Source organism: Mesorhizobium sp. B2-7-3 (assembly GCF_006440715.1).
GTDB classification, from domain to species: Bacteria; Pseudomonadota; Alphaproteobacteria; order Rhizobiales; family Rhizobiaceae; genus Mesorhizobium; species Mesorhizobium australicum.
The window spans coordinates 1-220,365 of the sequence record NZ_VFTY01000001.1 but is presented as its reverse complement, the minus strand read 5'-3'; the positions used below and the strand labels follow the sequence as shown (position 1 = coordinate 220,365).

The window sequence follows — 220,365 nt, the reverse complement described above, 5'->3', positions numbered from 1 at the left end:
GAATCGGAGCCAAGAAATGTCCAATGAATTGACCATGCACGCCACGACCATCGTGACCGTGCGCAAGGGCAACAAGGTGGTGATCGCCGGCGACGGCCAGGTCAGCCTGGGCCAGACCATCATGAAGGGCAATGCCCGCAAAGTGCGCCGCATCGGCAAGGGCGGCAATGTGATTGCCGGTTTCGCGGGCGCTACCGCCGACGCCTTCACTCTGCTGGAACGCCTCGAAGCCAAGCTCGAACAATATCCCGACCAACTGACGCGCGCCTGCGTCGAGCTCGCCAAGGACTGGCGCACCGACCGCTATCTGCGCCGGCTGGAGGCGATGATGCTGGTCGCCGACAAGTCGGTCTCGCTGGCGCTGACCGGCAATGGCGATGTGCTGGAACCCGAACATGGCGTCATGGCCATCGGTTCGGGCGGCAATTATGCGCTGGCCGCGGCGCGCGCGCTGATGGATACCGACAAGGATGCCGAGGAGATCGCCCGCAGGGCGATGCAGATCGCGTCCGATATCTGCGTCTACACCAACAACAATTTCGTCGTCGAAACGCTCGATGCCGCCTGAACCAGACCATGACCCCGCAAGGTGGGAACCGGTTTTCGGAAAAGATCATGGTCAAACGAGAAAGTAGCTACGATTTTCGGCCGGTGACCAAAAAGGACCTGCCGATGATCGCCGGCTGGCTCGCCGAGCCGCATGTTGCGGAGTGGTGGGACGATCCCGAGACGGAAATCGCGGAGATTGCCGATCACCTAGACTCGATTTCCGTCGAGCCGCTGATCGTTGAGCTCGACGGAAAGCCGATCGCCTATCTGCAGAGCTATGACCCGCATATGGAAGACGGCCATCCCTATGCCGATCAGCCGTTCGGCACGCTGGGCATCGATGTCTCGATCGGCCGGCCGGAATTGATCGGCATCGGCCATGGCTCAGCCATCGTGCGTCAATTCGTCGAAGACCTGTTCGAAGAAGGCGTGCCGCGTGTCATCATCGATCCCGACCCCGCCAATCTCAGGGCCATCCGCGCCTATGAAAAGGCGGGATTCCGGGCCATTGATCGCAGGCAGTCGATCCATGGCGACGTCGTGCTGATGGCGATCGATGCCGAAGACGCGCAAGAGGGGTAATCCAGGGCATGGTCATATCCAGCGGGGACAAGGGCCTTTCGGCCTACGAGGACAGCTGGCGGATGGGGCTGCTGATCGTCGCCGGCCTGCTCGCCGCCCAGGCTGTCACGCTCTATCTGATGGGCCATCCGCCGATCTGCACCTGCGGCTATGTCAAGCTGTGGCATGGCGTGGTGAACAGTTCGGAGAACTCCCAGCACATTTCGGACTGGTACACTTTCTCGCACATCATCCACGGCTTCCTGTTCTATGCGCTGGCCCGGTTCCTGTTCCCGCGCTCGCCGATCGGCTTGCGGCTGGCATTCGCCGTCCTCGTCGAGGGCGGCTGGGAAATCCTCGAAAACAGCCCGTTCATCATCGAGCGCTACCGCGCCGGCACCATTTCGCTCGATTATTACGGCGATTCGATCATCAATTCGGTGTCCGACACACTGGCCATGGTGCTGGGATTTGTGATGGCGCGAAGGCTACCTATATGGGTGATCGTCAGCCTCGCCATCCTCTTCGAACTGGGTACCGGCTATCTTATCCGGGACAATCTTACACTCAACGTGATCATGCTGCTGCATCCGTTCGAGGCCATCAAGCAGTGGCAAAGTGGAATTTAGTGATATGAGCACATTTTCTCCCCGCGAAATCGTTTCGGAACTCGACCGCTTCATCATCGGCCAGAAGGACGCCAAGCGCGCCGTGGCCATTGCCTTGCGCAACCGCTGGCGCCGCCAGCAGCTCGAAGGCCAGATGCGCGAAGAGGTGATGCCGAAGAACATCCTGATGATCGGCCCGACCGGCGTCGGCAAGACCGAGATCTCGCGCCGCCTGGCCCGGCTGGCCGGCGCGCCTTTCGTCAAGGTCGAGGCGACCAAGTTCACCGAAGTCGGCTATGTCGGTCGCGACGTCGAGCAGATCATCCGCGATCTGGTCGAAATCGCCATCGGGCTGGTGCGCGAAAAGATGCGCGAGGACGTGAAGGCACGCGCCCACGTCAACGCCGAGGAACGCGTGCTGGAAGCGCTGGTCGGCAAGACGGCGAGCCCGGCGACGCGCGATAGTTTCCGCAAGAAGCTGCGCGACGGCGAACTCGACGACAAGGAAATCGAAATCGAGGTGGCCGACACCGGCAATGGCGGCATGCCCGGCTTCGAAATTCCCGGCATGCCGGGCGCCAATATCGGCGTGCTCAACATCAACGACATGCTGTCGAAGGCAATGGGCGGCAAGAAGACCAAGCTGCGCAAGACGACGGTGAAGGAGTCCTACGACCTGCTGGTCAGCGACGAGTCCGACAAGTTGCTCGACCAGGACGAGGTGGTGCGCCGGGCTCTGGACGCAGCGGAAAATGACGGCATCGTCTTCCTCGACGAGATCGACAAGATTGCCGCCAGGTCGGACATTTCGGGCGGCCCGTCGCGCGAAGGCGTGCAGCGCGACCTGCTGCCGCTGGTCGAGGGCACCACGGTGGCGACCAAATACGGGCCGTTGAAGACGGACCATATCCTGTTCATCGCCTCGGGCGCGTTTCACGTCTCGAAGCCGTCGGACCTGTTGCCGGAATTGCAGGGCCGCCTGCCGATCCGCGTCGAACTGCGTGCACTGGAGAAGGACGATTTCGTCCGCATCCTGACCGAGACGGAGGCCAGCCTGATCAAGCAGTACATCGCGCTGATGAAAACCGAAGGCGTCGAGCTGACCTTCACCGACGACGCCATCGATTCGCTGGCCGGCGTCGCCGTCGACCTCAATGCCAGCATCGAGAATATCGGCGCGCGGCGGCTGCAGACGGTGATGGAGCGGGTGCTGGACGAGATCTCCTACGATGCGCCCGACCGCAACGGCACGGCCGTCACCATCGACGCCGCCTATGTGCAGAAGCATGTCGGAGACCTCTCCAGAAACACCGATCTGTCGCGGTTCATCCTCTGAACGAAGACGCCGGAGCAGTCCGACGCGGCATCGAGTAACAACTCCGGCAGGAGCCATGTGTGGCCAGATGGTACCATCTGGCCACCTTTCGTCTCGCCGGATGAAGAGGCGCTCTCGACTCGACCAGGTGCTTTACCTAGTTTGCGCGGCAATTCTCTAGGCGGCGGCGCATGAAAAAACTCATCCTGGTCATTCTCGGCTTGACGCTGGCGGCGACGCTGTTCGCCGCCGACGCGGCGACATTGGTGCCGCCGGGAAACCGCAATGCCGAGCAGCCTGACATTCCCGGCGCCTCCAGTCGCCGCACCCAGGCGACCAACACCAGCTTCCAGGCGAAGTATCGCAAGGTCTACGCGCTGTTGCAGAACGACCCCGACCTGCGCGGCAAGATCAAGAAGGCGGCAAGCGCCTACGGCATCGACCCGATGCACATCGTCGGCGCCATCGTTGGCGAGCACACCTACAATGTCGACGCCTATGACCGGCTGCAGACCTATTATGTCAAGGCGATCTCCTACCTCTCGAGCAAGCTCTCCTTCGCCTATGATGGCGAGGACATTACCGATTTCGTGCAGCGGCCGGAATTCAGGAAGTGCGCCGCGATTTCGGACAGCTACGATCTGTGGGAATGCCGTGAACAGGTTTGGAACCGCTCGTTTCGCGGCAAGACCGTCGGCGGCGAGGATTTCCCCGACAACCGGTTCGGCGCCACCTTCTTCCAGCCCTATTATGCCGGCCAGACCTTCGGCCTCGGCCAGCTCAACCCGCTGACCGCCCTGCAGATGAGCGATCTCGTGCACAAGGTGTCGGGCTTGCCGAAGCTCGACGTCTCCGATCCCAATTCGGTCTACAAGACCATCATGGATCCGGACCTGACGCTTCCTTACGTCGCCGCGACGATCAGGAAGTCGATCGACGCCTATAAGAGCATCGCCGGCTTCGACATTTCGGGCAATCCGGGCCTGACCGCCACGCTCTACAATGTCGGCAATCCGGAACAGCGCGCTTATGCGCTGAAGGTGGAAAACGAAAAACGCCGCGCCACCGGCGAGCCGGAGAAGCTGCCGGAAGAGAATTATTACGGCTGGCTAGTCAACGACAAATTGCCGGAGCTGAAGGCGCTGTTTTAGCGGCTCAGGTGCGCTTGCATTAACTCGTCGACGCCTGCGTCGCCCCTCATTGTCCTGCCGGACGTTCGTCGTTCGAAAAGCCAAGCAATTGGCTTTTCGTCCGCTGCGCGGACCACTTCTCAACTCCCCGTATAGTGACGGGGAGAAATGTGCTGTTATCAATGATCTCGCCAATCGTGATGAATTGCGGTGAGGTTGCCATAGCCCCTTCTCCCCGTTCTACGGGGAGAAGATGCCGGCAGGCAGATGAGGGGCGGCGCCGACATCCACAAGGTGCACGACCCCTATGCCGCCAGCAACGCCTTCAGCTTGACTTCAGGCGATCCCAGCGCGTCCGCCGACGGTTTTGCCCGCTTCGCGATCAGCATCTCGGCCAGCCTGATGTCGCGCGCCACCGCATTGCCCGGGCCGATGCCGCTGGCCGCCACCAGCCTGCCGTCTTCGGCCAGATGAAAGAGGATGAAGGCGCCGTCACCGAGATCGCGGCGCACGGTGCTACGGCCTTCGTCGGACAATCCCGCGATCTGCAGGGACAGGCCATACTGATCCGACCAGAACCACGGCACAGCGGCATGCGGCTCGCCGGCGCCCAGCATGTTCTTCGCCGCCAGTGCGCCCTGTTCCTGCGCGTTGCGCCAGGCTTCCAGCCGCACGCGGCGGCCGCCATAGATGGCAAGCGGGAACGAGCAGCAGTCGCCGGCGGCGAAGATGTCGGGATCGCTGCCGCGCAGTTCTGCGTCGACCGCGATGCCGTTTTCGATGGCCAGGCCGGCCTCCGCCGCCAGCCCGGTCACCGGCACGGCGCCGATGCCGATCACGGCGAGGTCGGCAATGATCTCGCGCCCGCCGGCAAGCGTCACCCGCACCTCCTTGCCGTCGTCGGCGATGGCGGAGATGCCTTCCCCGCAGATCACGTCGACACCCTCGGCGACATGCGCGTCATGGATGATTTCGGCGATCTCGGCCGGAACGCCGCGCATCAGGATGCGCGACTGCGCCTCGATGACGGTGACATCTGCGCCGAGCTTGCGCGCCGCCGCGGCAAGCTCGAGGCCGATGAAGCCGCCGCCGATGACGGCGATGCGATTGCCGGCGCTGAGATGAGCGCGGATGGCCAGCGCATCGGCGAAGGTCCTGAGATAGACGCAGCGCCCGCCAAGGCCAGGCATCGGCAGCTTGCGTGGGGTCGAGCCAGTGGCCAGCAGCAGCTTGTCGTAGGGCAGCACCGAGCCGTCGGACAGGCGCACCGTGTGCGCCGCGCGATCGATCGCGATCGCCTGAACGGAATGGATATGCCGGATCGCTTTTCCCGCCAGGATTTCGTCGCTGGCGATCGCCTTGATTGCAGGCGCGTCGCTGGCCATCGCCTCCTTGGACAGAGGTGGCCTCTCATAGGGCAGATGCGGCTCGTCGCCGACCAGCGTCACCGGCCCGTCATAGCCGAGATCGCGCAGCGTCAGTGCTGCCCGTCCGCCGCATTCGCCGGCCCCGATGATCACCATTCCCGGCGCCATGCCCTTTACCCGATCTGAACCAGCACTTTGCCGGCGTCGACCTTGACCGGATAGGTCCTGAGGTTGACGCAGACCGGCGCGCCCCTGGCCGCGCCCGTCTTGTAGTTGAAGCGGCCATTGTGCTTGGGGCATTCGATGATGTCGTCCATCACCAGCCCGTCGGCGAGATGCACCTTCTCATGCGTGCAAAGTCCGTCGGTGGCGAAATAGTCGTCGTCCGGGCTGCGATAGATGGCGAAGGTGCGCCCGCCATGATCGAAACGCATCACATCTTCTTCGTCGATGTCACCGGTGGCACAGGCCTCGACCCAATCGCTCATTCAGTCCTCCCCTGGAGTTGTCGGATGTCATTCCGCCGCCGCGGCGACGATGTCGTTGTGGAATTCCTCGCGGTACGGCCTGGCGGTCGGCGGCAGCTCGCGCTTGAGGAAATAATCCTCGTTGCGCAGCTGGCGGCGGAAGGCCGGGATCATCTCGCGGTAACCGGCCAGGATCGAGGGCGTCGGCGCCGGCAAATCGTGCTTGATCAGCGCGTGCAGCCTGGGCAGCGCATGGTAGGGCACCATCGGGAACATGTGATGCTCGACATGGTAATTCATGTTCCAGTAGATGAAGCGGCTGATCGGGTTCATGTAGACGGTACGGCTGTTCAGCCGATGATCGGTGACGTTGTCGGCAAGGCCGCCATGCTGCAGCAGGCCGACCATCACATGATGCCAGGCGCCGTAGAGCCGGGGCAGGCCGACCAGCATCAAAGGCAGGAACGACCCGGTATAGAGTGCCAGCGCGATAGTCGCTGCATAGATCGCCGTCCAGATGCGGGCAATATGGATCGCCTTGGGCTGCTCCTGTTCGGGAATGAAGGTTTTTTCCGCAGCGCTGATGTTGCCTGCGGCGTTGCGCAGCATGTCCGACATCGCGTGCCAGGCGTCGAGCACGCCGACAAAACCGAGGAAGAGGCGCGCCAGGTCCGGCGGCCGCATCACCGAGATCTCGGGATCGCGGCCGACGATGATGGTGTCGGTGTGATGGCGCGTGTGGCTCCAGCGCCAGGTCACCGGGTTGCGCATGATCATGAAGCAGGCGATCTGATAGACCGCGTCATTCATCCACTGCGTGCGAAACGCGGTTCCATGGCCGCATTCGTGCCAGCGTGAATCGGTCGACGAGCCGTAGAGCACGCCATAGACGAAGAAGAACGGCACGCACCACCAGCTGCCCCAGAACCAGGCACCGCCGGCGCCGCTGACGATGAGGGCGGTCAGCCAGATCGCGGTGTCGCGGATCGCCGGGCCATCGGAGCGCTGCATCAGCTCCTTCATCTGCTTGCGGGGAATGTCGGTGTGATACCACTCGGCGGCCGACAGGCCGTTCTCGACGGCAAGCCGGGCGTCGCGGCCGATCAGGCTGTAGTCACGCCGTGACGGCGCTGCGGTCATGATTGCCTCCCAAGGCAACGGGCTCGATACCCAGAATAACGCCGCGCCATGATAGACTCAACATCACAAAGATAGTTTCTATCATTTCCTATCAAAGTAAGGTATCGATATCAGGCAATCGAGCGAGGGCGATCATGGCGAAACGGCCGACCATCACTGATCTGGCGCGCGTCTCCGGCGTCAGTGTCGCCACGGTGGACCGCGTGCTCAACAATCGCTTGCCGGTACGCGAGGAAACGGCGCGCCGCGTCTACGAGACCGCGACCGAGATCGGCTATCATGCCGCCGGCCTGATCAAGCAGAGGATGCGCCACGAGCTGCCGGAATACCGGCTGGGCTTCCTGCTTTTGAGAGGCAACGACGTCTTCTACACGGAGTTCGCGCGGCAGCTCGAACTCGCGCTGTCGCAATCGCAGCGCTTCCGCGGCGTCGCCATCATCGACTTCGCCAGTTCGCTGACGCCGGATGAAATCGTCGAGCGCACGCGCAAGCTGGCGGCTAAATGCAGGGCGGTCGCCCTGGTCGGGCCCGATCACCCGGCGCTGACGGTCACCGTCGAGGAGATGAAGGCCAAGGGATTGCCGGTCTTTTCCCTGCTGTCCGACTTCGCGGCCGGCATTCGCGAGGGCTATGTCGGCCTTGACAACCGCAAGGTCGGCCGCACCGCGGCCTGGATGATCTCCAAGGCGGCGAAGCGGCCGGGCAAGGTCGCGCTCTTCGTCGGCAGCCACCGCTTCCACGGCCATGAACTGCGCGAGATCGGCTTCCGCTCCTTCTTCCGCGAGCAGGCACCGGACTTCACCTTGCTGGAAACGCTGGTCAATCTCGAGGCCAACCAGATCACGCAGGACACGCTGCTCGACCTGCTCGGCCGCCACCCGGACCTCGTCGGCTGCTACGTCGCGGGCGGTGGCATGGAAGGCGCGGTCGCGGCGCTGCGGCAGGCCAGGCCCGCCGAGATGCCGGCGGTCGTCTGCAACGAGATATCGGCGGTCTCGCGGTCCGCCCTGGCGGACGGGGTGCTGACCATGGTGATCTCCACGCCGCTGGCTGCCTTGTGCCGCGAACTGCTCGGCCTCATGGCGCATGCCATCGAGACGGGCGCGGCCAACGCACCCGGCCAGACCTTCCTGCCGTTCGACATCTACCTGCCCGAGAACATCTAGCGAGCTTTGGCCTAAAGCATAGCGCCCGACCTGCATCCAAATTGACGCATTACCGATCGCTAATATATACATACCCAATGGACGGGGATGGGTTTGGGTACATCGCTTTTGGGAGCGACGAGCTCTATGCGCGTGGCGCGCTCTTCAGCGCGCTTCGCTTGCTTCACTATTGCCCGGGTGCCAGGATCACGGTGCTGACCGACCGACCCTCCATTTTCGACGGCTATCCCATCGAAGCGATCGAGCTCACGGCCCAGAGACAGACCGAGATGTCCTTCGGCAATCGATACAGATTTGGCATCAAGGCCGCCGGCATCATCGATCTGCTTCAACGTTGCGAGCGCCTGTTCTTCATGGATGCGGACATGTATCCGACCGGCGACATATCGCGCTGTTTCAACCGAATTTCAGCCTTGTCCTCGATAATGTGGCGGTGCGAAGGGCGCCCAAAGGCTCCCTATCGCTCGCTCGAAGGCGAGGGGCTCTCCATTGGAGGCCGCATCCTGATCGGAGATGAAACGATGTGGGCGAGCGGCGTCCTTGGCGTTCATCATCACAACATTCCGGCGCTGGAGCGAGCATACGCGGCCAGCGAGAAAGTCAGTGAAATCGTGCATTTGCACACCCCGGAACAATTCTGTACCGGCGTCGCGCTATCCCAGGATGGGCGAACGATCAGCCGCCACTGGCTGCCGATCCGCAACTACAGTACCAGGGGAAAGAAGCTCCATGCCCGAAGGCGAATTGGAGCTTTCTTCGATCTCAACGGCAAGCTCAGTGTCGAACGGCAGGTGAAGCAGGCGGCGTCGTGCAGGGTCTGGAGAGCGCCGCTCGACCTCTTGTTGCAGAGAGACATCTGGCATTTCTGAACGCCATGCCATCGCCCGCCGACGGCATCCAAGGAATGGACCCGGCGCGCAGACGCCGTCGGCTCCGCACCGCATTCCCGTGTCCGCCAAAATCGCACATCCGGTTCTGGAATCTCCCTTGACGCCTCCCGAGCAAATGGAATAAATATTTCACCAGTCACGTATTTTGGTTCTTTCGTTCCGGAACATCTGTTTCATCAAGAGGCCTTGGCGTTCCAGCAAACGGCAGGCGCAACCCGGGGAGAGAGACGGTAATCGGGAGAGATTCCCCAGGCAGAACGGGGATTCCGGAGAGATCGGTGCAACCGGACACCAAAAGTGGAGGAGAAATACAATGAAGAAACTGCTTTTGGGCGTCGCCTTCGCGGCGCTGATGAGTTCATCGGCCATGGCCGCCAAGATCGGCGTGTCGATGGCCAAGTTCGACGACAATTTCCTCACCGTGCTGCGCAACGGCATGATCGAGCAGGCCAAGGGCATGAGCGGCGTCGAGTTGCAGGTCGAGGACGCGCAGAACGACGTCGCCAAGCAACTCGACCAGATCAAGAACTTCGCCGCTTCGGGCGTCGACGCCATCATCGTCAACCCGGTCGACACCTCGGCCACGCAGGCGATGTCGGATGCGGCGGCCGCGGCCAAGATCCCGCTGGTCTATGTCAACCGCCAGCCGGTCAATGTCGACACGCTGCCAGACAACCAGGCCTTCGTCGCCTCGAACGAGGCCGATTCCGGCACGCTCGAAACCAAGGAAGTCTGCCGCCTGTTCAAGGAAGCCGGCAAGAAGGAAGCCAATGTCTATGTGATCATGGGCGAGCTTTCCAACCAGGCCGCCGTGCAGCGCACCAAGGACATCGACGATGTCATCGCCACACCGGACTGCAGCTTCATCAAGATCATCGACAAGCAGACCTCGAACTGGGATCGCGACCAGGCGCAGAACCTGATGACCAACTGGCTGTCGACCGGCAAGAAGTTCGACGGCGTCATTGCCAACAATGACGAAAGCGCCATCGGCGCCATCCAAGCGATGAAGGCCGCCAACATCGACATGAAGTCGGTTGTCGTCGGCGGCGTCGACGCCACCCAGGACGCGCTTGCCGCCATGCAGGCGGGCGACCTTGATGCCACCGTCTTCCAGGACGCCGCCGGCCAGGGCGCGGGGGCGCTGGATGCCGCGCTGAAGCTCGCCAAGGGCGAGAAGGTGGAACACAAGGTCTATGTCCCGTTCCAGCTGGTCACGCCGGCCAACATCGACAAGTTCCTGAAGAAGAACTGAGCCGCGGACATACGGAGCGGCGCTCTCGCGCAGCGACAGCGCCGCTCCGCTTCCCTCGGCGCCCGAAGGTGCTCGGGGAACGACCGCGGCTGACGGAGGATAGAAGAATTGGCACAGACATCTCACGGCGTCGGCGGGGTCAGCTATGACGCCAGGAAGCGCACATGGCCGGCCGAGTTCAACGTCTTCCTGGCGCTCGTCATCCTCGTCGTCATCTTCGAACTGATCGGCCGGGTCTTTCTCGGCGACAGCTTCCTGTTCAACACCCGCAGTGACGTCTCCGGCCTCTTCAACGAGGCGCGCCTGCAGATCATCATCCTGCAGGTGTCGATCGTCGGCATCATCGCCATCGGCGTCACGCAGGTGATCATTACGGGTGGCATCGACCTGTCCTCCGGCTCGATCGTCGGCGCGACGGCCATGATCGCCATGAGCTTTGCCCAGGTCGCGACCGTGAACGGCAATCCCAACCCCAAGGCGATGTTCCTGGCCCAGGGCTGGACCGACCTGCCCGTGATCGTCCCGGTGCTGGTGGCGATCGGCTGCGGCCTGCTCGCCGGCCTCGTCAACGGCGCGCTGATCGCCTACACGCGCATCCCGCCCTTCATCGCCACGCTCGGCATGATGGTGACCGCGCGGGGCATCGCCAAATGGTGGTCGAAGGGCCAGCCGATCTCGTTCCCGACGGACAGTTTCGCCGCCATCGGCAAGGGCCTGATGCCCGTCATCATCTTCCTGTCGCTGGCCGTGCTGTTCCAGCTGATCATGACCTACACCAGATATGGCAAGCACTGCTACGCGATCGGCTCCAACGAGGACGCAGCGCGCATGTCTGGCATCAAGATCGCCAACCACAAGATCCTCGTCTATGTCATCGCCGGCATTCTCGCCGCGCTCGCCGCCGTCGTGCTCTCCTCCAAGAATCTCACCGCCCAGGCCGGCATGGGCGTCATGTACGAACTCGATGCCATCGCCATGGCGGTCATCGGCGGCGTCTCGCTGTCGGGCGGCCGCGGCTCCATCATCGGCACGGTGATCGGCGCGCTGATCTTCGGCGTCATCATCTCCGGCTTCACCTTCCTGCGCCTCGACGCCTACTATCAGGAGATGGTCAAGGGCGTGATCATCGTCGGCGCGGTCGTTCTCGACCAGTGGCGCCAACGCATGCGGGCATTGAGGGCTTGACCATGCCAGATATCTCCACGACAGACATCGTCCTGAAGACCGAGAACCTCACCAAGCGCTATGGCGGCGTGCATGCGCTTGAAGGCGCCAATTTCGAGCTGCGCAAGGGCGAGCATGTCGCCATCATGGGTGACAACGGCGCCGGCAAGTCGACCTTCGTGCGCCAGATCACCGCCGTCGAGCAGCGGACCAGCGGCCAAGTCTGGTTCGATGGCAAGGAAGTGAATTTCGCCGGTCCGATCGAGGCCCGCGAGGCAGGCATCGAGACGGTGTTCCAGAACCTGGCGCTGGCCGACGACCTCGACGTGCCGTCGAACCTGTTCCTCGGCCGTGAAAAGGTGCTGTTCAATCTCGGGCCATTTTCGATCCTCGACCGCAAATACATGCGCAAGGCAACCGAGGCGGCGCTGGTCCGCACCGCGGTCAAGATCCCCAACCTCTCCAACACTATCCGCCATATGTCGGGCGGCCAGCGGCAGTGCGTGGCGATCGCCAGGACGGCGACCTTTGCCTCCAAGCTGATCATCATGGACGAGCCGACGGCGGCTCTCGGCGTGCAGGAGACGGCGCAGGTCGAAAACATCATCCGCACGCTGAAGGACAATGGCGAGCCGCTGATCCTGATCAGCCACAACATGCGCCAGGTGTTCGACCTTTGCGACCGCATCGTGGTGTTCCGGCGCGGCCGCATCGTCGCCAATCTGCGCAAGGAAAATACCGACGGGCAGGACATCGTATCCTATATCACCGGCGCCAAGACCGGCGAGGCGGAACTCGCGGCCTAAGGGCCGGGCTCGGAGGCGATGGTCATCGCCTTCCCGTCGATTTGTCTTGACCGTAAAATCATTCAGCGCCCATGACCGGCGCCCCGCTTCGAACCATCCCCAGAGGAAAATATCCATGACTGTTCGCTTCGCCCTCCTTGGTGCCGGCCGCATCGGCAAGGTCCACGCCCGCGCCGTGGGTTCCAACCCCCAGGCAAAACTGGTCGCCGTGGCTGATGCCTTCGAGAAGGCGGCGAGCGAATTGGCTGTTGCCTATGGCGCCGAGGTGCGCAGCATCGACGAAATCGAGAAGTCCAAGGACATCGACGCGGTCGTCATCTGCACGCCGACCGACACCCATGCCGATTTGATCGAGCGCTTCGCCAAAGCCGGCAAGGCGATCTTCTGCGAGAAGCCGATCGACCTCGACGTCAAGCGGGTCGAGCAGTGCCTGGCCGTTGTCGACAAGGCCAATGCGACCCTGATGGTCGGCTTCAACAGGCGTTTCGACCCGCATTTCGCCGCCGTGCGCAAGGCGATCGACGACGGAGCCATCGGCACCGTCGAGATGGTCACCATCACCTCGCGCGATCCCGGCGCGCCACCCATCGACTACATCAAGCGCTCGGGCGGCATTTTCCGCGACATGACCATCCATGATTTCGACATGGCGCGCTTCCTGCTCGGCGAGGAGCCTGTCGCGGTCAGTGCGCACGCCTCGGTGCTGGTCGACAAGAAAATCGGCGAAGCCGGCGATTTCGACTCGGTCAGCGTCATCCTCGAAACGGCTTCGGGCAAGCAGGCAGTCATCTCCAATTCGCGCCGCGCCACCTATGGCTACGACCAGCGCATCGAGGTGCACGGCTCGAAGGGCATGGTGGCGGCCGAGAACCAGCGGCCGGTGTCGATCGAGCTCGCCAACGAGAAGGGCTACACGCGCCCGCCGCTGCACGACTTCTTCATGACCCGCTACCTCGACGCCTATGCCCTCGAGATCGCCGCCTTCATCGCGGCGGCAACATCCGGCAAGAAGGCGGCGCCGAGCGGCGCTGATGGCCTCGTGGCGCTGAAGCTGGCCGATGCGGCGCTGAAGTCGGCGACCACGGGCAAGACCATTCGTCTCGACAAGTAAGAACCGGACCCAACGCACAGGAGCAGAGCGATGAGCGCATCCGCCGATCGCAATTCGAACACACGCGCCATCGTCACCGGCGGTGCGCAAGGCATAGGATTCGCGGTCGCCGAAGCGCTGGCCGACGAAGGCTGCCGGGCGCTGGCGCTCATCGGCCGCTCGCAGGAGAAGGGCGACAAGGCTGTTGCTCATTTCAGGAAATCAGGCGTCGACGCGATCTTCATCAGCGCCGACGTCTCGAAGGTGGCCGACTGCAAGCGCGCGGTCGCCACCGCGCTCTCGCATTTCGATACGATCAACGCGCTGGTCAACGCCGCCGCCACCTCGGCGCGCGGCTCGCTGGTCGAGACCTCAGAAGAGCTGTTCGACCAGATCTTCGACGCCAATGTGCGCGGCCCGTTTTTTCTGATGCAGGGCGTGGTGGCGCATCTCTTGGAGAAAAAGGCGCCCGGATCGATCGTCAACGTGCTGTCGATGTCGGCGCATACCGGGCAGTCCTTCCTGACGCCCTATTCGACCAGCAAGGGCGCGCTGATGACGCTGACCAAGAACGTCGCCAACGCTTATCGCTTCAACCGCATCCGCTGCAACGCCGTGCTGCCCGGCTGGATGGACACCGAGGGCGAGGACATCGTGCAGAAGAAATGGCACGATGCGCCCGACGACTGGCTGGCGAAGGCCGAAGCCGCGCAGCCGATGGGCCAGTTGGTCAAGCCGGACCAGCTCGCACGGCTGATCAGCTACATGGTCAGCCCGCAATCGGGCGTCATGACCGGATCGCTGGTCGACTACGATCAGAGTGTCGCCGGGTCGTCGCCGGAGTAGGTTCATGCGAGCGATCTGCGTGGCGCACCTTGAATCTATCCTATGTCTGTCTTTTTGAAATCCTGACCGGTGTAGAGCAAAGCCAAATTATATGCCTTGCAACAGGCGTAGGAAAAGCAATCGCCCATATTGAGCTGCGCCGGCGAATCGACACCCTTGCCGTAACTGCGTGCGGCTTCGATGGCGAGCCGCCCGACTTCGGCCGAAATGAGGACCTCGCCGATTCCCAAATCCTGCACGAAACGGTCCACGGCCGCATTCGCCTTTGCGACTGCCGCCGGTTGGATGGGTGAAGGCAGGGGGGTCTTTGAACGCGCCAAGGCCATTGCGGTCTCGAAACGAACGATCGCCGAAATGAAGAAAGGCCCGCCATGGGCGTCCATCCGGGCGGCGAGTTCTCCTGCCGTGGGCTCCGGACGCAACAGAGCGACGACCGCCGAAGCGTCAATGAACAAGCTCATAGCCCCTCTGAAAGCTCGTCCGAATAGGCTCTCATATCGAAGTCAGGATTATCCGCTCCGATTTCGCCAGCCATTCTGACTGCCTCCGCCAAGCGTTCCGATACAGTTTGGACACTGCGGGCGCGCTCAATTTCATGCGTCAGGGCCCGGCGAACCGCCTCGGCTTTGCTCGGCGCCTTTGTGAGGCGCTGCACCTCAAGTACCAGCCGGTCGACTTCCCGGTCCTTCACATAAAGCGGCATTGGAGCATATCCTCTTTAGAATATCCAACATATACCTTCTTACATATTCAAACAAGACGCCAATCAGGTGCGTGACATTCAACGCGAGTTCAGCTATAGCCCACGCATGATCAACCTGACCGCCACGTATTGGTACTTTAGGAGCTCGCTGGCGGCGGGAGGATTGCGCTCGATCTGAAGATTGCAGCAACAAGATCCGAACAGCCGCCAGACCTGGCGGCTTTTTTGTTTCAGCCGGCAGGTTCCCAAACAGGAGCAGAAAGCCGTGTTGACCACCACAGACGACCTCCGGGTCAAGGAACTGAGACTGCTGAGCACGCCGGACGAGGTGATGCGCGAGATACCGCGCTCACTCACGGCGACACGCACCGTTGCCGCCTCGCGCAACGCCATTCACTCCATCCTCACCGGGGCCGACGATCGGCTTGTTGTCATCGTGGGCCCTTGTTCCATCCACGATCCGGTCGCGGCCGTTGATTATGCCAGCCGTCTGGCGGCGCTGCGCGAGGCTCTGTCCGACCGGCTCGAGATCGTCATGCGCGTCTATTTCGAGAAGCCGCGCACCACGGTCGGCTGGAAAGGCCTGATCAACGATCCCGACCTCGACGGCAGCTTCAACATCGACAAGGGGTTGCGGATGGCGCGCAACGTGCTGTCCGCCGTCAACAATCTCGGCCTTCCGGCGGCGACCGAATTCCTCGACATGACGACGCCACAATACATCGCCGACCTCGTCGCCTGGGGCGCCATCGGCGCGCGCACGACCGAGAGCCAGATCCATCGCGAGCTGGCCTCGGGTCTCTCCTGCCCGGTCGGCTTCAAGAACGGCACCGACGGCAATCTCAGGATCGCTGGCGAGGCGGTGAAGTCGGCCGCCCAGCCGCATCATTTCATGGCGGTGACCAAGGGCGGACGCAGCGCCATCGCGGCGACCACCGGCAATGAGGATTGCCATGTCATCCTGCGTGGTGGCGTTCAGCCCAACTACGACGCGGCAAGCGTCGAGGCCGCCTCCGTCGAACTCGTCCGCATCAGTATCGCCCCCCGTCTGATGATCGACGTCAGCCATGCCAACTCAGCCAAGAAGCCGGAGAACCAGCCCAAGGTCGCGGCCGATGTCGCGGGCCAAGTGGCGGCTGGCGACGAGCGCATCATCGGCGTCATGATCGAGAGCAATCTCGTCGCCGGCCGGCAGGATGTCGTGCCCGGCAAGCCACTGGTCTACGGCCAGAGCATCACCGATGGCTGCATCGACTGGGCGACCACGGAGACGGTGCTGCACGGCCTTGCCGGCGCCGTGGAATGGCGCCGGTCGGCGCGCCGCAACTTGCTGGACAGCCGGCAAGGCGCCGCCTGATCTGGGGGAGCATAAGGGCGGCGCTTCCAGTTTCAGTCCAGGACCACGCCGCTCCTAGGCCCCGCAGCGCTCACCTCCTTGCATGTCACCGATCCGCGTGTTACATACTGAACCAAATGGTTCAGTATTCTCCTGCCCGCCTGGATGCCTCGTTCGCCGCGCTTTCGGACGCCACCCGACGCGGCGTTCTGGAGCAGCTCGGCCGTGCGGATGCCTCGATCACGGACTTGGCCCAGAAATTCCACATGACCCTCACGGGCATGAAGAAGCATGTCGGCGTTCTGGAGCAGGCAGGCCTCGTCACGACGCGGAAGGTCGGGCGCGTGCGGACCTGCAAGCTCGGCCTGCGCCGCCTGGAGGAGGAGACGGCATGGATCGAGAGATACCGCCAGCTCTGGGCCGCACGCTTCGACGAGCTGGACAAGGTTGTCGAGGAAATGAAACGGAAGGAGGAAGCCGATGGACGAAACAAGAGCGAATGAGCCCACCCCCATGCAGAACCGCACGACGGTGGAACGGAAGTCCGACCGCGAGCTGGTCGTCACGCGAAGCTTCGACGCGCCGGCCCGCATCGTGTTCGAGGCCTGGACAAAGCCCGAGCTGTTCAAGCAGTGGTGGGTGCCGAAGTCGATGGGCATGTTCCTGCGTTCCTGCGAGATGGATGTTCGTGTCGGAGGCGGGTACCGTTTGGTGTTCGGGCATGATGACTCGCACCCTGCCGAGTTCTTCGGCAGGTATCTCGAAGTGACACCGCCCTCGCGCCTCGTCTGGACCAATGACGAAGGTGGTGACGGTGGACCCGTGACCACAGTGACCTTCGAGGAAAAAGGCGGCAAGACGCTGCTGGTCATGCACGAGGTCTATCCCTCGAAGGAGGCCCTCGACGCCGCCGGTACCGGGGCGGCGGATGCGATGGCCGAGACGTTCGGGCAGTTGGACGAGCTTCTCGCCACGCTGCGGCACGGCGCCGCCTGATCCGGCAGGCGCCAGAAGGCGGCGGTTCGGTTCAGCCCGAGACTACGCCGCCCTCAGCCCTTCCCATGCGGTGAACACGGAGACCGCGAAGAGCAGCAGCCCGGCCGCCCGGCCGGCAAGGATGGTCACCCGTGGATTGGCGATCAGAAGCTTGCGGCTGCGGCCGGCCGATATTGCGAGCCCGCCATAGACCGCGGCCTGCGTCAGCACGGTCAGCAGGCCCATGATCGTCGCCTGCATCCAGATCGGGCCGTAGTCCGGTTTCAGGAACTGCGGATAGACGGCGAGTACGAAGAGGTAGGCCTTCGGGTTGATCAGGCAGGTCACCAAGCCCTGGCGAAACGCCTTCCATGCCGAGCGGCTGCCGGCGGGGCCCTCGTTGCCGACGGTGATGGAGCTGCGCATCAGCGTGATGCCGATGAAGGCCATGTAGGCGGCGCCCGCAAGCAGCAGCGGCTTGAACAGGATCGGCAAGAAATGCACCAGCAGGCCGACGCCGATGGCGCCGTTCAGCGTGTGCACCATGCCGCCGACCATGATGCCGCCGGTCGCGGCAAGACCCCTGTCGCGGCCGCCGGTCAACGCATTGGCAAGCACGAACAGCATGTCCATGCCTGGAACGGCGATGATGCCGAACAGGAGGATAAAGAACAGCCAGAGATTTTCAGCATAGCCCATGTCAGTTGCCTGTTGTCCCGCTCGGCCCAGCCTCGGCGGAACCTGTTGATTTTCAAAACGATAGGCAGTCCTATAGGCAGGCCCAACTGACGATGGTGTGTCAGTTGTGATCGGTACCAGGTCAGAAAAATGCGCAAGGCCTCGCGCCTGTTCGAGATCATCCAGATCCTGCGGCTGGCGCGGCAGCCGGTGACGGCGGCAATGATCGCCGGGCAACTGGAAGTGACGATCCGCTCGATCTATCGCGACATCGCGGCGCTGCAGGCGATGCGCGTGCCGATCGAGGGCGGGCGTGGCATCGGCTACATCCTGCGCCCCGGCTTCGACTTGCCGCCGCTGATGTTTTCGATCGAGGAAATGGAGGCGATCGTCCTGTCGCTGGCGCTGCTGGAGCGCACGGGCGACGACGAGCTCAAGCAGGCGGCCAAGCGCGTCGGCGCCAAGATCGCCGGCGCGGTGCCGCCGCCCTTGCGCCAGACGCTCGACGCCAATGCGTTGCACGCCTGGGGCTTCGCGGCGCCCTCCGCAGGTGTGATCGACCTGGCGCTGGTGCGCCGCGCCATACGCGACGAGGAGAAGCTAGAGCTCTCCTATCGCGACGAGCTTGGTCGCGCTTCCGAGCGCCTTATCCGCCCGATCGCTCTGATCTATTACGCCGAAACCGCCAACATCGTCGCCTGGTGCGAGCTGCGCCAGGCGATCCGCAACTTCCGCAGCGACCGCATCGAGGATTGCCAGCCGACCGGGCTAGGCTTCAAGGGCGAAGGCGATCGTTTGCGGCAGGTCTGGGTCGACGGATGGGAAGTCAATGCAGCGGCCGCCGGCTAAAGCGACCAGCGCAGCGAATCCTACCTTACATCCACCCAGCGCTTCTCCTCGAAGGAGCGCGCCATGGCGTGCACGGTGCGCTCGATCTCCAGTCCTTCGGCGAACTCGATGAGCCGGGCCGGCTTGCCGGCAAGCCGTGTCAGCAATTCATGGCATTCTATGATCTTGAGGTCGTTGAAGCCGAGGCTGTGGCCGGGCGCCGGCACGAAGAGCTCATAGGGTCTGTGCTGCGGCGCCACCAGAATGGTGCGGTAGCCCTGTTCGGTGGGTCGGTCGGACGTCAGGTAGAGCTGGAATTCGTTCATCCGCTCCTGGTCGAACAGGATCGATCCCTTGGACCCGAAGATCTGGATGGCGATGCGGCCCTTGCGGCCCCAGGCCGAGCGGTTGACCTGCAGCGTGCCAGCAATGCCGTTCTCCAGATGCATGAGTACGCTGGCGATGTCGTAGGTTTCGACTGCGCGGCGCCCGCCAGCCGCGAGCTTGCGGTCGGCATAGGGCTTGGCCATGTCGCAGATGACGCGGCCGACGCGGCCGAACAGCGCCGAGACCAGCGACAGCGGATGCACGGCGAAATCGTCGAGCGCGCCATAGCCGGAAGTCGCCTCGTGCTTCCAGAAGAACAGCGCCTCGGGATCGGCCATGAAGTCCTCGTCCATCTCGATGCGCAGATGGTTGACCTCGCCGATGATCTTCTCGTCGAGCAGCGCGCCGATGTGACGGATGGCGGGGCTCTGGATGTAGTTGTAGCCAAGCGCGGCGACCTTGCCTGATTTCTCCGCCGCGCCCGCCATCGCCTCGGCTTCGGCAAAGCTCGGCGCCATCGGTTTTTCGCACCACAGATGCTTGCCGGCTTCGAGGACAGCGATGGCCATTTCCGGATGGAACTGGTTCGGCGTTGTCAGCGACACGATATCGACCTCCGGGTCGTTGACGACGGCGCGCCAGTCGCTGGTGGCCTTGGCGAAGCCGAACTCGCCTGCCTTGCGCCTGGCGAGCTCCTCATTGACCTCACCGAGATGGACGAGCCGCGGCTTGGCCGCATCGGGGAAGACGGCCCCGACGGCGCTCCACGCGATGGCGTGGCATTTGCCCATGAAACCCGTGCCGATAAGACCGACGCCAACCATTTTTCGTTCCTCCGCTGCCATAAAAGCTGAGTGGATGAATTAGTCCATTTTTTCCAGGAATGGAATGTCTGCCTCATTTTTTATGGCGTTCTTGCGCAGGCTCGCTATGATGGGGCAGAGAGGGTGTCCAGACAGGCTTGGGCAGAGGGACGATGGACGAACAGGTACCTCGCGACTTCGAGACGCTGCGTGCCACGATTCTGGACCGGCGCGAGAGCCTGCCCAAGCGCATCGCCCAGATCGCCGCCTACGCGCTCGACAATCCCGACGACATCGCCTTTGGTACCGCCGCCAGCATCGCCGCTTCGGCCGGCGTGCAGCCCTCGACCCTGATCCGTTTTGCCCAGCAACTCGGCTTCGACGGTTTTACCAGCCTGCAGCAGGTGTTCCGGGAACGTCTGCGCGAGCGCAACTCTTCCTATGACGAGCGGCTGCAGGCGCTGCGTGCCAAGGCCGAGGGCGGTGCCGGCCACCGGGCGATCTTCGACGGCTTCATCGCCGCCGCCAGCACCTCCCTCAACGACATTTCCCGCACGCTGGACGATGCGCATCTGGAAGACGCGATTTCGCTGCTGGCGAAGGCGCAGACCATCTATGTCTTGGCCAAGCGACGCTCCTATCCAGTGGCTTCCTACATCGCCTATGCGCTCGGCAAGCTGAAGATCCGCAACCAACTGATCGAATCGGCCGCCGGCCTGAATGCCGAGATGGTCGGCTTCGCCACACCGGCGGACGCCGTCATCGCCATCAGCTTCTCGCCCTACGCGCCGGCCACGATCGAGGAGGCGCGCGCCATTTCCGAGCAGGGCGTGCCGATCGTCGCCATCACCGACAGCTCGTTCTCGCCGCTCGCCCAGTTCGCCAGGGTCTGGTTCGAGGTTGCCGAGGCGGATTTCGCCGGCTTCCGTTCGCTGTCGGCGACAATGGCGCTGGCCATGGCGCTGACCGTCGGCGTCGGCGAGAAGCGGCGCGACGCGAGCCGTAAGCGCAAGGCTTGATCAGGCGTCCCATCAAGGCAATTTTAGCCTAGGGAATGCTCATTCCATATTGACTATGGATTGGAATTATTATTTCATATTGCCGGCGCCACGCAGCCGCTCGCGCGTGTTACCCAAAACAATGTTGTCCATGACGACAAGACCGACGGGAGGTTCCAATGAGCGAAGCCGTGGACGCAAGACAGGCGCCGCTCGATGTCATCACCATCGGCCGCGCGTCCGTCGACCTCTATGGCCAGCAGATCGGCTCGCGGCTGGAGGACATCACCTCCTTCGCCAAGTCTGTCGGCGGCTGCCCGGCCAATATTTCGGTCGGTACGGCAAGGCTCGGGCTGCGCTCGGCTCTGCTGACGCGCGTCGGCGACGAGCAGATGGGCCGCTTCATCCGCGAGCAGCTGAAACGCGAAGGCGTCAACACCGACGGTCTGAAGACCGACAAGGAGCGGTTGACCGCTCTGGTTCTGCTTTCGGTCGAGAGCGAAGGCGTTTCGCCGATGATTTTCTACCGTTCCGACTGTGCCGACATGGCGCTGGCCGAAGAGGACATCCATGAGGCGTTTATTGCCTCGGCCCGTTCGATCGTCGTCACCGGCACGCATTTTTCCCGCCCCAATAGCGATGCCGCCCAGCGCAAGGCGATCCGCATCATGAAGGCCAGGGGTGGCAAGGTCGTGTTCGATATCGACTATCGCCCGAATTTGTGGGGCCTTGCCGGCCACGCCGAAGGCTTTGAGCGCTATGTCAAATCCGACCGCGTCTCGGCCCAGTTGAAGACGGTGCTGCCCGATTGCGACCTCATCGTCGGCACCGAGGAAGAGATCATGATCGCGTCCGGCGCTGACGACTGCCTGAGCGCGCTGAAGACGATCCGCTCCCTGTCCTCGGCCACCATCGTCCTGAAGCGCGGCGCCATGGGCTGCATCGTCTATGACGGACCGATCAGCGACGATCTCGAGGACGGCATCGTCGGCAAGGGTTTCCCGATCGAGATCTACAATGTGCTGGGCGCCGGTGACGCCTTCATGTCCGGTCTGCTGCGCGGCTGGCTCGGCGGTGAAAGCCTTGCCACGGCGGCGACCTGGGCCAATGCCTGCGGCGCCTTCGCCGTGTCGCGGCTGCTCTGCGCGCCGGAATATCCGACCTTCGAGGAGCTGCGGTTCTTCCTCGAGAATGGCAGCAAGCATCGCGCGCTGCGCAAGGACGAGGCGATCAACCACATCCATTGGGCAACCACACGCCGGCGCGACATCCCCTCGCTGATGGCGCTCGCCTGCGATCACCGTGTGCAGCTCGAGGATGTGGCGGCCAAGACCGGCGCCGATCCGGCGCGCATCCGTAATTTCAAGGTGCTGGCGGTCAAGGCAGCGGCCAAGGTCGCGGCCGGCCGCGACGGCTATGGCATGCTGATCGACGAGAAACATGGCCGCGAGGCGATGTTCGAATTCGCTCGCCACCCCTTCGCCTGGCTTGGACGCCCGGTGGAACTGCCGGGCTCGCGGCCGCTGCGCTTCGAATTCTCGCAGGACATCGGCTCGCAGCTTACCGAATGGCCCGTCGATCACTGCATCAAGTGCCTGTGCTTTTATCATCCCGACGATCCAGCGGAACTGAAGGAAGAACAGCAGCAGAAGCTGCGCGCGCTGTTCGAGGCCGCGCGCAAAGTTGGCCGCGAACTTCTCATCGAGATCATCGCCGGCAAGCACGGCAAGCTCGACGACACGACGATCCCGCGCGCGCTGGAGGAACTCTATGCGCTCGGCATCAAGCCGGACTGGTGGAAGCTCGAACCGCAGGCGTCGAGCGGTGCCTGGGCCAAGATCGAGGCGGTGATCCTGAAGCACGATCCATGGTGCCGGGGCATCGTGCTGCTTGGCCTGGAGGCGCCGCAGGACGAGTTGGAGGCCGCTTTTGCCGCCACGGCCAACGCGCCCATCGTCAAGGGCTTTGCCGTCGGGCGCACCATCTTCGTCCACGCAGCCGAACAATGGCTGGCCGGCAGGATGTCCGACGACGAGGCTGTCGCCGACATGGCGTCGCGCTTCGAACAGTTGACCGAAGCGTGGCTTGCCGCGCGCGGCCGCAAGGCGGCATAACAAGGCGCAACGGCGTAGGGACTGCGGAGGAAAACACCATGAGCAAGACAATCCGCCTGACGATGGCGCAAGCGCTGACCCGCTTCCTGTCCCGCCAGATGACCGAGATCGACGGGAAAAAAACGCCGATCTTCGGCGGCGTCTGGGCGATCTTCGGCCACGGCAATGTCGCCGGCATCGGCGAGGCGCTCTACCAGGTGCGCGACGAATTGCCGACCTTCCGCGCCCACAATGAGCAGGCGATGGCGCATGCGGCGATCGCCTATGGCAAGGCCAATTTCCGCCGCCGTTTCATGGCCGCGACCTCTTCGATCGGCCCTGGCGCGCTGAACATGGTGACGGCGGCGGCCCTCGCCCACGTAAACAGGTTGCCCGTCCTGTTTTTGCCGGGCGACGTCTTTGCCAACCGCATTCCCGATCCCGTGCTGCAGCAGGCCGAGGATTTTTCCGACGGCACGGCGACGGTCAACGACTGCTTCCGCCCGGTGTCGCGCTATTTCGACCGCATCACCCGGCCGGAGCAGATCATCCCGGCGCTGAGCCGCGCCATGCAGGTGCTGACCGATCCGGCCGAATGCGGCCCGGTGACTTTGTCGCTTTGCCAGGACGTGCAGGCCGAGGCCTATGACTATCCCGAGAGTTTCTTTGCCGAGCGGATCTGGCGCCAGCGCCGGCCGCGTCCGGACCGTGACGAACTGGCGGCGGCCGTGGCGGCGCTCAAGGGAGCCAGGAAGCCGCTGATCATCGCCGGCGGCGGCGTGCTCTACTCCCAGGCTTCCGACGAACTGGCCAAGTTCGCCCAAGCCGCCGGCATTCCGGTCTGCGAAACGCAAGGCGGCAAGTCCTCGCTGCCGGACGATCACCAACTCAACATGGCAGCGGTCGGTGTTACCGGCACTTCGGCCGCCAACCGGCTGGCGGAAGAGGCCGACGTCGTGCTCGCCATCGGCACGCGGCTGCAGGATTTCACCACCGGCTCGTGGGCGCTGTTCAAGAATTCCGGCAAGACCATCATCGGGCTCAACGTGCAGCCCTTCGATGCCGGCAAGCACCGGGCGCTGCCGCTGGTCGCGGATGCCTGGGAAGGGCTGGCCGAGTTGGCAACCGCTCTGCAAGGCTGGAAGGCGCCCGCCGCCTGGACCGACAATGCGGCCGCCGGCAAGAAGGCCTGGCAGGCCGATGCGGCCAAGGTGACGGCCTCGACCAACGCTGCTTTCCCCTCGGATGCGCAGGTGATCGGCGCCGTGCAGCGCGCCATGGGCTCAGGCGTGACGCTGCTGCATGCGGCAGGCGGACTTCCCGGCGAACTGCACAAGCTCTGGCAGGCCGGTGCGCCGGGCTCCTACCACGCCGAATATGGCTTCTCGACCATGGGTTACGAGATCGCCGGCGGGCTCGGCACCAAGATGGCCAAGCCCGACGAGGAGGTCGTCGTCATGATCGGCGACGGCTCCTACTTGATGCTCAACTCCGAGATCGCCACCTCGGTGATGCTCGGCCTGAAGCTGACCGTGGTGCTGCTCGACAATAGGGGTTTTGGCTGCATCAACCGGCTGCAGATGGCGACCGGCGGCGCCAACTTCAACAATCTCTTGCAGGACTCGCGCCACGAAATCCTGCCCGACATCGACTTTGCCGCGCATGCGGCGAGCATGGGCGCGATATCAGAGAAAGTGCCGTCGGTCGCCGAGCTGGAAAACGCGCTGCAAAAAGCCAGGAAGAACGACCGCACCACCGTGCTGGTCATCGACACCGATCCGTTGGTTTCGACCGATGCCGGCGGCCATTGGTGGGACGTGGCGGTGCCCGAGGTCTCGGCGCGGCCTCAAGTGAACGCCGCGCGCAAGGCCTATGACGAGAAGCGGCGGATGCAGAGCGTCGGCGATTGACGCCAGCTCCCTTCTCCCCGTCACGATACGGGGAGAAGGTGCCGGCAGGCGGATGAGGGGCGGCGCTAGCGCCAAAAAAATTGAACTGTCTAATCCGGAGTGACGACTTGAAAGCCAAATTGGGCATGTCCCCCATCGCGTGGTGGAACGACGATCTTGCCGAACTGAGCGATGACGTGTCGCTGGAGGAATGTCTGCGCCAGTCGCGCTCTGCCGGCTTCACCGGCATGGAGATGGGCCGGCGCTTTCCCAACGACCCCGCCATCATGCTGCCGATCCTGAAGGCCGCCGACGTGACGCTGTGCGGCGGCTGGTTCTCGGGCACGCTGGTCGATGAGGAGATGGCTGCCAACAAGGACCGCATCCAGCCGATGATCGACCTGTTCAAGGCAGTCGACGCGCCCTGCGTCGTCTATGGCGAGGTCGGCCGCTCGATCCAGGGCGACCGTTCCAAGCCGCTCGCCACCAAGCCGAAGCTTACTGGCGACGAAATGAAGGCCTACGCGCGGCGCCTGACCGAATTCGGCGAATGGTGCGCCGAGCAAGGCATGCCGCTGTCCTATCACCATCACATGGCGGCTGTGGTCGAGACCGAGCCGGAGCTCGATGCCTTCATGCGCCATTCCGGCGAAGGCATCCCACTGCTGCTCGATGCCGGACACCTCGCCTTTGCCGGCGGCGACGTGCTGCGCGCCATCGACAACCACCACAAGCGCATCAGCCACGTCCATGTGAAGGACGTGCGCATGGGCGTGATCGAGAAGCTCGACCGTACGAAGCAGTCCTTCCTCGACGCCGTGGCGCTCGGCGCCTTCACCGTGCCGGGCGACGGTTCGCTCGATTTCGGCGCCATCGTGCAGCGCTTCGCCGACCACGGCTATGAAGGCTGGTTCGTGGTCGAGGCCGAGCAGGACCCGAAGAAGAACCCGCCGCTGAAGATGGCGCAGGTTGGCCACAAGGAGCTGATGCGGGTGATGACATCAGCCGGCTACACGGTGGAGACGCAAGGGTTTCCGAATGCCTGATCGGGTTCTCGCCAGGCAGGCTTGCTGTAGGCTGGCCAGATGAAAGATTCCGAGCACCCCTTCTTCCGGCCATTGTGGCGGCGTGTCGCCGTCGTCGCGGTCTGCCTCATCTGGTCGGTCATCGAGTTCGCCACCGGCACGCCGTTCTGGGGCGTCATCGCGCTCGGCTTTGCCGGCTACGGCGCCTGGCAATTTTTTTATCTTTATAAGCCGGCCGACGAGACGAAGCCTCTGGCCGATCCGAAGGAATAGGCGGTCCATGGCGCGAGCAGTTTTGTGGATTGGATACTGCGAGCGTAACGGATCGCACACGTCGGCGATTGGCCGAAACGCCCATCGCTTCGTCATCCTAGGGCGGAGCAAGGAGCGTAGCGACGCGGCGCAGACCCTAGGATCCATGCCATGACTTTGAAGCGTTGTGACGGTGCAGGAATTCCGCTCCGCTGCGCCCTTCGACGAAGGTAACGGCATGGATCCTGGGGTCTTCGCGACGGAGCTTCGCTCCTGCTCCGCCCTAGGATGACGAAGTTGGAAGGCTAGGATAGGAGAGACAAAATGTCGAAACTGCTCGTCAAGGCCGACAAGGGCCATGGCCGCGTCGCCCATGTGACGCCGAAAAGCGCCGGCTGGACCTATGTCGGTTTCGACCTGCATCGGCTGAAGCCGGGCGAAAGCGCCTCGGGAAAGACGGACGACCGCGAAGTCTGCCTGGTGTTCGTGACCGGCAAGGGTACCGCGAAAGCCGGCGGCAAGGATCTCGGCCTGCTCGGCGAGCGCATGTCGCCCTTCGATGGCAAGCCGTGGTCGGTCTACGTGCCGCAGGGATCGGACTGGTCGGTAACGGCCGATACCGAGCTGGAACTTGGCGTCTGCTCGGCGCCTGGTCTTGGCGGTGGCCTGCCGGTCCGGGTGATCGGACCGGACGATCTCGGCCAGGAGGTGCGCGGCAAGGGCACCAATACGCGCTACGTCACCAACATCCTGCCGGAAGGCCAGCCGGCCGACTCGTTGCTGGTCGTCGAGGTCATCACGCCCGGCGGTCACACGTCGAGCTACCCGCCGCACAAGCATGACCAGGACAATCTGCCTGCCGAATCCTATCTGGAGGAAACCTACTACCATCGCCTCAACCCGCCGCAGGGCTTTGCCTTCCAGCGCGTCTACACCGATGCCGACAAAAGCGGACATCGTGCGCTGGACGAAGCCATGGCGATCGAGGACGGCGATGTGGTGCTGGTGCCCAAGGGCTATCACCCCTGTGCCGCCTGCCACGGCTATGACCTCTATTATCTCAATGTGATGGCCGGACCGAAGCGGACCTGGAAATTCCACAATGCGCCCGAGCACGAATGGTTGATGAAGGCCTGACCGTCTCGCGTTTCCGGCCGAACTTATTGGTCCAGCTGGGAAAAATCGTCGGCTAAGGACCTTAGGGGTCGATTTGCCTTCTAAAACCCGTCAAAGCTTCGTCAATCCGTCATGGAAATCACCTATGGCAGCAGTTCTGACGAGGACTTCCCATGCGTTATGCCATTTATTTCACCCCCCGGCAGGACGAGCCGCTGGCGCGCATCGCCGCCGACTGGCTGGGCCGCGATCCGTTCGGTGCCGCGACCAGGCCGGTTGAGGCCGTTGCCGATCTGTCGGCGGCGGAAGTGGCCTTCCACACCGCCTCGGCACGCCGCTACGGCTTTCACGCGACGCTGAAGGCGCCCTTCCACCTGGCTGCCACGGAGACCGAGACCTCGCTGCGCGCGGCGCTGGATCATTTTGCCGAGGTTACGCCTGTCGTCACGATCCCGCGCCTGGTCGTCAGCCAGATCGACAGCTTCTTCGCGCTGGTGCCGGAAGGGCCGCTGCCGCCGCTCAACCGCTTCGCCGACAATGTGGTACGCGATTTCGACCGGTTTCGCGCGCCGCTGTCCGAGGCCGAGATCGAGCGGCGCAGCCCGGATTCGCTGAAGCCGGCCGAGTTTCGCAATCTCTGCCAATGGGGCTATCCCTATGTCTTCGAGACCTTCCGCTTCCACATGACCCTGTCCGGCCGGGCCGGCCCACAGGAAAGCCCTCGCCTGCGCGCGGCGATCGACAGCCTGTTCGCCGATGTGTTGCGCCAGCCCGTGCTGGTGGACGCGCTGACATTGTTCGTCGAACCCGAACCCGGCGCGCCATTCATGGTGCTTTCCCAGCACGCGCTCGGACGCCGCCCGGCCCGGAAAACCGCCTGAACGAAACCCGACTGCAAGAACCAAGGACTACCCGCAATGACCGCCGAAACTGTTCTTTCCAACGCCCGCATCGTTCTTGCCGACGAGATCGTCGAAGGGTCACTGGTGCTGCGCGATGGCTTGATCGCCGGCATCGATGGCGATGCTGCCCGGACCGGCGAGGACATGGGCGGCGACTTTATCATTCCAGGGCTGGTCGAACTCCACACCGACCATCTCGAGGGCCATTATGCGCCGCGGCCGAAAGTGCGCTGGAACCCGATCGCCGCGGTGCTCGCCCATGACGCGCAGGTGGCGACCGCCGGCATCACGACCGTGCTCGATGCCTTGCGCGTCGGCATGGACGAGGACGCCGACCTGACATTGGACGACATTCGCAAGCTGGCCGATGCGATCGAGGACAGCGTCGCGCGGGATCGTCTGCGGGCCGATCACTTCCTGCATCTTCGCTGCGAGGTTTCAGCACCGGATTGCCTCGACGCATTCGCCAATTTCGACGGTGACGAACGGGTCAAGCTGGCGTCGCTGATGGACCATGCGCCAGGCCAGCGCCAGTTCGTCAACCTTGAAACCTATGCCTACTACTACCAGCGCAAGCTGAAACTCTCGGATCGCGATTTCCAGAAATTCTGCGAGAAGCGGATGGCCGAATCGGCACGCAACTCTGGGCCGAACCGCGTCTTCATCGCCGCCGCCTGCCAGGAGCGCGGCATCGTGCTCGCCAGCCACGACGATGCGACGTCGGCTCATGTCGACGAGGCCATCGAGCAGGGCGTGCGGGTCGCCGAGTTCCCGACCACCGAGGAAGCGGCGCGGGCCTCTAAGACCGCCGGGCTCGGCGTGCTGATGGGCGCGCCCAATGTCATGCGCGGCGCCTCGCATTCGGGCAATGTCTCGGCTCGCACCTTGGCCAGCGATGGCCTGCTCGACATCCTTTCGTCCGACTACATTCCCTTCAGCCTGATCCAGTCGGCCTTCTTCCTCGGCGACATGGTGGAAGGCATTTCGCTGCCGCAGGCCGTCGCCATGGTTTCGAAGAACCCGGCGCAGGCCGTCGGCCTCGACGACCGCGGCGTCATCGAGCAGGGCCGTCGCGCCGATCTGGTGCGCGTGCGCGTCGACGATCATGTTCCGGTCGTACGCACCGTCTGGCGGCAGGGGCGCCGGGTGGCATGATGGTGTCGGCCTCGATCGAGCGCGAACTGTCCGCCGAAACCTTTCCGATCCGTCACGGCGTCTTTGTCGCTGTCGTGGGCCCCAGCGGTGCCGGCAAGGACACGGTGATCGGCTACGCCAAGGCGCTGTTTGCCGACGAGACGCAGCTGGAGTTCGTGCGCCGTGTCATCACCAGGCCGAGCGATGCGGCGAGCGAGGACCACGATACGCTGGCCGACGCCGCCTTCGCCGAGGCCGATGCCGACGGCGCTTTCGCCGTCTCCTGGGAAGCGCATGGCCTGCGCTATGGCCTGCCTGCCGATGTCGACTGGTCTGTTTCCAATGGACATGTCGCCGTCGCCAACGTGTCGCGCGCGATCATCCCCACCTTGCGCGAGCGCTATGCCAATCTGGCGATCGTCGAGATCACCGCTTCGCCCGAGGTGCTGGCCGAGCGGCTGGCCATGCGCGGCCGCGAGTCGCGCGGCGAGGTGCTGGCGCGGCTGGCGCGCAGCGCCAATATGAGCTTGTCCGGCCCTGGCGTCACGTCGATCGACAACAGCGGTCCGCGCGAAGTGGCCGGCGAGCGTTTCGCCGAAGTGCTGCGCAAGGCCATGGCGTTTTCCGACATGTCGGGCCTGATCTGATCCGGACTTGTTTCACCCGCCTGCTTGCGCTGTCGCTGGAAATGCTCCGGGCTGCTGGCCGCATAGGGTGATTCTGGATTACGCTCCGGGAATTCGCCCCAGGAATCAGGGGCGAGCCAGACAGGAAGCTTCATGCAGACACTGACACCCATTCTCTCGACAGTCACGGCGGCATTTCTCGCCTCCCTGGTCGAGGTCGTCGAAGCTTTCACCATCGTGCTCGCGGTGGGGGTGACACGCAGCTGGCGCCCGGCATTGACCGGCGCCGCGCTGGCGCTGGCGGTGCTGGCGGCTCTGGTGCTGGCCTTCGGCCCGCTGCTGGCGCTGGTCCCGATCACCACCCTGCAGTTCGTCGTCGGGGTGCTGCTCATCCTGTTCGGCATGCGCTGGCTGCGAAAAGCCATCCTGCGCAGCGTCGGCGTCATTGCCCTGCATGACGAGGGAGCGGCCTTCGCCAAGGAAACCGCGGCCCTGCACCGGCAGGCCGCCGACCGGCGCGCCGACTACCTCGCCGGGCTGGCCTCGTTCAAGGCGGTGCTGCTCGAGGGTGTCGAGGTGGTGTTCATCGTCATTGCCGTCGGCGCCGCGCATGGGCAGACATTTTACGCCAGCATGGGTGCGCTGGCGGCTTTCGTCCTGGTGATGCTTGTCGGCCTGGCCGTCCACCGGCCGCTGGCGCGCGTGCCCGAGAATGCGCTCAAATTCGTGGTCGGGCTGATGCTGACCAGCTTTGGTATCTTCTGGACCGGCGAAGGCATCGGCGCCGATTGGCCTGGCGCCGATCTTGCCCTGCTGGCCATCTTCGCGATCGTCGCGCTAGCGTCCTTCGCCATGGTGCGCTGGCTGCGCGGCATCAGTCCAACGGCAGCCGGAGGGCTCGCCCGATGAACGTCCTTCGTCTCGTTGCCAGGGAAGTCTTCGGCATGTTCGTCGATGACGGCAATCTGGCGCTGCTGGCGCTGGTCCTGGTGGCCGCCGTGACCGCGGCGGTGAAGTTGCTCGCGCTGCCGCCGCTGCTTGGCGGCGGGCTGCTGCTGGTCGGCTGCCTTGCCATCCTGTTGCAAAGCGTTCGCCGCGCCGCGCGACAGGTAATTTCAGTCAAGCCGCATGGCGGATAACCAGAGGGTGGCCGCGAAAGGCACGCCACCCCGTCAGCGCCCAGCACCGGTAAGCTATTTCTGCCGGCACTGACCTATTCCGCAGCGGCGCCGACCGCGCCCTTGCGGGCGGCATCGACCATCCGCCGTCGCGCCCGGAACACGCCCCATTGCTGGTCGACCAGCACGCCGATGAGGATGACGCCACCCATCACCGCGAAGTTGAGGGAGGAGGGAATGCCGAGCAGGTTGACGAGGTTCTGCAGTTCCTGCAGCAGCACCGTGCCGAGGATGACGCCGATCAGCGAGCCCTCGCCGCCGCGCAGAGAGAAGCCGCCGAGCACCGCGGCCGCAATGGCGTAGAGCTCGTAGAACTGGCCGTGGCTGGCCGGCGAGATCGAGCGCGTGTACATGGCGAAATAGATCGCCGACAGGGCGGTGAGCACGCCGCAGATGACGTAAGCCGCCATGACGACGCGGCCGGTGCGAATGCCGGAATATTTCGCCGCTTCCTCGTTCTTGCCGATGGCGTAGAGATAGCGCCCGAACACCGAGCGGTGCAGCACCACCCACATGACGATGGCGATGACGATCAGCGCGAAGAAGGAGTTCGGCACGCCCCAGGAGCGGCCGGCGGTCAGGAATTCGAGATCGGGAAAATTCTGCCCGAAGGCGAAACCGGCGGTGCCGTCGGCGGTGTAGAAGCGCGCGACGCCGCGATAGATCAAAAGCCCGCACAAGGTGACGACGAAGGGCTGCAGCTTGAGCCGCGTGATCAGCCAGCCATGCGCCAGGCCGATGATGGCGCCGAGCACCAGGATGAGCACGAAGGCAACAGGCCATCCCATGCCGCGCACGGCGATGAAGTCGATGAACAGCGTGCCCAGCAACGCGACAACGGAGCCGACGGACAGTTCGATGCCGCCGGTGATGATGACGAACGCCTGGCCGATGGAGAGGATGCCGAACAGGCCGATCAGGTTCGAGGTGTTGGCGAGGTTGATCGGCAAGAGGAAGCGCGGATTGATGATGGCGACGATCGCCCCGACCACCAGGATCAGGATCAGCAGGCCGAGATCTTTCTTTGTCATCGTCGTCTCCGCTTACGGCCTGTTCGCCGGTTTGCCCACCGCGAGCAAAAGCACGTTTTCCTGGCTGAACTGATCCTTGTCGAGAATGCCCGAGATCTGGCCCTCATGCATGACGGCGATGCGATCGGAGACGCCGATCACCTCTTCCATGTCGGAAGAGATCATCAGCACGGCGACGCCGGCGTCGGCCAATGCCCGCATCAGCCCGTAGATCTCGGCCTTGGCGCCGATATCGATGCCGCGCGTCGGCTCGTCGAGGATCATCACCTTCGGGTTCATGGCCAGCCATTTGCCGAGCACGACCTTCTGCTGGTTGCCGCCCGACAGCGTGCCGGTGCGCGTCTGCACCGAGGGCGCCTTGATGCCGAGGTTTTTCTTCTGCTTCTCGGCGGTGGCGGTCTCGGCGCTTGCGGAGACCAGCGAGCGCCTGGCATGCGCCGGCAGATTGGGGAGTGAAATATTCTGCGCGATCGACAGGTCGAGCAGGATGCCGGTCAGCTTGCGGTCTTCCGGCACAAGGAAGATGCCTTGCGCGACTGCGTCCGCCGCGCTGGCCAGCGTTAACGGCTTGCCGTTGAGCTCCAGCGTGCCGCCAAGGCTGGCTTCGATGCCGAAGAACACCCGCGCCAGTTCGGTTCGGCCGGAGCCGACAAGGCCGGCAAGGCCGAGGATTTCGCCGCGCCTGACGTCGAGATCGACCGGCCGGCTGGGGTAGGTGGGGGTGCGGACGGCCTTGGCCACAAGCGCCACGGCGCCGGGGGCACGCGCCGCCTCGGAGGCCTTCTCGCGCTCCTTCAGCATGCGGCCGATCATCAGCTTGACCATCTGGTCGTGATTGATGTCGCGCTTGCCGAGCGTCCCGGCCAGCATGCCGTCGCGCAGCACCACGACGCGGTCGGCGACGCGCTCGATCTCATGCAGGCGGTGCGAGATGAAGATGACGCTGATGCCGTCGGCCTTCAGTGCCTTGATGACGTCGAGCAGCTTGTCGGTCTCGGCCAGCGGCAAGCTCGATGTAGGCTCGTCGAGGATCACCAGGCGCGCCTTGATCGACAGCGCCTTGGCGATCTCGACCATCTGCTGCTGCGCCAGCGACAGATCCGCGACCTGCGTGTCGGCGGAGAAGTTGGCGCCGACGCGCTTCAGCAGCGGCGCCACCATGTCGCGCAGTTTCGCGCGGTCGACCAGTCTCAGCGGTCCGGCGCGCAGCGGCTCGCGGCCGAAGAAGATGTTGGCGGCGACGTCGAGGTTTTCGAAGAGGTTGAGTTCCTGGTGGACGAAGGCGATGCCCGAACCCAGGCTCCCCTCCACGCTCAGGCCTTTGTGGGCGGCGCCGTCGACCGTGATGGCACCGCTATCGGGCGTGGTGACGCCGCCGAGGATCTTCATCAGCGTCGATTTGCCGGCGCCATTCTCGCCGACCAGGCCGATGACCTCGCCCGGCCTGACCTCCATGGAAAACCCGTCGAGCGCCACGACGCCCGGATAGGTCTTGCGCACGTTCTCGAGGCTGAGAAACGGGGTGGTCGCCGCGATGGATGTGTCGGAATAATTCATCATGCCTGACAGCAGCCGGTGGGCCGAAATGCCCATTCTGCAGACTGACGACCCCGGCAGGGTTCGTCAATGCGAACAGCCGGCTCAAGCGAAGTTGAGCCGGCTGAACTGCTTCTGGTCTTAGTTTCCAGCCATCGCCTTGAGATTGGCGGCGTAAGCGTCGACGTCATCCTTGCCGATGATCTTGGTCGGGATGATGATCAAATTGCCGGCCGGGATGCCCGACTTGTCACCCTTGAGATAGGCGGCCATCAGCTTCATGCCCTGATAGGCCCATTCGAAGGGCTGCTGCACGACGGTGGCGGCAATGGTGCCTTCCTTGACGCCGCCCAGCGTGATCGGATCGTCGTCGAAGCCGACGACGGTGATCGAGCCAAGCTTGCCGGCATCGCGCAGCGCTTCATAGATGCGTGGCGTGTTGTAGGAGTAGAAGCCGACCATGCAGGTGACGTCGGGGCTGGCGACCAGCGCGTCCTCGACATTCTTCTTGGCACGCGCCTGGTCAATGTCGTCGCCGCGCACGTCGACGAGTTCGATCTTGGTGCCGGCGAGGCCGTCCTTCATGCCCTGGATGCGCTCCTTGGCATTGTCGGCGCCGAGCAGGCCGACGAAGCCCAGGCACTTGCCGCCGTCCGGCATCGCCTTCTTGGCGATTTCGGCCGCCTGCTTGCCGGCGTCGACATTGGACGAGCCGATATAGGCGACACGCTTGGTCTGCGGGGCGTCGCTATCGGTGGTGAACAGCGCCGTTTGCGAAGCGATCTTGTTCAGGCCATCCGTCGAGGTCTTGGGATCGACGGCCGAGACCATGATGCCCTTGACGCCGGCGGTCACCAGATCGTCCATCAGCCGCTGCTGGATGGCGACGGAGGATTGTTCGGGATATTTGAGTTCGAGCGTATAGTCGGGCAGTTCGCCCTGCGCCTTCTTGACGCCGGCTTCGGCCGCTTTCCAGAAGTCGGAAGCGCCGTTGACGACGAAGGCCAGCGTCGGCTTGTCGTCGGCGCGCGCGATTGCCGTCGCCGTCAGGCCGACAGCCAGGGCCGCGGCGGCCACGGATGCATTGCGTATCAAGGATTTCATGTTCAACCTCCCGTTTTGGTCAGTCGTAGGACTGGCCGGACTTGCTCACTGGATTGTCTTGCACACTAAATTTGTCTTGCTCACCTGAATTGCCGTCTGCGGCGTGGACGCCCTCCTCCTCAAGGGGTTCCCGGCAGTGAAAGAATGGCGTCGTTACCAGCCACGGCCACGGACTTTAGAGACTCATTCTTCGTTCGTAAATAGTCCGATTTGTCTGACATATCACATATCTGAGACATGGTTTGCGGAAGTCATATCCGCCCCCCATCAGGCCATTCACAGACACTTCCATCGCAGCCGGACCAATCGGGGCCGGCGGCGATGGATTGACGGTATAGCGCATCCTTGTATTAGTAAACACTATTAGCAAACGACCGGTCCGGTGGCGCTCGGGTGTCATGGCCGAATCGATCTACCGACGCGGCGATGGCTGATCGCACGCCAGGGCCTTTGCGACCTCTGGTTTTTGCGGGGGCTCGAGCCGGTGTGTCGGGGATGGGTCTCAAGGATGGTAATAATTATTAGTGCGGTCGATGCGCATGTGAATCGGAAGCGCCGCCTCATCTTGTTGGACCGGGGGGCTGCGGCTAGACAGGCTGGGGATTTGGGGGCGGCATGAGCGAGACGACGGACCAGGCCATCAGGAAGCGCCGCAAGGCGGCGGCAAAGCCCAAGGGCCGCGTCACCATGACCGACATCGCACGCGCCGCCGGCTGCTCGCAGGCGACGGTTTCCTTCGTGCTCAACAATTCGCCTGGCATTCGCCTGTCGCGGCAGACGCGGGAGCGGGTAATCGAGGCGGCGCGCGCGCTCGGCTACAGCGCCCCCGCCTTCTCCGCGCTGAAGCCCGTTGCGGCTTTCGAGGGGGCTTTTGATGGCCCCGCCTTCGACGGACTCGACGGCGTGATCGGCTTCGCCGTCGACCAGCTCGCCACCAGCCCGGAAGCGGTGGTCGCCATCGAAGGCGCGCGCCAGGCCTCGTGGAATGCCGGCAACGTGCTTCTGGTGGCGCAGACCATGGGCGACGCCGTGATGGAGCCGCGCGCCATCTCGGCGCTGACTAGGCGCGGCATTTCGGCATTGATCTACATGACCATCTTCACCCGCGAAATCACGGCGCCCGATTTCCTCTACGGCCTCGACATCCCGGTCATCCTGCTCAACTGCTACACGGCGGACTATGCCTTCCCCGCCGTGGTGCCCTCCGAAATCGCCGGCGGCCAGAGCTCGACGCGACACCTGATCAGCCACGGCCACCGCCGCATCGCCACCATCACAGGCGAACCCTGGATGCAGGCAGCACAGGACCGGCTGAAAGGCTACCGCCGCGCGCTCGCCACCGCCGACATCCCCTTCGACCCCGAACTGGTGGTCGAGGGCGACTGGTCGGCCAGCGCCGGCTACGCCGCGACAGTGAAGCTCTTGGCCCTGAAGGACCGCCCGACCGCCATCTTCTGCCAGAACGACCGCACCGCGATCGGCTGCTACGAAGCCCTGAAGGAAGCCGGCCTGCACATTCCCGCCGACATCTCGGTCGTTGGCTATGACGACGAGGAAATCGCCCGGCATTTGTTCCCGCCGCTGACGACGTCGATCCTTCCGCACATGGCCATGGGCCAATGGGCGATCGAGCAGCTGGAAGCGCCTGCGATAGTGGGGCGGGGGCGATATCCAATCACCAAGCTGGAATGCCCGCTGGTGGAGCGCGAGAGCGTGGCGGCATTCAAGGGTGTCGCATAAGAGCCGGACTTTTCCTCCCGCACTCGGAGGCAGGCGTCCGCCGTGCGCTCCCCTGCCTTGGCTTCATCCTGATAGAGGTCTAGCCTGCGCCCGCAGCCAAGGGAGGCGCATATGACGTCGAGTTTCACCGTTCATGACGCGTCCGGCTATGAGCAACTGATGGGCCGCTGGAGCCGAAAGCTCGCGCCCAGCTTCATCGGCTTCGCCGGGCTCGCCCCCGGCGAAAAGATCCTCGACGTCGGCTGCGGCACCGGCAGCCTGACGTTCGAACTGGCGAAATCCGCCGAACTCGCGGCGATCGCGGCCATCGACTTTTCGCCTGTCTTCGTCGAGGCGGCAAAGCGGCGCAACACCGATCCGCGCATCGAAATCCAGCAGGCGGACGCTACCGCCTTGCCGTTCGCCGACAATGCGTTCGACCGCGCGCTGGCGCTGCTGGTGCTTCACTTCGTGCCGGAAGCCGGCAAGGCGGTTGCCGAAATGCGCCGGGTGACGCGACCGGGCGGCGTGGTCGCGGCCGTGGTGTGGGACCATCTCGGCGGCATGGCGGGCATGCGCATGATGATCGACACGGTGGCCGCGCTCAGCGAGAGCGGGCGCCAGCTGCGCGGCCGCTATTGCTTCCAGCCGATGATGCAGCCCGGCGAAATGAAGCGGACCTTCATCGAGCAGGGGCTGGCCGACGTGACCGAAACCGAGCTGATGATCCGCATGGATTACCAGGACTTCGCCGACTACTGGACGCCGATTTCTGCCGGCGAGGGCCCGCTCGGCAAATACATGACAACGCTGCAGGCAGCCGAGCGCGAGCGCACCGAGGCTGCCGTCCGCGATGCCTATCAGGCCGGGCGACCGGACGGCCCGAGGTCGTTCGCCAATGTCGCCTGGGCGTGCAGGGGCGTGGCGCCCTGACCGCCCAAGCGCGAAGCGCCTTTGAACCGCGATCAGGCCTGCCGAGCAACCAGATCGGCATAGCGCTGCAGGTAAAGCGGCCAGCCCTGATCGCCGGCGACGCTGTCGCGCACACCTTCCCAGCCCTGGCCATGGCGCTCCAGGTTGCGGTGCTCGATCTCGACGCGGGTACGCCCAGCCGTTTCGGCGGTGAACCGCACTTCCCACTCGCTGGTCTTGGCCGGGTCGGTCTCGATGCGCCATTGCGGGCTGATGTCCCAGCTCAAGAGCACGCGGTTGGGGGGCTCATAGGCCAGCACGCGCGCCCAGCGGCACTCGCTGCCGTCGACGCCGCGGTCATAGACGTGGCCGCCGACGCGAGGCTCGAACACCGTCTCGGCGATCTGGGCTGCAAGCAGGTTATGCTCGGGCGGTTTGAAACTGCCGAAATCCTCGGTGAAGACCTTGAAGGCGCGCTCGATCGGCGCCTCGACGACGACGGATTGTTTCACGGAGGCGATGGGGATCTGGGTGTTCATGGTCACTCCTCTGGTGGGGTCTCGACGGCCAGCTTGTAGGCCGCGAGCGTCTTGCTCCAGAACCGGTCGAGCCAGGCGCGCATCTGGCCAAGCCCGTGCGGATCGATGTGGTAGACGTTGCTGGCGCCCTTCGGCTCCGCGCGCACCAGCCGCGAGTCGCGAAGCACCTTGAGATGCTGCGACACCGCGGACTGCGACACGCTGACCTGCCGCGTGACCTCCGCCACCGAGCGCGGACGCTCCGCGATCAGCTCGAAAATCTGCCTTCGGGTCGGATCGCCCAGGGCGGCAAGCTGTGCGCTATCAACAGTCATGACTTATGATTAGTGCAGGCTGATGGTTGAGTCAAGTGACGGTGCCAGCGGCCAGGTGGCGGCGGGAAATTTCTCACGAGATAGAGGTTACACCTCATTACGGTGGAAGGAGTTGCGCCAAGGTGAAATCCGCCAGGGCATGAGACTGGCCGCGCCGTCTATCCCTTGCGTTCTTCAAGGCTGTTGCCGCCATCGACCACCAGCAAGGCGCCGTTGATATAGCTGGCGCTCTCGGAAGCCAGGAACACGACCGCCGCCGCGAACTCGTCGGGCCGGCCGGCGCGGCCCGGCGGCGCATGCAGGGCCGCCATCCGCTCCGCCTCGCTCGACGCGCCGGTTTCGATCCAGCCGGGCGCCACGGCATTGGCGGTGACCCCGTGGCGCGCCGCTTCCAGCGCCAATGTCCGGGTCAGGCCGACCATGCCGGCCTTCGCCGCGGAATAGGCGGCGGTGCCCTGGTAGGAGACCAGCGGCCCGGTTACCGACGCGACGTTGACGATGCGCCCATACCCCGCTTCGACCATCGCCGGCAGAAACGCCCTGGTGACGAGAAACGCGGTCTTCAGGCTGGTCTCGATGCCCCGGTCCCACTCGGCCTCGCTCATCGCCAGGAACGTCTTGTCCACGGACGGCGACGCCAGCGATCCCATGCCGGCATTGTTGACCAGGATATCGACAGCGCCGACCTCGGCCCGCAGCCGCTCCACCTCCGTCGCGATGGTAAGATCGGCGACTGCAGCCGTGGCATCGACGCCATCGCCGCGAAGCTCGCCAGCGCGCTCCAGCACCCGCGCGCTGGCGCCGGTCAGGAAAACCGCATGCCCGGCCCGGCCAAACTGCCGCGCAATGGCAAAGCCGATGCCGTCGGCAGCGCCGGCGCCGGTGATCAGGACACGCCTGGTGGTGGTTGTGGCCAAGTCTGGCTCCAAAACCCGTTCGGGTCAGAAGTGTTACCCATGTCTCCGGTATAAACCGTAACCTATGTGTCCGGAACGGACCCTTGGAAGCATGGCGCACCCGACAGGATTCGAACCTGTGACCTCTGCCTTCGGAGGGCAGCGCTCTATCCAGCTGAGCTACGGGTGCTTTCAGGGCGAAGAGCCCGGAAAACGAACCAGCCGGCAAACCGGCAAGTCACGGCTTCTTAGCGGAAGCGCGCGCGGGCTTCAACGGGCAATTGGCGGCGTTGCGAACTTGGCTTGATGCGTCTGGGCCTCGCGTACGGCATCCTGCTCTTCGCAGGCTCAGGGCGTTCGAAGCTCGAAAGGCCAAGCAGTTGGCTTTTCGTCCGCTACACGGACCACTCCTCACCCCTTCACTGCTCTACCGGGCTCTTCACCGGCCGCCGCCCGCGCACCGCCCGCTTTGCCTTCTTGGCGCTCGCCAGCTCATGCATGGCATCGAGCTGCATCTGCTGCATCTCGGCCAGCCGCGTCCATTGCCGCGAGATGAGGTAGTCGAGCTTTTCGTGCAGGTGGCGGACTTCCAGTTCGGCCTTGAGGTTGACGCGGTAGTCGTTGAAGGAGCGCAGCCGATCCTTGGCCTCCGTCCGTCTCTGGCTCATCATGATGATCGGCGCCTGGACGGCGGCGATGCAGGAGAGCAGCAGGTTGAGCAGGATGAAGGGGTAGGGGTCGAAGGCGCCCGCCATGCCCGCGATCAGGTTGATGCCGATCCACACCAGGAGCACACTGGCGAACGAGATCAGGAACCACCAGCTGCCGCCGAATGCGGCCATGTTGTCGGAAACGCGGTCGGCGAAGGAGCGGTGCTCCTCGAATTCTTCTTCACTGTTCTCCGAGATCGTGTCCTGCCGGGCGATCGATTCCACCACCTGGCGGTCGAGCTCGGAGAATTCGCCGTGCTCCTGCTGTAAGAGCTCCTCCATGTAGCGCATGCGGTAGCGGCCGAGCTCCTCGCGGCTGATGCGCGCGCCCTTGGGCAGGTCGGGGTGGTCCGAATGAATGCGGTCGGCGAGGCTCGGGCGCAGCGTGTCGATGCGCACAAGGTCGCGCTTGCGGAATTTGCGGCCCGAGATCGCCGATGGCTTTTTCTTCGGCTTCAGCCGTGATGCGCCGGGGCCTGACGGTTCGGAGTCCGGCACTTCGGGCGTGTCGAAATGCTCGTCGGAAACCTCGTGCAAATCCTCTTGCGTGGTCGGCGCCTCGAAATACTCGCCGCCGCTGTCGTTCTCATTGTCGGCCGACTTCTGCTCGGATGCCTTGGGAACGGTGCTCATGATGGGCTCCTGCGCTGTAAGTTAGGATACGCTGAGGCGACGGCGCTTATCCACTGTCGGATTTCGCAGCCTATGCCACGTCTTCCGCACGATTGCGTGACAGTCGCAAGATGGTAGCCGGCTGTGAGGTTTTTACAGTGACCAAGGCACGACTTGGGTCGGCGTCCGCCCAAGGGCGGACCGTGTCTTCACCGTTCATCGTTCAAAAAGCCAGGCAAGTGGCTTTTTGTCCGCTGCGCGGATCACGCCTCACTTCACTGCTGTTCGGCGAACATCAGCCTGGTCTTGGTGTCGGCCATGGTGGGCGACAGGCTGCGCTGGATCAGCGCTTCGACATGGTCGTTGCGCTGGCGGGCACTGTCGGCGCCCATCACCACCACGATCAGCTGGCGGCCGTCGGCATCGTAGGAGGTGACGATGTTGAAGCCGGAAGCCCTGATATAGCCTGTCTTGATGCCGTTCACGCCGCGCACGCGGCCGAGCATGTCATTATGGCCGCGCACCAGCCGGCCGCGAAACATGAAGTCGCTTTCGGAGAAATAATGGAAGTGCTGCGGGAAGCGCCGCTGCAGCGACATGCCGAGCACCGCCATGTCGTGGGCGGTCGTCATCTGGCCGTCGTCGGGCAGGCCCGATGCGTTGCGGAAGGTGGTGCTGCTCATGCCGAGCTGGCGCGCCTTGGATGTCATCATGGCGGCGAACTGGTCTTCAGAGCCGCCGAGATATTCGCCCACCGCCACCGCCACGTCATTGGCCGATTTGACGACGATGGCGCGGATGGCGGAATCGACATCGATCGTCTCCCCGCGCCGGAAACGCATCTTGGTTGGCGGCTGCGAGGCGGCGTGGTCGGAAACCGGGATCTGCGTTTCCTTGGTGACGCGGCCGGTCTCCATCGCCTCGAACAGCAGATAGAGCGTCATCATCTTGGTCAGCGAGGCCGGATAACGCTGCGCCGTCGAATTGACCTCGAACAGCTGCTTGCCGCTCTTTCCGTCGACGACGATGGCCGCGTATTTCTGCGGCGGCGCCGGCACGGCCAGAACGCTGTCGGGCGGGGCCGTGGTCGAGCAGCCGGCCGTCAGGGCCGCCAGGGCCAGGACAGCCAGGATTTTCTGGAAGAGCGGAAAGAGACGCGGCAAGGACAAGGGCTGGACTGTTCTGGCGATGCTGTTGCTGAGATAAGGCGAAGCTAACGTAACGCGGCGGGTGCGTCCATTTGGTTAATGCCGGTTAGCCCCGGGAATGTCGAGTGCCGGCGCGACCTGTTTCCCCACCCGCCAGAGGCCAGGGAGAGGAACCAAGCCTTGCCACCGCCCCGAAATCGCCCGTTTCCTGTCTTTCCTTGCCAAAGCCGCGTTTCCCGTGGGAAGGAGCGTGGCATCTGGCGGCAGGGGGGCTCGCAAAATGGCTGACATTGGGGCTGGCGCCGCGCCGTCATTGATCAGGGCGTCGCTCAGCCGCACCGGCAAATGGGCCGGCAGCATCGCCTTCATCGGCGGCGCCGTTTCCGACATCCTCAACCCGCTGGCGCCGTTCGCCGCCTATATCGCGCTGGCTGCCTCGATCGCGGCCGTCATCATCGCCATTGCCATCGTGCTCAGGCTCGTGCTGGCGGCCAAGGCGCTGCCGGCGCTGGTGTTCGCCACCAGTGCGGCGGCGGTTGCCGGCGGCGTCTACGCCGTGCAGAAGGAGACCAATTCGCAGAACGGCATCATCGCCAGCCTGGTGCCGGCGATCGCCCAACTGCAGCAGTCGATTGGCATCGTCGCCGAAAAGGTGGCCAGGATCGAGCAGACGGTCACGCAAACCCAGAAGACCGTCGAAGAGGTCAAGAAATCGACCGACACGGTTGCCCAGAAAACCGATCAGATCGCCTCCGCCCAGCAGCAGCAAGCGGCCCAAGGCGCCGCGACGCAAAGGACCGTCGAAGCGGTCAAGCAAACCACCGAGACACTCGTGGGCGGCCAGCAGCAGCAAGTGGCCCAGGCCGAAAAGCTTCAGGCGACGACTGAGCAGATCGCCGCCTCGATCGACACGATAGCCAAGGGGTTTGCCACCTTGGCCGCGCAAGGCGGCGCCATCGCCGAGCCGAAGCGGCCGGACGAGTTCTACCACAATGCCCGCGTCTACGAGCTCTCGGGCGACATGCTCAACGCGCGGCGCTCCTACCTCGCCTTTGCCGGCTTCGATGTCGACGCCATCGACCCCTATACGCGCTTTGCCACACTTCTGCGGGTCCAGGATGGCAAGGCCGGCGCCCGCGAGGTGTTCGGCCAGCTCGCGGAGAAAGCCAAGGCGCCATCGATCAAGCTCGTCCACCTGCTGCAGTTCGACGATACGCAGCGGCTCGACAAGCTCAACGCCTTCATCGCCGCCAATCCGGACTATGCGCCCGCCTATTTCCTGTTGGCGCAGGAGTTCTCGGAGGATCGGCTCGGCAGCCAGACGCTGGCCGATAAGCGCAGCGAAGCCCAGGCGCTGACCAAGTTCGTCTCTTACGAGAAGGATGGCGGGCTGCTCGGATATTTCGTCGACCAGACCCAGCTTGCCGACTGGCTGGACCGCGGCCGCAGCCGGCTGGCGGCCCTTGGCGACGTGCTCGACCCCGCCCGCTTCGCGCCGTCGCTGACGCCGATGCGTTCCAACCAGGGCTGGTCGATGACCATTTCGCTGCCCGAGCCGGCGACCGCGATATCCTGGGGTCTTGGCGGCACCGGCCCCTTCACCGACACCGGCTTGCTGGCGCTCAACGACCAGCGAACCGGCAAGCCGATGCCCAATCCGAGCTTCGAATTGCCCGACAGCACGGCGCAGACCACGATCGCGATCAAATACCTCGACATCAGGGGGCGCGAGACCGGCCCGTTCGACATAGACTTCGACCCGGATGCCGCCCTGCAACAAGGCAACAAGCAGATCCTCGACCAGTTCTGGACGTCATGGATCGCCTTCGACGCCAGCGGCAATCATGGGCTGGTCTATTTCACGCAGATGCTGTCCTACCGCTGCGCCATCAAGGAAGTGCATTACAGCCTGAATGGTGCCGCGCTCGACAAGACCCTTCCCATGCCGCCCTGCAATGCCAGGGATCCCTACGCCATCCCCGATGATTTCCAGCCCTACTTCAAGGTCGCCGAAGGCGTGACCTCGATGTCGGTGCAGGTGACCTATACCGACGGGACGAAATCGCCGGTGCGGGACTACAAGCGGCAATAGGGCTGGCATTTTCCGACGAAGCGAGCGCGAAACCGATGCAAAATACGCGCCCGCGCGCTTGCGCGGTGCGCCGAACGGGTTCTTCTTGGCACTCTTCGGATTCGGGTGAGAGAGCCATGGATACAGTCACGATCAACGCCAAGGGCATTTCGGTTTCGCTCGACCTCACAGTCGGCCACATCGCCGACATGATCATCGAGAGCGGCGCGCGCCGGTTGAAGCCGCTGCACCGCGCACCCTGGATCGACGCGGGCGAGACGCTGCCTCCGGACCTGCCGCGGGGCACCGTCCGGCTCTCCGGCGACTTTCTGTGCGCGCCGTTTTCGCGCAGCGATGTCGAGGAGGCGCCGCTGCATGGCTGGCCGGCCAACAGCGCCTGGGATGTGGTCGACAGCGGCGCCACGGATGGTGGCTGGCGCGCGGTCTTCCGGCTGCGCCATAAGGTGATGGGCGCCAGCGTCGACAAGATTTTCACGCTGCGCGACGGCCATCCTTTCCTCTACCAGGAACATGTGTTTTCCGGCGGGTCCGGCGCGATCTCGGTCGCCCATCACCCGATGACGGCAATGAAAGGCGGCGGCAGGCTGGCTTTCTCGCCGAAGCGGTTTGCCGCCACGCCAGCCGACCCGCTGGAGCCGGACCCCGTGCGCGGCCGCTTCATGCTGGCCTACCCCGGTCGGTCGTCGGACCTCGGGCATTTCCCTGCTGCCGGCGGCGGCACGCTCGATCTGGCGGATTACCGCATGGATGACCGGCGCGAGGATTTCCTCACCCTGGTCGAGGCCGACCATGGCGGGCCGGGCTGGACCGCGCTGGCGCGCCAGGCCGAGGACGATCTGGTGCTGGTGCTGAAGAACCCGGCCGAACTGCCTGTTACCATGCTCTGGTTCAGCAATGGCGGGCGCGACTACGCGCCGTGGAGCGGCCGCCATCTCGGCGTGCTCGGCATCGAGGATGGGCGCACCGCGGTCGGCCACGCCGCCTCGCTTGGCGACAACTGGCTGAAGCGCGAGGGCGTGGCGACCGCGTTCGCGCTCGGCCAGGATCGCGGCGTCTCGTTCCGCCATGTCATCGGTGCGTTGCCCCTGTCGGGTGGCGAGCCTCCGCGCGCGATCACCACGGCGGGTGGCCACCTGCGGTTGGCTGGCGCCGCGGCATCGGAGGTCCCGTTCGATAGCGAATTTCTGCGTATCGGCCAGCCAGCGGCGCGCTGAAGACAAAGCCGTAACGGACTAATCGCAGTCGCCACTGCTGACTCCACAACCGGTCGCTCTAAATCGTGCAAATCGCGGTTTGAAATTTCAAGCGACCGCCGACAAGATGCGTCCAAAATCTGCGGAAGGAGCCGAAAAATGTCCGAAATCGCCCACCTCGCCGCCACCATCTTCAAGCGTGCCGGCAAGGCAAATCGCTTCATCGTCGCCATTGCCGGGCCGCCGGGCGCCGGCAAGTCGACACTGTCGGCAAGCCTGCATGACCTTTTGCCGGAAGGCGCGGTGGAGGTCGTGCCCATGGACGGCTTCCACTATGACGACATCGTGCTCGAGCGGCGCGGTCTGCGGGCGCGAAAGGGCGCGCCCGACACGTTCGACTTTGGCGGCTTCGAGACGCTTTTGAAGCGCATCCGCGCCGGCGAGGCCGAGATTGCCATTCCGGTGTTCGACCGCGGCATGGAATTGTCGCGCGCCGCCGCGGCAATTGTCGGCGCCGAGACCAAGTTCATCCTGGTGGAAGGCAATTACCTGCTGCTAGACGAGGAGCCGTGGTCGCGCCTGGCGCCGCTGTTCGATTTCTCGATCTTCGTCGACGTGCCGCGCAACGAGCTCGAACGCCGCCTGATGGAACGCTGGCACGAGCATGGACGTTCCGAGGCGGATGCGCGCGCCTGGATCGCCTCCAACGACATGCCCAACATCGAACGCGTGCTTGCGCGGCGCCGGGCGGCCGACCTGGTCTTTGGTCAACCCGGTTAATTTTCAGTATTTTTCGGCCGGAACCTTAAGACTTACAACGCGTTATCCCGACCAGGCAATCATGCCAGAAGAGGGATTCCGTCCGATGGCAACAAACGCAAAAAAGCCCGCCAGGGGCAAGTCGGCACAACCGAGGGCGCAGTCGACGGCCGGGGCTGGCCCGGCGATCGCCCAGCGCTCCAAGGATGCGAAGGCCTTCGGCAAGGCGGCGCCGAAAAAAGTCGTGCCAGGGTCGAAAGCGACCGTGCCGAAAGCGGCCGCCAAGCCCGCCCAGGCGAAGAAGCCGGCCGTGGCCGGCGGCTCGAAAGCAGGCGGCGGCTCGAAGGTTCGCACCGCGGCCAATGTCGCCGCCGGCGCGGTCGTGGCCACAGCGCGGGGCGTGGCATCCCTTGCCGCCTCCGTGGTCGGCAGGGGCGGACCCAAGGCGAAAGCAAAGTAGGCCGCTCTTCCCGTGGGCTGACAGGTTCAGCCTCGCGCCGGAATGGTCAGGCCTTTCTGCACCGCCGGCCGCGCCAGGCCTCGCTCCAGCCAGGCTGCCAGATTGGCGAAATCGTCGAAGCCGACCAGATCGCGGGCTTCGTAGAAGCCGATCAGGTTGCGCACCCAGCCGAGCAGCGAGATGTCGGCGATGGTGTAGTCATTGTCCATGATCCACTTGCGGCCCTTCAGCCTGACGTCGAGAACGCCGAGCAGGCGGCGCGATTCGTCGCGGTAGCGCTCCAGCGGCCGCTTGTCGGCGATCTCGCGGCCGGCGAATTTGTGAAAGAACCCGACCTGGCCGAACATCGGCCCAATCGCCGCCATCTGGAAGAAGACCCACTGGATCGTCTCGTAGCGCCGCGCCGCGTCGACAGGCATGAGCAGGCCGGTCTTTTCCGCCAGGTAGAGCAGGATCGCACCGGATTCGAACAGGCCGATCGGCGCACCGTCCGGTCCGTCGGGATCGATGATCGCCGGGATCTTGCCGTTGGGATTGAGCGACAGGAATTCCGGGGTCCAGCTCTCGTTCTTGCCGATGTTGATCAGGTGCGGCTCATAGGGCAGGCCGATTTCCTCCAGCGCGATCGAGATCTTCACGCCGTTCGGCGTCGTTGCCGAATAGAGCTGGACCTGGTCCGGATGCTTGGCCGGCCAGCGGCTTGCGATCGGAAAGGCGGACAGGTCGGCCATCGGGAACTCCTGAGCGGGGGGATGCGCACCAAGCGGTGCGATATTGGCGGGTCGGCCAAGAATTAGGGCTGCGGCGAGGCCGGATCAATATGGCGGCGCCGCTTTCACCACGCACGGACAGTCACCCAATTCGGACCGCGCGAACGGTGGTGACCGCGCGGCCAGGTGGTGACCGCCCGGCCGGTGGTAACCGCCCGGGGTCAGATTGCCTTGAAGGCCAGCACGGCATTGGTGCCGCCAAAGGCAAAGCCATTGCTGATGGCGGCGCGCACCTTGCGCTCGCGCGCGACATTCGGCGTGACGTCGAGATCGCAGTCGGGATCGGCCTCGCGGTAATTCGCCGTTGGCGGCACGACGCCTTCGCGGATCGCCATGACGCAGGCGATCATCTCCAGCCCGCCCGAGGCGCCGAGGCAATGCGCGTGCATCGACTTGGTCGAGGAGACGGATAGCGCGCGCGCATGGTCGCCGAAGACGCGCTTGATCGCGAGGGTTTCGATCTGGTCGTTGGCCTTGGTGCCGGTGCCGTGCGCGTTAAGGTAGTCGATGTCTTCGGGATTGAGCCCGGCATCCGCCAGGCAGAAGCGCATCGCCGCTTCCGGCCCCTCGACGGTCGGCGCGACGATATCGGAGGCATCGGCCGAAAGGCCGGCGCCGGCGATTTCAGCCAAAATGGTGGCGCCGCGTGCCATCGCATGGTCGTAGCTTTCCAGAACCGCCATGCCGGCGCCTTCGCCCAGCACCAGCCCCTGGCGGTCGGCCGAGAACGGCCTGCATGTGTCGGGCGAAAGCACACGCAGCGCCTCCCAGCCCTTCAGCACGCCCCACACCAGCGGCGCATCGGTGCCCCCGGCCACCATCACGTCGGCGCGCCCGAGCCTGATCTGGTCGACCGCCGATGCGATGGCATGATTGGCCGACGAACAGGCCGAAGTGACGCCGAACACCGGTCCGCGCAAACCCAGATGCATGCTGACCTGACCGGCGGCGGCGCCCGGCATCACTCTTGGAACGGTGAAGATACCGGCGCGATTCTTGCCCTCGAGCAGGATGGCGCGATAATTCTCCTCGACGGTCTCGAAGCCGCAGACGCCAACACCGACAATGGTTCCCATCCGATAGGTGTTGTCCGCATGCGGGACCAATCCGGACTGCCGCATGGCTTCTTTCGCCGCTAGCACCGCCAGCAGGCTGAAGCGATCCATCGACACCAGTTGCTTGCGCTCGATGCCGTGATCCGGCAGGGCTTTGATTTCGCAGCCGGTCTTGACCTTCAGGTCGTGCAGGAAGGGGTTGTCGATCGGGCCAATCGCCGACCGGCCGGCCCGCATCTCGGCCCAGATTGCCTGCGCATCGGTGCCCAATCCGCACAGTCCACCGATGCCGGTAATGACGACGCGCTTCAGCATTCGGTCAGGCTTTTTTCGCGATCAGCGCGCGAACGGCCTCGACCATGTCGCCGACGTTCTTCAGGTTGCTCCAGGCGTCGACCGTGTTCATCTCGATCTCGATGCCATATTGCTCCTCGAGGTCGAAGATGATCTCGGTCAGCTCCAGCGAATGGATGCCGAGCGCCGTCAATTCGGTTGTGGTGGTGATGTCCTCGCCGCCCGGCTCGGCATGGGCCTTGATCTTCTCGATGATGTCCGCTGCCAGCTGGTCAGCCATTCGGTTTCTTCCCCACTGTGTCGTTTCCCGACGCCAACTGAACGGCGCCTTCTTGTCCTCGATATCAGGCCGCGATCTTCGCCTTATCCCTCCGCCAAGCGTCGCCTGACCGTACCAAGGTGGTTCCCTCTATAGAAACGGAAACGCCATCAAGCAACAAGCTATATGTCGACAAAAGCGCCACAGTGCTTAACCTGACGGCGTGGATACGATCGAAAATACCAAGTTTTCAGGTCAGCTGGCCCAGCGCGCGGCGGGCAAGGCGCGGCTAGGTTGCGCCAGCATTGACGGCCGCACGCGGCTGCGGCGCCTCTATCAGGACGGCTCCGCCAAGATAAGGCTGCCGTATGTTTCGGCCGGCCCGCTGGAGGCCGTCCTGATCAACACCGCCGGCGGGCTGACCGGCGGCGACCGCCTCGGCTGGGATGTCGATGTCGGCCCGCATGCCAGCGCGGGGATAACGACCCAGGCCTGCGAAAAAGTCTATCGCGCCGCATCGGACCATGCCGAAGTCCGGGTCAGGCTGACCGTCGGAGAGAACGGCAGCATCGCCTGGCTGCCGCAGGAAACCATCGTCTTCGATCGCGCCGCGTTTGTCCGTACGTTGGACGTCGAGCTTGCCGCGGGGGCCGAGGCGCTGGTGCTGGAAGCGGCCGTCTTCGGCCGCCTGGCCATGGGCGAACGTGCCACACAGGGCACTTTTCGCGACCGCTGGCGTATCCGCAGGGAAGGAACCCTCATCCACGCCGAGGATTTCCGCATCGGACCTGATATCGCCGACATCATGGCCCGTCCGGCGATAGCAAATGGCGCGATCGCCGTGGCCACGCTGCTGCTGGTGTCGCCGCGCGCGGAAGCCTTGCTCGACCAGGCCAGGGAGATCATTGGCGACCGGGGTGGCGCCAGCGTCTGGACCGTGAAGACATCTGGCAAGCTTCTTGCGAGGCTTTACGCCGGGGACGGCTACCAGCTGCGCCAGCGGCTGGTCCCGCTCGTCGGATTGCTCAACGGAAAAGCGGGGCTGCCCAAATTATGGTCACTGTGACTGTGTCCGCATCATTTCAGGAAGACGCATGAACCTGACGCCAAGGGAAAAGGACAAGCTGCTGATCGCCATGGCGGCGATCGTGGCGCGCAAGCGGCTGGAGCGCGGCGTCAAGCTCAATCATCCGGAAGCGATCGCGCTGATCACCGATTTCGTCGTCGAGGGCGCCCGCGATGGCCGCCCGGTGGCCGAGCTGATGGAGGCCGGCGCCCATGTCGTCAGCCGCGCGCAGGTGATGGAAGGCATTGCCGAGATGATCCATGACGTACAGGTGGAAGCGACCTTTCCCGACGGCACCAAGCTGGTGACCGTGCACGAACCGATCCGGTGAGGAGAGAGACATGCTTGAACTGCGCCCGAACTGTGAATGCTGTGACAAGGACCTGCCGCCGGAAGCGACGGATGCGCGGATCTGCACCTTCGAGTGCACCTTTTGCGCCGGCTGCGTCGAAAGCGTGCTTGGCGGCGTCTGCCCGAATTGCGGCGGCAATTTTACGGCCCGACCGATCCGCCCCGCCGCGATGCTGAAGAAATATCCGGCTTCGACCAAACGCGTGCTCAAGGCCGAGGGCTGCGGCCCCCGCAAGGCCGCGTGACACCGCAAAACGAAAGGCAAGTAAGATGATCCCTGTCAAACGCCTGTGCCTCTCAGCGATCCCGCTCGTGGCGGCGGCGATGCCTGCCTACGCCCATGTCGGTATGGGCACGACCTCCTCCGCCATGGCCGGCTTCACGCATCCGCTGTCGGGCCTCGACCACATGACGGTGATGCTCGCCGTCGGTCTGTGGGCGGCCCTCAAGGACGGCAAGGCGATCTGGGTCTGGCCGGCGGCGTTCGTCGGCGTCATGCTGGGTGGCGCGGCCCTGGGCATGGCCCATGTGCCGCTGCCCTTCGTCGAGCCGGGTATACTGGCCTCCGTCGTGGCGCTCGGCCTGCTGGTGGCGCTGGCGGTCGATCTGCCTGTTTCGGCCGGTGTCGCCATCATCGGCCTGTTCGCGCTGTTGCACGGCCATGCCCATGGCACGGACGTGCCGGAAAATGCCGGCGGCCTCGAATATATGGCCGGTTTTGCCGTCGCCACCGTGCTGCTCCATGCCGTCGGCATCGCCGTCGGGCTTGGCCTCGGCATGAGGTCCCGCGGCGTGGCCCGCGTCATGGGCGCCGCCTGCGCGGCGATCGGCATCGGCCTCGCCTTCGGCGTCGTGTGAGGACCCATGATCCCAGGCGAAATCATCCCCGTTCAAGGCGACATCGAGCTCAACAAGGGTCTGCCGACCGTCATCCTGAAAGTGGCCAACAGTGGGGACCGACCGGTCCAGGTCGGCAGCCACTATCATTTCTACGAAACCAATGAGGCGCTGAAATTCGATCGTGAACGGGCGCGCGGCATGCGCCTCGACATCGCCGCCGGCACCGCAACGCGCTTCGAGCCGGGGCAGGAACGGGACGTCACGCTGGTGCCGCTTGGCGGCAAGCGTGAAATCCATGGCTTCCAGCAGAAGGTGATGGGCAAGCTGTGAGGGCTTCTTATGCGTGGCCGGCAAGGCCAGCGCGCGCAAGCGCTGCGTGGGGCTCAGCCCGAGGGCTTGGCGGCCGCATAGATGACGATCTTTCCCGGATCGTCGAACTCCACGGCGAGAACGTCCTGTGCAAGGACGCGCCGCGAATCGAGGGCATTGAAAAGCAGGGCGTTGGCCTCGATCTCCTTGCGCAGCTCAGTGACATCGTCCTGATGCTGCCGAACCTTGTTCTCGATAGCTGGCGGCGGGCCGCCTTCGCTGCGCGCCGCGTCGGTGAGGAACACGATATCGACCTTGTCGAGCTTGGACGTCTTGCGCACCGTGCTGATGTTTTCGCGCGTGCGGTCGATCGCCGAACTGACTTTTCCGATTTCAGCGGTCGTCTTGGCCTCTTCCTGGTTAACTTGCGATCCGACGATGCGGTCGACGGTCTCGGGACTTTCCAGGCCCTGCGCGTTGAGCGCCGCCCGCGGGACACTCGCCGCCAGAAACGCAGCCGCGGCAATGACATGCAACCATCGCGCATGGCATCGGGGATCGGGCAGGGTGGTGAGGGTCATCGTTCGCTTTCGCAGTTTGCTTCAAGGCCTTTGAAACGAAACGTCCCCAGCCCTGTCACGGTTCCCTCTCCGGTTCGGTGGGCGGACCGGATACCGGCCCGCCGCGCCGGTTCGTCAGCTGGCTTTCTTGGTGATCAGGGTCAGCGCGCCGTTCGGCTCCATGCTGGCCGCGACCACCTGGGCCGACGTCATGCCCTTGGCCTGGAGGGCGGATTTCACCTTGGGGGTGGCATCGATCGAACTGCGCAATTTCTGCAGGCCGGCATCGCCACGCTGGGCAATGACCTGGTTGACCTGCGTCTGGGTGTCCTTCGGCAACTCGCTGATGTCGATCACGTTGACGCTCTGGATCGCCGGCGCGGCCTGCTGACCGCTGGGTGCGGCTGGAGCCGGCGTAGTCGGGGCGGGCTGTTGCGCGGGCTGCTGCTGGGCGCTGGCGGCACCCGCCAGCATCAGGCTGGCGGCGGCTGCAAGAATTGTCGTTTTGCGCATGGATTTTCCTTCCATCGATTTGGCAAACGGTCGTTTTGGGGTGACCCTTCAACCTCAACCGCCAAATGGGTCCGGAAGGTGTCGCCCAGCGGGTCATTGCGTGACCATTGGAGGGCGGCAATGTGCAGCCCGGCTTCACCAACACCGCATTTCGGGAGCAACCGCTGATGGCCAGACTAACGCGTGCCGCCTACGCCCAGATGTATGGCCCGACGGTCGGCGACAAGGTGCGGCTTGCCGACACCGGACTCTTCATCGAGGTCGAGAAGGATTTCACCATCCATGGCGAGGAGGTGAAATTCGGCGGCGGCAAGGTCATTCGTGACGGCATGGGTCAGGGCCAGGTTTCCCGTGCCCAAGGTGCGGTCGACACCGTCATCACCAATGCGCTGGTGATCGATGCCAGCGCCGGCATCTTCAAGGCCGATATAGGTTTGAGGGATGGCCGCATCGCGGCCGTCGGCAAGGCCGGCAATCCGGATACGCAGGACGGCGTCACCATCATCATCGGCCCCGGCACGGAAATTATCGCCGGCGAGGGCAAGATCCTGACCCCGGGCGGCTTCGACGCGCATATCCACTTCATCTGCCCGCAGCAGATCGAGGAAGCGCTGATGTCGGGCATCACCACCATGCTCGGCGGCGGGACCGGTCCGGCGCATGGCACGCTGGCCACGACCTGCACACCGGGGCCGTGGCACATGGCACGCATGATCCAGTCCTTCGACGCCTTCCCGATGAATATCGGCCTGTCGGGCAAGGGCAATGCCTCGCTGCCGGCCGCGCTCGAGGAGATGGTGCTGGGCGGCGCCTGCTCGCTCAAGCTGCACGAGGACTGGGGCACGACGCCGGCGGCGATCGACTGCTGCCTGTCGGTGGCCGACGATTACGATGTCCAGGTGATGATCCACACCGACACGCTCAACGAGAGCGGCTTTGTCGAGAACACGGTGGCGGCGATCAAGGGCCGCACCATCCATGCCTTCCACACCGAGGGCGCCGGTGGCGGCCATGCGCCCGATATCATCAAGGTCTGCGGCCTGCCCAACGTCATCCCGTCCTCGACAAACCCGACGCGGCCTTACACGGTCAACACGCTCGCCGAGCATCTCGACATGCTGATGGTCTGCCACCATCTGTCGCCGTCGATCCCCGAGGACATCGCCTTTGCCGAAAGCCGCATCCGCAAGGAGACCATCGCGGCCGAGGACATCCTGCACGACATTGGCGCCTTCTCGATCATCTCGTCGGACAGCCAGGCCATGGGCCGGGTCGGCGAGGTGGCGATCCGCACGTGGCAGACGGCCGACAAGATGAAGCGCCAGCGCGGGTCATTGCCGCAGGAGACGGGCGACAACGACAATTTCCGCGTCCGCCGCTACATCGCCAAATACACCATCAATCCGGCCATCGCGCATGGCCTGTCGAAGGACATCGGCTCGATCGCGGTCGGCAAACGCGCCGATCTGGTGCTGTGGAACCCGGCCTTCTTCGGCGTCAAGCCAGACATGGTGCTGATCGGCGGCATGATCGCGGCCGCCCCGATGGGTGACCCCAACGCCTCGATCCCGACGCCGCAGCCGATGCACTACCGGCCGATGTTCGGCGCCTATGGCAAAGCCCGGACCAATTCGTCGGTGACCTTCGTTTCGAAGGCCGCGCTCGAGTCCGGTTTGCACGGCCGGCTCGGCGTCGACAAGCAGTTCGTCGCCGTCGAAAACACGCGCGGCGGCATCGGCAAGCACTCGATGGTGCTCAACGACGCCACGCCGCATATCGAGGTCGATCCGGAAACCTACGAAGTTCGCGCCGATGGCGAACTCTTGACCTGCGAGCCAGCGACCGTGCTGCCGATGGCGCAAAGGTACTTTCTGTTTTGAGACGTTCCGCTGAAATTCATGAATGGGCAATGAACCGCCATGAAAGCGCATGCGCTTCGTCAACTGCGGCAGCGGAATGTTGCGCCGAAGGGTTCGGATAAGGGTCTACCTTTTCCGTTTGGCTTGGAAATTACGTGCTTTGAGAGCAATATCACTTAAATGAACAAGATTTTTCGAAAACAGCAATTGACGCCCTATGAGGCCGATTATGCTCAGTGGTGCGCCGAGCAAGGCGCGCTGTTGCGCGAAGGTCGCCTCTCAGACCTCGATCGCGATAACCTGGCGGAGGAGATCGAGAGCTTGGGGCGGAGCGACAAAAGAGAAATTGCGAGTAGACTTGCCACCTTGCTCCTGCATTTGCTCAAATGGGAATTTCAGCCCGAAAGGCGCAAAACTGGATGGTTGCTGACCATCCGCGAGCAGCGATTTCAGATCGAAGATCTGCTCGATGAAAGCCCTAGCTTGAAAGCCTATCCGGGACGGCGGCTCGGACGAGAATTCAAAATAGCGAGATTGAAGGCGGCGGACGAGACCGGCCTGAGGGAGGGCAATTTCCCCGCGGACTGTCCGTATTCGATCAGGGTAATTCTCGACCATGACTATTTTCCCGGCACGCCGTGGTCATCGGATCAGCTTATTCGCGAATAGCACCACGTGGTCCGCTAGGGCTTTTTCATAGCATCGAGAGCATTATTAGCTACCTATGGACCAGCAAATAGCCTCCGCCCACGACATTTTCCCGCATATTCGCATCGTCATGGGCATGGTGATCGGGCTTGGCGTCGCGCGCCTGCTGTCGGGGGTGGCGCGCATTGTCCAGCATCCCGGCCAATACCGTCTCTACCCCGTGCATCTGGCCTGGGTCGCCTCGGTGCTGTTGATGCTGGTGCATTTCTGGTGGTGGGAGTTCGGCCTCTACACCATCGAAACCTGGACCTTCGGCAAGTACCTGTTCATCATTTTCTACGCGATCACCCTGTTCCTGCTCTGCGCGCTGCTGTTTCCGGATTCGATGCTGGACTACACCAGCTACGAGGATTTCTTCTATTCGCGCCGCGCCTGGTTCTTCGGCCTGCTGGCGGCGACCTACCTGCTCGACGTGGTCGACACTTTGCTGAAGGGGCCTGAGCATTTCGCCCGCTTCGGCAGCGAGTATCTGTTCCGCACGCCGGTCTTCGTCGTGCTGTGCGTCGTGGCGATTCTGGTGCGCGACCGCCGGTTCCACATCGCCTTCGTCGCGGCGGCGCTGATCTACCAGATATCGTTCATCCTGCGGCTCTTCGACACGATCGTATGACGGCCGCGGATGCACTAGGCTGCTCGGGAAAGGCAGGGTTCAACGATGTACAAGGCCGTCGGATCGCGCGGATCCCGGGTCAGTCGCGTCCTCTGGATGCTGGAGGAACTCGGCCAGCCCTATGAGTTCGTCGAGGTCAAGCTGCGCTCGCCCGAAGCCTATGCGCTCAATCCGTCGGGCAAGGTGCCGATCCTCATAGACGGTGAATTGACGGTGACGGATTCGGCGGCGATCTGCGTCTATCTCGCCGACAAGCACGCCGATAAAGGTATGGGCGCCAATCCCGGTCTCGCTGGCCGCGCCGAAATGGATTCCTGGATGCATTTTGCCCAGAGCGAGTTCGAGGCGCCGCTGTGGAACAAATTGCGCCACCGTTTCCTCCTGCCCAGGGAGGTGCGGGTCGATGTCGGTCCTGCCGCGGCCTTTGACTTCGCCACGGAGGTCAAGGCGCTGGAGCGCCGGCTCGGCGACAAGCCGTTCGCGCTCGGCGACCGGTTTTCCGCCGTCGACGTGCTGCTCGGCGACATGGGCGGCTGGGCGCGTGCCGGCCGTTTCCCGATCGACTCCGAGCGCGTCAATAGCTATTTCGATCGCCTTCTGGCGCGGCCGGCCCGGACCCGGGCGCAAGCCAATGCATCGGCCCGAAAATCGGAATCGATTTTCGGAAAGCACGATGCATAGGTTCAAACGTGTTAGAGCGTCCTTTGCACGTCTAAGGGGACGCGCGGCGCTCTGATGGAGGTTCCATGAAATGAAGCTCAACCTCAACACCGACTTCACCAAATTCCCGCGCGCCGTCTCCGTATTGCCCGCCGGCACGGCCGCAACCACCGCGCCGTCCGGCCGTGCCGTTCTCGCCCATGACGAGCGGCATCTGCGCCGCCGCGCCATCGAACTTGCCGACGGCGGCAAGGTGCTGGTCGACCTGCCCGAGCCTGTCGCTCTGAACGATGGCGACCGGCTGGTGCTGGAGGATGGCGGCCATATCGAGATCATCGCGGCGCCCGAAGAGGTCTATGACATCCGCGCCCGCGACGCCGTGCATCTCGCCGAACTCGCCTGGCATATCGGCAACCGCCATCTCGCCGCAGGCATCGAGGCGCACCGTATCCTCATCCTGCGCGACCACGTCATCAAGGCGATGCTGGAGGGGCTAGGCGCCACGGTGCGCGACGTCTCCGAGCCGTTCAAACCGGTGCGCGGCGCCTATTCCGGCGGGCATGATCACGGCCACGCGCATGGCCACAGCCATAGCGAAGCGCATGCGCACAGCCACGCGCATTCGCACGATCACCACCATGATCATGACTGACCAGCCGTCCGGCATCGCCCTGCTACGGCTGATGGCGTGGCTGTCGCCGGCCTTTCCGGTCGGCGGCTTTGCCTACAGCCATGGCCTCGAGCGCGCGGTGCAAGATGCGCTGGTGACCAATGCCGCCGGCCTTGCCGGCTGGCTGGAGGCGCTGGTCGAGATGGGCTCGGGCTGGAACGATGCCGTGCTGTTCGCCGAAAGCTGGCGCCGCGCCCGTGAAGGTGGCGATCTGGCCGAGGTTGTCGCACTGGCCGAGGCACTGGCCGGCTCGCGCGAACGCCACGCCGAGACCATGCTGCAAGGCGCGGCCTTCCTCAAAGCAGCCGCCGCCTGGCCCACTGCCGTGCTGGAGCGCTTGCCGGCCGATTGCGCCTATTGCGTGGCCGTCGGAGCCGTGGCCGGCGGCAATGGCATCGCGCTTGAGGACGCGCTGTGCGCCTTCGCGCAAGCCTTCTTCTCCAACCTCGTCCAGGCCGCGATCCGGCTCGGCATGATCGGCCAGAACGAGGCGACGACGCTGCTCGCGGGTTTCGAGCCGCTGGCGCTCTCGACCGCTGCCCGCGCGTCCCGCTCGACATTGGACGACCTCGGCGGCTGCGCCTTCGTCTCCGACGTCATGGCCATGAAGCACGAAACCCAGTATTCGCGATTGTTCCGCTCATGATCCTCCTCGCCTTCGTCCTCTCCTTCGTCCTGCTGCTGATCACGGCACTGCATGTCTATTGGGGCATAGGCGGCGTCTGGCCGGGCAGGGACGCGGCGTCCTGCGCCCACGCTGTCGTCGGCTTTCGCGGCGTCAACGAAATGCCGACGCCGTTCGCCAGTTTCGCCGTTGCCGCCTGCCTCGGCCTGGCAACGCTGTGGCCGCTGGCGCTCATCGGTTTCTTTGCCTCGCCGTTTCCCAAGCAGGGCCTCGCGGCTACCGCGATGCTGATCGGACTGGTGTTCCTGGGGCGCGGCATTGCCGGTTTCACGCCCTGGTGGCGCCGGCTGGCGCCGCAACAGCCTTTCGCTCGGCTCGATTCCAGTTTCTATTCGCCGCTCTGCCTGTTGATCGGGCTCGGCTTCGCAGTCCTTGCCATCACGGAGTTTCCGACATGACACAACCCAACGGCCCCCTTCGTATCGGCATTGGCGGCCCCGTCGGTTCCGGCAAGACGACGCTCACCGAAAAACTCTGCAAGGCGCTGCGCGACGAGTTCTCCATCGCCGTCGTCACCAACGACATCTACACCAGGGAGGACGCCATGATGCTGGCCCGGCTGCAGGCGCTGCCGGAGGACCGCATCGTCGGCGTCGAGACCGGCGGCTGCCCGCACACCGCCATCCGTGAGGATGCCTCGATCAATCTGCAGGCGATCGCCGAGCTCAACCGCAAGTTTCCCGACCTCGACATCATCTTCATCGAATCCGGTGGCGACAACCTTGCCGCCACCTTCTCGCCGGACCTTGCGGATCTCACGCTGTACGTCATCTCGGTCTGCCAGGGCGAAGAAATCCCGCGCAAAGGCGGCCCGGCGATCACGCGGTCCGATTTCCTGGTCATCAACAAAAGCGATCTTGCGCCCTATGTGAACGTCAATCTCGATGTCATGGAGAGCGACGCCGGCCGTATGCGCGGCAAGCGACCGTTCGGCTTCACCGATCTTTCGCGCGGCAAGGGCCTGCGGGAGGTGATCGATTTCATCGTCGAGCACGGCGGACTGCGAACCGTTGGCGCCGCAAGCACCGCGGCATAACTGGCCTTCTGCACCAAGCGAAAGCGGTTGCGGGCACCAGCGGCGCGCGGCATTCTGGGCCAAACCGGAGGATATTTTCGATGAGCATCGCCCGCCTGCAGAAGGAAACGCTCACCAACCTGCCCTTCTACGAAGAGCGCGTCGATCTCGCCTGCGCCTTCCGCTGGACGGCGCGGCTCAACATGCATGAGGCGGTGGCCAACCATTTCTCGCTGGCGGTCAACGACGACGGCACCAGGTTCCTGATGAACCCGAACCAGGTGCATTTCTCGCGCATCAAGGCCAGCGACCTGATCGAGATCGACGCCAACGACCCCGAGACGCTTTCCGGGCCGAATGCACCCGACCCCACGGCATGGGGCCTGCACGGCGCCGTCCATCGCAACGTGCCGCACGCGCGCTGCGTCATGCACGTCCATTCGATCCACGCCACCGTGCTGGCCTCGCTTGCCGACTCGACGCTGCCGCCGATCGACCAGAATTCGGCGATGTTCTTCAACCGTCACGTCGTCGACGCCCATTATGGCGGACTGGCCTTCGAGGAAGAGGGCGAGCGCTGCTCGCAGCTTCTCGCCGACCCCAAGGTCAAGGTGATGGTGATGGGCAACCATGGCGTGCTGGTCATCGGCGACACCGTCGCCGACGCCTTTAACCGCATGTTCTATTTCGAGCGTGCCGCCGAGACCTACATCAAGGCCCTGTGGACGGGCCGGCCGCTGCGCACCCTTTCCGACGCAATCGCCGAGAAGGCGGCGAGCGAGATGGACAACTATCCTGGCCAGGCCGAACGTCATCTCGCCGAGTTGAAGGCGATCCTCGATGAACAGGAGCCGGTGTACCGGAACTGAAGGCTACAGTCCGAGCTGAGCCCGCAATTCCCCGGCGCTGTTGATGACAATGGCGCCGGGCGGTCCTTCCATCGGCTTTTCGGGCCAGAAGATCGTCTTCATTCCCGCCGCCAAGCCCGCCATGGCGCCCGGCCAGCTGTCGTCGACCGCGACGGCGTGCGCGGGATCGACGTCTGCCAGATAGGCGGCGCGAAGGAAAGGCTCCGCGTGCGGCTTGCCTTCCCGCACATCGTTGCGGCTGATCGTCTTCATGCCGGGGTAGGTCAGCCCGACCATATGCAGATTGGCGTCGACGATCATCCGATCCGAGTTTGAGACCACCGCCTGCTGCACGCCGAGCGCGCGCAACTCCTTGAAGATCTCGATGGCGCCTGGGCGCGGCTTAAGCCCCTCGACCAGCGGCAGGTAATGCTCATATTTGTGAACGATCCATTCGTCGAAGGGCAGTTGCAGCCCGAACTCGTCGCGCATCATTTCGTAGACCGGCCAGGCGGCGACGCCGAGCACGCGTTCGTGCAGATCGGCCGGAGGCGTGAGGCCGGCATTGCGCATCGCTGCGATGAGGGCTGCCTCATGCAGCGGTTCGCTGTCGACCAGCGTCCCGTCCATGTCCCAGAAAACCGCCTTCGGTGTCATGCAGCGCTCCTTTTTTCGATCCCTTAAAGGGTTTGCGCCGCGAGATAAACCTTTGGCGGCCATTGAACATGCCTTCAGATGGGGAAACGGACCCGCGACGCTTTCTCCGACAGGATGTTTGCGGAGAAATCACCGCTGCTTCGGCGCAGGCATTTGCTCTTGCGATTGACAATTGCGCAGGCGGTCATTCCCTGCGAAACTGATACGACCGCCTGATGATCGGCGGTTTCGGGAGGCTGGACGTGAATACCCGGCAGGATGGCGGCAGCAACAGGCTGGACGACGCGGCGCGCGCCGGCTGGCTCTATTATGTTGCCGGCAACACACAGGACCAGATCGCCGCCACGCTCGGCATATCGAGGCAGACGGCGCAGCGTCTGGTGTCGCTGGCGGTGTCGGAAGGCCTGATCAAGGTCCGCGTCGATCATCCGATCGCCAACTGCCTTGATCTCGCTGCACGGCTGAAATCGCGCTTCGCGCTCGACCTGGTCGAGGTGGTGCCGAGCGACCCCAATTCATCCTCCACCACTATCGGCATCGCCGAAGCGGCGGCCGCCGAGATCGAGCGGCGGCTGCGGTCGCCGACGCCGATCGTCATGGGCATCGGCACCGGACGGACGCTGAAGGCGGCGATCGAACAATTACCACCGATGGAATGCCCGCAGCACAAGGTGGTGTCCTTGACCGGCAACATCTCGCCAGATGGCTCGGCCGCTTTCTACAACGTCATCTTCACCATGGCCGACAGGGTCAAGGCGCGGTCCTTCCCGATGCCGCTGCCGGTCATCGCCTCTTCGCCGCAGGAGCGCGAGATGCTGCTCAACCAGCCGATGATCCAGCCGACACTGGTGCTTGCGGCGGAGGCCGACGTCACCTTCATCGGTATCGGCGACCTCGGCCCGAAGGCGCCGCTCTACGAGGATGGCTTCATTTCCGAAAGCGAACTGAAAGCCTTGCAGAAGGCCGGCGGCGTCGCTGAAATCGTTGGCTGGGTGTTCGATCGCGAGGGCCGCATGATCGACGGCATCACCAATGACCGGGTGTCGTCGGCGGCGCTCCCGTCGCGCGAGAAGTCGCTGGTGATCGCGCTCGCCATGGGCGAGCGCAAGCTGCCCGGCATCCTGGCGGCGGTCAACCGACGGCTGGTCAACGGGCTCATCACCGACGAGCGGACGGCGGCCGCCCTGCTGGCCAGTATCTGACGGCTTCGCGATAAAGCCAGCAAGGCTATTGGTGCCGGCCGAAAGGGTCGTTGCCATCGAGGAAACCGAGGTCGCGCTGCAGATGCGGTGACAGGTCCCTGACGTCGAGATGCGCCCTTTTTCGGGTCGCGAACCAGCCGAATCCGTCCGCAAGCCACGAAATCCAGCGATGATCGGGGGCGGGAGTGCATTTTTGCTGCGCCATGGTCATGATCGTCAACCTTCGTTATCCTGAACCCGAATGACGGGTTGAGGATGAATGTCGGCCTTGCCGGCCGCTTTTGCCAATCGAACGTCGATAACGACCCATAAGGAGGCTTTATGCCTGACCTCAGCGCGCCACAGGTTTCGCAGCTGCCGCCGTTGCAGGCGATCCGGGTGTTCGAGGCGGTGGCGCGGCATCTTTCCTTCACCAAGGCCGCCGGCGAACTCGCCATGACGCAAGCGGCGGTCAGCTATCAAATCAAGGTGCTGGAGGAGCGCGTCGGCGCTCCGCTGTTCCTGCGCCGGCCGCGGCAGATCGAACTGACCGAAGCCGGCCAGCGCCTGGCGCCGGCGGTCAGCGAGGCCTTTGCCATTCTTAGCCAGGCCTATGCCGCCGCGCGCGGCGGGGCGGACGGGTTGTTGTGCGTCACCACGGTGCTGACTTTTGCCTCGAACTGGCTGGCGCACCATCTGGGCGCATTCCAGATCGCGCATCCCTCGCTTGCCGTGCGGCTCGACACGTCGAGCCGGCTGACGGATTTCGCCCGCGAGGATGTCGACCTCGCCATTCGTTCTGGCGGCGGCAAATGGCCGGGGCTGGAAGCCCACAAGCTGCTCGATGCCGATTTCACGCCCATGCTGAGCCCGAAGCTCGCTGCGAGCATCGGCGGCATCAACGAACCGGCCGACCTGCTCAAGCTGCCGATCCTCGATCCCAGCGATATCTGGTGGACGCAATGGTTCGAGGCCGCCGGCGTGCACAGCCACGACCTTGCCAGGCGGCCCGGCAGCAGCATGGGCGCGCAGGCCTATGAAGCCAACGCGGCCATATCGGGCCATGGCGTGGCGATCCTGACCCGTGCGCTGTTCAAGGCCGAACTCGCCGACGGCCGGCTGATCCAGCCATTCGACCTGGTCGGCGACGACGGGCACGCCTACTGGCTGGTCTACCCCGAGGCGCGCCGCAACGTGCCCAAGATCCGCGCCTTCCGCGACTGGCTGCTGGCCGAGATCGCCTGCTGACCGGCACATAAGCCGACGTCGGACCGGGGCAACAAACGACATCCCGCTCGAGAGGCTTTGGCCCCGCCGCCTGGACTCCAGACGGCGGCAACCCGAGCCCTGTCTTCGAACCTCCGCCCCATTCGCCGGCCGTGTGCTGCGCTGCAGCATCGAATCCGGCTTGACATAATTAAGACTAAGTGAGTAATTGCTCACAACCAAGGCAAATGCTCAACTTGGTTTATGGGAGGAATTTGATGAAACTTCGCACGCTCACCCTGGGCTTGTTGTCGGCCAGCACGCTTGCGTTCGCCGCACACGCCGAATCCATCACCATCGCCACCGTCAACAATGGCGATATGGTCCGCATGCAGAAGCTGACCGACGACTTCACCAAGGCTAACCCGGACATCCAGCTCAACTGGGTCACGCTCGAAGAGAACGTGCTGCGCGAGCGCGTCACCACCGACATCGCCACCAAGGGTGGCCAGTATGACGTGATGACCATCGGCACCTACGAGGTTCCGATCTGGGCCAAGCAGAGCTGGCTCCTGCCGCTCGACAAGCTCGGCGACGACTATGACGCCAAGGACATCATCCCGGCCATCGCCGGCGGCCTTTCGGTCGATGGCAAGCTCTATGCCGCGCCCTTCTACGGCGAGAGCTCCTTCGTCATGTACCGCAAGGACCTGATGGAAAAGGCTGGGCTGAAAATGCCCGACGCCCCGACCTGGGATTTCATCAAGCAGGCGGCCGACAAGATGACCGACCGCGCCAATGGCGTGAACGGCGTCTGCCTGCGCGGCAAGGCCGGCTGGGGCGAGAACATGGCTTTCCTGACCGCCATGTCGAACTCCTTCGGCGCCCGCTGGTTCGACGAGAACTGGAAGCCGCAGTTCGACCAGCCGGAATGGAAGAAGACGCTGCAGTTCTATGTCGACCTGATGAAGGCCGACGGTCCCGAGGGCGCCTCGTCCAACGGCTTCAACGAGAACCTGGCGCTCTTCCAGCAGGGCAAGTGCGGCATGTGGATCGACGCCACCGTCGCCGCCTCCTTCGTCTCCGACCCGAAGAACTCCACCGTCGCCGACAAGGTCGGCTATGCCCTGGCGCCGGATAATGGCTTGGGCAAGCGGGGCAACTGGCTGTGGGCGTGGTCGCTGGCGATCCCGGCCGGCACGCAGAAGGCCGACGCCGCCGAGAAGTTCGTCTCATGGGCGACCAGCAAGCACTATGCCGAGCTCGTCGCGTCGAAGGAAGGCTGGGCAAACGTGCCTCCGGGCACGCGTTCCTCGCTCTACGCCAATCCCGAGTACCAGAAGGCGGCTCCGTTCGCCAAGATGACCCTGGACTCCATCAATGCCGCCGACCCGACGCATCCGACCGTCAAGCCGGTGCCTTATGTCGGCGTGCAGTTTGTCGCCATCCCTGAATTCCAGGGCCTTGGCACCACCGTCGGCCAGCTCTTCTCGGCGGCTCTTGCCGGCCAGTCGAGCGTCGACGATGCGCTGAAGCAGGCCCAGGACGCCTCCACCGCGGCGATGACCGAGGGCGGCTACATCAAGTAAGGCTCCTCCCGGTGCCGAACGCCGGTCACCTCCTCGACCGGCACCGGCCGCCCGAAACCCAGTTCGGGCGGCCGCCTTTCCAGAGCCTGTGAAAATTCAGCCTGATCCTTGAAGGGTGACCGTCATGGCTACTCAGCAGACCCGTTCGCTTGCCCGATTCATGATGGCGCCTTCCGTGGTGCTGCTGTTCGTCTGGATGATCGTGCCGCTGGTCATCACGATCTGGTTCTCCTTCCAGCAGTACAATCCGCTCAACCCAATGCGCGACGGGTTCGTCGGCTTATCCAACTACGCGCTGTTCTATTCCAATCCGGCCTTCCTGCAGTCGATCCTCAACACGCTTGTCCTGGTGGTCAGCGTGCTGCTGATCACGGTGATCGGCGGCATCCTGCTGGCGCTGCTCATCGATCAGCCGATGTGGGGACAAGGGATCGTGCGCATCCTCGTCATTTCGCCGTTCTTCGTCATGCCGCCGGTGGCCGCATTGGTGTGGAAGAACATGATCATGCACCCGCAATATGGCGTGTTCGCCGACATAGCGCGCTTCTTCGGGGCACAGCCGATCGACTGGTTCGGCCAGCATCCGATGACGGCGATCATCATCATCGTTGCCTGGCAGTGGCTGCCTTTCGCGACATTGATCCTCCTGACCGCGCTGCAGTCGCTCGACGGCGAGCAGAAGGAAGCCGCCGAGATGGACGGGGCCGGCTTCATCAGCCGCTTCATCTATCTGACGCTGCCGCACATGTCGCGGGCGATCACCGTCGTCATCCTGATCCAGACGATCTTCCTGCTCTCGGTCTATGCCGAGATCCTGGTCACCACCAATGGCGGCCCTGGTTACGCCTCCACCAACCTGCCCTTCCTCGTCTACCAGAAGGCGTTGCTGGAATTCAAAATCGGCCAGGCATCCGCGGGCGGTGTGATCGCCGTCATTCTCGCCAACATCGTCGCCTTCTTCGCCATGCGCGCCGTCGGCAAGAACCTGGACAAGTAAGGGAGGATACGATGGCACGCTCAGTCACCACCCAGCACAAGACAATCGCGACAATTGCCGCCTGGACCGTCGCGCTGCTGATCTTCTTTCCGATCCTCTATACGATCATCACCTCGTTCAAGTCGGAACAGGAGGCAATCCAGGGCTTCAACCTGATCCCGTCCGGGACTTTCGAGAGCTACGCCGAAGTCCAGGCGCAGAGCGGCTATTTCAAATTCTTCCTGAACTCGGTGCTGCTGTCCGTCGGCTCAACCATCCTGGCGCTGTTGGTCGCCATTCCGGCGGCATGGTCGATGGCGTTTTCGCCGACCAAGCGGACCAAGGACATATTGATGTGGATGCTGTCCACCAAGATGATGCCGGCGGTCGCCGTGCTGTTCCCGATCTACCTGATCTTCCGCAATCTCGGCCTGCTCGACTCGCGCATCGGCCTGATGATCATGCTGATGCTGATCAACCTGCCGATCGTGGTGTGGATGCTCTACACCTACTTCCGCGAAATCCCAGGCGAAATCCTGGAAGCCTCGCGTATGGACGGCGCATCCTTGTGGGGTGAAATCTGGTACGTGCTGACGCCGATGGCGGTGCCCGGCATCGCCTCGACGATGCTGCTCAACATCATCCTGGCCTGGAACGAGGCGTTCTGGACGATCCGGCTGACCACCACGGAAGCCGCACCGCTCACCGCCTTCATCAGCTCCTTCTCCAGCCCGCAAGGCCTGTTCTGGGCCAAGCTTTCGGCCGCCTCGACCCTGGCCATCGCGCCGATCCTGATCATGGGCTGGTTCAGCCAGAAGCAGCTGGTGCGCGGCCTGACATTTGGCGCGGTGAAGTGACGGAAATTGCCTGAAGCAATCGGCGAAAAACAGCCCTCGGGGAGGAAACCATGGGAAACATCACGCTCAAGAACGTCTCCAAGTCCTTTGGTTCGACGTCCATCATCCCCGGCCTCGACCTGGTGATCGAAAACGGCGAGTTCGTCGTCTTCGTCGGCCCGTCGGGTTGCGGCAAGTCCACGCTGCTCAGGCTGATCGCCGGTCTTGAGGACACCAGCGGCGGCACCATCAACATCGATGGCCGCGACGTCACCGGCGAGGCGCCGGCCAAGCGCAAGCTTGCCATGGTGTTTCAGTCCTATGCGCTCTACCCGCATATGACGGTGGCCAAGAACATCGCCTTCCCGCTGAAGATGGCGGGCGAGGACCAGGCGACCATCGACAGGAAGGTGAAGGACGCGGCGCGCGTGCTCAACCTTACCAACTACCTCGAACGCCGCCCCGGCCAGCTCTCCGGCGGCCAGCGCCAGCGCGTCGCCATCGGCCGCGCCATTGTGCGCCAGCCCTCGGCCTTCCTGTTCGACGAACCGCTGTCCAATCTCGACGCGGCACTGCGCGGCACCATGCGGCTGGAGATCAGCGAACTGCACCATCAGCTGAAAACCACGATGATCTACGTCACCCACGATCAGGTCGAGGCCATGACCATGGCCGACAAGATCGTCGTGCTCAACGCCGGCAATATCGAGCAGGTTGGCTCGCCGATGGAACTCTACAAGACGCCGAAGAACCTGTTCGTCGCCGGCTTCATCGGCTCGCCCAAGATGAACCTGATCGAAGGCGCGCCGGCTGGCAAATACACCGCCAAGACCATCGGCATCCGGCCCGAACATATGCAGATATCGACCACGGCGGGCGACTGGAAGGCGACGGTCGGCGTGGCCGAGCATCTGGGCTCCGACACGTTCCTGCACGTTCAAGCCGACGGCGTCGGGCCGCTGACGGTGCGCGCCGACGGCGAACTGGCGGTCCGCCATGGCGACACGATCTATCTCACCCCTGACAAGGCCAAGCTGCATCGCTTCGGCGCTGACGGCAAGGCGATGGCCCAGTGAGGGTGGGCCAGTGAGGATGGACCGGTGAGGATGGGACAGTGAGGCTGCAAGGCAAATCGGCGCTGGTCACGGGATCGGCGCGAGGCATCGGCAGGGCTTTCGCCGAAGCCTATGTGCGCGAGGGCGCCACTGTCGCGATCGCCGATATCAACCTTGAAGCCGCGCAGAAGACGGCCGCCGCGATCGGCGACAACGCCTATGCCGTGAAACTCGACGTCACCGACCAGGCATCCATCGATGCGGCGGTGAAGGCGGTGGAGGACAAGGCGGGCGGTCTCGACATCCTGATCAACAACGCCGCTTTGTTCGACCTGGCCCCGATCGTGGAGATATCTCGGGCGAGCTATGAAAAGCTTTTCTCCGTCAATGTCGCGGGCACGCTGTTCATGCTGCAGGCAGCCGCCCGGTCGATGATCGCGCGGGGCAAGGGTGGCAGGATCATCAACATGGCAAGCCAGGCCGGGCGTCGCGGCGAGCCGCTGGTCGCGGTCTATTGCGCCACCAAGGCCGCGGTCATCTCGCTGACCCAGTCGGCCGGGCTCGATCTGATCAAGCACCGCATCAACGTCAACGGCATCGCGCCCGGCGTCGTCGACAGCGACATGTGGGACGAGGTCGATGCCTTGTTCGCCAAATACGAGAACCGGCCGAAGGGCGAAAAAAAGCGGCTGGTCGGCGAAGGCGTGCCTTACGGCCGCATGGGCAAGCCGGAAGACCTCGCCGGCATGGCCGTGTTCCTCGCCAGTGACGAGGCCGAATACATCGTCGCCCAGACCTACAATGTCGATGGCGGCCAATGGATGAGTTGAAAAGAACGATTTGAGGGGGACGGCGCCTCTTTCTTTCCTCCGGAGAAGGCGCCGCGGGGGCGGGTGAGGGGCCGCATGCTGGAACACCAGGTGCGGCCCTCATCCTCGCCCTCCCGAAGGAGGCGAAACAGTCGGGCTGCAAATCGGCCAAAGGGTAAAGCAGATGACCGTGAAACTTTCTTCCTCGAGCCTCGTCAGGCTTCCGCCCAAGGTCGCAGGTCCGAACTATGACCGCTCGGCGCTGAAAGCCGGCATCGTGCATTTCGGTGTCGGCAATTTTCACCGCTCGCACCAGGCCGTCTATCTCGACGACCTGTTCGGTCAGGGCATCGGTCATGATTGGGCGCTGGTCGGCGCCGGCGTGTTCGACGGCGAGAAGATCGGCCGCGGCAAGCTTGAAGAGCAGGATTGGCTGACCACAGTGGTCGAGCAGGACGAGGGCGATATGAGCGCCCGCGTCACCGGCGCGATGATCGATTTCCTGATGCCGGGAGATGCCGCCGCCATCATCGATCGGCTGGCCGATCCGGCGATCAGGATCGTTTCGCTGACCATCACCGAAGGCGGCTATTTCATCGACCCGGCCTCCGGCGTCTTCAACCCGACCCATCCCGACATCGTCGCCGACGCGCAGCCGGGCGCCACACCGAAAACCGTGTTCGGCATTATCCTGGCCGGGCTGGTGCGACGCCGCCAGGATGGTATCGTGCCGTTCACCGTGATGTCCTGCGACAACATTCCCCACAACGGCCATGTCACGTCGGATGGTGTTATCGGCCTTGCCCGCCTGATCGACGAGGATCTGGCGAGCTGGGTCAGCGAGACGGTCGCCTTCCCGAACGCCATGGTCGACCGCATCACGCCGGCCACCAGCGACCGCGAGCGCAAGATCCTCGCCGACGATTTTGGCATCGAGGACAACTGGCCGGTGTTCTGCGAGCCGTTCCGGCAATGGGTGCTGGAAGACCATTTCACCGATGGCCGCCCGCCGCTGGAAAAGGTCGGCGTGCAGTTCGTTAAGGACGTCGCCCCTTATGAGCTGATGAAGATCCGCATCCTCAATGGTGGCCATGCCACGATAGCCTATCCGGCTGGGCTGATGGACATCCACTTCGTCCATGAGGCGATGCAGGAGCCGCTGGTGCGCGGGTTCCTCGACAAGCTCGAGCACGACGAGATCATCCCGACCGTGCCGCCGGTGCCGGACACGGTGCTGGAAGACTATTACCAGCTCATCGAGAAGCGCTTCTCCAATCCCAAGATCGGCGACACGGTGCGCCGGCTCTGCCTCGACGGGTCCAATCGCCAGCCGAAATTCATCATCCCGACCATCGCCGACCGGCTGAAGACCGGCAAAGGCGTTGCCGGACTGGCGCTGGAATCGGCCCTTTGGTGCCGCTACTGCTTCGGCGCGACGGACAGCGGCGCCGTCATCGAGCCCAACGACCCGAGCTGGGACCGGCTGAAGGCAACGGCGAAGGCGGCAAAGGACGCGCCCGCCGCCTGGCTTGCGATGGACGATATCTATGGCGACGTCGGCCGCGCCGCCGCCTTCGTCGAGGCCTTCGCCCACGCGCTCAACGTGCTCTGGGCCGATGGCACGCGCGCCACGCTGACGCGCTACCTCGCCGGCAAGCTCTGAGAGCCAGCCGGCATCATGACGCCTGAACTGGTCATCTTCGACTGCGACGGCGTGCTGGTCGACAGCGAGGCGCTCTCCGTCTCGGCGCTGCTCGGCATGATCGAACTCGCCGGCGGCAGTCTCGGCGAGGACGCTGCCTACGAGTATTTCCTAGGCAAGAGCATGAAGAGCGTGCGTGAGATCCTTGGCCGCGACTTCGGCCTGGAGATCACCGATCAGCATCTCACCGCCATGCGCGTCGAGCTCATGCGAAAGTTTCGCGAGGAGCTGAAGCCGATCCCCGGCGTCAAGGAGATGCTGCCGAAGCTCGGCCTGCCGTACTGCGTCGCCTCTTCCGGCACGCTGGAACGCATTCGTTACGCGCTCGACATCACCGGTCTGCTGACGCTGATGGAGCCGCATCTGTTCAGCGCGGCCATGGTTGCCAAGGGAAAGCCGGCGCCCGACCTTTTCCTCCACGCCGCCGCCACCATGCGAGCCCATCCGCGCAGATGTCTCGTCATCGAGGACAGCCCGGCCGGTGTCGCCGCCGCACGCGCGGCAGGCATGCGCGTCCTTGCCTTTACCGGCGGCGCGCACGCCGGCAATCCGGGATTGAAAGCTCGGCTTGCGTCGACCGAACCGGACTTTATATTCGCTGACATGCTGCAATTGCCCGATCTGATTGCAGGCCTGGGAGCGAGAGTTAGAGCATCTTGACGAAACAGTTTGTCTGCGCGGTCGATGTCGGCACCGGGAGCGCTCGCGCGGGCATTCTCGACGCCAGTGGCACCTTGCTCGGCCGCGCCGAGCGGCCGATCGCCATGAACCAGCCGAAGCCGGATCATGCCGAGCATGATTCGCGCGATATCTGGTCCGCCGTCTGCACCGCCGTGCGTGCCGCGCGGGAAAAGGCCGGCGTCGCCGCCGGGGATATTGCCGGTATTTCCTTCGATGCCACCTGTTCTCTGGTCGTGCGGGACAGGCAAGGCGGCCAGCTCAGTGTGTCGACGACCGGCGACAAGCGCTGGGACACCATTGTCTGGCTCGATCACCGCGCCATCGCCGAAGCCGACGAATGCACGGCGAGCGGCCACGAGGTGCTGAATTATATCGGCGGCGTCATGTCGCCCGAGATGGCGACGCCGAAGCTGATGTGGCTGAAGCGTAATCTACCGAAGACATGGAATGAAGCCGGCTACCTGTTCGACCTGGCCGATTTCCTGACCTGGCAGGCAACGGGCTCGCTGGCCCGCTCGCAATGCACACTGACAGCGAAATGGACTTATCTGGCGCACCAGGACAGCGCATGGCAGCGCGATTTCTTCGAACTCGTCGGCCTCGACGATCTTTTTGACCATGGCAATCTGCCCGAAAAGGCAAGCCCGGTTGGCGCCGATATCGGTCCGTTGACGGCGCAGGCAGCGGCGGAACTCGGCTTGACCGAAAACTGCCGCGTCGGCGCAGGCGTCATCGATGCCTATGCCGGGGCGCTTGGCGTGCTCGGCGGTTTTGCCGGCGACGACCAGAATATCGGCCGCCATCTGGCGCTGATCGCCGGCACGTCCTCCTGCGTCATGGCGATGTCGCCCGACCCGCAGCCTTTCGCCGGCGTCTGGGGCCCTTATTACGGCGCCGCGCTGCCGAAGCTGTGGCTGTCGGAAGGCGGCCAGTCGGCGACTGGGGCGCTGCTCGACCACATGATCCGCTGGCACGGCGCCGGCGGCGAGCCGAACGCGGGCATGCATGCCAGGATCGCCGGGCGCGTCGCCGAACTGCGCGCCGCCGAGGGCGAGAACCTTGCCGCGCGGCTGCATGTGCTGCCGGATTTCCACGGCAACCGCTCGCCGCTGGCCGACCCGCACGCCGTCGGCGTCGTCAGCGGTTTGACGCTGGATTCGTCGTTCGACAGCCTGTGCAAGCTCTACTGGCGCACCGCCGTCGGCATCGCGCTCGGCGTGCGCCATGTGCTGGAGGCGCTGAATGAGAACGGCTACCTGATCGACACGCTGCACGTCACCGGCGGCCACACCAAGAACCCGCTCTTGATGGAGCTCTATGCCGACGCCACCGGCTGTACGGTGGTCGAGCCGCTGGCCGACGAGGCGGTGCTGCTCGGCACCGGCATGGTGGCGGCGACCGCCGCCGGGCTGTTCCCCGACCTCAACGCCGCCTGCCTTGCCATGCAGCAGGGTGGCAAGACACGCGCCGCCAACCCGGCGGCCGGCCCCCGCTTCGATCGCGACTACCGTATTTTCCTGGAAATGCACCGGCAGCGGCAGGTGCTCGACGCCATCCGGTAGGTCTCAGCGCTCTATTGCTTGCGCAGGGACGCGCCCGATGTCGCGTCGAACAGGTGGATCGCTTCCTCCTCGAACGTATAGCGGACGGGCGCATGCAGCACCGGGCATTCGCGTGCCGGAACCAGTGCGCTGATCTCCTTGCCGCCGGAGCCGAAGGTCACCAGCGCGTCATTGCCATGGAATTCGATGAGATCGGCAGTGCCCTGCAATATGCCGGCGGCGCCGACGCTGGCCGTCTTCAGGTCCGGCGGGCGGATGCCCAGCACGGCGCGATCGCCCGGCTGGAGATGAAAACCCGCCCCGTCTATCGAAAGCACCGTTCCGGCGCCGGTCAGCGTCCAGCCGTTGCCGGCGCGGGCGACCGTCACATCGGCAAAATTCATGTTCGGCGTGCCGATGAAGCCGGCCACGAAAATATTGCCCGGCCGCCGGTAGATTTCCGCTGGCGAGCCGATCTGCTCGATGACGCCGTCCTTGAGCAGCACGATGCGGTCGGCAAGCGTCATCGCCTCCAGCTGGTCGTGGGTGACATAGACGGTGGTGGTCTTCAGCGACTGGTGCAGCCGCGCGATCTCGACGCGCATATGGTTGCGCAATTTGGCGTCGAGATTGGACAACGGCTCGTCGAACAGGAACACCTTGGGCGTCTTGATCATGGCCCGGGCGATCGCCACGCGCTGCTGCTGGCCGCCGGAAAGTTCGGCTGGCTTGCGGCCGAGATAAGGGTCGAGCCCCAGCGTCCCCGACACCGCTTCGACCCGCTTGCGGATCTCGGCCGCCGGCACCTTCTGGCGCCGCAGCCCGAAGGCGATGTTGTCGAAGATCGTCATGTGCGGATAGAGCGCGTAGTTCTGGAACACCATGGCGATGCCGCGATCCCCCGGATCGAGATCGTTGACCACCTTGCCGCCGATCGAGACCTCGCCGCCGCTGATGTCCTCCAGACCCGCCAGCATCCTGAGCAAGGTCGACTTGCCGCAGCCGGACGGGCCTAGGAACACGACGAATTCGTGCTCTTCAATGCTGAGGTTGAGATCGCGGATGACCGTGGTGGCGCCATAGGCCTTGTCGACATGGGAGCAAACAATCGCGGACATGGTCAGCCCTTTTCGCCTGTAAGCAGGATCTGCAGCTTGACGTCCTGCGGGTTGCCTTCGGCGGCTCGTTCGAACGCCTTGATGCTGTCGGCGAAATCATAGGTGCCGGTGATCAGCGGCTTGAGGTCGACCTTGCCGGAGGCGATGAGCTGCAGGGCGCGGTCGAAAATGTTGGCATAGCGGAACACCGTCTCGATGCGCACTTCCTTCGAGATCGCCGCCGGTACGTTGAGGGCCACCGGCTCCACCGGCAGCCCGACCAGCACCACCGCGCCACCTGGCCGCACGACATCGAACAGGTCGGCGAAGGCCTTGGGGCTCCCGCTCGCCTCGAAGACGATGTCGGCGCCCCAATTGTCGGTCGCGGCCGCGACGACGTCGACAAGCGACTGCTCGCCGATATTGACCGGCACGATGCCGGCATATTGCGCTGCGATCGTCAGCTTGGGCGCGGAAAAGTCGGAAATCAGCACTTTCGAACAGCCGCCGGCAAGGGCGGCAAGCGCGATCATGATGCCGATCGGGCCGCAGCCGACGACGACGGCGACATCGCCCGGAATGATGCGGGCACGGCTTGCCGCCTGCATGCCGATGGCGAAGGGCTCGACCATGGCGCCCTCGGCGAAGGAGACATTGTCGGGCAGCCTGTAGGTGAAAGCCGCCGGGTGCACGGCAAAGGGAGCAAGAATGCCGTGCACCGGCGGCGTCGCCCAGAAAGTGACGTCCGGGTCGACATTGTAGATGCCGAGTTTTGTCGCGCGCGACGACAGGTTCGGCACGCCGGGCTCCATGCAGACGCGGTCGCCGACTTTCAAACTCCTGACATTAGCGCCGACCTCGACGATTGTGCCGGCGGCCTCGTGGCCGAGCACCATCGGCGCCCGCACGACATAGCTGCCGATGGCGCCATGGGTGTAATAGTGCACGTCGCTGCCGCAGACGCCGACCGTGTGGATGGCGATCCTGACGTCGTCGGGTCCGACATCGAGCGGCAACGCGATCTCGCGCAGCGACAGTTCGCCTTTTTTCTCAAGTACCAAAGCCCGCATCGGGTCGTCCTCACTTCAAGTCTTTTTTTGCCGGAAAATGGAATTCAGGAAACCGCTGAGCACGCCGAGGAAAAGCAGCGGCGGCAGCGACAGGAGCACGACCGAGGCGTTCAAAATCCCCCACGGCACGTTCATGCCTTGCTGGGAGAGTTCGGAGGCGACGATCGGCAAGGTCTTGGCATTGGAACTCGACAGCATCAGCGCGATCAGGAACTCGTTCCAGACCAGCACGAAGCTGAAGGCAATCGCGCCGATCAGCGAACGGGCAGCCACGGGCAGCGCGATCCGCCAGAACACCGCGTAAGCGCCGTACCCGTCAACAAAGGCGGCTTCCTCGACTTCCTTCGGCACGGCCTGGAAGGCTGGGATGGCCAGCCACATAATCACCGAGATGGTGAGCAGGGAATAGGTGACGATCAAAGCCGGCAAAGTGTCGTAGAGGCCGAGCTGCAGCCAGATCACCATCAGCGGGATCGCCACCGCCACCGGCGGTAGGAAACGCAGCGACAGCACGAAGAACTGGATATCGCCGGCCCAGCGGTTGGGATAGCGCGCCACCGCGTAGGCCGCGGGCAGGCCAAGCACGACGCCGATCAGCACGGCCGTGCCGCAGGCGACGACCGAATTGTAGAGGCCCGTGATGACGCTGTCGCGGCCAAGGATGTAGCTGATGTTGGCAAGCGTCGGCGTGAACACGAGGCGGGGAACGCGGGTGATGATGTCGACGCTGTTCTTCAGCGAATTGAGCGCCGTCCACAGCAGCGGGAATACCGCGAGGAAGCCGGCGAAGGCTAGGACGGCCTTGGCGATGATGCGGCCGGGCCTCATGCCTGCACCCGCTTCCACAGCATCGTGAAGGTGATGACGGTGGCGATCATCATCAGCACGGCCATCGCCGAGGCGTAGGAGACCTTGCCGGACTCGATGAAGCCTTGCGAGAAGGCGTACATGTCGAGCGTTTCGGTTGCCACGCCCGGCCCGCCGCGGGTCATCACATAGATCAGGTCGAAGGAGCGCAGCGACTCGATCATCTTGACGAACATCAGGCTGATCAGCGGCGCCTTCAGCATCGGCAAGGTGACGTAGGCGTGGATCTGCCAGCGCCGGGCGTGGTCGAGTCGGGCCGCCTCGATCGGCTGCGGCGGCAAGGTCTCCAACAGCTTCAGCACGATGACGGCGAAGAACAGGCCCCATTGCCAGACGTCGACCGAAGCCACCGCGAACAGCGCCGTCGCGGGCTTGGACAGCGGGTCGAAGATCAAGCCGCCGGTAATGAGCCGGTAGGGGTAGGTGGCGATGCCGTAGAGGGGATGGTAGGCGAACTTCCAGACGAAGGCGGCCGAGACGCGCGGCAGCAGCACCGGGATGATGAACAGCAGGCAGTAGAGATTGCGCAGGCGCGGCGAGGCGGCCTCGAACATCAGCACGCCGAGCCCGATCGCCACCACCATCGTTGCCACGACGGTGACCACCTCCCACTTCACCGACACCCAGACGGCGTTGAGGAAGCGGCGGTCGGAGAATAGATCAAAGAAGTTCGAGAACCAGACCCAGGAATAGGCCGTCGAGCTCAGCTCGCGGTTCTGCAGGGCGACGATGATCGCGTAGAGCGTCGGCACCATCGACAGGATCAGCAGAATGACCAGCGTCGGCACGACAAAGGTGACCGGCAGGGATGAACGTCGAGGCATTGGTCTCAGGCCTTGCTGTGTCTCTGATATCTGGACATGACGGGCAGGCCCTCCTGCGACGCACAGGTTCCGGCGGTCCCGAGACTGCCGCGAACCGCGCGCCGCAAGAGGGAGGGACCTACTTCTTCACCAGCTCATTGGCATAGGCCTCGAGCTCGTTGAGGCTGCCCTTGACGTCGGTGCGCGTGCCGGCGATCAATTCCTCGAGGATGATGCCCCAGCGGTCGCCGAGATCCGGCCAGCGTGGATCCTGCCAGAAGTTCACCGCCGTCACCTTGCCTGTTTCGGCAAGCGCCTGGCCGAGATCGGCGCCGTAGATATCGGCGAACTCCTTGCTGGACAGGATGCTGGTGCGGTTCAGCTCACCGAACTGGTGGGCGTCGAGCCGGCGCTTCTCGTTTTCCTTCGACGTTGCCCAGGCGATGAACAGGCCGGCGCATTTCTTCGAAGCGTCGTCGGCATTGGCCTTCGCCGCGATGGCGAGGCCATGGCCGTAACCGCCGCCGGGAAGTGGCGAGGGCGGCGGCAGGAAGCCGATCTTGCCGACCACTTGCGAGGTTTTCGGATCGACCGCCATGCCCGAAAGCGGCGTCGATTCGACCAGGATCGCGACCTGGCCCGACAGGAAGGCGCCGGTCGATTCATCCCAGCTGCCGGTCTGCGTGCCGGGAGCCGAATCCTTGAACAGCTTCAGATAGGTCTCGGTTGCCTTGACCGCGGCCTCCGAATTGAAGGCCGGCTTGTCGCCGTCGAACCACTTGCCGCCATAGGCCCTGAAGAACGGCATCCAGCGCCAGACATTTGCGCCCGACCCGCGTGCGCCGCGCAGCGCGATGCCATACATGCCCTTGTCGGCATTGGTCAGCTTCGGCACGTCGGCGATCAGCTCGTCCAGCGTCTTGGGCGGCTGGATGCCGGCGGCCTCCAGCACGTCCTTGCGGTAGACCATCAGGTCGCCGCCGCCGGTCAGCGGCGCGAACCAGACCTTGCCGTCATAGGTGGCGACCTTCTGGCGGCCCGGGTCGAAGTCGGCATAGTCGTAGTCGGCCGGATAAAAATCGGTCAGCGGCACGATCCACTTCGACGAGGCGAAAAGCGCCACATTTGCTTCATCGACATAGTAGACGTTGTAGTTGCCGACTGTGGACGCGTCCGCGCGCGACTTGGCGCGGCGATCGTTCTCATTGAGATAATCGATCTTGAAGCTCGCGCCGGAGAGCTTCTCGAACTCGGCCTTTGAGTCCTCCAGAAGCGTCAGGCCGTCGCGTGGCTGCGCCAGCACCTTGACCGGTGCCGAACAGACCGGCGCCTGCGCCAGGGCTAGGGTTGAAACGGTAGCGGAAAGCACGAAAGCTGCGCCAAGGCAGGCAGCGAGCCGAACTGGTTTCATGATCTTTTCTCCTCCAGGAATACGTCGCAGGAAACGCAGGTCATCGGGTTGCGCGATCCTCACCATCGCCCGAACGACATGCCACCCGTCGCCAAAATGCGCAGTTGCGAGGGGCCAAGCTAGAAGCCCCGTTGCAGCAGACCTGTACTTTTATGCATTGTGCAGCGCAAAAATCGGCGCCCATATAGGGGACGCGTCACACGAGTATCGATCTGGTCCAAAAGGGTGATTCAGGATGCGCTTATGCGCGCATCGCCAGACGCTGCCGCGACAGCTTGCGATAGGATGACGGCGTCATCTTGTGCTTGCGCAGGAAGGCGCGGTTGAAGTTGGATATGTTCATGTAGCCGACCTGGAAACAGATGTCGGTGATCGGCACATCGGTATCAGCCAGGAGCTTGCACGCCTGCCACAGCCTGAGCTTGGCAAGATGGTCGCTGAAGGAATTGCCGGTGTTCTTCTGGAAGAACCGCGAGAAGGTGCTTTCGCTCATGCCGGCCAGCTCGGCCACGTCAGGCAGCTTCAGATCCTCCGCGAAATGCTGGAACAGATAGGTCAGCGTGCGCTGGATGATGTCGAGCGAGGCGGCATCGAGAACCGGCTGGAAGTTCGGTGACGACAACAGCTCATACTCATCGGTCCGGGCCAGCAGGTCGACCAGTTCGAGGAACAGGCAGAACCGGGCCAGCCCATGCACCGTACCCATCCGCTCCATCAGCGCGGCGCCTTCAAGCGCGGTCCCGCCGTGGAAGACCATGCCGCGCAGCGACCGTTCCAGGAACGGCTCCAGTTCGCGCAATTCCGGCAGCATGTCAGCCGATCCTCGCAGCCGCTCGGCATCGAATTGCAGCACGATGTCGCGACCCTCGATCAACTCGCCTGGCTGCACCGCGGTGACCCAGTCATGCGGCAGGCCACCACCGACGATGGTGAGGTAGCCCGGCCCGAACTCGCCAATATGGTCGCCGACCAGGACCACGCCGGAGGATTTCCGCAGCAGGTGGATCTCGTATTCCGGATGGAAGTTCCAGACATTGCGCTCCCAGGGATAGTCGTCCAGCCGCCACAGGAAACTGTCGCTCGCCTCGGTGACGATATGCTCGAAGGAAGGCGCCGTGCGCGGGATCGCCGCCGTGTTCTTTCTGCGTCTGAACGCCATCCTGCCTCCCATATTCGCCCGCCGCCGATGTTTTAATCCGGAGCAGCCCGGGCCGGCAAGGGAACGAGGCGACGCCTCCCGGCATGGCGCTGGCTCAATTTGTTCTCGCGCCCCTCCCTTGCCTTCATGTCGCATTTCGTTCAAGAGACGGCGCAAACGCGCGAAACCGAAGGTTTTGCCGTTTGCAATGCGGCTTCCGGCTCTTTGCCGACGCGCCGCAACCTTGAAAGAGCAGGACAATGTCCGCGATCGAAGCCGGCGCTCGCGCGCCGGAAAATCTTTGGCGTCAGGAAATCACGGCGACGCTGGCGCTGGCCTGGCCGATGGTGCTGACCAATCTCGGCCAGACGGCGATGACCGCCACCGACGTCATGATGATGGGCCGCCTCGGCGCGGACACGCTGGCCAGCGGCGCGCTCGGCGCCAACCTGTATTTCATGCCGCTGATCTTCGGCCTCGGCCTGATGCTGGCGACCTCGCCGATGATCGCCACCGAGCTTGGCCGCCGCCGCTATTCCGTGCGTGACCTGCGCCGCACCGTGCGCCAAGGCCTGTGGCTGGCGATCCTGATCTCGGTCCCGATCTGGCTCGTGCTGTGGCACGGCGAGGCCATCCTGCTGGCCATGGGCCAGGAGCCGGCGCTGGCGCGTCAGGCCGGCATTTACCTGCGCTGGCTGGAGTGGGCGGTGCTGCCCTTCTACGGCTACATCGTGCTGCGCTCGTTCATCTCGGCGCTGGAGCGGCCGGGCTGGGCGTTGGTCATCGTCTTCGTCGCCGTGGCCTTCAACGTGTTCGCCAACTGGGTGTTCATGTTCGGCAATCTCGGTGTTCCGGCCATGGGCATCGCCGGCTCGGGCCTTGCGACCTCGCTGTCCTCAACGCTGATGTTCGTCGGCATGGCTGTCGTGGTGATGTGGGAGAAAAAATTCCGGCGCTATCACCTGTTCGGCCGCTTCTGGCGATCCGACTGGCCGCGCTTCAAGGGCCTGCTGCGGCTCGGCCTGCCGATCGCCGGCATCCTCGCCTTCGAGGTGACGATCTTCAATGCCGCCGCCCTGCTGATGGGTCTGATCGACGCGGATTCGCTGGCCGCGCACGCCATCGCCATCCAGATCGCCTCGATTTCCTTCATGGTGCCGCTCGGCCTCAACCAGGCGGTGACGGTGCGGGTCGGGCTTGCCCATGGCGCCGGCAATCCCGAAGGTGTGTCGCGTGCCGGCTGGACCGCCTTCGTCATCGGCGTTTCTTTCATGGCGCTGATGGGGCTGGTGATGGTGCTTTGGCCGCATCTCCTGATCAGCGCCTTCATCGACCTTGGCAATCCCGCCAATGCCAGGGTGATCGCGCTAGCCGGTTCGTACCTGGTTTTCGCCGCCCTGTTCCAGGTCTTCGACGGCGCGCAGGCGGTTGCCGCCGGCATGCTGCGCGGCCTGCACGACACCAAGGTCCCGATGATCTATGCCGCGATCGGCTATTGGGGTGTCGGCCTGCCGCTCGGCGTGCTGCTCGCCTTTCATTTCGGCTTCCACGGCGTCGGCATCTGGATCGGCCTGTCTTCGGGGCTGGCGGTGGTGGCAGCGCTGCTTCTGGCCCGCTGGCTGCGCCGCGACCGCATCGTGCCGTCAGGCGCGTTCGGACATTGAACGCAAGACGGTCGCCAGCCCGCCGTCATGTCCTAACATTGCCGCTCATTAAAACGACGCCTTCAGATCGGCCCACGGACGCCCGCTAAGAGAAGGCCCTGGCATGAGATATTGAACGGTTCCCAAGCGGCAAACGTTTCCACCAAGAGACAAATGACCGAGGAGAATTATCATGAAGGCAATTGTGGTGACGGACCAGGCTGCGGGAACGGCCGGGATGAAGCTGGTGGAGCGGCCTGAGCCGCAGCCAGCGATAAACGATGTCGTCGTTCAGGTTCATGCTTCGGGATTCGTCCCGACCGAGCTGGCATGGCCCTCGACCTGGACCGATCGCCGCGGCCTTGACCGAACACCGTCGATCCTTGGGCACGAGCTGGCCGGAGTTGTCGTCGCACTCGGCTACGGCACAACGGGACTGTCGGTAGGTCAGAGAGTATTCGGCCTCGCCGACTGGCATCGCGACGGCACGCTCGCGGAGTATGTAGCCATGGAAGCACGCAACCTCGCGCCGCTGCCGGGCGACGTCGACTTCACGGTGGGCGCAAGCCTGCCGATCTCGGGTCTCACCGCGTGGCAGGGACTCTTCCAGCATGGCCGGCTTCAGGCGGGGCAGAGCGTCCTCGCGCACGGTGCGGCCGGCGCGGTCGGGTCGATGGTGACGCAACTTGCACGAGAGGCGGGCGCCTACGTCATCGGCACCGGACGCGCCGCCGACCGTCAGACGGTGCTCGACTTTGGCGCGAATGAGTTCGTCGACCTCGAGAACGACGCCCTCGAAGACGTGGGCGAAGTCGCTCTCGTGTTCGATGTGATCGGCGGGGAAATCGGGAAGCGGTCCGCCGGCCTGATTCGAGCCGGAGGAACACTGGTGTCCGTCGTCGGATCGACAGAGGCGCGGCCTGCCGACGGCCTGGCGGTTGACTTCGTTGTCGAGTCCGATCGTGCCCAACTGAGCGAGATCGTCCAGCGGGTGCGGGACGGACGACTGCGGACGAACATCGGCAACGTTTCGACCCTCAACGATGCCGTCGCCGCCTTCAACCCTACCGGGCGACGCACTGGGAAGACGATCATCCGCGTTCGTCCGTGAGGATTTGGAAACGGCGAGGGGCAAGGGTCCTCCTCGGTCGAAAGCTGAGCATCCAGCAGATCAAATGACCTTCAAGAGGCATTCGAACGCTAGGCACCGGGAGTTTCCGGCCGCCGTCGATGTTGGCCAGCGCAACACGCCGTCGGACTCAGCGCACCGCAGCCCTATTCTCGAGCCGTCGCGCATACTGCGTCAGCGGGAAGCACAGGGCGAAGAAGATCAGCGCCACCAGCCCATAGACCTTGAACGGTTCGAAGGTGGCGTTGTTGATGGCGTTTGAGGTTCGCACCAGCTCCTCGAAGCCGATGATCGAGGTCAGCGCGGTCGACTTGATCAGCTGCACCAGGAAACCGACCGTCGGCGCGCGGGTGATCGCAAACGCCTGCGGCAGGATGATCAGCCTGAGCTCCTGCAGATAGTGAAGGCCGAGGCTGGCGCCGGCATCCCATTGGCCTAATGGCAGCGCATCGACGCCGGAGCGCCAGATTTCGGCCAGATAGGCGCTGGCGAAGAAGGTGAGGCCGAGCACCGCCGCCGTCCACGGCTCGATGCGCAGGCCAAGCATCGGCAGGCCGAAGAACATCAGGAACAGCTGCATCAAGACCGGCGTCCCCTGGAACAAGGCGATGTAGCCGGAGGCAACGCGCCGGCTCCACTTGTTTTTGGCGATCCTCAGGAACAGCACCGCCATTCCGACCAGCGCGCCGCCGACGAAGGCGGCCAGCGACAAAAGCACCGTCCAGCGCGCGGCAAGCAGAAGGTTGCGCACAATGTCCCACAACGTGAACTCGATCATGACACGCCAGCTCCGAGCGCGCGGCGGCCGCCTGCAACCAGCAGCCGCCGCAAGGCCATCGACATCAAGAGATAGACCAGCGTGACGACGAAATACGTCTCGAAAGAACGGAAAGTGCGCGCCTGCAGCATGTCGGCCTCATAGGTCAGCTCGCGCACCGCGATCTGCGACACCACTGCTGATTCCAGCATCATGATGACGATCTGGCTGGTCAGCGCGGGATAGATGATCTTGAGCGCCTGCGGCAGCACGATCTTGATGAACACCTGGCGCGGCCTCAGCCCAAGCGCCAGGGCCGCTTCCGTCTGCCCGTGCGGCACCGCGTCAAGGCCGGCGCCGACGATCTCGATCGTGTAGGCGGCCATGTTGAGCGTCATCGCCAGCATGGCGGCCAGGATCGGATCGAGCCTGATGCCGAGGCTCGGCAGGCCGAAGAAGATGAAGAAGAGCTGCACCAGGAACGGCGTGTTGCGCATCACCTCGACATACCAGCCGATGGCCCTGCGCAGCAGCGCGGGGCCGCTTCGCCGCCCGGCGGCACCGAGGATGCTGAGCAGCGTGCCCGCAAGCGTGGTGACGGCGATCAAAAGGATCGTCGTCGCCGCGCCGTGCGCGATGTCGCCCACGGCACCTGGAAGCCAGCCGAAGGCCACGGCAACTCAATCCTTGAGGTTGTCGGGATTGAGCGGCGTCTTCAGCCAGGCCTTCGAGCTTTCGTCCAGCTTGCCGTCGGCCAGCATCTTGGCAATGGCGTCGTTGACCGCCTTCTTGAGGGCATCCTCATTCTTGTTGAGGCCGATATGCGAAGGCGAGGTCAGAAGCTGAAACTTCTGCTCCGGCTTCAGCGCATCCTGCTTGGCCAGCACCTGCGCGCCGACATCGTTGCCGACGACCATCAATTGGGTCTGGCCTGAGATGAAGGCCTGGATCACTGAATTGTAGTTGTCGAAACGCTTGATGTCCGCCGAGGCCGGTGCTGCTTCGGTGAGCGAGGTGTCTTCCAACGTGCCGCGATTGACGGCGATCGACTTGCCGCCGAGATCTTCCTTGCCTTTGACTGGCATTGCCGCCGGACCGATCACCGCGATGTAATAGGGCGCGTAGGCAGCGGCGAAGTCGATGACCTGCTCGCGCTCTTTCGAGTAGCCGACGCTCATCAGGATGTCGACGCGATGGTCGTTCAAATAGGGGATGCGGTTCTGGCCGGTGACGGCAACGGTGTTGAGCTTCACCTTGAGCGTGTCGGCGATGTACTGCGCCACATCCATGTCATAGCCCTTGAGGCTCATGTCGGCACTGGCCGAGGAGAAAGGCGGGAAGTCGGCGAAGACGCCGACATTGATGGTGCCGGCCTTGGTGATGTCGGCCAGCGCGTCGGCATTGGCGGCTTGCGTGGCGAAGCCGGCTAACCCCAGGAGCAGAACGGCGGCGATGGATGATTTGCGGTGGATTGTCATTGTCATTCCCCTTCTGGAAGCTTTTGATTGTTTGGGTCGGCCGCCGGCTCCAGTGCGGCGGCCGCCTTTCTCTGTCAGGCCCCCTTGCCTGATACTGCCGGGCTGAACACCATCAGGCTCAGGATCTCGAACAGCACCTGCGCGCCGGCGTGCGCCGTGTTGGTGGTGGCGTCATATTGCGGCGCCACCTCGACGACATCTCCACCGACAATGTTGAGACCCTTGAGGCCGCGCAGCAGTTCGAGCACTTCGCGCGTCGTCAGCCCGCCGACTTCCGGCGTGCCGGTGCCCGGTGCGAAGGCGGGATCGACGCTGTCGATGTCGAAGGACACATAGGTCGGGCCGTCACCGACTATTCTGCGCGCCTTCTCGATGATGGCGGGAATGCCGAGACCGGTCACTTCCTCGGCATGGACCACGGTCATCCCGGACTCGTAGGTGAATTCCCACAGATATTCGGCCGAGCCGCGGATGCCGATCTGGATGGTGCGCGTCGGATCGAGCACGCCGTCCAGCACCGCGTTGCGGAACGGACCCCCATGGTGGAATTTGGTCAGGTCGAACAGGCCGCTGGTGTCGCAATGGGCGTCGATGTGGATCAGGCCGACCGGCGCCTTCTTGCCGACCGCCTTCAGGATCGGGTGGGTGATCGAATGGTCGCCGCCGACCGACAACGGGATGACCCCGGCGTCGACGATCTGGTTGATGCGCCGCTCGATATCCTCATGGCTGGTCTCCAGCCGGTAGCGGCTCTGGAACGGAACGTCGCCGATGTCGGCGACCCTGAGTTCATGCGTCGGCGCGCATTCCAGCACATGATTGTAGGGGCCGATGCGCTCGATCGCCCGCAAGGCGCGCGGCCCGAAGCGCGAGCCCGGCCGGTTGGTGACGCCGAGATCCATCGGCACGCCTGTTATCGCCACCTGCAGGTCGCCGAAGTCCGGATTGTCCGCTGCGATTTCGCGGTAGGGCGCGGCAAGGAAGGTCGGGATGCCGGAATAGGGCGCCAGCCGCGTGCCGCTCTTGGAAAAGATCTTGTCGGCGACCTTGCGAAATTTCGGGTCGAACATCTCGCCGCCATGGCTCTCGCCATATTTGCGACGCAGCGCATCGAGCTTGCCGCGATCGTATCCCATATCCGCTCCTCCTCGGCTGATGCAGTGGTGCCGGCGGTGACTTCGGGCGAACCGACCGTCATCCGGCCGGGCCGGCTGTCCGGCTGGCAGTCTGCAGATTTCACGTCTTGATGTTGTTCCGGATCAAAGTGTCCGGCAGCCGCTTTGAAAAAGCAATTGATATTGTTAGGGTGTTTCCTGTGAGAAAATCTCACAATGAAGCCGAGCATCCATGGCCAAGCGCCTGCCACCTCTCAACCCGCTGCGCGCCTTCGAGGCCACGGCCCGCCATGCCTCGCTGACCAAGGCGGCGAGCGAACTGAATGTCACGCACGGCGCCATCAGCCATCAGATCAAGGCGCTGGAGCAATCGCTTGGCGTCAAGCTGTTCGAGCGCGTCGGCCAGCGGGTCAAGCTGACCCCGCACGGCGCCGAACTTTTGCCGGCGGTATCGGTCGCCTTCGACGGTATCGCCGCCGCCACCCAACGGCTGACGCGGCCGGCAAGCAGCGGCGCGCTGTCGGTGTCCTGCGTGCCTGCGTTGCTACTCTTGTGGATGACGCCGAGGCTGGGCAGCTTCACCGCGCAATATCCCGACATCCAGCTGAAGCTCATTCCCTCCAACGATCCCAGGGATATCCGGGCGCCGCATATCGATGTCTGCGTGCACTATGGCGATGGCAGCTGGACCGACTGCTGGATGCGCAAATGGTCTGGCCTGGAGCTGTTCCCGGTGGTCAGCCCGACGCTGATCAACAACCGGCCGATCCGCAATGTTCGCGACCTCGCCGAACATGTCTTGCTGCATGGCGACGATGGCCGCGAGTGGCACACCTGGCTGGCCGCCGCCGACGCGCTGGACCTGGAGCGCGGCCGGCGTCATCATCTCGGCGATGCACGCATGACGGCGGAAGCCGCCGTCCATGGCCACGGCGTGGCGCTGGGCGACTCGGTGACGGCAAGCGCCCTGCTGGCCAGGGGCATGCTGGTCGCGCCGTTCAGCCTGTCGGTGCCGGCGGTCGACGATTTCTATGTCGTTTGCCGCAATGAAATGCGGGCGACGCCGATCGTGCAGGTGTTCATCGACTGGCTGTTTGCCGAGAAGGCCGGGGATGACGGCCGCGCCGACGCCCCGGTTGCGGGCCGCCTCGTCACCCGCCGCAAACGTCCCGCGCTCAAGGTGATGGGCGGCAAACCCACATAGCCGCATGCAGGGCTTTCTTTTTGTCGGGCCAGCCTGAAAGCGGGCAGCGTTTTTGCCAATTCGATGCTATGAGGCCTGTCGCGATTGTGGGTGGCAGGCAGCGAAGGCGGCAGCAAGCATGGCAAAGACCGATATTGCGCGGCGTGTCTATAACCACACCTGGAAGCTCGACCCGATCGTGCGCAGCCTGCTCGATACGGATTTCTACAAGCTTTTGATGCTGCAGATGATCTGGGGCATGTACCCCAAGGTCGACACCACCTTCTCGCTGATCAATCGGACGACTTCGGTCCGCCTCGCCGACGAGATCGATGAAGGCGAGCTGCGCGAACAACTCGACCATGCCCGCACCTTGCGCTTCTCCAAGAAGGAAATGATCTGGCTGGCCGGCAACAATTTCTACGGCCGCAAGCAGATTTTCGAGCCGGAATTCCTCGCCTGGCTGGAAGGGTTCCGGCTGCCCGACTATGAGCTTTCCAAGCGTGACGGCCAGTACGAGCTCTCTTTCTCCGGCCCTTGGATGTACACCACGCTTTGGGAGATCCCCGCGCTCGCCATCATCAATGAATTGCGTTCGCGTGCCGCTTTGCGATCGTTCGGGCCTTTTACGCTCGACGTGCTCTATGCCCGCGCCAAGGCCAAGATGTGGGCCAAGACCGAACGGCTGAAGGCGCTGCCCGGCATCCGCATCTCGGATTTCGGTACCCGCCGGCGCCATTCCTTCCTGTGGCAGCGCTGGTGCGTCGAGGCGCTCAAGGAAGGCATCGGCGAAGCTTTCACCGGCACCTCCAACGTGCTGCTGGCCATGGACAATGATCTCGAAGCGCTGGGCACCAACGCGCATGAACTGCCGATGGTGTTCGCGGCCCTTGCCAATTCGGAAAAAGAGCTGAAGCAGTCGCCCTACAAGGTGTTGCAGGACTGGCAGCGCTACTATGGCGGCAATCTCTTGATCGTGCTGCCCGATGCTTTCGGCACCGCCTCGTTCCTGCGCGACGCGCCGGACTGGGTCGCCGACTGGACCGGCTTCCGCCCCGACAGCGCGCCGCCGATCGAAGGTGGCGAAAAAATCATCGACTGGTGGCGCGAGAAGGGCAAGGACCCCAGGCAGAAGCTGCTGATCTTCTCCGACGGGCTCGAGGTCGAGACCATCGAGGAGACCTACCGCCACTTCAAGGGCAAGGTGCGCATGTCCTTCGGCTGGGGCACCAACCTGACCAACGACTTCGAAGGCTGCGCGCCGACCGAGACCAACAGCCTCGACGCCATATCGTTGGTCTGCAAGGTCACCGAGGCCAATGGCCGGCCGGCGGTCAAGCTCTCCGACAACCCGGCCAAGGCGACCGGCGATCTCAAGGAGATCGAGCGGTATTTGAGGATTTTTGGGCAGAAAGATCGCGTGGAGCAACTGGTCAAGGTTTGAGGGTGGGCGGACTCTTGGACAGTTCGAGTTCTGTCGTAGAACGCCTCCGTCTGCCGTTCGCCTTATGGTTCTCGGCCTTGTGGCTCGTCTCCCCCACTCTCGCCTTCGCCCACGCCTCCGACCGCGGCCACGTCCTGCTCCTTCCTACCGGCTATTATCTCGCCGGCGGCGCTTTCGCCGTGGCCGCCAGTTTCCTTGTCTTGGCATTGCTGCCGCCCGACACCCTAGACCGTTTCTGGCGCCGACGCCTGCCGCTATTCGCATTCGGCGACAGCGTCCGCGCCGCCATCAGCTTGATCTCCTTTGCCGGTTTTGCAATTCTCCTCGCCGCCGGCTTCATAGGCAGCCGCGACCCGCTCTCCAACCCGCTGCCACTGGTGGTGTGGACGCTGCTATGGGCCGGCCTGACACTGCTGCAAGGCGTGTTCGGTGACCTCTGGTCGTGGCTCAACCCCTGGTACGGCCCGTGGCGGCTGCTGTCGCGGCTGACCGGCGGAAGCGATGACGGCGTCAGGCAACTTCCGCAATGGCTCGGCTGCTGGCCGGCTGTCATGCTGTTTTTTGCCTTCGCCTGGTTCGAACTCGTCTATCCCGCTCCCGACGATCCGGCGCGGCTGGCCTTTGCCGCCGGCCTCTACTGGCTGTTCACCCTGCTGGCCATGCTGGTGTTCGGTTACGACAGATGGAGCCGCAGCGGCGAATTCCTCGGCCTCTTCTTCTCGATGGTGGCGCGTTTCGCGCCGATCGAGCGCGGCGACAAAGGCCGTCTTGCGCTGTGCTGGCCGGGCGCCAAGCTGCTCCAGGCCGAGCCGCTGCCCGCCAGCGGCATCGCCTTCCTGCTGCTCGCTTTGTCCTCGGTCTCCTTCGACGGCCTGTCGAAGACCTTCTCCTGGCTCGGCCTGTTCGGCATCAATCCGCTCGAATTTCCGGGCCGCACAGCCGTGATCGGCAGCGGCACGCTCGGGCTCGTTATGACATTCGTGCTGCTCGCGGCGGTGTTCCTGCTTGCCGTCGTCCTCGGCCAGCGTCTTGCCCGCGGCGGCCAGCCTTTCGCCCAGGCAGCGGGCATGCTGGTGTGGTCGATCGTGCCGATCGCGCTCGCCTACCATGTCGCGCATTATCTGACGGCGCTGCTGGTCGACGGCCAATATGCGCTGGCCTCCCTGTCCGATCCCTTCGCGCTGGGCTGGAACCTGTTCGGCACCACCGACATGCAGGTCGAGGCCGGCATCGTCGCCGGCGCGGCGTCGGCATGGTGGCTGTGGAATGTCCAGGCGGGCGCCATCATCGTTGGCCATGTGCTCGCTGTCCTCGTCGCGCACGGCTTTGCCTGGCGCCTGCATCCCCAGCCTGCCCGCGCCGCGCTCAGTCAGTTTCCGCTCACCGTATTGATGATCGCCTACACCATTTTCGGTCTCTGGCTGCTTGCCACGCCGACAGTCGGATGAGACAAGCCATCTCCTGTGAGCCATGCCCCGACGGAAAGCTTGCTTGCCAGGCCAAGCCTTTGGTGATTTAGTTTGTACACATGCAATTTTGCATCCTCTTGCCGAGGATGTTCGAGCCGCCTTATCGTTGGTCAAAACACAAAAACAGGGGAACGAACGTGACTGACAAGAACGGATTTTTCGATCTCTCCAAAACCACACTCACCCGCCGTACCACGCTGAAGGGCCTCGCCGCCGGCGCTGGCCTCGCCATGGCGCCCGGCTTCGTCCGCTACTCCCAGGCACAGAGTTCGGCGCCGATCAAGATCGGCTTCCAGTCGCACCGCACCGGCATTGGCGCCGCCTATGGCCGCTGGTACGAGAAGACGACCGCCGCCGCGATCAAGGCGATCAATGCCGCCGGCGGCATCAATGGCCGCCAGGTCGAGGTGATCATCGAGGATGACGGCACCGATCCCGGCCGCGGCGCCGAAGTGGTCGGCAAGTTCGCCACCCAGCACAAGACCGACATCGTCTTCGGCACGCTGTTCTCGCATGTCGTCATCGGCTCGGCGCCTGCCGCCGGCGAAAACAAGATGCCCTACTTCATCGTCAGCGAAGGTCACCACGTCGCCTCGACCAAGCTCAACCGCTATGTCTTCCAGCCCGGCATCACCGACGTGAAGAGCCAAATCCAGTCGATGGCGCCATGGATCGCGGCCAATGCCGGCAAGAAGGTGACGCAGATATTCCCCGATTTCGCCTTCGGCTACGACCATCGCGACTACCTGCCGCCGGCGCTGAAGGCGCAAGGCGCCGAGGTGATCGCGCAGATCGCCATTCCGCCGACGGAATCGTCCTTCACCAAGTACTTCCCGCAGATCCCGGCCGAGACCGAGGTGATCTACCACGTCATGGTCGGCCCGGCGGTGCTCACCTTCGTCAAGGAACTCGGCGAGTTCTACGGTTCCCACCGGCCGCAACTCTTCGGCTTCATCGATTCGCTGGAAGCCGTGGACATCAACAGTCCCGGCCTCGAATTCCTCGACGGCAGCCATTTCTGGGAAGGCTCGCCGCGCTACGCCCAGCCCGACGACACCGAAGCGCAGAAGGCCTATCGGGCCGCTGTCGGCATTGACGACAATGGCGCCGCCGTCGGCGACGCCAAGGATGTCTCCACCGCCGCGCACATGTTCGGCTGCTGGGAAACGCTCTACGTCGTCAAGAAGGCGATGGAAGACGCCGGCTACAAAGGCCCCGAAGACCGCGCCAAGCTGGTCGAGGCGACCGAGGCGCTGAAGGAATTCGCCGAAGGCCCGGAGCATCCGCAGGGGCCAAAAACCTTCAATGGCAAGATCCACCAGTGCTTTGGCATCCAGAATATCTCCAAGGTCGAGGGCGGCAAGCTGAAGGTCGTACACAAGACCAAGATCGAGGACGGGCTTTACGAGGCCGAAGGGGATTACACGACGCAGGCGCTGTGAACTTGGCCATCTAGCAAGCGTGAGCGCCAAGGCACCCCCCTCTGGCCTGCCGGCCATCTCCCCCGCAAGGGGGGAGATCGGCAGTTCGTATGGCAGCGCCCATCTGCCCGCGTTGATGATTGGCGAAACCAGCGAGGACATCCAATCTCCCCCCTTGCGGGGGAGATGCCCGGCAGGGCAGAGGGGGGTGCCTCGCGCATCCGTTGGTGCATAACAAATGCACTTTGGACCCCACCTTCTCCTCGCAACCCTTGAAGGCCTCGTCACCTCGGCCGTGCTGGCGTTGACGGCGCTGGGCTTGTCGCTGGTGTTCGGCGTCATGCGTGTCGTCAACGTCGCCCATGGCGAGTTCTTCATGCTGGGCGCCGTGCTTGCCTGGGCGATCACATCGGCAATTGGCGGCCATCCGGCTCTTGGCTTCCTGGCGGCGCTGGTGATCGCGCCGCTGATCGTCGGCGCCATCGCGCTGGTCGCCGAACGGCTGGTGCTGAGCCGGCTCAACTACAATCCGGAAGCCACCATCGTCGCCACCATCGGCATGCTCTACATCATCCAGCAGCTGGCGCTGACCTTCTATGGCCCCGAAGCGCGGCCCGTGGAGCCGCCGTTCAGCTATCGCATCCTTCTGCCGTGGTTCGGCTATTCCGGCTACAAGCTGTCTATCATCGCCGCATCCGCTCTTCTGCTGATCGCGACATGGCTGGTGCTGACGCGCACCAGGATCGGCCTCATCATGCGTGCCACGCAGTATGACAGCGAGACGGCGCAGGCCTTCGGCATCCCGGTCGGCCGCGTCTATGGCGGCGTTTTCGCGCTCGGCGCCATGCTGGCGGCGATCGCCGCGGTGCTGATCGTGCCGATCAGCCAGGCGCACTATCTGATGGGGCAGGATCCGCTGCTCTTGTCCTTCATCGTCGTCATCATCGGCGGCCTCGGCTCGTTGCGCGGCACGGTCGTCGCCGCCGTGCTGATCGGCCTCTCCGACGGCATCATTTCGATGTTCTTCTCGCCGACGCTGGCCAAGATCATCGCCACGCTGCTGGTCGCCATGGTGCTGGTGTTCCGGCCGCAAGGCCTGTTCGGGACGGCATCGCGATGAGCGAAGCTTCGCCGGCAAAGGCCTATGCGCTGCATCTCGGCGTGATTGCCCTGCTCTTCATGCTGAGCTTCCTCTTGCCGGACTATTACCACGGCCTGCTCGCCCGCATCATGGTGCTGGCGGTCTTCGCCATGGGCTACAACATGCTGTTCGGCTATGTCGGCCTGCTCAGCCTTGGCCATGCGATGTTCTTCGGCGCCGGGCTTTACGGCGCCGGCCTTGCCGTCATCCAGCTCGGCTGGAGCGTGCCTCTGGCGTTCCTCGCCGGCATTGCCTGCGGCGCGGCGTTGGCGCTGGTGATCGGCCTCCTGGCGCTGCGCACCACGGGCGTGGCCTTCATGATCGTCACCATGATGTTCGCGCAGGTGTTTTATCTGGCCATCCTCTATTTCGCGGCCTGGACCGGCGGCGATCAGGGTCAGGTCGTGCCGCAGCCGGCGCGTGTCCTCAATCTCGGCGCCACCTCGCTCGATCTCACCAACCCGACCGTACGCTACATGACGGCGCTCGGCTTGTTTTCGCTCGTGCTGCTGATCACGCTTGCCGTCGTCCGGTCCAGATACGGTCGCGTGCTGATCGCGATCCGGGAGAATGAGGAACGCACGAAGATGCTGGGCTACGACACCTTCTCCAACAAGCTTGCCGCCATTATCGTCTCCGGCACGATCTGCGCGGCGTCCGGCGCCGCCTACGCGCTGCTGTTCGGCTATGTCGGGTCGAGTTTCGCCTCGGTACAGTATTCGATCCTGCCGCTGCTGTGGGTGCTGCTCGGCGGTGCGGCCACAACGCTTGGACCACTGATCGGCACGCTGTTCATGTACTATGTCATCGACGTCACCAGCGGCTACACGTCGGCCTACCTGCTGATCGTCGGCATGGCACTCATTCTGCTGGTGCTGTTTTTCCCGAAAGGCATTCTCGGCACCATCCGCCGGCGCTGGCTTGGATGGCTGCCATGACGCCGCTGCTGACCACCAAGGGCCTGTCGCGCAGCTTCGGCGGCCTGCGTGCGGTCGACAATGTCGACTTCACCCTGATGCCGGGCGAGATCCGCGCCGTCATCGGTCCGAACGGCGCCGGCAAGACAACCTTCGTCAGTCTGATCAGCGGCCGCATCCAGCCATCTTCGGGAGCGATCGTCTTCGACGGTGCCGACATCACCGGCCTGCCGACCTATGCCAGGGTCCGCAGGGGCATCGCCTACACCTTCCAGATCACCAGCGTCTTTGCCAATCTCAGCGTCTATGACAATGTCGCGCTGCCGGTGCAGCTCACGCTCGGCGATCGCCGCTCGAAGGCTGAGCTGCGTGCCGGCGTCATCTCGGCGCTTGAACGTACAGGGCTGGCCGACCGCATCGATATGCCGGCTGGGCAGTTGTCCTACGGCCATCAACGATTGCTCGAAGTGGCGATGGGCCTGGCGCTGAAACCGCGCCTGCTGATCCTCGACGAGCCGACGCAAGGTCTGGCCGACAGCGAGATCGACAACTTCATCGAACTCGTGCGCGACATCGCCAAGAGCGCCACCGTGCTGCTGATCGAGCACAACATGCCGGTCGTGATGCAGCTTGCCGATCGCATCACCGTCTTCAACGCCGGCAGGATCCTGGCCGAGGGCACGCCCGAGGCGATCCGCGAGAACGCTGCGGTTCAGGAAGCCTATCTGGGAACGGCGCCATGACGGAGGCGAGCACGGTCGAAGCGCTGACGATTTCCGGGCTCGATTGCTTCTATGGCGAGGTCCAGGTGCTCTATGGGCTCGACCTGGTGCTGAACAAGGGCGAGGTGCTGTGCCTGTTCGGCCGCAACGGCGCCGGCAAGACGACGACGCTGAAGGCGATCATGGGCCTGGTTCCCGCGCGTGCCGGCTCGATCAGGCTCGCAGGGCAGGAATTGACCGGCCTGCCGGCCCATGAAGTGCCGAAGGCCGGTGTCGCCTACGTGCCGCAGGGCAGGCGCCTGTTCGCCGAGATGACGGTGGCCGAAAACATCGAGATCGGACTGATGGCGCGCGGCAAGGGCAAGGCGACGCGCGAGAACGTTCTCGACCTCTTCCCGCTGCTGCGCCAGCGGCTACGGCAGCGCTCGGGCACCTTGTCCGGCGGCGAGCAGCAGATGCTGGCCATGGCGCGCGCGCTTTGCCTCGAGCCGCAGGTGCTGTTGCTCGACGAGCCGACCGAAGGGTTGATGCCGTCGATGATCGCCAGGATTCGCGAGACGGTGTCGAAGCTGCGCGAGATGGATGTCTCCACCATCCTGGTCGAGCAGCGGGTCGATGCCGTGCTGTCGGTCGCCGATCGTGTCTGCTTCATCGAAAACGGCCGCAACCGCGAGACGGTCGATGTCGAGGCCCTGCGCGTCGACCCCTCGGCGATCCGGCGCTATGTCGGCGTGGGTTGATCAACCGAAAAACAGAAAACCCGCGACCAAGAAGGTCGGGACCAGCACCAGCCCGGACCACAGCATGTACCCAAAGAAGCCCGGCATCTTGACGCCGCGATGTCTGGCAATCGCATAGACCATGAAGTTGGGTGCGTTGCCGATATAGGTGTTGGCGCCCATGAACACGGCGCCGGCCGAGATCGCGGCAAGCGTCGAGGCGAACTCCGTCATCAGGTGGCGGGGATCGCCGCCCGCCAGCTCAAAAAACACCAGATAGGTCGGTGCATTGTCGAGGAAGGACGACAATGCACCGGTCAGCCAGAAATAGGCGAGGTCGTTGGGCGTGCCTTGCGCCGAGGTGACGAGCGCGACCAGCGGCGCCAGCGCACCGTTGTGGCCGGCCCTCAAAATGGCGACGACCGGGACGATGCAGATGAAGATGCCGGCGAACAGTTTGGCCACTTCCGCGATCGGACCCCAGTTGAAGCCGTTCGCTTCTCGGTGGCTCTTGTAGGAGAGCGGAAGCGATAGCAGGGCCAGCGCGAGGATGATCGCGTCGCGGACCAGGTTCTGCAGTTCGAGACCGACGCCGAACACGGAAAAACTCACGCCCGGCTTCCACGCCGCCGACAGCAGGATGGCCCCGATCACGCCGGCCAGCAGCGGGAGGTTGGCCAGGCCGCGCAGGCGCACCGTCGTATCGGGTGTCGGATCCTTGATCTTCGGTGCGCCGGCCTCGCGCCGGTGCAGGATGAGGTCGATCGCCAGGAACGCCGCCAGCACGACGACGCCAACGAACAGCGTCTCGCGGTAGAGGTTGGTGGTCGTCCAGAAGAAATCGACGCCGAGCAGGAAGCCGACGAACAGCGGGGGGTCGCCGAGCGGCGTCAGCGAACCGCCAATGTTGGACACCAGGAAAATGAAGAAGATGACGACATGGGCATTGAAAGGCCTGTTGTCGTTGGCGCGCAGGATCGGCCTGATCAGGATCATCGAGGCGCCCGTCGTTCCGATCACCGAGGCCAGCAGCGCCCCGACGATCAGCAGCCCGGCATTGACCAGCGGCGTGCCGTGGATGTTGCCGGCAAGCAGGATGCCGCCTGAAATCGTGTAGAGCGCAAACAGCAGGACAATGAACGACATGTATTCCGTCAGCAGCGCGTGCAGCACCGCCTCGGTTGCCGCGGGAGTACCGAAGGCAATCGCGAGCGGCACGATCACCAGCGCCGCCCACAAGGCCGCGATCTTGCCGTAGTGGTGTTCCCAGACATGGTGGAACAGCAGCGGACCGGTCGCGATCGACAACAGCAGCCCGGCAAACGGCAAGGCCCACCACAGCGACATCGCGCCGCCAGGCAGGCCGTGCTCTTCGGCCGCGAAGGCCTGGGCTGGCAACAGCATCGCGACGATGAGCGCGCCGCCCGCCCCGGTCGCTATCGGCAAGTATCCCCTTCTACCCCCCACGAGTCAGCCCGAAGTGTGATCTTCGAGCATCACGCCGGCATCGCGCATCTTCGCCAGCATTGTCTCGAGCGATCCGTTGAGATCGATGCCACGGCAGGCATCGAGCCTGACCGTGGTTCTAAACCCTTGTTTGACCGCGTCCAGCGCTGAGAAGGCGACGCAGAAATCGGTCGCCAGGCCGACCAGGGTCAGTGTGTCGATGCCGCGCTCCCGCAGATAGCCGGCGAGCCCCGTGGGCGTCGCATGATCATTCTCGAAGAAGGCGGAATAGCTGTCGATGGCCGGGCGAAAGCCTTTGCGGATGACGAGTTCGGCCTTGGTCCAGGCAAGTCCGGAATGGAAATCCGAGCCGAGACTGCCCTGGATGCAATGGTCCGGCCAAAGCGTCTGCTGACCATAGGGCATCTCGATCGTCGAATAGGGCTGCGACCCAGGATGGCTGGAGGCGAAGCTGGAATGGCCGGCGGGGTGCCAGTCCTGTGTCAGCACGACATGGTCTGTCCGCCGGATCATGTCATTGACCAGCGGCACGATCTCGTCGCCGCCGGCAACGGCCAGCGCGCCGCCCGGGCAAAAGTCGTTCTGCAGGTCGATGACAACGAGCGCTTCGTCGGCCATGGGCTTCCTTCCTGTCAGGCTGGGGTCGGGCTCCGAACGAGGCACCCGGCGAAAGAAAAAGCCGCTGGCGCGACTGGAGGAGAAACTTGACCAGATGGCGGTCCGCGTCAACCTCCAGCGGCATAACAAATGCGTGGCGATGCCAGCCGGACGGATGCCGGCGCAAACTCTGGCTTTGACAATTTCCGCCGTCTTGATATCATTTGCATACGAATGAATTTGCCGGTCAAAGCCGGTAAAGACTTTCCCTAGGCAAGTGCCTCGGGAGGGCCAGTTTCGGGCAAAGCCCATTTTATCGGGAAGCCCCACCTTATCGGGAAGCCCCACCTTATTGGGAAGGCCCACCTTATTGGGAAGGAAAGCGTGATCCGTTACGCGAAACCCACCACGGTCGACGAGGCGCTCGCGCTGCTTGGCGGGGGCGCTTGGCGTATCCTTGCCGGCGGTACGGATTTCTATCCGGCGCAGGGCAGCAAACCATTTCGTGACAATGTCCTCGACATCAACGGCCTGACAGCGCTGCGCGGTATCGCCGAGACCGGCAGCCACTGGATCATCGGCGCGCGCACGACATGGACCGACATCATCCGCCATCCGTTGCCGCCGGCCTTTGATGCGCTGAAACAGGCCGCGCGGGAAGTGGGTTCACCACAAATCCAGAACGTCGCCTCGGTCGCCGGCAATCTCTGCAACGCCTCGCCGGCCGCCGACGGTGTGCCGGGGCTGCTGGTCCTTGATGCCGAGGTCGAGCTGCGCTCGGCGACGGCGACGCGCCGTCTGCCCTTGTCGGCGTTCATCCTCGGCAACCGCCGTACGGCCTTGCGGCCTGGCGAGATGCTGACGGCCATCCACGTGCCGAAGCCCGCCGGCACATCGGCCTTCGTCAAGCTCGGGGCGCGGCGCTATCTCGTTATTTCCATTGCCATGGTGGCGGTGCGTCTGGTTGCCGAGAATGGCACTGTCGCGCAGGCGGCCGTCGCCGTCGGCTCGTGTTCGGCCGTGGCGAGGCGGCTTGCCGGTGTCGAGGCGGCGCTGCTCGGGCTTCCCCTGGACGCCGGGCTTGTTGCCGCGGTCAGGTCTGCGCCGATGGCTGAGCTGCAGCCGATTGCCGATGTGCGCGGCAGCGCCGAATACAGGCTCGACGCGGTGCGCGAGATCGTTGCGCGCGCCGCGCTTGAGGCCGCGGGCAAGCCCACGGACGACAAGGTGGCCGCATGAGCATGGAACGCGCCGATATCGCCTTCGCGGTCAATGGCGCCGCTGTCTCGGTCAACGTGCCGCCGCTGCGCCGGCTGTCCTCGGTGCTGCGTGACGAATTGCGGCTGACCGGAACAAAGGTCGGCTGCGACGCCGGCGACTGCGGCGCCTGCACGGTGCTGGTCGACGGCGCTCCCGTCTGCGCCTGCCTGATGTCGGCGGCCTCCGCTTCCGGCACTATGGTGACGACGGTCGAGGGCCTCGCCAATGGGCGCCTGTCGGCGCTGCAAGCCTCGTTTCTGGCGCATGGCGCCGCGCAATGCGGCATCTGCACGCCGGCGCTGCTGGTCGCGGGTTCAGCGCTGCTGGACACGAAACCCAGGCCGACCGAGACCGAGGTACAGGATGCGTTGGGCGGCATCCTCTGCCGCTGCACCGGCTACCGCAAGATCATCACCGCGGTGATGGAGGCTTCCCTCCAGACCGCGAGCCTGGACTTCCGTCTGCCTCGGTCCGGCCAGGCCATCGGCGCGTCGCCGGTCAGGCTCGACGGTGTGCCAAAGGTGACCGGTGCCGAGAAATTCGGCGGCGATTCCTTTCCGGCCGATGCGCTTGCGGTGCTGGTGATCCGCTCGCCGCATCATCATGCCGGCTTCGCCTTCGGCGACATCGATGGCTGGGCAAGCAGCCATCCCGGTATCAAGGGTGTTTTCACGGCAGCCGATATCCCGGGAAAAAACTGTTTCGGCGTTATCGGCCCGTTCGCCGACCAGCCGGCGTTGGCCGAGGGCTTTGCCCGGCTTCGCGGCGAGGCTGTCGCGCTGGTCGCCGGCGAACGCGAGGCGATCCTCGATCTCGATCTGTCGGATTTCCCCGTCCGCTGGACCGAACTGCCGCATGTTCTCCAGCCCGGTGATGCGCAGGCCGAAGGTGCGGCGCTGATCCATGAAAACCGCCCGGCCAATTTGCTGACCAAGGGCTTCGTCGAACGCGGCGATCCCGAGTCGGCACTTGCCGATGCGGCGTTCATCGCGAGCGATACGATCGAAACCTCCTATGTCGAGCACGCCTATATCGAGCCGGAAGCCGGCTATGCATATCTCGACGGCGGCACGCTCGTCGTCGTCGCCTGCACGCAGGCGCCTTACATGGATCGCGACGATACGGCGAAAGTGCTCGGCCTTGCCGTCGACAAGGTGCGCATCGTGCCGACCGCGACCGGCGGTGGCTTTGGCTCCAAGCTCGACGTTTCCCTGCAGCCGCTGATCGGCCTTGTCGCGCTGAAGACCGGGCGGCCCGCGGCCCTCGCCTACACCCGCAACGAATCCATGATGTCGACCACCAAGCGCCATCCGGCGCGGATGAAGGCCTCCGTCGGCGCGGATCCCGAGGGCCATGTCACAGGCATGATCTTCGAAGGCGATTTCAACACCGGAGCCTATGCGAGCTGGGGGCCGACGGTCGCCAACCGCGTGCCGGTGCATGCCTCCGGTCCTTATTTCACGCCGAATTACCGCGCCGAGGGCCGCGCCATCCACACAAATGGGCCGATTGCCGGTGCCTTCCGTGGCTTCGGCGTGCCGCAGGCCACGATCATGCAAGAGACGCTCTATGACGAGCTCGCCGGCAAGCTCGGTATCGATCGGCTTGATTTTCGCCTGAAGAATTGTCTTCGGAACGGATCCGAAACGGTTACCGGGCAGGTCCTGGAGTCCGGAGTCGGCATCGCCGAATGCCTCGAAGCGTTGCGACCGCATTGGGCGCGGGCGACAGCCGATGCCGACGCTTTCAACAGCGCCAACCTAGACAGAAAACGCGGCGTCGGCGTCGCTTCGTGCTGGTATGGCTGCGGCAACACCTCGCTACCCAATCCGTCGACCATCCGGGTCGGCATCGCGGCTGACGGCGCGGTCATCCTGCACCAGGGCGCGGTCGATATCGGTCAAGGGTCCAACACCGTCATAACGCAGATCTGCGCCGACGCGCTCGGCCTGCCGCTGGAAAAATTCCGGCTGAAGAGCGCCGATACGGCGATCAGTCCCGATGCTGGCAAGACCTCGGCCTCGCGCCAGACCTTCGTCACCGGCAAGGCGGCCGAGAAGGCAGGACGCGCCCTGCGCGAAAAGATCCTGCGCTTTGCCAATGTCTCGGACAAGGCTTCGCTTGAACTGGATGGCCCGGCGATCGTCATCCGCGAAGGCGAGGCGACACGAAGCATCGATGTTGGCTTACTCGACGTGGATGCGCACGGTTTCGTCTTCCACGCCGAGGAGACATACGACCCGCCGACGCTGCCGCTCGATGCCAAGGGCCAGGGCAAACCCTATGCGGTCTATGGCTATGGCGCGCAGATCGCCGAACTTGAGGTCGACCTCAGGCTCGGCACGGTCACGCTGATCAGGATCATCGCCGCGCACGACGTCGGCAAGGCGATCAACCCGCTGCTGGTCGAGGGCCAGATCGAGGGCGGTATAGCTCAGGGCATCGGCATGGCGCTGATGGAAGAATACATCCCCGGCCGGACCGAGAATTTGCATGACTATCTCATCCCGACCATCGGCGACGTGCCGCCGATCGAGACCATCCTTGTCGAGGTGCCCGATCCCGAAGGGCCGTTCGGCGCCAAGGGCCTGGGCGAGCACGTGCTGATCCCCACGGCGCCGGCGATCCTCAATGCCATTCGTCACGCCACCGGCGTGCTGGTCACCAAAGTGCCGGCAACGCCAAGCCGCATCCTGGCGGCCATCCGCGAGAAGGAGGCACGCGCATGAGCGAGCTTGCCGAGCGTTTCGAAACCCATGATCCCGGCGAGAAGCTGGTGGCGGAGAAGATCCGCTGCGACGCCTGTCCCGTCATGTGCTACATCGCTGACGGACGCACCGGAGCCTGCGACCGCTATGGCAATATCGCGGGCCGCATCGTGCGCGTGGACCCGCTGACCATCCTCGACCATGCGGCCGAGACCGGGGCCGCCATGGTGCCCTTTGTCGCCGAGGGCGAGCAGTGGGATGGCGAACTCATCAACACCGGCCGCCGCTTCGTCACCGCAATCGGCGCCGGCACAACCTATCCCGACTACAAGCCCGCTCCCTTCATCGTCAGCCAGGAAGTGGAAGGCGTCGATCTCGTCACCGTGGTGACCGAAGGCATCTTCTCCTATTGCGGCGTCAAGGTGAAGATCGATACCGACCGTCATATCGGACCCGAAACAGCTGTTGTGCGGGCTGAGGGCGAAGCCATCGGCCATGTCACGACGGGAGAATATGGCTCGCAGATGCTGTCGCTGGGCGGCGTGCATCATCTGACCGGCGGCTCCAAGGCGGAAGGCCGCGCCACCTGCGATGCGCTGCTCAACCTGTGCAACCGCAAACCGGTGGAACTCACCATCGACGGCGGCGCCACGGTCATTGTCGAAGCCGGCAAACCACCCGTCATCGACGGCAAGCAGGAACATCGCATGCGCGTCGGCTGCGGTTCGGCCACCATCGGCATGTTCGCCACGCAATGGCGCGGGCTGGTCGACGAGGTGGTGGTGGTCGACGACCACATTACCGGCGTCGTTTCCGAACACCAGGCCGGCAAGGTGCTGGGCTGGCAGGATACCGGTATCAAGATCGTCGGCCGCCGCTCGACACCGGGCCGCTATTTCAAGGTCTCCGAGCCCGGCCTCGGCTGGGGAGGCACCAGCATTTCAGATCCGCTGTCGATCCTCGGCGAATGGAACGCCAAGAAGGGCGCGCGGCCGGGCTTGTCGCTGCTGATGGTTTCGACCACCGGCGAGCAGTTCGCCTATTACGAGCTCGACGACGACTTGAAACCGGTCGAAAAACCGTTTCCGGAGCGGCTGCAAAAATCGGTCAACCTGATCGAGGACAATTGCGAGCCGGCTTTGTGCACCGTGCTGTTCATCGGCGGCGCCGGCGGGTCACTGCGTGCCGGCGTCACCGAAAACCCGGTCAATCTCACCCGTTCCGTGCAAGGCCTGAAAACCTACGTCACCGTCGGCGGCGCGCCGGTCTATGTCTGGCCGGGTGGCGGCATCACGCTGATGGTCGATGTCACCAGGGTTCCGCCAGGCGCCTTCGGCTATGTGCCGACGCCGGCGCTCGTGGCGCCGATCGAGTTCACGCTGCGCCGCGACGACTATGTCAGGCTTGGCGGCTACGAGGCCGAAATCCGCAGCGTCGCGGATATTGTCGCCAAGGGCGGGGAGTACCTCAATCCCCGGCGCGGCACGGGTGCCCTGGCCAGCAATCCATGGCCGCCGCTGGCGCAGTTGCGCCGCGCGGGCTCGGATGGGGCCGGCTGATGGAGGGCCCGCAAGCGCATTGGCTGCAGGATGGCAAGCGGCTGCATCTCAACCATGGGCCGATCGACCTGATCGTCGAGGCCTTTGGCGAGGCTGACGAGTGTCGCGCCGCCTATGCCCAAGCCGTCGCGCGCTTCCAGACGATCCTGATCGAGTTGGTCGAGGAGCTTCCCGAACTGCGCCTCCCGGCATTTTTCTTGGCGCCGCGAACCTTCACCGGCCCGACGGCGCGCCGCATGGAAGCAGCCGTCATGCCCCTGGCGGAATGCTTCATCACGCCGATGGCCGCCGTCGCCGGATCGGTAGCCGACGAAATGCTTGCCGCGTTGCTTGCCGGCCGCAAGCTCGACCGCGCCTATGTCAACAATGGCGGCGACAGTGCCCTCCATCTCGACAAGGCCACGTCGATTGGCTTGGTGGTCGCCGGCACCGGCAACGGCATGGCCGACCGGATCACGATCCGCGCGCAAGATGGGGTGCGTGGTGTCGCAACCAGCGGCTGGCGTGGCCGCTCCTTCTCGCTTGGCATTGCCGATGCCGTCACCGTGCTCGCGCGCACCGGCGCCGAGGCAGATGCGGCGGCGACGCTTATCGCCAACGCCGTCGACCTGCCCGGCAATCCCGCCATCAGGCGCACTCCCGCAAGCGACCTGTCGCCCGACAGCGATCTTGGCGCACGGCTGGTGACACAAGGCGTCGGCACGCTTGCCTCTGGCGAGGTGGCGCGGGCGCTGGACAATGGCCTCGCCGTCGCCGAAGATTTTCGCCGGCGCGGCCTGATTGCCGCATCGGCGCTGTTTCTCGGCGGGGAGGCCCGCATCAGTGGCTCCGTTGCACTCGGCCCGCCCAACAAGCATGAACCGGAGGAAGTTGCCCATGCCTGAGTTTCCGATCCGCAAGATCGCGGTGCTGAGCGAAGAGATTTTTCACGACGGTGGGCCTGTCACTGACGTGCCGCGCCGGCGTGCCGCCGCCATGGCGGTGGTCAAGAACCCTTTCGCCGGGCGCTATGTCGAGGAGCTGCAGAGCGCCATGGACGATCTGAAGCCGCTCGGCCTGCTTCTTGCCGACCGGCTGATCGCGGCGCTCGGCGGCGACGTGAAACAGATCGACGGCTACGGCAAGGGCGCCATTGTCGGCAGCGCAGGCGAGCTGGAACACGGCGCGTTGTGGCATGTACCCGGCGGTTACGCGATGCGCGAGCGGCTGGGCGATGCCAAGGCGATCGTGCCCTCGGCCAAAAAGGTCGGCGCCTTCGGATCAAAGCTCGACGTACCGCTCGGCCACATCAACGCCGCCTATGTGCGCAGCCATTTCGACGCCATGGAGGTCGGCATCAGCGACGGCCCGCGTCCTGACGAGATACTGTTCTGCCTCGCCATGACCTGTGGCCCGCGCATCCACAACCGCATGGGTGGCCTCGCTGCGGATGACATAAAAGCCTGGGACGGGCTGCGGTGAGCGGCGAGGACAACCTGCTCAAGCTGGTCGAGACCGAAGAGGCCGACGATCACGACTACCTCCTGCAGGAACAGGTCGGCTTCATCCTGCGCAAGGCGCACCAGCGCCATGTCTCGATCTTCGCCGCCCGTATCGCCGATCTGACGCCGCCGCAATTCGCCGCACTGGCCAAGCTGCGCGATGTCGGCGAGACCTCGCAGAACCAGCTTGGCACGTTGATCGCCATGGATGCCGCGACGGTGAAGGGCGTCATCGACCGGCTGAAGGCGCGTGGCCTGGTCGAGCTGTCCCGGCATGAGGTCGACAAAAGGCGCCTGCTGGTCAATCTGACGGCCGAGGGTCGCGACGCGATCGAGCGGCTGATCCCGCTTGCCCGGGAAATCACACAGGAAACGCTGGCGCCGCTCACGAACAAGGAAATCGCCACCTTCATGAAGCTGCTGGCGAAGCTGGCGTAGAGCGGCGGCGGCGAGATCCTTTCCTCTCCCCCGATCGACGGGGGAGAGGAAGGTGCCAAGCTGTCCCTCGGACGAAGACCTGGACCTTGGGCCGGCGCTTATCTCCGGCGAAAACTCACAGGCCGTTGTCTTTCAGCACCTGGGCGGCGTTTTCCTTGGTGATCTTCTGCGTCGGCAAGGTGATGGTCTTTTCCACCTTCTCGCCGTTGAGGAACTTGATCGCCTGGCGCAAGCCTTCCGCGCCTGGGGTCACATAGGTGAAGGTCGCCGTCAGCTCGCCCTTGTTCACCATCTGCACGCCTTCGTTGGGCAGGCCGTCGATGCCGATGAACTTGATGTCCTTCTCGCGGCCGACATCCTTGGCGGCCAGATAGGCACCGTAGGCCATCGGGTCGTTGTGGCCGTAGACGAGATCGATCTTCTCGTTGGTCTTCAGCGCGTTGGCCATCAGATTGTAGGCCTGGTCCTGCTTCCAGTCGCCCGACTGCTGGTCGAGCAAATATTTGATGCCCGGTTCCTTGTCGGTGAATTCATGGAAGCCGTCATGGCGGTCATGCGCCGGCTGGGTGCCCATGCCGCCCCAGATCTCGACGACATTGCCCGCTGCCTTGCCCTTGCCGCCGAGCAGTTCGACGGCGTATTCGCCGGCCGCGCGGCCGATCAGCTTGTTGTCGCCACCGACGAACTGCGTGTAGTCCTTGGTGTCGACATTGCGGTCGAGCACGAAGACCGGGATCTTGGCGTCGATCGCCTGCTGCACGACGCCGGTCAGGCCGGCGGATTCTTTCGGCGAGACCAGCAGCGCGTCGACTTCCTGGCGGATCAGGTTCTCGACGTCGGCGACCTGTTTCTCCGTCTTGTCCTCGCCGTCGGTGATGATCAGCTCGACCTCCGGATGCTTGGCGGCCTCGGCAATGATGTCCTTGTTGAACTGGGCGCGCCAGGGCTCGATGGTGGTCACCTGCGAAAAGCCGATCTTCCACTTCTTGTCCTGGGCGAAGGCATGGCCGGTGGAGAGCAGTGCCGTGGTGGTCAGCAATGCCGCGCCGAGTGCGGCAAGCTTCAGCATGTCACGTCGTTTCATTTCTTGTTTCCTCCGAGATTGAGAGACGGTGTCTCTTGCGACGGCCGTTTTGCGGCGGCCGTTTCCTTGTGCGCCGCCCCGGGCAGGCGCAGATAGGCCATGAGATCGCCGGCGTTGCGCTCCTGCACGAGCACGGTGCCGATGATGATCATCCCCTTCAGCACCAGCTGAAGGTTCGAATTGATGTTGTGGAGCTGCAATATGTTGGACAGCAGCCCGAAGATCAGCACGCCGCAGAAGGTGCCTATCAGGCTGCCGCGTCCGCCCATCAGGCTGGTGCCGCCGATGACCACGGCCGCGATGGCGTCGAGTTCCAGCCCGGCGCCGGCATCCGGCTTGCCTTGCCGGTACTGCGCCACGTAGAGCACCGCGGCGATTCCGGCGAGCAGGCCTGATATGGCATAGGTGGCGATCTTGACGCGGCCGGCGGCGATGCCGGAGAGCCTGGCCGCCTCCTCGTTGCCGCCGATCGCATAGACATAGCGGCCGAACGGCGTGAAGCGCAGGACCGCGCCATAGATGACGATGGCGCCGAGGAAGAACAGGCCGGGCATCGGGATGACGCCGAACACCAGCGAGCGCAGCAGCTCGAAATCGGCGGTTGCGTTGGAACCGGTATAAACCGGCAGCACGGCATTGTTCTGGCCGGCGGTGAGCCGGGCGATGCCGAGCGCCGTCACCATCATCGCCAGCGTGACGATGAACGGCTGCAGCCGCCCGCCAACGATGATGAAACCGTTGATGGCGCCGAACAGCAGGCCGACGCAGGGCGCCACCAGCAGCACGCCGAGAACGCCGAATTTGGGCTCGATCTGCGGCAACAGGTACCACAGCGAAAGACAGCACAGGACGACGCCGACGGTTGCCGGCGTGACCAGCCCGCGAACGGTGTCCAGCCTGACATCGCGAACGGCGGCATCCGCGCCGGCGCGGGACTTCTCCACATTGAGGAAGATGAAGCGCGTGACGACGAAGCCGAGGCACAGCGCGACCAGCGCGACGGTCGGCACGCCGAGCACGACACCGGGCGTCACGCCCGGAACCGTCAGCAGCATTGCGCACACCACCGAGCAGATGGCCATCAGCGAACCGACGGAAAGGTCGATGCCGCCGGTGATGATCACCGCGGTCATGCCGGTGGCGATCAGCCCAGTGGTCGACACCTGGCGCAGCACGTCGAGCAGATTGCCGTAGGACAGAAAGATGTTGTTGCCCTTGGAACTCACCGGCGAACCCAGCACGCCGATCAGGAAGATGGCGATCAGGCCCCAGTAGAGCTTGGTGCGGGACAGGAGTTTCAGTGCGGTCATGCGGCGGGTCTCGATAGGGTCCGGCGCGGTGCAGCGAGGCGCATGATGGCCTCCTCGCTCGCCGCGTCGCGCGAAAGGATGCCTGTCTGGCGGCCGTCGGCCATCACCAGGATGCGGTCGGAAAGATGCAGCAATTCCGGCAGCTCGGAGCTGATGACGGCGATGGCCAGGCCATCGCGCGCCAGCCGGAAGATAAGGTCGTAGATTTCGCGCTTGGCGCCGACATCGATGCCGCGCGTCGGCTCGTCGAGCAACAGCACCCTGGGCCTGGTCGCCAGCCACTTGCCGATGACGAGCTTCTGCTGGTTGCCGCCCGACAGCGTGCCGGCGGGCTGGTCGATGTCGCGGCAGCGTATGCCGAGCGCCTTGACCGCCTGCCGCGCCAGCCCCTGCTCTCCGGCCACCGAACGGATGCCGAAGCGCGCCAGCGCGCCGACCAGCGGCAGCGCCACATTGTCCGATATCGAGGCCTGCAGGTGCAGGCCTTGCGTCTTGCGGTCCTCGGTCACCAGCGCGATGCCGAGGCGTCTTGCATCGCGTGGCGAACGGATATCCACCGGCTGGCCGTCGAGCAGGATCTCGCCGCCGGCACGGCCATCGCTCGAGCCGAAGATCGCTTCCATGATCTCGGTGCGGCCTGAGCCCAGCAACCCGCCAATGCCGAGGATTTCTCCGGCGGTCAGATCGAAGCTGACGCCGCCGACCACCTGCCGCCAGCCCTGGCGGTCGGGCTTCGACAGCGACAGGTCGCTGACCGAAAGCACGGTCCTGCCGCCGGGATCCCGCTCACCTTGGGAGGATGCGAGCAGGTCCCGTCCGACCATCGCCGAAATGATGGCGTTTTCGTCGAGTTCGGCCATCGGCCGCGTCAGCACATGGCGTCCGTCACGGAAGACGGTGACGCGACCGGCCAGATGCATCACCTCGTCGATGCGGTGCGAAATGTAGACGATGGCGACGCCGCTATCGGCAAGCTGGCCGATGATGCGGAACAACCGCTGGCATTCGGCCGGCGACAGGGCCGAGGTCGGCTCGTCCATGATCAGGATGCGCGCCGACATCGACAGCGCCTTGGCGATCTCGACCAGTTGCTGTTCGCCGACACGCAAGGCGCCGACGCGAGCGTCCGGATCGAGTTCGATGCCGAGCCGCTGCAGGAGGGCGCTTGCCGCGCGGCTGCTCGCCTTGCGGTCGACGATCAGCCCGGCGATCAGCTTTTCACGGCCAAGAAAGATGTTGTCGGCGACGCTGAGCTCCGGCACCAGGTTGAGTTCCTGGTGGATGATGGCGATGCCGGCATCCTCGGCGTCGCGCACGCCGGCGAAGCCGACCGGCCGGCCATCGACGCTGACCGTGCCTTCATAGCCGGTATAGACGCCGGAGAGGATCTTCATCAGCGTCGATTTGCCGGCGCCGTTCTCGCCCATCAGGGCATGGACCTCGCCGCGTCGCAGTTCGAAGCCGACATCGACGAGCGCGGCGATGCCGCCAAAGCTCTTGGAAATGTGCTCGGCGCTCAGAACGATGTCCGGCCGATCCGATGCCGCATTGCGCGTCGAAGAAGGGGAACTGCTCTCTTGCATGACAATGGCGGCCTCCCTTCCGTCGTCGTCAACTCCAGGCAAACGCTAATCTAAACGTTTCGATAGTGTCAAGCCGATATCAGGTGCCAGAAGTTTGATGCATTTCGATTCTTGCTTAAAAAGACAGGATTCCGTAGGTATTGGCGGCAGAGGGGGGACGAAACGTTTCGAAAATGACAGCGTCAGGGCGAAAAAAACAGCGCAAATCCACCGCGCCCACCATGCTTCACGTGGCGGAGGCCGCGCGTGTCTCGGTCGCCACCGTGTCGGCGCTGATCAATGGTACGGCGACCGTCAGCCCGGAACTCAGCCAGCGTATCGAACAGGCAATCCGCGATATCGGCTACAAGCGCAACGCCATCGCCCGCAGCCTGAAGATGGGCACGACCCGCACCATCGGCCTGACCGTCCCGCACATCACCAACCCATTCTTCACCGCCGTCGTTTCGGTGATCCAGCAGGCCTTCGACCGCGCCGGCTATGCCGTCATGCTGTGCTGCACCGACGAGGATTTGAACACCCAGGACGACCAGATCAGGCTACTGCTCGACCGCATGGTCGACGGGCTGATCGTGGCGCGCGTCGGTGACGGCGCGATCCTCGAGCGGATCGTCGTCGACGCCAATGTGCCGGTCGTGTTGCTGGACCGTCTGTGCGACGGCGTCGACACCGACGCCGTGGTTCTCGACAACCAGCGCGCGGTGTTCGACGCCATCAGCTATCTGATCAATCTCGGCCATCGGCGGATCGGCTACATTACCGGCACCTCGGATATTTCACCCATGCATGACCGGATGACCGGATATTGCGAGGCGCTCCAGGCCGCCGGCTTGCCGATGGCCGAGGAACTGGTTCGTTCCGGTAATTTCCATGAGATCGACGGCTACAACGCAACCATGCAGCTGCTGTCGCTGCATGACCGGCCAAGCGCCATCTTCTCGGCCAACAACCCGATGGTGATCGGCACGATGAAAGCGATCCGCGACATCGGCCTGTCCTGTCCGGAGGACATTTCGGTAGCCTGCTTCGACGATTTTCCCTGGTCCGACGTGTTCCAGCCGCAACTGACGACGGTGGCGCAGCCGGTGCAGGCGATCGGCGAACAGGCGGCGAATCTGCTGCTCGACCGTCTCGCTGGCAACAGGGACGCGCCGCCACGCAAGCTCGTCCTCAAGGGCCGTTTGATGATCCGCAATTCATGCCGCCCGCTGGGGACAGTGGTGCAGAGCGTGAGCGCCTGAGCATGCCGAAAGTGTGAAGCGGTTTTCGGGCAATTCTCGGGATTTGATCAGGGCGTGAAGACCCCGGAACACAGTTCCTGCAGCTTCGAAAAGATGCCTTTGCCGCCGGTGATAATTTGCGTCCCGCTCTGCAGCACTGTCTTCGGATCCGCCTTCAGCACAGTGCCGCCGGCCTCCTCGATCAGCAGCATGCCGGCGAGGCAGTCCCAGGGGTTCATGTGTTCTTCCACATAGCCAAGCAGCCGGCCCGAGGCGACATAGGCAAGCATCAGCGCGCCTGACGCGTTGCGGAAGAAGACGCCGCCCTCGGCCAGGATCTTCTTGATCAGCACGGCGATGTTCTCGGCTTCGGCCCGGTTTGAGAAGCCGGTGCCCACCGAGCCTTCTTGCAAGCTGGTGGCCGCACTCGTTTTGATCGGCCTGCCGTTGACGAAGGCACCGCCGCCCAGCCGGCCATGGAAGGTCTCGCCGGTCGACGGCTCGTGGATGACGCCGACGATCGTCTCGCCATCCCTTGCGCAGGCGATCACCACGCACCAGGCCGGAATGCCGCGTACGAAATTGGCGGTGCCGTCGATGGGGTCTATGACCCAGGCATGGCCGGTCGAGCCGGCGACCGAGGCGTGCTCCTCGCCGATGATGCCGTCTTGCGGATAGTCGGCGGCGATTGCAGCGCGGATGAACAGCTCGACCTCGCGGTCGGCCTGCGAGACCAGGTCCTGATGGCCCTTGCTCTCGATGGTCAGGCTGTCGAGATCGCGGAAATATCTCAGGCCGAGTTCGCCGCCGCGCCGCGCCAGGTCGATGGCAAACTGCTCGCGTCTATCGAGATCATGGGGCAAGGCAGGGCTCGCTGTTGCGAAGGATACCCCGCACTTAGCAGAGCATCGACGTCGGCAAAAGCTCCAGGCCGCCTGTTTCAGGCCGCTTGCGACAACGATCTGTGCGCCTCGGCCAAAATCTCGAAGGAGCGCACGCGGGCGGCGTGGTCCGATATCTGCGCCGTGACCATCAACTCGTCGGCGCCGGTGCGGCGCACGAACGTATCGATGCCTTGCCGGATTGTTTCCGGTGAGCCGACGACGGCGCAGGACAGCGCCTGGCTGAGCATGGACTTGGCCATAGGGTCGAGATCCCGGTCATAGTTCTCGACCGGGGGCGGCAATTTTCCGGGCCTGCCGGTGCGCAGATTGACGAAGGCCTGCTGCAGCGAAGTAAACAGCAGCCGCGCCTCTGCGTCGGTGGGTGCCGCGAAGACGTTGAGGCCGAGCATGACATGCGGCTTTTCGAGCTGCTCCGACGGCTGGAAGCGCGAGCGGTAGATGTCCAGCGCATGATCGAGTTCCGCCGGCGCGAAATGCGAGGCGAAGGCGTAGGGCAGGCCGAGCATGGCGGCGAGCTGCGCGCCGTAGAGGCTCGACCCGAGAATCCAGATCGGCACCGTCTGGCCCTCGCCGGGCACGGCACGCAGACGCTGGCCTTCCTCGGCCGGCAGGAAATAGCCCATCAGCTCGACGACATCCTGCGGGAAATTGTCGGCGCCGGCCTCGAGATTGCGGCGCAGCGCGCGCGCCGTGTTCATGTCGGTGCCGGGAGCGCGACCGAGGCCAAGGTCGATGCGGCCGGGAAACAGGGCGGCGAGCGTGCCGAATTGCTCGGCGATCACCAGCGGCGCATGGTTGGGCAGCATGATGCCGCCGGCGCCGACACGAATGGTTTTGGTGCCGCCGGCGACATGGGCGATGACGACCGATGTGGCCGCGCTGGCGATGCCCGGCATATTGTGATGTTCGGCCAGCCAGTAGCGCTTGTAGCCGAGCCGCTCGGCGTGGCGGGCGAGATCGAGCGAATTGGCGAGCGATTGCGAGGCATCGCTGCCTTCGACGATCGGCGACAAGTCGAGAACGGAAAGTTCGGTCATATACTGGTCTCCACGATCTTCTTCTCGCGCACCTGGGCCTCGAAGGCCTTGCGGTCGGGAATGGTGATGCCGAGCTGGCCTTCCAGCGTGTCGGCAAGTTCGGCGGCGGTGGCGATCTGCTTCTGCTCGGTGCGGCCATCGACGTGATGGATCGATAGGCGATCGCCGCGCAGCGCATAGCGCCGGTCGGGTGCGGCGCGGGCCGCTATGACGGAAGTGAGGAAATGCGATGCCGGGTTGTTCGACAGGAAGTAATTGGCGACGGAATAGTCGACCTCATAGTGCGGCTGCAGGTCGAAGCGATACAGCGAGCGCCAGTCGCCGCCGATCAAGGCCTGCAGGCGGAAATGATCGCCGGCCTCGACGATGCGAAATGTCTCGTGCGGCGTTTTTTGTTCCCGGCCGGGCTTCAGCAGCAGCGGCGCCGTAAGCGTCAGGCCGCCGAATCCGACGTCGGCGATATAGGTGTGGCCGTCAAGTTCGACGCGCAAAAGCATGTGGCTACGCGCCGTGATGGCGTCCTCGCTCTGACCCCAAAGCACACGCGCGGCAAGGCCGCCGACCTTGAAGCCGAGCGCCTTCAGCGCGTGCATGAAGAGGAGATTGTGCTCGAAGCAATAGCCGCCACGCCCACCAAGGACGATCTTGCCCTGCAGCGAGGCGACATCCAATCCGACCGGGCGTCCCAGAAACGGATCGATATTCTCGAACGGGATCGCCTGCGGATGCAGGAAATGGAGCGTCTTCAGCGTGTCGAGCGAAGCTTGTCCGGAACCGGCATGGCCGATCCGGGCGAAATAGGCGTCGAGGTCGAAGGGAACGTCATTCATCGGGAAGGGCACCGGGCACTGATCGGCCGGATATAGGCATTCGATCCCGCCGTCGCAAACCGTGCGCCGGTTATCCGGCTGCCGCGGCGTCCTGCTCGTCGGCTTCGTCCTCAACGACCGCCGTGTGTTGGGCGGCGAGAAAATTGCCGACATGGCTGAGGCTCTCGAAGTGATCGCAGAACACCTTGACGACGACCAGCAGCGGCACCGCCATCAGGGCGCCGACGAAGCCCCACAGCCATGACCAGAATGCGATGGCGATGAAGATCGCCACGGCGTTGATCTCGAGCCGCCGCCCGACCACCATCGGCGTCACGAACTGGCCTTCGATGATGTCGCACAAAACCAGGAAAGCAGGCGCCAACAGCGCATAGGCGATCGTGTCGAAGGTGATGAGCGCGATGACGGTGACCAGGACAAGCGTGATCATGGCCCCGACATAGGGCAGGAAATTGAGCAGGGCGGCCGCCGCGCCCCAGACCAACGGATTGGGCATGCCGAGCGCCCACAGGCCGAGGCCGATGACCGTGCCGAGGCCGGTGTTGATGATGGTGACGGTGAGCAGATAGTGCGAGATTTCCCGCTCGACGTCGTAGACGACGCGCAGCGCCCGCTTCTTTTCGGTGAGGCTGGCGAAGGACTGGATGATCTTCTCGTAGAACATCGTGCCCGAGGCGAGCAGGAACAGCGACAGCACGAAGATGATGGTCAGGCTTGTTCCAGCCGACAGGATGTTGCTCGCCGCCGACGAGAAGAAGCCGGACTGCGCTACCGCGACCTTTTGCACACCCGGTTCCTGCGATGTCTCGGTCAGCCCCTCGATTTGGTGCGCGATGTCCATGATCCTCTCGAGCGGCCGTCGCAACTGCGCCAATCGCTCGGTCAGCTGCTGGCCGATGGACGATGTGTTGTTGATGAGATCGATGACAGGCCCACTGAGCACATAGCCTGCACTTGCGAAGACGAAGATCGACACAAGCACCAGAAGCGTCGCCGAAACCACTTCGGGAATGCCGCGCTTGCGCAGCAGCCGCACGATCGGGGTCAGCGTCAGCGCCAGCAGGAAGGCCAGAATGACCGGCATGAAAAAAGCGCGCGCGAAATAGAGCGCATAGACGGTCATGAACAGGAAGATACCGATGAGCAACGAGCGCATGAGACGCGTATCGGCACGCGCCGCCACTCGCGATTCTTCGGCTTCGGCAACGCCTGCGCCCAAAGCGGTGGGTTCGGCCTTCATCGCGATCCCCTCGGCGGGCACATCACAACTGATGCAATCCGCAGACGGAAACGCCAGCGCGGCTTCAAGGTTCCGTTAGCCGGCACTGACGGCGTGGCCGCCGCCGAGCGGGCGCCGTCAATATAGCTCAGACCGACGGCTCGGCTGCGAGCGTTCCACGATTACATGCCGTGTAATTGAGTCCGGGCAGCTGGCGGGCCTGGCACGGGAGCAGGCCAGTCGGCACGCCCCAAACCGTCGCCGCCCAGGAACTGCGCATCGAGTGCCTGTTCCCAGCCGACGAGGCGACCGAAATCCATCATGCCGCGATGATGAATGCGGCCCTACACCGGGCAACGCGATAAGCATCCTCATCCAGGGCTCATGGAATGAGGCTCGCGGGCCTCCTTAAGTTCACGCGACAGGCGCCGCCACGGTCGGCGCGGATTTCGCGGTTTCCTTGCGTACGATCGGCGCCACCTTGGTGCCGTAGAGCTCGATCGCCTTCATGATCTTGGCGTGCGGCATGGTGCCGATCGCCATCTGCAGCAGGAAGCGGTCATTACCGAACACCCTGTGCTGGGTCACGATCTTTTCCGCCACCTGCTCCGGATTGCCGACGAACAGCGCGCCGTCGGGACCACGCGACTGGTCGAAATGCGCACGCGATGTCGGACCCCAACCGCGCTCACGGCCGATGCGGTTCATCACCTCGGCCTGGGGGCCGTAGAAGTCGTCCGCCGCCTGCTCGGTCGTGTCGGCGATGAAGCCATGCACGTTGATGCTGGTCGCCAACCCCGTCGGATCGCCGCCAGCGCGCTTGGCGGCCTCACGGTAGAGGTCGAACAGCGGCGCGAAGCGCGCCGGTTCGCCGCCGATGATGGCAAGCGCCAGCGGCAGGCCGAGCGCGCCCGCCCGAGCGGCCGATTGCGGCGTTCCGCCAATGGCGATCCAGACCGGCAGCCTGTCCTGGAAGGGCCTGGGATAGACGCCGCGATCGTTGATCGGCGCGCGCAGCCTACCCGACCAGGTAACCTTCACCTGATCGCGGATGGCCAGCAGCAGGTCGAGCTTTTCGGCGAACAGCTCGTCATAGTCTTCGAGGTTGTAGCCGAATAGCGGGAAGGATTCGATGAACGAACCTCGCCCAGCCATGATCTCGGCGCGGCCGCCCGACAGAAGGTCGAGCGTGGAAAACTGCTGGAAAACGCGCACCGGATCGTCGGAGGACAATACGGTCACCGCACTGGTCAGCTTGATGCGCTTCGAACGCTCCGCCGCCGCGGCCAAAGCCACGACCGGTGCCGAGGCGGCATAGTCCGGCCGGTGGTGTTCGCCGAGGCCGAAGACGTCGAGCCCGACCTGGTCGGCAAGTTCGATCTCCTCGATCAGGTTGCGCAGCCGCTCATGCGGACCGATGGCGCCGGGACCCGGCACAGGGCTCACATCGGCAAAAGTGTAGAGACCGAGTTCCATTTGGATGTCATCCCAATGTGTTGATCGTTGCGCTAGGGTCGGATGATTTCAGCTCTGTTCGACCTGAAATCCGAATCCGACGCTAAATCGAAGAGATAGATAGAGCATGATATCGTCCGAAAACCGCTTCCCCCTTTTCGGCATCATGCTCCAGAGGTAGCGACGCGTCCGTCGCGCCGCCAGAGGCTGGCTGGTGAACAGTGCATGTCGATTTCGGCGGAAAATGCGTCTCCCGGGTGCAACATCCCGGAATTTCATGGCTGGCATGCCGTTTTGGCGCTTGAACTCCCGGTTTTCGCGCGTATGTAAGCGTCGCGAATAGACTTCAAGGAAGTGGACTTGGCTATCTACAGGGAAAAAGACATTTTCGAGCGGCGCAATGCCGCGACCGAGGCAAAGAAGGCGCTTCTGGAGCGCTTCAAGTCAAAGCCGGCAGCAGACGATCCCGCGGTGCTGGCACGACAGGCCGAACGCAAGGCGATCCTTGCGGCTCGTGAGATCCGCGAGGCCGAGAAGGCCAAGCTGAAGCAGGAAAAGCTGGCACGCGAGGCGATTGAGAAAGCCGAGCGTGAGGCAGCAGCCGAAGCTGCGCGCATTGCCGCCGAAGAGGCAGCGCAAGCGGATGCCAAGCTTCGGGAAGCTGAAGAGAACGAGCGTATCGCTCGTTTGCTTGCCGATGAAGCAGAGCGCAAGGCAAAGCGCGACGCACGCTATGCGGCACGCAAGCAGCGCACCGGCAGGACACCGCCCGGCTTTACGGGTCGCTAACAGCGCACTCGCCTCGATGGATGATGAATGAGGGACGCGCCAAGGCGCGGCCCTTTTTCGCGTGTCGGTGTTGCCCACGGGGAGCCTCCCTGCATCCAGGGACGTCGATTCATGATGTCAGCTCGGTCGATAGCGCCAGTCGGTGGACAGGGCCGTTCAGGCCGCGAGTTTCAGCCCCATGATGCCGCAGACGATCAACGCGATGCAGCCGAGCCTGATCGCCGTCGCGGGCTCGCCCAGCAGCCAGACGCCGAGCAGCGCCGTGCCGACGGTGCCGATACCGGTCCACACCGCATAGGCTGTGCCGACAGGCAGGGTCTTCAGCGCCAGGCCAAGCAAGGTCAAACTGACGATCATCGACGCAACCGTGAGCACGGTCGGAACAAGCCTGGTGAAGCCGTCGGTGTATTTGAGCCCGATCGCCCAGCCGATTTCGAACAGGCCGGCGAAGAACAGAAGAATCCATGGCATCGGAACGCTCCATCCAGAACATCCGGCCGAAAGGTCTTAGGATGCTCAATCAAACAATGGGCGGGCCGTCCCAACCGGATTTCGGGAAATGCGAGGTCGTCCCCGCATCGTCGATATAGGGTGTCTGAACGCCCAATCAACAATTCGCCGGCGGCATGTCGGACGCCGCCGGTGAAATCCATGCACGCTCTGCGATATCTACTTTTCCTTGATCCTCGTCGCCTTGACCGGCGGCGCCTTCAGGGCCGGAGCGGCTACAGGCTTCTTGGCGTCTTTCTTTGGTTTGCGGGCTTCCTTGCCTGCCTTCATCGCACCTTTAGCCATGATTCGTTCCTCCAGTTGCGGGAAACGGAGTGAAACAAGACAAACGCCAGACTGCAAGAGGCGAGTGCCTGCTGCCAGCGCCGGCAGGCCGCTTTCAACCGGTTTCTAATTTGCTCGTAAACCCCGGCAGTCCATGCCATGCTTGTCTTCGCACTGCAGCATCGACCCGTGCACCGCCGGGTGATCGTCAGGCAGGCCCGTCAGGACGACAATGCGGATCCATATCGGCTGCGAGATGAGCTTCGACTTTCCGCAGGAAACGCCGCTCATCTCAATGCTCAATGTCCACTATTCCCGCGCCTCCGATCTTGAGCGCCCGGATTTCCTGACCTCCAACCCGCCAGTGCCGATTGAGAGTTATCGCGACAGTTTCGGCAACTGGTGCAACCGGCTCGTCGCCCCGCCCGGGCGTTTCACTTTCGGTACGGATGCGGTGATCCGCGACTCCGGCACGTTCGAGATGGGCGAGTTGATGGCGTGGCAGCATGAGGTGCGCGACCTGCCGGCTGAAACGCTGCTGTTCCTGCTGCCCAGCCGGTTTTGCGAAAGCGACCTCTTGGCAAGCGAGGCATGGCGGCTGTTCGGCCATATGCCATCAGGCATCCCGCGCGTGCAGGCGGTGTGCGATTTCGTCCACAACCACATCGTCTTCGACTACGGCAACGCACGGGTGACGCGCACCGCCGCGGAAGCCTGGCGCGAACGGAGCGGCGTGTGCCGCGATTTCGCGCATCTTGCCGTCACGTTTTGCCGGGCACTCAATATCCCGACGCGCTACTGCACAGGCTACATCAGCGACATCGGCATGCCGAAGCCTTGGGCGAGCATGGATTTCTGCGCCTGGATGGAGGTTTATCTCGGCGGCCGCTGGCACGCTTTCGATCCGCGCAACAACGCGCCACGCATCGGCCGCATCCTGATCGCCTCCGGCCGCGACGCGGCGGATGTGCCGCTAACCCATATCTTCGGGCCAGGGTTGCTTGCGGGCTTCAAAGTGTGGACCGACGAGATCCAGGAATAGCTGGCCTTCCCGCCAGCAGGTTTCGAACACATTGAACGACCCGACGATTGGCGCGTTGTGATGGCTGTGCAACTCCGCGGCAGAGCCGCTACACTGCCTCGAAGAGGATAGAACCTGCATGGCTGGACACGGCGGCTCCAGAACGGTTATCTACGCGGCGCTCGCCGGCAATCTCGCCATAGCGTTGACCAAATTCGCCGCCGCCTTTTTCACCGGCAGTTCGGCCATGCTGTCGGAAGGCGTGCATTCGCTGGTCGATACAGGCAATGGCGGCCTGTTGCTCTACGGCATGCACCGGGCGGCACGCCCCGCGGACAGCTCGCACCCGCTCGGCCATGGCCGTGAACTCTATTTCTGGAGCTTCATCGTCGCCCTTCTGGTCTTCGCGCTGGGCGCCGGCGTGTCGTTCTACGAGGGCATCATCCACATCATGGCGCCGGAGCCGGTCGCCAACGCTAGGGTGAACTACATCGTTCTCGGCCTGTCCTTCCTGTTCGAAGGCAGCTCCTGGCTGGTGGCGCTGAAGGAATTCCGCAAGCAGAAGGGCAAGCAGGGCTGGCTGCAAGCCGTGCAATCGAGCAAGGATCCGAGCGTCTATACCGTGCTGTTCGAAGACAGTGCCGCCCTTCTCGGCCTGGCCGTCGCTTTTGCCGGCATATTGGCAGCGGAGATTTTCGAGATGCCCGAACTCGACGGCGCCGCCTCGATCGGCATCTCGCTCATCCTCGGCACGACGGCAATCTTCCTGGCGCGTGAAAGCAAGGGCCTGCTCATCGGCGAGCCGGCCTCACCCGAGGTGCAGAGGAAGGTGCTGGCGATCGTCCAGCAGGATCCGGCGGTGCAGCGGGCGAACGGCGTGCTGACGGTGCATATGGGTCCGGAAGAAATCGTCGCCGGCCTGAGCATCGAATTCGAGGACCATTTGTCGGCGCCGGAGATCGAGGCCTGTGTCGAGCGCATCGAGGCGCGGTTGAAGAAGGAGATGCCTGAGATCACGCGGCTGTTCGTCAAGCCGCAGACGTCAGGCACCTGGGAAAAGCGGCGCAAGCTGATCGAATCCGCGTCCGGATAGATTCGAGTACGAACTTTTGCGACACCGCGGTGCACTTTTCGGGATTCTGGCCCCTGGACCAGCGCCCCGCCGTTGCCTCGGGTCTCCGTGCCGCTAAAATCAGCCGATCGAAGTTGGAGGAATGACAATGAAGATCGACGGCGGCTGCCATTGTGGCGCCATCACCTATGAGGCGGAGGTCGACCCGGAGAAGACCTCGATCTGCCATTGTACCGATTGCCAGCAACTGACCGGTACGGCATTTCGCGTTACCGTTCCTGCGACGGAGGATCACTACCGGATCACCAGCGGCGAACCGAAGATCTACATCAAGACCGTGGCGAGCGGCGCCAAGCGAACGCAGGCTTTTTGTGCCGACTGCGGCTCGCATCTCTATGCGACATCGGTCGGCGACGGTCCGAAGGTCTATGGGATCAGGGTCGGGACCTCGCGGCAGCGCCAGAACCTGGTCCCGAGACACCAGAAATGGCACCGGTCGGCGCTGCACTGGCTTCCGGAATTCGAGGGTATGACGACGGTCGAAGAGCAGTAGCGTTCAGTCGTCGCCTTCGACGACCCTCAATCTCAGCTGCCCGGTCTTTGAATCGGCAGCGCGCGGTGCGGCCTCCACCTTGGCAGGGGCGCCGCCGCGCGGGGCGTCGGGCTCGCCTTCTCCGAATTCCAGCGCCTCGATCTTCTGGCCACGCTTGGTCACTTTCGAGGTCGAGACGAGTATGTCTTCGATGTCCTTGGCCGACTGGCCGAAATGGCCCTGCAATTTGCGCACCCGCTCGTCGACACGCTGGACGTCTTCCATCAGCCTGATGACTTCGCCTTGGATCAGATGCGCCTGCTCGCGCATGCGCGCATCCTTGAGGATCGCCTGGATGACCTGGATCGACAGCATCAAGAGCGAAGGCGAGACGATGATGACGCGGGCACGGTGCGCCTTCTGGACAACCGCTTCGAAATTCTCGTGGATTTCGGCGAACACCGATTCCGACGGCACGAACATGAAGGCGGTGTCCTGGGTTTCGCCCTGGAGCAGGTATTTTTCCGAAATGTCGCGGATATGGACCTCGATATCGCGGCGGAAGGCCTGGGCCGCGACCTTCTGCAGGTCGGCGTTATCGGCGGCCCGGATGGCATTCCACGCTTCCAGGGGAAATTTGGCATCGATGGCAAGCGACGGCGCGCCGTTCGGCATTTTCACCAGGCAGTCCGGCCGGCTGCCGTTCGACAGCGTCGCCTGGAATTCGTAGGCGCCGTGCGGCAGGCCGTCGGCGACGATCGCCTCCATGCGCGACTGGCCGAAGGCGCCGCGCGTCTGCTTGTTGGAGAGGATCGCCTGCAGCTGCACGACCTGGCCGGCCAGCGACTGGATGTTGCCTTGCGCGGTGTCGATGACCGCCAGCCGCTCCTGCAGTTTCGCCAGGCTCTCATGCGTGGACTTGGTCTGCTCGGTCATGGTCTGGCCGATGCGGCCGGTCATGGCGTCGAGCCGCTGGCCGATCGACTGCGTCAATTCGGCTTGGCGGGCGCCGAACACTTCGGCGATGGCGCCCATGCGGCCCTGCATCTCGGCCTGGGATTGCAGAATGCCGGCCATCCGCGCCTCGGCGTCGCGGGCATGGTCGGCGGCTTCCGCTGCGGCGACCGCGCGCGCCTTGGCCGAGCGCCACAGCGCGATGACGAGCGCCACGAACAAGCCGAGAAACAGCAATGTGGCGACGGCCAAGACGTGGCCGAGCGTGATTGTCGAGGCGCCGAGCCGCGCGACGGGCTCCGAAAGGATGGTGCTCAGATCATTCATGTGGACAGCATAGCCGATTCGGCGGTCTGGCACAGATCAAAACGTGAACGAGGCGCACGCGCACCGGTTGACGCCTTTCTATTGAGGTCTTAGGTGAAACGCCATGCCGATCAAGCCGCTCATCATTCTTCCCGATCCCATCCTGCGCCAGGTCTCCAAGCCGGTGGAGCGCGTCGACGCGCCGGTGCGCAAACTTGCCGACGATATGCTGGCGACCATGTATGACGCACCCGGCATCGGGTTGGCGGCAATCCAGGTCGGCGAGCCCCTGCGCATGCTGGTGATCGATCTCGCCAAGGAAGACGAAGCCCCGGCGCCACATGTCTTCATCAATCCGGAAATTCTCGAAAGCGCCGACGCGCGGTCCGTCTACGAGGAAGGCTGTCTGTCGATCCCTGATTACTATGCCGAGGTCGAGCGCCCGGCTTCGGTGAGGGTCAAATATCTGGACCGTGACGGCAAGCTGCAGGAGATCGAGGCCGAGGGGCTGATGGCAACCTGCCTGCAGCACGAGATCGACCACCTCAACGGCGTGCTGTTCATCGACCACATCTCGAAGCTGAAGCGCGACATGGTGGTGAAGAAGTTCAAGAAGCTCGCCAGGGACAAGGCGCCAGGCAAGCTGGTGGGATAGGGCAATGCCCCTTCGCGTCATCTTCATGGGCACGCCGGAGTTTTCGGTGCCGACGCTGCGCGCCATCGCCGAGGCTGGCCACGAGATTTCAGCCGTCTACACGCAGCCGCCGCGCGCCGCCGGCCGGCGCGGGCTGGAACTGACGCCGTCACCGGTGCAGCGCGAGGCCGGGCGGCTTGGCATCGAGGTGCGTGCACCGGCATCGTTGAAAAGCGAGGCCGAGCAGGCCGCTTTTGCCGACCTGGGCGCCGATATCGCCGTGGTCGTCGCCTATGGATTGCTGTTGCCGAAGGCAGTTCTGGAGGCACCCCGGCTTGGCTGCGTCAACGGCCATGCGTCGCTTTTGCCGCGCTGGCGTGGCGCCGCGCCCATCCAGCGCGCCATCATGGCGGGAGATACCGAGACCGGCATGATGGTGATGCGCATGGAGGCGGGGCTGGATACCGGCCCGGTGGGACTGGTTGAAAAATGCGCCATCGGCCCCGATATGACAGCCGGCGATCTGCATGATCGGTTGATGAGTGTCGGCGCTGCCCTGATGGTGGAAGCGTTGGCGCGGCTGGAACAGAACACCCTGGCATTTACCGCGCAGGCGGCCGAAGGGGTGACTTACGCCAGGAAAATCGATAAATCCGAGACGCGCGTGGAGTGGACACGGCCCGCGGCCGAGGTTCACAACCATATTCGTGGCCTGTCGCCGTTTCCCGGCGCCTGGTCCGAGATTGAAATTGGCGGCCGTATGGAACGGCTGAAACTGCTTCGCTCGACGCTATCCGAAGGCGTGTCGCCTTCGGAAGATTTGGGCGAGTCGGGAGGAATTCTCGATGACCGGCTGACAGTCGCCTGCGGAAAAGGCGCGGTCAGGCTGGTCGAAGTTCAACGTGCGGGCGGAAAGCCCGCCGCCGCGTCGGAATTCCTGCGCGGAGCCAAGATCGAAAAAGGACTGAAATTCTCATGAGCATGATGTCGATACGCGCGGCGACGCCGCGGGACCGCGAGGCCATCCGCCTCGTCGAGGAACACGCTTTCGGCCAGCAGACGGAGGCCGGACTGGTCGACGCGTTGGTGACCGGCGGTGACGCCGTCGTCGAACTGGTGGCGGAAGAGGACGGCCAGGCCGTCGGCCATATCCTGTTCTCACGGCTGTTCGTGCAGAGCGGCGGCAAGAGTTTTGCCGCCGTGGCGCTTGCGCCGCTGGCGGTGGAGCCTTCCTTCCATGGCAGCGGCATCGGCGGCGCGTTGATCCGCGAGGCCCATATTCGGCTCAAGGACGCCGGCGAGACACTGGCCGTCGTGCTGGGCGATCCGGCCTATTACGGCCGTTTCGGCTATAGCCACGCCCGCGCAGAAAAGTTCGAAAGCGAATACCAGGGCGAGGCGCTGCAGGCGCTGGCCTGGGGCGAAGCTCCCGAATCCGGCAGGCTGGTCTACGCCTCCGCCTTCACCGCTCTCGCCGCCTAGGCGGGGGCGTATAGCCGACCGGCATGCCGCGTTTTCGCCTCGATATCGAATATGACGGCAGCCTGTTTGCCGGCTGGCAGCATCAGGCCGACCAGCCTTCGGTGCAGCAGGCGATCGAGCAGGCGATCGAGAAATTCTGCGGCGAGGCGGTCCGGCTGCGCGCCGCCGGCCGCACCGATGCCGGCGTGCACGCGACCGCGCAGGTGGCGCATGTCGACCTTGCCAAGGCGTGGCCCGACGACAAGGTGCGCGATGCCGTCAATGCACACCTGCAGGCGGCCGGCGCGCGCATAGTCATCCTGAAGGCCACGATCGTCCCGGACGATTTCGATGCCCGTTTCTCCGCCATCGGCCGGCACTATCTCTACCGCATCCTCAACCGGCGGGCGCCCTCGGCGCTGGACAAGGGTAAGGTGTGGTGGGTGCCGAAGCGGCTCGATGCCGCCGCCATGCACGAAGCGGCGAAGCTCCTGCTCGGCCGGCACGACTTCACCACCTTCCGCTCGACGCAGTGCCAGGCTAACAGCCCGATCAGGACATTGGAGCGGCTCGATGTGAGCCGGGCGGGCGATGATCTGATCGAGGTGAGGGCATCGGCACGATCCTTCCTGCACAACCAGGTGCGCTCGATGGTCGGCTCGCTGAAGCGGGTCGGCGACGGCGGCTGGACATCGGGCGACCTCAAGGCGGCGCTCGAGGCGCGAAACCGCGCCGCCTGCGGCCAGGTGGCGCCGCCCGACGGGCTTTTTCTCATTGGCGTCGATTATCCCGGGTAGAACCCTGGTTCTCCCGGGTAGAATCCTGGTTCTATCCGGGATAAAGCCCGGAAAGGCTCTGGCCCCCGACATCGTCCGGCGCGGAGATGCCAAGCAGCATCTGCAGCCCGAACAGCACCAGCAGCGAAGCGACGAACATGCCGACGAAAACGGCGGTGCCGAAGGCAGCGCCCCTGCCGATCGTCGCGTTGGTCATGCGCCAGGTCAGCACCATCGACAGGGAAAATAACAGCAGCGACACAAGGCTCGAGACCTGGCTTGCCGAGGACAGGAAAAGCCTGATCAGCGCCGAAGGCAGCATCAGCCAGGCAGTGATCGCCGAGGCCCAGTTGCTGGCCACGACATAGTGGACGAAGCGCCCGCCGATGCCGGCGCGCCGCGCCACCAAGGCGAGCGCCACCAGCGGCAGTACCCAGGAGCCGATATCGACCGTCGCCAGTCGCACCAGCATGCTGAAGCGGCCGGCGAAGGCATCGGGATCGCCGATCTCGTTGGCGATGCCGACCCAGCCGACGATCAGCGCCGGTGCCGCGACGATGATGGCGAAGAACGAATTCCAGAAGCCGTCGGCCGTGAGGTCGAGCAGGCGCAGGCCGTCGGCCTTGCCGAGCATCAGCCGCCAGGCGCCGGTCAGCGAAGCTTGGGTTTCGTCCGCCGAAAGCATGCTGATCAGCCCTGTCCGAACCAGTCGTCGATGAAGCGCTGGTAGATCCGCGTCAGCGTTTCCAGATCGGCGATGGCCACGCGCTCGTCGACCATGTGCATGGTCTTGCCGACCAGGCCGAATTCGACCACCGGGCAATAATCCTTGATGAAGCGCGCATCCGATGTGCCGCCGGAGGTGGATAGCGCCGGCTTTTTGCCGACCACCGCCTTGACCGAGCCGCTCAGCGTCTCGACCAGCCTGTCGTCGCGGGTCAGGAAGACGTGGCTCGGCCGGTCGCGCCAGACCAGCTCATAGTCGACTGGCGTCTTCTTGCCCGGCCGGTATTTCTTGCGCCCAGCCGCCTGATCGAGGCGGTTGTGGATTTCCGCCTGGACCGTCTCGGCCGTCCAGCTGTCGTTGAAGCGGATGTTGAAGGTGGCGGTTGCCTTGGCGGGAATGACGTTGGTGGCCGGGTTGCCGACGTCGATGGAGGTCACCTCGAGGTTGGTCGGCTGGAAATCCTTGGTTCCCTTGTCGAAGACGGGATGCAGCAAGGCGTCCACCAGGCTCATCAGGCCGCGCACCGGGTTGTCGGCAAGCTGCGGATAAGCGGCATGGCCCTGGCGGCCATTGACGGTGATGCTACCCGACATCGAGCCGCGCCTGCCGATCTTGATCATGTCGCCGAGCGTGTCCGGATTGGTCGGCTCGCCGACGATCGAGGCGTCCCATTTCTCGCCTTTGGACGCGGCCCATTCGAGCAGCTTGACCGTGCCGTTGATGGCAGGCCCTTCCTCGTCGCCGGTGATCAGCAGCGAGACCGAGCCCTTCGGGCCACCATTCGCCTCGACGTGGCGCGCCACCGCGGCGATGAAGCAGGCAATGCCGCCCTTCATGTCGACCGCGCCGCGGCCATACATTTCGCCATTGGCGATATCGGCGGCGAAAGGCGGATGCGTCCAGGCGGCTTCGTCGCCGACCGGCACCACGTCGGTATGACCCGCGAACATCAGATGCGGGCCATTGCCGGAGCGCCGTGCATAGAGGTTTTCGATGTCGGGCGTGCCGTCTTCGGAGAACACCGGCCGATCGACCAGGAAGCCGAGCGGCTTCAGCATCGCCTCCAGCGCGCTCAGCGCGCCGCCTTCGGCTGGTGTCACCGAGGCACAGCGGATGAGAGAGGCAAGGTTTGCGGCGGGGTCAGTCGGCAGCGTCATGGCAAAAGCGATAGTCGAAAGCGAATGGCCTGTCACGGCCAGACATAGGGCCAAGCCAATGGCCGACGATACCGCCGACATTATGGTTTTCATGTCGTATAGTTCTGGCTGATGCGGAGTAAGAGATGGCAAACGGCAAAAAAGGGATCGTCATTGCCGGCGCCGGCAGCATTGGCTGTTATGCCGGCGGCTGCCTGGCGCTCGCCGGGCGGCGGGTTGTCCTGCTTGCCAGGCCGCGCATCGAGGCAGCGCTGCGGCAGGGCGGATTGCGCGTCAGCGACCTCGAGGGCCGCGATCGCCTGATCAAGCCGGCAGAGCTTGTCGTCACCGCCGATCCGGCCGCGTCCTTGCCGGGGGCCGATGTGATCCTGGTCACCGTCAAGAGCGGCGCGACGCGGGAAATGGCGGCACTCATCAAGGCCCATGCCCGTCCCGATGCCGTGGTGGTGAGCCTGCAGAACGGCGTCGACAACGCCGACAGGCTGCGCGCGGTGCTTGGCCCGCGAACGGTGCTGGCTGGCATGGTGCCGTTCAATGTCGTGCAATCAGCCGATGGAGAGCTGCCGTTGCGCGTCCACCGCGCCAGCGACGGCAAGGTTATGGTCGAAGAAGGCAATGCCGGCCTTGCCGATCTTCTCGACACCGAAGGCCTGGCTGTCGAAACGCGTGGCGATATGAAGGCCGTGCTGTGGGGGAAGCTTCTGATGAACCTGAACAATGCGCTGGTGGCGCTGTCAGGCCTGCCGCTGGTAGCCGAACTTGCCGACCGGCGCTGGCGGCTGATCCTGGCCAGCCAGATCGACGAGGCCTTGCTGGCGATGAAGGCCTCCGGCATCGAGCCGGCGCGGATCGCCGGCCTGCGCCCGACGCTGCTGCCGAAGGTGCTCAGGTTGCCCGACTGGCTGTTCAAGCTCCTGGCCCGGCGCATGCTGGCGATCGATCTCGAGGCGCGCTCGTCGATGTGGGACGATCTGCAGCGTGGCCGGTCGACCGAGATCGACGACTTGCAGGGCGCTGTTTTGCGGCTCGCTGAAAAAGCCGGTACGCCGGCGCCGACGGTCCAGCTTATCAGCGCGCTGGTGCGCGCGGCGGAAGCCGAGCGGCTTGGCTCGCCAAGCCTGGTGCCGGAGAAGGTTGTGGCGCCGCCGTCCGGCCGTCGATCAACGTGATCTTCTGCCAGATCTTGCGCGACAGGTTGGACGCCAGGTTCTCGATGTCGTTGACGCCGTCGATGACGACGGCGTCATTGACGGATTGCGCGAACAGCGCCGCGATCTTGCCGGTGATCGACAGCATTTCGGAGCAATAGTCGAGATAGCGCGCGAGATCCGCGGCATTGGTGAGACGGGCCGGCGAATGCGCCGTCGGCTTGAAGCTGGCCGACAGCGCCGCCGGATCCTTGGTCAACTGGTGCATGTCGATGACATGGATCAGCGATCTGAGGCCGTGCAACTGGCGAAACACCTGCTTGCGCTTGATGCGCTCCTCGGTGCGGATCAGGGCCAGGAAGCCGAGCACGGCGAGGATGATCATGTTGATCGTGGCTTCGATGCCTTGCACCGACTGGACCGCGTCGTCGGCCTGGGAGATGTGAATGAGCGGCAGGATGGTGCCGACGAACAGGAAGATCAGCGCGCCCGCGATGACGGAGGCGACGATGATGCCACGCAGCCACCATATAGGCGCTTCCAGGGCCTTGGCGGCCTTGGCCAGATCGCGCGACAGCGACACAAGTTCGGCGGCAACGCCGCGCAACCCGGCCTCCGGAAAACGGTCGGCCACACGCCCTTCCAGCCGCTCGGCGGTTTCGATGATCAGTTTCGGATCAAGCGTGCGGTAGCGCATGGCGATCCGATCGGCCCCCTAGGGCATGATGCCGAAAAGTGTGAAGCGGTTTTCCGACGACGTCATGCTCTATTTCTTTGATTCTGCCGGCTCGTTGGTGCGCCGGCCATAACGGTTGGGTCCAGGCTGCCCTGGAAACAGGCACAACACAAGGAAGGCGACGATCGAGACGACCGGCACGAACAGGATCAGCGCTGCGATACCCGGCTTGTCGAGGTCGTGCAGCCGCTTCACCGCCAGCGCGATGTTCGACCACAGCGAGGCGATGAAGGCGATGAAGAAGATGAACGACCACATGTTGCTCTCGGCCGAACCCTCCGGCACCAGCGTGAAGCGGTACAGCGGAAATGCCTGGATGATGGCGACGAGCAACCCGCCGAGAAAATAGGCCGCGCGGCTGACGCGGCCCGAGGTCTTGAAGAAAAGCCAGTTGAGATCCGATCTTTCAGGCAAGCGGGTCCGATCCATATTGATTGGCACCCCTGGTGCCTTCGAGAATGCCGAGTTCGACCAGCAGCCAGATGCCACCGATGACGGGTACGAAGCCGATCAGCGTCCACCAGCCCGACTTGTTGCGGTCGTGCCAGCGTTTGGCATAGAGGGCAATCGCGAAATAGATCGATGCCAGCGCGAAGAGGATGCCGATGATGCCGATCTGGGCACCGCTGGCCGTGGTGAAACGCGTGCCGAGGATCGCATCGAGAATGAAAGCAATAATGCCGATAACGATGAATACGCCGATGCCAGCCCAGAACTTGCCCCGGTTGATACGGCCATCAAAGCTTGTGAGCAGATATTTCCAGTCCATGTCACCCCTCCAGTTGAACCAGCGCGGCCGATTGTCGCGCCGGCGGAAGGTGCGCCTGCCCGGCGGAAAGATCAATCGCGCAGCAATTCGTTGATCGAGGTCTTGGACCGGGTCTTGGCGTCGACCCGCTTGACGATGACGGCGCAGTAGAGACCTGGGCCCGGCTCGTTGTTTGGAAATGCCTTGCCCGGTAGCGAGCCGGCGACGACCACGGAATTCGGCGGCACCTCGCCATAGAAGATCTCGCCGGTGGCGCGGTCGACGATCTTGGTCGACTGGCCGATGAAGACGCCCATGCCCAGAACCGAGCCTTCGCGCACGATGCAGCCCTCGACCACTTCGGAACGCGCCCCGATGAAGCAATTGTCCTCGATGATGGTGGGGCCGGCCTGCATCGGCTCCAGCACGCCGCCGATGCCGACGCCGCCCGAAAGGTGGACGTTCTTGCCGATCTGGGCGCAGGAGCCGACCGAGGCCCAGGTATCGACCATGGTGCCGCTATCGACATAGGCGCCGACATTGACGAAGGACGGCATCAAAACCGCGCCCGGCGCGACATAGGCCGAACGGCGCACGATCGACGACGGCACGGCGCGGAAGCCCGCCTTCTCGAAATCGACGGCGCCCCAGCCGTCGAACTTGGACGCCACCTTGTCCCACCACACGGCCTCGCCGGGGCCGCCCTTGATGATCTCCATCGGATTGAGCCGGAAGGAGAGCAGCACCGCCTTCTTCAGCCACTGGTTGACATGCCACTTGCCGTCGGCCTGCCGCTCGGCGACGCGGGCGGTGCCGCGGTCGAGCAGGTCGAGTGCCGACTGGATGGCGTCGCGCACCTCGCCGCGGGTCGCGGTCGAAATGGCGTCGCGTTCCTCGAAGGCCCTGTCGATGGTCTTTTCGAGGCTCGCCAGATCGGGCTTCGACATGAATTTGCTCCATTACCAAGCTGTTAAGGGCTGCGCCTTAACCTGTTTAAAAGTCGCGCGGACCCTATGTTAAGGTGGAATGGGGGTCAATCGCGCCAGCGTCATGGGACGGCGCAAGTAAAGGAATGGACGGGTGGATTCGATGACTCCCATGGAAAAGGCGGGATGGACGCCGCTGCCGCACTCGGATGAGGATCTGGAGCGGTCGAAAAGCGTGCCGGACACGCCGCAAACGCGGGCCGAGACCTACCGCCTGGCCTGGAACGATCCCGACTTCATGACCCGGCGCGAGCTGCGCGCCGTCAGGCTGCAACTGGAACTGCTGAAGCCGGAAATGATCCTCGCCGAGCGCGGCATTCGTTCGACCGTGATCCTGTTCGGCGGCGCGCGCCTGCCGGAGCCCGGCGGCGAGGCCTGGGCGGCCAAGAACGAGATGCAGAAGAAGAACCTTGAGGAAAACAGCAAATATTACGAGGAGGCGCGCAAATTCGCCCGCCTCTGCTCGCAGCAGTCGGCCACGTCATATTATCGCGAATATGTGGTGGTGACCGGTGGCGGTCCGGGCGTCATGGAAGCGGGAAACCGCGGCGCCGATGATGTCGGCGCGCCGTCGATCGGGCTCAACATCGTGCTGCCGCACGAGCAGGCGCCGAACCCCTATGTGACGCCGGAGCTCTGTTTCAACTTCCACTATTTCGCCATCCGCAAGATGCACTTCGTCATGCGCGCCAAGGCCGTGGCGGTGTTTCCCGGCGGCTTCGGCACGATGGACGAGTTCTTCGAGACGCTGACGCTGATCCAGACCGGACGCATGGAGCGCGTGCCGGTGATCCTGTTCGGCAAGTCCTTCTGGAAGCGGGCAATCGACCTCGACTTCCTCGCCGAGCAGGGCACGATCAGCCCGGGCGACCAGGACATCATCGATTTCGTCGACACAGCCGACGAAGCGTGGGGCATCATCAGCCGCTTCTACAAGCTAGGGAGTGAGTGAGTGAGTAGGCAGTGGAAATTAGTGAGTAGGGATTAGTAGTGAGCGAGCGAAAGGTGTGCTCCTCCACTACTCACTACTCACTACTCACTACTCACTACTCACTACTCACTATTCCCGTCAAAAATTCCGCGAGATCGTCGGTGACGTAGTCGACGTCGTCTTCCTGCGCCGGGTCGCGTTCCCAGATTTCCGAGAAGGTCGGCTCGAAATTGCGCGGCACCACGAGAACCGTGGTCATGCCCAGCGACTTCGGCACGGCCAGGTTGCGGGCGAGGTCCTCGAACATCACCGCATTGTGGCCGGTGACGGCGTGCAGTTCGGCGAACTGCTCGTAGGTCTGGCGCGCCGGCTTGGGATTGAGGCCGGCAGCGACGATATCGAAAATGTCGTCGAAATGGTCGAGGATGCCAAGTTGGCGCGCGGTGCGCTCGGCATGCCTGCGGTCGCCATTGGTGAAGATGAATTTGCGGCCGGGAAGCTGGCGGATGGCGGTGCCGAGAACAGGATCGGGCACCAGCCACGAATAGTCGATGTCATGGACCTTCTCCAGAAAGTCGTCGGGATCGATGCCGTGGCGCGTCATCAGCCCGTTCAGCGTCGTGCCGTATTCGCGATAGAGCTCCTTCTGCAGCTTGCGCGCCTCCTCGCGCGGCAGCGCCAGCAGTTCCCCGACATAGGCGGTCATCTTGACGTCGATCTGGGAGAACAAATTCGAGTGATGCGGGTAGAGCGTGTTGTCGAGGTCGAACACCCAGTCGGTGACATGGGCGAAGCGGGCGGGATCGGGAAGCGTGGTCATGCGCTCCTTATGGCATGAAACAGGGATTCTGAAAGGGACTTTATCCACAACTTATGCGCGTCGAGAGTGGCGGAAATGGCCTCACGATTCAAATTTTAGCCATCCCGGAAAGGTGGCCTTCAGGGCTTGCTGGCACAGAGACAAGTCCTGTGGGGAGCCCGCGATGAATAGCATTATTCTCAAATCCGCCGCCATCGCCTTGGCCTCCGTCGCTGCCTCGCTCCTGCTGACATTGATCATAGTCCCAGCGATGGGATTCCCGGTCACGCGCACGATCTGGCTGACGTCGACGGTCTGTCCGCTGGTCCTTGCCTGGACGGCATGCGCCGGCACGTTCTGGCAGAGCGACAGGTTGAAAAATGCCCATCGCGAATTGGCCCGTGCCCATGCCCAACTCGCCGCGGCGCACCGCCGCCTGGCGGAAAAGGCGAGCCGCGACGACATGACCGGCATGCTCAACCGGGAAAGCTTCTTTGCCGCGCTGGACGGCTCCCGGCGCAAGTCCGACCGCGGCGCGCTGCTGATCATCGACGCCGATCATTTCAAGAAGATCAATGACAATTTCGGTCACCTGACCGGGGACGACGCGCTGCTGTTGATCGCCAGCGCCATCGAGCGCGGCGTGCGCAGCGGCGACGTGCTCGGCCGGATCGGCGGCGAGGAGTTCGGCGCGTTTCTGACCGGAGCCACGGAACAGGAGGCCAAGCGCGTTGCCGAACGGATCCGTCGCGAGGTCGAGCTGATCCGCTTCCGACCCGTCGATGAGCGAACCATTCCGTTGACCGTTAGCATCGGCGGCACCGTGTGCGGCGAGGATGTCAACGTATCGGACCTGATGCGCGCTGCGGACCGGCGCCTCTACCAGGCCAAGCATGCGGGCCGCAACCTGACGATCCTCGATACCGACATTTCCGAAGCCGCATGAGCGGGTTGGCCAGCACACCCGGCCGGTTAAGAAATCTCTAACCCTGTTTGCATCCGGTTGTGCCGCTTGTCAGGCTTTTTACCGCCGTGAGGCCATGCTTGGCACGATACTGGCTTCCGTGACGATGCGTGTGCCGTTCGGGGAACGTCATGCGCGCATCGAAGCCCCAGCCGAGAGGCCTGTCATGAGTTTCTTCATCAAAAAAATGCCGCGCCGCACGCTCGTGCAGGCGCTGATCGCCCTGCCTGCCCTGTCCTTGTTCCGCAAGCTGCCTGATGCCGACGCCATCCATGGCGGTTCATCCCGGGCCGACCCCGACGAGATCGTCGAGGTCAATGGCTGGATCCTGAAGCGGAGCGACCTGGCATGATCTTCGACAGCTACGAGGCGTATCGCGCCGCCAATTTCGCGCCAAAGGTCTGTGTCCTTGGTTCCGGCCCCGCCGGCACCACGATCGCCAGGAAACTTGGCGCGGCCGGCATCCCGGTCGTGGTGCTGGAAGCCGGCTCGCGGGAATTCAGCGACGAGTCGCAGGATTTCTACCGCGGCACGACGGTCGGCGATTCCTACTTCGATCTCGATATCACGCGGTTGCGGTTCATGGGCGGCAGTTCCAATCACTGGGCCGGTTGGTGTCGCGTGCTCGACAAACAGGATTTCGAGCCGAAAGCCTGGGCACCGGACACCGGCTGGCCTATCCGGCGCGCCGACATCGAACCCTATCTTGCGGAAGTGCGCGATATCCTCGACCTTCCAGATTTCCGGCCAGATGTGCCGATCTCGGACGACATTCGCTGGGTGCAGCTGATCAAGAGCCCGGCGGTCCGGTTTGCAGAAAAGTTCGGCGACCAACTCGACCAGAGCAAAAACATCGCCGTCGTGCTCAACACCTACGCCACCGAGCTTGCCGGAGATGGCAAACGCGTGACCGGCGCCAGATTATGGTCCAACGGGCAGGACGCCGGCTCGTTCAGCGCCGACTATTTCATCGTCTGCACCGGCGGACTGGAGAATTCCCGGCTGCTTTTGTGGTCCAACCGGCGCTCCAACGGCGGCGTCGTGCCGAACGCGACGGCGCTTGGCCGCTACTGGATGGAGCATCCGACCTTCGAGGGCGGCAATGCCATCCTGGCCGACGACGGCGCGTTCGAGGTCGATGCCGTCAAGGAGGCCTTCTTCTCGCCGATGGCTGCCGCGATGGAACGGCTCAGGATCATGAATTTCGGCATCAGGCTGATCGAGACTCCCTATCCGGGCGTCAAGAGCCTGATCGCTGATCTTGCCTGTACGGCGCCGCACATGGCGGAATGGGTGTCGGGCAAGCTCGACCAGAACCTGCGTTGCGCCGCTCAGCTTTATGTCGCCTGGGAACAGGCGCCGCTGGCTTCGAACCAGATCGAGCTGTCGAAAACCGAGGTCGACCATGCCGGCGTGCCGCGCATCGAACTGCACTGGAAGAAATCGGAACTGGAACGCCGCACCCTTCTCGAAGGCTTAAGGCTGTTCGGCACGACGCTTGCCCAGAAGAACCTGGGCCGGGTGCGCATTGCCGACTGGATCTCGAAGGGCGACGATTATCCGACCAACGAAGAGACGGCGGGCCACCATCATATGGGCGGCACGCGCATGGGCACCGACGTCACCAGGAGCGTGGTGGACGCCAACTGCAAGGTGCATGGCATGGACAATCTCTATGTCGGCGGCTCTTCGGTCTTTTGCACGTCGGGACAAGCCAATCCAACGACGACGATCACCGCGCTCGCCTGCCGGCTGGGTGAGCACCTGAGCAAGGTGGTCACGGTCTGAGCGCAGTCGTCCTGCTCGGATCACGACCCGTTCTGCCGACGCCAAGGATGGCGCCGGCAGAGGCTCAAAAGCCGTAGAGGGCGATGCGCACCAGCACGGCGGCGACGCCGAGCTTGCCACCATCCGGCGCTTCGTCACCGTCGCGCTCGAGCTGCAGCGCGACCAGCTTGTGCGGCTGAAGGCCGAGGCACCGCAGCCGCGCTGATTTTAGGCGTCAAACCCCTAGCGGTCCGATCGGCCGAAGCGCCGTTCGAGATAGGCCTGGCCGAATTCCAGCGCGATCGACAGGATCCAGTAGATCATCGAGGCGGTGATCAGCATCTCGATATGGCGGAACTCCGTCTGGCCCATCGTGCGGGCGAGATACATGATCTCCCAGACGCCGACGACCGACACCAGCGAGGAATCCTTCAGCATGGCGATGAACTGGTTGCCGGTCGGCGGGATGATGACGCGCATGGCCTGCGGCAGGATGACCAGCGCCATGGTCTGGCCGGGGCTCAGGCCGAGCGCCGTGGCGCCTTCGCTTTGGCCGCGCGGGATGCTTTCGATGCCGGCGCGGAAGATCTCGGTCATGTAGGCGCCATAACACAGCGACAACGCAACGATGCCGGCCGGCACCGCGCCGATCACATAGCCGACCTGCGGCAGGCCGAGATAGATGATGTAGATCTGCATCAGCAACGGCAGGCCGCGAAACAGCGACGTGTAGAAGGTGGCCAGCCCGTAGACGATGCCGTTGCCGGTCAGTTTGGCGATGGCCCCGATAAGCGCGATGGTCGTTGCGATGAGAATCGAGATCGCCGAAATGTAAAGCGTCGTGGTGACGCCCTGGGTGATCAGGAAGCCAACCTTCCTGGCAATGAAGGCAAAGGAGAGGTCGAAGGAATAGAAGAACAGCATCAGCAGCGCGAACAGCTCGATCCAGACGCCGGCGATCTGCTGGCGTCGGGGCATGAGCAGCAGCAGCTTGCAGTTCACCAGAACCAGGAGCGCGATCAACACGGCCGAGAGGGCGCGCGACAAGGCTGGATTGGCCTGCAACCAGTCGGATGCAAGCGGCATCACCGAGCCGATCCAGCTCGACTTGATGCCCATGGCGTAGAGGGCCGCGGCCAGCAGCGCGGGAAAAAGCGCGGCCGCCGCGTGGCGGGCAAGCCCTGGATGGGAGAGCATCAGCCTGCCGATCATGCCGTCACCTTGTCCTTGGTGGTGGCGCGGCGTTCCCGCCACCAGTCCTGCGCCTGCAATTTCCAGTAGGTGAGCTGCGCGGCGGCCAGGCCACCGGCGCCGCCGGCCCAGCTCAGTCCGAATGGCGCGAATTGCCGATACCGGTCCGAAGCGCCCAGAATGCCCTCGGCGACAATTTTTCCGGCAATCGCCGTGGTGTTGAGGCCATGGCCACCAAAAGCGGTGCAGTACCAGACGCCCGATTGCAGCTCCCCGATCTGGGGCATCAGATGCCGGGCATAGGACATCAGCCCCGACCAGGCCAATTCGGTCTTGAGGCCGGCGAGCTGCGGGTAGGTGCCGACCATTTCACGGCGCAATTCGCGCGCCAGCGCGTCGGCGGAAGCGGCACGCGTGGTGATGCGCCCGCCCCACAAAAGGCGATTGCCGCTCTCTACCAGACGATAATAGTCGCCGGCCCGCCTGTTGTCGCCGACGGCATCGGTGGTGGCGATGGCTTGCGCGATGAGGCGGGGAGCCGCCTCGGAAACCATCACATAGGTCGCGATGGGCAGAAAGGCGCGGTAGAGCTGGCCGAACACCGGGCCGGTATAGCCGCCGGTCGCGAGCACGATCTGGGGCGCCCGAAGCGTGCCCTGGCTCGTGCGCAGCATCTTTTGCGGTCCCGACAGGTCGCATTGCATGACCTCGGAACTCTCATGGATCTTGCCGCCCAGCCGCTCGATCTCGTCGGCCAGGCAACGCAGATAGTTGAGCGGATGGATGTGAAAGGCGTTCGGGTCGCGCAGGCCCTGGTGGTAGCGAGCCGACTTCAGCACCGCGCGCACATCTTCGCCGCGCAGATATTGAAGCTCGTAACCGTGGTCGCGTGCCATCTGGTCGGCATAGGCCTTCAGCGCATCGCCGCCGTCGTAGCGCAAGACGCTGAGCAGGCCGGCACGCGGCTGGGCGGCCGATATTCCGAGCGCTTCGATGGTGTCGCGCACGAATTCCATGCCTTCGATCGACAGCCGGTGCAGGTCGCGCGCTGCCTGCCCGCCGACACGCGCGGCGATAGTGTCGCCGCCGGTGGCGAAGCCGGGTGTGACGAAGCCGCCATTGCGTCCCGAAGCGCCGAAACCGACGACCTGGGCTTCCAGCACGACGACGTGCAGTCCGGCGCGCGCCAGCTGCAGCGCTGTCGTCAGCCCGGCCAATCCGGCGCCGACGACGGCCACGTCACATCGCGCCTCGCCTTTGAGCGGGGGCCGCGTCTTCCGGTCGGTCAGGGTGCGGGCGTAATAGGTGTCCGGATAGGCCATGGACGACTTCGCGGTGAGGGGCATTCATGAGGTGGGGTGACGCCCGCCGGCTGCCGAGGAGCAGCCGGCGGAATGACTTTACTTGGCGCTGTAGTCCTTGCCGTACCACTTCGTGGTCAGCGCGGCGAGCGTGCCGTCCGTCTTCATCTCGGTGATGATGCCCCCGACCTTCGCGGTCCACTCGGGATCCTTCTTCTCGGCGATGACGACGAGCGGCTCGCGAAAGGCGTACTCACCTTCCAGGATCTTTACGGGATAGCCGTTCTTGATGGCGTTCTGCGCCGTCTGTTCCGGCGCGATCACGGCATTCAGGCGCACGCCGTCGCCAAGCCGCAGGTCATCGAAGGGAAGCATGGAATCGGCGTAGGTGCGGATCTCGCCCGGCTCGAGCTTGTATTCGATGGGAGCCAGGCCAGGCGCGTCGATTTCGAGCTTGCGGCGGATGAAATCCTCCGAGGTGGTGGCTGTCTCGACGCCGATGATCTTGCCGTTGAGATCGGCGACCGACTTCGCGCCGCTGTCCTTGTGCAGGACATAGACGTAGGGGCTGTAATAATAGATGCCGACAAAGTCGATCACCTTGGAGCGGGCTTTTGTCGGCGTGACCGATCCGACGCCAAGGTCGTAGCGTCCCTGCCAGCGCCCGCCGGTCAACGTCGCCCAGTCGGGCGTTTCGAACGAGACGTCGACGCCAAGCCGCTTGCCGATCTCGCGCGAGACATCGATGTCGAAACCGGCGAGTTCGTTGCTGTCGTTGAGAAAGCTCTGTGGCGGCCAGGCCGCGTTGGTGGCGATGACCATCGCCTTTTTCGACGTGACGCGGTCCAGGGTTTCACCGGCCATGGCTGCCGTCGTGATGGCGAATGTCGCGGCGGCAAGAACGGCTAAATTGAGCAGTTTTTTCAAAGTTATCCCTCCCTTGTGGTTGAACTGATAGGTTGAGTGGCCGACGTCGAACCTCAGCGCTTCAGCTGCAGGTTCAACCGGATCGGTTTCGGACTTTGCCCATCACAGCCGAAGTTGATTCCCCCTGACGGACCGGCGTTCGTGACCCCAGACAGTCAGGTCGCAAAAAGAAGGGTTCCACCCGGCGAAATGCGGGATATTGGCGATCGCGCAGTCATTGCGTCCCTTGGGATGACAAAGTGCCGGATAGTTGGCCTTGTTCCGTTCGCCGCTGCCAGTATTGCGGATTGTCGCGGGGGCTGTTCAGCCGATAGGATCGCGCGGTGGTTACTAAGCGGATCGAGCGAGAGGTTTTGTTTGTGGAATTGACCGAGAAGGATCGTCAGTTGCTCGCGCTGATGCAGAAGAACGCGCGGGAGCCGGTCGCGTCACTGGCACGACAGCTCGGCGTGTCGCGGACAGCGCTGCAGGAGCGGATCCAGAAGCTGGAGGCCGGCGGCATCATCGAAGGCTATACCGTCCGTCTGGCCAAGACGGTGGCCCAGAACGCCGTCCACTGTTTCACCCTCGCCGCCCTGAACAACAAGAGCTATCCGGACGTCTCCAGAAGGATCAAGGCGATGCCCTCGATCCAGGCTGTCTATGCCATAACCGGTGAATGGGATCTGATCATCCACCTTGCCGCCGAGACGCTCGAGAAGCTGAACCGGGAGGTGAATGCCCTGAATGAAATCAGCGGCGTCGTCAAAACCGCTTCCCACGTGGTGATGGAGACGAAGTTCAACCGGACCATCTACGCTCTGTAGGAATGGCGGGATGTCCCGGCGGCCGGCCGTTCCACTGGAACTTGTCGATCTGGTAGCCCGTGCGCATCACTGTTTGCAGGTCGAAAGGCACATGGTGGTGTCCTCGACCCCTGCAAACGTGGGCAGGGGACGCGACTAGTTCGGCTGGACTCCGTAGACGGCCAGAAATGCCTCCACCGAGGCATCCGCGTGGCGTTCCAGTTCGGCCTTGGAGCGCCGGTTGCCTCCCGTGAACATGGCTTCATTCATGGGGATCCAAAGAAGCATTCCAAAAAGATGGCTGGCTGCCAGATAGGGATCACTTGTTTGTATCAGTCCTCGACTGGTGAGTTTTTGAAAGCAGGACGCCGTCGAGGCAAGCATGCGCTCAAACCCCTTTTCGTACCAAGCGCGGCCAAGCTGCGGCATTCGATCCGCGTTGGCGATGATCAAGCGCCGCAGCTTCAACAACTCTTCATCCATGAGAACCGCTATCAGACGTCGGGCAAGCTGCTGCAGGCCGCCTTCCATGAATTTCGCCTCGGAAAGCAGCGTCGTCACGGACTCGATGATGTCATTGACCTGGGTAGCGGTTGACAGAACGACTTCGCCAAACAGCGTCTCCTTGTCGGTGAAATGCTTGTAGACGGTCTGCTTGGAGGCCCCCGCCTTGGTGGCGATTTCCTCCATGCTGGTCCCGTCATATCCCTTGCTGGTGAACGCCGCTGTGGCCGCCTGGATGATCTCACGATCCTTGCGAGCCGATCTGGTCTCACCGTCGATTTTCATGGCGCCCTCTTAACCAGTACTAGACGGTACCGTTCTCTCGTGGTAGCCCCATGAAACGGTACTGGACTGACTAGTACCTGTCAACGAAGGCAAGGCTTAGACCGATGACCAAGATGATCTTCATAAATCTGCCGGTGCGGGATCTGCAGGCAGCGACCAATTTCTATCTCGCGATCGGGGGCACGCTCAATCCGCGGTTCTCGAACGACCAGGCTAGTTCGGTCATGTTTTCCGACGCGATCGGGGTGATGTTGCTGACGCACCAGCATTACGGCCAGTTCACAACCCGCCAGATCGGCGACGCCAGGCGTGACAGCCAGATGCTGATCGCACTCACCGCGAGCAGCAAGGACGAGGTCAATGCCACGATCGAGAAGGGCGTCGCGGCCGGCGGCCGCGCCGATCCCAACCCCGCTCAGGATCTCGGCTTCATGTTCAACCGCCACATCGAAGACCCTGACGGCAACGTCTGGGAGCTCCTGTGGATGAACCCCGCTGCCATGCAATAGCCCAGCGCGATCAAAGCGTCCAAAGCGCGTCGCGTTGAGACAGATTCATGCGACGCGCTTTATGTTTTAGACCGTCGCCGGGTCGAGCGCCGGCTGGCTCTTGCGGCGCGCGACGATCGCTTCGAAATCCGCCGTCTGGAAGGCATCGCGCAAGGCGTCGAAGGACGGCAACACGAAATAGGCGCGCTGGAACTTGTCGATCTCGTAGCCGGTGCGCATCACCGTTTCCAGGTCGAACGGTACATGGTGGGCGTCCTTGCTCTCGACAGCGAACTGCAACTCGGTGAACGACGACATCAGACCGGCGCCAAACGCCTTCAGCTTCTGGCCGTTCTCCTGCATCAGGCCATATTCGGCCGTGTACCAGTAGAGCCGGGTGATCATCTCGTCGCCGCCCAGCGCAATGATGTCGCCGGCCTTCTTGCCATACGTCTGCATGAAATCGGCAAACACCGGCTGCGAGAGAACCGGCACATGGCCGAAGAAGTCATGGAACATGTCCGGCTCGACGACGTAGTCGAGTTCCTGCTTGGTCCGCAGCCAGTTGGTGACCGGGAAGCGGCGGTTGGCGAGGTGGTCGAAGAACGGTGCGGCCGGGATGAGGCCCGGCACGGCGACGATTTCCCAGCCGGTCAGCTTGCGCAGCTTGGTGCTGACGTCCTCGAAATCGGGGATGCAGTCGAGCAGGCCGAGCTTCTCGACGCCGTCGAGATAGGAGTGATGGGCGAGCTTTTGCGTCAGCTTGGTCTGGCGGTCGCACAGCGTGCGCCACACCGCCTGCTCCTCGGTCGAATAGTCATAAGCCTGCGCCACGGTGAAATCCGCGCGGCACACCGAATAGTCCCCGCGCAACCCTTGCGCCGCGCAGTCGCGGGCGTATTCGGCAACGCTCATCGTCGTCATGGGTTTTCTCCTCGCATCAATGGTTGACGTGCCGCAAGGCTAACCCGGTCTGCCGAGGCAATTCGGTTTTGATGGTGGCTCCTCCGCCACATTCGAGATACTATTCACTCACAATTCACGTGGGAGGAGTGAAAATGCCTCAATTCGACGATTTCGAGATCAAGATGCTGGATGTCCTGCAACGCAACGGTCGCAAAGCCGTTTCCGAGCTGGCGCAGGAGGTCGGCCTCTCCACCACGCCCTGCGCGCGGCGCTTCGAGGCGCTGCAGGAAGCCGGCATCATCAAGGGCTTTGCCGCGGTGATCAGCCGCCGCGCCGTCGGTCTCATGGTCGAGGTATTCATCCAGGTGCGCCTCGTCAGTCACAGCGACGGTTCGCCCGAGAGCTTCATTGCCGCCGTTCAGCGCATGGATGAGGTGTCGTCGTGCTGGACCATGACCGGCGACCACGACTTTTTGCTGCATGTCATGGTGCCATCGGTCGACGAGCTCAACGCCTTCGTCATGCATAGGCTGATGCGGCTCGACGGCGTGCGCGACGTCCACACGCAACTGGTGCTGCAGAACATCAAGGGACCCGGCCACGTGCCGCTCGCCCATCTCAGGCGGTGATGCGCATCCGCGTTTCTGCGGAAAAGCTGCAAGCAAACTGCTGAGCTCGGCCCTTTCGGTGGCCAGCTCTACAACCAGCATGCACGGACCATTCCTCCCGGAGGTCCGCCATGAAAATCGTCCTGATCAATCCGCCGCACACCGCCATCGGCAGCCGCGTGCCCGACGATCACTTGCCGCCGCTTGGCCTGCTGGCGATCGGCGGCCCGCTGCTCGATGCCGGTCATCAGGTGCGGCTCGTCGATGCCGAGTTCGGGCCGATGCCGCTCGCCTCGGTTGTCGCGGAGGCCCTGAAGGACTGTCCCGACTTCGTTCTGATAGGCCATTCCGGCTCGACCTCGGCACATCCGACCGCCTTGTTGATCGCCGGGATGATCAAGGCGCGCGCGCCGGCGACGATCATCCTCTATGGCGGCGTCTTCCCCACCTATCACTGGCGCGACATCCTGGCGTCAACCGACGCCTTCGACTTCATCGTGCGCGGCGAGGGCGAGGCGACCGTGGTGGCGCTGGTCGAGGCCCTGGAGATGCGCCAGCCGCCGGCAAGCGTTGCCGGCATCGCCTGCCGCGACGGTCTTGACCGTCCCTTCGCCACGCAAGCGGCGATGACCATCGCCGACCTCGACGCCTACCGCGTCGGCTGGGAGCTGATCGACCACCGCATATACAGCTACTGGGGAGGCAAGCGTGCGGTGGTCATGCAGTTTTCGCGCGGCTGCCCGCATCTGTGCAACTATTGCGGCCAGCGCGGATTCTGGACCCGCTGGCGGCATCGCGACCCAGTCAAGTTCGCCAAGGAGATCGCCTGGCTGCACCGCGAGCATGGCGTCGAACTGATCAACCTGGCGGATGAAAATCCGACAGTTTCTAAAAAGGCCTGGCGCGCCTTTCTCGAAGCCTTGATTGCCGAGGATGTGCCGGTGCTGATCGTCGGCTCGACCCGCGCCGACGACATCGTGCGCGATGCCGACATGCTGCACCTCTACCGCCAGGCCGGTGTCATCCGCTGGCTGCTCGGCATGGAAAACACCGACGAGCAGACGCTGCAATTGATCCGCAAGGGCGGCAGTACCTCGTCCGACCGCGAAGCGATACGGCTGCTGCGGAAGCACGGCATCCTGTCCATGGCGACCTGGGTGGCCGGCTTCGAGGATGAGGGATTTCGCGATCTGTGGCGCGGCTTTCGCCAGCTCCTCGCCTATGACCCCGACCAGATCCAGGCGCTCTATGTGACGCCGCATCGCTGGACGCCGTTTTTCCGCATCGCGCGGGACCGAAAGGTCATCCAGAGGGATGCCCGCCTGTGGGATTACAAGCACCAGGTGCTGCAGATGACCCGGCTGAAGCCGTGGATGCTGTTCTTCTCGGTCAAGCTGATTGAGCTCGCCGTGCAGTCGAGGCCGAAGGCGCTGGCGCGCATCCTGTTCCACCCCGATCCCGAGCAGCGGCATTCGATGCGCTGGTACACGCAGATGGGTCGCCGCGTCTGGTTCCGCGAGGTCTGGGGTTTTCTGGTGACCGACCGCCGGGTGAAAGGCGGCCCGACGCTCGCGGAATTCTGGGGCGCACCGCAGGACACTGAGGAGGAATCGATGGTTGTCCGGCGGCCGGTTACAAAGCCGGAGCTTCCCGCGGCCGTAAATCGCGGCCTGCCAGGCAGAAGGTTAGCCGGCTGACAACAAGCATTATGGCACGATCAGCGTGCCGGCGCCGTGTTCGGTGAACAGTTCGAGCAGCACCGAATGCGGCGTCTTGCCGTTGAGAATGACGACGCCTTCGACGCCACGCTCGATCGCCTCGATGCAGGTCTCGACCTTGGGGATCATGCCGCCGGAAACCGTGCCGTCCTTGATCAGCGCCTTGGCCTCGGCGACCGTCAACTCGTCGATCAGCTTCTTGTCCTTGTCTAGCACGCCCGGCACGTCGGTGAGGAACAGCAGGCGCGAGGCCTTGCATGCGCCGGCGATGGCGCCGGCGAAAGTGTCGGCGTTGATGTTGTAGGTATGGCCATCGCGGCCGGGCGCGACCGGCGCCAGCACGGGGATCATTTCGGAGCGCGCCAGAAGGTCGAGCAACGTGCGGTCGACCTCGACCGGCTCGCCGACGAAGCCGAGATCGAGCACGCGCTCGATGTTGGAATCGGGGTCGATCATCGTCTTGCGCGCCTTTTCGGCGAACACCATGTTGCCGTCCTTGCCGCACAGGCCGATCGCCCATTCGCCCTCGGCGTTGATCAGCGCGACGATCTCCTTGTTGATCGACCCGGCCAGCACCATCTCGACGATCTCGACCGTCTTCTGGTCGGTGACGCGCAGGCCGCCCTCGAACTTGGATTCGATGCCCATCTTGGCCAGCATGGCCCCGATCTGCGGTCCGCCGCCATGGACGACGATTGGGTTGACGCCGGACTGCTTGAGCAGCGCGATGTCGCGGGCGAAGGCCTTGCCGAGTTCGAGATCGCCCATGGCATGGCCGCCATACTTCACCACGACCGTCTTGTGCTCGTAGCGCTGCATGTAGGGCAGCGCGCGCGACAAGAGGGCGGCCTGCATTTCGGCGGTGGCGGCGACGTCCGACATCGGCGTGGTTCCCTGGTATTTGGTTTTATGCATGTCGTTGTCCCAAACCGCTGGGCACTTTTGGGCGACATGCATCAGGTAAGGACGGCGGCGTCTTAGCGGGAATTGACGCGAGCCGCAAATGGCTTTGCTGTCATAGTCGGTTCACGGTGTCGTCATTGTGACGGCACCATCAGCGGCGCCCGCCGCGTCAGCCAGCCCGAGATTTTCTCCATCTGCGCGGCGAGCGACAAAAGTGTTTCCTCGTCGCCCGGCCGGCCGGCGGCCTGGATGCCGAGCGGCAGGCCGGCGTCCGTGACATGGACGGGGAGCGCGATCGACGGCTGGCCGCTGACATTGTGGATCGCCGGCCAATGCGTGAACCAAAGGCTCTTGTCCATCAACTGGCCGAACAGCGGCTTGATCCTGAGCAGCGCGGTGAGGTGCAGCTTGTCGAGCAGGTTTTCGATCAGTTCATCGGCGCCTTTCGGATCCATGGCGCCGCAGGCGAGCGGCGGGTGCGCGATAACAGGCATCAGAACCGCGTCATAGCGCGCGGTCTCCGTGATCAGTTGCCTCGAGGTGGCATGCAGGCGCTGCAGGCCGGCATAGGTTTCGCCGGCCGAGATCATCTCGCCCAACCGGCCAAGCACGCGCGTGGCGCGCTCGATGTCGCCCGTCACCGAGCGGCCGACGCGCAGCGCTTCACCCCGCAACGAGCCGGCGACGGCGGAGGCGACCGTTGTGCAGAAATCGGCGAAGAAATCGCGGCCGATAAAAGGCAGATCGATGTCCTCGACCGAATGGCCGCCCTCGCGGGCGAGTGCCACGGCAATGTCGAGCGCCTTCAGCGTCTCGGCCGAAATCGGCAAGCCCAGCGGCGACTTGCGGTACACCGCCAGCGTGAGCTTGCCGGGATCCCGCGCGGCAGCGGCGGCGAACGAGCCCTCTGGCGGCCGCGCGGCATAAGGCGCGAGTGTATCGGGACCATGGGTGAGGTCGAGCAGCAGCGCGCAGTCGCGCACCGAGCGGGTGACGGCGTGATCGACGACCATGCCGTACCAGCTTTCGCTCACCAGCGGGGACAGCGGGACACGGCCGCGCGAGGTCTTGAGGCCGACAAGGCCGCTGCAGGCCGAAGGCACGCGGATCGAGCCGCCGCCATCCGACGCGTGCGCCACCGGCACGACGCCGGCGGCGACCAGGGCTGCCGAACCGCCCGACGAGCCGCCGGTGGTGTGGCCGGTATTCCAGGGATTGCGGGTGACGCCAAAGGCCTTGGATTCCGTCATCAGCCGCAGCCCGTGCTCGGGTGACGTCGAGGTGACGATCGGAATCAGCCCAGCAGCGAGATAGCGCTCGGTCATCACCGAGTTGAAATCGGGTACCCAGGCCGGAATGCGGCTGCCGCCATGCGAGGGCACGCCCTTGATGGCGATGTCGAGATCCTTGATGGCGAAGGGGACCCCGGCCAGCGGCAGCGAACGGTCGATGCTCTTTGCCCGGGTCCGTGCCGCCTCGTAGAGCGGCTCGGCCGTGGCATTGATTTCGGGGCGGGTGGCCTCGGCACGGGCGATCGCCGCTTCGGTCAACTCGATCGCCGATAGTTCGCCCCTGCGCACCAGACCGGCAAGGCCGGTTGCGTCTTCTTCCCAAAGGATTCGTTCGACCGACATGTGCGCTCCCCCATTGCTGCCAAGCTAGTCAGCGGCAATTCCCTTGGCAATCCAGGCTGATAGTGTCTCAGTTTGGAGTTTGGCGGCGACTTTTAAACGGCTATCTCCCGGCGTTGGAAGGGGGCGCAATCGCCCCCGGAACAATGTCGGTGTTTTGGGCAACCTTTATCCGCCAGCCCGACTGTTCTTCCTTCAAAACCAGAAGCAGAATGCCTTCTCGTTTTCCGGCAGATGAGCCGTCCGGAGCGGATGCGCCGGTCAGGATCCATGAATAGTGCACCGATGCAATGCCGGAAGACAATTCAACAACTGACGAGACAACACCCTTCAATCGGCTGTCACGAAACATGGTTTCATGAGTTGCGCGGTGCGCCCTTTCGATCTCGGTGCGGTTCTTCCACCACATGCCCACGACATTGACGAAATTGGCGTCGTCGGCGAACAACGCCGCGAAGTCGTTCATATCGCATCGGCAAAGGCAGTGGCGACATCCTCAGGTTTGGCGAGCACCAATCCCATGACAAATCTCCCTTGCTTCGGCTGAAGCGTAGCATGTCGGGGGAAGCGCCTCAAACGCGATTGCCAGCTTTTGACTTCAAACCGGGACACTGTCTCGGGGCAGGTGTGCGGACGCCGAACTTTAGGTGCACAGCATATTTCCGGCGTTGCAAATACAGCGCAATTGCCTAATTTGGCGCGCATGACGCCGCAGGACATTACCAAGCTGATCGTCCGGACTTCGATGAAAGATCGGGCAGCGTTCGATCTGCTTTACCGGCACACCAGTGCGAAACTTTTCGGCGTATGCCTTCGTGTATTGAACGACCGGGGAGATGCTGAAGAAGCGCTGCAGGAAGTCTTCGTCAAGATATGGACGAAGGCGGATCGCTTTGCTGTCTCCGATCTGAGCCCGATCTCCTGGCTGGTGGCAATCGCGCGCAATCATGCGATCGATCGCATCCGAGCGAGGCGCAAGCCCGCCGCCGATATCGATGCCGCGCTCAACGTGGCCGATCCGGCGCCGGGACCTGAAGCGATGGTGGTGGCGGGCGACGAGACCGAGCGGATCCATCATTGTCTCGATGAATTGGAGAAAGACCGGGCGGCGGCCGTCCGGGGCGCCTATCTCAAGGGCGAAAGCTATGCCGAACTGGCGGAACGCCATGGCGTGCCGTTGAACACGATGCGCACCTGGCTGCGCCGCAGCCTGATGAAACTCAGGGAATGTCTGGAAAGATGACGCTGGCAGAGGACAACGGACCGGAACGTGGAGGCGACGAGCTGTTCGCCGCCGAATACGTTCTTGGCGTGCTGCCGGTCGAAGAGCGGCAGATAGCCTCCAGGCGCATCGACGCCGAGACCGATTTCGCGCGGCTGGTCGACGGCTGGGAAGTTCGCCTGTCGCCGCTGGGCGCGGCCTATCTTGAAATCGAGCCGCCGGCTTCGGTGAAGCCGGCGATCGACCACCGGTTGTTTTCATCCGCCGCCACCACGCCTGCCGAGCCGCGCGCAAGCCTGTGGTCCAGCCTCGCCTTCTGGCGCGGCCTTGCCGTGGCGGCTGTTGCCGTGCTGGCGCTCTACGTCGCCGTCCCCTATGTCAATCGGCCGGCTGAACAGCCGCAGGCGCGACTCGTCGCTTCGCTGGCCGCCGACGGCAGTGACGTCAAGTATCTCGCCGTTTATGATTCCGAACGGCATGAAGTCAGCCTTTCGCATGTTTCCGGCGCGCTCGCCGCCGGCAAGGACTTCGAACTCTGGATGATCGAGGGCAAGAACGCGCCGGTCTCGATGGGCGTCATCCCGGTTGGTGCGACGGCGCATATTGGCGTCTCACCCACCACGCAGCGGAAACTCGCGCAGGGCGCCGTGCTGGCCGTCAGCCTCGAACCCGCCGGCGGTTCGCCGACCGGGCAGCCCACCGGGCCGGTGGTTGCCGCGGGCGATTTGAAGCGCATCTGATCGAGCCTTCGCACCGGCGGCGCCTGGATAGAACAGGATCAGTCTATCTTCCGTCCCACATGTCTAAATGGATCAGTAAGCCGGCGAATTTCCGTGGAAGAAAATCTCTTCCACAGCAAAAAATAAAAAGTCCGCGAAATATTCTGAAACTCATGCATCTGTGTTCCGTATCTCCTCGCGTCCCCAAAAATGGGAAGAGAAAACCCGAGGAGTTTTGATACAATGCGTAGATTCGCCACCCTTTTGTTCGCCGGTACGATCGCTGTTTCCGCGCTTGCCACGGCTGCTTATGCTGAAAACCCGACGGTCGGCGGCGCCGCCATGTTTGCCAACAAGACCATCGTCGACAATGCCGTCAATTCGAAGGATCACACGACGCTGGTCGCCGCCGTCAAGGCGGCCGGACTTGTCGAGACCCTGCAGGGCGCCGGTCCGTTCACCGTCTTCGCGCCGACCAACGAAGCCTTCGCCGCCCTGCCGGCCGGCACGGTCGAGACGCTGCTCAAGCCTGAGAACAAGGACAAGCTCGTCAAGATCCTGACCTGCCATGTGATCGGCGCCAAGGCGATGGCGGCGGATGTGATGTCCATGGCCAAGGCCGATGGCGGCACGCACAAGGTCAAGACGGTCGGCGGCTGCGAGCTGTCGCTGAAGGCCGACGGCGGCAAGGTCACCGTCACCGACGAGAACGGCAATGTCGCCAATGTGACCATCGCCGATGTCGAACAGTCCAACGGCGTCATCCACGTCCTCGACAAGGTTCTGCTCCCGAAGATGTGATCGGGCGGAAGATGTAACGAGGCGCTTGTCGCGGGCGAACCTGCTGCAAGAGCTCTCCGTCGATCGCGCCGTCTCGCTCCCGTGATCCGCAATCGACACGCGTGCTCCGCGCCGCCCACCATCGAAAGTGGACGGCGCGGAGTGTCGTTTGGGGCAACCGTCACCGGCTTTTGACTTTCGGGCGGCGGCATAGTTTGGCAAAACAGACGACAGGAGGAACTGGTCATGAACCGTCGCGACTTTCTTTTGAGCGGTGCCGCCGCTATCGGCGTCATCGGAGCCGCGGCAGCAATGCTGCGCATGGGCAGCCCGCAGGCCGCGCAGGCCGCCGAAAAATTCGAGGTCGCCAAGACCGAGGACGAGTGGAAAGCCATCCTGTCGCCGGCCGCCTTCAACGTCCTGCGCAAGGAAGGCACCGAATATCCAGGCACCAGCCCGCTGCTCAACGAACACCGCAAGGGCATCTTCGCCTGCGCCGGCTGCGACCTGCCGGTCTATCCCTCGGAGACGAAATTCGATTCCGGCACCGGCTGGCCGAGTTTCTGGCAAGAGATCGCCAATGGCATCGGCAAGACCGAGGACCGGTCGCTGGGTATGACCCGCACCGAAGTGCATTGCCGCCGCTGCGGCGGTCATCTCGGCCATGTCTTCGACGACGGTCCGGCGCCGACCGGCCTGCGCCACTGCATCAATGGGGTGGCGCTGACCTTCAAGCCCGCCGCCGCCTGAGGACCCAAAGGCAATAAAAAAACTCCGGGCTTTGCGGCCCGGAGTTTTTTGCGTGGGTCGGAGCTTTCGGGCGTGGACTGGAGGAGCTTCCCGAAAACCGCTGCCACGATTCCTTGCTTCAGTGCCCGCCGCCTCCGCCGCCACCGGGCGCGGCCGGCTTCCTGATCAGCATGGTGAAGAACCCCAGCGTCCCGAACAGCACGGTCAGCAGATAGAACACATCCATGAAGGACAGCAGCGCCGCCTGCTGCTGGACCATGCCCGACAGCTTGGAGATCGCGGCACTGGTGGCGTCGAGGCCGGTGGTCTGCTCGAAATTGAGCGTCATGTTCTGCAGCTTGGCCTGCGCGGCGGCACTGCCCCACTGCACATGCTCGGAGAGCCGGGCATAGTGGAAGGCATTACGGTCGATCAGCACGGTGTTGATGAGGGCGAGGCCGACGGCGCCGCCGAGGTTGCGGGTCAGGTTGAACAGTCCCGACGCATTCTTCAACCGGTCCGGCGGCAAAGTGCCGAGCGCGATGTTGTTGATCGGCACCATGCACAGCATCATCGAACAGCCGCGCAGGATCTGCGGGATGAGCAGCTCGTAGAAATCCCAGTCGGCGGTCAGGTGCGTCATCCACCAGGTACCGGTGGCGAAGCCGAACAGCCCGATCATCATCATCAGCCGCAGGTCCATCTTGCTCGACAGGAAGCCGGAGATGGGCGCGGTGACGAACATGGCCAGGCCGCTGACGAACAGCGCTTCGCCGATCATCATCGAATCGTAGCCGCGGATGCGTCCGAGGAAGACCGGATAGAGATAGGTCAGGCCATAGAGACCGATGCCGATGACGAAGGAAAACAGCGAGCCGAAGGCGAAGTTGATGTTGCTGAACGCCTTGAGGTCGACGATCGGCTCCTCGGCGGTGAAGACACGCCAGAAGAAGATCACCGCGCCGATGGTCATGACGATGGCGCAGATGAAGACGCCCTGGTCCTGCAGCCAGTCATTGTTCGGGCCTTCTTCAAGCACGTATTCCATACAGCCGAGGAAGGCCGCCATGCCGGCCAGGCCCCACCAGTCGAACTTCGAGAACAGCTTGAGATTGGGCTTGTCGAAATCGATCAGCGACCAGGCAGCGGTCGCCACGAGGATGCCCGGCACGACATTGACCAGGAACAGCCAGTGCCAGGAAAAAGCGTGGCTGATATAGCCGCCGACGGTCGGGCCGATGGTCGGCGCCAGTGTCGCCACCAGGCCGATCATCGGCGAGACGATGGCACGGCGCGAGGGCGGGAAGATGGTGAAGGCCGCGGCGAAAACGCTCGGGATCATGCCGCCGCCGATGAAGCCCTGCACGGCGCGGTAGACGATCATCTGGTCGATGTTGGTGGCGGTCGCGGCAAGGGCGCTCGCCGCGGTGAAGCCCGCCGCCGCGACGGTGAACAGCACGCGTGTCGACAGCATGCGGCTGAGGAAGCCCGACAGCGGGATCATGACCACCTCGGCGATCAGGTAGGCTGTCTGCACCCACGGGATCTCGTCGGAGCTGGCGCTGAGGCCGGCCTGGATCTCGGCCAGCGAGGCCGAAACGATCTGGATGTCGAGGATCGCCATGAACATGCCGAACACCATCGCCAGGAAAGCGATGACGCGGCGCGTCGAAATCGTGTCGGGGGCAGCCGGCATTGCCGGCGGCGATCCTGCGGTGATGGTTGCGGTTGCCATTTCCTGGCCCTCCTTGGGGCCCCGTTGAGGCAGGCCGGGCGGCTCGGTGCTTCAATCAGCCACCAAGCCGCCCTCCGAAAAGCGATCAGTTACTGGTGGCGGCAGGCGCGGTACGGCTGTCGACGGCGACGACGACGCTCAGGCCCGCGCGCAGCTTGCCGGTCTTCAGCGCATCGGCCGGTACGTCGATGCGGACCGGAACGCGTTGCACCACCTTGGTGAAGTTGCCGGTGGCGTTTTCAGGCGGCAACAGCGAGAACACCGCGCCCGAGGCCGGCGCCAGCGAGGAGACGGTTCCCTGGATGGGCTGGCCGTCGATGGCGTCGACCGAGATGTTGACCTTTTCGCCGGGCACGAGCCTGGCAAGCTGCGTCTCCTTGAAGTTGGCGACGATGTAAAGCTTGTCCATAGGCACGACCACGGCGAGCTTTTGGCCGGGGCTGACCAGATCGCCCTGTTCGACGGAGCGGTTGCCGACGACGCCGTCATAAGGCGCCTTGAGCACCGTGAAGGAGAGGTCGCGCGCGGCCTTGTCGCGGCCGAGCTGCAGGGATGCCAGCGTGCTGGCGGATTCCGCGCGCTGTGCCTCGAGCACACCGATATTGGCCTGCGCGGCGGCGATCTGTGCGTCGGCGCCGACGAGCGCGGCATTGGCCTGGTCGAGCGCGGTCTGGGCGTCGTCCAGCTGTGCCTGCGTGCCGACATGGGTCTTGACCAGTTGCGCGGCGCGCTGCTGGGCCCGGCCGGCATTGTCGGCGGCGGCCCGATCGGCGACCTTCTGCGCCTGCGCCTGCTGAAGCGAGGCTTGCGCGGCCTTGGTCTGCGCGTCGATGCGGTCGAGCGTCTTGGCCAGCGTGGCGATCTGCGCCTCGGCCTGGGCGACGGCGATCTTGTAGTCGCCGGCGTCGATCGTCAGCAATGGATCGCCGGCCTTGACCTGCTGGTTCTCGCTGACGAGGACCTGGTCGACATAGCCCGAAATTTTTGGCGAGACGAACGCCATGTCGGCCTGGACATAGGCGTCGTCGGTGGAGATCATGAAGCGGCCCGTGGTCCAGTAGTCATAGCCATACCAGGCGCCGCCGCTCAGAAGGGCAAGGCCGATGATCGGCAGCAGGAAGGAGCGCACCGAGCGCTTTTTCTTGGCCGGCGCTTCCGCCGGCGGCGGTGCGACGACCGGCTGGAGGGGAATTTCCGGAGCTTCCGTCGCCGGCGCGACCTTGGCGTTGGGGAAAGGGCGGACTTCGGCTGATGTTGACGCGGTCGAGGACATGACATCTCTCTAAAGTTATAATACTGAACCGTTCGGTTCGATCAGGCCGTTGACATAGCGCGTAAAGAAGACCATATCAAGAGGCAATCGAACCGATTGGTTCGAATTATTTCGAGGTCCGACTTTTATGGTTGAGATTGTACGCAACAGCGAAACCGATCCGTGCGAAGACCTGCTGGACGGTCTGCGCCGCGGCCGCCCGGCCGCTGGACAGGACCCGGTCAAGCGCAGCCAGATCATCGATGGCGCCCGTCGTGTCTTCATCGAAAAGGGCTTCGAGGCCGCCTCGATGAACGACATCACCCGCGAGGCCGGGGTCTCGAAGGGCACCATCTACGTCTACTTCGCCAACAAGGAAGAGCTGTTCGAAGCGCTGATCGAGGAAGAGCGCGGCACCATCTTCAAGAACATGTACGACATGCTCGACCGCGCCGACGACTTGCGCCAGACGCTGGTGAAGTTCGGCAAGGTTCTGTCGATGAAGATCACCTCGGCCAGGGTCATCCAGGCGCAACGCACGGTGATCGGCGCCTCCGACAGAATACCCGATATGGGCGCTCGCTTTTACGAACGCGGACCCAAGCGCGGCCATGACAAGGTGGTGACGTTCCTCAACGCCGCCATCGAGCGCGGCCTGCTGGAGATCGACGATGTCGACCTCGCCGCCTATCAGTTCACCGAACTGTGCCTGGCCGGTCTTTTCCGGCAGTGCATCTTCGCCTATCGCACCAAGGCCCCGACCCAGGACGAGATCGACCACATCGTCAGGTCGGGCGTCAACATGTTCCTGAAGGCCTACGGCACCGAAAGGCTGGCAGAGGAAGAAAGCCACGAGATGATTGCAATCGAGGCGAAACCTTAGAAGCAATCCAGGAAATTCCGTGCAGGTTTCCGTCCGAATGCGAGAAAACAGGGAGATAGAGCTGCCCGTTCTGATGGCCGACCTATCCCAGCTTTTTACCCGCCATTGGCGGCGAGCACGATCGCGGCCTGCAATTCCTCCAAGCCTTCGCCTTTTTCCGATGACGTCGCCAGCACGAACGGGAACGCCGCGGGACGCTTCTTGATCTTGGCCAGCGTCTCCTCGATCAGCCGCGGCACGCCGGCGGCCTTGATCTTGTCGGTCTTGGTCAGCACGATCTGGTAGGACACCGCCGCCTTGTCGAGCAGCGACAGCACTTCGTCGTCCTTGGCCTTGATGCCGTGGCGGGCATCGATCAGCACATAGACCCGCTTCAGCGTGACCCGACCCTTGAGATAATCGAAGACCAGCTTGGTCCACTCGTCCACCTTCTCCTTGGGCGCGGTGGCATAGCCGTAGCCCGGCATGTCGACCAGCGCCATTGGCGGCAGGTCGGTGCCCTCGCCCGAAAATCCATCCGGCACGAAATAGTTGAGCTCCTGCGTGCGCCCCGGCGTATTGGAGGTGCGCGCCAGGCCCTTCTGGTTGACCAGCGCATTGATCAGCGACGACTTGCCGACATTGGAGCGGCCGGCAAAGGCGATCTCGGGCGGCCCTTCCGGCGGCAGGAACTTCATGGCCGGCACGCCGCGGATGAAGATCCACCCGCGCGTGAACAGGTCGGTGCTGATCGCGGTGTTGGGAACGTTCAAGCTGCTGCCTCCAGAAGAGAAATATCGGCGCCTCTGATGGCGTCGAGGTTGCGGCCGATCTTGTCCACCGGCCAATCCCACCATGCCACCGCCAGCAGCCGCCGGATCGTCCTGTCGTCGAAACGCATCTTGACCACTTTCGCGGCGTTGCCGGCGACGATCGCATAGGGCGGCACATCGTGCGTCACCACCGATTTGGCGGCGACGATGGCGCCATGGCCGATTTCCACGCCGGGCAGGATCACAGCCTCCATGCCGATCCAGACATCGCTGCCGACCATTGTGTCGCCGCGCACTTCCTTCGACCACGTGGCTGGGTCAAAACCGTTTTCCCAGCCATGACCGAAGATGTTGAACGGATAGGTTGAAAAGCCGGACATCGCGTGGTTGGCGCCATTCATGATGAAGCGCGCGCCTTCGGCTATGGCGCAGAACTTGCCGATGATGAGCTTGTCGCCGATGAAGGGATAGTGATGCAGCACGCATTTTTCGGCGAACTTGTCCGGCCCGTCGGGGTCGTCATAATAGGTGAAGTCGCCGATCTCGATATTCGGCACTGTCACCAGAGGCTTCAGGAAGCCGACGCGTGTGTGCATCGGGATCGGGTGCTTGATGCCGGGGTTGGGTCCGTCCATGTCGAAGTCCGTCCAGGAAGTGACAGCCACGTGGATCCGCAATCCGCGCGCCTGGTCAAAATAACGTGATCCGCCCTATAGCACCAATCGGCTGACGAGCGAGCCTTCCTTGCTCGCCATGCTCATTTGTTGCCGCGGCAGATCACGATCGGATTGGACAGCGCGCTGTCGAACCCACTGCCCTGATAGACCTGAACGTTCGACGCTCCGGGCGGCAGCATGAAGCTGCCTTCGACGACCTTCTGATCGCCGGCCATCGTGTGGAGATCCCAGCTAAACGTGCAGAACTGCGGCGGCGCCTTGGTTTCGACGTGGCTGCAATTGAGCTGCGCGCCGCCCAGCATGGCGGCGCCGCCACAACTGACCGCATCCTTGGCAGCCGCGGCGCCGGGGCACCCAATGAGAGCCGTGACGGCCGCGATCCCAATCCAATTCATCGCCAAATCCTTGCCGGCAAATCCACATCGCCAGGCGGCCTTTGCGGTGCCGTGGCCCATGCGTTTTTTCCTGCCCGAGGCTTAATCGGTCTTGCGCGGGGCGTCCAGCAGGATTATGTGCATGATGATAATAAGCATGCTCACGAAAAATTGTCCATCGACCCCGATCTCCTCCCATGCCCTCTTCCCCCAATATCAGCTTCGTGCTGCACGACGTTGCGCGTCTGCTTCGCAAGCGGTTCGAGCAGCGGTCGCGCGCTTCGGGACTGACCCGCGCCCAGTGGCAGGTGCTGGCGTACCTTTCGCTGCATGAAGGCATCCACCAGAACAAGCTCGCCGACCTTATCGAGATCGTGCCGATCACGCTCGCCCGGCTGCTCGACAAGATGGAGGCCCGCGGCTTCATCGAGCGCCGGCCCGATCCCGCCGACCGCAGGGCCTGGCTGCTTTACCTGAAGCCGCAGGCCCGTCCGCTGCTCGAGATCATGCGCGGCAACGGCCAGAAAACTCGAGACGAGGCCTTCGCCGGCCTTTCTCCTGAGACACAGCAGCGTCTGCTGCAAACCCTAACCTTGATCAAATCCAATCTGCTCGCGGCTTGCACCCAGCCGGCCGTCGACCGGGAGAAAATACATGGCTGACTCAACATATCCCAAAAAGCCCGCTGGAGACGAGACGCCAGCGGGTCGAAGCGACCAGATCATCCAGCTCGACAATGAGCGGGAGCAGCGGCGGGCCAACGTCGTCATCGACAATGACGAGCTGGAAACGCCGGTTGCCCTGCAGCCTGCGGCACTCGAGGCTCCGGCCAAGGAGCCGCAGCCACGGCAGGCCCCCGCTGCCGTCGCCCCTCCTGTTCCGGCCAAACCGAAGCGCAGCCTGACACGGCCGGTCCTTTTTGCGCTGCTTCCGGTCGCGCTCGTCGTCGGTGGCTATTACTATGTCACCGGCGGCCAGCTGATGACGACCGACAATGCCTATATCCAGGCCCAGTCGCTCGGCGTCTCCACCGACGTCTCCGGCACGGTGCAGGAGATCGACGTGCATGAGAACCAGGCCGTGAAGAAGGGCGACGTGCTGTTTCGCCTGCGTCCGGCCTCCTTCGAGACCGCTCTCGCCGCCGCCCAGGCCCAGCTCGGCACCGTGCGCAATCAGGTGCTGACCCTGGAGGCGAGCTACCAGCAGTCGCTGTCGCAGATCGAGCAGGCGCAGGCCGACATCCCCTATTATGAGGCCGCCTTCCAGCGGCAGCAGGATCTGCTCAAGACCTCCACCGCCTCGAAGGCGTCTTTCGACAGCGCCCAGCACGACCTCGTCGCCGCGCGCCAGAAAGTGTCCGTCGCCAAGGCGCAGGCGCAGGCCACGCTCGCCCAGCTCGGCGGCGACGCCAAACAGCCGGTGGAGAAGAACCCCTTCTATCTGCAGGCCAAGTCGGGCGTCGACGATGCGCAGCGCAACCTCGCCGATTCCGTGGTCAAGGCGCCGTTCGACGGCATCGTCACCAATGTCGATGCGCTGCAGGTCGGCAAGTACCTGCCGGCTTCGCAGCCGGCGTTCAGCCTGGTCTCGTCGACCGACCTGTGGATCGCGGCCGAGCCGAAGGAAACCGAGCTGACCTATGTCAGGCCGGGACAGACGGCGACGATCAGCGTCGACACCTATCCGGGCGCCGTGTGGCACGGCACCGTTGCCTCGATCAGCCCCGCCTCCTCGTCGAGCTTCTCGCTGCTGCCGGCGCAGAACACCACCGGCAACTGGGTCAAGGTCGTGCAGCGCATCCCGATGCGCGTGACGATCGATGGTATCGACGGCAAGCCGCCGCTGCGCGGCGGCATGAGCGCGGTGGTCGACGTCGAGACGGGCCATGCACGCGGCCTGCCCGACTTCGTCACCAATCTCGTCGGCCTGTTCGGACAAAAGTCATGACCAGCGCGTCCGCGACAGCTGCCACGCCGGTGGTCGCCAATCGCGGCGCCATCACTGCCTGCGTGATCCTGGCCGTCATCATGCAGGCGCTGGACACCACTATCGCCAATGTCGCGCTGCCTTACATCCAGGGCAGCGTCTCGGCCAGCGCCGACCAGATCAACTGGGTTCTGACCTCCTACATCGTGGCGGCGGCGGTGATGACGCCGCCTTCGGGCTACCTCGCCAACCGCTTCGGCCGCAAGCGCATCCTCCTGACCTCGATCACCGGCTTCGTCGTCGCCTCGGTGCTGTGCGGCTTCGCGCAATCGCTGCCGCAAATCGTCGGCTTCCGCCTGCTGCAGGGCCTGTTCGGCGCGGCCCTGGTGCCGCTCTCGCAGAGTATCCTGCTCGATATCTACAGTGTGGAAGAGCGCGGCTCCGCGATGGCGCTGTTCGGCATTTCGGTGATGGTCGGGCCGGTGCTGGGCCCTGTCATCGGCGGCTGGCTGACCGAAAATGTCAGCTGGCGCTGGGTGTTCTACATCAACGTGCCGATCGGCGCCTTGGCCTTCGCCGGCGTGTCGCTGTACGTCCTGGAAACCAAGCTGGACTTCAAGGCGAGGCTGGATTGGCTGGGTTTCGGCATGCTCAGCATCACTATCGCCGCCTTGCAGATGTTTCTCGATCGCGGCGAGCAGCTCAACTGGTTCTCGTCATCCGAGATCATCGTCGAGGCGGTGATCTGCGCATCGGCCTTCTACATCTTCCTCGTCCACACCTTCACCGGCCGCAACACCTTCGTCAATCCGAGGCTGTTCCTGGACCGGAATTTCGCCGTCGGCATGATCTTCATCTTCATCATCGGCATCACCTACTTGGCCTCGCTGGCGCTGATGACGCCCTATCTGCAGACGCTGATGGGCTACCCCGTGGTGACGGCCGGCATCGTCATGGGGCCGCGCGGGCTTGGCACGATGGCCTGCATGTTCCTGGTCGGCCGGCTGATCGGCAAGGTCGACACGCGCTGGCTGCTGCTCATCGGCCTGCTGATCACCGCCTGGGCGATGTACGACATGACCGGCTGGACGCCCGACGTTTCGCAATGGACCATCATCTCCACCGGGTTCATCCAGGGGGCGGGGCTCGGCTTCCTGTTCGTGCCGCTGACCACCATAACCTTCGCCACGCTGGCGCCGGAGCGGCGCGCGGAAGGCACCGGCCTCTACAATCTGTCGCGCAACATCGGCTCCAGCGTCGGCATATCGGTGGTCACCGCGCTCCTGACGCAGAATGTGCAGATCAACCACGCCAACATCGCCACCTATGTGACGCCCTTCAACCAGGCGTTCAACGATCCGGCGATCTTCCAGGCGATGAACCCCTACACCGCCGCCGGTCGCGCCGCGCTCGACGGCGTGGTGACGCTGCAGGCGACCGTTATCAGCTACATGAACGACTTCAAGCTGATGATGCTCCTGTCGCTGGCCGCCATCCCGCTGGTGCTCCTGCTGCGCAAACCGGGAACGCCGGCCAAGATCGACCACAGCGCTGTCATGGAATGAGGCGGTGGAAGCGGTCGGAAGTTGAGCGCCGCTGACGCCCATTCGCCCTCACAGGACGCAAAAAGAAACCGGGGTCCTGTGAGGGACGACAGGACCCCGGCCTCGCCGATACGGCTTCCCAGAAACATGGCACCTCGTCACGAGGCGGGGATGGCGGACCGAGAAAGCCCCAACGGCCTGCCAACGCCCCCTTTCGCCGGAAGCCGTTACTTCGGCAACAGCACCTTGTTGACGACGTGAATGACGCCGTTCGACTGGTTGACGTCGGCGATCGTCACCTTCGCCTCGCCTCCGGACTCGTCCATGATGTAGAGCTTGCCTTTCTTGATCTCGGCCGTGAGCGTGTCGCCCGAGACGGCCCTCATCTCGTATTTGCCGCCCATCGCCTTGGCCTTCTTCATCATCTCGGCACCTGAAATCTTGCCAGCCACGACATGCGCGGTCAGCACCTTGGTGAGCTTGTCCTTGTTCTCGGGCTTGAGCAGCGTATCGACGGTGCCGGCCGGCAGTGCGGCGAAAGCCTCGTTGGTCGGAGCAAACACGGTGAACGGACCCGCGCTTTGCAACGTGTCGACCAGGCCGGCGGCCTTGACGGCGGCGACCAGCGTCGTGTGATCCTTCGACTTGACCGCGTTCTGCACGATGTTCTTGGTGGCGTACATCGGCGCGCCGCCGACATTCGGGTTCTTGGCGTGGGCTGGGGCGGCAATCGCCATGCCGGCGACAAGGGCTGATACGGCGATGGTCCTGAATGTGGGCAAGCGCATGTGGTCTTCCTCCGGGTGAGGGCTGATCGGAATTGATAGCCTTTGGAAACGCACAGGCAGTCACGCCGCGCGAGTGCTCGCAGTTTCGCCGATCACGGGAACGTGAACGGAGCCCTGCTCAAAGAAATACCTGGACGAACCGGGCTTTTTCGACAGGCCGCGCGATTGCGGACAGGCCGACCCGTCAGGCGCTGGAAGTGAGTCCCGGACATTCAGATACCGAAGGGAAATGTATCCGGTACCTTGCCGATGCTGCCGGCCGGCTTGCTGAGCGGCGTGACCGCGGACGTTCGATCGAACCAGACGAAGGCGTCGAACTGGCGGGAGACGGACGAGTCCATGTAATGGCTGAGCCGTTCAGTCTCCGGCCTGTAGATGACGCCGATATAGCGTTCCGGCCTCGGCGCCGCCAGGTCGGCGCCGAGCTCGCCATGGCGCTCAAAATCCAGCAGGAACGACGGTTTGCCGCTCTCGTGACACAGCCGCTCGAAGCTGCCCGGCAGCGACGGATTTACGTCCTTTACCTCCATCTCACGGTCCCAATCCGAGGCACAGGCGACGGTACCGGTATCCGTCCCGAAGCCGATCAGCGCCGTCTGGGCACCGAAGCGCTCCCGGCAGAGCTGGCCGATGTTCAACTCGTCACGGACAGTGCCCATGTCGGTATGCCGCGCGTCCCCGATATGCGAGTTATGCGCCCACACCACGGCCTTCGACTTCGGCCCATGCGCTTCGAGAAGTTGATCGAGCGTTTCAAACATGTGCCGATCGCGGAGGTTCCAGGTCTCGGCGCCACCATAATACATCACGCGGTAGTAGCGCTCGGCCGATGCGACCAGACGTGCACTCTGCTTGGCGTCGAGGAGATCGCCGTCGCCCTCCATCATGGATCGCTCGAACAGATCCATGCACTGTCGCACAACGGCCTCTTCGCAGGTTCTGTAGCCCGGCCGCAGCGCCGCGCGTCCGTAGGTGCTGGGCTCGTTCTGCCAGGGCATCAGACAGCCATAGCGCTCGCGCGCGACGGCGGCCGCTTCGGGATCGACCTTGTCCAGATAGGCAAGCACCGTGGCGATCGAGCCGCTCATATTGTAGAGATCGAGCCCATAGAAGCCTGCTTTCCACGCATGACCGGGCACATCCCGGTTGTATTCATGCAGCCAGCCGATGAATTCGGACACCTCGGCGTTGCGCCACATCCAGGTCGGGAAGCGCTGGAAGAGCGGCTGCGCATCCGACCGCCGCTCCCCTCCGCGAACATACCGGTTGACCTGCGCCGCATCCGGCCAATCCGCCTCGACGGCCACGATGGTGAAGCCGTGTCGCTGGAGGAGGCGTCGGGTGACAGCCGCACGGGCACGATAAAATTCCGAAGTGCCGTGGCTCGCCTCCCCGAGCAGGACGACGCGCCGGCTGCCGAACCGATCGAACATCGCGCCGAAGGCCGGATCGTCGATCTGCGGCAAATCTTCGGCCGCCCTTGCAATTTGCTGCGGCAATGGAGGAGCGCGCGCCTCGCGCACCGATGCGTTTTCGTCGTGCCAGCCATGCTCGCCGATCAGCGGCACGAACATGACACCACCGAGGTCCTCCTCCTCGAACTTGTTTGCAGCGATCCGCGTGACGCGAACGAGCCGCTGGGAGTAGAGGTCTTCACCGACCGGGATGATCAGCCTGCCGCCGATCTCCAACTGCTCCTGCAAGCCGAGGGGGATGGACGTTCCGGCGGCCGCGACGACGATGGCGTCAAAGGGTGCCTTTTCCTGCCAGCCTTTTGTGCCGTCGCCGATCCTGACCTCGATATTTCGGTAACCGGCGGCATTGAGCCGCCGCTCCGCCTGCTGCGCGAGCGATCGATGCCGCTCGATGGTGAAGACGTGTTCAGCAAGTTCGGCCAGCACGGCCGCCGCGTAGCCCGAGCCGGTGCCGATTTCCAGCACGCGATCGGTCGCCTCGATCTCGGCCGTCTCCGCCATTTTCGCCACGATGAAGGGTTGCGAGATCGTCTGTCCGCTGCCGATCGGCAGCGGGCTGTCCTCATAGGCGAATTCCTCGAAACCCTCGTCGACGAATTGCTCTCGCGCAACCCGGCGTACCGCATTCAGAACCCGCCTGTCATGCACTCCACGGCGCGCGATGTGCGCCTCCACCATCCGATGCCTGGCGTGCTCGAAATCCAGCATGAGAGCCTCCAATCAGGCGATTGATCGGATCGACGTGATGTCATCTTGAGAGCGAAGTCGTTTTCGGTGCCATTCGCTCTCCCGGCTCCCGGGCTCGGACCATCCGGTCTTCCTCGGCAGCCCACGCCGATCGCGCAGGCTTATTGGTTGGTTCGCCCGGTCTGTCGGGGATTGACGCCGCCTTGCGGCGTGGTGTCGTTATCGACATCTCCCTTGAAAGTGTTCTCGCCGTCCAGTTCCTCGTCCTCGTCGAGAAGATTGCCTCCCTTGATCGTGCCCCTGGAGGCGCCGATTCCGGGATTCTGCTTCAAATCCTTGTTGGTGGGCTTGGCCGTCTTTGGGTGAATGTTGCTGCTCATCGGAATGCCTCTCTGCAAGTAGCATGTGATGAGGTCGATCCGCTGCACTGCCTTGAATTTGGATGGGCGCGCCGACCTGATCCTCTCCACGCGGGAGCTTAGGAAGCCTTTTGCGCGAACTCTTGAACGCAGGATTAGTTCCATGCGGGACAATCCGGCAGCGGCGAGGGTCGGCTGATTTGCCGGCAATGACGGAGACCAGGAAATGCCGGCTCGGTGCCTGTTCTTATCGCGTGCCGGACCACCGCATCGCAGCTGCATCGCTGAAACTAAAAGGCTGGGCCCTGTAGAACACAGGACCCAGCCGTCAAATCTGCTTGCTTGCCGGGACCGTCCAACTTTATGGCTCAGTCGGCTGGGGCGGGCTCTCTTGCCAAAGAGGCGCCGGCTATTCCGCCGGTGACGGTTTCTTGCGGAACAGCGCCACCAGATTGTCCCACAACTCGATCTTGGCGCCCTGGCGCTTCATGATCACGCCCTGCTGCAGGATCGACAGCGTGTTGTTCCAGGCCCAGTAGATGACGAGACCCGCCGGGAATCCGGCCATCATGAAGGTGAAGATGACCGGCATCCAGGTGAAGATCGCAGCCTGCGTCGGGTCCGGCGGCGTCGGGTTCATGCGCATCTGCAGGAACATGGTGACGCCCATGATCAGCGGCCACACACCGATCATCAGCATATGCGGCAGCGTGACCGGAACCAGCCCGAACAGGTTGAAGATCGAGGTCGGATCGGGCGCGGCCAGATCCTGGATCCAGCCGAAGAACGGCGCGTGCCGCATCTCGATGGTGATGTAGAGCACCTTGTAGAGGGAGAAGAAGACCGGGATCTGCAGCGCCACCGGCCAGCAGCCGGCGAGCGGATTGATCTTCTCGGTCTTGTACAGCTCCATCATCGCCTGCTGCTGCTTCATCTTGTCGTCCGCGTATTTCTCGCGGATCTCGAGCATCTTGGGCTGCACCTTCTTCATGTTCGCCATCGACGCGTAGGACTTGTTGGCGAGCGGGAAGAAAATGGCCTTCACGATGACGGTGGTGGCCAGGATCGCCAGGCCGAAATTGCCGAGGAACTTGTAGAGCGTGTCGATCAGCCAGAACATCGGCTTGGTGATGAAGTGGAACCAGCCCCAGTCGATCAAAAGGTCGAACCGCTTGATATGGCGGTCTTCGGCATAGGCGTTGATCTTGCCGACTTCCTTGGCGCCGGCGAAGATTTCGGTCTCGACGGTCGCCGACTGGCCGGCCTCGACATTGATCGGGTCGGTCAGGAAGTCGGACTGGTAACGGTGGCGGCCATCCTCGAAATACGCATAGCGCGGCTGGAACGGCTGCTTCTCGGTCGGCACCAGCGTGACGGCCCAATATTTGTCGGTGATGCCGAGCCAGCCGTCGGTAGACTTGCCAGGCTGGTACTGCTTGTCCTTCTCGACCGACGCGTATTTGTGCTCCTGCAGGCCTTCCGTGCCGGTGAAGCCGATCAGGCCTTCATGCAGCACATAGGTGCTGGCGACGGCCGGCTTGTCGTAGCGCGTGACACGGCCATAGTTGAACAGCGAAACCGCGCTCGAGCCGGAATTCTGCACCGTGTCCGACACGGTGAACATGTAGTTTGCGTCGACGGAGAAGGTGCGCTTGAAGGTCAGGCCCTTGTCATTGGTGTAGGTGAGCGTCACCGGCGTCGACGGGGTTAGCGTCGGATTGCCGTCCACGCTCCACACCGTCTCCGCACCCGGCACCGCGCCGGTCTTGTCGTTGCCGACAAAGCCGATCTCGGCGAAATAGCCGGTGGGCAGCGCCTGCGGGTTGAGCAGCTCGATCTCGGGCGAATTCTTGTCGACCGTCTCGGTGTAGTGCTTGAGCTTGAGGTCGTCGAGCCGCGCGCCGGTCAAATTGATCGAGCCCTCGAGGCTCGGCGTGTCGATCTTGACGCGCTTGGATGCCGCCAGCGCCTGATCGCGGCCGGCCACGGTGACCACGTCACCGCCGGGCGCGTTGGGAATGGCGCCCGGGGTGGTCGCGCCTGGGGCCGGTGTCGATGCGCCCGGATTGGCCGCATCGGCCGCCTTCTTCTGTTCCTCGACGCGCTGCTGCTCGATCTTGGCGGCCTCGCGCTGCGCCTCGCTGCGCGGCAGCACGTAGAAGTACTGCCATACCGCCAGGATCAGCACCGACAGGGCGATGGTGATGAAGAAGTTCCGGTTGTTTTCCATCGAGAGCCCTTGGCCTATCGTGTTCCGCGAAGTCGGCGGGAGAGTTCGGCCTTCAACTGGCCGAAAGGGGCGCGCAGCGCATCATCGCGCCCGACGATGACATAATCATTGCCGGGCACCATGTCATCTGCGGCATGGACGCGGACGGCTTCTTTCAGCCGCCGCCTGACACGGTTGCGCACAACGGCGTTGCCGACCTTCTTGGTGACGGTGTAGCCGACGCGCGGCACCCCGCCATCGCCGCGGTCGAGGACCTCGACGAGGAAAAACCGTCCGCGTCGCTTTTCACCACGACGGACGGCCAGGAATTCCGCGCGTTTCAGAAGCCGCTCGGGATTTTGCCCCACTGGCTTGCCGGTTGCGGGCAACGATCTCGTCTCGCTTAGGCGCTGAGCCGCTTGCGGCCGCGGTTGCGGCGAGCTGCGACGACGCCACGGCCACCCTTGGTGGCCATGCGGGCACGGAAGCCGTGCCGGCGTTTGCGGACGAGTTTGGACGGTTGGTAGGTACGCTTCATTTGTTTTAATACCGCGGGGTGCGGCCCTTCTTGATTCTGTCACTTTGTAACAGGAGCTTTGCCGGGCCGGTTTTGGCGCGATCGAAACCGCGCCGGGACGAATGGCCCGAGCGTGAGCGGGCTTATAGAAAGAAGGGTTTTGGAAGTCAATCCGGCGTCGGCGCCCTAAAGACGCACCTGTTTTGGAGCATCTATTTTTCCGACCAAGGGAGAAATTGGCAAAAAAGCCGTAATCGCCTAATCTTGGCTGATCAAGTGATTGTGAAGATCGAGTCGCATGAACGAAGCCAGCCAAGCAGGGGAAGGGACCGGACCGGCGTCAGCCGCTGTCCGCACGGTACCGCTGTCGCGTGGTCTGTCGACGAAGCTGCTGCTGCTCACCATCGTTTTCGTGCTTTTGGCCGAAGTGCTCATCTTCCTGCCCTGGATCGCCAGTTACCGGCTGAGCTGGCTCAAGGAGAGGCTGAGCACGGCCGCAGCCGTGTCGATCGTGCTGGTGCAGGGCGAGTCGACCTCGCTGTCGCGTACGGCCCAGAATGACGTGCTGATGGCGATCGGCGCCAAGGCGATCGCGGTGCGCGACGGCGGCGTGTCGCGGCTTCTGGTGGTGGCCGACATGCCGCCGCAGGTCGACGAACACATCGATCTCGCCAGCGTCGGCATGATCAAGGGCATGACCGGCGCGCTGGATACGCTGTTTTTCGGCGGCGACAGGATGCTGCGCGTCTTCGGGCCGGTCGGCGACAGCGACAAGGAGTTCGAGCTGATCATGCCGGACTATTCGCTCCGCAAGGCCATGCTCATCTATTCGCGCAACGTCGCTTTCGTCTCGCTATTGATCTCGCTGTTCACGGCCATGCTGGTCTATGCCGCGATCGACCTGATCATGATCGGGCCGATTCGTACCATGACGCGCTCCATGCTCTCCTTCTCGGAAGCTCCCGACGACCCTGGACGGATCATCCGCCCCGCTGCTCGTTCCGACGAGATCGGAGTGGCCGAGCGCGAACTGTCGCAGATGCAGGAGCGGCTGCAAAAGATGCTGGCCGAGCAGAAGCATCTGGCCGACCTCGGTCTCGCCGTGTCGAAGATCAACCACGACATGCGCAACATCCTGGCCTCCGCCCAGCTGATGTCGGACCGCCTGCGCCTGGTCAAGGATCCGACCGTGCAGGCCTTTGCGCCGAAGCTTCTGCGCGCGCTCGACCGCGCCGTCTCCTATTCGGAGGGTGTGCTTCATTACGGCCGCACGCAGGAGCCGCCGCCGTCGCGCCGCAGGGTGAGGCTGCGCCAACTGGTCGAGGACGTGCACGGCCTGCTCGACATCGAGCAGGGCATCGAGTTCATCAACGCGGTCGAGATGGCTTTCGAGGTGGATGCCGATTCCGACCAGCTCTTCCGGGTGCTCACCAATCTTTGCCGCAACTCGGTGCAGGCGATGGCGGCCGATACCGAAAGCGCCGTGGTGCGGCGGCTGGCGGTCTCGGCCGAGCGCATGGGCAGCGTCAGCCGCATCGCCGTCACCGACACCGGCCCCGGCCTGCCGCCGAAGGCGCGAGAAAACCTGTTCGCAGCCTTCCGCGGCTCGGCACGCAGCGGCGGCACCGGTCTTGGCCTGGCGATCGCGCATGAACTGATCAGGGCGCATGGCGGCACGGTGGAATTGGTCGAATCGATCGGCGGGCGCACCACATTCGCCGTCACCATCCCCGACCAGCCGGTGCGGCTCGACCAGGCCCGTGGCAGCCTGCGCCGCCCGGCCTGACGGCTTCCGTACCGTTGCCCCAAGATTACCACCTTGCGGACCCGTCGCTCTCTCCAACAGTTCCCGATCGCCAGGATCAGGCCGGTCACAGCGGCTCAAATGGCCGGGATGAGCGCCGGCATCGCCGCATGACAGGCTTGCGACAAAACTTTTGCCGGATCGGCTTGCTTTTCGCGAATTCAGTCGTTAGGGAACTGCACACATTCGCGGCCGGTCTTTCGGACCGGATCGCGGGGCTGTCGAAAACATGGCCTGATGCGCGCCCGTAGCTCAGCTGGATAGAGCACCAGACTACGAATCTGGGGGTCAGGAGTTCGAATCTCTTCGGGCGCGCCAAATCTCCTAAGCCGCGGTTTATTGGGTGCACGGTCGATGGCAGCGGCTCAGCCAAGTGCCGGCAACACGCCGCTGTCTCACCCCACCGAACGTGCCGCCGCCCGGCCGGCGCTGCGGCCCGAGAAGATACAGCCCCCCAGGAACGTGCCCTCGAGCGCCGCGTAGCCATGCACGCCGCCGCCGCCGAAGCCCGCCACTTCACCGACCGCATAGAGGCCCGGCACCGGCTGGCCGCCGGCATCGAGCACGCGGCTGTCGAGATCTGTCTGCAGGCCGCCCAGCGTCTTGCGGGTCAGGATGTTGAGGCGCACCGCGATCAGCGGTCCGTTCGCCGGGTCGAGCATCTTGTGTGGCTTTGCCGTGCGGATCAGGCGGTCGCCGAGATAGGCGCGCGCGCCGCGCAGCGCGGTGATCTGCATGTCCTTGGAGAAAGGATTGTCGAGTTGCATGTCGCGGGCGCGGATCTCGCGTTCGACCGTTGCGACGTCAAGCAGCGGTTCGCCGCCGGCCAGCGCGTTCATGCGCGCGACCAGTTTCGAAAGATCGGCCTCGACGATGAAGTCCTCGCCCTTTTCCATGAACGCCTTGACCGGGCCGGGGATGCCGCTCGTGGCGCGGCCGAGCACCTGGCGCCAGCTTTTTCCCGTCAGGTCCGGGTTCTGCTCCGAGCCCGATAACGCGAATTCCTTCTGGATGATCTTTTTCGTCAGGATGAACCAGGAATAATCGAAGCCGGTGCTCATGATGTGGCTGAGCGTGCCCAGCGTGTCGAAGCCGGGATAGAGTGGCACCGGCAGGCGTTTTCCCCGGGCATCGAGCCACAGCGAGGATGGGCCGGGCAGGATGCGGATCGCATGGTCTGTCCAGATCGGCGCCCAGTTCTTGATGCCCTCGACATAGTGCCACATGCGGTCGCGGTTGATGACCCTGCCGCCGGCCTGTTCCGATATGGCCAGCATGCGGCCGTCGACATGGTCCGGCACGCCGGTGATCATCCGCTGTGGCGCGTTGCCCAGCCGCTTGGGCCAGTTTTCCCGCACCAGCCGATGGTTGGCGCCAATGCCGCCGGAGGCGACGATCACCGCCTGCGCTTGCAATGCGAAACCGCCTGATACGTCGCGCGGACTCCTGTGGCCGCGCTCGACAGGGCTCGGTTGCAGGATGTCGCCCTGTACGCCGGTCACGGCTGCACCCGTCCGCGTCAGGGCATTGACCCGGTGACGAAACCTGAAGTCTATCAATCCCCGCTTTTGCGCCTCGCGCACGCGCAGCACGAAAGGCTCGAGCACGCCGGGACCGGTGCCCCAGGTGATGTGGAAGCGCGGTACCGAATTGCCGTGGCCGATGGCGTTGCCGCCGCCGCGCTCGGCCCAGCCGACGACAGGAAAGAATTTCAGGCCGCGCTCGATCAGCCAGGAGCGCTTCTCGCCGGCGGCAAAGCCGACATAGGCCTCGGCCCATTTGCGTGGCCAGTGGTCTTCCGGCCGGTCGAAGGCGGCGGTGCCCATCCAGTCCTCGAGCGCCAGGTCATGGGAGTCGCGGATGCGCATGCGCCGCTGCTCCTGTGAATCGACGAGGAAAAGCCCGCCGAACGACCAGAACGCCTGGCCGCCCAGCGATTGCTCCGGCTCCTGGTCGACGATGATGATTTTCTTGCCCGCTTCCGCAAGCTCGGCGGCGGCAACCAGTCCGGCAAGGCCGGCGCCGACAATGATCACATCCGCGTCGTCAGCCATTTTTCCTCCCCAGGATTAGCCGGCTATGTAATACGGGTTTCAGACGGTCTCCCAGCCGCCTGTGTCGCCGGCGCGGAAGATGGCGTCGATGACTTTCTGGTTGAGCACGGATTCTTCCAGCGTGAAGACGCGCTCCTTGCCGCCAAGAGCTGCCCGCGCGAAGGTCTCGACCTCGAGCCTGTATTGCTGCGTGCCGGGGAAGCGGAACACCTGCGCCTCGGTGTGGTTCTGGTTGTGCAGTTCGACGCGGTGATGGTCGTAGAGCCCGGCATTGAAGGGCGAGAACAGTTCGATGAAACCTTTCTCGCCGTGGAACACCATCACCTGCCGCGCCGCCATCTGCGTCGACAGGTAGAATGACAGTTCGAAATCGCCGAAATCGGCGCGGATCGACGAATAGATGTCGGTGCCGAATGTCTTGTCGCGCTCGATCGTCGCCTGTACGCGCAGCGGCTCCTTGCCGGTCGAGAAGCGTGTCGACACGGTCGGGTAGACGCCGATGTCGGGCAGCGCGCCGCCGCCGAGATCGAGCTTGTTGCGCATGTTGTTGGGGTCGACATTGTAGTAGGAAAACGCGCCCTGCACATGGCGCAGCCGGCCGATGGCGCCGCCGGCGATGAGATCACGCACCTTGATCCACTGCGGATGGTAGATGACCATGAAGGCTTCGCAGACCAGCACCTTTTTCTGGTCGCGCAGCTTGATCAGGGGTGCGATGTCCTTGGCATCGAGTGCCAGCGGCTTTTCGACCAGCACATGCTTGCCCGCTTCGATGGCTTTTGCAGTCCATTCGACATGCTGCGAGGTCGGCAACGGGATGTAGACGCCATCGACCTCGTTGGAAGCGAGCAAATCCTCATAGGAGCCGAAGGCATGGCGCGCGCCAAAGCGGTCGCCCAATGCCTTGGCCTTCGACAGGTCGCGGCTGGCGATCGCCGACAGGACGCCGTTCTCCGCTTCGACGATTGCCGGCAACAGCTGCTCGCGGCCGATCTTGGCCGTCGACAACACACCCCATCGGAACATCACGCTTCTCCATATCGATTACAGGCAAGGAGGTTTGCCTGAAATCGCTGGAAAAGCCAATGCAGGTCGCTCGGTTCCTCGGCCCGTGAAAGCGGGCAAGGAACCCAGGTACCTCAGCCGCGCGCTAGCCCCTTTTCCCGGTCAGCGTCATGTCGAAATCGACGACGTTGGAATAGAGCGGCGTGCCGACATCCATGCCGTAGCGCGAGCGCAGCACCTTGCCGGTGACATGGAATTTGATCGTGCCGCCCTTCAACCCGTCGAGCTCGGCGGTGAATTTTTCCGGAAACGTCTTGCCGCGCGCCGTCAGCCTGCCGGTGACAAGGGCCGACGTGTCGCCGGTGCGAGTCACGCTGGTCGAGCGGAACTGGATTTCGGGACTGTTGGTCGCGTCGAACACCGCGTCGGAGCGCAGGAACGCATCGATGCGGCCTTGGCCGGTGCCGACGCTTTCGGGATAGATGGTCAGGTCGACTTTCGAACGGCTGACATCGTTGTTGTCGATGCGGATCATGCCCTTGAAACGGGCAAAGGCGCCGTCGAAACCGCCGCCGCCGGCCTTGCCGATGGTGAAGCGGATCGCGGAGCCAGTTTGGCTGATCGTATAGCTGCCGGCGGCATCGCCGAGCACGACCGCCGCATAAACAGGCATGGCAAGGCAGGCGGCGATAGCCGCCAATCCGAGGATTCGCGCACGCATTGGGTTGTTCCTTGTTAGGAGGCAGCACTCTCTGGCGTCCTCACCCCACAAACGAGACCAAGGCGCCTTCTATTCCCCGGCTGACGAAGGCGTGATCATACGCGTGAGCACCCCGTCGCGAAGCAGGAAATGGTGGCGCAGGGCAGCCGCGACATGCAGGGCGACAAGCGCCGCGCCGGCATAGGCGAGATACCAGTGTGCCGACGTCCAAAAGCTTTCGGCGGCATCGGATTCGGCGAGCGGCAGGTTCGGCATGACGAACAGGTTGAACGGCATGCTGGGAATCTCCAGCGTCGAGACCGACACCAGCGCCCAGCCTGACAGCGGCAGGGCGATCTGGAAAGCATAGAGAGCCAGATGCGCCAGCGGCGCCGAGCGGCGCTCCAGGGCGCCGACAGAAGGCGGCAAGGGCGGTGCCGCATTGCCGAGCCGCCAGGCGATACGCAGGATGATGAGCCCAAGCAGCAGAAAGCCCAGGGATTTGTGCAGCTGGATCAATTCGAAGGCCGTGCGTTGGCTCGGGGTGCTGACCATGACGAAGCCGAGCATGAACTGGCCGATGAAGATAATCCCGATCAGCCAGTGGAGGACGATGGTTGCCCATCCATAGCGGGTCGCGGTGTTGGTGATTGAAGCCTGCATGCGAGGCGAACGTTGGCGCGGCCAGCTTTCTTCCCCTTGCCGACGAGGAGGAGAGTTGCCTACCCACCCACCTTGAAGAAATCGACGAAAGCCCTCAGCGCCGGCCGCATCTGGCGGCGGCTCGGGTAATAGACGAAGAATCCCTGGAAGGGTGGGCACCAGTCCTCCAGCACGCGGATCAGCCGTCCGTCGGCGAGCGGCGCGCGGACATAGTCCTCGAAAACGAAGGCGAGCCCGGCGCCGTCGACCGCGGCCTGGGCGATCAGATGGTCCTCGTCGAGGATCAGCGGCCCTTGCACCGCCATCTCGACCTCCTCGCCGTCCTTTTCGAATTCCCAGCGGTAGAGGATGCCGCTGGAGAAGCGGAAGCGGATGCAGCGATGCTCGGCGAGGTCGCGCGGGTGGCGCGGCCGGGGCATGGCCTCGAAATAGGATGGCGCGCCCACCACCGCGCCACGAATGTCCGGCCCGATGCGCACCGCGATCATGTCGCGCTGCAGGCTCTCGCCGAGCCTGACACCAGCATCGAAACCGCCTGCCACCACGTCGGTGAAGCGATCCTCGATGATGATCTCCAGCACGATGTCGGGATAGGCCGATGCAAAGGCGCTGAGCCGTGGCGTCAGCACCAGATGCGCTGACGTGCGCGGCACGCTGAGCCGCAAGTTCCCGGCGGGCCGGTCGCGCGCCTCGACGGCCGTCTCCAGCGCCAGGTCGATCTCGGAAAGCGCCGGCCGCAATCGCTCCAGCAATTGCGCGCCTTCCTCGGTCGGAGCGACACTGCGTGTGCTGCGCGCCAAAAGGCGCACGCCAAGCCGTGCCTCCAGGCTGGAGACCGCGTGGCTCACCGCGGAGGGAGCTATCGCCAGTTCCCTGGCCGCGCCGCGAAAACTGCCGCATTGGGCAACGGTTGCCAGCACCGCGAGCTGTGAGAGATGTGCCCGATTCATTGATCTATTTCATGGAACGACCCGTACGAAGAAGAGCCGATTATCGAACGTGCTGCAAGGCGTTATTTCCTAGGCATCACAACAAGGAGATGCGTGATGAAAACCCGCAAGCTAGGAACTGAACTCGAAGTCTATCCGGTCGGCCTCGGTTGCATGGGCATGAGCTTTGCCTATGGCGGCCAGCCGGAAGCCGAGGCGATCGCCACCTTGCACCGCGCCGTCGAGATAGGTGTCAACTTCTTCGACACGGCCGAGGTCTACGGCCCCTACGAGAACGAGATCCTGCTGGGCAAGGCGCTGAAATCGGTTCGCGATAAGGTGACGATCGCGACCAAATTCGGCTTCAAGATCCTGGAGGAAGGCACCGGCATGGATCGCATGGCCGGTGTCGACAGCCGTCCCGAGCACGTCAAGGCCGTCGCCGAGGCGTCGCTGAAGCGGCTCGGCACCGATGTCATCGACCTCTACTACCAGCACCGCGTCGACCCGGACGTGCCGATCGAGGATACGGTCGGCGCCATGGCCGAGCTGGTGCGCGAGGGCAAGGTGCGGGCGCTTGGCCTGTCGGAGGCAAGTGCCGCCACCATCCGCCGGGCACACGCAGTGCACCCGATATCAGCAGTGCAGAGCGAATACTCGCTGTGGAGCCGCGACCCGGAAGACGAGACATTCGCCGTCTGCCGCGAGTTGGGCATTGGCTTCGTGCCCTACAGCCCGCTCGGCCGCGGCCTGCTCACCGGCACCATCGCGAGGCCGGAGACCCTGAGCGACGACGATTGGCGCCGCACCTTGCCGCGCTTCCAGGCCGACGCCATGGAAGCCAATGGCAAGGTGATCGCCACGCTGGAAAGGATGGCGATGGAGAAGGGCGTCACCTCGGCGCAGCTGGCGCTGGCCTGGGTGCTGCACCAGGGCGACTTCATCGTGCCGATCCCGGGTGCGCGAAAAATCCGCCATTTGGAGCAGAATACGGCGGCGGCTGACATCGTGCTCAGCGCGGCAGAGGTCGCGGCGATCGGCGATGCGCTGTCGCCCGACAAGGTTATGGGCAAGCGCTATACGGAGGAGTTGCTGGCGCTGGTGAATGGGTGAGCTCGTCGCCATGAGGCTAGAGAAGGGACGCTTCGGCGCCCCTTTCTCGTTAGATGTTAGCGCCAGGCACCCCCCTCTGTCCTGCCGGACATCTCCCCCGCAAGGGGGGAGATCAGATGTCAATTCGGCTTTCGCCAGTCTTCCACGCTGCAGGAAGGGCGTAGCGAGTGAAACTGCCAATCTCCCCCCTTGCGGGGGAGATGTCCGGCAGGACAGAGGGGGGTGCCTCGCGCCAACCTGAAACTCTGTTAGCTCACCACAGCACCACCGTAATCTCCGGCCAATACGCCCGCGCTCGCGCGCCCTTCTCCTCATGCGTCTTCCGGTTATCCATCAGCCGGCTGGGCGTAATTCGAAACGAAAAAAGATCGTCGAGCCCGAACGGCGCCACGAGGTCCAGCTGCCCATCGGCGTCGTAGCGCACCCCCACCGCATGCGTCTTCGAGGCAAAATAGCTGACGGATTGGCTGGCACTCGTATAGCGCGGGCACGGCTGCCCGAACTTTTGCGGATACCACAGATGCACGCGCGCCTGGTTGCGTACTTCCACCGGCAGCGGCAGTCCTTCGAAATGCCTGGCCGCCCGCTGGATCACCGCGTCCTCGGCTTCGTAGGACAGGTCGGAACCGTCGAAATAAAACAGGTCGACATCCCTGATGCCGTAGCCCGATGGCTTGCCGGTCAGGTGGTTCCAGACGCTATTGTAAAGCGCGCCGGAAACCACCAGCCAATCCGGCAGCGCAAGCGCGCGCACCCTCGCCAGCATTTCGGCAAGCAGCGGGTCAGCCGCGACGATGTCGAGAAAAGCCGTACGCTGTTTCTCGAAGGAGAGCCCAGAATAGCGCAGATGGTCCATCGCCCTTTGGAAAGCGATTCGCCATCCGCTCGCAAGTCTCAGCCGCGCAGCACGCCGCCCGTCTGCTTGCCGACATTCTCGACGATGCGCTTGGCCAGCGCCTCGAAATCCTCGTCGGTCAACGTCTTCTCGACCGGCTGGATCGAGACTTCGATGGCGATCGACTTCTTGCCTTCGCCCAGCGACGCACCTTCGAACACGTCGAAGACCGAGACAGCCGTGATCAGCTTCTTGTCGGCGGCAAGCGCGGCACGTACCAGCGTGCCGGCCTCGACCGCTTTGTCGACGACGAAGGCGAAGTCGCGCTTCACCGCCTGGAAAGCGGACAGGTCCAGCCTGGGCTTGGTCTTGGTCGGCTTGGCCTTCGGCTCGGGCACGGCGTCGACGAACACCTCGAAGCCGCAGAGCGGCCCCGAGACATCGAGCCCTTCCAGCGTCTTCGGATGGAACTCGCCGAACGTGCCGAGCACGGTCTTCGGGCCAAGCTTGATCGTTCCGGAACGGCCGGGATGGTACCAGGCGGGTCCGCCGGCCTCGATCTGCAGCCGGTCGACCGGTGCGCCACAGGCTTCGAGTGCGGCGATCGCATCCGCCTTGGCGTCGAACACGCCGACCGGGCCCGAATTGCCGGCCCAGTTGCGGCCGGAGCCGTCGAGCTTTGCCGTGCCGCGACGCACGCCGGCGGCGACGCGCCGCTGCTGGTCGGCGCCGTCGCCCTCATAGGTGCCCGAGACCTCGAACAGCGCCACGTCGCCGATGCCCTTGTCAGCGTTGCGCTGCGCGGCCGAAATCAGCCCCGGCAGCAGCGAGGGCCGCATGTCGGACATGTCGGCGGCGATCGGGTTGGCAAGCTTCAGCGCCGTCTGGCCGCCGCCGAACAATTCGGCGTGTTTGGCCGGGATGAACGACCAGGTAACGGCCTCCATCATGCCGCGCACGGCAAGCGAACGCTTGGCGGCACGGGTGCGGATCTGCAGCGTGGTCAGGATCTTGCCGTTGACCACGTCATGCGCGCCGAGCGGCTGCGGCGCGATATTGTCGACGCCATGGATTCGCATGACCTCCTCGACCAGATCGGCCTTGCCGTCGACATCGGGCCGCCAGGACGGCACCGTGACGTCGACGACGTCGCCCGATCCCTGCGCGTGGAAGCCGAGACGCGACAGGATGTCGAGGCTCTCCGCCTTTGGCACCTCGATACCGGTCAGCCGTTTCACTTCCGACAGCGGAAGCGACACGATCTTCGGCTGATGCCCGGCATAGCCGGCCACCTCGGCCTCGGTCGGCGTGCCGCCGCAGAAATCGATCACCAGCTTGGTCGCCAGTTCGATGCCCGGCACCATGAATTCAGGGTCGACACCGCGCTCGAAACGGTAGCGCGCGTCGGTGATGATGCCGAGCGTGCGGCCGGTGCGGGCCGTGGTGATCGGGTCCCAAAGAGCGGATTCGATCAGCACGTCCGTCGTGTTCTCGTCACAGCCGGAGTGTTCGCCACCCATGATGCCGGCAATGGACTCGACGCCATTGTCGTCCGCGATCACGCACATCTCCGGCGTCAGCGTGTATTCGCGCCCGTCGAGCGCCTGCACCTTTTCGCCATTCTTGGCGCGGCGCACCACGAGGTTGCCGGCGACCTTGGCGGCATCGAAGACATGCAGCGGCCGTCCGCGGTCGAAGGTGACGTAATTGGTGATGTCGACCAGCGCGCTGATCGGCCTCAGCCCAATGGCGATCAGCCGCTGCTGCAGCCATTTCGGCGAGGGTCCGTTCTTGACATCCTTGACCAGCCTGAGGGCGAAGCCGGGGCAAAGCTCCGGCGCTTCGATCGTCACCTTCACCGGGCACATGCCGTTGCCGACATGCGGCATGATCGCCCCGCCGACGAGGCGGCCAAGCCCGCTCGCCGCCAGATCCCGGGCGATGCCGTAGACGCTGGTGGCGTCGGGCCGGTTCGGCGTCAGATTGATCTCGATGACCGGATCGTCGAGATGCGCATAGGACGCAAAGCTGGTGCCGACCGGCGCATCCTCGGGCAGGTCGATGATGCCATTGTGCTCGTCGGACAGTTCCAGCTCGCGCTCGGAACACATCATGCCATGGCTTTCGACGCCACGGATCTTGCCGACCGTCAGCGTCACGTCGATGCCGGGCACATAGGTGCCGGGCGCGGCGAAGGCGCCGATCAGGCCGGCGCGGGCATTCGGCGCGCCGCAGACGACCTGCACCGGCGGCTTGCCGTCGCCGGTATCGACGGTCAGCACCCGCAGCCGGTCGGCGTCGGGATGCTGCACCGCCGTCAGCACCTTGGCGATGACGAAGGGTTTCAGCCCCGCCTTGTCGTCGACATGCTCGACCTCGAGGCCGATCGAGGTCAGCCGCTCGACGATTTCGGCCAGCGTGGCGTCGGTTTCAAGGTGATCCTTGAGCCAGGAGAGGGTGAATTTCATTGGGCTGTTCCGTGGTAGCTGGCAGCAGGAGTCTTCAGGGCCGTCACGCGCTCAAGCCTCCGAACAACGTCGGCATGTCGAGCGGCCGGAAGCCGTAATGCGACAGCCAGCGCACATCCGCGTCGAAGAAGGCGCGCAGGTCGGGCATGCCGTATTTCAGCATGGCGATGCGGTCGATGCCCATGCCCCAGGCAAAGCCCTGGTACTCGTCGGGATCGAGCCCGCCGGCCCTGAGCACATTGGGGTGCACCATGCCGCAGCCCAGGATCTCCATCCAGTCGGAGCCTTCGCCGAAGCGCACTTCGCCGGGCCTGGAGCGGTCGCACTGTATATCGACCTCGAGGCTCGGCTCGGTGAACGGGAAGAAGGAGGGGCGAAAGCGCATCTTGACCTGCGGCACCTCGAAGAAGGCCTTGCAGAACTCTTCCAGCACCCACTTCATGTTGGCGACGTTGGCCGATTTATCGATCACCAGCCCCTCGACCTGATGGAACATCGGCGAGTGGGTGGCGTCGGAATCCTGGCGATAGGTCTTGCCCGGAATGACGATGCGGATCGGCGGCTTCTGCTTCTCCATGGTGCGGATCTGCACCGGCGAGGTATGAGTGCGCAAAAGCTTGCGCTCGCCCTTCTCGTCCGGCTGGAAGAAGAAGGTGTCGTGCATCTCGCGTGCCGGGTGGCCCTCCGGAAAATTCAGCGCGGTGAAATTATAGTAGTCGGTCTCGATATCGGGTCCTTCGGCGATGGCGAAGCCGAGATCGCCGAAGATCGCGGCGATTTCGTCGATGACCTGGCTGATCGGATGGATGCGGCCGCGCTCGGCCGGCGACTGCCGCACCGGCAGCGTCACGTCGACCTTCTCAGCCGCCAGACGGGCGGCGATCGCCACATCCCTCAGTTCAGCCTTGCGGGCCGTCAGCGCCTCGGTGACACGGTTCTTGAGGCCGTTGATGGCCGGGCCCTTCACCTGCCGGTCCTCGGCGCTCATCGCGCCAAGCGTCTTCAGCATTTCCGAGATTGAGCCCTTCTTGCCAAGCGCCGAAACGCGCACCGCCTCGATCGACGTCTCGTCGGCGGCCGAGGCGATGTCAGCCATCAGGGTATTTTCGAGTGCATCAAGGCCAATGGTTGCGTCGTTCACGATCAAACTCGCTGCGTTGGAAGTCGGCTTAAGTGAAAGTCACTTTAAAAGTGAAATTTCAGGCAGAGACAAAAGAACCCGCGCCAGCCGTGCCAGCGCGGGTTCCCAAATCAGAATTTCGAATGCTTGGGAAGCGCTGGGCTCGGAGCCCGATCCCGAAAAGTTGCAGACTTTTCGGAAAAGATCGCGCTCCCCGCTAATTTCCCTGGAGCATGATGTTGTCCAAAAAGTCAGAAACTTTTTGGCATCATGCTCTAGGCGACAGCGCTTTCAAAAGCATTCGGAGTGGTGTTCTTGAGGTACTCAAGAGCAACCTTGGCCTTGGCCACCAGGGCGGCGAAAGCCTGCGGCTCGTGGATGGCCATGTCGGACAGGATCTTGCGATCGATCTCGATGCCGGCCTTGTTCAAACCGTCGATGAAGCGGCCATAGGTCAGGCCATGCTCGTGCGTCGCGGCGTTGATGCGCTGGATCCACAGCGCGCGGAACGAGCGCTTGCGGTTCTTGCGGTCGCGGTAAGCGTACTGCAGCGACTTTTCCACCGCCTGCTTGGCGATGCGGATGGTGTTCTTGCGGCGGCCGTAGAAGCCTTTCGCGGCTTTCAGAACCTTCTTGTGCTTGGCGTGCGAGGTGACGCCTCTCTTTACGCGTGCCATGTCATGATCTCCTTAAAAGCAATTCCAGGTGCCTGGCGGCGTTCCGTTCGAAATTGCGTAAAACTGATGCGTGTCCGGACCGAATGCCTTAGAGGCCGTTCGGCAGAAAATTCTTGATGACCTTCTTGCCATCCGGTTCAGCCAGAACCATCGTGCCGCGGGCATTTCGAATGAACTTGTTGGAACGCTTGATCATGCCGTGACGCTTGCCGGCCGCAGCCGACAGGACTTTACCCGTACCTGTGATCTTGAACCGCTTCTTGGCGGCCGATTTGGTCTTCATCTTGGGCATTTTGCTACTCCGTATTGTTGGCGCACGATCGCGCTTCTTGTTCGCTCCGGGCCGACCAAAGCCCGAAAAGCAAATGAAACCGCCACGGCATGCCCTGCCGGGCGGTTTTCTTGGAACGGCGGTGCTATAGATCAAAGATGGCGCGGGCGCAACACCCTCAGCACCGTGCGACGCACTGTCCCCGGTCAGGGCAGCCTAAACCAGACCGGCAGCATGCCCGACAACTGCGCGCCGTCGATCAGTTCGAAAGCCGGCAGCGCGATCAGGAACACCAGCCCGTCGAGCAGTGTGGTCAAAAGCAGGCTCGGCCTGAAGCTGCCGGTGTCGCCTTCCTGGTAGAGCGAAAGCTTGGGGAAGAAGCGCGGCACGCGTGCCAGATAGTCGGCATAGGGTGCACCGAGCGCCTCCTTGAGGAACTTCTCCTCGCGCAGGATGACGATATGGAAGGCACCGGCGCACAGAACCGCGAAAAGGATGATGCCGGAGAACGAGCCGATCTGCGCGCCGACGCCGGCGGCGGCCACGGTCGAGAACACGTAGAGCGGGTTGCGGGTGATCGAATAGGGGCCGCCGGTCACCACCTCGGAGGATTTGCGCCCGCCTATATAGAGCGTCGCCCAGAGGCGCCCGACGATGCCGAGGAAAATCAAGAGCACGCCGAACGTCTCGATCGTTTCGTGCACCGGCGTGTCCGGCGGGAAGGTCGACTGGCCGAACAGCAGCGCCAGAAACAGCACCACCACGAGCACGGCAAGCACCAGCCGGCGCATCTGCTGGTAGTTGCCCAGCCCATGTTTGACGTCCTTGACGTCCGAAACCTTGTCGTTGGCCATGCGGGAGTCCGATCGTCGAAGAGCTTTGCCGGCGATCGCAGCTTTGAGCTAAGAAATAAGGCGTCCCGCCGATCGCCGGGACGCCCTGTAGCACAATTCAGGCGGATTTAGAGCGCGATGTCCGGGCCTGACGTCATCGTGATCCAAGTGGGTTCCGCAAACCTTAGCGCGGCGCCAGCACCATCATCATCTGGCGGCCTTCGAGCTTCGGCTCGGCTTCCACCTTGGCGATGGTCGCCACCTCCTCGCGCACCTTGTTCAGAAGCTGCATGCCGAGTTCCATATGCGCCATCTCGCGGCCGCGGAAGCGCAGCGTCAGCTTGACCTTGTCGCCTTCCTCAAAGAAGCGGCGCACCGCCTTCATCTTGGTTTCGTAGTCATGGCTGTCGATGTTCGGGCGCATCTTGATCTCCTTGATCTCGATGACCTTCTGGTTCTTGCGCGCCTCGGCCGCCTTCTTCTGGTTGGCGTATTTCAACTTGCCGAGATCGAGGATTTTTACGACGGGGGGGACCGCGTTGGGCGATATTTCGACGAGATCGAGCCCGGCCTCTTCGGCGAGCAGCAATGCGTCGTTGATGGAAATATCGCCGCGATTCTGGCCGTCGGCGTCGATAAGCTGGACCCGGGGAACCCGGATGTCACGATTGGAGCGCGGCCCATCCTTGGTCGGCGCCGCTGCTTTGAAAGGTCTGCGAATGGTCGTGGTCTCCTTGGCCGTTTCGTTCGGGATTTGTCGGTCTTGATACGTGGACGCGCCAATGTGGTGAGCGCGCGGGCGGAGTCAATAGCACAGCATTGACAGAAAATCACCCTGATCGCTGGCCTGCACCAAACAAAGAAACAGCGCGAGTACTTTTCGCCACGCCTCCGGCTGTGCCACAAGGACCGCGTGCCAAAAGACGGGCCTGAGGAAAAAACCATGATCGCCACGCCCCCATCCTCTCTGGCTCCAACTTTTCTGGATGTCGACGGATCTGATATCGCGGTGCGCCATTCAGCCGGCTCGACGCCCGGCGTCGTCTGGCTCGGCGGCTACAAGTCGGACATGCTGGGCACGAAGGCCGAGACGCTGTCGGACTGGGCGGCAACGGAAGGCCGGGCCTTCCTGCGGCACGATTATTCGGGCCATGGCGAATCCGGTGGCGCCTTCGCCGACGGCACGATCTCGAAATGGCTTGCGCAAAGCCTTGCCGTCTTCCGGCATTTCGCCAAAGGCGATCAGATCCTGGTCGGCTCGTCGATGGGCGCCTGGATCGCGCTGCGCATGGTGCAGGAATTGCGCAAGGCGGGCGACGCAGCCGTCGTCGGCCTGGTGCTGCTGGCCCCGGCGCCGGATTTTACCAGCGACCTGATCGAGCCGGTGCTGACCAAGCCACAGAAGCGCGATCTCGCCGAAAAGGGCTTCTTCGCGGAACCCTCGGATTATTCCCCCGAGCCTTACGTCTACACCCGCGCCCTGATCGAGGATGGGCGCGATAACCGGGTGATGACCGGGCCGATCGACACGCATTGCCCGGTTCACATCCTGCAGGGACTGGCCGACGCCGACGTGCCGTCGAGCCATGCCTTGAGGCTGGTCAGTCTGCTGCCGGCCGACGATGTCACGCTGTCGCTGATCCCTGACGGCGACCACCGCCTGTCGCGGCCGCAGGATCTCGACATGCTGGTGCGGGCGGTCGGCGATATGGCCAGGCGAGGCCAGTGACGATGCGCCTGTCCATCCCGATCTCCGCCTTCGTCGCGGCCATCGTCGGTTTCGGCGGCACGCTGGCCATCGTCATTGCCGCCGCCAAGGCGGTCGGCGCGACGCAGGTCGAGACGGCAAGCGGTGTGACGGCGATCTGCCTGGCCATGACCGTCGAGTGCCTGTGGCTGTCATGGCGCACGAAAATGCCTGTCATCACCGCCTGGTCGACGCCAGGCCTTGCACTGGTCGCCGCCTCGAGCGGCTTCTCGATGGGCGAGGCCGTCGGCGCCTATATCGTCACGGGCGTGCTGCTGGTCGCTACCGGCCTGTTTGGGCCGCTGACCCGGCTGATATCGAGAATACCGGCTTCGGTCGCCTCCGGCATGCTGGCCGGCATCGTCGTCACCTTCGCCATCAATGCCATGAAGGCCATCCCGGCGGACCCTTGGCTCATCCTGCCGCTGATCGCGGCATTCTTCGTCATCCGGCTGTTCAATCCGGCGCTGTCGGTGCTGGCGGTGCTGGTTGGCGGTGGCCTTGCCGCCTTCCTTACGGGCCGTGTCGGCGGCCTGCCCGCGCCCGAACTGTCGACACTGACGTTTATCGCTCCCCATTTCACCGCCAAGGCGATCATCGGCCTGGCGCTGCCGCTCTACCTCGTCACCATGGCTTCGCAGAACCTGTCGGGGCTGGCGGTACTGCGGGCGGCCGGCTACCACCCTGAACCTGGCCCGCTGATCGGCGTCACCGGCCTGCTTTCGCTCCTGTCGGCACCATTCGGTGCCGGAACCACCAATCTGGCCGCGATCTCGGCGGCCATCTGCACCGGCCCTGACGTCCATCCCGATCCCGCCGAGCGCTGGAAGACCGGGCCGTTCTACGCGCTTGCCTATCTCGTCTTCGCAATTTTCGGCGCTTCGCTGGTGGCGATCTTCGCCGTCCTGCCGCAGAGCCTGATCGTGCTGGTGGCGGGACTTGCGCTGATGGGGTCGCTCGCCAACGCGCTGGCGATCGCGCTGAAGGACGAGGGCGAGCGCATGGCCGCAACCGTCACCTTCGTCGTGACCGCCTCCGGGCTGACGCTGTTCGGTGTCGGCGCCGCATTCTGGGGCCTGATCGCCGGGTTGGTCGTGCTTTTCCTCGATATGCTCAAAAAGCGATAATCATTTCAGGCCCTTGTTCGGTTTTGGCGGACATTGTCTTGAATCGCCGTTTTCGCCTTCCCATTTCGATTCCACGCAGCCGGTTCTGGCTGTCTCCAACCGAAGGAATGGGAGAAAATGAACACATCTGCATTGATCCGCCCGGCCTGGACGCCGGCGACCATCGCGTTGATGGTGATCGGTTTCATGGTGTTCTGGCCGCTCGGCTTCGCCATGCTCGCCTACATCATCTGGGGCGACCGGCTCGAGGGCTTCAAGCGTGACGTCAACCGCGCGACCGACGGCATCTTCGCCGGGTGCCGCCGTGGCTCCGACAAGGCCGCGCGCTGGGGCAACGGCTCCGCCCGCACCGGCAACGTCGCTTTCGACGACTGGCGCGAAAAGGAGCTTGAGCGTCTGAACGAAGAGCGCCGCAAGCTCGACGAGATGCTGACGCAGTTCGACGAGTATGCCCGCGAATTGCGCCGCGCCAAGGATCAGGACGAGTTCGACCGGTTCATGGCCAACCGCAACAAGTCGACCGCGCCGGCCAAGACCGATCCGAGCACCGGAACGACCCCCACCAAGCGTGGCAAAGGCTCGAACCTGCTCGACGACTGAAGCCCGGCGACAGGGCCAAGGTATGATGACGGCGTCGCGCGAGCGGCGCCGTTTCTTTTTTGTTCTATTCGTTCTCCTCGAATCGCGTATCGTCCCGCCATGACCATCGGGTTCTTCCGCAATCTGACGAAGCCCAAACCCACGCCTGTGGTGGAGCGGGAATATTGCGTCGCCGGCCGCACGCTGCCGCTCAAGATCGTCGAGAGCGCCAGGGCGAAGCGTCTGACGCTGCGCATCGATTCCGGCGGACAGGGCCTGCGCATAACCGTGCCGCCGGGCCTGCGCCGCGGCGAAGTGGACAGGTTCCTCGACCGCCACCAGGACTGGCTGGAACAGCGGCTGGCCAAGGTGCCGACACGGCCGCAGGTGCGTCCGGGCATAAAGATTCCGGTACGCGGCGTGGCCCACCGTATCGTACATGAGCCGTCAAAGCGCGGCACTGTCACCATATCGCGCGACGACCGCGGCCCGCTGCTGATCGTGCATGGCGACCGCATCCATCTGCCGCGCCGCATCGCCGATTTTTTGAAACGCGAGGCCAAGAAGGAAATCGAAAAGCTGGTCGTCAAGCATACGGAGGCGCTTGGCAAGCGCGCCAAGGCGATCCGCTACAAGGACACCTCCAGCCGCTGGGGCTCCTGCACTTCGGAAGGCAATCTGTCCTTTTCCTGGCGCATCATGATGGCGCCGCAGCCTGTCATAAACTACCTCGTCGCGCATGAGGTGGCGCATCTCAAGGAGATGAACCACGGGCCGAAATTCTGGAAACTATGCGAAAAGCTCTGCCCCGACACCGAGCGCTGCAAGGATTGGCTGAAGCGCAATGGCGGCGCCCTGCAGGCGATTGTGTTCGAGTAGGGCGCCTCAATCATCATTCGCCGCATTGAGCTCATCCGGCCGCAACCCTTCGTCAGCATGATGCGGCCAGGGTAGAAAGTTCCGATCGAAAGCCTCGCCGCCGAAATAATCCAGCGCCCGATGCGCCTCGGCGCCGTTGAAGGCGGCCCTGTCCATGAGGTGCGCTATGACCTCGCGCGCCTGCGCGATCTTCTGCTTCAGTTCGGCAACGGTCTGGTCGGCCATGGCTGTGCTCCCGCCTTGCATGCTGTCCATCCATAGGTAGCGCCTTTGGCCTTGCCGGCAAACAGCATGCTTTTTCTCGACTCTTGGCGCTTTTCGTGCCAATTCCGCGCCATGGCGCTCGACATCAAGATCTGCGGCTTGAAGACCGACCAGGCAATGGCCGCGGCCCTGGCCGGCGGCGCCAGCCATGTCGGGTTCATTTTCTTTCCAAAAAGCCCGCGTTATGTTGAGCCGGCCGAAGCCGGCCGTCTGCGCGAAGCGGCTCGTGGCAAGGCCTCGGCGATTGCCGTCACCGTCGATGCCAGAGACGCCTTCCTCGACGAAATCGTCGAAAAGCTGCAGCCCGACATGCTGCAACTGCACGGCTCCGAAACCCCCGAGCGAGTGGCTGAACTGAAAGCCCGCCATGGGCTGCCGGTGATGAAGGCGTTGCCGCTCAGCGAGGCCGCCGATCTCGAACGGATAAAGCCGTTTGTCGGCATCGCCGACCGGTTCCTGTTCGACGCCAAGCCTCCAAAGGGCTCGGAGCTGCCGGGCGGCAATGGCGTCGCCTTCGACTGGCGCATTCTCGCCGGCCTTGACGCCGGGATCGATTACATGCTTTCCGGTGGGCTCAACGCCGCCAACATCGGCGATGCCCTTAGGCTGGCCAATCCGCCCGCGATCGACATTTCGTCAGGCGTGGAAAGCGCCCCGGGCGTCAAGGATCCGGCGCTGATCGAACAGTTTTTCCGGGCCGTCAGGGCCGCGCGGGACGACCGCGCTGCCTGAACAAAATTTCGAACCCTGAGCATGTCCCGGAAAAGTGGGAACCGGTTTTCCGACAGGACATGCTCAAAGTACAGATCTAGGAGATCGGCGATGAACAAGCCGGCGACACCCAATTCCTTCCGCACCGGACCCGACGAACAGGGCATGTTCGGCATTTTCGGCGGTCGTTTCGTTGCCGAAACGCTGATGCCGCTGATCCTCGACCTGGAGAAAAACTGGAACGAGGTCAAGAACGATCCGGAATTCAGGGCCGAACTGACCGGTCTTTCGACCCATTATGCCGGACGGCCGTCGAAGCTCTACTTCGCCGAGGGCCTGACCAGGCATCTTCGTGAGGTTTCCTCGGCGAAGGGCCTCGGGGGCGGCGCGAAAGTCTATTTCAAGCGCGAGGATTTGAACCATACCGGTTCGCACAAGATCAACAACTGCCTGGGCCAGATCCTGTTGGCCAAGCGGATGGGCAAGAAGCGCATCATCGCGGAGACCGGTGCTGGCCAGCATGGCGTGGCGTCCGCGACCGTCGCGGCCCGCTTCGGTTTTCCCTGCGTCGTCTATATGGGCGCGACCGACGTTGCCCGGCAGAGCCCCAACGTCTTCCGCATGAAGCTGCTCGGCGCCGAAGTGCGGCCCGTCACCGCCGGCCATGGCACGCTGAAGGACGCCATGAACGAAGCCCTTCGTGATTGGGTGACCAATGTCGAGGACACCTATTATTTGATCGGCACCGCGGCTGGCCCGCACCCCTATCCGGAACTGGTGCGCGATTTCCAGTCGGTGATCGGAACCGAGGCGCGCGCGCAGATCCTCGAACAGGAGGGGCGGCTGCCCGACACCATCATCGCCGCCGTCGGCGGCGGGTCCAATGCCATCGGCATGTTCCATCCCTTCCTCGATGACAAGGAAGTTCGGATCATCGGCATCGAAGCCGGCGGGCGCGGCCTCGACGGCATCGAGCATTGCGCCTCGATGAATGCCGGCTCCCCCGGCGTGCTGCACGGCAACCGCACCTATCTCCTGCAGAATGCGGACGGCCAGATCATGGACGGCCATTCGATTTCGGCCGGCCTCGATTATCCCGGCGTCGGCCCGGAGCATTCCTGGCTGCGCGACTCCGGGCGTGTCGACTATGTGCCGATCCTTGACGACGAGGCGCTCGAGGCCTTCAAGCTGACGACGCGCGTCGAAGGCATCATCCCGGCGCTGGAATCCGCGCACGCCATCGCCCATGCGGTCAAGATCGTGCCCGCCATGGACAAGGACCAGATCGTCATTGTCAACCTGTCCGGCCGTGGCGACAAGGACGTGCACACGGTGGCCTCGATGCTGGGCATGGAGATCTAGGCCCTTTGGACCGTTCGACCTGGGAGTTGATTATGAGCAAAATTCGTCCAAAGGGCCTGACATGACAACCCGCATCGACCGCCGCATGACGAAGCTGAAGGCCGAAGGCCGCCCGGCCCTCGTCACCTATTTCATGGGTGGCGACCCCGACTATGCAACCTCGCTGTCGATCATGAAGGCGCTGCCCGGCGCCGGCTCCGACGTCATCGAGCTCGGCATGCCGTTTTCCGACCCGATGGCCGACGGCCCGGCGATCCAGGCGGCGGGCCTCAGGGCGCTCAAAGGCGGCCAGACGCTGGTCAAGACGCTGAAGATGGCGTCGGACTTCCGCGCCGGCGACGATGAAACGCCGATCGTGCTGATGGGCTACTACAATCCGATCTACATCTACGGCGTCGACCGTTTCCTGAAGGACGCGATCGCCAGCGGCATCGACGGGCTGATCGTCGTCGACCTGCCGCCGGAGATGGATGAGGAACTCTGCATCCCGGCGCTGAAGGCTGGCATCAATTTCATCCGGCTGGCGACGCCGACCACCGACGACAAGCGCCTGCCCAAGGTGCTGCAGAACACATCCGGCTTCGTCTACTACGTGTCCATGACCGGCATCACCGGCTCGGCGCTTGCCGACACCGGCAAGGTCGCCACAGCGGTCCAGCGCATCAAGGGTCACACCAACCTGCCGGTCTGCGTCGGGTTCGGCGTCAAGACCGCCGAACAGGCGCGCGTGATCGGGGCCAACGCCGACGGCGTGGTCGTCGGCACGGCGATCGTCAACGCGGTCGCGAACGTGCTGGGGCCGAACGGTGAAAAGACCGCCGATCCGGCGGAGGCAGTCGCCACGCTGGTCAGCGGCCTTGCGCAAGGCGTGCGTTCGGCCCGCCTTGCTGCCGCCGAATAGTTTCCCTACGTCTTTACCCAACTCTTCGTCAGGACAGGAGCCGAAGCGATGAACTGGATCACCAATTACGTTCGCCCGAAGATCAATTCGATGCTCGGCCGGCGCACCGACATGCCCGAGAATCTCTGGATCAAGGATCCCGAGACTGGCGAGATGGTGTTCCACAAGGACCTGGAATCCAACCAGTTCGTCATCCCGTCTTCCGGCCATCACATGAAGATCTCGGCCAAGGAGCGGCTGAAATTCTTCTTCGATGACGGCAAGTACGAGACCCTGGACAATCCCAAGGTCATGCAGGATCCGCTGAAGTTCCGCGACGAGAAACGCTATGTCGACCGGCTGAAGGACGCCAAGGCCAAGACCGGCCTGGAAGACGCCATCATCAATGCGCTGGGGACCGTCGAGGGCTTGCCGGTGGTGGTGACGGTGCAGGATTTCGCTTTCATGGGCGGTTCGCTCGGCATGGCTGCGGGTGATGCCATCGTGCATGGCTTCGAGGTCGCCTTGCAGCGCAAGCGGCCGTTGATCCTGTTCGCCGCCTCCGGCGGCGCGCGCATGCAGGAAGGTATTTTGTCCCTCATGCAATTGCCGCGCACCACGGTTGGTGTCGATAGGCTGAAGGAAGCCGGCCTGCCCTACATCGTCGTGCTGACCAACCCGACCACCGGCGGCGTCACCGCCTCCTATGCCATGCTGGGCGACGTGCACATCGCCGAGCCCGGCGCGCTGATCGGTTTTGCCGGGCCGCGTGTCATCGAACAGACCATCCGCGAGAAGTTGCCGGACGGCTTCCAGCGCTCCGAATATCTGATGGAGCATGGCATGGTCGACATGGTGGTGTCGCGGCTGGAGCTGCGCGAGACCATCGCCCGCCTGTTGAAGATGCTGCTCAAGATGCCGGAAGAGCAGAAGCCTCTGGAACCAGAAATCTTGCCGCCGGCCGTGGTTGCCGCCGAAGTCCGGCCGCAAGCTTGACGCTACATCGACATGACGCGAGACTGGCCTGACGTGAGACTGGCCTGACGTGAGACTGGCCTGACGCGACATTGGCCGCCGCGAACAGCGATTGCGCGGCATCCGTTGCGCGCTGTAGCCTTTCGATAGCCATGGTCTTTGCGGGAGCGCTTCTGGCTCCAGGCCATGCACGGGATTTGCCATGACGACGCTTGCCGCGGACCGCGAAATCGAAGCCCTGATGGCGCTTCACCCGAAGGGCTTCGACCTTTCGCTCGACCGCATCACGCGGCTGTTGGAACGGTTGGGCAATCCGCAGGACCTGCTGCCGCCGGTCATCCACATCGCTGGCACCAACGGCAAGGGTTCCTGCGCCGCCTTCTCGCGGGCGCTGCTGGAAGCCTCCGGCCGGCTCGTCCATGTCCACACCTCGCCACATCTGGTCAGCTGGCACGAGCGCTACAGGCTGGCCGCCGAAGGCGGCGGCAGGCTGGTCGACGACGATATCTTCGCGGAGGCCATTGCCCGCGTTGCCAAGGCCAATGCAGGCCAGAAGATCACCGTCTTCGAAATTCTCACCGCCGTCACCTTCATCCTGTTTTCGGAACATCCGGCCGATGTCGCGATCATCGAGGTCGGTCTTGGCGGCCGTTTCGACGCCACCAATGTCATCGCGCGGCCGGCCGTGTCGGTGATCATGCCGGTGTCGATGGACCATGAGGCCTATCTCGGCGATCGCGTCGAACTGATCGCCGCCGAAAAGGCCGGGATCATGAAGCGTGGCTGCCCGGTGGTCATCGGCGCGCAGGAAAGCGAGACGGCGCTGCAGGTGCTGGTCGACGCCGCCGAGCGGCTGGAATGCCCGACCCTGGTCTACGGGCAGGATTTTCTCGCCTTCGAGGAAAATGGCCGCATGGTCTACCAGGACGATGATGGGTTGATGGATCTGCCGCCGCCGCGGCTGCCCGGTCGCCACCAGTTCGCCAATGCGGCTGCTGCGATCGCCGCGGTCAAGGCGGCCGGCTTCGAGATCAGCCACCGCGCCGCCGAGAAGGCAATGACCAACGTCGCCTGGCCGGGCCGCATGCAGAAGCTGGCGCAGGGCCGGCTGGCGGAACTGGCGCCGAAGGGCGCCGACATCTGGCTCGACGGCGGCCATAATCCCGGCGCTGGCGTCGTCGTCGCCGAAGCGCTGGCCGAGCAGGAAGAAAAGAACCCGCGTCCGCTCTTCCTCATTTCGGGCATGATCAACACCAAGGACCAGGCCGGCTATTTCCGCGCCTTCAAGGGCCTCGTCCGGCATGTCTACACCGTGCCGGTGAGCATGAGCGATGCCGGTGTGCCGAATGACGAACTGGCGATCCGTGCCACGGAAGCCGGGCTGACGGCCGAACCGGTAAGCTCCGTCGCCAGCGCCCTGATGCTGCTGCGCGACACTTGGGACGGCCCGACGCCGCGCATCCTGATCGGCGGGTCGCTCTACCTGGCCGGCGCGGTTCTCGCCGAGAACGGCACGCCGCCGACCTGAGGCCGTCCATCGCCTCGTCATCCCGCGGCACAGCGAGGAGCGAAGCGAAGCAGCGGTGCGGAATTTCCTTCAGCTGCATTCGTCGAGGGCCGTCACGGCATGGATACCAGGGTCCTCGCGACGGAGCTTCGCTCCTGCTTCGCCCATGACGAAGTTAAGGAGGCTTCGCTCAGCGTCAGAGGTGCCGCTTACTTCAGCTCAATCTCGATAAAAGCGTACTCGCCCTCATTGGCGCTGACGACGTCGTGTTCCACTCCCTCCTTGCGGAAATACGGCGCGCCTTTCTTCATCTCGGCGAAGGTTTCGCCGTCCTTGGTCACCAGCTTCAGCTTGCCGTCCATCAGTGGCACCACGACATAGTCGTGGCCGTGGCGATGCCAGCCGGTGTTGTCGCCCGGCTGGAAGCGGTACTCGGTGACGATGACGCGTTCGTTGTCGATGAAGACGGTGGCCTTGGCGGATCCGGTCATTTCTCTCTCCCTGCTTCTGCTGCCAACAGAGGACATGGAGTGGCCCGATGTGAGGGCCAGAGCGGCGCACCGATGACGCCAACAAAAAGCCCGGCGCGATGGCCGGGCTCAATGCTTCGAATTCAGATGGCATCAGGCGAGATTGCCGTTGACCCAGTGCGACAGTGCGGTCTTGGGCGCGGCGCCAACCTTGATGTCGGCCACTTCGCCGCCCTTGAAGATCATCAGCGTCGGGATCGAGCGCACGCCAAACTGGGCGGCAAGCTCGGGATTCTCGTCGATATTCAGCTTGGCGATCTTGACCTTGGCGCCGAGCTCGGTGGCGATGTCCTCAAGCGCCGGTGCGATCATCTTGCAAGGGCCACACCATTCCGCCCAGAAATCAACCACAACCGGCACCTGGGCATTAAGCACGTCAGCCTGGAAATTGTTCTTGTCGACCTTGACGGTGGTCATGCTGAAATCCTTTCGAAATTTTTCGTCCCACCAAATGTGGTTGTTGTCGCGCCCTTCTTCAAGCAGTTCTTGTGTCACGCTCCCGTGAGTCGGGCAAGGGCGTCGTCCATGGCCCGGGACGGCAGTTCGATCAGCCTTGGCGCTTCGGTGAACAGCAGGGCTGCCTTGACCTCCCGCCCGGGGTAAAGCGGCTGCAGCAGGGCGCGATAGAGCGCGAGCTGAAGCAGATAGGCCGGCGGGACTTCCGCCAGGGAGGCGGGTGCGGGCCGGTTGGTCTTGTAGTCGACGATCGAGACCGCATTCGGGGTCACCGCCAGCCGATCGATCTTGCCCGAAATGGAGCGGATCTTGCCCTTGACCTCCAGGCTGCCCATGATCGCGACCTCGGCGCGCGAGGAGGGCGCGAACAGCTGACCGAGGCCGGGGTCGGCAAGGATGGCGATGACCGATGCCAGGGCCTTTTCACGCTCGGCCTCAGGCCACGCCGCACCCGTTCGGGAGAGATAACGCTTCGCAGCGTCCACCCGTGCGTCCTCGGCGATGCCGGGCAGCATCTGCAGCAGTTTGTGCAGGGCGAGCCCGCGCAGCACGGCAAAACCCGGCTCGGCAGCGGCGTCCAGCACCGGCGACGCCTTGTCGACTACCGCTTCCTTGCCTTCCTCGATCAGCGCCGAGGCGCCCGACGGCGACAGGGGACGCGGCAGGTCCTCGAAGGGCGGCAAGGGCCTGAACAGGGTCGTCGGCAAGGGTCCGAAAGCATCGGCCTGCCGTGCCTGTTCGCCCGGACTTGGCGCAACCGGCGGCAGTTTGGTGATGTGGAAACGGTAGACAGGCTCCCCGCCGGCAGGATGCGGACGCTGTTCGCTTTCGGGCGCGCCGCTCAGCGCGCGGCTGACGATCGAATGCCAGGTGCCGGCGTTCGGCGCCCGCTTGCTGTGATAGCCGCAGACGATAAGCCGGTCCTCGGCGCGCGTCATGCCGACATAGAGCAGCCGGCGGTACTCGTCGTCGGCGAGTTCGCGGGCGCGAGCGGCGGCCGTCTTCGAGAAGCCGTTGGCGACGTCGCTGGCCGAACGCCAGAGATAGCCCCTGCCATCCCAATGTCGGCCAGAGCCGTCGAAAGGCATCAGGCGCGGCAAATGCTGGTCGCTGAACGGGGCGGAACCGCCGTCGACCAGGAACACCACGGGCGCCTCAAGGCCCTTGGCCGCGTGCACGGTCATGACCCGGACCTCGTCACGGGTTTGATCCATCTCGCGCTTGATCTCGGGCCCGGCGTTTTCCAGTGTCGACAGGAAGGCTTCCAGCCCGGGCAGGCCGGTCCGCTCTTCGGCAAGGCAGAAGCTCAGGAACTCATCGAGGATATCGCCGGCTTCCGGCCCGAGCCGCGCGATCATCTTGCGGCGTACGCCATCGCGCGCCAGCAGGGCGGCATAGAACTCGAACACCGGCTTGAAGGCGGCCTCGTCAGCCCAGGCGTCGAGTTGCGCGACGACCGCCGCGAGCGTTTCGCTTTCGCCGGCATGCTGGCGTAGCGATGCCGCCAGCGACACGCCGGGCGGCCGTTGCGCGGCGAGCGTGAACAGTGTCTCTTCCGGCAGGTCGAAGACCGGGCTGCGCAGCAGAGCGGCGAGTGACAAATCGTCCTGCGGCTGGATCAAAAGGTGGCCGAGCGCGATCAGGTCCTTGACGGCAATATGGCCCGACAGGCTCAGCCGGTCGGCGCCGGCAACCGGGATGTCGCGGCGCTTGAGCGCGCGGGTCAGCGCGTGGACGAAGCTGTCGCGCTTGCGCACCAGCACCAGCACGTCGCCCGGCCGCAGCCGCTTGCCACGCCCCTCGATGATTTCGCCCTTGCCGATCCAGCCGGCAATGGTGGCCGCGACATTCTCGGCGACGCGCACCGCCGGCGCATGGGCATGGTCGATCGCTTGCGCCCAGTCGTCGGGCTCGTCGACGGCCTCGGCACCGATCGACGGCCAGACCTCGACATAGCCTGGCGCATCGGTGCGGATCGCCTTGTGGTTCAGCGGATCGGGATCGTGGCTGATGCCGCGCCGCACGATGGGATCGGCAAAGACCCGGTCGACGGCGGCCAGCACATCGTCTGTGGAGCGGAACGACCAGGTCAGCTTGAGGTCGGCGAAGGACGCTTCGGCATCGCGCACACGCCCGGCGAACAACAACCGGCTGTCGGCGAAGGAGTCGGGTGCCGCACCCTGGAAGGAGTAGATCGACTGCTTCTCGTCGCCGACGGCAAAGACCGTGCGGTGGACCCGCTCGCGGGCGCCGAAGCCGGCAAAGAATTCTTCCGCCAGCCGCTTCACCACCTCCCATTGATCCGGGCTGGTGTCCTGCGCCTCGTCGAGCAGGATGTGATCTATGCCCTGGTCGAGCTTGTATTGCACCCATGGGCCGGCATCGGGCCGCGCCAAAAGGTTCACCGTGCGGGTGATCAGGTCGTTGAAATCGAGAAAGCCGCGGCCGCGCTTCAGCACTTCGTAGCGTGCGATCAGCCAGTCGGCGATGGTCAGGGCCGCGCGGGTGCCCTCCAGCATCCGGAATAGCGCCAGCCGGTCGACAGTCTCCATGATGGCGCTGGCGGCCGACACATAGCGCTCGGCCAGCTCAGGCAGCCGGTCGGTGAGCGCCTTTTTGAACGCCTTTGCCGGATCATAAGGATCGCCGTCGGTCTTGAGGAAGGCTCTTGCAAGCAACTGCAGCCGGCGGAGAGGGTCGCTCTCGGCGAAGGCCTGGCGCGCATAGGGCAGGATGTTGTTCAACACCGACCTGGCGTCGGTGGCTTCGGCTGCCTGGGCAAAGCCGGCAAAATAGTCCGGCAGGAAGCCAGGCAACGGCCATACAGATGCCGCTATGCCTTCGGCGGTCTGGCCGGGCTGGAAATGGAATTCATCGAACAGCGGCTGGAAGCCGTCACGCCCGACAGCATCGAGGAAATGGCGCAACCCGTCACGCTTGCGCACGATCTCGCCAAGCAAGGCGTCGAGACCGGCTTCACCGCCGCGTTCCAGGACAGTGGCGAAGGCCTCCGCCAAAGTCCTGTCGCCGGCGGCGGAGATCATCTCGCGGCGCGCAGCGGCAAAAAGCGAGGCCTCCATCTGGCTGTCGAGCATTTCGAAATGGGCGGGGATGTTGGCTTCCAGGGGGAACTGATGCAGGACGGATTCGCAGAAGGCGTGGATGGTCTGGATTTTCAACCCGCCAGGCGTCTCCAGCGCCTCGGCGAACAGGCGGCGGGCGCGGCGCATGGTGTCGCGATCGGCCCGGCGCCCTTCCAGCGCCTCTATTCTGGCGGCCAGCTCCAGATCACCCAACGATGTCCATTCCGACAGCGTGGAGAAAACCCGGTTCGACATGTTGGCGGCCGCGGCGCGCGTATAGGTCAGGCACAATATCTTCGAGGGATCGGTGCCGTTGAGCAGCAGCCGGATGACGCGCTGGGCCAGCACGTGCGTCTTGCCCGATCCCGCATTGGCCGACACCCAGGCCGAATTGCCGGGATCGGCGGCCCGGGCCTGGCTCGAAGCCGTATCGCTCGGGATCGGATAGGCTTTCTTCATGCCTCCCCTCCCTCATCCCCGGCGTCGCCGCCGGCGGACCATTCGAGCACGCGGGCGAGGTGGTCGTAATCGCCATCGGTTTCGCCTTCGCGAAACGGCAGCGCGCGCGACAGATAGCCGGTCGCCGGGTCGGCATAATGGATCAGCAGTTTTTCCAGCCGCGCCCAGGCCTCTTCGGCAAGATCGGCGGCGGTGCGTGGTTGGCGGTTGTGTTCGAGTATGGACTCCTCGAACACCTCGCCATTCGGCTTCAACCTGATGAAGGCCAGTTGCGACGGTTCGCGCGTGCCCAAATCCTTGAATGCGCCACGCCTGAGCAGCGCCCCTTCCAACGCCAGTTGCGGCGCCAATAGCGTATGGGCCTGTGCCTTGGAAGGCGAGGAACCCGTCTTGTAGTCCAGAATGTCCGCCATGCCGCCGGCCAGCAGGTCGACACGGTCGGCATAGCCAGACAGCGTTACGCCGGACTGTCCGACGACAGTCTTGCCGGCGCGCTCCTCGGCATGCCGCTGGACCACCGCGTCGGCGCGCGTTCGCTCCCATTCGATGATGTTGGTGGCGAGCTTTTCGAACCGCGGCCACCACACCGCCTCGACATCGGCGGGAAGCGTCGCCTCGGCAAAACAGGCGCGGCCGGCGGCGATGAGCCCGGCCAGTGCGTCCGGCGCGCGCGGGTCGGCCACCTCGGACGAAAAGAGATGCAGGATGGCGTGAAACAGCGTGCCGCGCTCCGCCGCACCCGGATCGCGGACGAGCGGATCGAGCGGCGTCAGGCCAAGGATCCTCCGGGCATATACAGCGTAGGGGTCGCGGCGCAGCGTCTCGATCTCGGTGACGGAGAAATGCGTCGGGCGGACCGAGAGCGGCGGCTTCGGCTGCGGCCGTGGCGCGAAATCCCGCTTCGGTCCCGTGTCGAGCGCGCGCGCCCAGGCAAGCAGCTCATCGCCGCGCCGGCGCAGTGCCGCCGCCTGATCGTTGCCGATGAAGGTGAGCAGCCGCTGCAACCAGCGCGACGGCACGGCGGGCGCGTCGCCGGCACGCGCCGAGCGGGCCAGCACCACATGTCTCGCGCCCATGGCCATCTGGAAATCATGCGCGGCAAGCCCGATGCGCCGCTCCGGCGGTTCTAGGTCGATGCCGGTCTTCATCAGCCGCGACATGAAGCGGTCGCTCTCCGGCTTGCGCGGCCAGACCCCTTCGTTGAGCCCGCCGATGACCAGCGTGTCGACATCCTGCAGCCGCGCCTCCAGGGCGCCCCAGATGGCGATGTTCCTGTCGGTGCCTTGCGCTGGCTTGACGGTCTCGGGCGCGATCAGCGCCTCCATCACATCGGGCCATTCGATTGCCGCCAACGACAGCGGCGCCGAAGCCGCGACCAGCCCGCGCAGCAGTTCGGCGAGTTTTTCGCCGGCATCGCCGGCGTAGAGTTCGCCAAGACCACCGTCGGCGGAACGGCCGAGATTTTCCAGGGCAACGACGCTGGCTTCGACCAGCTCGGCAAGGCCGGCCTCCGCCTGGCCGCGAAAGGCCGAAAGCGGCGCCAGCGCGTCAGCCAGGCGTGCGAGAAGGGTCCGCGCAACCTCAATGGAGCGCACGGTCAGGCGGGCAAACCAGAACGGCGGCCGGCTGCCGTCGCCTAGCCCGGTGAGGCGGGCCTCGAAAAGATCCGGCAGCGAAGCGATGTCGGGGCGGCCGGTGCCGCCGCGCAGCGTCACCAGTTCGACCAATTCCGCCGCGTGGCGCACGGTGACCCGTTCCAGACCCAGGCCAAGCAGGGGATGCTTGAGCAGCGACAGCAGGCCGACCGGATCGCCCGGCCGGAACACCGCTTCGAGCGCCAGCCTGAGCAGGCTGGCCGCCGGCGTGTTGGACAGCGGCGTGCCGCCGGAATCGTCGGCAACGACACCGAAGCGCTTGAGCTCGACCGAGACGCGGCGTGCCAGCGCGCGGTCGCCGGTCACGAGAGCGGCCCTTTGGCCGGGTTCTTCCACTGCCTGCTTGAGCGCGACGGCGATCGCGACGGCTTCGTCGCGCTCGCTTGCCGCCTCCAGCAGCGTCACGTCGGCGAAAGCGCCGGCGATATCGGACGCTGAAAACCCGTTTCGTGTTTCCGCCCATAATTCCGTGGTCTCGGCCGGCCGCAGCGCCTCGCCGACAAGGGCGGCGCGGCGCGCGAGCTTCGGCTCGGCCGCACCGATCTCCTCGACATCGCCGCGCAGCACGCCGATCTTGCCGATCAGCTTTGCCAGGCCGTATTGCGGATGGCCCAGCACGGCTGGACGCGCGCCGGGAGCGACGAGAGCCTGGAAGGAGGCTTCGTCGAGCATCTGGTCCAGCCCGGGCAGCACGATGGCACCGCCGGACAGGCCGGCGATGGTCGCAAGCAGTTCCGCCGTGGCGGGTATGGAGCCGGTGGACCCCGCGGCTATGACCGGCCCGGCGGGTGGATTGCGCCGCAGCCGCGCGGCCTCGGCACGGATCAAGGCGCTGCGATGCGCGGCTGGATTGGAGCGGTCGCTCTCTGCGAGGAATTTCGGCCAGGCATCGGTGACGATGCCGAGGAATTCGAGCGTGACCTGCCACCATCCGGCAAGGTTGCCGCTGACGAGGCCGGCAAGTTTGGCCCAATCGGTGCCTTCCGTCTCGATCTCGTCCATCAGCCCGGCCAGATCGCGCGCCAGCCAGATCGCGTCGGCGGTGGAGGCTGGGACGACGATCTCCTCGGCGAAGAGGGCCGCGACATGGGCGGGCAACCGGCGTTTCCACGCCCGCACCAGCGGCGTCAGCAGCAACAGTCGCTCGGTGGCGGCGATCGGGGGCGCGAGATCGATTGCCGCCGTTGGATCGGCCTCGAATGCGGCCTCATCCTCGTCGAATTCGCCGAGCGGCCGGATCACCGGCAGGATCGCCGAACCGCCGCCGCCACGCGCCTTCAGGCTGTCGACGAAGACGCCGCGCAAGGCACGTGCGGCCCGGCGCGTCGGCACATAGATGGTAACATCGGCCAAAGCGAGGGGGTCACCGTCGAACCGAAAGCCGGGGATAAGGCGGCCGTCAAGCAGCGCCTCGGCCAGCGTCGGCAGAAACGGCGCTCCGGAGGGAATGGAGAAAACGCGGCTTGAGCCGCTCATTGCGATCCGATGAGTGCGCCGGCCACTGCGTCTTCGGCGAGCGGAATGGCATCGGGCGTGCCGACGGTTATCCAGTGGCCATGCATCGGCATGCCGAACAGGCGGCCGCCGGCAATCGCCTTGTCGAAATAGGCATTGAGCGAATGCGGTTCGGCGGGTGCGTTTTTGAACAGGCGCGGATGGATGATCGCGGCGCCGGCATAGATCAGGCCAGCGGGATCGCCTTTGGAACGCCGCAGGGCACCATCCGGCGCCACCAGGAAATCGGTGCTGCCACAGTGCCCTGTCGCCTGATGGAGATCCGCCAGCATCAGCAGAATATCCATTTTCGCGGCGTCCCATGCAAGGGCAAGCCGCCCGAGATTGAGCGGGCCGTGGTCGATCCAGAATGTATCGGCGTTGAGGATGTAGAACGGCTCCTGGCCGAGCTCCGGCAGCGCCTTGACGATGCCGCCGGCGGAATCGAGCAGCCGGTCGCTCTCATCGGAAATGACGACGCGCGGCGCGCGGCGGGCGGCCACATGAGCGACGATCTGTTCGGGAAGGTAATGGACATTGACCACCGCCTTGCCGACGCCGGCCGCCGCCAGGCTGTCGAGGCCCCAGTCGAGCAGCGTCTTGCCGGCGATGCGGACCAGCGGCTTGGGGATAGCGTCGGTGATCGGCCTCATGCGCTTGCCGAGCCCGGCGGCAAGGACGATGGCGGTGTCCGGTTTCATTGTCACAGCGCTCGTTCCTCCAGCAGCCCGTGCGCGCTATAGAAATCCCGCAGGTCGGCGAGCGTGGGATGTGACAGCGCCCGCCTGAGATAATCGCGGATGCGCGGCAGGTGCCTGAGATAATAGGGTTTGCCGTCACGTTTTTCGAGGCGCACGAAAATACCCAGAATCTTGGAATTGCGCTGCGCGGCCATGATTGCATAGGCTTCGAGGAAGCTTTCTTCGTCGAAGCCGCCCGCTGCATGACGTGCGGCGACATAGGCGTCGAGCGTCCGCTTCTCGATCTCGGGTGCCATTGTGACGCGAGCGTCCATGGCGAGCGAGGCGACGTCATAGGCGCAAGGCCCGATCAGCGCATCCTGGACGTCGACGATGCCGAGCCGGTCGAGGCCGGACCGCTCGCCGCGCCAGATGATGTTAGGCGAGTGGAAGTCGCGCAGCATCAGCGTGTATTCGCTGCCTTGCAGCCGGTCGAGAAGCGCATTCCATATCTTGTGGTAGCCGGAACGCAGCGCCTCGCTTGCCGGCTCGCCCGATATCGCCGGCACGTACCAGTCGATCAGCAGGTCGGCCTCGATCAGCATGGCGTCGCGATCGAAGGGCGGCACGTCATGAACGACGCCGGGAGCCGCCTCCATGCGGTGAGGCCAAGCCTTGCCGTGCATCATGGCAAGCAGTTCGGCCGCCGCCTCGTACCGTTCGGCGACCGGCTCGCCATTGCCGTCGAGGAAACCTTCCGAGCCCAGATGCTCGAGCAGCAGGAAACCCTGGTCGAGATCCTGCGCGTCGATCCTGGGCACCGCGACCCCGGCGGCCAGCAGCGCACGGTCGATTGCGACGAAGGCCGACACCGACTGCGCCGTATGGGCGATCACGGCATAGGGTTTGCCGTCGCGCACGGGCGGGCCGAGCACCAGCCGCGGCGAGTTCATCAGCACGCGCGGCGCCTCGCCGGCAAGCGTTACGATCTCGTAGGAGCGGGCCGAGGCATCGCCGATGAAGTGCCGGCGCCGCGCTTGCCCCCAGCCGGTGCTCCCCAGAAAGCCGCGCATGGCCAGCGAGCGCGCCATACGGTCGAAGGTAGCGCCTTGCCCCGACAATCGGGCCAGCCGGCCCTCGCCATGCTGGACGAGTTCGATCAGCACCGTCGCCTTGGGCAGGTAGCCGTCAGCCCGTTCCGGCCATTCGATCAGGGCGGCACCTTGCGCCAGCGCCTCCTCGAAGCCGAGTTCGTCGAGCTCGGTCGCCGAGGACAGGCGGTAGAGATCGAAATGGTGAACCGGCACGCGGGTATCGTAGCTCTGTACCAGCGTGAACGTCGGGCTCGGCACTTCGAGACCGGCATCGTCGGCCAGCGCCCGGATCAGTGCCCTTGCCAGCGTCGACTTGCCGGCGCCGAGATCGCCCTTGAGCGCCAGCACGTCGCCCACGCGCAGCGCCAACGCCAGATCCTCGCCCAGCCGGGCTGTCTGGGTCTCGTCGGCGAGCAAACGCTCCAGCACCGGTTCCGTCATCGAGCGCGCTACTCGGCCGCTGCGCGGATACCCGGCATGTCGGGAAAGGTGCAGATGACGGTCGTGCCCTTGTCCTTGCCGGTTTCGATGCGAACGGCGCCGCCATGCAGTTCGACAAAGCTCTTGACGATCGACAGGCCGAGGCCGGCGCCGCGCCGGCGGCCCCCATTGGCGCGCGGTTCGAAGCGGCGGAACACCGAATCGAGCACATCGGGCGGCATGCCAGGCCCGTCGTCGTGAACCGAGAACTCGACCCCGTCCGCCAACTGACGGCAGGCCAGCCGGATGGTGCTGGCCTCCGGCGCGTAGTTGGCGGCGTTGCTGAGCAGGTTGTAGAGGATCTGGCGGATGCGCGTTTCGTCGCCATGGAACGTCTTCGGCGCGGCGGCGGCATCGACCGCGAGCCGGATCGAATGCTCCTCCAGCCGGTCGGCGACAAGCTCGGCGGCAGCCGCGATGGTGCGGTCCACATGCACCTCGGAAATGTCGAGCTGCATGATGCCGGCATCGACGGTCGCCAGGTCGAGTATGTCGTTGACGATGGTCAGCAGCACCGAGGAGGACGAGCCGACATGTTCGACATATTCACGCTGCTTCTGCGTCAGCGGGCCAGTCGCCGGCAGCGACAGCAGCTCGGTGAAACCGATGATGTTGGTCAGCGGCGAACGCAGTTCGTAGGACACATGCTGGACGAAGTCGTTCTTGAGCTGGTCCGATTTCTCCAGCGCCTCGTTCCTGTCCTTGAGCGCGCGTTCGACATGGACGCTGTCCGTGACGTCGACGAAAGTCATCATCACTTGCCCGTTGGGCAGCGGAATCACCGCGTAGCGCAGCACGGTGCCGTTGTTGAGCTCAGTCTGGCCGTGACGCTCGCGGCGCTCGTCGTCGAAGCCGGTGATGGCGGCGACAAAGCCGGGCCAGGGGCTCTCGACCGCCTGCCGATCTGAGAGCTCGCGTATGGTCGATACGTGCACATTGGGCTTGGCGACTTCCGTGCCCAACCCCCACAGCGTGGCAAAGGCCGGGTTCGACAGCCGCAGCCGGCCATCGGGACCGAACACCGCCACGCCTTCGGCCAGATTGTCGAGCGTTTCGCCCTGGACCCGGACCGCGGTGCGGTAGCGGCTTTCGAGATCCATCTTCTCGGTCAGGTTCTCGAACACCCAGGTGACGCCGCCCTTGGGTTGCGGGTTGGCGACGACGCGGATGGTCTTGCCGTCCGGCAGGTGCCACCAGTGTTCCTGCGATTCGACCGCACGATAAGCGCCGAGCAGGCCTTCCTTCCAGCGGCGCCATTCCGGCTGTTCGGCGATCTTGCCCTCGCTGCGCAGCCGGTCGAGCAAAAGGGCGTTGTCGGGCGCGCTGTGCAGGAAGCCGCTGTCGAGCCCCCAGAGTTTCTGGAAAGCCTGGTTGAAGAAGCGCAGCTTCTCGTTCGTGTCGAAGATGGCGACTGCCGTGTTGAGCTGGTCGAGCGTATCGGCATGGCTGCGCACGGTCCGCTCATATTCGCCGCGGATGGCCTCGATGGCGCTGGTGTCGCAGGCAAGGCCGGCCGAACCGTCGGCGCCGGCAAAGTCGGTCACGGCAAACACGCGGCGGTCGCCTTCGATCACCGTTGAAAGCGATTGCTCGAACACCGGATGCGATTTGTGCTGGGTGGCGATGGCCTCGCGTGCCTGGCCGCCGAGGAACTCCTGGGCGTCACGCACGGCGGCTTCAGCGTTCTCGGCTTCGACCGCGTCGGCATAGGCCCGGTTGACCCATTTCAGCCGGCCATGCTCGTCACGCAGCCATGCCGGCATCTTCAGCGCCTCGAGCAGGCCGATCATCGTGTCATGGTCGGCGGCCAGCCGCTGGTTTTCGATCTTGAGCCGGGCCTGGCTGCGCTGTGTCTCGGACAGCGAGACAAACCGCACCAGCACATGGGCCGCGCTCTTTCGGCCATGCACTTCCAACGGAGCGCCGGCCTGCGATTCCACCACCAGGTCGAACGGTCTGCCTTTTTCCCGCAAACCCGTCACGGCATGTTCGAGTGCCGCCGCCGAGCGCGGCATCAGCCAGCGCCCAAAGGCGAGGAATGCGGCCCGTTCCTCCGGCGCTCCGCTTTCGGTCGGCAATGTGCCGATGAGCTCGGGTTTCTTGTTTTCCGAGGCCCAGACGACCACACGCTGGTCGCGCAGATTGAGCAGCGCTTCCGAACGTCGCAACGCTGCGCTGATATCGGCGACGCGGCTTCTCAGCTCGACATTTTCCGCCGAGGTGCGCGCGCGTTCGCGAATGAGAACGATGGCCGAAAGGAATGCCGCTCCCATCACTCCGGCAAAGACGGCTAGCTGCATGACCTCGATCGTGCTGACCGAAAGGCCGGCCGCCACTTCGGCGCCCTGGGCGCATGCAACCCCGCCAAGCAGCGGGCCGGCAAGTGTGGAGCCGGCAAGCAACAGCCCCGCGCGGCCACGCCACGAAAGGCGCCGCGAGCCAGTGGTCCCCGAATCCTGATGGCCGCCGGAAACGGCCTGTCCCGCGTGAAGCGGGTTTTCCCCCGGCATGTCTTGGTCCTCTTCGCCGCCTGAATGCAAGACCGCCCTGACGCGTCCGCCGGTCCTCGCCCCTGGACCCGCGAATCACAACAATAGCGCCTGCTGGAATCGGCGTGAAGAATCATTCGGCGCAAAAATAATGCCGGGCGAAAAGTCAATCGCCCGGCATCAATATCTTGTAGCAAATTCGGCTTTGATTAATAGCGGTAGTGTTCCGGCTTGAAAGGCCCCTGCGGCGTGACGCCGATATAGGCGGCCTGCTCGCCCGACAGTTCGGTCAGGCGGGCGCCGAGCTTGTCGAGATGCAGGCGTGCGACCTTCTCGTCGAGATGCTTGGGCAGCACATAGACCTGGTTCTGGTACTGCTCGCCCTTGGTGAACAACTCGATCTGCGCCAGCACCTGGTTGGTGAAGGAGGCCGACATGACGAAGCTCGGGTGGCCGGTGGCGTTGCCGAGATTGAGCAGGCGGCCTTCCGACAAGAGGATCATGCGCTTGCCGTCCGGGAAGGTGATCATGTCGACCTGCGGCTTGACGTTGGTCCACTTCAGATTGCGCAGCGACGCAACCTGGATCTCGTTGTCGAAATGGCCGATGTTGCCAACGATCACCATGTCCTTCATCGAGCGCATGTGGTCGAGGGTAACCACATCCTTGTTGCCGGTGGTGGTGATGACGATGTCGGCGGTCGGTGCCGCATCTTCCAGCGTGACCACTTCAAAGCCGTCCATCGCCGCCTGCAGCGCGCAGATCGGATCGACCTCGGTCACCTTGACGCGGGCGCCCGCGCCCTTGAGCGAGGCGGACGAACCCTTGCCGACGTCGCCATAACCGCAGACGACCGCGACCTTGCCGGCCATCATCGTGTCGGTGCCGCGGCGGATACCGTCGACCAGCGATTCCTTGCAGCCATATTTGTTGTCGAATTTCGACTTGGTGACCGAATCGTTGACGTTGATGGCCGGGAAGGGCAGCAGGCCCTTCTTCTGCAACTGGTAGAGCCGGTTGACGCCGGTCGTCGTCTCTTCGGTGACGCCGCGGATCGCTTCCTTCTGCTTGGTGAAGAAACCCGGCGAAGCCTTCAGGCGCTTCTTGACCTGGGCGTAGAAATATTCCTCTTCCTCGCTCTGCGGATTGGACAGCACGTCCTCGCCGGCTTCGGCGCGGGCGCCGATCAGGATGTACATGGTGGCGTCGCCGCCGTCATCGAGGATCATGTTGGAGAGGCCGCCATCGGCCCATTGGAAGATCCTGTCGGTGTAGTCCCAGTACTGTTCGAGGCTCTCGCCCTTGACGGCGAAGACCGGAATGCCGGTCTCGGCGATGGCCGCGGCGGCATGGTCCTGGGTCGAGAAGATGTTGCAGGAAGCCCAGCGGATGTCGGCGCCGAGCGCCTTCAGCGTCTCGATCAGCACCGCCGTCTGGATCGTCATGTGCAGCGAGCCGGTGATGCGCGCGCCCTTGAGCGGCTTCTTGGCCCCGAATTCCTCGCGGCAGGCCATCAGGCCCGGCATTTCGGTTTCGGCGATATCGAGTTCCTTGCGGCCCCAGCCGGCAAGAGAGATGTCGGCGACCACATAGTCCTTGCTACCCGTCATGGCAGTGCTCCGATGCGAATTGTCTTGCTGTGAATTGATCGTTTGGCTTGCGAATTGGTTGCGGATGCGCCCGCGCCGGTCGGCGCGTCGAAGGGCGCGAATTGCCGGCCTGACTAGCAGATCGGGCTTCGCACGACAATGGGATATAAAGAAATCTTTATTCGTGCATGTCCCGGAGGGCTGACTTCCGGGTCAGCACTCCTCGCCGAAACGGGAGGCGACGAGCTGCTCCAGCGCGTCCATGACCTCGAGCGCCTCCGGGCCGCTGGCGGTGACGCGGATCGAGTATCCAGGGCTGGCCGCCAGCATCATCAGGCCCATGATCGAGGTGCCGCCGACCTTGACGCCGTCCTTCTCGACATGGACCGAAGCGTTGAAACCGCTGGCAAGCTGGACGAATTTCGCCGAGGCGCGCGCATGCAGGCCGCGCTGGTTGACGATCGGAAACTCCCTGACGATCTGGTCCTTGTCAGGCGACAGCGTACTCATTTGCTGCTCAAAAGCTGGCTGGCGACGTTGATATATTTGCGCCCCGCGGCTTGCGCTTCATCGAGCGCGGCCGCCATGTTGTCGCCCTTGCGGATCGACGACAGCTTGATCAGCATCGGCAGGTTCATGCCGGCGATCACCTCGGTGCGGCCGGACTCCATTACCGAGATGGCAAGGTTGGACGGCGTGCCGCCGAACATGTCGGTCAGCACGATTACACCCGCCCCTGTATCGACACGGGCGACGGCGTCGACGATGTCGCGGCGACGCTGTTCCATATCGTCGTCGGCACCGATCGCCACGGTTTCGAAATTGTCTTGTGGCCCGACGACATGTTCGACGGCATGTCTGAACTCGGTGGCCAGTTGACCGTGCGTTACAAGCACGAGTCCGATCATTCTTTGGTGGCTCCCGTCATCGCCGCTTCACAGGCGCATTTTATGCTCGCCAGCCAATCCAGGCGGCGGGAGCGCTATCTTGTCGACGCGCGGCCCGTTGACAAGCCCAAAATTGCGCCGGCCCACGCCATTTTGACGCATTGCAGCAAAAAACCCAGCGCGGATCATAGAAAAGGCGGGATCGACAGCCGCGCCATCACGGCGAGCAAGGCGGCCGCGACATTGCGCTCGGCCAGATCGATGCGCGCCACCGCGCAGCCGGCGATGTCGTCGCTTGCATCCTCCTGGAAGCGTGCGATTTCGCCGGCCGGCAACAGGCGCACATGCAGATCGACGACGCAGGCCGGTTCGAACGGCAGGGACCGTGGCCCATGTCCCGGCACCTCGGCAAGGCCCTCGATGGTGGCGGGCGCACGGCACACCAGCCGCCCGGCATGGGCTTCGACGAAGAGCTGATCGTCGCCGACCAGCCGCGAGAACAATCCGCGTTTCAGGCAATGGCTGATCAGCGTCAGCGCCAGCGTTGTCTTGCCCGACCCGGATGAGCCGCTGATGAGAATGCCGCTCTCGCCGATCAGCAGCGCCGTGGCGTGTATGTTGTCAGACCGCACGTCGCGATCCCTGGCGATTGGCGGTCATCCCTCGGCCGGGAGCGTCACGACGAAGCGTGCGCCCTTGATCTCGCCGGGCTTGGTGCCTGGTATGTTTTCGGCGGTCAGCGTACCGCCATGGGCCTCGACGATCTGCCTGGAGATGGACAGGCCAAGGCCGGAATTCTGGCCGAACGCCTCGCCGGCGGGCCGGTCGGTGTAAAAACGTTCGAAGATGCGGTCGATGGCGTCGGCGCGGATGCCGGGACCGTTGTCGTCGACGGTCAGGATGTTGAACTTGCCGGCGCGCGCCAGCGACAGGCTGATGTGGCCATGGTCCTCGGGGACGAAGGAACGGGCGTTCTCGATCAGATTGGTGATGACCTGGCCGATGCGCAGATCGTGACCGACGACGACATAGCCCTTGGCGCCCTGCGGCAGCTTGGCGACCTTGAGCTCGATCTCGACCGCCTTCTTGTTGCGCGTGGTTTCACGCGAAACAGCGACGAGGTCGGTGACGAATTTCTTCAGGTCGACGGTGCCGGCATCTTCGCGCGCCAATTCCGCATCGAGGCGCGAGGCGTCGGAAATGTCGGTGATGAGGCGGTCCAGCCGTTTCACGTCATGCTGGATGATCTCCATCAGGCGCGCACGGGAGGTGTCATTCTTCGCCAGCGGCAATGTTTCGACAGCACTGCGCAACGACGTCAGCGGGTTCTTCAACTCATGGGAGACATCGGCCGCGAAGCTTTCGATCGCCTCGATGCGCGCATAGAGTGCGTTGGTCATGTCGCGCACGGCAATCGACAGATTGCCGATCTCGTCCTGGCGGTCGGAAAAGTCTGGGATTTCCTCGCGGCTCTTGACGCCGCGACGCACCCGTACGGCCGCCGCCGACAGCCGGCGCAGCGGGTTGGCGATGGTGGACGCCAAAAGCATCGACAGGATGGCTGTGACGAGCGCCGCGATGCCGAAGACGCGCAGGATCGCCTTGCGTTCGGCGGCGACGATCTTGTCGATATCACCGCCTTCGGTCGACAGCATCAGCACGCCGAGCACGGCGCGAAAACGCTGGATCGGCACCGCCACCGAGACGATCTGCTCGCCCTGTTCCGAGACGCGCACGATGGTCGACGGACTGCCCGTCAATGCCTTGACCACTTCCGGGAAGGCGGCGCCGTTGCCGCCGGGCTGTTCGTGATAGACCGGCAGGTCGGTGTTGCGGAAGAAGTCGAAGATGAATTTCTGGACGCGCTCGACAAGGTCGGGCTCCTCCTCCTCGACCGGCGGCAGATCGTAGCGCAGGATCTGACCGCGCGAATAGAGATGGCGCGAATCGAGCAGCAAATTGGCGTCGCGGTCATAGATGCGGGCTCGGGTGCGGGTCGGCGAGATCAGCCGCCGCAGGACCGGCGCCACGCGCTCGGGATTGATCGGAAAATCCAGATTGTCGAGTTGGTCCGAGCCAGGCCCCAGGCTTTCGCCGGCCTGCAGCTCAAGCAGTTTTTCCGGGTCGATGCTGATCGAATCCGTCTCGACCGTCGCCGACGCCGCAATCGCGCCGGCGATGATTTCGCCCTGCGTCATCAGGCTTTCGACGCGCGCGTCGATCAGCCCGTCGCGGAAGGTGTTGAGATAGAGGATGCCGGTGACGAGCACCGCCAGCCCGGCGAGATTGAGGAAAAGAATACGCCGCGTCAGGCTGGAAAAGATATGGTGGCCGAGGAAGCGCCGCATCGGCACCGTGATTTTCGACACGAAGGAAGGCATGATGCGCGACGGCCGCCTGGCGGCGCCCGCCGGTCTTGTTCGCTGTGCTTCCACTGCCATTGAATAGCAGCTCCCGCTAGTCCCAGGTTTGATGTATGCCGCAGCCCCACACTGGGGACCGCTTTTGCTCGACATACATCAAATTACGCTTCGCGGAACCGATATCCGACTCCGTAAAGGGTTTCGATCATCTCGAAGTCGTCGTCGACAGCCTTGAACTTCTTGCGCAGCCGCTTGATGTGGCTGTCGATCGTGCGGTCATCGACATAGACCTGCTCATCATAGGCCGAATCCATCAGCGCATCACGGCTTTTTACCACGCCGGGACGCTGCGCCAGCGAATGCAGGATCAGGAACTCCGTGACGGTAAGCGTCACCGGCTCACCCTTCCAGGTGCAGGTATGGCGTTCCTGGTCCATGACGAGCTGGCCACGTTCGAGCGAGCGGGCCTGCTGACTCGGCGCTTTTGCCGCGGCCTCGCGGGCACTGGCACGGCGCAGCACGGCGCGCACCCGCTCCACCAGCAGGCGCTGCGAGAACGGTTTGCGGATAAAGTCGTCGGCGCCCATCTTGAGACCGAACAATTCATCGATCTCGTCGTCCTTAGAGGTCAGGAAGATCACCGGCAGGTCGGATTTCTGGCGCATCCGGCGCAGCAGCTCCATGCCGTCCATGCGCGGCATCTTGATGTCGAGGATGGCGAGATTAGGCGGCCTGGCCGCCAGGCCTTCCAGCGCGGACGCACCATCCGTGTAGGTCTCGACACGATATCCCTCGGATTCGAGGGCGATCGACACCGACGTCAGAATGTTGCGGTCGTCATCGACAAGCGCGATTGTTGCCATTTCAAGCGGCTCCCTCATGAGCTGTCCCTTCTGTCGTAGAGAAGGGGCTTTTGCAGGACAAATTAGGTACAAAATGTGGCATAGGCCTTAACCGCTGTCACGCGCGGGGTGCCGCCGGCCACAATCCGACCTCGACATGGATTGGACGAACGAACCTCGCCAATCCTTTGGGCAACCGCGAAACTTTTCGCATATATAAACGATTTAAACAACTTTCAAAATATTTAAATCGATTAATGATTTGATATCATTTGGCTTTTCTGGTTCTGACGATCCTAGCCTGCTTAGTGGGTGTGCCGGAAATACGCCGGCAAAGATGCGGCAAATCTTGAAAAGGGTCACCAATGTCGGAAGTCGGCAAACGCAATCCTGCCTGCGCGATCGATCGTGTCGGTCTGAAAACCTCTGGCACGGTGCGCTACAATTTCGGCGCGGCCGCGCTCTACGAGGAAGCGATCCGGCGCGGTGAAGCCCGGCTGACCGGGCATGGCGCGCTGCTCGCCGAGACCGGCCAGCACACCGGTCGCTCGCCCAAGGACAAGTTCATCGTCCGCGACGCCGCCACCGAGCCGCAAGTCTGGTGGGACAACAACAAGGCGATCTCGCCGGCACAGTTCGACGCCTTGCTCGCCGATTTCCAGGCCCATGCCGGGGACAAGGACCTCTATGTGCAGGACCTGGTCGGCGGTGCCGACGCGGAGCTAAAGCTGCCCACCAGGGTGATCACCGAACTTGCCTGGCACTCGTTGTTCATCCGTAACCTGCTCATCCGTCCCGAGGCGGCCGAACTCGAACACTTCGTGCCCGGGATGACGATCATCGACCTGCCGTCCTTCCGGGCCGATCCCGGCCGTCACGGCAGCCGCACCGAGACGGTGATCGCCGTCGACCTGACGCGCAAGATCGTGCTGATCGGGGGCACCTCCTATGCCGGCGAGATGAAGAAGTCGGTGTTCACCATGCTCAACTACCTCCTGCCGGAGAAAGGCGTGATGCCTATGCACTGTTCGGCCAATGAGGGACCGGCCGGCGATGCCGCTATTTTCTTCGGCCTGTCGGGAACCGGCAAGACCACGCTGTCGGCCGATCCGTCGCGCACCTTGATCGGCGATGACGAGCACGGCTGGGGTCCGCACGGCATCTTCAATTTCGAAGGCGGCTGCTACGCCAAGACGATCAAGCTGTCGGCGGAAGCCGAGCCGGAGATCTTCGCCACCACGCAGCGCTTCGGCACCGTGCTGGAAAACGTCGTACTCGACGCCGATGGCATGCCGGATTTCAATGACGGCAGGCTCACCGAAAACACACGCTGCGCCTATCCGCTCGACTTCATCCCCAATGCCTCGAAGACCGGGCGCGCCAGTCACCCGAAGAACATCATCATGCTGACCGCCGACGCTTTCGGCGTGATGCCGCCGATCGCCCGGCTGACGCCGGCGCAGGCGATGTATCATTTCCTTTCCGGCTACACGGCCAAGGTGGCCGGAACGGAAAGGGGCGTGACCGAGCCGGAAGCGACTTTCTCGACCTGTTTCGGCGCGCCGTTCATGCCGCGCCATCCGTCGGAATACGGCAATCTTCTGCGCGAGCTCATCGCTCGCCACGGCGCCGATTGCTGGCTGGTCAACACCGGCTGGACCGGCGGTGCCCATGGCACCGGCAAGCGCATGCCGATCAAGGCGACGCGCGCCTTGCTCGCCGCCGCCCTCGACGGCTCGCTGAAGGCAGGCGTTTTCCGCACCGACGCCAATTTCGGCTTCGAGGTGCCGGTGGCGGTCCCGGGCGTCGACGGCGCCATCCTCGACCCGCGATCGACCTGGGCCGACAAATCGGCCTATGACCGGCAAGCGGCAAGGCTGGTCGGCATGTTCGCCGTCAATTTCGAGAAGTTCGAAAGCCATGTCGACGCCTCCGTCCTCGGCGCGGCGCCGCACATGCAGGAAGCGGCGGAATAGGCGCAGGTAGGACGTCGGTGCCGTCAGCCGTCGGTCGAGACAGTGACAGACTTCCACACCTCGATTTCCTGCCGGAGACGTTCGATTCTGTCCGACACGAGCTTGAGAGCATCGCTGCCAAGCAGAAGCTGCGGCGGCGGATCACTGGAGTCGACTAGGCCTAAAACGGCGGCTGCCAGTTTATCGGGATCACCGAGCTGCTTGCCGCTCTTTACCTGTCGCGCCTCACGTATCGGATCAAAAAGCGCGTCGTAGTCAGTGATTGATCTCTCTGTGCGGACCATTGATCGTCCAGCCCAATCCGTCCGGAACGAGCCGGGGCAGACCGCGGTCACGCGGACACCGAACGGGGCCATTTCCGAACGCATCACCTCCGATATGCCCTGGAGCGCAAACTTGCTGCCGCAATAGTAAGCAATGCCGGGCATGGTAATCATGCCGCCCATCGACGTGACATTAACGATGAATCCACGACGTCGCTCCCGGAACCGGGGAAGAAAAGCCTTAGCGACGGCGACAGCGCCGAAGACATTCACGTCGAACTGACGCCGCATCTCTTCGATCGGCGACTCTTCAAGCACTCCCTCGTGGCCGTAGCCGGCATTGTTGATCAGCACGTCAACCGGTCCATGTTCGTTCTCCGCCTGCCTGACGACGTCGGGTATGGCGTCGAATTCCGTTACGTCGCACAGTACCGGTCGAGCTGCGGGAAGAACGTCGGCGAGCGCTGCGCGTGATGTCTCCGAGCGAACGGCGCCAATCACCTTATGGCCGATCTGGATAGCCGCGGAAGCTATCGCCAAGCCGAAGCCGGAATTCGCGCCGGTGATAAAGAAGGTCTTCTGTGACATGATCGCAAGCTTTCCTTGATTGGTGATGAGTTGACAAATATTATGAGGAACCGAGCGTTTCGATCGCGGATTCTCTGAATTTGTTGCCAAATCCTATTCTTCCCAAACACGGACGATCCAAGCTGGTTGAGTTGGCCGGAGCTCTCGCCCCTCTTTGCGGCTACAATCCGACCGCGTTCAGCCGCGTCCGCATACTCCGGACGGAAGCCGTGCTTCACGACATCCCGGTCCTCTATAAGCCAGGCGCGGTGTTCGTATTACAGGGAAGCAAGCAGGGTATCCTCGAAAGGGAGATCTACCTCTACGACGAGGAGCACTATCTGGCGGTTTCGGTGCCCGTTCCATTCCGCATGAAATCGATGGCCAGCTCGGAGCGACCATTGCTTGCGGTCTATGTTGAGTTCGATATGCAGATGGCAGCCGAGCTCGCCATACAAGCTCAGATGCATGCCGAACCGGCGCGCGGCAAGCCGCGAGGTCTCGTGTCAAGCAGGATGGCCCCCGAAATAGAGGATGTCCTGCTGCGCCTCCTTGTGGCACTTCGCAGCCCCGTTGAAGCTCTCGTCCTTGGTGACGGCATTCTGCGCGAACTGCATTACCGGGTGCTGGTCGGCCCGCAGGGCGGTGCAATGCTCGCGGCGCTGCAGCAGAAAGGCACGTCCGGAAGGATTATCCAGAGCCTGGCCTGGTTGCGAGAGAACTACGGTTCTGAAATTTCGATCGGCGACCTGGCAAAAGACGTGGGCATGAGCGTTCCTTCCTACCATGTCCATTTCAAGAGCCTGACCGGCAACAGTCCAATGCAGTACGTGAAGGCGATACGGCTCCACGAAGCACGATTGATGATAGCACGCCAGAACAGGACGATCGCAGAGGTCGCGGCTTTGGTAGGCTATGCGAGCCCGTCCCAATTCAGCCGCGACTTCAAACGGCATTTCGGGCGCACGGCGTCGGAAGAGACGAAATGGCTTCGTCGCCATCGTGGCGAACTCGCCTGGGCGTCGTGATCAGGATCGTATATGCCAGTTAGGGGCTGCGCTTTCGATCGGGCCTTTTCTTTTTCGGTCCGCCGCGCCATGACTGCGGCATGCCGATCGACGACGACATCATCATATCGGGCGAAGCCGTGATTCACCCGGGCGACCTGCACGAGGATTTCATCCGCTCGTCCGGTCCCGGCGGCCAGAACGTCAACAAGGTGGCGACGGCGGTGCAGCTTCGCTTCGACGCGCGGAACGCCGAGGGCCTGTCGGACCGCGTACGCGAGCGGACCATAAAACTTGCCGGCCAGCGCGCCACCAAGGATGGTGTCATCGTCATCGAGGCCGGACGCTTTCGCACACAGGAGCAAAACCGCGCCGACGCACGGACCAGGCTGGCGGCACTGGTGGCCAAGGCCGCAGAACCGCCGCCGCCGCCGCGCAAGAAGACACGGCCGTCGAAAGGCGCGGTCGAGCGTCGGCTGAAGAGCAAGGCCGGGCGCGGTACGATCAAGAAGCTGCGCGGTCGCGTGGAGAGCGATTAAGCAACACGCAAATCGTGCCCGCAAAACCACTTTCAATTTTGCGTTGCGGATGCGAGGTTTCCCTTATTGCCACAGCAAGGGAGACCTAGAGATGGGTATGTTCGATTTCGTCAAGAACGTCGGCAAGAAGCTCGGCATCGGCGGCGACGAGGAAGCCGCACCCACCGCCGACACGCTCAAGAAAGAGCTCGATTCACACAAGCTCGGTACCGATGGCGTGCAGGTCGTTGTCCAGGGTGATACGGCGGTGCTGAAGGGCGTCGTCAAGGACCAGTCGATCTTCGAAAAGGCGGTCATCGCCGTCGGCAACACGCTGGGCGTCTCCAAGGTGCAGGCCGACGAGTTGCAGGTCGCGCCGGCTTCCGGCACGGCGGCCGCAGCCAAGGAGCCGACTTTCTATACGGTCCAGAAGGGCGACAATCTCTGGAAGATCGCCGAAAAGAGCTATGGCAAGGGCCAGGGCGCCAAGAACACGGTCATCTTCGAGGCGAACAAGCCGATGCTGACCCATCCCGACAAGATCTATCCGGGCCAGGTTCTGCGTATTCCAGAACTTGGCTAATCGCCGGGCATGGTTGTATCAAAACGCTGAATCAGTGCGCCGCGCGTCCGAAAGGCGCGCGGCGTTGCCTTTACCAGCGGCGCTTCAGCGAAGCCGTGATGTTGCGGCCCTGGCCCATGTAGCAATAACCGGAATTGCACACCGTCGCGCGGTCATCGGCAATGTTGCGGACGGCGAAAGCGGCCGAGACACCTTCATACCTCTTGTCGATGGCGCCGAAATCGTAGGACGCCGAGGCATCGAGATAGACGGCGGCATCGTTCTTGGCGGTGTTTGACGTGTCGGTATAGGTCGCGCTCTGCAGCCGCACGCCGGCTCCCACCGAAAGGCCGGGTGCCGCACTGCCCTCGTCGAATTTGTAGTTCGCCCAGAGGCTCGCGACATGTTCGGGGGTGACGGCGGGGACCTTGTCCAACTCCGTCGAGTCAGGGCCTGCGCCCGTGATCTCGGCATGGTTGTAGTTATAGGCCGCGATCACGTCGAGCCCGTCCATGACGGCCGCGCGGGCTTCCAGTTCAAAACCATTGCTGGTGACCTCGCCCAGTGAACGATAGGTGCCCGCATTGGGATCGACGACTACCGGCTTGTTCTTCTCGACCAGATGGTAGGCGACCGCGGACAGCAGGATATCCGTTCCCGGTGGCTGGTACTTGACCCCCACTTCGAACTGTTCGCCCTTCGTAGGCTGAAGAATGCCGCCGCCATCGGCCGAGCGGTTCGAGATCGGTTCGAATGACGTCGCGTAGCTGGCGAAGGGCGCGACGCCGCTATCGAACAGATAGAGGGCGCCGGCCTGCATGCTGAAGGCGTTCTTGTCCACCGCTTCGGAACCGCCCCCAAAATAGTCGCGCGTCTGCTCGACCCAGGTCTGGCGGCCACCGAGCGTGAAACGCCATTTGTCCAGTTCGACCTGGTCCAGCGCATAGACGCCGGTCTGGCTCAGATCCGCGTCGGACGCAGAGAAAGTGGTGTCCGGGGTCGGGCCGGAGAAACCGTAGGTCGGGTTGGCAATGTCGAAATCGTAAGCCGGATCGGTCGGATCGAACCCATAGCCGAAGGAAGAGGTCAGGTTCGTGTAGTCGAGGCCGAGAAGCAGCGTGTGGGCGAGCGCCTCGGTGTCGAACCTGGCCTCGACCTGATTGTCGGCCTGGAAGACGTTCATTTCGTCGCGAATTGCGGTCGCATAACGATGCGCGACCGTACCTGTCCAACCGGAGACCGCGAGATAGCGCGACCTCAGGTCGAGATGGGAGTATCGTACATTCTGGCGCACCGTGATGCCGCCGCCGAAGTCGTGCTCGAACTTGTAGCCGACCTGCTGCTGCCGGATCTTCTGATGGTCATAGTCGGGGTCGCTCTCGCGCAGGGTGTGGACCTTTCCCGACGGATCGGTGATCACGCCGACATTGGAATCGGTCTCGTCCGCCTGCACCAGCCCATAGATGGTGAAGGACGTCGCGGCGTCCGGATTCCAGGTGAACGACGGCTGCAGCAAATAGCGGTCGTCGGCGATGTCGAAATTGGTGTCGCCGTTTCGCGCCAGGCCGACGATCCTGTAGAGGAAATCGTCACTGCCCTTGGTGACCGGACCGCCGAAATCGAAGGCGGCCTGCGCCCTGTCCTTCGTGCCATAAAGCAGTTCGACTTCCCTGATCCTGTCCTCGGTCGGCAGCTTGGGCACCTTGTTGACGATGCCTGCCGGCGTTCCCGCGCCGTAAAGCACCGATACCGGTCCCTTGATCACCTCGACGCGTTCGAGCGAGTAGGGGTCGGTGCGGAACGTGCCGTAGTTGATATAGGGCTGGCGCAGGCCGTCCTTGTAGTCGCCGAGCGTGGTTGCGTCGTAGCCCCTGATATAGATCTGGTCGAATCGCGGGTCGAATCCGTAAGCGCCGGTGCTGACGCCTGAGGAATAACGCACCGCCTCGATAATGTCCTGCGCGCCGCGCTCATCGAGTTCCTTGCGTGTCACCACCGAGACCGAGCGGGGCGTTTCGATGAGCGGCGTGTCCGTCTTGGTCGCACCGGAGCTGCGCTTGGCGGCCACCGTCTTGTCGTCCTCGGGGGACGTGTCGCCGCCGGCCTCGCCGCTGACCGTAATGGGCTCGAGCACGGTGGCGCCGCCCGATGCCTGGGTGCCTGCCTGCTGGGCGGAGGCTTGGTAGGCACCAGCCAGCGTCGCCAGGCATGTCGTGGCAAGCAGCCCTCGCCGCGACCAGATGCAGCCCCGTTCGATCGCGTTGAAGCCTTGAAGAAATGTCACTTCCATATCCCTCGCTCTCGTTGGCTGCCCGCGGCTTCTCTGGACGCGGAAGCTGAAAATTCTTGCGTCAACCGGTCCGGTTCTAAATCTTGACTATGTTAGTCATCTTTGTTCGTCAACCGCCATTTGGCCAAGACGAATTCGCTGCGGCCATCGCTCGTAAAAACCACGACCGCTTTCGGGTCGCCGTTTTCGTCTGGCGGTGGCATGCTGAGGCTCCGAACCATTCACATGAGCCAACCCATGCTCGTTCTGCCCAAAGGCATCCGTCACATGCCGGCCCATCTGTCCCGCGCCGTCCAGGAGACGCTGGTCGAGGAGGTGAGAAGCATTGTCCAGCAGGCGCCGCTGTTCGTGCCGGCCATGCCTCGGACCGGCAAGGAGATGAGCGTGCGCATGACCAATTGCGGCCCTCTCGGCTGGGTCACCGACAAGGAACGCGGCTATCGCTACCAGCCGACGCATCCGCTGACCGGAGAGCCGTGGCCGCCTATCCCCGACAGTCTGCTCGACCTGTGGCGGCAGGTGTCGGGCTATCCCAATCCACCGCAGGCCTGCCTGATCAATTTCTACACGCCGGAAGCGAAGATGGGCCTGCATCAGGATCGCGACGAGGCCGATTTCTCGGCACCCGTCGTCTCCGTCTCGCTGGGTGACGATTGCCTGTTCAGGGTCGGCCAGACAACCCGTGATGGCGCCACCAAATCGTTCAGGCTCAAAAGCGGCGATGTCGTCGTGCTTGGCGGCGAGGGCCGTCTTGCCTTCCATGGCGTCGACCGCATCTATCCTTCGACCTCGGCGCTGCTCAAGAACGGCGGCAGGATCAATCTGACGTTGCGGCGGGTGACGAAGCCCGACGAGGGCGCCGTATAGGCGAGGGTTCGCGCCCCGCACGGCGCCGCCGACCTTTGGGCGACCCGCGATAGTTCAGTTCAGCGCAGCGGTGAAAAAATCGCCGAGACCAGATGGAAAGGCAAAGCGCCGTAGGTGGCGACCGTCGCCTGATCGTCCCATTGGCGGAACTGCCGGGACGGCCGCGCTTCCAGCGTCAGGGCATGCTGTCGGCCATCGAACGTAACCTTGCCGCGAAAGCACAGCACCCGCTCTCCACCAGACCGGCTGATGGCCATCGCACGCAGACGCGCGACGTGGTCGTCGCCCACATTGATCTCCATTTCGATGCGGCGCCGGACCGGCGGGACGCTGATCCTGATCGTGATGTCCAGCATCATCTCCCCCGCCGTCGCAGGGCACGGTATGGTCTGCGAGAAGGCCAGGGGCGACTGTCCTTCCAGCGGCTCGCGAGGTGCCTGCCTGCCGCGCCATGCTCTGCCGCGCCATGCCCTGGCGGGCGGCTCCTGCCGCAGCCGACCGCTCTTGCGTCTCAGCCGCAACTGCTTGGCGAAGCCGCGCGACAGCCAGGTCAGCCTGCCGAAGTCGGTTCGCGGCTTGGCCTGCAGCACCGCCGACCAGCGTGCAAGGCCGGTGCGGTCGGCCATGTCCAGCACGCGCGCCAGCACCTTGTCAGGCACCGTCACGCCAACAGCGAGCGCAAGGTAGGAAAGCGCCACCGCCGCGGCAACGGCAAGGCCACGCCTGGCGACGACATCGAGGAACACGTCCCAGTCGACGCCGCCGGTGCGAATGGCCACCGCGCAATCGACCAGCCAATCGCTGTGGGTATGGGCATCGAGCCCGCCATGCGCGATGGCGAGCGCGATGCGATCCGCGGGCGACGGCACCAACACGCCGACACCGCTGAATTCGGCCGTCGCCGCGCGCTGCCAGATCGCCTGGTCATCCTCGTCGCTTTGCTGCGAGCCGTCATAGGCAAGCTGGTGCAGATCGATATCGCCATAACTGCCCTTGAAAAAATTCATCGAGCGCAGCGACGCCAGCCTTGTCCTCAGATATTGGGGACTCACCCCGGTGGCGATCTGCCAGTCGCCGTCGCGCAGCACGCCGAATGCCGCCGGCATGTCCTGCGGCCGCACCAATATGTCGATGTCGTGCGCCACCCGGCCACGCTGCGCCGAGGCGTTCAAGGCAATGCGGCTGGCACCCTTGATCAGCATCACCAGGCAGCCGGAATCCGTCATCGCCTGCAGCGCCGGTTCGGCCTCGCGCATCGCCATGCGCGACTTGGTCCACAGCATCTTTTGCAGGCCGACAAGGCGCGGATAGGCGGATTGGCCGGCCAATTTCCGTCCGAACCGATCGCAGATCGCGGCCAGCAGCCGGTGTTCCCTGAAGGAGACAAGGTCGATGTCGTTCGCGCTTAGCCACTGCATGGCGCAACCGGCGGCCGCGTCCTCATCGACAAGAAGGGCAGCCTTGAGCAGTTGGTCGAGCCCGCCCGTCGGCCAGGACCAGCCATAGTCCGGGAAACGTCGGCTGATGCGGCGAATGCCCGCCATCAGCCCGCGCCGGCCTTGTTCCGGGCCCGTCGCAGCATGGCGAGCCGCGCCACTTCGAGATAGCCGCGGTCGCGCGCCGCATCGCGGCCATAGGACAGGCTGCCGGGCCTGATGCGGCGCAGCGCCAGCACCTCTTCCACCATGTCGAGGGCAAGGCCCGTCTCGCGTGCCCGCGCGATCCAGTCGATCATTTCGCCGCGGCCGCCCGGCGGATCGACGATTGGTCCGACGGTCTCGGCGGCCTCGCGCCGGATCAGCATCGTGGTCCGCGACCAACCGGGTACGATCGCGTCCTCGGGTGCATCGGGCCGGTCATTGCGGAAGTTTCGCAAATGGCAAAAAACGCCCGACGTTGCGGGATGCCTTTCGAGATGCGCGAGCTGTGTTTCGGCCTTGCTCGGCAGCCACAGATCGTCGGCATCGAGCGTTGCAATGAGCGGCGTCGACAAGGCGGCGATGCCCCTTGTCGTGGCGCTCCCAGGTCCGGCATTTGCCTGGCGCAGCAATTGCAGCGGCAGGTCCGTTCCGCCGATCGCCGCCGCGAGATCGTCGCTGGATCCATCGTCGACGATCACCACCAGCTCAGGCCGCACTGTCTGCGCCGCGACCGATCGCAGCGTCTCGGCGATGGTGCCGCTGGCGTTGAAGGCCGGTATGACGACGCCATAGCTCCGCATGCTACATGAAGCGCCAGTTGGCGAGTTCTTTGACATCGAAGATGCCTTCGATCCCGCGCAGTGAAGGGTCGGCCTTGCGCCGTTTCATCGATTTGTGGATGGCCCGCAAGAATTCCCGAAGGGATGTGTCGACCTGCTTTGTCATGTTGCCGGGATGACGTCGGTAGTAAAGCGATACGGTATCCGGCAGGACGAATCTGGGGCCGCTTTCAAAGGTGCGCAGCAGGTAGTCGGTGTCTTCGGCCTGGCCGAAGGCCTCGTCGAAGCCGCCGATCCGTTCGATGAGCTTACGCGAGAAAATGCCTGACGACAGATGAATTCCCCGCACGGTCATGAAATGGCTGCCGGGGCAGGGTTCCAGCAGATCGTCGTCGATGTGTTCGACCATCATCATCAGGGAATAGGTAAGCTCCAGAGCGGGGTCGGCGTCAAAGCATGCGATATCGGCCTTGAATCGTCCCGCAGGCGAGACATCATCCGAATCGAGGAACGACACGAGCTCCGTTTCCGGCGTGAGCAGTCTGAGACCAGCGTTGCGAGCCCGGGTCACGCCCATGTTCTCTTGCCGGAAAAGACGAATGCAGGGGTTCTCGGCCATCATCGAACGCACGGCCTCCGGCGACCCGTCGGTCGAGCCGTCGTCGATCACGATGATGTCGAGATCGGCGGCATCTTGCTGCCGCACGAGCGAGCGCAGCGCCGAGACGACATAGCGCTCGCGATTGTACACAGGCATGATCACGCTGAGCTTCACCGGGCGCCTCGTGTCAGGAAATCCTCGATCGTGCGGGCGATCTCTGCCGGGTCGATGCCGAGGGACAAACGGAAGCACGGCAGGTGGCGCGTCAATTCGCTGAAGAAGCGAAAGCCGCTTTCGCGCTCGCCCGGCATCTGGGCGATGCCGGACGGCGCCAAGGCAATCATGGCATCCCTGCGCGACACCGGCATAATCGAACTTGCTCCGCCTCCGCTGATATGTGGCACCACCAGCGCGACGATGTCCAGCATGGCGGGCACCGGCCGAGGCGCGATATCATGAATATGGAACGTGTGCTTGCCTTGCCAGTTCAGCGGGCCTTGCGCCGTTAGCCGCTGCCGCAGGCCCAGCCGGGCGAAACCTTCCGTGTCCTGCTTCAACGTCGAAAAAAGGGGGCGCGCGGTCACGCCGTCGGTGAGATCGATCAGCACATAGTCGTCGCCGACACTGTCGAGCCCGTTAAGCAGGCCGGCGGCGACGGTCCCCGATTTCCCGGCCCCGCCCGAGCCGGCAAGCAGAATACCGTTGCCGTCGATGCCAAGCGTGCCGGCATGCGTCAGCCGCATGCCGCGCGCGGCATATTCCCAGTGCAGGAAGGCGCGCAGCGGTGCTCCCGGCTCCCAGGGCGGAAAGGCATCGGCCGAGGCCATCAGCTGCACGCCGACGCGGCGGTGCGGATCGTAGACCTGCCAGAAATCCAGGTCGTGGAAATGGTGCCCGCGCAAACCGGCTTCGGCGAGCCGTTTGGCAAAACCGTGCTCGGTGAAATGGGCATCGCCCCAGTGCGCCGGCTCCGGGATGCCGTCAATGCCGGGATGCGCGATGAAGATGCGACCCGTGGACGGTGCCGGCTGGTCATGCCCGGGCTCGACAAAAGCATGGCCCAATGCATCGGCAAGCACGCCGTGACCGAGATGCACGGTCAGTTCAAGCCAGGGCAGGCGAACCTTTCGCATGGTCGGATAGCACGCGGCCGCGCCTTCAGCGGCGGCGATGAGATACCTGGCGTAATCCGGCAAGGTTTCGAGCGTGACGCGCGGCATCAATCGCCTTCCATCACGCTGCGGCCGCCCCGTCAGGAAGCCTGCTTGACCGCCGGCCAGCCGAGAGGTTCCTCGACCTCGTGGATGGGATCAACGACGATCAGGTCGGCGAGGTCGTCGTGAATGCTCACATTGAGCGGCTCGTTCGTGGCGGCAAGCTCGGCAGGCAAATCGCCCGGCAAAGGCTGCGCCGCCGCGTCCAAGCGCACCAGCAAACCCAATTCGAGCAATTGCGATATGAAGCGTTCGAGTTCGGCCTGGCCTATTGTCGAGCCGCCGGCGCTCAGCCCGACCAGAGCCTGGGCGTCCGCGCCGGATGAAAGCGCCTGCCATACCTTGCTGCCGGAATCGGAAAAGCCGAAATATTTGCCATTGGCAAGATTGAGCACCACGGCCTCGCCATCGAAAGATTCGAAAACGATATCCCGGCTCGCTACCGCATAGGCGTGGGAGTCATGCGTCATTGTTGCCCCGTCCTGCATTTCCTGCCCGCCAGCAGGACCGCTTCCACCAACAACGCCTGTAAACTTTCAGGTCTTCCTTGGCAAGGTAACCTTTGCCGGCAACGCGGGACCATTTCCGGGTTCAGTCGAAAGCCGGGCGGATCAAGCCTCGATTTCAAGCGGCGACAATGGCTTGGAACAACAGGCCAGGATGAAGCCATCATCGATCTCATGATCGAGGATGCCGCCATTGTGGCTCATCTCGACGCTGCCGGAGACTTTCTTCACTTTGCAAGTTCCGCAAAGGCCGAATTCGCAGGCGGCCGGTATTCGCACGCCCGAGGCGCGCGCCGTCTGCAGCACGGTCTGGCCGCCGACACAGTCGGCGTCGACATCCGAAAGCGCGAAGCGGATCGGCGTCGCGGCTTCGACGCAAATCGCCGCGCCGTCTTCAGCCGGCGAGGCAAACGGCGCCGGGATTTCCTCCATCGCCGGCGCGGCAAAGCTCTCCTGATGGTATTTTGCCATGTCGAACCCGGCGGCCTCCAGCATGCCGCGCACGGCGCGCATGAAAGGGTCGGGGCCGCAGCAGAAGATTTCGCGTTCGCGGAAATCGGGCGCCAGGAGCGGCAGCCGGATGGCGTCGATGCGGCCCATATGGCCGTACCAGCCCTCGCGGCTCGACCGCTCCTCGATCATGAAGCCGAGCGACAGGCCCGGCATATGGCCGCCGAGCAGTTCGAGTTCCTTGCGAAAGATGATCTCTTCCGGGCGCCGCGCGCAATTGACGAAGCCGACATCGGTCCATGGCGCGCAGTCGTTCAGCCAGCGCAGCATCGACATCATCGGCGTCACGCCCGAACCGGCCGAGATGAACAGGTATTTCGCCGCCGGGTGGCTGTGCAGCGAAAAGTCGCCGCCCGGTCCATAGGCCTTGACGTGCGAGCCGGGCGTCAGGTGATCGAACATCCAGCGTGTGCCGACGCTGCCCGCCTGCGCCTTCACCGTCACCGCGATCGAGAATGGCCGTGACGGCGATGATGACAGCGTGTAGGTGCGCATCAGCGGGCCGTCCGGTGTCGGCAATTCCAGCGTCACGAACTGGCCCGGCTTGTAGCGGAACCAGGTCTGGTTGTCGGAGCGGAAGGTGAAGGTCTTGACGTCGGGCGCCTCGTCGCTGACGCCGGTTACTTCCAGCACCTGCAGCCTGTCGTTCCACGGCGCCATCTGGTCGAGGTGGCGATAGAGGCCAAGATCAGTCATGGCGTTCATCCCTGCATACCTTTCATTTTGGGCGTGTCGTGATCCCAAAGCCGCTGCACAGTTTTGGCCGACATGCGCTAGGCGACACTGCGCAGAGCAGGCCGGCCGTCTTCGGAAAGCCGTGGGCCGATAAAGCGCGCGTACCAGTCGACGAACTGGATGACGCCGCCCTCGTGCAGCTCCGAATAGGGACCGGGCTCGTAGGCCGGCGACAGGATGCCGAAGGCGTTTTCCTCGACGATGCGGCGGTCCTGGTCGTTGGTCTCGGTCCAGACATGGGTGAGTTCGGCGAGATCGTAGTCGACGCCTTCCACGGCATCCTTGTGGACCAGCCATTTGGTCGTAACCGCTGTTTCCGTGGCGCTGACCGGCAGCACGCGGAACGTCACCGCATGATCCACGAGGATATGGTTCCAGGTTGTCGGGTAGTGATAGTGCATCAGCGTGCCGATCCGGTCGGCCGAGACGCTGTCGGACAGGTTCTTCTTCACCGCCCGCTTGCCGGTCATCGTGTAGCTCTGGGCATCGCGCAGCAGCGGCGCGCGGGTGGCGCGGTATTGTCCAGCCGGGTCGATGCGAAACTTGCTGGGCAGGCCAACAGCTTCGCACCTCGCCCAGTGGGCCAGCATCTCCGGATCGCTGTCGGCGCCTTGCACGCCGGTCACGGTCGGCGCTTCCGGGAAGGTCTTGCACAGCTCAGGATGATTGCCCGCGCAATGGTAGCATTCGCGGTTGTTTTCCCAGACCAGCTTCCAGTTGCCCTTCTCGATGATCGTGCTCTCGAAGGCGATCTTGGCCTCGCTCAGCCGGTGCGGCAGGAGATAGGGCTCGATCATCGCCCGCATCGGCGCGAAGTCGGCGGGCTCCTTGGCCAGGCAGATGAAGACATAGCCGGCGACGCTTTCGCAGGCGACCGGCTTGAGCCCGAACTGGCTCTTGTCGAACCCATCGGCCATCTGGCGGGCGAACAGCAGCCGGCCGTCGAGTTCGTAGGTCCACTGGTGATAGGGACACACCAGTTTGGCGGCCATGCCCTTCTCGGTGTTGCAGACGCGGCTGCCGCGATGGCGGCAGGAATTGTGGAAAGCGTTGATCTTGCCCTGCTGATCGCGCACCAGCACGACCGGATAATCGCCGATCTGCACGGTGATGAAGCTGCCCGGCTTGGGCAACTCGCAATCATGGCCGATGAACAGCCAGTCGCGATACCAGATCAGTTCCATGTCAAGCTTGAAGTAGTCCGGGTCGGTATAGAAGGGCTGTTCCAGCGAAAGGCCCTGTCTGCGGCCGTTTAAAAGCCTCAGCATGTCGTTGCGCGCGTCCATGTCCTGTCCTCATTTTCAAGGACTGAACTGGTGGTGATGGAGGAAGGACTGGGCGCAAGCCGGCGAAAGCCGGACAACACCATCCGCCCCTTGACCGCCCACCGCGATCAGTCGAGTTCTAGCGATCTCGGGCTGGTTTCCGGGCTCTGGAGTTGTCCTGGCGGACCATCGCGACACCTTCCCAAGCTTTCGCCCAGTGGTCTCCCGTTGCGACTTGAACTCCACCACCGTTGCGGGGGCAGCGCCGGAATCTGACCGGCTTCCCAATTCTCCGCTCCGTCGTCACGCAGCGGCACCTGAGATCGCTCGATCTAATCACGACAGGGTTTGCGACATCGGCACGAAAGCGACATCGCATCCATGCGGCGCGACACGTACGCGGGATCGTCCCGGCGCGGTTGCAGCGGGGGAATCGCCTCTTCTCGCCAGGTGCGCGGGCACCGTTTTCGACCCTCAGCGGGCCGGAAAAGGGTTAATGGTTTCGAAAAGTGACTATTAGCAGAGTCTAAAATCGAACCGAACGGTTCGTTTCTGTTGACGGTGCGTGCAGGACGGTGTGAACGCCCAGCCTTCCGACACAGTTGGTGATCGGGGCGTGATCTTATGCAACTATTTGATATCAAATGGAAAAATAAGACATGTAGAAGGCGTTGGTACAATTTCAAGTGGTGGAGTCATGGTCCACGCTGAACAACTTCGTGATTGGAAACGGCAAGGGGGCTCTCCCACATCGGGGCTGTCCGAACGACGCGATTTAATCCCAAGACACGCCGCTAGACGGACGGGAAAAATACTGGAGTACAAAAATGAAAAAGATCATTCTCACTGCCGCCGCCCTTCTGGCTATTTCCGGCAGCGCCTTCGCTAGCAGCGACCATTATGGTTCGAACGCCGCGACCCCCACGGCCACTGTCGACAGCTCCTACACCGCTTCGACCAAGAAGTCGGAGCCGGCTGCCCAGACGCCTGTGACGGGCGCCGACCACAACCTCTTCGGCAACAATTAATAGCCATCCCCGGCACGCGGCGGGTGACCCTGCCGCGCTGGTGGACCTACAAATTCAGGAGTATTAAAATGAACAAGATCCTCATTGCTGCCGCCGCCGTTCTGGCCCTCTCCGGCAGCGCTTTCGCGGGCAGCGACAACTATGGCTCCAACGGCGCCAACCAGGCTGCTGCCGCTTCGACCGACAATTCGAACACCGCGTCGATCGGCAAGTCGGCTCCGGCCACCTCGGCGCCTGTCCAGCAGGGCAGCGACCGCAACCTCTTCGGCCA

At 63.9% G+C, this 220,365-nt stretch carries 223 protein-coding genes, 2 tRNA genes and 1 riboswitch; of the genes, 118 read left to right on the top strand and 107 right to left on the bottom strand.

Annotated features, from left to right (window positions below):
• Nucleotides 1-16 precede the first annotated feature (16 nt).
• From hslV to FJW04_RS01130, 5 genes are all read left to right on the top strand, one after another.
• Nucleotides 17-568 carry an ATP-dependent protease subunit HslV gene (gene hslV, locus FJW04_RS01150; RefSeq protein WP_015314580.1) on the top strand — a complete coding sequence of 184 codons (552 nt, stop codon included), beginning with the start codon at nt 17-19 and terminating at the stop codon, nt 566-568.
• 47 nt (nt 569-615) lie between these two features.
• On the top strand, nt 616-1,131 hold the full coding sequence (locus FJW04_RS01145) for a GNAT family N-acetyltransferase (RefSeq protein WP_140711846.1): 516 nt from the start codon (nt 616-618) through the stop codon (nt 1,129-1,131).
• 8 nt (nt 1,132-1,139) lie between these two features.
• Nucleotides 1,140-1,739: a DUF2585 domain-containing protein gene (locus tag FJW04_RS01140; RefSeq protein ID WP_140620598.1), complete on the top strand. Its 600-nt coding sequence runs from the start codon at nt 1,140-1,142 to the stop codon at nt 1,737-1,739.
• 4 nt (nt 1,740-1,743) lie between these two features.
• Nucleotides 1,744-3,054, top strand: a complete 1,311-nt coding sequence (gene hslU / locus FJW04_RS01135) for an ATP-dependent protease ATPase subunit HslU (RefSeq protein WP_015314577.1) — start codon at nt 1,744-1,746, stop codon at nt 3,052-3,054.
• A gap of 170 nt (nt 3,055-3,224) precedes the next feature.
• The gene (locus FJW04_RS01130; RefSeq protein ID WP_140711844.1) at nt 3,225-4,184 is read left to right on the top strand and encodes a DUF1402 family protein; all 960 of its coding nucleotides are present in this window, start codon (nt 3,225-3,227) and stop codon (nt 4,182-4,184) included.
• A gap of 284 nt (nt 4,185-4,468) precedes the next feature.
• Here FJW04_RS01130 and FJW04_RS01125 read toward each other — a convergent pair whose 3' ends face one another.
• Genes FJW04_RS01125 through FJW04_RS01115 form a run of 3 tightly spaced genes read right to left on the bottom strand, consistent with a single transcriptional unit; the run spans nt 4,469 to nt 7,137 of the window.
• Nucleotides 4,469-5,686, bottom strand: coding sequence for an FAD-dependent oxidoreductase (locus tag FJW04_RS01125; RefSeq protein ID WP_224720503.1), 1,218 nt, complete (start codon nt 5,684-5,686; stop codon nt 4,469-4,471).
• A 17-nt stretch (nt 5,687-5,703) separates the two neighbouring features.
• On the bottom strand, nt 5,704-6,018 hold the full coding sequence (locus FJW04_RS01120) for a MocE family 2Fe-2S type ferredoxin (RefSeq protein ID WP_140711840.1): 315 nt from the start codon (nt 6,016-6,018) through the stop codon (nt 5,704-5,706).
• Between the two features lie 27 nt (nt 6,019-6,045).
• Nucleotides 6,046-7,137, bottom strand: coding sequence for a fatty acid desaturase family protein (locus tag FJW04_RS01115; protein ID WP_140711838.1), 1,092 nt, complete (start codon nt 7,135-7,137; stop codon nt 6,046-6,048).
• Nucleotides 7,138-7,271: 134 nt separating this feature from the next.
• Between FJW04_RS01115 and FJW04_RS01110 the strand changes: the two genes are divergently transcribed.
• From FJW04_RS01110 to FJW04_RS01080, 7 genes are all read left to right on the top strand, one after another.
• On the top strand, nt 7,272-8,303 hold the full coding sequence (locus FJW04_RS01110; RefSeq protein WP_140711836.1) for a LacI family DNA-binding transcriptional regulator: 1,032 nt from the start codon (nt 7,272-7,274) through the stop codon (nt 8,301-8,303).
• A 191-nt stretch (nt 8,304-8,494) separates the two neighbouring features.
• Nucleotides 8,495-9,172: a hypothetical protein gene (locus FJW04_RS01105; RefSeq protein ID WP_224622821.1), complete on the top strand. Its 678-nt coding sequence runs from the start codon at nt 8,495-8,497 to the stop codon at nt 9,170-9,172.
• A 334-nt stretch (nt 9,173-9,506) separates the two neighbouring features.
• A complete protein-coding gene (locus FJW04_RS01100; RefSeq protein WP_015314570.1) occupies nt 9,507-10,448 on the top strand; it encodes a sugar ABC transporter substrate-binding protein in 942 nt (313 codons plus the stop codon).
• 108 nt (nt 10,449-10,556) lie between these two features.
• Complete coding sequence (locus FJW04_RS01095) at nt 10,557-11,633, top strand: ABC transporter permease (protein WP_140660215.1); 1,077 nt, start codon at nt 10,557-10,559, stop codon at nt 11,631-11,633.
• Nucleotides 11,634-11,635: 2 nt separating this feature from the next.
• Nucleotides 11,636-12,418: an ATP-binding cassette domain-containing protein gene (locus FJW04_RS01090; RefSeq protein WP_015314568.1), complete on the top strand. Its 783-nt coding sequence runs from the start codon at nt 11,636-11,638 to the stop codon at nt 12,416-12,418.
• Between the two features lie 115 nt (nt 12,419-12,533).
• The gene (gene iolG / locus FJW04_RS01085; RefSeq protein ID WP_140711834.1) at nt 12,534-13,529 is read left to right on the top strand and encodes an inositol 2-dehydrogenase; all 996 of its coding nucleotides are present in this window, start codon (nt 12,534-12,536) and stop codon (nt 13,527-13,529) included.
• Between the two features lie 30 nt (nt 13,530-13,559).
• Entirely contained in the window at nt 13,560-14,354 is a 795-nt protein-coding gene (locus FJW04_RS01080; protein ID WP_140711831.1) for an SDR family oxidoreductase, read from the top strand.
• A gap of 35 nt (nt 14,355-14,389) precedes the next feature.
• On the opposite strand, the gene FJW04_RS01075 is transcribed toward FJW04_RS01080, so the two are convergent.
• Entirely contained in the window at nt 14,390-14,815 is a 426-nt protein-coding gene (locus tag FJW04_RS01075) for a type II toxin-antitoxin system VapC family toxin (RefSeq protein ID WP_015314565.1), read from the bottom strand.
• Nucleotides 14,812-15,057 (bottom strand): type II toxin-antitoxin system VapB family antitoxin, encoded by a 246-nt coding sequence (locus FJW04_RS01070; RefSeq protein ID WP_140711829.1) that lies wholly within the window; start codon nt 15,055-15,057, stop codon nt 14,812-14,814. The genes FJW04_RS01075 and FJW04_RS01070 overlap by 4 nt, the downstream gene beginning before the upstream one ends.
• Before the next feature lie 265 nt (nt 15,058-15,322).
• Here FJW04_RS01070 and FJW04_RS01065 point away from each other — a divergent pair, with 265 nt between their 5' ends.
• From FJW04_RS01065 to FJW04_RS01055, 3 genes are all read left to right on the top strand, one after another.
• Nucleotides 15,323-16,414 carry a 3-deoxy-7-phosphoheptulonate synthase gene (locus FJW04_RS01065; protein ID WP_140711827.1) on the top strand — a complete coding sequence of 364 codons (1,092 nt, stop codon included), beginning with the start codon at nt 15,323-15,325 and terminating at the stop codon, nt 16,412-16,414.
• Nucleotides 16,415-16,530: 116 nt separating this feature from the next.
• Nucleotides 16,531-16,896: a metalloregulator ArsR/SmtB family transcription factor gene (locus FJW04_RS01060; RefSeq protein WP_140615371.1), complete on the top strand. Its 366-nt coding sequence runs from the start codon at nt 16,531-16,533 to the stop codon at nt 16,894-16,896.
• Entirely contained in the window at nt 16,874-17,389 is a 516-nt protein-coding gene (locus FJW04_RS01055) for an SRPBCC family protein (protein WP_140711825.1), read from the top strand. Before FJW04_RS01060 ends, FJW04_RS01055 begins: the two co-directional genes overlap by 23 nt.
• Before the next feature lie 42 nt (nt 17,390-17,431).
• Here FJW04_RS01055 and FJW04_RS01050 read toward each other — a convergent pair whose 3' ends face one another.
• Nucleotides 17,432-18,067 carry a LysE family translocator gene (locus tag FJW04_RS01050; protein ID WP_140615369.1) on the bottom strand — a complete coding sequence of 212 codons (636 nt, stop codon included), beginning with the start codon at nt 18,065-18,067 and terminating at the stop codon, nt 17,432-17,434.
• Nucleotides 18,068-18,196: 129 nt separating this feature from the next.
• On the opposite strand from FJW04_RS01050, the gene FJW04_RS01045 reads away from it, so the two are divergent.
• Nucleotides 18,197-18,895 (top strand): YafY family protein, encoded by a 699-nt coding sequence (locus FJW04_RS01045; RefSeq protein WP_140711823.1) that lies wholly within the window; start codon nt 18,197-18,199, stop codon nt 18,893-18,895.
• 20 nt (nt 18,896-18,915) lie between these two features.
• Here the strand turns inward: FJW04_RS01045 and FJW04_RS01040 are convergent, their stop codons facing one another.
• Nucleotides 18,916-20,025, bottom strand: coding sequence for a Gfo/Idh/MocA family oxidoreductase (locus FJW04_RS01040; protein ID WP_140711821.1), 1,110 nt, complete (start codon nt 20,023-20,025; stop codon nt 18,916-18,918).
• A 152-nt stretch (nt 20,026-20,177) separates the two neighbouring features.
• On the opposite strand from FJW04_RS01040, the gene FJW04_RS01035 reads away from it, so the two are divergent.
• The 11 genes from FJW04_RS01035 (at nt 20,178) to FJW04_RS00985 (ending at nt 31,178) form a co-directional block, all read left to right on the top strand.
• On the top strand, nt 20,178-21,023 hold the full coding sequence (locus FJW04_RS01035; protein WP_015314557.1) for a MurR/RpiR family transcriptional regulator: 846 nt from the start codon (nt 20,178-20,180) through the stop codon (nt 21,021-21,023).
• A 158-nt stretch (nt 21,024-21,181) separates the two neighbouring features.
• On the top strand, nt 21,182-23,116 hold the full coding sequence (gene iolC / locus FJW04_RS01030; RefSeq protein ID WP_140711819.1) for a 5-dehydro-2-deoxygluconokinase: 1,935 nt from the start codon (nt 21,182-21,184) through the stop codon (nt 23,114-23,116).
• A 38-nt stretch (nt 23,117-23,154) separates the two neighbouring features.
• On the top strand, nt 23,155-25,005 hold the full coding sequence (iolD, locus tag FJW04_RS01025) for a 3D-(3,5/4)-trihydroxycyclohexane-1,2-dione acylhydrolase (decyclizing) (RefSeq protein ID WP_140711817.1): 1,851 nt from the start codon (nt 23,155-23,157) through the stop codon (nt 25,003-25,005).
• A gap of 107 nt (nt 25,006-25,112) precedes the next feature.
• Nucleotides 25,113-26,030, top strand: coding sequence for a myo-inosose-2 dehydratase (gene iolE, locus FJW04_RS01020; protein WP_140711815.1), 918 nt, complete (start codon nt 25,113-25,115; stop codon nt 26,028-26,030).
• A gap of 39 nt (nt 26,031-26,069) precedes the next feature.
• Nucleotides 26,070-26,282, top strand: a complete 213-nt coding sequence (locus FJW04_RS01015; RefSeq protein ID WP_140711813.1) for a DUF3329 domain-containing protein — start codon at nt 26,070-26,072, stop codon at nt 26,280-26,282.
• 303 nt (nt 26,283-26,585) lie between these two features.
• Nucleotides 26,586-27,398, top strand: a complete 813-nt coding sequence (iolB, locus tag FJW04_RS01010; protein WP_140711811.1) for a 5-deoxy-glucuronate isomerase — start codon at nt 26,586-26,588, stop codon at nt 27,396-27,398.
• A gap of 152 nt (nt 27,399-27,550) precedes the next feature.
• Complete coding sequence (locus FJW04_RS01005) at nt 27,551-28,258, top strand: DUF1045 domain-containing protein (RefSeq protein WP_140615355.1); 708 nt, start codon at nt 27,551-27,553, stop codon at nt 28,256-28,258.
• Between the two features lie 36 nt (nt 28,259-28,294).
• Entirely contained in the window at nt 28,295-29,434 is a 1,140-nt protein-coding gene (locus FJW04_RS01000) for an alpha-D-ribose 1-methylphosphonate 5-triphosphate diphosphatase (protein WP_140711809.1), read from the top strand.
• Entirely contained in the window at nt 29,431-30,060 is a 630-nt protein-coding gene (gene phnN / locus FJW04_RS00995) for a phosphonate metabolism protein/1,5-bisphosphokinase (PRPP-forming) PhnN (protein ID WP_015314549.1), read from the top strand. The genes FJW04_RS01000 and phnN overlap by 4 nt, the downstream gene beginning before the upstream one ends.
• Before the next feature lie 132 nt (nt 30,061-30,192).
• The gene (locus tag FJW04_RS00990) at nt 30,193-30,948 is read left to right on the top strand and encodes a COG4280 domain-containing protein (protein WP_140711807.1); all 756 of its coding nucleotides are present in this window, start codon (nt 30,193-30,195) and stop codon (nt 30,946-30,948) included.
• Nucleotides 30,945-31,178, top strand: coding sequence for a hypothetical protein (locus FJW04_RS00985; protein WP_140711805.1), 234 nt, complete (start codon nt 30,945-30,947; stop codon nt 31,176-31,178). Before FJW04_RS00990 ends, FJW04_RS00985 begins: the two co-directional genes overlap by 4 nt.
• A gap of 74 nt (nt 31,179-31,252) precedes the next feature.
• On the opposite strand, the gene FJW04_RS00980 is transcribed toward FJW04_RS00985, so the two are convergent.
• The 3 genes from FJW04_RS00980 to FJW04_RS00970 all read right to left on the bottom strand — a co-directional run bounded on the left by FJW04_RS00980 (nt 31,253) and on the right by FJW04_RS00970 (nt 34,888).
• Nucleotides 31,253-32,248 carry an ABC transporter permease gene (locus FJW04_RS00980; RefSeq protein WP_015314546.1) on the bottom strand — a complete coding sequence of 332 codons (996 nt, stop codon included), beginning with the start codon at nt 32,246-32,248 and terminating at the stop codon, nt 31,253-31,255.
• A 12-nt stretch (nt 32,249-32,260) separates the two neighbouring features.
• Nucleotides 32,261-33,805 carry a sugar ABC transporter ATP-binding protein gene (locus tag FJW04_RS00975; protein ID WP_140712460.1) on the bottom strand — a complete coding sequence of 515 codons (1,545 nt, stop codon included), beginning with the start codon at nt 33,803-33,805 and terminating at the stop codon, nt 32,261-32,263.
• A gap of 120 nt (nt 33,806-33,925) precedes the next feature.
• Nucleotides 33,926-34,888, bottom strand: coding sequence for a sugar-binding protein (locus FJW04_RS00970; protein ID WP_015314544.1), 963 nt, complete (start codon nt 34,886-34,888; stop codon nt 33,926-33,928).
• A gap of 615 nt (nt 34,889-35,503) precedes the next feature.
• Here FJW04_RS00970 and FJW04_RS00960 point away from each other — a divergent pair.
• Both FJW04_RS00960 and FJW04_RS00955 read left to right on the top strand, forming a co-directional pair.
• Nucleotides 35,504-36,628, top strand: coding sequence for a LacI family DNA-binding transcriptional regulator (locus FJW04_RS00960; RefSeq protein ID WP_181172844.1), 1,125 nt, complete (start codon nt 35,504-35,506; stop codon nt 36,626-36,628).
• Between the two features lie 111 nt (nt 36,629-36,739).
• Nucleotides 36,740-37,540, top strand: coding sequence for a class I SAM-dependent methyltransferase (locus tag FJW04_RS00955; RefSeq protein ID WP_140615347.1), 801 nt, complete (start codon nt 36,740-36,742; stop codon nt 37,538-37,540).
• 32 nt (nt 37,541-37,572) lie between these two features.
• Here the strand turns inward: FJW04_RS00955 and FJW04_RS00950 are convergent, their stop codons facing one another.
• The 6 genes from FJW04_RS00950 to FJW04_RS00925 all read right to left on the bottom strand — a co-directional run bounded on the left by FJW04_RS00950 (nt 37,573) and on the right by FJW04_RS00925 (nt 41,759).
• A complete protein-coding gene (locus FJW04_RS00950; RefSeq protein WP_015314541.1) occupies nt 37,573-38,058 on the bottom strand; it encodes an SRPBCC family protein in 486 nt (161 codons plus the stop codon).
• Between the two features lie 2 nt (nt 38,059-38,060).
• The gene (locus FJW04_RS00945; RefSeq protein ID WP_015314540.1) at nt 38,061-38,372 is read right to left on the bottom strand and encodes a metalloregulator ArsR/SmtB family transcription factor; all 312 of its coding nucleotides are present in this window, start codon (nt 38,370-38,372) and stop codon (nt 38,061-38,063) included.
• A 158-nt stretch (nt 38,373-38,530) separates the two neighbouring features.
• A complete protein-coding gene (locus tag FJW04_RS00940) occupies nt 38,531-39,289 on the bottom strand; it encodes an SDR family NAD(P)-dependent oxidoreductase (protein ID WP_140711803.1) in 759 nt (252 codons plus the stop codon).
• Between the two features lie 92 nt (nt 39,290-39,381).
• Nucleotides 39,382-39,458, bottom strand: a tRNA-Arg gene (locus tag FJW04_RS00935).
• Between the two features lie 229 nt (nt 39,459-39,687).
• Entirely contained in the window at nt 39,688-40,611 is a 924-nt protein-coding gene (locus tag FJW04_RS00930) for a DUF1003 domain-containing protein (RefSeq protein WP_015314520.1), read from the bottom strand.
• Nucleotides 40,612-40,865: 254 nt separating this feature from the next.
• On the bottom strand, nt 40,866-41,759 hold the full coding sequence (locus tag FJW04_RS00925) for a D-alanyl-D-alanine carboxypeptidase family protein (protein WP_041163258.1): 894 nt from the start codon (nt 41,757-41,759) through the stop codon (nt 40,866-40,868).
• A 259-nt stretch (nt 41,760-42,018) separates the two neighbouring features.
• On the opposite strand from FJW04_RS00925, the gene FJW04_RS00920 reads away from it, so the two are divergent.
• From FJW04_RS00920 to FJW04_RS00905, 4 genes are all read left to right on the top strand, one after another.
• The gene (locus FJW04_RS00920; RefSeq protein ID WP_181172843.1) at nt 42,019-43,830 is read left to right on the top strand and encodes a methyl-accepting chemotaxis protein; all 1,812 of its coding nucleotides are present in this window, start codon (nt 42,019-42,021) and stop codon (nt 43,828-43,830) included.
• A 116-nt stretch (nt 43,831-43,946) separates the two neighbouring features.
• Nucleotides 43,947-45,044 carry a hypothetical protein gene (locus FJW04_RS00915; protein ID WP_140711801.1) on the top strand — a complete coding sequence of 366 codons (1,098 nt, stop codon included), beginning with the start codon at nt 43,947-43,949 and terminating at the stop codon, nt 45,042-45,044.
• A gap of 138 nt (nt 45,045-45,182) precedes the next feature.
• Nucleotides 45,183-45,803, top strand: a complete 621-nt coding sequence (locus tag FJW04_RS00910; RefSeq protein WP_140615341.1) for a nucleoside triphosphate hydrolase — start codon at nt 45,183-45,185, stop codon at nt 45,801-45,803.
• 85 nt (nt 45,804-45,888) lie between these two features.
• Nucleotides 45,889-46,242, top strand: coding sequence for a hypothetical protein (locus FJW04_RS00905; RefSeq protein ID WP_015314515.1), 354 nt, complete (start codon nt 45,889-45,891; stop codon nt 46,240-46,242).
• A gap of 26 nt (nt 46,243-46,268) precedes the next feature.
• Here FJW04_RS00905 and FJW04_RS00900 read toward each other — a convergent pair whose 3' ends face one another.
• The 3 genes from FJW04_RS00900 to FJW04_RS00890 form a co-directional block, all read right to left on the bottom strand.
• Nucleotides 46,269-46,973: a glutathione S-transferase N-terminal domain-containing protein gene (locus tag FJW04_RS00900; RefSeq protein ID WP_140711799.1), complete on the bottom strand. Its 705-nt coding sequence runs from the start codon at nt 46,971-46,973 to the stop codon at nt 46,269-46,271.
• A 200-nt stretch (nt 46,974-47,173) separates the two neighbouring features.
• Nucleotides 47,174-48,382 (bottom strand): beta-ketoacyl-[acyl-carrier-protein] synthase family protein, encoded by a 1,209-nt coding sequence (locus FJW04_RS00895; RefSeq protein WP_015314513.1) that lies wholly within the window; start codon nt 48,380-48,382, stop codon nt 47,174-47,176.
• Between the two features lie 4 nt (nt 48,383-48,386).
• A complete protein-coding gene (locus FJW04_RS00890) occupies nt 48,387-48,641 on the bottom strand; it encodes an acyl carrier protein (protein ID WP_140711797.1) in 255 nt (84 codons plus the stop codon).
• A 202-nt stretch (nt 48,642-48,843) separates the two neighbouring features.
• Between FJW04_RS00890 and FJW04_RS00885 the strand changes: the two genes are divergently transcribed.
• The 5 genes from FJW04_RS00885 to FJW04_RS00865 are packed head-to-tail and all read left to right on the top strand — an operon-like array spanning nt 48,844 to nt 51,207.
• A complete protein-coding gene (locus tag FJW04_RS00885; protein WP_140711795.1) occupies nt 48,844-49,686 on the top strand; it encodes an urease accessory protein UreD in 843 nt (280 codons plus the stop codon).
• A 28-nt stretch (nt 49,687-49,714) separates the two neighbouring features.
• Nucleotides 49,715-50,017, top strand: coding sequence for an urease subunit gamma (locus tag FJW04_RS00880; protein WP_015314510.1), 303 nt, complete (start codon nt 49,715-49,717; stop codon nt 50,015-50,017).
• A 10-nt stretch (nt 50,018-50,027) separates the two neighbouring features.
• Complete coding sequence (locus FJW04_RS00875) at nt 50,028-50,282, top strand: DUF1272 domain-containing protein (RefSeq protein WP_140711792.1); 255 nt, start codon at nt 50,028-50,030, stop codon at nt 50,280-50,282.
• Nucleotides 50,283-50,307: 25 nt separating this feature from the next.
• The gene (locus tag FJW04_RS00870) at nt 50,308-50,895 is read left to right on the top strand and encodes a HupE/UreJ family protein (RefSeq protein WP_140711790.1); all 588 of its coding nucleotides are present in this window, start codon (nt 50,308-50,310) and stop codon (nt 50,893-50,895) included.
• Between the two features lie 6 nt (nt 50,896-50,901).
• Nucleotides 50,902-51,207, top strand: coding sequence for an urease subunit beta (locus tag FJW04_RS00865; RefSeq protein ID WP_015314507.1), 306 nt, complete (start codon nt 50,902-50,904; stop codon nt 51,205-51,207).
• Between the two features lie 53 nt (nt 51,208-51,260).
• Here FJW04_RS00865 and FJW04_RS00860 read toward each other — a convergent pair whose 3' ends face one another.
• Both FJW04_RS00860 and FJW04_RS00855 read right to left on the bottom strand, forming a co-directional pair.
• On the bottom strand, nt 51,261-51,767 hold the full coding sequence (locus FJW04_RS00860) for a hypothetical protein (protein WP_140660195.1): 507 nt from the start codon (nt 51,765-51,767) through the stop codon (nt 51,261-51,263).
• A 114-nt stretch (nt 51,768-51,881) separates the two neighbouring features.
• Nucleotides 51,882-52,259, bottom strand: a complete 378-nt coding sequence (locus FJW04_RS00855) for a hypothetical protein (RefSeq protein ID WP_140711788.1) — start codon at nt 52,257-52,259, stop codon at nt 51,882-51,884.
• A gap of 164 nt (nt 52,260-52,423) precedes the next feature.
• On the opposite strand from FJW04_RS00855, the gene ureC reads away from it, so the two are divergent.
• From ureC to FJW04_RS00810, 9 genes are all read left to right on the top strand, one after another.
• Entirely contained in the window at nt 52,424-54,139 is a 1,716-nt protein-coding gene (gene ureC, locus FJW04_RS00850; RefSeq protein WP_181172871.1) for an urease subunit alpha, read from the top strand.
• Between the two features lie 159 nt (nt 54,140-54,298).
• Nucleotides 54,299-54,787 carry a DUF29 domain-containing protein gene (locus tag FJW04_RS00845; protein ID WP_140711784.1) on the top strand — a complete coding sequence of 163 codons (489 nt, stop codon included), beginning with the start codon at nt 54,299-54,301 and terminating at the stop codon, nt 54,785-54,787.
• Nucleotides 54,788-54,842: 55 nt separating this feature from the next.
• Nucleotides 54,843-55,436 (top strand): hypothetical protein, encoded by a 594-nt coding sequence (locus tag FJW04_RS00840; protein ID WP_140711782.1) that lies wholly within the window; start codon nt 54,843-54,845, stop codon nt 55,434-55,436.
• Nucleotides 55,437-55,481: 45 nt separating this feature from the next.
• Entirely contained in the window at nt 55,482-56,117 is a 636-nt protein-coding gene (locus FJW04_RS00835) for a glutathione S-transferase family protein (RefSeq protein WP_140615321.1), read from the top strand.
• A 70-nt stretch (nt 56,118-56,187) separates the two neighbouring features.
• Nucleotides 56,188-56,748, top strand: a complete 561-nt coding sequence (ureE, locus tag FJW04_RS00830; protein ID WP_140615318.1) for an urease accessory protein UreE — start codon at nt 56,188-56,190, stop codon at nt 56,746-56,748.
• Nucleotides 56,741-57,412 carry an urease accessory protein UreF gene (locus FJW04_RS00825; RefSeq protein ID WP_181172870.1) on the top strand — a complete coding sequence of 224 codons (672 nt, stop codon included), beginning with the start codon at nt 56,741-56,743 and terminating at the stop codon, nt 57,410-57,412. The genes ureE and FJW04_RS00825 overlap by 8 nt, the downstream gene beginning before the upstream one ends.
• A complete protein-coding gene (locus FJW04_RS00820; RefSeq protein WP_140615316.1) occupies nt 57,409-57,849 on the top strand; it encodes a DUF3995 domain-containing protein in 441 nt (146 codons plus the stop codon). Before FJW04_RS00825 ends, FJW04_RS00820 begins: the two co-directional genes overlap by 4 nt.
• Nucleotides 57,846-58,487: an urease accessory protein UreG gene (ureG, locus tag FJW04_RS00815; RefSeq protein WP_023772208.1), complete on the top strand. Its 642-nt coding sequence runs from the start codon at nt 57,846-57,848 to the stop codon at nt 58,485-58,487. The genes FJW04_RS00820 and ureG overlap by 4 nt, the downstream gene beginning before the upstream one ends.
• Before the next feature lie 80 nt (nt 58,488-58,567).
• Nucleotides 58,568-59,335: a class II aldolase and adducin N-terminal domain-containing protein gene (locus FJW04_RS00810; RefSeq protein WP_015314496.1), complete on the top strand. Its 768-nt coding sequence runs from the start codon at nt 58,568-58,570 to the stop codon at nt 59,333-59,335.
• A gap of 3 nt (nt 59,336-59,338) precedes the next feature.
• Here the strand turns inward: FJW04_RS00810 and FJW04_RS00805 are convergent, their stop codons facing one another.
• Complete coding sequence (locus FJW04_RS00805) at nt 59,339-59,971, bottom strand: HAD family phosphatase (protein ID WP_015314495.1); 633 nt, start codon at nt 59,969-59,971, stop codon at nt 59,339-59,341.
• A 242-nt stretch (nt 59,972-60,213) separates the two neighbouring features.
• Here FJW04_RS00805 and FJW04_RS00800 point away from each other — a divergent pair, with 242 nt between their 5' ends.
• Nucleotides 60,214-61,173, top strand: coding sequence for a sugar-binding transcriptional regulator (locus FJW04_RS00800; protein ID WP_140615310.1), 960 nt, complete (start codon nt 60,214-60,216; stop codon nt 61,171-61,173).
• 25 nt (nt 61,174-61,198) lie between these two features.
• Here the strand turns inward: FJW04_RS00800 and FJW04_RS00795 are convergent, their stop codons facing one another.
• Nucleotides 61,199-61,384, bottom strand: coding sequence for a hypothetical protein (locus FJW04_RS00795; protein WP_015314493.1), 186 nt, complete (start codon nt 61,382-61,384; stop codon nt 61,199-61,201).
• Nucleotides 61,385-61,494: 110 nt separating this feature from the next.
• Here FJW04_RS00795 and gcvA (FJW04_RS00790) point away from each other — a divergent pair, with 110 nt between their 5' ends.
• From gcvA (FJW04_RS00790) to FJW04_RS00750, 9 genes are all read left to right on the top strand, one after another.
• Nucleotides 61,495-62,400, top strand: a complete 906-nt coding sequence (gene gcvA / locus FJW04_RS00790) for a transcriptional regulator GcvA (protein WP_015314492.1) — start codon at nt 61,495-61,497, stop codon at nt 62,398-62,400.
• Nucleotides 62,401-62,636: 236 nt separating this feature from the next.
• A complete protein-coding gene (locus tag FJW04_RS00785) occupies nt 62,637-63,947 on the top strand; it encodes a sugar ABC transporter substrate-binding protein (RefSeq protein ID WP_015314491.1) in 1,311 nt (436 codons plus the stop codon).
• A gap of 124 nt (nt 63,948-64,071) precedes the next feature.
• Complete coding sequence (locus FJW04_RS00780; protein ID WP_015314490.1) at nt 64,072-64,944, top strand: sugar ABC transporter permease; 873 nt, start codon at nt 64,072-64,074, stop codon at nt 64,942-64,944.
• Nucleotides 64,945-64,955: 11 nt separating this feature from the next.
• Nucleotides 64,956-65,780, top strand: coding sequence for a carbohydrate ABC transporter permease (locus tag FJW04_RS00775; protein ID WP_015314489.1), 825 nt, complete (start codon nt 64,956-64,958; stop codon nt 65,778-65,780).
• Nucleotides 65,781-65,830: 50 nt separating this feature from the next.
• On the top strand, nt 65,831-66,835 hold the full coding sequence (locus FJW04_RS00770) for an ABC transporter ATP-binding protein (protein ID WP_015314488.1): 1,005 nt from the start codon (nt 65,831-65,833) through the stop codon (nt 66,833-66,835).
• Nucleotides 66,836-66,873: 38 nt separating this feature from the next.
• On the top strand, nt 66,874-67,644 hold the full coding sequence (locus FJW04_RS00765) for an L-iditol 2-dehydrogenase (RefSeq protein ID WP_140660188.1): 771 nt from the start codon (nt 66,874-66,876) through the stop codon (nt 67,642-67,644).
• 163 nt (nt 67,645-67,807) lie between these two features.
• Entirely contained in the window at nt 67,808-69,286 is a 1,479-nt protein-coding gene (locus tag FJW04_RS00760) for a mannitol dehydrogenase family protein (protein ID WP_140711780.1), read from the top strand.
• Nucleotides 69,287-69,301: 15 nt separating this feature from the next.
• On the top strand, nt 69,302-69,985 hold the full coding sequence (locus FJW04_RS00755) for an HAD-IA family hydrolase (RefSeq protein ID WP_140711778.1): 684 nt from the start codon (nt 69,302-69,304) through the stop codon (nt 69,983-69,985).
• The gene (locus FJW04_RS00750; protein WP_140711776.1) at nt 69,982-71,568 is read left to right on the top strand and encodes an FGGY-family carbohydrate kinase; all 1,587 of its coding nucleotides are present in this window, start codon (nt 69,982-69,984) and stop codon (nt 71,566-71,568) included. Before FJW04_RS00755 ends, FJW04_RS00750 begins: the two co-directional genes overlap by 4 nt.
• An 11-nt stretch (nt 71,569-71,579) precedes the next feature.
• On the opposite strand, the gene ugpC is transcribed toward FJW04_RS00750, so the two are convergent.
• The 6 genes from ugpC to FJW04_RS00720 form a co-directional block, all read right to left on the bottom strand.
• A complete protein-coding gene (ugpC, locus tag FJW04_RS00745; RefSeq protein ID WP_140711774.1) occupies nt 71,580-72,665 on the bottom strand; it encodes a sn-glycerol-3-phosphate ABC transporter ATP-binding protein UgpC in 1,086 nt (361 codons plus the stop codon).
• 2 nt (nt 72,666-72,667) lie between these two features.
• Nucleotides 72,668-73,714, bottom strand: a complete 1,047-nt coding sequence (locus FJW04_RS00740; RefSeq protein ID WP_140711772.1) for an NAD(P)-dependent alcohol dehydrogenase — start codon at nt 73,712-73,714, stop codon at nt 72,668-72,670.
• Between the two features lie 15 nt (nt 73,715-73,729).
• Complete coding sequence (locus tag FJW04_RS00735) at nt 73,730-74,542, bottom strand: carbohydrate ABC transporter permease (protein WP_140660182.1); 813 nt, start codon at nt 74,540-74,542, stop codon at nt 73,730-73,732.
• Nucleotides 74,539-75,405 (bottom strand): sugar ABC transporter permease, encoded by an 867-nt coding sequence (locus FJW04_RS00730; RefSeq protein ID WP_140711770.1) that lies wholly within the window; start codon nt 75,403-75,405, stop codon nt 74,539-74,541. The genes FJW04_RS00735 and FJW04_RS00730 overlap by 4 nt, the downstream gene beginning before the upstream one ends.
• Before the next feature lie 118 nt (nt 75,406-75,523).
• Nucleotides 75,524-76,795 (bottom strand): extracellular solute-binding protein, encoded by a 1,272-nt coding sequence (locus tag FJW04_RS00725; RefSeq protein WP_140711768.1) that lies wholly within the window; start codon nt 76,793-76,795, stop codon nt 75,524-75,526.
• A 241-nt stretch (nt 76,796-77,036) separates the two neighbouring features.
• The gene (locus tag FJW04_RS00720; RefSeq protein WP_015314478.1) at nt 77,037-77,954 is read right to left on the bottom strand and encodes an AraC family transcriptional regulator; all 918 of its coding nucleotides are present in this window, start codon (nt 77,952-77,954) and stop codon (nt 77,037-77,039) included.
• Between the two features lie 239 nt (nt 77,955-78,193).
• Here FJW04_RS00720 and FJW04_RS00715 point away from each other — a divergent pair, with 239 nt between their 5' ends.
• Nucleotides 78,194-79,597: an MATE family efflux transporter gene (locus FJW04_RS00715; protein ID WP_140711765.1), complete on the top strand. Its 1,404-nt coding sequence runs from the start codon at nt 78,194-78,196 to the stop codon at nt 79,595-79,597.
• A gap of 172 nt (nt 79,598-79,769) precedes the next feature.
• Nucleotides 79,770-80,687: an NADP-dependent oxidoreductase gene (locus FJW04_RS00710; protein WP_140711763.1), complete on the top strand. Its 918-nt coding sequence runs from the start codon at nt 79,770-79,772 to the stop codon at nt 80,685-80,687.
• A gap of 148 nt (nt 80,688-80,835) precedes the next feature.
• Here FJW04_RS00710 and FJW04_RS00705 read toward each other — a convergent pair whose 3' ends face one another.
• From FJW04_RS00705 to speB, 4 genes are all read right to left on the bottom strand, one after another.
• Nucleotides 80,836-81,483: an amino acid ABC transporter permease gene (locus FJW04_RS00705; RefSeq protein WP_140711761.1), complete on the bottom strand. Its 648-nt coding sequence runs from the start codon at nt 81,481-81,483 to the stop codon at nt 80,836-80,838.
• Nucleotides 81,480-82,136 (bottom strand): amino acid ABC transporter permease, encoded by a 657-nt coding sequence (locus FJW04_RS00700; RefSeq protein ID WP_140615284.1) that lies wholly within the window; start codon nt 82,134-82,136, stop codon nt 81,480-81,482. The genes FJW04_RS00705 and FJW04_RS00700 overlap by 4 nt, the downstream gene beginning before the upstream one ends.
• 6 nt (nt 82,137-82,142) lie before the next feature.
• Nucleotides 82,143-82,946: a transporter substrate-binding domain-containing protein gene (locus FJW04_RS00695; protein WP_181172842.1), complete on the bottom strand. Its 804-nt coding sequence runs from the start codon at nt 82,944-82,946 to the stop codon at nt 82,143-82,145.
• A gap of 68 nt (nt 82,947-83,014) precedes the next feature.
• Nucleotides 83,015-84,076 (bottom strand): agmatinase, encoded by a 1,062-nt coding sequence (speB, locus tag FJW04_RS00690; protein ID WP_140711757.1) that lies wholly within the window; start codon nt 84,074-84,076, stop codon nt 83,015-83,017.
• A gap of 211 nt (nt 84,077-84,287) precedes the next feature.
• Here speB and gcvA (FJW04_RS00685) point away from each other — a divergent pair, with 211 nt between their 5' ends.
• From gcvA (FJW04_RS00685) to FJW04_RS00645, 8 genes are all read left to right on the top strand, one after another.
• Nucleotides 84,288-85,259: a transcriptional regulator GcvA gene (gene gcvA, locus FJW04_RS00685; RefSeq protein WP_140711755.1), complete on the top strand. Its 972-nt coding sequence runs from the start codon at nt 84,288-84,290 to the stop codon at nt 85,257-85,259.
• Between the two features lie 118 nt (nt 85,260-85,377).
• Nucleotides 85,378-86,682 (top strand): nicotinate phosphoribosyltransferase, encoded by a 1,305-nt coding sequence (pncB, locus tag FJW04_RS00680; RefSeq protein ID WP_140711753.1) that lies wholly within the window; start codon nt 85,378-85,380, stop codon nt 86,680-86,682.
• A 50-nt stretch (nt 86,683-86,732) separates the two neighbouring features.
• On the top strand, nt 86,733-88,130 hold the full coding sequence (locus FJW04_RS00675; RefSeq protein WP_246673704.1) for a hypothetical protein: 1,398 nt from the start codon (nt 86,733-86,735) through the stop codon (nt 88,128-88,130).
• Nucleotides 88,131-88,288: 158 nt separating this feature from the next.
• Nucleotides 88,289-89,593: an ABC transporter substrate-binding protein gene (locus tag FJW04_RS00670; RefSeq protein WP_140711749.1), complete on the top strand. Its 1,305-nt coding sequence runs from the start codon at nt 88,289-88,291 to the stop codon at nt 89,591-89,593.
• 217 nt (nt 89,594-89,810) lie between these two features.
• The gene (locus FJW04_RS00660) at nt 89,811-90,692 is read left to right on the top strand and encodes a branched-chain amino acid ABC transporter permease (RefSeq protein WP_140615272.1); all 882 of its coding nucleotides are present in this window, start codon (nt 89,811-89,813) and stop codon (nt 90,690-90,692) included.
• On the top strand, nt 90,689-91,651 hold the full coding sequence (locus FJW04_RS00655) for a branched-chain amino acid ABC transporter permease (protein WP_140711747.1): 963 nt from the start codon (nt 90,689-90,691) through the stop codon (nt 91,649-91,651). The genes FJW04_RS00660 and FJW04_RS00655 overlap by 4 nt, the downstream gene beginning before the upstream one ends.
• Entirely contained in the window at nt 91,648-92,373 is a 726-nt protein-coding gene (locus FJW04_RS00650; RefSeq protein ID WP_140711745.1) for an ABC transporter ATP-binding protein, read from the top strand. The genes FJW04_RS00655 and FJW04_RS00650 overlap by 4 nt, the downstream gene beginning before the upstream one ends.
• A complete protein-coding gene (locus FJW04_RS00645; RefSeq protein WP_140711743.1) occupies nt 92,370-93,092 on the top strand; it encodes an ABC transporter ATP-binding protein in 723 nt (240 codons plus the stop codon). Before FJW04_RS00650 ends, FJW04_RS00645 begins: the two co-directional genes overlap by 4 nt.
• On the opposite strand, the gene FJW04_RS00640 is transcribed toward FJW04_RS00645, so the two are convergent.
• Together FJW04_RS00640 and pncA are read right to left on the bottom strand one after the other, a co-directional pair.
• Nucleotides 93,093-94,475, bottom strand: coding sequence for a sodium:proton antiporter (locus tag FJW04_RS00640; protein ID WP_181172869.1), 1,383 nt, complete (start codon nt 94,473-94,475; stop codon nt 93,093-93,095). It abuts the gene before it with no gap.
• Between the two features lie 66 nt (nt 94,476-94,541).
• Nucleotides 94,542-95,156 (bottom strand): bifunctional nicotinamidase/pyrazinamidase, encoded by a 615-nt coding sequence (pncA, locus tag FJW04_RS00635; protein ID WP_140711739.1) that lies wholly within the window; start codon nt 95,154-95,156, stop codon nt 94,542-94,544.
• A 363-nt stretch (nt 95,157-95,519) separates the two neighbouring features.
• Between pncA and FJW04_RS00630 the strand changes: the two genes are divergently transcribed.
• From FJW04_RS00630 to FJW04_RS00605, 6 genes are read left to right on the top strand one after another with little or no spacing between them, the layout of a single operon-like run.
• On the top strand, nt 95,520-96,374 hold the full coding sequence (locus FJW04_RS00630) for a xanthine dehydrogenase family protein subunit M (RefSeq protein WP_015314461.1): 855 nt from the start codon (nt 95,520-95,522) through the stop codon (nt 96,372-96,374).
• Complete coding sequence (locus FJW04_RS00625; RefSeq protein WP_140711737.1) at nt 96,371-99,124, top strand: molybdopterin-dependent oxidoreductase; 2,754 nt, start codon at nt 96,371-96,373, stop codon at nt 99,122-99,124. Before FJW04_RS00630 ends, FJW04_RS00625 begins: the two co-directional genes overlap by 4 nt.
• On the top strand, nt 99,121-100,662 hold the full coding sequence (locus FJW04_RS00620; RefSeq protein ID WP_140711735.1) for a 6-hydroxynicotinate reductase: 1,542 nt from the start codon (nt 99,121-99,123) through the stop codon (nt 100,660-100,662). Before FJW04_RS00625 ends, FJW04_RS00620 begins: the two co-directional genes overlap by 4 nt.
• The gene (locus tag FJW04_RS00615) at nt 100,662-101,546 is read left to right on the top strand and encodes a UPF0280 family protein (RefSeq protein WP_140711733.1); all 885 of its coding nucleotides are present in this window, start codon (nt 100,662-100,664) and stop codon (nt 101,544-101,546) included. Before FJW04_RS00620 ends, FJW04_RS00615 begins: the two co-directional genes overlap by 1 nt.
• Nucleotides 101,539-102,123: an amino acid synthesis family protein gene (locus FJW04_RS00610; protein WP_015314457.1), complete on the top strand. Its 585-nt coding sequence runs from the start codon at nt 101,539-101,541 to the stop codon at nt 102,121-102,123. The genes FJW04_RS00615 and FJW04_RS00610 overlap by 8 nt, the downstream gene beginning before the upstream one ends.
• On the top strand, nt 102,120-102,581 hold the full coding sequence (locus FJW04_RS00605) for a MarR family transcriptional regulator (protein ID WP_140660160.1): 462 nt from the start codon (nt 102,120-102,122) through the stop codon (nt 102,579-102,581). The genes FJW04_RS00610 and FJW04_RS00605 overlap by 4 nt, the downstream gene beginning before the upstream one ends.
• A gap of 115 nt (nt 102,582-102,696) precedes the next feature.
• Here the strand turns inward: FJW04_RS00605 and FJW04_RS00600 are convergent, their stop codons facing one another.
• From FJW04_RS00600 to FJW04_RS00590, 3 genes are read right to left on the bottom strand one after another with little or no spacing between them, the layout of a single operon-like run.
• Nucleotides 102,697-103,665, bottom strand: a complete 969-nt coding sequence (locus FJW04_RS00600) for a substrate-binding domain-containing protein (protein WP_015314453.1) — start codon at nt 103,663-103,665, stop codon at nt 102,697-102,699.
• The gene (locus FJW04_RS00595; protein ID WP_140711731.1) at nt 103,662-104,975 is read right to left on the bottom strand and encodes an ABC transporter permease; all 1,314 of its coding nucleotides are present in this window, start codon (nt 104,973-104,975) and stop codon (nt 103,662-103,664) included. Before FJW04_RS00595 ends, FJW04_RS00600 begins: the two co-directional genes overlap by 4 nt.
• A complete protein-coding gene (locus tag FJW04_RS00590; protein WP_140711729.1) occupies nt 104,972-106,558 on the bottom strand; it encodes a sugar ABC transporter ATP-binding protein in 1,587 nt (528 codons plus the stop codon). Before FJW04_RS00590 ends, FJW04_RS00595 begins: the two co-directional genes overlap by 4 nt.
• Before the next feature lie 221 nt (nt 106,559-106,779).
• Between FJW04_RS00590 and FJW04_RS00585 the strand changes: the two genes are divergently transcribed.
• Nucleotides 106,780-107,799: a LacI family DNA-binding transcriptional regulator gene (locus tag FJW04_RS00585; RefSeq protein ID WP_140711727.1), complete on the top strand. Its 1,020-nt coding sequence runs from the start codon at nt 106,780-106,782 to the stop codon at nt 107,797-107,799.
• A 47-nt stretch (nt 107,800-107,846) separates the two neighbouring features.
• Here the strand turns inward: FJW04_RS00585 and FJW04_RS00580 are convergent, their stop codons facing one another.
• The 5 genes from FJW04_RS00580 to FJW04_RS00555 form a co-directional block, all read right to left on the bottom strand.
• Nucleotides 107,847-108,641, bottom strand: a complete 795-nt coding sequence (locus FJW04_RS00580; RefSeq protein ID WP_140711725.1) for an inositol monophosphatase family protein — start codon at nt 108,639-108,641, stop codon at nt 107,847-107,849.
• 77 nt (nt 108,642-108,718) lie between these two features.
• Nucleotides 108,719-109,720: an LLM class flavin-dependent oxidoreductase gene (locus FJW04_RS00575; RefSeq protein ID WP_140711723.1), complete on the bottom strand. Its 1,002-nt coding sequence runs from the start codon at nt 109,718-109,720 to the stop codon at nt 108,719-108,721.
• Nucleotides 109,717-110,550 carry an arylamine N-acetyltransferase gene (locus FJW04_RS00570; protein WP_140711721.1) on the bottom strand — a complete coding sequence of 278 codons (834 nt, stop codon included), beginning with the start codon at nt 110,548-110,550 and terminating at the stop codon, nt 109,717-109,719. Before FJW04_RS00570 ends, FJW04_RS00575 begins: the two co-directional genes overlap by 4 nt.
• A 70-nt stretch (nt 110,551-110,620) precedes the next feature.
• The gene (locus FJW04_RS00565; protein ID WP_015314446.1) at nt 110,621-111,790 is read right to left on the bottom strand and encodes an AI-2E family transporter; all 1,170 of its coding nucleotides are present in this window, start codon (nt 111,788-111,790) and stop codon (nt 110,621-110,623) included.
• A gap of 393 nt (nt 111,791-112,183) precedes the next feature.
• Nucleotides 112,184-113,245: an LLM class flavin-dependent oxidoreductase gene (locus FJW04_RS00555; protein WP_015314445.1), complete on the bottom strand. Its 1,062-nt coding sequence runs from the start codon at nt 113,243-113,245 to the stop codon at nt 112,184-112,186.
• A gap of 339 nt (nt 113,246-113,584) precedes the next feature.
• Here FJW04_RS00555 and FJW04_RS00550 point away from each other — a divergent pair, with 339 nt between their 5' ends.
• Nucleotides 113,585-114,013: a DUF6481 family protein gene (locus tag FJW04_RS00550; RefSeq protein ID WP_015314444.1), complete on the top strand. Its 429-nt coding sequence runs from the start codon at nt 113,585-113,587 to the stop codon at nt 114,011-114,013.
• A 156-nt stretch (nt 114,014-114,169) separates the two neighbouring features.
• Here FJW04_RS00550 and sugE read toward each other — a convergent pair whose 3' ends face one another.
• Both sugE and FJW04_RS30520 read right to left on the bottom strand, forming a co-directional pair.
• A complete protein-coding gene (gene sugE / locus FJW04_RS00545; protein ID WP_140711719.1) occupies nt 114,170-114,484 on the bottom strand; it encodes a quaternary ammonium compound efflux SMR transporter SugE in 315 nt (104 codons plus the stop codon).
• A 198-nt stretch (nt 114,485-114,682) separates the two neighbouring features.
• On the bottom strand, nt 114,683-114,808 hold the full coding sequence (locus FJW04_RS30520) for a hypothetical protein (RefSeq protein ID WP_015314442.1): 126 nt from the start codon (nt 114,806-114,808) through the stop codon (nt 114,683-114,685).
• A gap of 211 nt (nt 114,809-115,019) precedes the next feature.
• Between FJW04_RS30520 and FJW04_RS00535 the strand changes: the two genes are divergently transcribed.
• From FJW04_RS00535 to FJW04_RS00525, 3 genes are all read left to right on the top strand, one after another.
• A complete protein-coding gene (locus tag FJW04_RS00535; RefSeq protein ID WP_015314441.1) occupies nt 115,020-115,829 on the top strand; it encodes a transglutaminase family protein in 810 nt (269 codons plus the stop codon).
• A 118-nt stretch (nt 115,830-115,947) separates the two neighbouring features.
• Nucleotides 115,948-116,901 (top strand): cation diffusion facilitator family transporter, encoded by a 954-nt coding sequence (locus tag FJW04_RS00530; protein ID WP_140711717.1) that lies wholly within the window; start codon nt 115,948-115,950, stop codon nt 116,899-116,901.
• A gap of 127 nt (nt 116,902-117,028) precedes the next feature.
• Nucleotides 117,029-117,433, top strand: coding sequence for a GFA family protein (locus tag FJW04_RS00525; protein WP_015314439.1), 405 nt, complete (start codon nt 117,029-117,031; stop codon nt 117,431-117,433).
• A gap of 3 nt (nt 117,434-117,436) precedes the next feature.
• Here FJW04_RS00525 and FJW04_RS00520 read toward each other — a convergent pair whose 3' ends face one another.
• Entirely contained in the window at nt 117,437-118,693 is a 1,257-nt protein-coding gene (locus FJW04_RS00520; protein ID WP_140711715.1) for a DNA recombination protein RmuC, read from the bottom strand.
• Between the two features lie 103 nt (nt 118,694-118,796).
• On the opposite strand from FJW04_RS00520, the gene def reads away from it, so the two are divergent.
• Genes def through truA form a run of 4 tightly spaced genes read left to right on the top strand, consistent with a single transcriptional unit; the run spans nt 118,797 to nt 121,564 of the window.
• Nucleotides 118,797-119,327, top strand: a complete 531-nt coding sequence (def, locus tag FJW04_RS00515; protein ID WP_140711713.1) for a peptide deformylase — start codon at nt 118,797-118,799, stop codon at nt 119,325-119,327.
• A gap of 4 nt (nt 119,328-119,331) precedes the next feature.
• A complete protein-coding gene (gene fmt, locus FJW04_RS00510) occupies nt 119,332-120,285 on the top strand; it encodes a methionyl-tRNA formyltransferase (protein ID WP_140711711.1) in 954 nt (317 codons plus the stop codon).
• Nucleotides 120,282-120,788, top strand: a complete 507-nt coding sequence (locus FJW04_RS00505; RefSeq protein ID WP_015314435.1) for an N-acetyltransferase — start codon at nt 120,282-120,284, stop codon at nt 120,786-120,788. The genes fmt and FJW04_RS00505 overlap by 4 nt, the downstream gene beginning before the upstream one ends.
• Nucleotides 120,789-120,811: 23 nt before the next feature.
• The gene (gene truA / locus FJW04_RS00500; RefSeq protein WP_140615230.1) at nt 120,812-121,564 is read left to right on the top strand and encodes a tRNA pseudouridine(38-40) synthase TruA; all 753 of its coding nucleotides are present in this window, start codon (nt 120,812-120,814) and stop codon (nt 121,562-121,564) included.
• 31 nt (nt 121,565-121,595) lie between these two features.
• Here truA and FJW04_RS00495 read toward each other — a convergent pair whose 3' ends face one another.
• Nucleotides 121,596-122,228: a transporter gene (locus FJW04_RS00495; protein WP_140711709.1), complete on the bottom strand. Its 633-nt coding sequence runs from the start codon at nt 122,226-122,228 to the stop codon at nt 121,596-121,598.
• A 5-nt stretch (nt 122,229-122,233) separates the two neighbouring features.
• The gene (gene dapE, locus FJW04_RS00490; protein ID WP_015314432.1) at nt 122,234-123,427 is read right to left on the bottom strand and encodes a succinyl-diaminopimelate desuccinylase; all 1,194 of its coding nucleotides are present in this window, start codon (nt 123,425-123,427) and stop codon (nt 122,234-122,236) included.
• Nucleotides 123,428-123,552: 125 nt separating this feature from the next.
• Here dapE and FJW04_RS00485 point away from each other — a divergent pair, with 125 nt between their 5' ends.
• Entirely contained in the window at nt 123,553-124,596 is a 1,044-nt protein-coding gene (locus tag FJW04_RS00485; RefSeq protein ID WP_140711707.1) for a 2-dehydropantoate 2-reductase, read from the top strand.
• Here FJW04_RS00485 and FJW04_RS00480 read toward each other — a convergent pair.
• From FJW04_RS00480 to dapD, 4 genes are all read right to left on the bottom strand, one after another.
• Nucleotides 124,496-125,272, bottom strand: a complete 777-nt coding sequence (locus FJW04_RS00480; RefSeq protein WP_140711705.1) for a hypothetical protein — start codon at nt 125,270-125,272, stop codon at nt 124,496-124,498. The genes FJW04_RS00485 and FJW04_RS00480 overlap by 101 nt on opposite strands.
• A gap of 69 nt (nt 125,273-125,341) precedes the next feature.
• Entirely contained in the window at nt 125,342-125,725 is a 384-nt protein-coding gene (locus FJW04_RS00475) for a DUF805 domain-containing protein (protein ID WP_027143826.1), read from the bottom strand.
• Nucleotides 125,718-126,080, bottom strand: a complete 363-nt coding sequence (locus FJW04_RS00470; protein WP_140711703.1) for a DUF805 domain-containing protein — start codon at nt 126,078-126,080, stop codon at nt 125,718-125,720. Before FJW04_RS00470 ends, FJW04_RS00475 begins: the two co-directional genes overlap by 8 nt.
• 71 nt (nt 126,081-126,151) lie before the next feature.
• Nucleotides 126,152-127,006 carry a 2,3,4,5-tetrahydropyridine-2,6-dicarboxylate N-succinyltransferase gene (gene dapD, locus FJW04_RS00465; RefSeq protein WP_015314427.1) on the bottom strand — a complete coding sequence of 285 codons (855 nt, stop codon included), beginning with the start codon at nt 127,004-127,006 and terminating at the stop codon, nt 126,152-126,154.
• Between the two features lie 142 nt (nt 127,007-127,148).
• Between dapD and FJW04_RS00460 the strand changes: the two genes are divergently transcribed.
• Nucleotides 127,149-127,997: an LOG family protein gene (locus FJW04_RS00460; RefSeq protein ID WP_015314426.1), complete on the top strand. Its 849-nt coding sequence runs from the start codon at nt 127,149-127,151 to the stop codon at nt 127,995-127,997.
• Nucleotides 127,998-128,091: 94 nt separating this feature from the next.
• Here the strand turns inward: FJW04_RS00460 and FJW04_RS00455 are convergent, their stop codons facing one another.
• Nucleotides 128,092-128,796, bottom strand: a complete 705-nt coding sequence (locus tag FJW04_RS00455; RefSeq protein ID WP_140711701.1) for a pyrimidine 5'-nucleotidase — start codon at nt 128,794-128,796, stop codon at nt 128,092-128,094.
• A 163-nt stretch (nt 128,797-128,959) separates the two neighbouring features.
• Here FJW04_RS00455 and FJW04_RS00450 point away from each other — a divergent pair, with 163 nt between their 5' ends.
• The 3 genes from FJW04_RS00450 (at nt 128,960) to FJW04_RS00440 (ending at nt 131,527) form a co-directional block, all read left to right on the top strand.
• Nucleotides 128,960-129,721 carry a GGDEF domain-containing protein gene (locus tag FJW04_RS00450; RefSeq protein ID WP_015314424.1) on the top strand — a complete coding sequence of 254 codons (762 nt, stop codon included), beginning with the start codon at nt 128,960-128,962 and terminating at the stop codon, nt 129,719-129,721.
• 184 nt (nt 129,722-129,905) lie between these two features.
• Nucleotides 129,906-130,091, top strand: coding sequence for a hypothetical protein (locus tag FJW04_RS00445; RefSeq protein WP_140711699.1), 186 nt, complete (start codon nt 129,906-129,908; stop codon nt 130,089-130,091).
• Nucleotides 130,088-131,527 (top strand): GMC family oxidoreductase, encoded by a 1,440-nt coding sequence (locus tag FJW04_RS00440; protein ID WP_140711697.1) that lies wholly within the window; start codon nt 130,088-130,090, stop codon nt 131,525-131,527. The genes FJW04_RS00445 and FJW04_RS00440 overlap by 4 nt, the downstream gene beginning before the upstream one ends.
• 222 nt (nt 131,528-131,749) lie before the next feature.
• Here the strand turns inward: FJW04_RS00440 and FJW04_RS00430 are convergent, their stop codons facing one another.
• The 3 genes from FJW04_RS00430 to FJW04_RS00420 all read right to left on the bottom strand — a co-directional run bounded on the left by FJW04_RS00430 (nt 131,750) and on the right by FJW04_RS00420 (nt 134,862).
• Entirely contained in the window at nt 131,750-132,718 is a 969-nt protein-coding gene (locus FJW04_RS00430; RefSeq protein ID WP_015314419.1) for an amino acid ABC transporter permease, read from the bottom strand.
• On the bottom strand, nt 132,715-134,019 hold the full coding sequence (locus FJW04_RS00425; RefSeq protein ID WP_140711695.1) for an FAD-binding oxidoreductase: 1,305 nt from the start codon (nt 134,017-134,019) through the stop codon (nt 132,715-132,717). The genes FJW04_RS00430 and FJW04_RS00425 overlap by 4 nt, the downstream gene beginning before the upstream one ends.
• Before the next feature lie 78 nt (nt 134,020-134,097).
• The gene (locus tag FJW04_RS00420; protein WP_246671829.1) at nt 134,098-134,862 is read right to left on the bottom strand and encodes a transporter substrate-binding domain-containing protein; all 765 of its coding nucleotides are present in this window, start codon (nt 134,860-134,862) and stop codon (nt 134,098-134,100) included.
• 422 nt (nt 134,863-135,284) lie between these two features.
• Between FJW04_RS00420 and FJW04_RS00415 the strand changes: the two genes are divergently transcribed.
• Nucleotides 135,285-135,731, top strand: coding sequence for an Lrp/AsnC family transcriptional regulator (locus FJW04_RS00415; protein WP_210161497.1), 447 nt, complete (start codon nt 135,285-135,287; stop codon nt 135,729-135,731).
• A 135-nt stretch (nt 135,732-135,866) separates the two neighbouring features.
• On the opposite strand, the gene FJW04_RS00410 is transcribed toward FJW04_RS00415, so the two are convergent.
• Complete coding sequence (locus FJW04_RS00410) at nt 135,867-136,499, bottom strand: TetR/AcrR family transcriptional regulator (protein ID WP_015314415.1); 633 nt, start codon at nt 136,497-136,499, stop codon at nt 135,867-135,869.
• A gap of 104 nt (nt 136,500-136,603) precedes the next feature.
• Between FJW04_RS00410 and FJW04_RS00405 the strand changes: the two genes are divergently transcribed.
• Nucleotides 136,604-137,008: a VOC family protein gene (locus tag FJW04_RS00405; RefSeq protein ID WP_140660138.1), complete on the top strand. Its 405-nt coding sequence runs from the start codon at nt 136,604-136,606 to the stop codon at nt 137,006-137,008.
• Nucleotides 137,009-137,074: 66 nt separating this feature from the next.
• On the opposite strand, the gene phhA is transcribed toward FJW04_RS00405, so the two are convergent.
• Complete coding sequence (gene phhA, locus FJW04_RS00400) at nt 137,075-137,911, bottom strand: phenylalanine 4-monooxygenase (RefSeq protein WP_140711691.1); 837 nt, start codon at nt 137,909-137,911, stop codon at nt 137,075-137,077.
• A 134-nt stretch (nt 137,912-138,045) separates the two neighbouring features.
• Between phhA and FJW04_RS00395 the strand changes: the two genes are divergently transcribed.
• Both FJW04_RS00395 and bchE read left to right on the top strand, forming a co-directional pair.
• On the top strand, nt 138,046-138,522 hold the full coding sequence (locus tag FJW04_RS00395) for an Lrp/AsnC family transcriptional regulator (protein ID WP_140711689.1): 477 nt from the start codon (nt 138,046-138,048) through the stop codon (nt 138,520-138,522).
• A gap of 110 nt (nt 138,523-138,632) precedes the next feature.
• A complete protein-coding gene (bchE, locus tag FJW04_RS00390; RefSeq protein WP_140711687.1) occupies nt 138,633-140,198 on the top strand; it encodes a magnesium-protoporphyrin IX monomethyl ester anaerobic oxidative cyclase in 1,566 nt (521 codons plus the stop codon).
• Between the two features lie 9 nt (nt 140,199-140,207).
• Here the strand turns inward: bchE and argB are convergent, their stop codons facing one another.
• The 3 genes from argB to FJW04_RS00375 all read right to left on the bottom strand — a co-directional run bounded on the left by argB (nt 140,208) and on the right by FJW04_RS00375 (nt 143,219).
• Nucleotides 140,208-141,101: an acetylglutamate kinase gene (gene argB / locus FJW04_RS00385; protein ID WP_140712454.1), complete on the bottom strand. Its 894-nt coding sequence runs from the start codon at nt 141,099-141,101 to the stop codon at nt 140,208-140,210.
• Between the two features lie 155 nt (nt 141,102-141,256).
• A complete protein-coding gene (locus tag FJW04_RS00380; protein ID WP_140711685.1) occupies nt 141,257-142,756 on the bottom strand; it encodes an amidase in 1,500 nt (499 codons plus the stop codon).
• Nucleotides 142,757-142,856: 100 nt separating this feature from the next.
• Nucleotides 142,857-143,219: an SgcJ/EcaC family oxidoreductase gene (locus tag FJW04_RS00375; RefSeq protein WP_246673688.1), complete on the bottom strand. Its 363-nt coding sequence runs from the start codon at nt 143,217-143,219 to the stop codon at nt 142,857-142,859.
• A 237-nt stretch (nt 143,220-143,456) separates the two neighbouring features.
• Between FJW04_RS00375 and FJW04_RS00370 the strand changes: the two genes are divergently transcribed.
• The 4 genes from FJW04_RS00370 to msrB all read left to right on the top strand — a co-directional run bounded on the left by FJW04_RS00370 (nt 143,457) and on the right by msrB (nt 146,224).
• Nucleotides 143,457-143,996, top strand: coding sequence for a sigma-70 family RNA polymerase sigma factor (locus FJW04_RS00370; RefSeq protein ID WP_015314407.1), 540 nt, complete (start codon nt 143,457-143,459; stop codon nt 143,994-143,996).
• Nucleotides 143,993-144,715 (top strand): anti-sigma factor, encoded by a 723-nt coding sequence (locus tag FJW04_RS00365; protein WP_140712452.1) that lies wholly within the window; start codon nt 143,993-143,995, stop codon nt 144,713-144,715. Before FJW04_RS00370 ends, FJW04_RS00365 begins: the two co-directional genes overlap by 4 nt.
• Before the next feature lie 222 nt (nt 144,716-144,937).
• The gene (locus FJW04_RS00360; RefSeq protein ID WP_140711683.1) at nt 144,938-145,495 is read left to right on the top strand and encodes a fasciclin domain-containing protein; all 558 of its coding nucleotides are present in this window, start codon (nt 144,938-144,940) and stop codon (nt 145,493-145,495) included.
• 225 nt (nt 145,496-145,720) lie between these two features.
• Nucleotides 145,721-146,224 (top strand): peptide-methionine (R)-S-oxide reductase MsrB, encoded by a 504-nt coding sequence (gene msrB / locus FJW04_RS00355; protein ID WP_140711680.1) that lies wholly within the window; start codon nt 145,721-145,723, stop codon nt 146,222-146,224.
• A gap of 118 nt (nt 146,225-146,342) precedes the next feature.
• On the opposite strand, the gene FJW04_RS00350 is transcribed toward msrB, so the two are convergent.
• The gene (locus tag FJW04_RS00350) at nt 146,343-147,899 is read right to left on the bottom strand and encodes a DHA2 family efflux MFS transporter permease subunit (RefSeq protein ID WP_224525473.1); all 1,557 of its coding nucleotides are present in this window, start codon (nt 147,897-147,899) and stop codon (nt 146,343-146,345) included.
• A gap of 124 nt (nt 147,900-148,023) precedes the next feature.
• On the bottom strand, nt 148,024-149,211 hold the full coding sequence (locus FJW04_RS00345) for an HlyD family secretion protein (protein ID WP_015314402.1): 1,188 nt from the start codon (nt 149,209-149,211) through the stop codon (nt 148,024-148,026).
• A gap of 127 nt (nt 149,212-149,338) precedes the next feature.
• Here FJW04_RS00345 and FJW04_RS00340 point away from each other — a divergent pair, with 127 nt between their 5' ends.
• Complete coding sequence (locus FJW04_RS00340) at nt 149,339-150,073, top strand: TetR/AcrR family transcriptional regulator (protein WP_140615188.1); 735 nt, start codon at nt 149,339-149,341, stop codon at nt 150,071-150,073.
• Between the two features lie 95 nt (nt 150,074-150,168).
• Here FJW04_RS00340 and yihA read toward each other — a convergent pair whose 3' ends face one another.
• The 3 genes from yihA to FJW04_RS00325 all read right to left on the bottom strand — a co-directional run bounded on the left by yihA (nt 150,169) and on the right by FJW04_RS00325 (nt 151,957).
• Entirely contained in the window at nt 150,169-150,825 is a 657-nt protein-coding gene (gene yihA, locus FJW04_RS00335) for a ribosome biogenesis GTP-binding protein YihA/YsxC (protein ID WP_140711676.1), read from the bottom strand.
• Nucleotides 150,822-151,460, bottom strand: coding sequence for a CatB-related O-acetyltransferase (locus FJW04_RS00330; RefSeq protein ID WP_181172867.1), 639 nt, complete (start codon nt 151,458-151,460; stop codon nt 150,822-150,824). The genes yihA and FJW04_RS00330 overlap by 4 nt, the downstream gene beginning before the upstream one ends.
• 122 nt (nt 151,461-151,582) lie before the next feature.
• Nucleotides 151,583-151,957, bottom strand: a complete 375-nt coding sequence (locus FJW04_RS00325) for a hypothetical protein (RefSeq protein ID WP_224525337.1) — start codon at nt 151,955-151,957, stop codon at nt 151,583-151,585.
• 116 nt (nt 151,958-152,073) lie between these two features.
• On the opposite strand from FJW04_RS00325, the gene FJW04_RS00320 reads away from it, so the two are divergent.
• From FJW04_RS00320 to FJW04_RS00310, 3 genes are read left to right on the top strand one after another with little or no spacing between them, the layout of a single operon-like run.
• Nucleotides 152,074-152,538 carry a MarR family transcriptional regulator gene (locus FJW04_RS00320; RefSeq protein WP_140711674.1) on the top strand — a complete coding sequence of 155 codons (465 nt, stop codon included), beginning with the start codon at nt 152,074-152,076 and terminating at the stop codon, nt 152,536-152,538.
• Nucleotides 152,531-153,823 carry an HlyD family secretion protein gene (locus FJW04_RS00315; protein ID WP_140711672.1) on the top strand — a complete coding sequence of 431 codons (1,293 nt, stop codon included), beginning with the start codon at nt 152,531-152,533 and terminating at the stop codon, nt 153,821-153,823. The genes FJW04_RS00320 and FJW04_RS00315 overlap by 8 nt, the downstream gene beginning before the upstream one ends.
• A complete protein-coding gene (locus FJW04_RS00310; protein WP_140711670.1) occupies nt 153,820-155,367 on the top strand; it encodes a DHA2 family efflux MFS transporter permease subunit in 1,548 nt (515 codons plus the stop codon). Before FJW04_RS00315 ends, FJW04_RS00310 begins: the two co-directional genes overlap by 4 nt.
• A 206-nt stretch (nt 155,368-155,573) precedes the next feature.
• On the opposite strand, the gene FJW04_RS00305 is transcribed toward FJW04_RS00310, so the two are convergent.
• The 6 genes from FJW04_RS00305 to rpmH all read right to left on the bottom strand — a co-directional run bounded on the left by FJW04_RS00305 (nt 155,574) and on the right by rpmH (nt 161,402).
• On the bottom strand, nt 155,574-156,134 hold the full coding sequence (locus FJW04_RS00305) for a fasciclin domain-containing protein (protein ID WP_140615178.1): 561 nt from the start codon (nt 156,132-156,134) through the stop codon (nt 155,574-155,576).
• A gap of 212 nt (nt 156,135-156,346) precedes the next feature.
• Nucleotides 156,347-158,317, bottom strand: coding sequence for a protein-L-isoaspartate(D-aspartate) O-methyltransferase (locus FJW04_RS00300; RefSeq protein WP_140711668.1), 1,971 nt, complete (start codon nt 158,315-158,317; stop codon nt 156,347-156,349).
• Nucleotides 158,318-158,457: 140 nt separating this feature from the next.
• A complete protein-coding gene (locus FJW04_RS00295) occupies nt 158,458-158,676 on the bottom strand; it encodes a hypothetical protein (RefSeq protein WP_015314392.1) in 219 nt (72 codons plus the stop codon).
• A 388-nt stretch (nt 158,677-159,064) separates the two neighbouring features.
• Nucleotides 159,065-160,885 carry a membrane protein insertase YidC gene (yidC, locus tag FJW04_RS00290; protein ID WP_140615174.1) on the bottom strand — a complete coding sequence of 607 codons (1,821 nt, stop codon included), beginning with the start codon at nt 160,883-160,885 and terminating at the stop codon, nt 159,065-159,067.
• Nucleotides 160,886-160,899: 14 nt separating this feature from the next.
• A complete protein-coding gene (rnpA, locus tag FJW04_RS00285) occupies nt 160,900-161,253 on the bottom strand; it encodes a ribonuclease P protein component (RefSeq protein ID WP_015314390.1) in 354 nt (117 codons plus the stop codon).
• Between the two features lie 14 nt (nt 161,254-161,267).
• Nucleotides 161,268-161,402 (bottom strand): 50S ribosomal protein L34, encoded by a 135-nt coding sequence (gene rpmH, locus FJW04_RS00280; RefSeq protein WP_008833937.1) that lies wholly within the window; start codon nt 161,400-161,402, stop codon nt 161,268-161,270.
• 277 nt (nt 161,403-161,679) lie between these two features.
• On the opposite strand from rpmH, the gene FJW04_RS00275 reads away from it, so the two are divergent.
• Together FJW04_RS00275 and FJW04_RS00270 are read left to right on the top strand one after the other, a co-directional pair.
• Nucleotides 161,680-163,167: a HAMP domain-containing sensor histidine kinase gene (locus FJW04_RS00275; RefSeq protein ID WP_140660125.1), complete on the top strand. Its 1,488-nt coding sequence runs from the start codon at nt 161,680-161,682 to the stop codon at nt 163,165-163,167.
• Nucleotides 163,168-163,426: 259 nt separating this feature from the next.
• Nucleotides 163,427-163,503 (top strand) — tRNA-Arg (locus tag FJW04_RS00270).
• A gap of 77 nt (nt 163,504-163,580) precedes the next feature.
• Here FJW04_RS00270 and FJW04_RS00265 read toward each other — a convergent pair.
• From FJW04_RS00265 to FJW04_RS00245, 5 genes are all read right to left on the bottom strand, one after another.
• Complete coding sequence (locus tag FJW04_RS00265) at nt 163,581-165,239, bottom strand: FAD-binding dehydrogenase (protein ID WP_140711666.1); 1,659 nt, start codon at nt 165,237-165,239, stop codon at nt 163,581-163,583.
• Between the two features lie 39 nt (nt 165,240-165,278).
• Nucleotides 165,279-166,265, bottom strand: a complete 987-nt coding sequence (locus FJW04_RS00260; protein WP_140711664.1) for a Gfo/Idh/MocA family oxidoreductase — start codon at nt 166,263-166,265, stop codon at nt 165,279-165,281.
• 124 nt (nt 166,266-166,389) lie between these two features.
• The gene (locus FJW04_RS00255; RefSeq protein WP_140660123.1) at nt 166,390-166,965 is read right to left on the bottom strand and encodes a YceI family protein; all 576 of its coding nucleotides are present in this window, start codon (nt 166,963-166,965) and stop codon (nt 166,390-166,392) included.
• A 69-nt stretch (nt 166,966-167,034) separates the two neighbouring features.
• Complete coding sequence (locus FJW04_RS00250) at nt 167,035-167,607, bottom strand: cytochrome b (protein ID WP_140711662.1); 573 nt, start codon at nt 167,605-167,607, stop codon at nt 167,035-167,037.
• Between the two features lie 59 nt (nt 167,608-167,666).
• Nucleotides 167,667-168,557 (bottom strand): LysR family transcriptional regulator, encoded by an 891-nt coding sequence (locus tag FJW04_RS00245; protein WP_015314384.1) that lies wholly within the window; start codon nt 168,555-168,557, stop codon nt 167,667-167,669.
• 96 nt (nt 168,558-168,653) lie between these two features.
• Between FJW04_RS00245 and FJW04_RS00240 the strand changes: the two genes are divergently transcribed.
• Nucleotides 168,654-169,649 carry an aldo/keto reductase gene (locus tag FJW04_RS00240; protein ID WP_140615160.1) on the top strand — a complete coding sequence of 332 codons (996 nt, stop codon included), beginning with the start codon at nt 168,654-168,656 and terminating at the stop codon, nt 169,647-169,649.
• A gap of 253 nt (nt 169,650-169,902) precedes the next feature.
• Here the strand turns inward: FJW04_RS00240 and FJW04_RS00235 are convergent, their stop codons facing one another.
• From FJW04_RS00235 to infC, 7 genes are all read right to left on the bottom strand, one after another.
• A complete protein-coding gene (locus FJW04_RS00235; RefSeq protein WP_140711660.1) occupies nt 169,903-170,505 on the bottom strand; it encodes a nucleotidyltransferase family protein in 603 nt (200 codons plus the stop codon).
• 38 nt (nt 170,506-170,543) lie between these two features.
• Nucleotides 170,544-172,952, bottom strand: coding sequence for a phenylalanine--tRNA ligase subunit beta (pheT, locus tag FJW04_RS00230; RefSeq protein WP_140711658.1), 2,409 nt, complete (start codon nt 172,950-172,952; stop codon nt 170,544-170,546).
• A gap of 43 nt (nt 172,953-172,995) precedes the next feature.
• On the bottom strand, nt 172,996-174,048 hold the full coding sequence (gene pheS / locus FJW04_RS00225; RefSeq protein ID WP_224525363.1) for a phenylalanine--tRNA ligase subunit alpha: 1,053 nt from the start codon (nt 174,046-174,048) through the stop codon (nt 172,996-172,998).
• A 299-nt stretch (nt 174,049-174,347) separates the two neighbouring features.
• Nucleotides 174,348-174,749: a 50S ribosomal protein L20 gene (gene rplT / locus FJW04_RS00220; RefSeq protein ID WP_006201247.1), complete on the bottom strand. Its 402-nt coding sequence runs from the start codon at nt 174,747-174,749 to the stop codon at nt 174,348-174,350.
• 88 nt (nt 174,750-174,837) lie between these two features.
• The gene (gene rpmI / locus FJW04_RS00215; RefSeq protein WP_006201248.1) at nt 174,838-175,041 is read right to left on the bottom strand and encodes a 50S ribosomal protein L35; all 204 of its coding nucleotides are present in this window, start codon (nt 175,039-175,041) and stop codon (nt 174,838-174,840) included.
• A 185-nt stretch (nt 175,042-175,226) separates the two neighbouring features.
• Nucleotides 175,227-175,874: an isoprenylcysteine carboxylmethyltransferase family protein gene (locus FJW04_RS00210; RefSeq protein ID WP_140711656.1), complete on the bottom strand. Its 648-nt coding sequence runs from the start codon at nt 175,872-175,874 to the stop codon at nt 175,227-175,229.
• 163 nt (nt 175,875-176,037) lie between these two features.
• The gene (infC, locus tag FJW04_RS00205) at nt 176,038-176,574 is read right to left on the bottom strand and encodes a translation initiation factor IF-3 (RefSeq protein WP_023772325.1); all 537 of its coding nucleotides are present in this window, start codon (nt 176,572-176,574) and stop codon (nt 176,038-176,040) included.
• A gap of 222 nt (nt 176,575-176,796) precedes the next feature.
• Here infC and FJW04_RS00200 point away from each other — a divergent pair, with 222 nt between their 5' ends.
• The 4 genes from FJW04_RS00200 (at nt 176,797) to FJW04_RS00185 (ending at nt 180,185) form a co-directional block, all read left to right on the top strand.
• Nucleotides 176,797-177,582 carry an alpha/beta hydrolase gene (locus tag FJW04_RS00200; RefSeq protein WP_140711654.1) on the top strand — a complete coding sequence of 262 codons (786 nt, stop codon included), beginning with the start codon at nt 176,797-176,799 and terminating at the stop codon, nt 177,580-177,582.
• A 2-nt stretch (nt 177,583-177,584) separates the two neighbouring features.
• Nucleotides 177,585-178,727 (top strand): benzoate/H(+) symporter BenE family transporter, encoded by a 1,143-nt coding sequence (locus FJW04_RS00195; protein WP_140712445.1) that lies wholly within the window; start codon nt 177,585-177,587, stop codon nt 178,725-178,727.
• Between the two features lie 117 nt (nt 178,728-178,844).
• Nucleotides 178,845-179,327 (top strand): DUF2852 domain-containing protein, encoded by a 483-nt coding sequence (locus tag FJW04_RS00190; RefSeq protein ID WP_127873324.1) that lies wholly within the window; start codon nt 178,845-178,847, stop codon nt 179,325-179,327.
• Nucleotides 179,328-179,426: 99 nt separating this feature from the next.
• A complete protein-coding gene (locus FJW04_RS00185; RefSeq protein WP_140711652.1) occupies nt 179,427-180,185 on the top strand; it encodes a M48 family metallopeptidase in 759 nt (252 codons plus the stop codon).
• A 6-nt stretch (nt 180,186-180,191) separates the two neighbouring features.
• Here the strand turns inward: FJW04_RS00185 and FJW04_RS00180 are convergent, their stop codons facing one another.
• Nucleotides 180,192-180,410 carry a hypothetical protein gene (locus tag FJW04_RS00180; RefSeq protein WP_140711650.1) on the bottom strand — a complete coding sequence of 73 codons (219 nt, stop codon included), beginning with the start codon at nt 180,408-180,410 and terminating at the stop codon, nt 180,192-180,194.
• 111 nt (nt 180,411-180,521) lie between these two features.
• Here FJW04_RS00180 and FJW04_RS00175 point away from each other — a divergent pair, with 111 nt between their 5' ends.
• The 5 genes from FJW04_RS00175 to FJW04_RS00155 all read left to right on the top strand — a co-directional run bounded on the left by FJW04_RS00175 (nt 180,522) and on the right by FJW04_RS00155 (nt 185,905).
• The gene (locus FJW04_RS00175; protein WP_140712443.1) at nt 180,522-181,181 is read left to right on the top strand and encodes a phosphoribosylanthranilate isomerase; all 660 of its coding nucleotides are present in this window, start codon (nt 180,522-180,524) and stop codon (nt 181,179-181,181) included.
• 90 nt (nt 181,182-181,271) lie between these two features.
• Complete coding sequence (gene trpB, locus FJW04_RS00170; protein WP_140615145.1) at nt 181,272-182,522, top strand: tryptophan synthase subunit beta; 1,251 nt, start codon at nt 181,272-181,274, stop codon at nt 182,520-182,522.
• Between the two features lie 61 nt (nt 182,523-182,583).
• Nucleotides 182,584-183,423 (top strand): tryptophan synthase subunit alpha, encoded by an 840-nt coding sequence (gene trpA / locus FJW04_RS00165; RefSeq protein ID WP_140660114.1) that lies wholly within the window; start codon nt 182,584-182,586, stop codon nt 183,421-183,423.
• Nucleotides 183,424-183,471: 48 nt separating this feature from the next.
• Entirely contained in the window at nt 183,472-184,398 is a 927-nt protein-coding gene (gene accD / locus FJW04_RS00160; RefSeq protein ID WP_015314369.1) for an acetyl-CoA carboxylase, carboxyltransferase subunit beta, read from the top strand.
• Between the two features lie 181 nt (nt 184,399-184,579).
• Nucleotides 184,580-185,905, top strand: coding sequence for a folylpolyglutamate synthase/dihydrofolate synthase family protein (locus FJW04_RS00155; RefSeq protein ID WP_140711648.1), 1,326 nt, complete (start codon nt 184,580-184,582; stop codon nt 185,903-185,905).
• 188 nt (nt 185,906-186,093) lie between these two features.
• On the opposite strand, the gene FJW04_RS00150 is transcribed toward FJW04_RS00155, so the two are convergent.
• From FJW04_RS00150 to FJW04_RS00085, 13 genes are all read right to left on the bottom strand, one after another.
• Complete coding sequence (locus FJW04_RS00150; RefSeq protein ID WP_015314367.1) at nt 186,094-186,375, bottom strand: cupin domain-containing protein; 282 nt, start codon at nt 186,373-186,375, stop codon at nt 186,094-186,096.
• 132 nt (nt 186,376-186,507) lie between these two features.
• Complete coding sequence (gene trxA / locus FJW04_RS00145; RefSeq protein WP_015314366.1) at nt 186,508-186,831, bottom strand: thioredoxin; 324 nt, start codon at nt 186,829-186,831, stop codon at nt 186,508-186,510.
• Between the two features lie 74 nt (nt 186,832-186,905).
• Complete coding sequence (gene addA, locus FJW04_RS00140; protein WP_140711646.1) at nt 186,906-190,412, bottom strand: double-strand break repair helicase AddA; 3,507 nt, start codon at nt 190,410-190,412, stop codon at nt 186,906-186,908.
• Nucleotides 190,409-193,543: a double-strand break repair protein AddB gene (gene addB, locus FJW04_RS00135; protein ID WP_140711644.1), complete on the bottom strand. Its 3,135-nt coding sequence runs from the start codon at nt 193,541-193,543 to the stop codon at nt 190,409-190,411. Before addB ends, addA begins: the two co-directional genes overlap by 4 nt.
• Nucleotides 193,540-194,262: a nucleotidyltransferase family protein gene (locus FJW04_RS00130; protein WP_181172841.1), complete on the bottom strand. Its 723-nt coding sequence runs from the start codon at nt 194,260-194,262 to the stop codon at nt 193,540-193,542. Before FJW04_RS00130 ends, addB begins: the two co-directional genes overlap by 4 nt.
• 2 nt (nt 194,263-194,264) lie before the next feature.
• On the bottom strand, nt 194,265-195,776 hold the full coding sequence (gene tsaE, locus FJW04_RS00125) for a tRNA (adenosine(37)-N6)-threonylcarbamoyltransferase complex ATPase subunit type 1 TsaE (RefSeq protein WP_140711640.1): 1,512 nt from the start codon (nt 195,774-195,776) through the stop codon (nt 194,265-194,267).
• Nucleotides 195,777-195,784: 8 nt separating this feature from the next.
• Nucleotides 195,785-198,325, bottom strand: coding sequence for an ATP-binding protein (locus FJW04_RS00120; protein ID WP_140711638.1), 2,541 nt, complete (start codon nt 198,323-198,325; stop codon nt 195,785-195,787).
• Between the two features lie 188 nt (nt 198,326-198,513).
• Nucleotides 198,514-199,914, bottom strand: coding sequence for an adenosylhomocysteinase (gene ahcY, locus FJW04_RS00115; RefSeq protein WP_015314360.1), 1,401 nt, complete (start codon nt 199,912-199,914; stop codon nt 198,514-198,516).
• A gap of 192 nt (nt 199,915-200,106) precedes the next feature.
• The gene (locus FJW04_RS00110) at nt 200,107-200,403 is read right to left on the bottom strand and encodes an HPr family phosphocarrier protein (protein WP_015314359.1); all 297 of its coding nucleotides are present in this window, start codon (nt 200,401-200,403) and stop codon (nt 200,107-200,109) included.
• On the bottom strand, nt 200,400-200,801 hold the full coding sequence (locus FJW04_RS00105; RefSeq protein WP_010912939.1) for a PTS sugar transporter subunit IIA: 402 nt from the start codon (nt 200,799-200,801) through the stop codon (nt 200,400-200,402). The genes FJW04_RS00110 and FJW04_RS00105 overlap by 4 nt, the downstream gene beginning before the upstream one ends.
• A 164-nt stretch (nt 200,802-200,965) precedes the next feature.
• Nucleotides 200,966-201,412: an HPr kinase/phosphorylase gene (locus tag FJW04_RS00095; protein ID WP_140660106.1), complete on the bottom strand. Its 447-nt coding sequence runs from the start codon at nt 201,410-201,412 to the stop codon at nt 200,966-200,968.
• A gap of 24 nt (nt 201,413-201,436) precedes the next feature.
• Nucleotides 201,437-203,221: a sensor histidine kinase gene (locus FJW04_RS00090; RefSeq protein ID WP_015314357.1), complete on the bottom strand. Its 1,785-nt coding sequence runs from the start codon at nt 203,219-203,221 to the stop codon at nt 201,437-201,439.
• Nucleotides 203,222-203,304: 83 nt separating this feature from the next.
• Nucleotides 203,305-204,006, bottom strand: a complete 702-nt coding sequence (locus FJW04_RS00085) for a response regulator transcription factor (protein ID WP_010912942.1) — start codon at nt 204,004-204,006, stop codon at nt 203,305-203,307.
• A 344-nt stretch (nt 204,007-204,350) separates the two neighbouring features.
• Here FJW04_RS00085 and FJW04_RS00080 point away from each other — a divergent pair, with 344 nt between their 5' ends.
• Nucleotides 204,351-205,961, top strand: a complete 1,611-nt coding sequence (locus tag FJW04_RS00080; RefSeq protein WP_140711636.1) for a phosphoenolpyruvate carboxykinase — start codon at nt 204,351-204,353, stop codon at nt 205,959-205,961.
• Between the two features lie 23 nt (nt 205,962-205,984).
• Here the strand turns inward: FJW04_RS00080 and FJW04_RS00075 are convergent, their stop codons facing one another.
• Nucleotides 205,985-206,812 carry an oxidoreductase gene (locus FJW04_RS00075; protein WP_140711634.1) on the bottom strand — a complete coding sequence of 276 codons (828 nt, stop codon included), beginning with the start codon at nt 206,810-206,812 and terminating at the stop codon, nt 205,985-205,987.
• Nucleotides 206,813-206,892: 80 nt separating this feature from the next.
• On the opposite strand from FJW04_RS00075, the gene FJW04_RS00070 reads away from it, so the two are divergent.
• The 3 genes from FJW04_RS00070 to lysM all read left to right on the top strand — a co-directional run bounded on the left by FJW04_RS00070 (nt 206,893) and on the right by lysM (nt 208,899).
• Complete coding sequence (locus FJW04_RS00070; RefSeq protein ID WP_140711632.1) at nt 206,893-207,819, top strand: AraC family transcriptional regulator; 927 nt, start codon at nt 206,893-206,895, stop codon at nt 207,817-207,819.
• An 80-nt stretch (nt 207,820-207,899) separates the two neighbouring features.
• Nucleotides 207,900-208,337 carry an alternative ribosome rescue aminoacyl-tRNA hydrolase ArfB gene (gene arfB, locus FJW04_RS00065; protein ID WP_140615117.1) on the top strand — a complete coding sequence of 146 codons (438 nt, stop codon included), beginning with the start codon at nt 207,900-207,902 and terminating at the stop codon, nt 208,335-208,337.
• Nucleotides 208,338-208,428: 91 nt separating this feature from the next.
• Nucleotides 208,429-208,899 (top strand): peptidoglycan-binding protein LysM, encoded by a 471-nt coding sequence (gene lysM / locus FJW04_RS00060; RefSeq protein ID WP_015314352.1) that lies wholly within the window; start codon nt 208,429-208,431, stop codon nt 208,897-208,899.
• Between the two features lie 70 nt (nt 208,900-208,969).
• Here the strand turns inward: lysM and FJW04_RS00055 are convergent, their stop codons facing one another.
• Nucleotides 208,970-211,168 (bottom strand): TonB-dependent siderophore receptor, encoded by a 2,199-nt coding sequence (locus FJW04_RS00055; protein ID WP_140711630.1) that lies wholly within the window; start codon nt 211,166-211,168, stop codon nt 208,970-208,972.
• Nucleotides 211,169-211,405: 237 nt separating this feature from the next.
• On the opposite strand from FJW04_RS00055, the gene FJW04_RS00050 reads away from it, so the two are divergent.
• Complete coding sequence (locus tag FJW04_RS00050; RefSeq protein WP_015314350.1) at nt 211,406-212,035, top strand: alpha-ketoglutarate-dependent dioxygenase AlkB; 630 nt, start codon at nt 211,406-211,408, stop codon at nt 212,033-212,035.
• Between the two features lie 59 nt (nt 212,036-212,094).
• On the opposite strand, the gene FJW04_RS00045 is transcribed toward FJW04_RS00050, so the two are convergent.
• The 7 genes from FJW04_RS00045 to FJW04_RS00015 all read right to left on the bottom strand — a co-directional run bounded on the left by FJW04_RS00045 (nt 212,095) and on the right by FJW04_RS00015 (nt 219,087).
• A complete protein-coding gene (locus FJW04_RS00045) occupies nt 212,095-213,579 on the bottom strand; it encodes a nucleotidyltransferase family protein (protein WP_140711628.1) in 1,485 nt (494 codons plus the stop codon).
• Nucleotides 213,579-214,256, bottom strand: a complete 678-nt coding sequence (locus FJW04_RS00040; protein ID WP_015314348.1) for a glycosyltransferase family A protein — start codon at nt 214,254-214,256, stop codon at nt 213,579-213,581. Before FJW04_RS00040 ends, FJW04_RS00045 begins: the two co-directional genes overlap by 1 nt.
• A gap of 1 nt (nt 214,257) precedes the next feature.
• Nucleotides 214,258-215,010, bottom strand: a complete 753-nt coding sequence (locus FJW04_RS00035) for a glycosyltransferase family A protein (protein ID WP_015314347.1) — start codon at nt 215,008-215,010, stop codon at nt 214,258-214,260.
• Nucleotides 215,007-216,056, bottom strand: coding sequence for a serine kinase (locus FJW04_RS00030; RefSeq protein WP_140711626.1), 1,050 nt, complete (start codon nt 216,054-216,056; stop codon nt 215,007-215,009). The genes FJW04_RS00035 and FJW04_RS00030 overlap by 4 nt, the downstream gene beginning before the upstream one ends.
• Before the next feature lie 32 nt (nt 216,057-216,088).
• Entirely contained in the window at nt 216,089-216,520 is a 432-nt protein-coding gene (locus FJW04_RS00025; RefSeq protein ID WP_140615104.1) for a PqqD family peptide modification chaperone, read from the bottom strand.
• 141 nt (nt 216,521-216,661) lie between these two features.
• The gene (locus tag FJW04_RS00020) at nt 216,662-217,762 is read right to left on the bottom strand and encodes a hybrid-cluster NAD(P)-dependent oxidoreductase (RefSeq protein ID WP_140711624.1); all 1,101 of its coding nucleotides are present in this window, start codon (nt 217,760-217,762) and stop codon (nt 216,662-216,664) included.
• Nucleotides 217,763-217,839: 77 nt separating this feature from the next.
• On the bottom strand, nt 217,840-219,087 hold the full coding sequence (locus tag FJW04_RS00015; protein WP_140711622.1) for an aromatic ring-hydroxylating dioxygenase subunit alpha: 1,248 nt from the start codon (nt 219,085-219,087) through the stop codon (nt 217,840-217,842).
• Between the two features lie 112 nt (nt 219,088-219,199).
• A riboswitch (cobalamin riboswitch) is annotated at nt 219,200-219,402 on the bottom strand.
• 491 nt (nt 219,403-219,893) lie between these two features.
• Here FJW04_RS00015 and FJW04_RS00010 point away from each other — a divergent pair.
• A complete protein-coding gene (locus FJW04_RS00010) occupies nt 219,894-220,094 on the top strand; it encodes a DUF680 domain-containing protein (protein WP_015314343.1) in 201 nt (66 codons plus the stop codon).
• A 68-nt stretch (nt 220,095-220,162) separates the two neighbouring features.
• Nucleotides 220,163-220,365: DUF680 domain-containing protein (locus tag FJW04_RS00005; protein ID WP_140711620.1), on the top strand; the 203-nt coding region annotated here is incomplete at its 3' end.

What these genes read in the sequence shown, in the direction of transcription:
- hslV (WP_015314580.1), top strand. Translation starts at nt 17, where the DNA reads ATGTCCAATGAATTGACCATGCACGCCACGACCATCGTGACCGTGCGC.
- FJW04_RS01145 (WP_140711846.1), top strand. Translation starts at nt 616, where the DNA reads ATGGTCAAACGAGAAAGTAGCTACGATTTTCGGCCGGTGACCAAAAAG.
- FJW04_RS01140 (WP_140620598.1), top strand. Translation starts at nt 1,140, where the DNA reads ATGGTCATATCCAGCGGGGACAAGGGCCTTTCGGCCTACGAGGACAGC.
- hslU (WP_015314577.1), top strand. Translation starts at nt 1,744, where the DNA reads ATGAGCACATTTTCTCCCCGCGAAATCGTTTCGGAACTCGACCGCTTC.
- FJW04_RS01130 (WP_140711844.1), top strand. Translation starts at nt 3,225, where the DNA reads ATGAAAAAACTCATCCTGGTCATTCTCGGCTTGACGCTGGCGGCGACG.
- FJW04_RS01125 (WP_224720503.1), bottom strand. Translation starts at nt 5,686, where the DNA reads ATGGTGATCATCGGGGCCGGCGAATGCGGCGGACGGGCAGCACTGACG.
- FJW04_RS01120 (WP_140711840.1), bottom strand. Translation starts at nt 6,018, where the DNA reads ATGAGCGATTGGGTCGAGGCCTGTGCCACCGGTGACATCGACGAAGAA.
- FJW04_RS01115 (WP_140711838.1), bottom strand. Translation starts at nt 7,137, where the DNA reads ATGACCGCAGCGCCGTCACGGCGTGACTACAGCCTGATCGGCCGCGAC.
- FJW04_RS01110 (WP_140711836.1), top strand. Translation starts at nt 7,272, where the DNA reads ATGGCGAAACGGCCGACCATCACTGATCTGGCGCGCGTCTCCGGCGTC.
- FJW04_RS01100 (WP_015314570.1), top strand. Translation starts at nt 9,507, where the DNA reads ATGAAGAAACTGCTTTTGGGCGTCGCCTTCGCGGCGCTGATGAGTTCA.
- FJW04_RS01090 (WP_015314568.1), top strand. Translation starts at nt 11,636, where the DNA reads ATGCCAGATATCTCCACGACAGACATCGTCCTGAAGACCGAGAACCTC.
- iolG (WP_140711834.1), top strand. Translation starts at nt 12,534, where the DNA reads ATGACTGTTCGCTTCGCCCTCCTTGGTGCCGGCCGCATCGGCAAGGTC.
- FJW04_RS01080 (WP_140711831.1), top strand. Translation starts at nt 13,560, where the DNA reads ATGAGCGCATCCGCCGATCGCAATTCGAACACACGCGCCATCGTCACC.
- FJW04_RS01075 (WP_015314565.1), bottom strand. Translation starts at nt 14,815, where the DNA reads ATGAGCTTGTTCATTGACGCTTCGGCGGTCGTCGCTCTGTTGCGTCCG.
- FJW04_RS01070 (WP_140711829.1), bottom strand. Translation starts at nt 15,057, where the DNA reads ATGCCGCTTTATGTGAAGGACCGGGAAGTCGACCGGCTGGTACTTGAG.
- FJW04_RS01060 (WP_140615371.1), top strand. Translation starts at nt 16,531, where the DNA reads ATGGTTCAGTATTCTCCTGCCCGCCTGGATGCCTCGTTCGCCGCGCTT.
- FJW04_RS01055 (WP_140711825.1), top strand. Translation starts at nt 16,874, where the DNA reads ATGGACGAAACAAGAGCGAATGAGCCCACCCCCATGCAGAACCGCACG.
- FJW04_RS01050 (WP_140615369.1), bottom strand. Translation starts at nt 18,067, where the DNA reads ATGGGCTATGCTGAAAATCTCTGGCTGTTCTTTATCCTCCTGTTCGGC.
- FJW04_RS01045 (WP_140711823.1), top strand. Translation starts at nt 18,197, where the DNA reads ATGCGCAAGGCCTCGCGCCTGTTCGAGATCATCCAGATCCTGCGGCTG.
- FJW04_RS01040 (WP_140711821.1), bottom strand. Translation starts at nt 20,025, where the DNA reads ATGGTTGGCGTCGGTCTTATCGGCACGGGTTTCATGGGCAAATGCCAC.
- FJW04_RS01035 (WP_015314557.1), top strand. Translation starts at nt 20,178, where the DNA reads ATGGACGAACAGGTACCTCGCGACTTCGAGACGCTGCGTGCCACGATT.
- iolC (WP_140711819.1), top strand. Translation starts at nt 21,182, where the DNA reads ATGAGCGAAGCCGTGGACGCAAGACAGGCGCCGCTCGATGTCATCACC.
- iolD (WP_140711817.1), top strand. Translation starts at nt 23,155, where the DNA reads ATGAGCAAGACAATCCGCCTGACGATGGCGCAAGCGCTGACCCGCTTC.
- FJW04_RS01015 (WP_140711813.1), top strand. Translation starts at nt 26,070, where the DNA reads ATGAAAGATTCCGAGCACCCCTTCTTCCGGCCATTGTGGCGGCGTGTC.
- iolB (WP_140711811.1), top strand. Translation starts at nt 26,586, where the DNA reads ATGTCGAAACTGCTCGTCAAGGCCGACAAGGGCCATGGCCGCGTCGCC.
- FJW04_RS01005 (WP_140615355.1), top strand. Translation starts at nt 27,551, where the DNA reads ATGCGTTATGCCATTTATTTCACCCCCCGGCAGGACGAGCCGCTGGCG.
- FJW04_RS01000 (WP_140711809.1), top strand. Translation starts at nt 28,295, where the DNA reads ATGACCGCCGAAACTGTTCTTTCCAACGCCCGCATCGTTCTTGCCGAC.
- phnN (WP_015314549.1), top strand. Translation starts at nt 29,431, where the DNA reads ATGATGGTGTCGGCCTCGATCGAGCGCGAACTGTCCGCCGAAACCTTT.
- FJW04_RS00990 (WP_140711807.1), top strand. Translation starts at nt 30,193, where the DNA reads ATGCAGACACTGACACCCATTCTCTCGACAGTCACGGCGGCATTTCTC.
- FJW04_RS00985 (WP_140711805.1), top strand. Translation starts at nt 30,945, where the DNA reads ATGAACGTCCTTCGTCTCGTTGCCAGGGAAGTCTTCGGCATGTTCGTC.
- FJW04_RS00980 (WP_015314546.1), bottom strand. Translation starts at nt 32,248, where the DNA reads ATGACAAAGAAAGATCTCGGCCTGCTGATCCTGATCCTGGTGGTCGGG.
- FJW04_RS00975 (WP_140712460.1), bottom strand. Translation starts at nt 33,805, where the DNA reads ATGAATTATTCCGACACATCCATCGCGGCGACCACCCCGTTTCTCAGC.
- FJW04_RS00970 (WP_015314544.1), bottom strand. Translation starts at nt 34,888, where the DNA reads ATGAAATCCTTGATACGCAATGCATCCGTGGCCGCCGCGGCCCTGGCT.
- FJW04_RS00960 (WP_181172844.1), top strand. Translation starts at nt 35,504, where the DNA reads ATGAGCGAGACGACGGACCAGGCCATCAGGAAGCGCCGCAAGGCGGCG.
- FJW04_RS00955 (WP_140615347.1), top strand. Translation starts at nt 36,740, where the DNA reads ATGACGTCGAGTTTCACCGTTCATGACGCGTCCGGCTATGAGCAACTG.
- FJW04_RS00950 (WP_015314541.1), bottom strand. Translation starts at nt 38,058, where the DNA reads ATGAACACCCAGATCCCCATCGCCTCCGTGAAACAATCCGTCGTCGTC.
- FJW04_RS00945 (WP_015314540.1), bottom strand. Translation starts at nt 38,372, where the DNA reads ATGACTGTTGATAGCGCACAGCTTGCCGCCCTGGGCGATCCGACCCGA.
- FJW04_RS00930 (WP_015314520.1), bottom strand. Translation starts at nt 40,611, where the DNA reads ATGAGCACCGTTCCCAAGGCATCCGAGCAGAAGTCGGCCGACAATGAG.
- FJW04_RS00920 (WP_181172843.1), top strand. Translation starts at nt 42,019, where the DNA reads ATGGCTGACATTGGGGCTGGCGCCGCGCCGTCATTGATCAGGGCGTCG.
- FJW04_RS00915 (WP_140711801.1), top strand. Translation starts at nt 43,947, where the DNA reads ATGGATACAGTCACGATCAACGCCAAGGGCATTTCGGTTTCGCTCGAC.
- FJW04_RS00910 (WP_140615341.1), top strand. Translation starts at nt 45,183, where the DNA reads ATGTCCGAAATCGCCCACCTCGCCGCCACCATCTTCAAGCGTGCCGGC.
- FJW04_RS00905 (WP_015314515.1), top strand. Translation starts at nt 45,889, where the DNA reads ATGGCAACAAACGCAAAAAAGCCCGCCAGGGGCAAGTCGGCACAACCG.
- FJW04_RS00900 (WP_140711799.1), bottom strand. Translation starts at nt 46,973, where the DNA reads ATGGCCGACCTGTCCGCCTTTCCGATCGCAAGCCGCTGGCCGGCCAAG.
- FJW04_RS00895 (WP_015314513.1), bottom strand. Translation starts at nt 48,382, where the DNA reads ATGCTGAAGCGCGTCGTCATTACCGGCATCGGTGGACTGTGCGGATTG.
- FJW04_RS00890 (WP_140711797.1), bottom strand. Translation starts at nt 48,641, where the DNA reads ATGGCTGACCAGCTGGCAGCGGACATCATCGAGAAGATCAAGGCCCAT.
- FJW04_RS00880 (WP_015314510.1), top strand. Translation starts at nt 49,715, where the DNA reads ATGAACCTGACGCCAAGGGAAAAGGACAAGCTGCTGATCGCCATGGCG.
- FJW04_RS00875 (WP_140711792.1), top strand. Translation starts at nt 50,028, where the DNA reads ATGCTTGAACTGCGCCCGAACTGTGAATGCTGTGACAAGGACCTGCCG.
- FJW04_RS00870 (WP_140711790.1), top strand. Translation starts at nt 50,308, where the DNA reads ATGATCCCTGTCAAACGCCTGTGCCTCTCAGCGATCCCGCTCGTGGCG.
- FJW04_RS00865 (WP_015314507.1), top strand. Translation starts at nt 50,902, where the DNA reads ATGATCCCAGGCGAAATCATCCCCGTTCAAGGCGACATCGAGCTCAAC.
- FJW04_RS00860 (WP_140660195.1), bottom strand. Translation starts at nt 51,767, where the DNA reads ATGACCCTCACCACCCTGCCCGATCCCCGATGCCATGCGCGATGGTTG.
- FJW04_RS00855 (WP_140711788.1), bottom strand. Translation starts at nt 52,259, where the DNA reads ATGCGCAAAACGACAATTCTTGCAGCCGCCGCCAGCCTGATGCTGGCG.
- FJW04_RS00845 (WP_140711784.1), top strand. Translation starts at nt 54,299, where the DNA reads ATGAACAAGATTTTTCGAAAACAGCAATTGACGCCCTATGAGGCCGAT.
- FJW04_RS00840 (WP_140711782.1), top strand. Translation starts at nt 54,843, where the DNA reads ATGGACCAGCAAATAGCCTCCGCCCACGACATTTTCCCGCATATTCGC.
- FJW04_RS00835 (WP_140615321.1), top strand. Translation starts at nt 55,482, where the DNA reads ATGTACAAGGCCGTCGGATCGCGCGGATCCCGGGTCAGTCGCGTCCTC.
- ureE (WP_140615318.1), top strand. Translation starts at nt 56,188, where the DNA reads ATGAAGCTCAACCTCAACACCGACTTCACCAAATTCCCGCGCGCCGTC.
- FJW04_RS00825 (WP_181172870.1), top strand. Translation starts at nt 56,741, where the DNA reads ATGACTGACCAGCCGTCCGGCATCGCCCTGCTACGGCTGATGGCGTGG.
- FJW04_RS00820 (WP_140615316.1), top strand. Translation starts at nt 57,409, where the DNA reads ATGATCCTCCTCGCCTTCGTCCTCTCCTTCGTCCTGCTGCTGATCACG.
- ureG (WP_023772208.1), top strand. Translation starts at nt 57,846, where the DNA reads ATGACACAACCCAACGGCCCCCTTCGTATCGGCATTGGCGGCCCCGTC.
- FJW04_RS00810 (WP_015314496.1), top strand. Translation starts at nt 58,568, where the DNA reads ATGAGCATCGCCCGCCTGCAGAAGGAAACGCTCACCAACCTGCCCTTC.
- FJW04_RS00805 (WP_015314495.1), bottom strand. Translation starts at nt 59,971, where the DNA reads ATGACACCGAAGGCGGTTTTCTGGGACATGGACGGGACGCTGGTCGAC.
- FJW04_RS00795 (WP_015314493.1), bottom strand. Translation starts at nt 61,384, where the DNA reads ATGACCATGGCGCAGCAAAAATGCACTCCCGCCCCCGATCATCGCTGG.
- gcvA (WP_015314492.1), top strand. Translation starts at nt 61,495, where the DNA reads ATGCCTGACCTCAGCGCGCCACAGGTTTCGCAGCTGCCGCCGTTGCAG.
- FJW04_RS00785 (WP_015314491.1), top strand. Translation starts at nt 62,637, where the DNA reads ATGAAACTTCGCACGCTCACCCTGGGCTTGTTGTCGGCCAGCACGCTT.
- FJW04_RS00780 (WP_015314490.1), top strand. Translation starts at nt 64,072, where the DNA reads ATGGCTACTCAGCAGACCCGTTCGCTTGCCCGATTCATGATGGCGCCT.
- FJW04_RS00775 (WP_015314489.1), top strand. Translation starts at nt 64,956, where the DNA reads ATGGCACGCTCAGTCACCACCCAGCACAAGACAATCGCGACAATTGCC.
- FJW04_RS00770 (WP_015314488.1), top strand. Translation starts at nt 65,831, where the DNA reads ATGGGAAACATCACGCTCAAGAACGTCTCCAAGTCCTTTGGTTCGACG.
- FJW04_RS00760 (WP_140711780.1), top strand. Translation starts at nt 67,808, where the DNA reads ATGACCGTGAAACTTTCTTCCTCGAGCCTCGTCAGGCTTCCGCCCAAG.
- FJW04_RS00755 (WP_140711778.1), top strand. Translation starts at nt 69,302, where the DNA reads ATGACGCCTGAACTGGTCATCTTCGACTGCGACGGCGTGCTGGTCGAC.
- ugpC (WP_140711774.1), bottom strand. Translation starts at nt 72,665, where the DNA reads ATGTCCGCGATTGTTTGCTCCCATGTCGACAAGGCCTATGGCGCCACC.
- FJW04_RS00740 (WP_140711772.1), bottom strand. Translation starts at nt 73,714, where the DNA reads ATGCGGGCTTTGGTACTTGAGAAAAAAGGCGAACTGTCGCTGCGCGAG.
- FJW04_RS00735 (WP_140660182.1), bottom strand. Translation starts at nt 74,542, where the DNA reads ATGAGGCCCGGCCGCATCATCGCCAAGGCCGTCCTAGCCTTCGCCGGC.
- FJW04_RS00730 (WP_140711770.1), bottom strand. Translation starts at nt 75,405, where the DNA reads ATGCCTCGACGTTCATCCCTGCCGGTCACCTTTGTCGTGCCGACGCTG.
- FJW04_RS00725 (WP_140711768.1), bottom strand. Translation starts at nt 76,795, where the DNA reads ATGAAACCAGTTCGGCTCGCTGCCTGCCTTGGCGCAGCTTTCGTGCTT.
- FJW04_RS00720 (WP_015314478.1), bottom strand. Translation starts at nt 77,954, where the DNA reads ATGGCGTTCAGACGCAGAAAGAACACGGCGGCGATCCCGCGCACGGCG.
- FJW04_RS00715 (WP_140711765.1), top strand. Translation starts at nt 78,194, where the DNA reads ATGTCCGCGATCGAAGCCGGCGCTCGCGCGCCGGAAAATCTTTGGCGT.
- FJW04_RS00710 (WP_140711763.1), top strand. Translation starts at nt 79,770, where the DNA reads ATGAAGGCAATTGTGGTGACGGACCAGGCTGCGGGAACGGCCGGGATG.
- FJW04_RS00705 (WP_140711761.1), bottom strand. Translation starts at nt 81,483, where the DNA reads ATGATCGAGTTCACGTTGTGGGACATTGTGCGCAACCTTCTGCTTGCC.
- FJW04_RS00695 (WP_181172842.1), bottom strand. Translation starts at nt 82,946, where the DNA reads ATGACAATGACAATCCACCGCAAATCATCCATCGCCGCCGTTCTGCTC.
- speB (WP_140711757.1), bottom strand. Translation starts at nt 84,076, where the DNA reads ATGGGATACGATCGCGGCAAGCTCGATGCGCTGCGTCGCAAATATGGC.
- gcvA (WP_140711755.1), top strand. Translation starts at nt 84,288, where the DNA reads ATGGCCAAGCGCCTGCCACCTCTCAACCCGCTGCGCGCCTTCGAGGCC.
- pncB (WP_140711753.1), top strand. Translation starts at nt 85,378, where the DNA reads ATGGCAAAGACCGATATTGCGCGGCGTGTCTATAACCACACCTGGAAG.
- FJW04_RS00660 (WP_140615272.1), top strand. Translation starts at nt 89,811, where the DNA reads ATGCACTTTGGACCCCACCTTCTCCTCGCAACCCTTGAAGGCCTCGTC.
- FJW04_RS00655 (WP_140711747.1), top strand. Translation starts at nt 90,689, where the DNA reads ATGAGCGAAGCTTCGCCGGCAAAGGCCTATGCGCTGCATCTCGGCGTG.
- FJW04_RS00650 (WP_140711745.1), top strand. Translation starts at nt 91,648, where the DNA reads ATGACGCCGCTGCTGACCACCAAGGGCCTGTCGCGCAGCTTCGGCGGC.
- FJW04_RS00645 (WP_140711743.1), top strand. Translation starts at nt 92,370, where the DNA reads ATGACGGAGGCGAGCACGGTCGAAGCGCTGACGATTTCCGGGCTCGAT.
- FJW04_RS00640 (WP_181172869.1), bottom strand. Translation starts at nt 94,475, where the DNA reads ATGCTGTTGCCAGCCCAGGCCTTCGCGGCCGAAGAGCACGGCCTGCCT.
- pncA (WP_140711739.1), bottom strand. Translation starts at nt 95,156, where the DNA reads ATGGCCGACGAAGCGCTCGTTGTCATCGACCTGCAGAACGACTTTTGC.
- FJW04_RS00625 (WP_140711737.1), top strand. Translation starts at nt 96,371, where the DNA reads ATGAGCATGGAACGCGCCGATATCGCCTTCGCGGTCAATGGCGCCGCT.
- FJW04_RS00620 (WP_140711735.1), top strand. Translation starts at nt 99,121, where the DNA reads ATGAGCGAGCTTGCCGAGCGTTTCGAAACCCATGATCCCGGCGAGAAG.
- FJW04_RS00615 (WP_140711733.1), top strand. Translation starts at nt 100,662, where the DNA reads ATGGAGGGCCCGCAAGCGCATTGGCTGCAGGATGGCAAGCGGCTGCAT.
- FJW04_RS00610 (WP_015314457.1), top strand. Translation starts at nt 101,539, where the DNA reads ATGCCTGAGTTTCCGATCCGCAAGATCGCGGTGCTGAGCGAAGAGATT.
- FJW04_RS00600 (WP_015314453.1), bottom strand. Translation starts at nt 103,665, where the DNA reads ATGAAACGACGTGACATGCTGAAGCTTGCCGCACTCGGCGCGGCATTG.
- FJW04_RS00595 (WP_140711731.1), bottom strand. Translation starts at nt 104,975, where the DNA reads ATGACCGCACTGAAACTCCTGTCCCGCACCAAGCTCTACTGGGGCCTG.
- FJW04_RS00590 (WP_140711729.1), bottom strand. Translation starts at nt 106,558, where the DNA reads ATGCAAGAGAGCAGTTCCCCTTCTTCGACGCGCAATGCGGCATCGGAT.
- FJW04_RS00585 (WP_140711727.1), top strand. Translation starts at nt 106,780, where the DNA reads ATGCTTCACGTGGCGGAGGCCGCGCGTGTCTCGGTCGCCACCGTGTCG.
- FJW04_RS00575 (WP_140711723.1), bottom strand. Translation starts at nt 109,720, where the DNA reads ATGACCGAACTTTCCGTTCTCGACTTGTCGCCGATCGTCGAAGGCAGC.
- FJW04_RS00570 (WP_140711721.1), bottom strand. Translation starts at nt 110,550, where the DNA reads ATGAATGACGTTCCCTTCGACCTCGACGCCTATTTCGCCCGGATCGGC.
- FJW04_RS00565 (WP_015314446.1), bottom strand. Translation starts at nt 111,790, where the DNA reads ATGAAGGCCGAACCCACCGCTTTGGGCGCAGGCGTTGCCGAAGCCGAA.
- FJW04_RS00555 (WP_015314445.1), bottom strand. Translation starts at nt 113,245, where the DNA reads ATGGAACTCGGTCTCTACACTTTTGCCGATGTGAGCCCTGTGCCGGGT.
- sugE (WP_140711719.1), bottom strand. Translation starts at nt 114,484, where the DNA reads ATGCCATGGATTCTTCTGTTCTTCGCCGGCCTGTTCGAAATCGGCTGG.
- FJW04_RS30520 (WP_015314442.1), bottom strand. Translation starts at nt 114,808, where the DNA reads ATGGCTAAAGGTGCGATGAAGGCAGGCAAGGAAGCCCGCAAACCAAAG.
- FJW04_RS00535 (WP_015314441.1), top strand. Translation starts at nt 115,020, where the DNA reads ATGCGGATCCATATCGGCTGCGAGATGAGCTTCGACTTTCCGCAGGAA.
- FJW04_RS00530 (WP_140711717.1), top strand. Translation starts at nt 115,948, where the DNA reads ATGGCTGGACACGGCGGCTCCAGAACGGTTATCTACGCGGCGCTCGCC.
- FJW04_RS00525 (WP_015314439.1), top strand. Translation starts at nt 117,029, where the DNA reads ATGAAGATCGACGGCGGCTGCCATTGTGGCGCCATCACCTATGAGGCG.
- FJW04_RS00520 (WP_140711715.1), bottom strand. Translation starts at nt 118,693, where the DNA reads ATGAATGATCTGAGCACCATCCTTTCGGAGCCCGTCGCGCGGCTCGGC.
- def (WP_140711713.1), top strand. Translation starts at nt 118,797, where the DNA reads ATGCCGATCAAGCCGCTCATCATTCTTCCCGATCCCATCCTGCGCCAG.
- fmt (WP_140711711.1), top strand. Translation starts at nt 119,332, where the DNA reads ATGCCCCTTCGCGTCATCTTCATGGGCACGCCGGAGTTTTCGGTGCCG.
- FJW04_RS00505 (WP_015314435.1), top strand. Translation starts at nt 120,282, where the DNA reads ATGAGCATGATGTCGATACGCGCGGCGACGCCGCGGGACCGCGAGGCC.
- truA (WP_140615230.1), top strand. Translation starts at nt 120,812, where the DNA reads ATGCCGCGTTTTCGCCTCGATATCGAATATGACGGCAGCCTGTTTGCC.
- FJW04_RS00495 (WP_140711709.1), bottom strand. Translation starts at nt 122,228, where the DNA reads ATGCTTTCGGCGGACGAAACCCAAGCTTCGCTGACCGGCGCCTGGCGG.
- dapE (WP_015314432.1), bottom strand. Translation starts at nt 123,427, where the DNA reads ATGACGCTGCCGACTGACCCCGCCGCAAACCTTGCCTCTCTCATCCGC.
- FJW04_RS00485 (WP_140711707.1), top strand. Translation starts at nt 123,553, where the DNA reads ATGGCAAACGGCAAAAAAGGGATCGTCATTGCCGGCGCCGGCAGCATT.
- FJW04_RS00480 (WP_140711705.1), bottom strand. Translation starts at nt 125,272, where the DNA reads ATGCGCTACCGCACGCTTGATCCGAAACTGATCATCGAAACCGCCGAG.
- FJW04_RS00470 (WP_140711703.1), bottom strand. Translation starts at nt 126,080, where the DNA reads ATGGACTGGAAATATCTGCTCACAAGCTTTGATGGCCGTATCAACCGG.
- dapD (WP_015314427.1), bottom strand. Translation starts at nt 127,006, where the DNA reads ATGTCGAAGCCCGATCTGGCGAGCCTCGAAAAGACCATCGACAGGGCC.
- FJW04_RS00460 (WP_015314426.1), top strand. Translation starts at nt 127,149, where the DNA reads ATGACTCCCATGGAAAAGGCGGGATGGACGCCGCTGCCGCACTCGGAT.
- FJW04_RS00455 (WP_140711701.1), bottom strand. Translation starts at nt 128,796, where the DNA reads ATGACCACGCTTCCCGATCCCGCCCGCTTCGCCCATGTCACCGACTGG.
- FJW04_RS00450 (WP_015314424.1), top strand. Translation starts at nt 128,960, where the DNA reads ATGAATAGCATTATTCTCAAATCCGCCGCCATCGCCTTGGCCTCCGTC.
- FJW04_RS00445 (WP_140711699.1), top strand. Translation starts at nt 129,906, where the DNA reads ATGAGTTTCTTCATCAAAAAAATGCCGCGCCGCACGCTCGTGCAGGCG.
- FJW04_RS00440 (WP_140711697.1), top strand. Translation starts at nt 130,088, where the DNA reads ATGATCTTCGACAGCTACGAGGCGTATCGCGCCGCCAATTTCGCGCCA.
- FJW04_RS00430 (WP_015314419.1), bottom strand. Translation starts at nt 132,718, where the DNA reads ATGATCGGCAGGCTGATGCTCTCCCATCCAGGGCTTGCCCGCCACGCG.
- FJW04_RS00425 (WP_140711695.1), bottom strand. Translation starts at nt 134,019, where the DNA reads ATGGCCTATCCGGACACCTATTACGCCCGCACCCTGACCGACCGGAAG.
- FJW04_RS00420 (WP_246671829.1), bottom strand. Translation starts at nt 134,862, where the DNA reads ATGGCCGGTGAAACCCTGGACCGCGTCACGTCGAAAAAGGCGATGGTC.
- FJW04_RS00410 (WP_015314415.1), bottom strand. Translation starts at nt 136,499, where the DNA reads ATGAAAATCGACGGTGAGACCAGATCGGCTCGCAAGGATCGTGAGATC.
- FJW04_RS00405 (WP_140660138.1), top strand. Translation starts at nt 136,604, where the DNA reads ATGACCAAGATGATCTTCATAAATCTGCCGGTGCGGGATCTGCAGGCA.
- phhA (WP_140711691.1), bottom strand. Translation starts at nt 137,911, where the DNA reads ATGACGACGATGAGCGTTGCCGAATACGCCCGCGACTGCGCGGCGCAA.
- FJW04_RS00395 (WP_140711689.1), top strand. Translation starts at nt 138,046, where the DNA reads ATGCCTCAATTCGACGATTTCGAGATCAAGATGCTGGATGTCCTGCAA.
- bchE (WP_140711687.1), top strand. Translation starts at nt 138,633, where the DNA reads ATGAAAATCGTCCTGATCAATCCGCCGCACACCGCCATCGGCAGCCGC.
- argB (WP_140712454.1), bottom strand. Translation starts at nt 141,101, where the DNA reads ATGTCGGACGTCGCCGCCACCGCCGAAATGCAGGCCGCCCTCTTGTCG.
- FJW04_RS00380 (WP_140711685.1), bottom strand. Translation starts at nt 142,756, where the DNA reads ATGTCGGTCGAACGAATCCTTTGGGAAGAAGACGCAACCGGCCTTGCC.
- FJW04_RS00375 (WP_246673688.1), bottom strand. Translation starts at nt 143,219, where the DNA reads ATGAACGACTTCGCGGCGTTGTTCGCCGACGACGCCAATTTCGTCAAT.
- FJW04_RS00370 (WP_015314407.1), top strand. Translation starts at nt 143,457, where the DNA reads ATGACGCCGCAGGACATTACCAAGCTGATCGTCCGGACTTCGATGAAA.
- FJW04_RS00365 (WP_140712452.1), top strand. Translation starts at nt 143,993, where the DNA reads ATGACGCTGGCAGAGGACAACGGACCGGAACGTGGAGGCGACGAGCTG.
- FJW04_RS00360 (WP_140711683.1), top strand. Translation starts at nt 144,938, where the DNA reads ATGCGTAGATTCGCCACCCTTTTGTTCGCCGGTACGATCGCTGTTTCC.
- msrB (WP_140711680.1), top strand. Translation starts at nt 145,721, where the DNA reads ATGAACCGTCGCGACTTTCTTTTGAGCGGTGCCGCCGCTATCGGCGTC.
- FJW04_RS00350 (WP_224525473.1), bottom strand. Translation starts at nt 147,899, where the DNA reads ATGCCGGCTGCCCCCGACACGATTTCGACGCGCCGCGTCATCGCTTTC.
- FJW04_RS00345 (WP_015314402.1), bottom strand. Translation starts at nt 149,211, where the DNA reads ATGTCCTCGACCGCGTCAACATCAGCCGAAGTCCGCCCTTTCCCCAAC.
- FJW04_RS00340 (WP_140615188.1), top strand. Translation starts at nt 149,339, where the DNA reads ATGGTTGAGATTGTACGCAACAGCGAAACCGATCCGTGCGAAGACCTG.
- FJW04_RS00330 (WP_181172867.1), bottom strand. Translation starts at nt 151,460, where the DNA reads ATGGACGGACCCAACCCCGGCATCAAGCACCCGATCCCGATGCACACA.
- FJW04_RS00325 (WP_224525337.1), bottom strand. Translation starts at nt 151,957, where the DNA reads ATGGGCCACGGCACCGCAAAGGCCGCCTGGCGATGTGGATTTGCCGGC.
- FJW04_RS00320 (WP_140711674.1), top strand. Translation starts at nt 152,074, where the DNA reads ATGCCCTCTTCCCCCAATATCAGCTTCGTGCTGCACGACGTTGCGCGT.
- FJW04_RS00315 (WP_140711672.1), top strand. Translation starts at nt 152,531, where the DNA reads ATGGCTGACTCAACATATCCCAAAAAGCCCGCTGGAGACGAGACGCCA.
- FJW04_RS00310 (WP_140711670.1), top strand. Translation starts at nt 153,820, where the DNA reads ATGACCAGCGCGTCCGCGACAGCTGCCACGCCGGTGGTCGCCAATCGC.
- FJW04_RS00305 (WP_140615178.1), bottom strand. Translation starts at nt 156,134, where the DNA reads ATGCGCTTGCCCACATTCAGGACCATCGCCGTATCAGCCCTTGTCGCC.
- FJW04_RS00300 (WP_140711668.1), bottom strand. Translation starts at nt 158,317, where the DNA reads ATGCTGGATTTCGAGCACGCCAGGCATCGGATGGTGGAGGCGCACATC.
- FJW04_RS00295 (WP_015314392.1), bottom strand. Translation starts at nt 158,676, where the DNA reads ATGAGCAGCAACATTCACCCAAAGACGGCCAAGCCCACCAACAAGGAT.
- yidC (WP_140615174.1), bottom strand. Translation starts at nt 160,885, where the DNA reads ATGGAAAACAACCGGAACTTCTTCATCACCATCGCCCTGTCGGTGCTG.
- rpmH (WP_008833937.1), bottom strand. Translation starts at nt 161,402, where the DNA reads ATGAAGCGTACCTACCAACCGTCCAAACTCGTCCGCAAACGCCGGCAC.
- FJW04_RS00275 (WP_140660125.1), top strand. Translation starts at nt 161,680, where the DNA reads ATGAACGAAGCCAGCCAAGCAGGGGAAGGGACCGGACCGGCGTCAGCC.
- FJW04_RS00265 (WP_140711666.1), bottom strand. Translation starts at nt 165,239, where the DNA reads ATGGCTGACGACGCGGATGTGATCATTGTCGGCGCCGGCCTTGCCGGA.
- FJW04_RS00260 (WP_140711664.1), bottom strand. Translation starts at nt 166,265, where the DNA reads ATGTTCCGATGGGGTGTGTTGTCGACGGCCAAGATCGGCCGCGAGCAG.
- FJW04_RS00255 (WP_140660123.1), bottom strand. Translation starts at nt 166,965, where the DNA reads ATGCGTGCGCGAATCCTCGGATTGGCGGCTATCGCCGCCTGCCTTGCC.
- FJW04_RS00250 (WP_140711662.1), bottom strand. Translation starts at nt 167,607, where the DNA reads ATGCAGGCTTCAATCACCAACACCGCGACCCGCTATGGATGGGCAACC.
- FJW04_RS00245 (WP_015314384.1), bottom strand. Translation starts at nt 168,557, where the DNA reads ATGAATCGGGCACATCTCTCACAGCTCGCGGTGCTGGCAACCGTTGCC.
- FJW04_RS00240 (WP_140615160.1), top strand. Translation starts at nt 168,654, where the DNA reads ATGAAAACCCGCAAGCTAGGAACTGAACTCGAAGTCTATCCGGTCGGC.
- FJW04_RS00235 (WP_140711660.1), bottom strand. Translation starts at nt 170,505, where the DNA reads ATGGACCATCTGCGCTATTCTGGGCTCTCCTTCGAGAAACAGCGTACG.
- pheT (WP_140711658.1), bottom strand. Translation starts at nt 172,952, where the DNA reads ATGAAATTCACCCTCTCCTGGCTCAAGGATCACCTTGAAACCGACGCC.
- pheS (WP_224525363.1), bottom strand. Translation starts at nt 174,048, where the DNA reads ATGGCTGACATCGCCTCGGCCGCCGACGAGACGTCGATCGAGGCGGTG.
- rplT (WP_006201247.1), bottom strand. Translation starts at nt 174,749, where the DNA reads ATGGCACGCGTAAAGAGAGGCGTCACCTCGCACGCCAAGCACAAGAAG.
- rpmI (WP_006201248.1), bottom strand. Translation starts at nt 175,041, where the DNA reads ATGCCCAAGATGAAGACCAAATCGGCCGCCAAGAAGCGGTTCAAGATC.
- FJW04_RS00210 (WP_140711656.1), bottom strand. Translation starts at nt 175,874, where the DNA reads ATGGCCAACGACAAGGTTTCGGACGTCAAGGACGTCAAACATGGGCTG.
- FJW04_RS00200 (WP_140711654.1), top strand. Translation starts at nt 176,797, where the DNA reads ATGATCGCCACGCCCCCATCCTCTCTGGCTCCAACTTTTCTGGATGTC.
- FJW04_RS00195 (WP_140712445.1), top strand. Translation starts at nt 177,585, where the DNA reads ATGCGCCTGTCCATCCCGATCTCCGCCTTCGTCGCGGCCATCGTCGGT.
- FJW04_RS00190 (WP_127873324.1), top strand. Translation starts at nt 178,845, where the DNA reads ATGAACACATCTGCATTGATCCGCCCGGCCTGGACGCCGGCGACCATC.
- FJW04_RS00185 (WP_140711652.1), top strand. Translation starts at nt 179,427, where the DNA reads ATGACCATCGGGTTCTTCCGCAATCTGACGAAGCCCAAACCCACGCCT.
- FJW04_RS00180 (WP_140711650.1), bottom strand. Translation starts at nt 180,410, where the DNA reads ATGGCCGACCAGACCGTTGCCGAACTGAAGCAGAAGATCGCGCAGGCG.
- FJW04_RS00175 (WP_140712443.1), top strand. Translation starts at nt 180,522, where the DNA reads ATGGCGCTCGACATCAAGATCTGCGGCTTGAAGACCGACCAGGCAATG.
- trpB (WP_140615145.1), top strand. Translation starts at nt 181,272, where the DNA reads ATGAACAAGCCGGCGACACCCAATTCCTTCCGCACCGGACCCGACGAA.
- trpA (WP_140660114.1), top strand. Translation starts at nt 182,584, where the DNA reads ATGACAACCCGCATCGACCGCCGCATGACGAAGCTGAAGGCCGAAGGC.
- accD (WP_015314369.1), top strand. Translation starts at nt 183,472, where the DNA reads ATGAACTGGATCACCAATTACGTTCGCCCGAAGATCAATTCGATGCTC.
- FJW04_RS00155 (WP_140711648.1), top strand. Translation starts at nt 184,580, where the DNA reads ATGACGACGCTTGCCGCGGACCGCGAAATCGAAGCCCTGATGGCGCTT.
- FJW04_RS00150 (WP_015314367.1), bottom strand. Translation starts at nt 186,375, where the DNA reads ATGACCGGATCCGCCAAGGCCACCGTCTTCATCGACAACGAACGCGTC.
- trxA (WP_015314366.1), bottom strand. Translation starts at nt 186,831, where the DNA reads ATGACCACCGTCAAGGTCGACAAGAACAATTTCCAGGCTGACGTGCTT.
- addA (WP_140711646.1), bottom strand. Translation starts at nt 190,412, where the DNA reads ATGAAGAAAGCCTATCCGATCCCGAGCGATACGGCTTCGAGCCAGGCC.
- addB (WP_140711644.1), bottom strand. Translation starts at nt 193,543, where the DNA reads ATGAGCGGCTCAAGCCGCGTTTTCTCCATTCCCTCCGGAGCGCCGTTT.
- FJW04_RS00130 (WP_181172841.1), bottom strand. Translation starts at nt 194,262, where the DNA reads ATGAAACCGGACACCGCCATCGTCCTTGCCGCCGGGCTCGGCAAGCGC.
- tsaE (WP_140711640.1), bottom strand. Translation starts at nt 195,776, where the DNA reads ATGACGGAACCGGTGCTGGAGCGTTTGCTCGCCGACGAGACCCAGACA.
- FJW04_RS00120 (WP_140711638.1), bottom strand. Translation starts at nt 198,325, where the DNA reads ATGCCGGGGGAAAACCCGCTTCACGCGGGACAGGCCGTTTCCGGCGGC.
- ahcY (WP_015314360.1), bottom strand. Translation starts at nt 199,914, where the DNA reads ATGACGGGTAGCAAGGACTATGTGGTCGCCGACATCTCTCTTGCCGGC.
- FJW04_RS00110 (WP_015314359.1), bottom strand. Translation starts at nt 200,403, where the DNA reads ATGAGTACGCTGTCGCCTGACAAGGACCAGATCGTCAGGGAGTTTCCG.
- FJW04_RS00105 (WP_010912939.1), bottom strand. Translation starts at nt 200,801, where the DNA reads ATGATCGGACTCGTGCTTGTAACGCACGGTCAACTGGCCACCGAGTTC.
- FJW04_RS00090 (WP_015314357.1), bottom strand. Translation starts at nt 203,221, where the DNA reads ATGGCAGTGGAAGCACAGCGAACAAGACCGGCGGGCGCCGCCAGGCGG.
- FJW04_RS00085 (WP_010912942.1), bottom strand. Translation starts at nt 204,006, where the DNA reads ATGGCAACAATCGCGCTTGTCGATGACGACCGCAACATTCTGACGTCG.
- FJW04_RS00080 (WP_140711636.1), top strand. Translation starts at nt 204,351, where the DNA reads ATGTCGGAAGTCGGCAAACGCAATCCTGCCTGCGCGATCGATCGTGTC.
- FJW04_RS00075 (WP_140711634.1), bottom strand. Translation starts at nt 206,812, where the DNA reads ATGTCACAGAAGACCTTCTTTATCACCGGCGCGAATTCCGGCTTCGGC.
- arfB (WP_140615117.1), top strand. Translation starts at nt 207,900, where the DNA reads ATGCCGATCGACGACGACATCATCATATCGGGCGAAGCCGTGATTCAC.
- lysM (WP_015314352.1), top strand. Translation starts at nt 208,429, where the DNA reads ATGGGTATGTTCGATTTCGTCAAGAACGTCGGCAAGAAGCTCGGCATC.
- FJW04_RS00055 (WP_140711630.1), bottom strand. Translation starts at nt 211,168, where the DNA reads ATGGAAGTGACATTTCTTCAAGGCTTCAACGCGATCGAACGGGGCTGC.
- FJW04_RS00050 (WP_015314350.1), top strand. Translation starts at nt 211,406, where the DNA reads ATGCTCGTTCTGCCCAAAGGCATCCGTCACATGCCGGCCCATCTGTCC.
- FJW04_RS00045 (WP_140711628.1), bottom strand. Translation starts at nt 213,579, where the DNA reads ATGGCGGGCATTCGCCGCATCAGCCGACGTTTCCCGGACTATGGCTGG.
- FJW04_RS00040 (WP_015314348.1), bottom strand. Translation starts at nt 214,256, where the DNA reads ATGCGGAGCTATGGCGTCGTCATACCGGCCTTCAACGCCAGCGGCACC.
- FJW04_RS00030 (WP_140711626.1), bottom strand. Translation starts at nt 216,056, where the DNA reads ATGCCGCGCGTCACGCTCGAAACCTTGCCGGATTACGCCAGGTATCTC.
- FJW04_RS00025 (WP_140615104.1), bottom strand. Translation starts at nt 216,520, where the DNA reads ATGACGCATGACTCCCACGCCTATGCGGTAGCGAGCCGGGATATCGTT.
- FJW04_RS00020 (WP_140711624.1), bottom strand. Translation starts at nt 217,762, where the DNA reads ATGACTGATCTTGGCCTCTATCGCCACCTCGACCAGATGGCGCCGTGG.
- FJW04_RS00015 (WP_140711622.1), bottom strand. Translation starts at nt 219,087, where the DNA reads ATGGACGCGCGCAACGACATGCTGAGGCTTTTAAACGGCCGCAGACAG.
- FJW04_RS00010 (WP_015314343.1), top strand. Translation starts at nt 219,894, where the DNA reads ATGAAAAAGATCATTCTCACTGCCGCCGCCCTTCTGGCTATTTCCGGC.